Source organism: Gemmatimonadota bacterium (genome assembly GCA_041390105.1).
Taxonomy (GTDB): domain Bacteria; phylum Gemmatimonadota; class Gemmatimonadetes; order Longimicrobiales; family Gaopeijiaceae; genus JAGQIF01.
The window spans coordinates 692,056-922,741 of record JAWKQO010000002.1; the positions used below are offsets into that span (position 1 = coordinate 692,056).

Below are 230,686 nucleotides of genomic sequence, written 5' to 3' on the forward strand. Positions count from 1 at the left end.
ACGTCCCGGATGCGCTGGTGCCGCGGTTCCCGGAAGCCGTGGGGTTCGCGGGGGAACCGCACGTAGCGGACCGGAGCTTTGCCGATGTCGCGCAGGGCAACGAAGAGCATCATGCTCTGCTGTTCGGTATCAGTGGTGTCTTCCTCGCCATGCAGCAGCAGCGTCGGCGTGGTGACGTTCGTGACATGCGTGATCGCCGACTGGCGGCGCCAGCCCTCGGGGTTGTCCCAGGGTGTCCCCCCGATGTGCCACAAGCGCATGTCGTGGTTGAAGCCCGGTCCGTACTCCGCGCTCCAGTCGTAGACCCCCGCGCCGATGGAGGCCGCCTTGAAGCGGCCGGTCTGTGTGATGGTCCATCCGCCCAGGATGCCGCCGTAGCTCCAGCCCCGCAGCGCCAGTCGCTCGGGATCGGCCACGCCGCGCTCGATCATTGCGTCGACGCCGGTCTGGAGATCTTGATAGTCCCCCATCCCGATGCCGTCCTCCTCCTGGACGGTGTTCCCTTCGCGCAGGGCATCCGTGTAGCCGCTCGATCCCCGTACGTTGGGGGAGAGCGACGCGTAGCCCAGGCCGGCGTAGATGTGGTAGCGCGCCGACCACCTGTTGGCGAAGACGCCTGCCGGACCTCCGTGGATGTTCAACATGAGGGGCACGGCCTCCCCCGAAGGCCGGCCCGCTGGCAGGTGCAGCAGCCCCTCGATCTCGGTGCCGTCCGTCGACCGCCAGCGCACCACGTCCATGTCGGCGAGCAGAAGGCCCTTCACCTGCGGGTTGGCGTCCGTGATCCGGGTGAGCTCACCCCCCGCGACCTGGCCTACCCAGAGATCGGGAGGCGTGCGGTAGTCGGAGAAGGTGTAGAGCACACGGGCGCGATCCCGCGAGAAGGACTCTGCCCACAGGGTGCCCTCTCGGTTCGTGAGCCGCTCCAGGCCACCGGAGCGCAGATCGAGGCGGAAGAGGTTGGTGGCCGTACCCTGTTGTCCGCTGAACAGGAGATAGCGGCCGTCCGGCGTGAAGACGGCACCACTCGGCGTCCCCTCGAAGCCGGCGGATACCAGTCGGTGGCTGCCGTCATCGACGTCCAGTAGCCACAGCTTCGTGTTGCGGTTCTTCCACTCGCGGTCGTCGGCTGCGGTGAAGAGCAAGGAGCGGCCGTCCGGCGCCCAGGCGAGCCCCCCCTCCGGCGCTTCGTTGTTCGTCAAGCGGCGTATCTCGCCGGTCGCCACCTCGAGGACGTGGATCTCGCGGAGGTAGTCGTCGTTTTCGCGGTTGGAGCGCGAGGCGACGAAGGCGAGGCGGTCGCCCTGGGGTGATACGTCGAAGCTGTTGATAAGCAGTGAATCGGTGGTGAGGCGGCGTTCCGTCTGATTCTCGAGCTCGAACGCCCAAAGACCCTGCCAGCTGGACAGTGTCTTTCCGTTGGGACCCTCGTCCACGAACACTGCGTCGGCGCCGTTCTTGATCTCCTTCTCGACGCTGTCCGGACGCGCGTCCTCGGCGGTGAAGAAGAGGTGGCGGCCGTCCTGGCTCCATTGAAAGGAGCGGACCGAGGTCGCGTGCTTGGTGAGTTGGATCGCCTCTCCGCCCGCCGTCCTCATGCTGAAGACCTGCTGTTTGCCTTCCACGGCGCGCTTGAACGAGAAGAACCGACCATCGGGGGAGAACTGGAAGTCGCTGCCTCCGCCCTCCCCGAGATAGCGAAAGCTCTCGCCGCCACCGGCGGGAGCCAGGTGGTAGGTCTTCTCGTACTTGTTCTCGGCCCAGTCCAGGCGCTGCTCGGAGTAGAACACCCAGGCACCGTCGGGCGAGAGCAGCGCGTCACCCACCTGGACCATGTCCAGCTCGTCGTCGACCGTCATGGGTCGGACCTGCGCCGAGAGCAGCGTGGGGGTCAGGAGCAGTGCCAGAAGGGCGAGGAGTCGGCGAGCGCTCGCGACCACGGGGCCTCCAGGAAGTCGGCGGATGGTGGACGGTCCGGGGCAGTAGGCTCCGGCCAGGCAGTGGGGTCTCACCCTGGGGAAGCGACCTCGACGGGGCCGGCGCTGTCAAGCGCCGAGGCCGCCGGCCCCGTCAAGCTCCGCCTCCGCTGGCCCGTCCCCGGAGGGGCTCGAAAGGCCTCCAGGCCCCTCGCACAGTACATGCACTTGTGCATATATAGCAATATATCTATGTTATCGGCCATGACGAAACGGGGGATGGTCCGCACCGCGGACCCGGACATCCTGCAGCGCGCCGCCGAGATCATCCGCATGCTCGGCCATCCCGAGCGCCTGAAGATCGTGGAGGTGCTGGAGCGTGGTGAGGCCACGGTCTCCGAGATCCAGGAGGCCCTGGAACTCCCACAGGCGACCGTATCCCAACACCTCGCTCGCATGAGAGGGTGCGACATCGTGGCCTCCCGGCGGCAGGGGGTGCACGTCCACTATCGCCTGACCGAGCCTAAGGTGCCGCACATCCTGAACTGCATTCGCACGTGTGACCTGTGATCTCCCACCCCATCTCACGAACCATCGGGCACAACGACATTCCATGACCGGACTACTCCTCGTGGCGGCTGCGCTCACGGTGCAAGCCGACACCACTCGACTCACGTTGGAGGGCGCGCTGGAGCGGGCCCGCTCGGCCAGCCCGAGCGTGTTGGCGGCCAAGGCGCAGAGCGCCGCCGCTGACGCACGCGTGTGGAACGCCACACGCGCGTTCCTGCCCTCGACCCGGGTCGAGCTGCAGAGCATGCGTACGACCGACCCGGTCGGCGTCTTCGGGCTGAAGCTCAGACAAGAGCGCTTCGCAGCCGAGGACCTGAGTCTGGACGCGTTGAATCGGCCGGATGCCATCGGGGGTCACTCCACCACGCTCGGCGTGGAGTTGCCGCTGATGGCCCCCGAGGGCTGGTTCGGCTTCCAGGCGGCCCGGAGTGCTGCGGACGCCCAGCGGGCCGGCACCCGCCGCACCGCCAGCGCCGTGGCGTTCGGGGTCACGCAACTGTATTGGGGAGCGCAGTGGGCGGCTCACGCCGTAGCGGCATTGGACACGGCGCTCACCGCGGCCCGTGCCCACGCGGCGCAGGCCGAGGCCATGGAGCGGCAAGGACTGACCACCGGTCTGGACGCTCGTCTCGCGCGCATTGCCAGCCGCGAGATCGAGATCCGGTTGGCGCAAGCCGAGGTGGAACGGGACGTGGCACTCAGCACCTTGGCCACCCAACTGGGGCTACCGGCCGATGCCGCGCTCGCCTTGTCCGATCCCCTCACCGCCGGGACGCCGGGCCTCTGCACCGAGGACGCGTCCTGTGATCTGGAGGGACGCGGGGATCTACAGGCCATGCGCGCCGGGGCCGATGCCGCGCGCCTGGCCGAGCGCAGCGCCTGGTGGGCCCAACTGCCTCAGGTGATGGGGTTCGCGCAGCTCGCCCACCACTCGGGGGATGCACCCTGGGCCGGTGGCTCCGGCGACTGGACCGTGGGTCTGGGGCTCCGTTGGAACGTCTTCCCCGGTCTTTCCGGCGTCGGCGCGGTGCGGGAAGCGAATGCGCAGCGGCGAGCGGTCGATGCCCAACTCGAACAAGCCCAGCTCGCTGCCGAGACCGAGGTGCGCGCCGCGGCCCAACGCCTCGCCCTGGCCGAGCGCGCGCTCGACCTGGCGACCGAGGCCGAGGCCGAGGCCCGCACGGCGCTCGATCAGGCGCGCCTGCGCTACCGCACGGGCGTGGCCCCGATCACCGAGCTACTCGACGTGCAGGCAACAGCTACCGAGACCTCCCTTTCTCTCTGGACCGCTCGACGGGATCTGCTCGTCGCGCGTGCAGCCCTGGACTTCGCGTACGGAGTACACGACCGATGAAGATGTCTGCACTGACGGTGTCGCTCACGCTCATCCTGGGCGCCTGTGGAGCGGAGGAGCCGGCGATGGCCGAGCGGTCGACCGGCGCGGCCGAGGGTGTCGCCGTCCATGCCGAGACACTGCCGACCACCGTGCGCGTGACCGGGGATGTACGTCCCACGGCGCGGGCGGAGTTGGCGACCCGGGTGATGGCGCGGGTCACCGCCATCAACACCGAGCTGGGCGCGCGGGTGACCAGTGGCCAGACGCTGATTCGCCTCGGCGTCGAAGACATCGCAGCCGCCCGCCAGCGGGCGAGCGCGGCCGCCAGGTTGGCGGAGGCAGCGCACGCCGAGGCCGTTCGCAACGCAGCGCGCATGGACACCCTGGTTCAGCAGGACGCGGTCTCGCGCGTCCAGCGTGACCAGGCCCACCTCGGACTCGCCAAGGCGGACGCGGACCTGGCCATGGCTCGCGCGGCGGTCGACGAAGTGGAGGCAGCGGCAGCCTACGCCGAGATCCGCGCGCCCTTCGCTGGCGTGGTGGTCGCGCGCAGCGTGGACGTCGGCGACCTGGCGGCCCCCGGCATGCCCCTGCTGGTTGTGGAGCGCAGCGGGCCCCGCGAGGCGGTTCTCTTCGCTCCCACGGAGGTGTCCGTGCACGTGCGTGCCGGCGACACCCTACAGGTGGAGTCCGCCGACGGCCGCCGTGGAACGGCTGCGGTCACGGCGGTTGCCGGCGGCGCGGACCCGATGACGCGCACCGTGGAGATCAAAGCCCAGTTGCCCGCGGACTGGGCCACGGGGCTCGCTCTAACGGCGTGGCTTCCGACGGGCCAACACGAAGGGATCGCGGTCCCGGAGGCCGCCATCGTTCGTCGTGGTCAGCTGACCGGCGTCGAGGTGGTCGAGGAGGGACGGGTGGTGACCCGCTGGATTCGGCTCGGTCGTGAGCTGCCGGATGGACGGGTCGAAGTACTGTCGGGCCTCGAGGCCGGGGAGAGGATCGTCCGATGAAGACGGGTCCCTCCGGAGGAATCGCGCAGCGCTTCCTCCACTCGAAGCTCACGCCCCTTCTGATCGGCGCGTCGATGGCGGCCGGCGTGGGCGGGCTGCTGACCACGCCCCGCGAAGAAGAGCCGCAGATCCGCGTCCCGATGATCGACGTGGCTGTCGGCCTGCCCGGAGCGGGACCGCGCGAAGTGGAGCGGCGCATCGTGGAGCCGCTGGAGAGGGCGCTGTGGGAGGTGCCCGGAATCGAATACCTCTACTCGGCTTCGCAGAGTGACGGGGCGCTGGTGACTGCGCGCTTCGAAGTCGGCACCGAGCCGGAGACCGCGCTCACGAGGCTCTATGGGAAGCTCCTGGCCAATGCGGCCAGCGCCCCTCCGGGAGCGACGCCTCCGTTGGTCACGCTGCACGGGATCAACGAGGTGCCGATCCTGACGCTGACCTTCTCCTCCGCCACGGACGCAACGGGCGGCTACCTGCTGCGCCAGCAGGCCGCCGAACTCGCGGCGGAGATCAAGAGAATCCCCGATGTGGCAGAGACCTGGGTGGTCGGAGGCGCCCCGCGCGAGGTCTCGGTGACACTGGACCCGGCGGCGCTCGCGGCACGGGGACTGTCCGCCGCAGTGGTGCTGCACGCCCTCGGCACGTCGAACGTGGAGCTGCCCGCCGGGTCGCTGGTCGCCGCCAACCGGGTGGTGCCCGTCCGAATCGGTCACCTTCTGCGCCGCCCCGATCAGGTGGCCGAGGTCGTCGTCGGAACCTACCAGGGCAGGGCCGTGCGCCTGGGCGACGTGGCCCAGGTGGAGGACGGCCCCGCGGAGCCGGACCAGTACGTCGCCCACTTGGACGGCGAACCGGATGCCCGCTTCGAGTCGGCCGTCACGTTGGCCATTGCCAAGCGCGAAGGTACCAACGCCGCCGACATTGCCGAGCACGTGCTCGAGCGGGTCGAGGATCTGCGGGGAGCCGTGCTGGCCGAGGATGTACGGGTCACGGAGACGCGCAACTACGGGGAGACCGCCACCGAGAAGTCCCGTGAGCTGCTCCAGCACATCCTGATCGCGACCCTGGGCGTCGCGCTACTGGTCTGGTTCGCGTTGGGGTGGCGTGAAGCCGTGGTGGTGCTGGTGGCGGTGCCGGTCACGCTGGCGCTTACGTTGCTGGTGTATCGGCTCTACGGCTACACGCTCAATCGCATCACCTTGTTTGCACTGGTCTTCGCGATCGGCATTCTGGTGGACGACGCCATCGTCGTCGTCGAGAACATCGCCCGTCATCTGGGCATGGGCCGTCGCCACGCGGACGAGGCCGCGGTCATCGCCGTGGACGAGGTGGGCAATCCCACCATCCTGGCCACGCTGACCGTGATCGCGGCCATCTTGCCGATGGCATTCGTTTCCGGTCTGATGGGGCCCTACATGCGCCCCATTCCAGTGGGCGCCTCCGTGGCGATGGTCTTCTCACTGGTGGTCGCCTTCGCCATCACGCCCTATCTCGCGGTGCGTTTGCTGAAGGGTCACGCCGCCGAGCATCCGACCGGTGGCGGCTCGGAGGAGGAGCCGCTTCCGCAGGGTCGGGTGGCCCAGAGCTACCGTAGGGCCCTGGAGGGATGGATTGCGTCGGACCGCAAGCGCTGGAGCGCCTATGGGGTGATGGTGGCGCTGCTGCTGCTCTCGATGCTGCTGGTGCCGCTCAAGCTGGTGAAGGTCAAGATGCTGCCCTTCGACAACAAGAGCGAATTCCAGCTCATCGTGGACATGCCCGAGGGCACCACGCTGGAGCGCACCAACGAGGTGGCTCAGGCGTTGGCCCTGGCGGTTGCGGACGACCCCGATGTCCGGGACGTGCAGACGTACGCGGGCATCGGTGCCCCGTTCAACTTCAACGGCCTGGTGCGGCACTACTTCTTGCGCCGCGGGCCCACGGTGGCCGATGTCCAGGTCAACCTGGTGGACAGGCACGAGCGGGACGACCAGAGCCACGCCATCGCGCTGCGACTCCGTCCACGGGTCGACTCGGTGGCCCGGGCCTACGGCGCCTCGGTCAAGCTGGCCGAGATCCCGCCGGGCCCGCCCGTGCTGGCCACCCTGACCGCCGAGGTCTACGGCCCCGACTACGAGCAGCAGATCGAGAGCGCGCGTCGCGTGAAGGAGGTCTTCGAGCGCACCGAAGGCGTGGTGGACGTGGATTGGACGGTCGAGGCCGAGCACCGCCAGGTGCGTGCGGCCATCGCCCAGGCGGAGGCGCTGCGCGCGGGGGTCACTCCGGAGGACCTGGCGCGCACCGTGGCCGCGGCCAGCGGCGGAGCCGTGGGCGGCTTGCTGCACGACGAGCACGCGGCGGAGCCGGTGCCGGTGCGCGTACGCCTGGCGCCCGCCGATCGGGCCGTGGTCGGGGATCTGGCATCGCTACCGATCGCCACGCCAACCGGCGTACGCCGGCTGGGAACGCTCGCGTCCTTCGACAGCGTGCCAGCGCCGGTCACGCTGCACCGCAAGAACCTCCGACCGGTGGTCTACGTCACCGCTGACGTGGCGGGTGCGCTGGAGAGTCCGGCGTACGCCATGCTTGCCATGCGCCACGATCTCGCGGACGGGCCCGAAGGGGTGGACGTCTACTACGCCGCCTCGCCCACCCTGACCGAGAAGCCGTTCCTGGTATGGGACGGCGAATGGAAGATCACGGTCGATGTATTCCGGGACCTGGGGATCGCGTTCGCAGCAGTGCTGGTGCTGATCTACGTGCTCGTGGTGGCCTGGTTCCAGTCCTTCACGATTCCGCTGGTCATCATGGCGCCGATCCCGCTCACGCTGATCGGGATCCTCCCCGCGCACGCCCTGAGCGGCGCCTTCTTCACGGCCACGTCCATGATCGGCATGATCGCCCTCGCGGGGATCATCGTGCGCAACTCCATCCTGCTCGTCGACTTCGTCCGCTTGGAGCTGGAGCGGGGTCGTCCCCTGGGCGAGGCCGTGGTGGCCTCTGGCCTGATCCGCTCGCGGCCCATCGTGCTCACGGCGCTGGCCGTGGTCATCGGCGGGCTCGTGATGGTCACCGACCCGATCTTCCAGGGGTTGGGCATCGCGTTGATCAGCGGGGCGCTGGTAGCCACGCTGCTCACGCTCGTCGCCATCCCACTTCTCTACTACGAGATGAACCGATGAAGATGCTACTGATCTTCGTGGACGCCGATCACGCCGAAGACGTCGGCACGCTCCTCGACGGCTCGGGTGTGGCGGGGTGGAGCGAGATCCCGACGGTGTTGGGGCGCGGCTCCACCGGACGCAAGCTGGGGACGCGTGCGTTCCCGGGATCGTCCACACTGTTCTTCGCTGCTGTCGCCGCCGCGGACGCAGAGCGGGTGATCGGCGATCTTCGTCGACTGGCGGCGGACCGGGGCCCCGAGGAGGGCATCCGAGTCTACGCTCTGGACACCCAGGAGGTCTTGTGAGGATGCAGTACTTGATTCGTCGGATCGCCGGTCTGTTCGTGCTGGGCTCATTGGCCCTGGGCTGGTGGGTGCATCCGGCGTGGTTCCTGTTCACCGCCTTCGTGGGGCTGAACCTGTTCCAGTCCAGCGTCACGCACTGGTGCCCGATGGAGAGGATCCTGGCGCGGGCCGGCGTGCACGACTGACGAGAAAGCCACGCCTACCCCCGGAAGGCTGATCTCTCCCCCGTCGGTGCGCTGGAACGGACGCGGTGATCCCGCGCCTGCGGCCCGTCTCAGCGCGAGAACGTGTCGCAGGCGTCCGGATCCCCCTGCTGGAGCCCGACGCGCAGCCATTGTAGCCGCTGTTCCGAGGAGCCGTGCGTGAACGCCTCCGGAACGACACGGCCCTGGGTCTGTTGTTGGATGCGGTCGTCTCCGATGGCGGCCGCAGCGCGCAGTCCTTCCTCGGCGTCGCCGGTCTGCAGCATTCCCCGGCGCGCTGCCGAGTTGCCCCAGACGCCCGCGAGACAATCGGCCTGCAGCTCGAGTCGCACGGAAAGCTCGTTGGCCTGACTGGGCCGCGCCTGTTGCAGGCGGGTCACCTCGGCCGAGATGCCGAGTACCTTCTGGACATGGTGGCCGATCTCGTGCGCCAGCACATAGGCTTGGGCGAAGTCGCCGGGCGCTCCGAAGCGGCGGGCCAATTCGTCGTAGAACACCAGGTCGAGATACACCTTCTCGTCCTGCGGACAGTAGAAGGGGCCCATGGCGGATTGCCCCATGCCACAGGCGGACGGGGTGGCGTCCCGAAACAGGACCAGGCTGGTTTCGCGGTAGGCGGTGCCCTGGGAAGGCAGCAGCTGCTGCCACACCCCCTGCATGTCGTCCAACAGGAACGACACGAAGTCGACCAGCTCCTCCTCGGCGGCGGTCGTCTGCAGGGGGCCTTCCGAGGTTTGCGTGCCTCCGCTGTTTGCGACCACCGGTCCCAGGATCTGCAGCACCTCCGGTCCGAAGAAGAAGCTCAGGATGAGCAGGAGCACGGTGCCGCCGATTCCGACGCCGGCACGGCTCACCCGCTGTGCGCGCCGGTCCTCCAGGTTACGGCTCCGACCTCGCTTCTCCCACTGCACCATCCGCGCTGCCTCCTCAAACGTCCCCGGGCCTGGCTTGCGGCCCCATGCAATAGGCTACCGCTCCGCGGCCAGCCGCGCGACCGGTGCTCCAGGCCCACTGGAAGTTGTGGCCTCCGATGGGGCCAAACGCATCCAGGACCTCGCCGCAGAAGAAGAGGCCCGGAGTGCGGTGGCTCTGGAGCGTATGGGGATCCACCTCGGACAAGGCCACCCCACCCCCAGTCACCTCCGCCTTCTTGTAGCCCTCGTCTCCGGTCCAGGGGAGCGGGTAGTCGCAGAGGAGCTCCAGCAAGGCCATCCGTTCGTTGCGCCGAAGCTGCGCCAGCGCTCTCTCGGCCGGCACGGCTGACTCGGCACAGAGTTGCTGGGCGAGGCGTTCGGGAAGGTGAGCGGCGAGCACCCTGGCTACGGAGCCACTGCCCGTGCGCAGGTCGGCCTCCCAATCGTCCCGGCTCCGCGGACTCCAGCGCACCAGAAGTCGACCCGCCGCCGGAGCTTCCGCGCCGATGCCCAGACGAGCGCGGGTGGCGAGGTGCGACGCGTCCAACACGGCCGGTCCGCTCCAGCCGCGGTGGGTGAACAGGAAGCCGCCGCGCGTCTGGAAGCGGGGGCGTGCGGACGGAGCGCGCACCTCCGCCACGAGGGAGACGCCGGCAAGATGGACGTGCGGCGACGGCTCGGCGGTCAGCGGCGTGAGCGCCGGATAGGTCGGATGCACGACGTGGCCAAGGCGAGCCGCCAGGTCCAGCCCGAACCCGTCACTTCCGGTGGCGGGCACGGACAGGCCGCCCGTGGCCACCACCACCGCGCCAGCTTCCAGTGGGGGGGCTCCGTCGAGATGGAGCGTCCACCCGCCCGGATCCGGTCGCACGTCGGTCACACGTGCGCCGAACCACAGCCGTGCCCCGCTGGCCCGCACCGCGCCCACCAGCGCGTCCCGGACGTCGCGAGCCTTGCCGCTGGTCGGAAACAGCTTCGCCGACTCCGCCTCGAGTGTCAGTGGGAGCCGCAGCTCCGACTCGAAGAAGCTCCGCTGCTCCGCCAGCGGCCAACCTCGCAGCAGGCGATGCAGCAACCGTGGCGGCGAGTCGGTGACGAAGGCGCCGGCACGTTCTTCGGCTGGAAGCACGTTGCAGCGGCCGCCGCCGCTGATGAGGATCTTGCGGCCTCCGTCGACGGTGCGTTCGAGAAGCACAACGGAGGCCCCTGCTCTCGCGGCGTGCCACGCCGCCATGAGGCCGGCCGCGCCTGCACCAACGACCGCGACCGGCCTGGGTGCGGGGGGCGCGGTCACAGGGCAGGGGAAGGGAGTCGCACGGGGATCACGACCGCTCAGCCTTCTGCTCGCAGTGCTTCATTCGGTTGGATGGCCAGGACCCTGCGGGTAGGCACGTAGCAGGAGACGAGACCGACCAGGAACACGGTCCCCAGCGCCAGACCCAACGCTAGCAGGAATGCCCCCAGCGTGGCGTAGCCTGCCCCCGATCCCCCCCGTAGCTGGTAGAACACCCGGGCGGCCAGTGGCATCCCGAGCAGGGCGCCGATCACGATCTGAAGGAGGGAGCGGCGTAGGATGGTCAGGACCAGTGAAGAACGCGACGCGCCCAGGGCGGTGCGGACACCGATCTCGCGGGTCCGCTCGGATACCGAGAAGGACATCATCGCGTAGATCCCCGAGATCACCAGGACCATTAGGATCGCCACCAGCAGCGCCAGCCCGGCCGCGACGGCGAGGACCACATACCAATCGCCCTGGCTCACCTGGTCGAGCGGTTGCGGTACTCCCATGATTGCGTCGGGCGCCACGTCCTCCACGAGCTCTCGCACGCGGGGAATGAGGCTCTCCGGCACGACGCTGGCGTGGATGCCGAGTTGTAGAGGATTGATCGCTCCCGCGGCAGCCGGAAGGTAGATGGCCTCACCGCTCGCCGGGTTCACCATGTTGATGCCTGCGTGTCCCACGACGCCGACGATCTGGTACCACGGCGATTCCTCGTTGCCCGCAGCCGTCAGGAAGCGGAGCCGCTGACCAATGGGGTCGCGACCGGCGAGCAGTCGTTCAACGAACGGCGTGTTCACGATCACAGCGGTGGCATCGCCATCCAGGTCGCCCAGCTCGAAGTCGCGTCCGTCGAGGACGGGCAGCTCCAGGGCCGCGAAGAAACCCACGTCGGCGCGAACGACCCGGACCCACCATCCGGGCGAGCCGTTCGAGCGGGTGACGCCATCGAGCTCGATCGGACGAGACCGCGCGTCCATGCGCGGCAAGGCATCGGCCACGGCTACACTCCGCACGCCTGGCTCGCCTTCGAGACGCTCGACCAGCGTCCGCTGGACCGCTGCGAAACGGTCGACGATCCGCTGTTGCGCCGAATTTCCCCCGCCGAGCAGCTCCGCGTCGGGCATGCGGAGCTCCACCGTGAGGTACTCCTCGGAAGGAATGCTCGCGGCCCGCGCTGCCCTGGCCGCATCTGTCATCTGGCTCGCCAACACGAACGCGAGGGACACGACCGCCACGGATACGCCGACGTCGGCAACCACCAGGGCGCCGGTGAGCCCACCGAAGCGGATCCCCGATCGACCGGCGTTGGCCCTGCGGATGTTGTCACTGACGTTGCGCCCGGTGATGCGAAACGCGGGCACGACTCCCGCCACGGTCGCGCTGAGGATCGCCAGAACCAGGGCAGTGAGCACGCTGCGGCCTGTGACGTCGAGGGACAGCCAGTAGGGAAGGGTATCGACACCCGCCCAACCGGCGAAGTCCACTCGGCCCAGAGCCCAACCGAACGTGAACACCCCGAACCCCGCGGCGAGCAGGGAAAGAACGAGGGTCTCGACGAAGAGTTGGGACACGATACGGGCGCGACCGGCCCCCAGGGCGCCCCGGATGGAGAGCTCGCGGAAGCGGGTCGCCGTCCGTGCGAGGATCAGCATCGCGACGTTGCCACAGGCCACCAGCAGAAGAAGCAGCGCCAGAATCTGAAAGAAGAGGTACTCCGGTAGGCTTCGCAGACCTCCGCGTGGGAGGCCGAGAAACGAGTAGGCGAAGGGAACCACCTCGGATTGCAGGCGGGCCCGTTCTTCGCCGCGATGGTCGCTGGGCCCACGTCCGGCGGCGCTCACCTCCGCTTGGGCCTCCTCGACGGATACACCATCGGCCAGGCGCCCCAAGACCCCAAGACCCTGGAACCGGCCCGTGGAGGCGACCGGTTCCTCTCGGAGAGGCAGCCACAGCTGCTGGCTCCAAGGAAAGAGAAAGCCCTCCGGCATGATGCCGACCACGGTGTGTGGGGTGCCACCGATCCGGACCGTCCGTCCCACGAGCGAGGGATCGGCGCCGAAGCGTGACGTCCACAGTCCATGTCCGATGACCACGACATCGGGTGCCCCGGGCAGCTCGTCGGAGGGAAGAAGCGCCCGCCCCAGCAGGGCCGCCCGGCGCAGGATCTCGAAGGTGGACGCAGTGACCTGCGCTCCGGACACGGGTGGGGCGCGGCCATCGTCCGAATCGACACGGAACGTGGAGCTTCGATACGCCCCCAGGAGCCCGAAGGACTCGAGCTCGCCGGCCCAGAACTCGTAGTCGTCGTAGAGAGGGGCCGGCACGCTGCTGGTTACGGGATCCCACAGGCGAAGCGCCCAAACGCGCCCCTCGGGATCCTCCGGTAGTGGCGCATCGAACACGCCGGACAGGTGCAGCGGGGCCAGTCCAACGGGAATGCCCACTGCCAGCGCGAAGACCGCGACCAACGTCAACCAGGGATGCTTGCGGAGCATCCGAACACCCAGCTTCACGTCGAGCATGGAGAAGCGGATCCCATCGAAGAACCGGAGACCTCGCGCCGCCCGTGCGTCTTCCCTGTGCGTCTCTACGTGGCCGAACTCCAGTCGCGCCTGCCGGGCCGCCTCGTGGTGGGGGAGGCCGTCTCGGACCAGATGCTCGGTGCGAAGCTCGATGTGGTGGCGGAACTCCTCGAGCATCTCGGCTTCGATCTGCGATCGCCGCCGCAGGCCTACCAGAAGGGAGCGTGCCCGCGCCAGCAGTCCCCGGATCATCGATGGTCGGCTTCTGGGATCCACCCTCAGATCTCCTGAGGCGTTGCGGTCAGAGCCAGGGCGATCGCGTCGGAGAGGCGGTTCCAGCTGGCCCTCTCTTCTCCGAAGCGGCGCTGGCCGGCGGCGGTCAGCCGGTAGAACTTGGCGCGGCGGTTGTTCTCCGAGGTCCCCCATTCGCTCGCGATCCAGCCGCGGTGTTCCAGACGGTAGAGGGCCGGATAGAGGGCTCCCTGCTTGATCTCGAGGGCGCCCCCCGAGATCTGCTCGATCCGGAGCAGGACCCCGTAGCCGTGGACGGTCCCCAAAGAGATGGCCTTCAGGATCAGCAGATCCAGGGTACCGGGAAGGGGGTCGGCGCGGTCGGACACAGACTCTCCTAGATAAGTTAGGAGAACATAGGCCGCTCTCCTAATCTGTCAAGGAGAAGAAGGATCGCCCTTCGGGTACCTTCCGTCGTCCGTGAGCCCGCCGGTCGGGTCCACATGTGCCGGATCGTCGCAGGAGGGACGCTGCGGTGTCGTTCAAGGTCGCTACCTGGAACATCAATTCCATCAAGGTCCGTCTGGACCGCGTCCTCAGCTGGCTGGAGCGCGAGGAGCCCGACGCGCTCTGTCTCCAGGAGACCAAGATCCCGGATGACCAGTTTCCTTCTGAGGCCGTCCAGGAGGTCGGATATCACGCCGTCGTCCACGGCCAGAAGGCCTACAACGGTGTGGCCATCCTGAGCCGTCGCGAGCCCGTCGCAGTCGAGCGCGGGCTGCCTGGTGACGACGCGGATGCCGAAGCACGGCTCATCGCCGCGAACATCGGCGGCGTGCGGGTGATCAGCGCCTACTTCCCCAACGGCCAGATGGTGGGCACCGATCGCTACCAGGATAAGCTGCGTTGGATGGACCGGCTGCGGGAGCACCTGCAGTCCTCCCACACGCTCGGCCAGCGTCTGATCCTCGCTGGTGACTTCAACGTGGCTCCCACGGATGCGGACGTGGCTCATCCCGACCGGTGGGGAGGCAGCGTGCTCTGTCACCACGAAGCCCGCCGGGCGCTGGCCCGTTTCGAGGATTGGGGGCTCGTCGATGTCGTCGCGGCGCAGCGTCCGCAAGACAACTGGTTCACGTGGTGGGACTATCAACGACTTGCCTTTCCGAAGAACGATGGCCTCAGAATCGACCACGTCTTCTGTACCCCTCCGCTCGCCCGGGTGGTGGCGGAGGTGCGCGTCGATCGGGATGCCCGCAAGAAGCTGGATTTCGAGTCCAAGCCTTCTGATCACGCACCGGTGATCGTGCGCTTCAAGTCCTGACCCCACCGGGCGCCCACCCCCTCGCAGCACAGCGTTCTCCCGGCCGTCGCCGTTCACTGTGCCCGCTCACGGGATTGCGTCGCTCGATCCGGTTTCACGGATTTAGAAAGAACAAAATCCGGCCGAGGACCTTTCCTCTCCGCCCCCGTAGTCTCCCACCTGACAGACCGGGGGCCTGGATCTCGTGACCTTGGATTCAGCCGTCATCCCCGGTGACGGTGGTTTGATTCTGGAAGTGAGGAGGTCTTATGTCGTCCGCGCTAACCTTCTCGCGTCTGGGCCGCTTTGCGACGCTTTTCGCCTTCCTCGGAATCGCGGCCTGCGGTTCCGATGAAACCGGACCCCTGCTGGAGTCCGTGTCCGAACTCAGAATCGATGTATCGACGACCACAGTGGCCGCCGGGACCTCGATCCCGATCGTCGCCAATGCGATCTATTCGTCTGGCCGCGTTGAAGAAATGGCCGCCCAATGGTCCTCGACCGACGCTCTGTGCGCTACGGTCGTCGACGGGCAACTCGTCGCGCTCCACTCCGGCACCGTCACGCTGACGGCGCAGGCCGGAAGTCGCGCCGCTACCAAGCAAATCGTCATCACCCCGTACGGTCGGGAGATTGGACCGGCTGGAGGAGAACTCCAATCCCTGGATGACCGCGCCGACATCCAGGTCCCGTCAGGCGCCTTGAACCAAACGGTATTCGTCTCGGCCGAGTGGTCGTTCCCGACGGAATACCAGTCCCAGGGTGTCGTCGCCGGATCCGCCTATACGATCCGGTTCGGTGACGCCGTCTTGCAGAACCCTGTTCGCGTGCGCCTGCGCTATGAGCCTTCGAACCTCGGTCCCGATGCCAAGCCGGTCTTCCTGCGGCTGCACCGTTGGACGGGTCAGGCCTGGGCGCCCATCCCCGGCGGCATGGCCGACACGAATGGCCACTTCGCCGAGGGGATGGTCAGTGAATCGGGCGTCTACGGCGTCATGGAGATCGTCCCGCCCGTCGACCACATCGTGGTCGAGATCAGCGAGGGCCTGCTCCATGTCGGTGACGCCACGCAGCTGACCGTCACGCTCTACAACGTCCTCGGTGAGGTGCTCGAGGGGCGCGAGATCCACTTCTCGTCCTCGGATGCCAGGATCGCCACGGTTCAGTCCGATGGCTTCGTCGAAGCCAAGGGGCCGGGCGTGGCACACCTCTCCGTCGCCTCCGAAGGTGTGTCGGTCGAGGTGTCGCTCGAGGTCGTGACTGCCGTTCTGTACGTCTCGCTCACTCCGGCGAGCCTCGAGTTGCTGCCGGGTCAAAGCATCCAACTCAGCGCCGCCGTACGCGACGGAGCCGGCAAGCTGACCGCTCCGCCACTGACCTGGTTCACGATGGACGACAAGGTGGCCAAGGTCAGCGAGTCCGGACGGGTGACCGCTCTGGCACCCGGTGAGACCCGGATCGGTGTCGTCGCCAATGGCGTCCGCGGCTGGGCGTCGGTCAGGGTCATCAAACCGGCCATCTCGGTGGCGAGCGTCGAGATCACCTCGGCGTCCCTGACCGTCGAGAAGGGTGACGTCATCCATCTGACGGCCATCCTTCGCGATCAGGCCGGTAACGTGCTGCACGACCGCCTGGTCGTGTGGAGCACGTCGCACCACGACATCGGTGAGCCTCTGAGCACCGAGGGCTACGAGGTCGACTTCAAGGCCTGGAACGTCGGAACGTTCGTGGCGACCGCCACCAGCGAAGGCGTATCCGGCTCGCTCGAGATCACGGTGATTCCAGCGACGGTGCCCACCATCGTCGTGGACCCGGCGGTCTGGACTGGCCATCCCGGAGAGGAGGTCGTCCTCGTCGCCGAGGTCCATGACGGCAACGGGAACCCGGTTCCGGGTCAGCAGTTCACGTTCACCAGCAGCGATCCCTCCGTCGCGTCTGTAGACGGCACGGGCACGGTGCGGGCCCATAAGGCCGGTTCCGCGGTGATCACGGTGACGAACGGAACGCTGAGCACCACCGTGAAGATCACCGTTGCCACGCCTGGTGGAGGCGGTGGCGAGCCGCCCGAAGAGGGATACGGAAACAACCTGTCCTGGCCTGTCGTCTTCTCCGAAGGATACGGGATCACCGGCCTTCCGGTGAGTCAGGACCCAGGCGTCCGGCCCACGCCCGCTGAGGGCATCACGGTCGGGCCGCTTCCGTTCTTCGCTCCGGGCAACGTCTCCGACTACAACCAGGGTGGCGTCCCGTTCTATCAGCAGCAGACCTCCAACACCTGGCGAGCCAGCTGGTTGGACGGCTCGACCAGCGCGCAGGCAGTGGAAGCCAAGTGGGGTGACAACCTCACACACCAGACCTGGAATGCGAACTCGGTCGTACGGATCGAGCACACCCTGACGTCGCTGACGGTGCCGGAGTTGCCGGGCTACACCATGGCCTACCTCTATGGCAGCGGGCCCGACGAGATGCAGGGCACGGACGCCAATGTCGGGTCCTTCATTCCAACCGTCTACTCGGTGATGCCACGCCTCATCATCGAGCGGCTCGATGACGTCACACACACGCCGGTCGCTGAGGTGTTCAACGGCTCCATCGCCGATGGACTCGGGCAGGATGGCCCGGGCTTCTACAGCGCCGAAGTCAACGTGGCCGGCAAGATCGTCTACGGCTACAACTTCTTCCTGCGGAACGTCAATCTTCCAGGGAACCTGGCCAAGGACGGCTGGTGGCGCATCACGTTCGTGTTGGACAGCCAGGCCAACCTGGGTACCGGGTACATGGTGACCGGCAACACGGCCATCACCAGCGTGGTGGACGAGGGCAACACCGCCCTGCTCTATCCGCCCGCCTTCGACGCCCAGGGCAACAAGACCTGGCTGGACGTCTATGTCTCGGCGTCCTCCGGTGGCGGCGGTGGTGGTGGAGGGCAGCATGGGCCTCCCGCCAAGGTGAACGTCACACCGGCGAGCGGCAGCGTGCACGTGGGCGAGAGCCTGGCGCTGACCGTGGAGGTGCTCGATCCCAATGGGATCCCGCTCACCGAACCGGTCTACTGGTCCAGCAGTGATCCCGGCATCGCCGAGGTGGACAACAGCGGCAACGTGACCGGGAAGGCCACCGGCAGCGTCGTCATCACAGCGATGAGCGGCGGCATCAAGGGAACGGCCAGCATCAGCGTCACCCAGCCCGGTGGTGGGGGGCCGGGCGGACCCGGTGGTGAGCCTCCGGAAGAGGGATATGGCAACAACCTGTCGTGGCCCGTGATCTTCGCCGAAGGCCTGGGCATCACCGGTCTGCCGGTAGGCAGCGATCCGGGTGTCCGGCCTACCGCGGCGGAGGGAATCACGGTTCCGTCCAACGCGGCCTTCTTCTGGTCCGGGAACGTCCCCGACTTCGAGGTCGGAGGCGTGCAGTACTATCAACAGAAGAGCGCCAATACCTGGCGCGCGCAGTGGGCGGACGGCTCCGCAGCGGGCCTGCAATCCGCGGAGGTGGATTGGGGTGACAATCTGACCCACCATACGTGGAACACGCACTCGATCATCCGGATCGAGCATACGCTGGTCGCGTGGCAGTCCGCTGCGGCAGCTGGCTTCAACATGGCGTATCTGTCCGGCACCGGTCCCTCCGAGCTGCAGGGAACCGACGGATCGATGGGGAGCTTCGTGCCGACCATCTACTCGGTGGCGCCCCGGCTCAAGATCGAGAAGCTGGACAACACCACGCTGCAACCACTCTTCACGGCGTACGAAGGGACCATCGCGGACGGCTTGGGGCAGGACGGCCCCGGCTACTACAACGCGGAAGTCAATGTGGCCGGCAAGATCATCTATGGCTACAACTTCTTCCTTCGCGACGTGACGCTGCCCCCCAACGAGCATCGCTACGGATGGTGGCGGATCACCTTCAGCATCGATGACTTCGCCATGGTCGGCGGTGCCTCGGTGGCCCACAACGTCTCGCTGGACGCCTGCGGCGAGGCCCAGGATCCCACGCTGATCTACGTGCCGGTCCTGGATCCGAATGGCCGCTTCACCTACCTGGACATCTGGGTCGACCAGGCCGGGGGCGGAGGCGGCGGCGGTAGTGGTGGAGGAGGTGGCGGCGGTGGCGGTGGCGGAAGTGGCGGTGGCAGCTGCGGTGGGGGTGGTCAGCACTGACCACGCTCAACCTGGATCCCCCCAATGATCCAGGCCGCAGGTGACACTCGAGCGGGGAGGGCCGGCACGGCCTCCCCGCTCTTTCGCAGTTCGCTGAAGAGGGCGCTCCCAACGCGGGGTGCCCGCCTGGTCCAGCGACCTGCTAGCGTTCCCGGGCCGGCTCCAGGACGATCGCGATATGCGTGCCCTGCGGATGAACTGCGATGCGCGTGATGTTGCTGCCCAGCTCGGAGAGGTCCGCAATCTGGCGCCATGTGCCGTCGACGTCGGTCGAACGGGCGTAGAGGACGCTTCCGCGGCCCATGATCAGTGTGCCATCCGGCGTCCAGGCGTGGTCTTCGGATCCTTCGAGGGCGGGGACCAGATCCCGCGTGCTTCCCTCGTCCACGTCGAGAACCCGGATCCAGGCCACGGAGTCGGGAACCGCCGTGAAGCTGATGGCGCGACGGCCGGGCAGGCGCTGGAGCGAGCGCCCGATCCGCTCCGCCATGACCCGGGTGGTGCCGGTGGTAGGATCGGCGAGCTGAAGCGTAGCCGGGTTGCCGAGCACGAACAGCGCGACATGCGACACGTCCACCCACGCGTGGTAGCCGACGGGCTTCAGATCAGGAAGGAGCACGTCCTCTCCCCCTTCCGACAGTAGCCAAAGGCGCTGCGTCGAGTCCGGCTCCACGCGGACCACGACCACGCCGCTGCCGTCCGGATGCACCAGCGCGGAGTACTCGCTCGTGCCCGGAGACGGGTGCAGGGCACTGCGGGTTCCGGTCGCCAGATCGTAGCGGATGATGTCGGTGCGGCCGTCGCTGGTCCCCTGTGTGTAGAGCAGCGTCCCCCCGTCCGGGGTGAAGGCGGGTTGATTGTCGTAGCCTGGGCGCTCGGTGACGTTGAGCGCATTCTCCAGCCGGAGGTCGGTGCCGTGTCCCACGAGGTCAGCGAGGACGATGTCCGGGCCGGGTGCGGCGAGCGCGGCGGTGCTCGGCAAGGAGTCCTCCGCCGATCCGGGGGTCGCCTCGCTCGGTCCGCAAGCCACCGGAAGCACGAGGACCAGAAGCAGCGTGATGCGTGGCAGAGCCGTGTGAACCTCCATCATGGGAGCGATCCTCCGGCAGGGCGGGGCGAAGTGCGCAGCCAGCGCTCCATCCACTGGAGCTCCTCGGTCCACTGGCGCTCGATATGCTTGGGCTCGCTGAATCCGTGTGTCTCCCGCGGGACCCGCAGGTAGCGCACGGGTGCCCGGTCCAGGCTGCGCAGCGCGGCGTAGAGCATCATGCTTTGCGGCTCGGATGTGGTGTGGTCGTTCATTCCGTGGATCAGCAGGACAGGTGTGGTGATTCGGTCCGCGTGCGTGATCGTCGAACGCTCGTCCCAGGCGTCTCCCTGGCTCCAGGGCGATCCCCCGATGTACCAGCGTGTGACGTCCCAGTTGTATCCCATCCCGAACTCCGCTGGCCAGTCGTAGACACCGGCGCCGAGGGAGGCCGCCCGGAAGCGCCCGGTGCGGGTCAGCGCGTACCCCCCAAGGATCGCTCCGTAACTCCAGCCCCGCACGCCGATCCGCTCCGGGTCCGCGACCCCCCGTTGGATGAGCGCATCGAGCCCGGTCATGAGATCGTCGTAGTCTGCGCGGCCGATTCCTTCACCGGCGGCGAAGGTGATGGCCTCGCGGAACGCGTCGCCGTACCCGTCGCTGCCTCGGACGTTGGGGGAGAACACTGCATAGCCCATCCCCGTGTACACGTGGGGTTGTGGCCACCAGGTGTTGTCCCAGAACCCCGGTGGTCCACCGTGGAGTTGCAACAGCAGCGGGTGAGCGCCGGTGGCGCCATCGCGGGGAAGGTGGAGGAGGCCCTCGATCTCGAGGCCGTCTCGACTCCGCCAACGGACAGTCTCCACGGAGGCCAGCTCCAGCGAATCGGTGACCCAGGGATTGAGGTCCGTGATACGGACGGGTCTGTGGAGAGATGCGGCGGACGTGTAGACGTCGGGTGGATGGGTGGCGTCTGCAAAGGAGTAGACCATCCATGACCGATCGGCGGACATATCGGTGACGTCGAGGTCTCCCTCCACGTTGGTCAGGCGCCGGATCGCACCCGCGGCGACATCGAGTGCGTAGGCATTGCTGGCGGTCCGCTCCAGTCCGCTGAAGTAGAGCTGGGAGCCGTCGGGCGACCACCAATAGCGGGAGATCCGCCCGGAAAAGCCCCCCGAGAGCAGCCGCGTCCGTCCCGAGGTGAGGTCCATCTCCCAGATCTTGTCCGCCTTGTGCGTCCAGCTCGTCGTATCATCCGCCATCCAGGAGATGCGCCGACCGTCGGGCGCCCACTGGAGCCGGTCCTCGACCGCTCCGTTGCGGGTGAGCTGAGTGAGCGCTCCCGTGTCGACGACCAGCTGCCAGATCTCGTTCTGGTCGATGTCGTTGCGATTGGAGGACGCTCGCGCCACCAGAAGCACCCGGTCCCCCCGGGGCGAGACCTCGAACTCGAAGACGTGCATTTCCAGGTGGGTCAGCTGACGGACAGTCCCCTCACGCGGATCGAGCAGGAACAGGTTCTTCCAGACGCCACGGTTCTCGGTGTTGGGTCCTTCATCGACGAACCAAGCGTCGTCGCCCTCGTCCACGGAGGGCGGGGGCGCGTCCGGTGCCAGGAAGACGATTGCCGACCCGTCCCCAGCCCACTCATGGTCTTCGATGGCGGTGGCGTGCCGGGTCAGCTGCCGCGCCTCGCCGCCGTCCAGCGGCATCAAGAAGATCTGGCTGGTCCCTCCCACGTCGCGTTGGAAGGAGAGGGTGCGGCCATCGGGTGAGAACCTGACGTGCGACGGCGCGGGGTCCTGCAGGAAGAGGCGGGGCGGTCCCCCGGCAGCGGGCGCCGCCCACCAGCGCGTCTGCCAACGCCGGCCTTGCTCGGCGAGCTCTCGCGTGGGATACAGGACCCAGGAGCCGTCCGGAGAGATCTGGGGCTCACCCGCCTGTACCACCCGGAGGGCGTCCTCGACCCGTAGCGGGCGCCGGGTGGCCTGGGCGCAGAGATCGGACGAGAGCAACGCGAGAATCGGGGCGGTCGTGATCAGCGCGCGAAGCACGCGAACACCTCCGGGTTCGAGGGCGGCCCCGCAGTATCCGTCCTCGGACCCGACGACGCCAGGCGGCGGACGCGTCTCCAGCGGACGCGGCCCCGCCGCACGCCTCTACTCGTACCGGAACGCCACCATGGGATCGACGCGGCTGGCACGCCGGGCAGGGACCAGGGAGGCCAGCACGCCGGTCGTGGTCAGGATCAGAAGGATGGCCGCGAAGATCGCCGGATCCGTCGGACTGACCTCGAAGAGCAGGATGCGCAGCATGCGCGCCAGCAGAAAGGCGAGGACCAGGCCGGCGCCCGCACCCAATGCGATTTGCCCGAGGCCTTGTCGCAGGATGAGCGTCACGACATCGCGTGGTGTGGCTCCCAGTGCCATGCGGATCCCTACCTCCTGGGTGCGGCGGCTGACCGCAAAGGCCATCACGCCATAGAGCCCGATGGTGGCGAGAAACAGCGCTGCTCCCCCGAACACCATGAAGAGGGTTCCGAAGATGTCGTAGAACCACGAGTTGCGGCGAATGGCCTCGTCCATCGTGTAGGCGAAGTACATGGGTACGTCGCGATCGACGGCCGCCACCGCGTCCCGGACCGGGTTGATCAAGGTCGAGGGATCTTGGTGAGTGCGCACGGCCAGGCTGATGAAGCGCGTGTCCGACTGGGCCGTCGAGACGTAGATCCCGGCGCGATTGGGCTGGTCGTTCCCGATGCCGCCCATGTAGGCGTTCTCGGCCACCCCGACGATGGTCAGCCACGGCTCCTCGGAGTCCGAAGCGCCCATCCGCATCCGCTTGCCCAGGGCACCGTCCGGGAAGAACTCCCGCTCGAACGCGCGGTTCACCACGGCCACCGGCAGCTCGTCCGGCCCGTCGCGCCGCTCGATGCCGCGTCCCTGCAGGATCTCGATGCGGAAGGTCTCGAAGAAGTCCGGGCCGACGGCCGCCCGTGCCGCGACCGGGTAGTCCTGGTCGCGGTCGTAGGCCTGGCCCTCGGGGGCGAAGCGCCAGCAACAGGCACCCTGGCCGGGAAGCGTGGTGGTGAGCGTGGCCGCCTCGACCTGCGGAAGCTCCGTGAGTCGAGTCCGTAGGGACTCGAAGAACTGACGACGCGAGTCCGGGTCCGGGTATTCGGCCTCGAACAGTCCGACGCGTCCCGTCAGGATGCCCTCGCGTTGAAAACCGAAGTCCGTCGTTCGCAGCTTCGTGACGCTCTTCACCATGAGCCCGGCTGCACACAGAAGGGCCACGGAGAGCGCGATCTCCAGCACGACCAACCCCCGTGTGAGTCGCCCCATGCGCAGTCCCGACGACCCACGGGACTCGTCCTTGAGGACCGCGTTGATGTCAGCGCCCGACACCTTCACCGCGGGCATGACCCCGGCCGCGACCGCGGCGAAGAGTGTGAGCAGCGCGACGAACGCCAGCACGGGTGGGAGCAGGCCGAACTCCATCCAGAAGGGTGGCTCCGCGACCACGATGGCGCGGTTGAAGAAGCGGATGCCCGCCCAGGCGATCACCATCCCGAGAGCGCTTCCCGCCGACGACAGGGCCAGTGACTCGACGAGGTGTTGGCGCACGACGCGCAGGCGGGAGGCGCCCATCGCCGAGCGCACCGCGACCTCCTTACCCCGAACGGAGGCACGGGCCAGGAGGAGGTTCGCCACGTTGGCGCAGGCGATCACCAACACCAGGAACACCGCGCCCAGCATCGTGAGGAGCAAGCCCTTGGCTTCGTCGCCCACGTACTCGTCCGTGAAGGGCTTGATCAAGACCCCCACCCCTTCGTTCGTCTCGGGATGGTCCTGTGCCAAGCGCCGGGCGATGGCGGTGAGGTCCAGCAGGGCCTGGTCGCTGGTCACGCCGTCGCGCAGACGACCCATGACCTCCAAGGTCGTCCCCTGGCCCCGGGGGATCTGGAGCGGATCCATGCGGAGGGGCAGCCAGACCTGCTGCTCGAGAGGGAACAGAAAGCCCTCCGGCATCACGCCGATGACGGTCATGGTCTCTCCGTTCACCCGCAGCGACCTGCCCACCACCTGTGGATCGGCGGCATAGCGGTCGCGCCAGACCTGGTGGCCGAGCAGAACGACCCCGGGGGACTCCGGACGCTCGTCGGAGGCAGCCAGAAGCCGCCCGAGCTGGGGCTGAACGCCCAGGAGCGCGAAGGTGCTGGCCGTTGTGAACGCGCCGTCGAAGCGCTCGGCGCGCTCGTCGCCCGAGATGTTGACGGTGCCCATGTAGAAGGCCGCCAGATCCTCGAAGGAGCGCTGCGACTCACGCCAGTCCGTGAAGTCGTGGATCGTCACCTCCATGCTCTCGATGCCCGCCTCGAGATTGGCGCGCTCGAGGTGCAGGATCTCGTGCCCGTCCTCGAACGGTAGCCCGCGGTACAAGGCGCCGTTGACGATCGAGAACATGACGGTGGTGAGCCCGATGCCGAGCCCGAGCGTGAACACGGACAACGCGGTCAGGCCCGGCTGCTTCCTCAGCGTGCGGGCGGCGAAGCGCAGATCGCGCAGGAAGCTCTGCATGGCTCGCGGTCGAAAGAGGATCGCAGCACCTCGATCCGAGCCCTACGGGAGCCGCCGAGTGCGGGTTTCGCCGCAGGAGCGGCGCAGTGGCGCTGAGCCGCGAACGGGAGCGCGGAGTGCCCCCGCCGGCCCGGAGGCGCTCCTAGGCCCCGGAGGCTGCACACTCCCGAAGGCTCTGCACGAAGCGCGAGGACCACGCATGTACGTCGTTCTTGCGCAGGATCGACATCATGGCCGCATGCCGTTGGCGCCGCTCCTCGACGGGCATCTGGATCGCCTGGTGAAGCGCGTCGGCCACGCCGTCGAGGTCGTACGGATTGACCAGCACGGCATCGGTCAGCTCGCAGGCGGCGCCGGCGAGGTCGGAGAGGACGAGGACGCCCGGATCGTCCGGGTCCTGCGCGGCCACGTATTCCTTGGCTACCAGGTTCATCCCGTCCCGGATCGGGGTGACGAGACCCACCTGGGCACCGCGCATGATGCCCAGCAGCCGCTCCCGGGGCATGCCCTGGTTGAGGTAGTGGATCGGGAACCAGTCGAGCTGCGCGAAGCGTCCGTTGATGCTCCCCGAAAGTTGTTCCAGAGTCTGGCGGATCTCCGCGTAGGCCCGGACCCCCTGACGTGTGGGCGGTGCGATCTGGGTGAGCACGAGCTGTCCCTGGTGTTCCGGATAGAGCTCCAACAGTCGCTCGAAGGACCGGAAGCGCTCCGGCAAGCCCTTGCTGTAGTCGAGGCGGTCGACTCCCAACACGAGCGTTCTCCCGCCGAACGACGCCACCGTCACCTCCGGGCGCGGGGTCACCGACGCCACGGCCTGACGGGCACACTCCTCGACATCGATCCCGATGGGGAACACCTCGGAGTTCGGGTGGGGACTCGACCGGGGGGTCGAGCGGCGGTCGGCCCGGTCGATGGGGCTCAGTCCCGCTGATGTGAGGCAGTTCTGGAAGGAGTGCAGGTCCGGCTCCGTCTGGAAGCCGACCACGTCATAGGCGCAAAGGCTCCGCAACATCTCGCGATGGACCGGCAGCGCCCTCAGCACGTCGTAGTCGGGGAACGGAGTATGCAAGAAGAAGCCGATCGGTTGCTTGGCTCCGAGCCTCCGTAGCTCCGAACCGAGTGGGATCAGGTGGAAGTCATGAACCCAGATGATGTCGTCCGGCTCGAGCCTCGGCAGCAGCGTGCGGGCAAAGCGTGCATTGACCCGAAGATAGAGCTCGAACTCCCTTCGGTCGTACTTGAGGAACCCGAGCAGGTAGTGGAACAGCGGCCAGAGGGCGTTGTTGCAGAAGCCGTTGTAGTATCCCCGGATCTCCTCGCTGGAGAGGTCCACCGTCACATAGCGAATGCCATCGTGCGTGAAGACCCCGGGGGCCTCGTCCGCCCTGCCTTCATCTCCGCTCCAGCCGAACCAAAGGCCACCTGACCCGCGCAGGGCCGACCGCACACCCACGGCGAGCCCGCCGGCGACCTCCTCGCTACGTGGGTCGGGCACGCGATTCGAGATCACTACGACCCGGCTCATACCGCATCCTCCCATGGCCTGCTCAACAGCATCGCCGAATGGATGATCCCCATCATGCTATAGGTTTGTGGGAAATTGCCCCAGAGTTCGTGCGTGACTGGATGGAGATCCTCCGACAGCAGTCCGACACGGTTTCTGCGAGCCAGCAGGTGCTCGAACAGCTCCCGGGCTTCTTCGCGGCGACCAAGGGCTACGAGGGCGCTGATGAACCAGAAGGTGCACACCGTGAACGCAGTCTCGGGCGCACCGAAGTCGTCATTCGCGGAATAGCGGAAGAGGTAGTCACCGCGGCGAAGCTCCTTCTCGATGACTTCCACCGTGCTGCGGAAGCGCGGATCGTCCGCCTCGAGGAAGCGTAGATCGTGAAGCAGCAGCATGCTGGCATCCAGCGAGTCTCCGCCGAAGCTTTCGACGAAGGCCCCACGTTCCTCGCTCCATGCCTCCTTGCAGATCGCGGCGTGCAGACGATCGGCCTCCGCGCCCCAGTGAGCGGCGCGCTCGTCCAACCCCAGGACCCGGGCGATGCGGCAAAGCCGGTCGCAAGCAGACCAGCACATGACCGCCGAGAACGTGTGGACCCGGGCGCGGCCCCGGTACTCCCAGGGTCCCGCATCGGGCTGGTCGAAGCGGCGCACGGCCTCTTCTCCAAGGACCTCGAGGCGATGGTAGGCATCGACCCCGCCCGAATGGACCAGACGCTCGTCGAAGAACGACTGCATCGAGGCCAGCACGACCGCCCCGTAGACGTCGTTCTGGATCTGCTCGTGCGCCTGGTTTCCCACGCGCACCGGCCCCATTCCACGGTAGCCGGGAAGGGAATCGAGAATGCGTTCCTGCAAGCGGGCGGAGCCGGTAATTCCGTACACCGGCTGGAGGTGGTTATCCCCGGACTCGGCCGCGATGTCCATCAGGAACCGCAGATAGGACTCCATGGTCTTGGTGGCTCCCAGCCGGTTCATGGCTCGTACGACGAAGTACGCATCCCTGAGCCAGCAGTAGCGATAGTCCCAGGTACGGATCGTGTCTGGGGCTTCGGGGATCGAGGTGGTCATGGCGGCCACCACCGCGCCCGTGTCCTCGAAGGTGCACAGCTTCAGCGTGATGGCCGCCCGGATGACGGCTTCTTGCCACTCCAGCGGGATGGTCAAGCCGCGCACCCACGCCTGCCAGTAGGCCGTCGTCTGCTCCAGGAAGCGCCGACCCAGAACGGACGGTGCCTCGGTGACCGGCTCATCGGGCCCCAGGATCAGCGTGATGGGTTCCTCCAGCACGAAGGCCCGTTCCTCGAGCACGGCGGATGTCGAGGCGTCGGTGGTCAGGCGTAGCACCTGATCCTCGAGCAGGTAGCGGATGTGGTTGCTGCCCTGCGTGAGGGTCGGGGCGCGACTGCCGTACTGGGCGAGGGGACGCAGTCGGATACGGATGTGCGGAGTGCCGACCAGCGGCCGGATCCGACGGATCAGCATCGCGGGTCGATAGCTCCGTCCGAACAGGGGAAAGCGAGGGGCGAAGTCCACCACCTCGATCTTCCGACCTTGATCGTCCGCAAGCACCGTCTCCACGATCGCCGTATTCCGACGATAGGCCTGCTCCGTTTGTTGAAGACCGCGGAGTTGCACGTCGAAGAATCCCGCCGTCGGTTCCTCGGCGTTCTGCAACAGAGAGCAGAAGACGGGATCGCCGTCGAGGCGGGGAAGGCACGTCCAGACCATTCGTGCCTTCCGGTCCAGGAGGGAGGCGATCTGACAGTTGCCGATGGCTGCGAGATCGAGGTCAGGCATTGGGATCGGGGCTCGAGTCCAGAGTGGTTGAGCGGGCGTTGAGGAGGTCGCGCAGCCAGTCGTACACGGCCACGACGCCGGAGAGGTGATAGCGAGCGACTCCCGGATCGGTGGCGCCCACATGGATGGACAGTCCCTCCAGCGCGTTGACGGCAGCGAAGCCAGCCTGGTCGGTCTCGTCGTCCCCGAGAAAGACAGGAGTGCGACCCGCGAAGGGTGCGCGGCCCATCAGCGTTCGGATGCCGTCTCCCTTCGTGCGCGTGCCCCAGCGCACCTCCGCGACCATCTTGCCCAACTGCACCGTGGCGGGCGCCCCCAGCAGGGCGCGCGCAGCGCGGATCTCCTGCTCCACGGGCCGCTGTTGCCAAGGTGCGAGACGGTAGTGAAGTGCCAGGGAAGCCCCCTTGTCCTCCAACAGCACCCCGTCACGGCCCCGTGCGAAGTCCTCGAAGCGCTTCCGCAGGACGGGCCATTCCCTGGGTAGGGTGGGTCGGTGGATCGTAAGGTCCGCGTCGCGGAGCTCCAGCCCATGGGTTCCCACGGCCGGGAGAACGAGTGGAGCGAAAAGCGTATCCAGGTCGGCGAGGGCGCGCCCACTGACCAGGGCCAGCGCATCGTCGAGGGCGGTCCGCAGCTCGACCAGCAGCCCTCGCAGCGACGGGGGTATGCGGACTTCCTGAGGCCGGTCGGCGATCTCCACCAGGGTACCGTCGACGTCGAGGAACAGGGCCCAATGCTCCGGCGGAGCAGGCAGGCCGGGTGAGGGCAGTGGGTCCATGATAGCGGGGTTGGGCCTCCGGGTACGGGTGGATCCGTCGGACGGGAGGGTCAGGAACTCTTCACCACGTCGGGGTACCGCTGGGCCAGCGGGTACGTCCCGTCCTTCATGTCGGCAGCCACCCAGGTGGCGATCCGGGCCCGGACGTCGGCGGGGACGTCCTTGTGGCGATCGGAGGTGCCGCGCACGAACAGTTGTGCGTCCGTTTGCAGGATGTGCGGCGGGTGCATCTCGAACGCGTTCTGGTTCTCCTGCATGTACGCGAAGCCGCTCTTGCGGACGATCTCCGCACGCTCTTCGTCGGTCAGGGGTTCCATGCCCAGGAAGGCTGCCACCTGGTCGACCACGCGGCCCAGATCCTTCTTCATGTCTTCGAAATGGACGAAGAGCACATTCGGTTCGGACTGGGCGCGTTCCCACCAACCCTGCACGTGGTCGGTCCAGGTGCCCCACCACATCCACTCTGGCGAGCGGAACCACTCTTCGACGAGGGAGAGGGGAGGGGCCATCCGCCCCACGTTGGTCGCGATGAAGTCGACACAGCTGGCGAAACAGGAGACGGGGTGGCGCGCCACATAGATGTAGCGGGCCTCGGGACTCCAGGGGAGCAGCGTGACAGGCAGGTGGGTCTTGATGATGCGTGAGGGTCTCTCTTCACCCACCAGCGGTGCGGCTTCCATGGATACCGTCTTGCGAGCCTCGATCCAGGGGGAGATGGCGTGGAGCGTAGTACCGCCTTCGACGATCCGTCCGCGGCCTCGGCCCAGCACTTCGTGCACGACCTGGAGCATCCAGGTGGTTCCGCACTTCATCTGCGTGACTACGAAGACGTCCTCGGGACCGGGGGTATACTCTTGAGCCTTCGCGAAGCTGTCGGCGCTGCAGGTGCCCCTGGGCCCGGCGACGCCGTTCTGCTGGAAGCTCGCCTTCTGGAACGTGAAGGTGGAGAAGCGGCCGACCAAGCGCAGGACGGGAAAGAGCAGGCGGGCGTACTGCCGCAGCTTTGCCTTGAAGGCCTCCCGCCCCTCCGGCGGAAGGCCGTAGTAGCCCACCCCCAGTGTCTGCTGGTCCTCCCAGGTCAGGACTACCGCCAGGAGGATGAACTGGGCAAGGAGGAACAGCCCCAGCACCGCGAGGGCCAGGAGGATCCAGAGCATGCGTGTCGCGGGGTTCGAGGGTGGCTCCGGCCGGTCGGCCGAGTGCCGCAAGTTGTCCGGCAGGACGCGTGCCGTCCAGCCGGGCCTGCGTCGCAGCCGTGTGCCTCGAACGAGAAACGGGGGGCGCGGCCTTGGGCCGCACCCCCCGCATCACACTCCCTGCCAACGATCCCTGATCAGGGGATGCTGACGTTCGGGTTGCCCTCGTACTCCTCGAGTGGCATGGGGTAGCAGGTCGCCGAGCCATAGTCTCCCCACTGGGTGGTGGGGTGGGTGCCCGACGGGAACATATCGTCGCCCTGCCGCAGCCAGCGTCGCAAATCACCCAGGCGAGAGCCGTTGAGGAACAGGTCGCGACCGCGTTGGTCGCGCAGCTCCATCATCAGCTCGTCGCCGCTGAGGTTGACTGGCGCCTGATTCCCGAAGGCGCGGCGGTCGTTGACGAACGCCAGCGTCTCGGGCGTGGGGCCCAGCGCCTCGTAGTAGTTGTGCTGCGCCTCCAGGCCCGACGCGAACGTGATGTCCGTGCCCTGCCCGAAGTCCGGCGGCCTCCCACCGGTGGCGAAGGTCTCTCCGTTGTACTCGGAGAACATCAACCCCTGCTTGGGCGTGTAGAGCTGCGTCAGCCGGTTGTGACCCAGCCTCCAATCCGGCAGGTGCTGCACGCGCGGATCGGTGAGGAACGCTTCGAGATCCTGCGTTCCGAAGTTGCCGGGACCGCCTGCCAGGAAGTGCGGGTGCATCCCCAGCGAGTGATTGGCTCCCACAACGCGGGCTTCCAGCACGTTGTAGGTCCGCGGGTCGGTGGCCGAGTACTCCACCCAGCGACGGTAGTCCGCCGGCACCTGGGGCGCGATGGCGAGCACCTGGGCGTTGTTGCCCAGGTTCAGGTGGGCCCGCGAGAGCCCCACGCGGATCATGTTGACCAGGTCGGCGTCTCCGGCCGCTTGCGCGACCGAAAGCGCCTCGTCGAAACGATCCACGGCAAACTGGTAGAGCTGCAACGGCTGATAGATGTCCGAGCCCACGTTCACCGTCGCTTCACACATGGCGTCGGCCAGCAGGATATAGGAATACCCCGCATAGGCCAGCACCGTGGCCATCCGCCCGTCCGAGCTCGGGTTGGCCAGCAGGTCGCGGAAGCGGCCAGCGATGCTGTCCGCCTGCGCCCGGGCCCGGCTCAACTCCGAGAACATGAGGTCGGCGTCACCCTCGTCGAAGCGAACGATCCGCTGACTCAGGCGAGCCGTCTGTTCCCAGTTGATGCCCGTGATCTGCTCGTCCGTGAACATGGTTCCCCGCCAGACGAACGGATCCGAGTAGGCGACCTGAAAGTCACCCACCACGCCGTTGACGAGCACGTTGACGAGGGTTGAGTCCTGCAGCAGCTCCTCGTTCAGCTCCGCCGGATTGTTCACCTCCAGCAGGTCGTTGACCGAGCACGCCGAGCCGACCAGGGCCAGGGCCGCGACCGCGGTCGCCAGCCATCCCCTCCGGTTTGGTGTCTTTGTCATGGTTGCTCCTGTCCTAGAACGCGAACCGGAGGCTGAGCGCGAAGCTCCTCAGCATCGGGATCGAGGCGTAATCCGTACGATTGAATCCGGAGAGCGAGTCGAAGTTGACTTCGGGGTCGGGTGAGCCCAGACCCTCCTGGTCGAACTTGTACTTCGTCCACATCCACAGATTCCGCGCAGACAGGGTCAGTGCCGCGTTGTCGACGCCGGTCTTCTCGATCAAGCTCGAAGGCAGATCGTAGGTAGCCGAGATCTCGCGCAGCTTGATGAAGTCTGCCTGCTGGATCCACGTCTTGGTCTGAAGGCTCTTGGCCACTGCGACATCCACCGGGTCCGAGTCCGGGTTGTTGATCAACCACGTGTTCTGATCGATGCGGCTGCGGACTGAGCAGATGGCGCACCACTGGTAGTGGCCACCCTTGTAGTCCAGGTTGGCGAACAGCCGGATGTTGTCGAACAGCGTCACCGTGTTGGTGAACCCGATCTCACGGGTCGGCAGCGACGGGCCCACGTACTCCTTGTCGCTCGCTACCGTCACTCCGCCGCTTCCCGTCAGTACCGGCGCGCCGCTGGCGTCCCGCACCACGTCCGTGCTCCAGAAGCCACCCATGGGATAGCGCGGGATGTGACGCTGCACGGTGGCGAACTGCCCGAACTCGATCTGTTCGATGGGCGCGTCACCGAAGGTGACCAGCTCGTTGGAGTTGGTCGACAAGGCCACGGTCGCGTCCCACTGCAGGTTGCGCGTGTAGACAGGCGTAGCGGTCAGCAGCACCTCGATGCCGCTGTTGGCGATCTCACCCACATTGGCGTAGTGCACACCGCTGAAGCCCGACGACGGCGGATCCGGCACCTGGATCAGCGCGTCCCGCGTCTTCTGGTTGTAGTAGGTGAAGTCGAGCCCCATCCGGCCGTCCAGGAACGAGGCCTCGAAGCCCAGCTCCAACTCGGAGCCGGTTTCGGCCTTCAAATCCGGATTCCCATAGGACGAGGGTCGGAGCAGGTTCACCACCTGGTCACCCAGGGTGGTCACGCCCGCGTCGAAGGTCCGATCGGCCGTGAACGGATCGGGCGGGCTGCCGGCCTGACCCCAGGCGCCGCGCAGCTTGAGCTGATCGATCCAGCCCACGTCGAAGAAGTCCTCGTCCGAGATGACGTAGCTGAGCTGCGCCTTCGGGTACACCACCAGCGAGAAGTCCTGTCCGAACGCAGAGTTGTCGTCGATGCGCACGGCCGCGGTGGCGAACAAGCGGTTCTTCCACCCCACCTGCTCCTGGAAGTAGAAGCCCAACGAGGTCTGCTCGTTCAGGCCCTGGCTGGCCCGCGTGTTGGCGGCCGTACCCACCAGGTTGATCTGACTGGCCACCAGGCCCTCACCCACCGTGGTGAACGACTCGAACTTGCGGGCGTTCAGCTGCATGCCCGCGCTGAAGGCGCTCGAGTAGTTCTCACTCAGATCCGTCGCGACGGTCCCCGAGTAGTCCACCGTCCAGGTGTGCACATCCGGCAGGAAGATGTCCACCACGCCGGTGGCGTTGGTGGCACCCCAGGGCGCCTGGCCCGTCTGGTCGATGGGGTAGAACTCGGTGACGTTGCGATCGTTGTTGTCCAGGCCGAGGACGAGACGGTTGGAGAGCCAGGAGAACGGCTCATAGTTGACCGTCGCACCCAAGGTGAAACGCTCGCCCCGGGTCTGTAGATCGTACTGGTTGGCCAGATCGGGGCCGAAGCCGCGGAATCCTTCCTCCCACGGATCGTTGGTCGCGCGGGCGCGCCCACGATAGGCGTTGCGCAGCACCGAGTTGGACGAGTTGTTGGACAGGGGCTGGCGGATGTGCTGCCGCACGTAGCCCACGTTCACGTTGAAGTTGAGTTGCTCGGACGGCGTGAAGCCGAAGTTGGCACGCCCGCCCTGCCGCTTGGCGAAGTTGTTCAGGAAGATGCCCTGTTCGTCGCCCTTCTCGGCGGAGATGAAGTAGTTGAACAACTCACCACCGCCCCGCGCCGAAACATTGAAGGCGTATTGGCCGGGGCCATTGGAGTCACTCGAACCTTCGTTGCCGCGCACCGCGTTGGGGTGGCGCGTCATGGGATCGTCCATCAACACCGTACCGGCGGCCAGGCCCTGACACCCCGGATAGATGGCAGCATTGGTGACCTGGGAGGCCGTGCACTGCCAGTAGGTGATGGGCCGGTCGAGCACCCAGTCGGAGGTGCCGACGTCCATGCTGGCCGTCCACTGCATGCCGGTGCCGGGGCGGCCCTTCTTGGTGATGATCTGGATCACGCCGGACGCGGCTTCGGCGCCGTACAGCGTCGCCGCGGCCGGGCCCTTGATCACCTCGATCGACTCGATGTCGTTCGGGTTCAGGAAGTCCAGCGCGTTGGTGCAGTGCACCACATTGTTGCACTGCCCACTCTGGTTGCCGCTCTCGATGCGCACGCCGTCGACGAAGACGACCGGCTCGAAGCGGCCCGACAACGAGCCCGACCCGCGCAGGCGGATCTGAGAGCCGTCACCCGCGCCACCGCCGTTCGACACGAGCGTCAAGCCGGGAGTGCGTGCCTGCAGGAGCTCCTGCACGCTCGTCACGGGCACTGCTTCGGTGACCTCGCCTGCATCGAACTTCTGGACCGAGTTGCCGATGGCGCGCCGCTGCGTCTGGCCCGCCGTGCCGGTGACCACGATCTCGTCCAGCTCCAGCGCCTGCTGGCTCATCGCGAAATCGAGCGCGGCCGTCTGGCCCGCGGCCACCGTCACCTGCTGCTCGACCGTGCCGTACCCGAGGATCTCGACCCGCACCACCTGCGGGCCCGTGGGGACGTTCAGGACGAGGTATTGCCCGCTCGAGTTGGCCAGGCCTCCACGGCCCGTACCCACCACGAGGACCTGCGCGCCGGGGAGTGGCCGCAGCGTCACCGCGTCGGTGACCTGCCCCCGGATGTTACCTGTCGCCTGCTGTGCCGCCGCGGTGTCCGCTTGGGTCAGGCTGGCGCTGGTCGCCAGGGCAAGTAGCCCCAGCAACGTTCGGACGCCGGTGGTTTTCATGGCGCCTCCTCTTCCTCCCGATGAGGGTCGTGAAGGAGCGGCACCTTTCCCGGAACAACCGACGCGCGAACTCCAAGGTGCCAGCCAAGCATTGTGACCCGGCGCCCACGCCCCGGCAGCTCCGCAAGGAGCGGAACCGCCCCAGAACAGACGAGAAACTGGATGGAATCGCTGCGTCAGACAAGGAAAACAACATTTCATACATGCGGTGATGTTCAAGGTGAAAGTCTGGTACGGAAATATTCGTTGCATTACGTCGGCCGAACGGGGTCTCTGCTTCGGGGACGGGACGCTGCGACGCCGGCTGCTTCGGCGGGTGTGACGTCAGTCTAAACTACTGATATGAAACGTTTTAGCTCAGACGGGCCGGCCGGCCCAACCGCTGAGCCGGGGTGCCGAGCACCCGCTCGACCGCCCAGGCGGCGGCCAGCAGCTCCAGGTCGGCGCCCCCGCGGGCGAACAGCTGAAGGCCTACGGGCAGCCCGGTTGCGTCCAGTCCGGCGGGCAACGACAGCGCGCAGAGGTCGAGGTAGCTGATCGGGGTGGTGGCTCGCAGGCAGGCCCGGTTCACCACCACATAGCGGTCCAGATCCGCCACTTCCCCCTGGGGAGGGGGAGCGATGGGCACCGTGGGTACTGCGGCGACATCGACATCGGCCAGCCAGGCCTGAGCCGCTTCCGCGTGGCGCAGCCGTCGGTTCGACTCCGACACATAGTGCGTGGCGAGTACGGAGCGGCCCGGGGAGATGCGGGTCCCCACGGACTCGTGCAGGAGCGGCCACCACTCCGGGATGTGGTCGTCGATGCCAGCTGCGCACTCTACCGCGACCAGGCCTGACTCGAGATAGGCGCTGGAGGCTTCGTCGAAGGGGCGGCCGTCCAACTCCACCAGCCGGGCACCGGCTCGCTCCAACTCGGCGAGCGCCGAGCGCACCCCCTGCGCCACGCCGGGTTCGGCCTCGCTCCAGAGCGCAGAAGCAGGGACGCCGATTCTCAGACCCCGCACCCCTTCCGACCGCGCCAGGTCGCGTTCCGCCTCGGCGGGTCCGCCACAGTAGGGATCGACCGTGGCGAAGAAATAGATCTGATCACGGACCGAGCGGGTCAGAGCGCCGACCGTATCGAGAGTCCCGCTGAGTGGAAAAACGCCGTCGGTGGACCAGCGGCCTCGAGTGAGCTTGTGCCCGACCACACCGGTCAGCGCTGCGGGGATGCGAATGGATCCGCCGGTGTCGGTGCCCAGCGCGATCACGGCCGATCCCTCCGCAAGGGAGACCCCCGCGCCACACGAAGAACCACCGGCGATCCTCTCCTGAGCCCGGTCCCAGGGGTTCACCGGGCTGCCCCAATGCGGATTCGTGCCCACCCCGCCGAAGGCCAACTCGACCGTGTGGGTCTTGCCCACCAGGACGCCTCCTGCCGATCGGCAAGCACGTACCAGGAACCCCTCTCGCTCCCAGCGGCTGGGCAGGCGTCGTGCTGTCCCCGCGAATGTGGGCAGACCCTCCACCCCATACAGGTCCTTCACCGAGATGGGGAGGCCGAAAAAGGGGGACGTCGCGGGGCCCGCCGTGTCCGATTCCAGCGCCGCGCTGCGGGCTCGGGCACCGTCGCTGTCGAAGCATTTGTAGGCCCGCAGCTCCCGACCCAGGGATGCGTGGCGCTCGACAGCCTCCTCGATGAGATGCACAGCGCTGGTCTCGCCGCGCTCGAGCATGCCGTGCAGCACAGCGAGGTCCCGATCCAGCGGAGAGCTCACGCTGCCCCTTCGTCGCGGAACGTCATGGCGATCGCGCTCGCCGGACACGCGCCCCTCAGCTCCTCCGAGGCCCCCAGCGCGGCGGGCAGTGTAGCGCGATCGACCGTGTGAAACCCCATGCGCGCGAAGAACCGCTCCGCCGTGGTGGTGAGCAGGTGCACGCTGGTCGCCCCGGAACCGAAGGCGCGTGCGATCACGCGCCAGCACAGCTCCTCGCCCAGGCCCACACCTCTCCACGACGGTGCCGTGACGACGGAGCGCAGGAGGGCCGCAGTGCCGTGTCGCTCGACCGCGGCGCAGGCAATGGGGCCATCCGCATCGGAATGCGCGACCAAGGCATTCCGCCAGGCGGTGTCCAGGCCCGACAGGGGAAGCGACGCGCCCGTGAGCAAACCCTCGACGGCCGCTCGATCATGTTGATCCCCCTCCGCCACCCGTAGAGATGGGCCTCCGAGCGCGAGGTCGTAGAACGGCGTGGTTACATCGACGCCCAGCCCGTCCGGGCCGGCGATCGAGACAGAAAGCAGGGACGTTCCCCGCGAGCTCCGCTCGGACGGTCCACTCCAGGTCGCACTGGCGCGCTTCACGTTGCGCAGAAGCGGGCCCAAGGGTCCGCTCCAGCGGACGCTCAGCCCAGCGGACGGGTCTCCGGCGGAGGCGCCTCCGAGGGTGGGCTCGCAGTGGACCTCGGCGGCCTCCCAACTCAGGGCGACGCCGCCGGTTGGACGCGCTTCGAGCGCTCCGCCCAGGAGCCGCTGCAGGAACGTGGTTGCACGGCCCACGTCCCTGACCGGAAAGACCATGGGATCGACTGCGAGCACGGAATGGGCTAGGGACATCCGGGAGCATCGGGGCATCGGTGTCGCTGCGCCAGAGGGCCTTGCCCGCCTCGACGCATCGGCATCACAATTGCTTGGCTGCCCCGGTGTCCGGCCGCGCCGTTCCGCCCCTTTCTCCGTCCCGAAGCCATGAAGACCTATTTCGATTCCGCCGTGTCCGTGCAGGACAGCTCGGTGACCGTCAACGACCCGGCCGTGCTGGCCACCCCTGCCATGGACACCCTCGTGCGCGATGCCGTGTTCGGCACGGAAGCCGAACGGGAGGATGCGCGCTGGCTGATCTGGGAGCTGGCGCAGGCCGTGGGCGTGCGGACCTCGTCCATTCACGATCTCTACATGGCCCGGGGTCGCGGAGAACTGGAGGGCTTTACCGTTCCAGCCATCAACGTGCGGGGCGCCTCCTACGACACGGCCCGCTCCATCTTCCGCACGGCCAAGAAGATGGATGCCGGAGCCTTCCTTCTGGAGATCGCCCGTTCGGAGATCGCCTACACCGCCCAACGGCCCGCGGAGTATGTCGCCGTGATGCTGGCGGCGGCGCTGCGGGAGGGGTTCAGGGGGCCTGTGTTCGTCCAGGGAGACCATTTCCAGGTCAACGCCAAGAAGTACGTCCAGGATCCCACCTCGGAGGTCGATGCCGTCAAGCAGCTCATTCACGAGGCCATCGATGCCGGCTTCTACAACATCGACGTCGACACCTCGACGCTGGTGGACATCGAGAAACCCACGTTGGACGAGCAGCAGCTCCTCAACTACCAGATCTGCGCCGAGCTGACGCGCACCATCCGCGAGCTGGAGCCCGATGGAGTGACGGTTTCGGTAGGTGGGGAGATCGGTGAAGTCGGTACTCAGAACAGCACGGTGCCCGAGTTGAGAGCGTTCATGGACGGCTACAATCGTGCGCTCGAGGAATCGCTGCCGGGAGGCGTCGGTCTCTCCAAGATCTCCGTGCAATCCGGGACCACGCATGGTGGCGTGGTGCTCGCGGATGGTTCGATCGCGGATGTGAAGATCGACCTCAACACGCTGGAGGAACTCTCGCGCGTGGCCCGGGACGAGTACGGCATGTCCGGCGCCGTTCAGCACGGCGCCTCCACCCTGCCGGACGACGCCTTCCACAACTTCCCCCGGACCGAAACGGCCGAGATCCACCTGGCGACCAACTTCCAGAACATGCTGTACGATCACCTTCCCCAGAGTCTCCGCGACGAGATCTACGGATGGCTGGATGAGAACACCGCGTCGGAACGCAAAGCCTCGGATTCCGATGAGCAGTTCTACTACAAGACTCGCAAGAAGGCTCTGGGCCCGTTCAAGCGACAGCTCTGGGATCTCTCGGCGGACGTGAAGGCGTCCCTCGCGGCTGCCTACGACGAGAAGTTCGCCTTCCTCTTCACGCAGCTGGCGATCGGCGGCACACGCGCCGCCGTGAAGAAGACGGTCAAACCCCTGCAGATCCACCGGCCGCGGCCGGGAACGCCAGGTCACGTTACCGTGAGTGCAGCTCCGGACGACGCCGACCTGAGCGATTGACGCAAGAAGCCGGGTCGCTTCGCCTCTCGCGCTCGTGGCGGCAGCAGTCAGTCCTTAGGTTCAGGGCTGGGAGCCGCTCCGGAAGACACGTGCGTGGAGGACGAGAATGGATTGGCTGCAGGGGAATTCCGCTGAGATACTGAGGGCCATGACCGTGCTTGCGGCTACGCAGGCCGTCAATGTGGTCGGCGCCATCGTGGTCCTGATCGTGGGGCGCTTGGCTGCGGGGTGGATTCGTCGCCTCGTCGCGGGTGGCCTCCGCCGGGCTGCGCTCGACGAAACCCTGGTCCCGTTCCTTTCCGGGATGACCTATTTCGCCGTGCTGGCCTTCACGGTGGTGGCGGTGCTGGGGATCTTCGGCGTGCCGACGGCGTCCTTCGTTGCCGTGTTGGGAGCTGCGGGCCTGGCCGTGGGTCTGGCCCTGCAAGGCTCTCTCTCCAACTTCGCCGCCGGCGTGATGCTGTTGGTCTTCCGGCCCTTCCGGGTCGGCGACGTGATCGAGGCGGCGGGGACCTTGGGTACGGTACGCCAGATCGGTGTATTCTCCACCGAGGTGGACACGCTGAACAATATCAGGGTGATCCTTCCCAATTCGACGATCTACGGCGATAAGATCGCCAACCTCTCCGCGAACGAGCTGAGGCGGGTCGACATGCTCTTCGGCGTGTCGTACCAGGACGACCTGGGAGTCGCGAGGGAGACCATCGAGCGGATCGTGCGCGCCCACCCGCGGGTGCTCGAGTCGCCCGCTCCGACGGTCGAGGTGAGTGCCCTCGCCGAATCGTCTGTGAACTTCGTGGTGCGTCCCTGGTGTCGCACCGAGGACTACTGGACCGTCCACTTCGAGCTGCACCGCCACCTGAAGGAGGGCTTGGAGAGCGCCGGCTGCTCGATCCCCTTCCCGCAGAGAGACGTCCACCTGCACCAGGTCGCCTAGCGTATCGTCGAGCCACCGGGGCCTTTCCCAGGGCCGGAGGCGCCTTGCGTGCCTCCGGCCCGACTCCCAAGCTCGGGCGTCGCTTCCAACCCACCGAGAGGTTCAGTGGACACCGATTCACCTGCTCGCGCCCGTCTTCGCGCCACCCTCCTGAGGGTGCTGGCTGTGCAGGTCGTGACCCTGGTGGTGCTCTGGTTCCTCCAATCCCGATACGGAGCCTGATCCGGTGCATCCGGTCAATTGGCTCATCGTGATCGGGTACGTCGGCTACGTCATGTGGGACGGGATCCGGCGTGCCAAGGGGACGCGGGAGATCGAAGGCTACTTCCTGGCCAATCGCAGCCTGCCCTGGTGGGCGGTGGGCCTATCGGTGATGGCCACCCAGCTCTCCGCGGTCACCATGATCGGGACGACCGGGCAGGGGGCTACCGACGGGCTGCGCTTCGTTCAGTTCTATTTCGGACTACCCATCGCCATGGTCATCCTGGGTGTCACGTTGGTGCCCTTCCTCCATGGTGCTCGGGTGTACACCGCCTACGAGTACCTGGAGCGCCGCTTCGACGCGAAGACGCGCTCCCTGACGAGCTTCCTGTTCCTGATCTCGCGGGGCCTCTCGTGCGGGACGATCATCGCGGCACCTGCGGTGGTGTTCTCAGCGGTCTTCGGCTGGAGCCTCGGGGCCTCGGTCATCCTGATTGGTGTCCCCACAGTGGTCTACACCGTTCTGGGGGGCGTGCAGGCAGTCACCTGGGCAGACGTGAAGCAGATGGTCCTGATCGTCGTAGCGCTGCTCTCGATCATCGTGGTCCTGCTGCTGAACCTACCGGTCACGCCTGACGATGCCTTGCGCATCGCGGGCTCCACAGGTCGCCTCCAGACCTTCGACTTCTCCTTCAACCTCAACGAGACCTACACGTTCTGGTCGGGGGTTCTGGGCGGGACCTTTCTGATGTTGTCGTACTTCGGAACCGATCAAAGCCAGGTGCAGCGATATCTGACCGCGCGATCCGTGGATGAGGCGCGCTCGTCCCTCCTGATCAGCGCCTATTGGAAGATCCCGCTGCAAGCGTTGGTTCTGTTGGTCGGGGTGGGCGTCTTCGTGTTCTATCTCTTCAAGGCGCCGCCCCTGCTGTTCAATCCGGATCACGAAGCTCGCGTGCGTGCGGAAGCCGGCGTGGAGTACGCAGCCTTGGAGGCCCGCTTCCAGTCGGCGTTCGAGGCCCGGGAGACGGCGGCGCGTGGGGTGGCCGATGCGCGGCAGGCGGAGGACGAGCCGCGGGCGTCCGCGGCCATGGTCGAGTTCCAGGCACACGAAGCGGAGGTCGGAGCGATCCGCGTGGAGGCGCTGGCGCTGGCTGAAGAGGTCACAGGTGAATCGGCGCGGGACGTCAACTACATCATCCCGGCGTTCGTGCTGCACGAACTGCCGATCGGCCTGACCGGCCTGTTCATCGCGGGAGTCATGGCGGCAGCGATGTCCAGTGTCGCCGCGGAGCTCAATTCGCTCTCCACAGCGACAGTGATCGACTTCTACCGAAGGTGGATCAAACCCACCGGCAGCGATGCCCACTTCCTGAACGTCTCCAAGATCGTGACCGCGATCTGGGGAGCGTTCGCCTGCGTGGTCGCGACGTATGCAGCGACCCTGGGCTCGTTGATCGAAGTGGTCAATCGCTTCGGGTCGTTCTTCTACGGGTCGATCCTGGGGGTTTTTCTGCTGGCCATGCTCCCGCGCGCACGGGCCCTGGGGGCCTTCGTCGGACTGTTGGCAGGGATGTCGGCCGTGGCGGCGGTCAGCTTCCTCGCTCCCTCTGTGTCGTTCCTGTGGCACAACGTGGTGGGGGCGCTGACCGTGATGGCCGTGGGTTGGGTGATCAGCCTGGCGGCGCCCGGGTCACCTCGGCCTGCCTGACGGGGCGGCCAGGGAGCCGACCACGTGGGCTGCCGGTTGGCGTCACTGTCCGGCGGGCAGCGCGCGGAAATCGTCCAGCCCGCTCGCCCGCGCGATCCCCGCGAGGTCCTCCATGCCAGCCAGTCCCTCTGCCGCCGGCCCTCCGACGATGATCTGAACTCCGGAATCGAGCTGCCTGCGTAGCTCCAGGAGATACTCGCGGTGTGCCGCGTCGGTGCGGACGATGCTCAACCCTACGGCGCGAGCACCGACGCTACGGGCGGCCTGGGCGAGGGCGTCGGCCGGGAGATCCGGGCCCAGGTAGGTGACCTGCCACCCCGCAGTGGCCGCCGCCACGGCGGCCATCATGGCCCCCAGCTCGTGGCGCTCGCCGCTGGGCGTGGCCAGCACCAAGCGAGGGCCCGCGCCTCCGCCCCGCGATGTCGCGTCGGTCATCCACGAGAGGATCCTGCGCAAGGTCGCCGAGGCAATATGTTCGTGAGCCGGGCTGATCTGACCGAGGGTCCAGGCCTCGCCCACCCGGACCAGGAGCGGACGCACGATTTCCTCGGCGAGGCCCTGGAGGCCGCGCGCCACGGCCGCTCCCCGGAGCAGCGCCTCCAGCGTGTCGGCGTCCAGCCGGGTGATGGCCACCCAGGCTCGTTCGATGGTCTCCGCGGCCGCAGCGGCTCCGCTCGGCGGCGGGCCCCCGGTCGAGGTCCATCCCACACCCAGGTCCTCAGCCACCAGCGCTTGAAGGTCCTCGTCCGAGAGCCCCGCCAGCTGTTGGATGGAACGGCCCCCTTCAGTCGCGCGGCGAAGGAGGGTCAGTCGGTCCACCTGGGCGTCCGAGTACAGCCTCTGTCCACCCTGGGTGCGCTCGGGCAGCACGGCGGCGTAGCGACGCTCCCAGGCCCGCAGGGTGGCCGGGGTCAAGCCGGCCCGTCGCGCGGCCACACGGATTGGATGTCGACTCATCATGTCGGCTCCTCGAGGGGTCGTTGAACATAACATTGGACAATCTGTTGACAACGACCCCCTATAAGCTGTACAATAACTGTACAAGACTTGAACGCGCCCTAGGGCAGGGGCGCGATAACCCTGGGAGGGCGGAATGAGAAAGGCGATTCCCATGTTGATGCTGGCCCTGGTGTTCGGGGGAGCGAACGCAGTGCAGGCGCAGCACATGGATCATGAGAAGGACATCGTGGATACGGCGGTGGCGGCCGGCTCCTTCTCGACGCTGGCTGCGGCCCTCGAGGCTGCGGGCCTGGTAGAGACGCTGAAGGGGGCGGGCCCCTTCACCGTGTTCGCCCCCACGGACGAGGCCTTCTCCAAGCTCCCGGCCGGGACGCTGGAAGCCCTGCTCGCGGACAAGGAAAAGCTCACGGCCATTCTGACCTACCATGTGGTTCCGGGCCGGGTCACCTCCTCCGACGTGGTCAAGCTCGACTCGGCCAAGACCGTGAACGGTCAGTCGGCGGCCATCTCGGTGGAGGGTGGTACGGTCATGATCGACGGAGCGCGCGTCGTCACCACGGACATCCATGCGTCCAACGGAGTGATCCACGTCATCGACGCGGTGATCCTGCCGCAACCGTAGACGTTCCTCAATGCAGGAAGGCCGTCCGCGTCCCGCGGCGGTCTGGGCGGTGGTCCGGGTGGGGGCGCCCGGCCACCGCCGCTTTGCATTCCGGAGCCGGAGTCGGTTCCACAGTCGGATCGTCGACGCCCGGCTTGCCCCCCGTGCCCCCCGTGGCCCAGGCTGTTCCGATTGTCCGCACCGTTCTACTTCAATCGGAGTTCGCATGGGCCCGTCCCTCCGCCGCTTCGCGACAGCGATCACCCTGCTCCTGCTCGGCCTGCCGCGAACGGGCCTCGCCCAAGCTTTCCCTGTCGAGGAGTTCGACGCCTATGTGCGCAAGGCCGTCTCGGACTGGGACGTGCCGGGCCTCGCCGTCGCCGTGGTCAAGGATGGTCAACTGATGTTCGCGCGCGGGTACGGCGTCCAGCAGTTGGGCCGAGCGGGTGCCGTGGACGAGCACACTCGCTTTGCCATCGGGTCAACGACCAAAGCGATGACAGCAGCGGCACTGGCGATGTTGGTGGAGGAGGGGAAGCTCGACTGGAACGATCCGGTGATCGACCACCTGCCCTGGTTCCGCCTCCAGGACCCGTGGGTCACCCGGGAGATCCGGGTCATCGACCTCCTGACGCACAACGCAGGACTCGGAAACGCGGATTTCCTCTGGTACGAGCAGGACGCCACCACGCGCGACCTCCTGGAGCGCCTGCGCTATCTCGAGCCTGCCTACTCCATGCGTAGCGGGTTCATCTATCAAAACCTGATGTATGCCACTGCGGGAGAGGTGATCGCGGCGGCCAGCGGAGTGCCTTGGGCCCGCTTCATCCAAACGCGCATCCTCGAGCCGCTGGGCATGCGGGATACGCGCACGACGTTGGCAGAAACGGAAGGGCAGCCCAACGTGGCCGGGCCCCACTACCGCCTGGACGGGACGGTCGAACGGATCGAGAACGCCAGCGTGGATCCGGTGGCGGCCGCCGGGTCCATCTGGTCGAGTGTACACGACATGTCGGTCTGGTTGCGGTTCCTGCTCGCGGGTGGGGTGGCGGCCGATGGGCGACGGCTCCTCGAACCGAGCACTGTGGAGTGGCTGTTCACGCCCCACTCGCTGGTGGAGCCGGAGGACTTCTATCCGACGCAGGAGCTGACCCACCCGCACTGGACCACCTACGGGCTCGGGTGGTTCCAGGCAGACTACGAAGGGCGAAAGGTCGACTTCCACACCGGGAGCATCGACGGAATGGTGGCGATCGCCGGCCTGCTTCGCGATGAGGGGGTGGGCGTATACGTGCTCGCCAATCGGGACCACGCCGAAGTGCGTCACGCCCTCATGTATCGCGTCTTCGATCTCTACGACCCGGAGGCGCCACGCGATTGGAGCGCGGACCTGCTTGCGCTGTACGACCGACTCGACACCGAGCAGGCGGAAGCGCAGGCGCGCCGCAGCGCGGCTCGCGCGGCAGACACCGCGCCATCTCTTCCCCTCGACGCCTACGTGGGTACGTTCACTCATCCGCTGTACGGCTCCGTCCGTATCGAGCGGGACGGAGCGCGACTTCTGGCCCGCTACGGTCGCCTGCAGGGGACTCTGGAGCACTGGGAGCGGGAGTCGTTCGACGCGCGTTGGAGCACACGCTGGAGGGGCACGACGCGGCTGACCTTCGTGCTGAGCGGGCCGGAGGTCACGGGCGTGGAGGTGGGTGGCTACACCTTGCCGCGTTCGCCTTGATGCGACGTCCGCCCTCGGTCCTCGCCGGGCCTCCCCTCCCCGCAGTCTAGGGCGGTTCCTCCCCCGGTACGGAAAGATCTTCCGGGGTCGATGGGGCACAGGGGTCCCTGGACCAGGGAGGGGCCCCCATTCCTGGCCGCGGGCTGCCGGGTCCGCTCCTTGCCCAAACTTCGCTCTCCGTGGGCCGATACTCCCCAGGGAAGGGGGGCGTGCGCCCCTCGGGAACGGACCCAATGGGAGCAGAGGCATGAAGGTCGAGCAGATCCGGTGGACGCCGGAAGAGGGTTGGGCGTTCGGAGCAAACGGTCGCTCAGCCGACCTGTTGTTGGTCTTCGGCGACCGTGAGGCGCTAGAGGGAAGCTCCGCCCTCACCGACCTCGCCGAGCGGCATCCCCAGGCGGGCATCGTCGGATGCTCGACCGCCGGGGAGATCCTCGACACGACCGTCACAGACGGAGACATCGTCGCCACGAGCGTCCGCTTCGACAGCACGCGTGTGCGAATCGCGTCGGCGCCCATTTCGGCAGCTGCGAGCGGTGCGGAGCTGGGCCGCCATCTTGGAGCGCAGCTACCCCACGAGGGGCTGCGCTATGTGTTGGTCCTGTCCGAGGGCGTCTCTGTCAACGGCTCGGAGTTGTCGAAGGGACTGACGGCGGGCCTGCCGCCGGGCGTGTTGGTGACCGGTGGGCTCTCTGGTGACGCCGCGTCCTTCAATCGCACGGTCGTGGTGTCGGGTGGACGCACCTGCGACGCTACCGTCGTTGTGGTTGGCTTCTACGGCGACGCACTACGCGTCGGGCATGGCTGCTTGGGCGGGTGGGATCCGTTCGGGCCGGACCGGGTGGTGACACGCTCCGAGGGGAACGTCCTGTACGAATTGGACGGACGCAGCGCCTTGAATCTCTACAAGACCTATCTCGGTGATCACGCCGCACGGCTCCCGTCCAGCGCGTTGCTCTTTCCGCTCAGCATCGACGCTCCCGACAAAGAGGGCACTCTGGTGCGAACGGTGTTGGCGGTGGACGAGGAGCAGCAGACCATGACGTTCGCAGGTGATATCCCAAACGGCGCGCGCGCCCGCTTCATGAAGGCGAACTTCGATCGTCTCGTGGACGGTGCCCATGGTGCGGCCGCTGCGTCCCTGCAGACCCTGGGTGGCGTCGGCGCGGAGCTGGCCATCCTGATCTCGTGTGTAGGTCGCAAGTTGGTACTGGACCAGCGCATCGAGGAAGAGGTGGAAGGCGTCCGTGAGGTGCTGGGGCCAGAGGCTGCCCTGACAGGATTCTACTCCTACGGGGAGATCTCTCCATTGACCTCCGGCACCGCTTGCGAGCTCCACAATCAGACCATGACCGTCACGACGCTGTCCGAGAGCTGATCTTGCACCCGCTGCTGCGCCGCCAGGTCAAGAGGGCGTTCGGCGAGGGGACCGAGCCCGATCCAGAGCTCACAAAGCTACTGGAAGCCGTTTCACGTGCGTATGAGCAGGCCGACGGCGATCGGGCGATGTTGGAACGAGCTCTCGACCTGAGCTCCAGCGAGCTCTTCGCGTCCAACAGTGAGTTGAGGGACCTGGTCACCCTGCTCGAGGTGACGCTCGACTCCACGGAGGACGGCGTGCTCGTCATCGGCCGCAAGGGCGAAGTCGCGCGTTGGAATCGACGCTTCGCCGCTCTCTGGCGGCTCGAGCCCGAGGAGATGGCGACGGACGGAGACGCACTGGCTGACGTGCTGGCCAAGAAGCTCCTGCGACCTCAGGAGCTTCAGATGGCCATTCGACAGGCGATCGTCGAGCCCGGCGAGCTGGTGACTGCCGTTCTGGAACTGAAGGACGGTCGCTTCGTGCAGGTCACCAGTCGGGGTCAGAGCGGAGAGCGGCAGGCGGGGATCGGGCGCGTGTGGAGCTTCCACGATCTGACCGAGATCAAGCAGGCGGAGAAGACCATCCGCCACTTCGCGTACCACGACGCGCTGACCGGCCTGCCCAATCGCGCCTTGTTCGAGGATCGCCTGAGTGTGGCCCTGACCCGCGCCCGCCGTACCAGTACCGTCTTCGCGCTGCTGTTCATCGACTTGGATCGATTCAAGAACGTCAACGACACGCTGGGGCACTCCGCGGGGGACCAGTTGCTGCGCGAGGTCGCCGGACGGCTGCAGGAGCATGGACGGAGCGGAGACGTGTTGGCCCGCTTCGGCGGAGACGAGTTCGTCTTCCTTCTGCAGAACATCCGTTCGGCGGACAACGCCCGTCGCGTGGCAGGCCGTCTCCTCGAGTCGATGCGTCCCCAGTTCGAGCTCGAAGGACGGCGTCTCCACGTTACGGCGAGCATCGGCGTGGCCATGTATCCAGCCGACGGACAGGACCGTGAGACCCTGCTGCGCAAAGCGGACGCTGCGCTCTACAGCGCCAAGGACCGAGGCCGCAACACGTGCGACCTCTACCGCTCCGAGATCGACGCCGACAGCTACGAGCGCCTGATCCTGGAGAACGAGCTTCGTGCCGACCTGAAGGAGGGGCGCGTCGACATCGCGTTGCAGCCCATCTTCTGCGCTCAGGACTTCAGTGTGCGGGGCGGAGAGGCGCTGGCACGCTGGACGCGTCGGGGGCAGCCGGTGCCTCCCGGCCGTTTCATCGCCATCGCCGAGGAGTCCGAGCTCATCGACGAGCTCGGCGAGTACGTCCTGGAGAAGGCGCTGCGGGAGGTCCGTCGCTGGACCGAGGCGGGTCATCCGGACGTACGCGCCTCCGTCAACGTGTCTCCGCGGCAGCTTCAGCGTGCCGGCTTCGAGAAGCGGGTACTCGAGATTCTCGACGAGACCGGTGTGGCACCCGGGCGGCTCCAGCTCGAAGTGACCGAGTCCCAGTTGATGCAGACGGGATCGGTCGGGCTGCGGACGGTGAATGCCTTGAAGATGATGGGCATCCGCGTGGCTCTGGACGACTTCGGAACCGGATATTCCTCCCTGCGCCACCTACGCGAGCTGCCGATCTCCACGTTGAAGATCGACCGATCCTTCATCAAGAACGTGGCTACGGACTCGCGTGACCGAGATCTGGTGGCGACGGTCGTGGCGTTGGCTCACTCGATGAACCTGGTGGTCGTGGCCGAGGGAGCCGAGGACATGGACCAGGTGCGCACGCTGTCGGAGGTGGGCTGCAACGCCATCCAGGGCTTCGCGCTGGGCAGGCCGGAGACGCCCGATCAGTTCTTTGCTCGCCTGAACGAGCAGAAGCAAGGCCGTCGCGAGCCCCGGTCGGCCTGACCGGCCCGAACCGCGCGGCGCCGGGCTGGAGCGGACGTCGCGGAGCAGCCGCGGAGCGGGGGCGCTGGACGAGCTCCCCCGCGGACGGACATCTTCACCCGTGATGACCGACGCGAGCCCCGCCACCCAGCCGGCCGAGCGCGGGCACGGCTTCGGCACGGGCCCGGTGTTCCTCGCCAGCCTGAGCACCATCCTGGGTGCGATCCTCTTCCTGCGGTTCGGCTACGCGGTGGGTCACCTGGGACTGCTGGGGGCGATCGGCGTCATCCTGCTGGGGCACGCCGTGACCGTCCCAACGGCTCTGGCCCTCGCCGAGATCGCCACCAATCGCCGGGTCGAGGGCGGGGGAGAGTACTTCATCGTCTCCCGGTCGTTCGGCCCCTCGATCGGGGGCTCCATCGGCGTATCTCTCTACCTCTCTCAGGCCCTCTCGGTCGGGTTCTATCTGATCGCCTTCGCCGAGGCCTTTCGCCCGCTCGTACCCTGGTTCGAGTCCACGCTCGGCGTGGGGTTCGACCCCCGCATGGTCTCGGTGCCCTCCCTGTTGGTGTTGGCGGGCCTGGTGTTGGTGCGTGGGGCCGCGCTGGGCGTGAAGGCCCTGTACCTGGTCGCGGCCGTCCTCGCCCTCTCCCTCGTGTTGTTCTTTCTGGGTCCGCCGGCCGGCTCTGAGCTCGCCTCGGGGTCGTTGCTGAGTCACGTGGCCGACCCGGATCCCTTCATTCTCGTCTTCGCGATCTGCTTCCCCGCCTTCACCGGCATGACCGCGGGCGTCGGATTGTCGGGTGACCTCGCCAATCCCCGACGGTCCATCCCCATGGGGATCCTGGGGGCCACGGTGGTGGGGATGGTGGTCTACCTGGCCGTCGTCTGGAAGCTCGCCGCCAGCGCGCCCCCGGAGGCGCTCACGGGGGAGCTCGTGATGCAGGACATCGCACTGTGGGGGCCGATCATTCCGATCGGCCTGGCCTGTGCCACCCTTTCTTCGGCCGTCGGCTCGATCCTCGTTGCTCCCCGTACGCTGCAGGCCATCGGGCAGGATGGGATCCTGCCCCTTCGCCGCCTCAATGGCACGCTGGCGGAGGGCGTCGGTCACACCAACGAGCCCCGCAACGCGACCCTGGTGACATCCGGCATCGCGCTCGGGGTGACTCTGCTCGGCTCGGTGGATCTGGTAGCCCGCATCATCTCCATGTTCTTCATGGTGACGTACGGGGCGCTGTGCGCGATCTCGTTCCTGGAGCACTTCGCCGCTCGCCCCTCCTACCGGCCCAGCTTCCGGTCCAAGTGGTATCTGAGTCTGTTCGGCGCCGTCGCCTGCATGCTGCTCATGCTGCAGATGGATCTGGTCTATGCGCTCCTGGCGATCGCCGTGATGGCGCTGCTCTACTGGGGGATCAGTCGATCCGAGTCGGGTCGAGACGACCTGGGCTCCATCTTCGGTGGAGTGATGGCCCAGGCGAGCCGCTATCTCCACATCAAGCTCCAGTCCACCCAGCCTTCCGACGACTGGCGGCCCAGCGTGATCATGATCACGCCGCGCACGTTCGATCGCACCTCGCCGCTGCGGCTTCTGACCTGGATGTGCCATCGCTACGGCTTCGGCACCTACCTGCACTTCATCCAGGGCAGGCTGGACCGGCGGACCTTCGAGCAGAGCGCCGAGGTCCAAGCACGGCTTCTGGCGTTGGCCAGCGAGCAGCACTCAGGCATCTTCGTCGACACCATCATCAGTCCGTCCATGGCCTCGGCCCTGGCCCAGAGCCTCCAGGTCCCCGGGGTCTCGGGAATCGAGAACAACACCATCCTCTTCGAGTTCTCCATCCACGATACTCCAGAGGTGTTGGAGGAGCTGCAGGGGGGGCTGACACTCGCCGGTGTGCCCCACATGAACCGGATGGTGCTCCGACACGGGGACACGTTCTTCGGCAACCGTACGGCCATTCACGTCTGGCTGACCTGGCACGACTACCGGAACGCCAATCTGATGATCCTGTTGGCGTACATCCTGCTCGGGCATCCGGACTGGCACAACGCCGAGATCAGCGTCTATGCTGCCTTTCCGGAGAGCCAGGCACCTGAGCGAACCGCGGAGCTGCTGGGCATGATCGAGACGGGCCGCCTTCAGATCAGCACAAAGAACGTCCAGGTGATCGCTACGGACGACCGCGTCGACTTCGGTCGGTTGGTGCGAAACCACTCTTCCGTGGCGGATCTCGTCATCCTCGGTTTCACCGAAGCCAAGCGGAAAGAAAAGGGCTCGGAGCTCTTCCGGCGCCACGAGGACCTGAGCGACGTACTGTGGGTGTCGGCCGCTCGCCCCATCGAGATCGAATGACGAGGCGCCGGGGCCACATGCAGCGGTTCGCCCGGGCGCTGCGTCCCGCTGGGAAGGAGATCGGGTAGTGGACGTACCGCGTCGACCGGAAGGCGGCGCCGCCTGGAGGCAGCGTGCCTACGAGATCATCTTCGAGCACGACACCCGGGCGGGGAAGGTCTTCGACGTTCTTCTGATCGCGGTCATCCTGGCTTCGGTGGCGGTGGTGATGCTGGACTCGGTCCAGTCCGTGGCCCGCGATCATCGCCCGCTGCTGAGGGCCGTGGAGTGGGCCTTCACGCTGTTGTTCACGGTCGAGTATGTGCTGCGCCTGCTCTCGGTCCAGAGGCCCTCCACCTACGCGCTCTCCTTCCTTGGCTTGGTCGATCTGGCTTCGGTCCTTCCGACCTATCTCAGCCTGATCCTCCCCGGCGGTCAGTACCTGATCGTGATTCGCATCCTGCGTGTGATACGGGTCTTCCGGGTCCTGAAGCTCGTCCAATACGTGGGCGAAGCCGGAACGCTGGGGCGAGCCCTGCGCGCCAGTCGCTACAAGATCACGGTGTTCCTGATCGTGGTGCTGTCGATGGTGATCGTGGTCGGCGCGGTCATGTACCTGATCGAGGGACCCGAGCACGGGTTCAGCAGCATCCCGACGGCGGTGTACTGGGCCATCGTCACGCTCACCACGGTCGGCTATGGCGACATCTCACCGCAGACCGCACCGGGGCAGATTCTCGCGGCCGTCCTGATGATCCTGGGGTACGCCATCATCGCGGTCCCGACGGGGATCGTGTCGGTCGAGCTCGCTCAGGCCACGCGCGCCGGGTCACGAGCGTGCGGAACGTGCGGGGCGGGTGCCGACGCCGATGCGCGCTACTGCAAGGCGTGCGGAAGGCCCCTGGTGGGTGTGGACCGACCCTGATCCGGCCGCTGGCGCGTCGTCGATCGAGGGGTCGCACCCACCAGGGGCACTACCGGCTCAGGTCATCCGGCCTGCAACGCGCTCCCGTGGAACCGTTCGCGCAGCCGCACCCGATCTGCGTTTCCGATCAACGGGGAGAACGCCAACCGTTGGGCACGGGCGGCTAGCTTCAGCGCCCGCTCGCCCAGGCCTTCGTCGGATGCGATCCAGGCGGCATCCGCGAACGCAGTGGCTGCCGTGAGGACGTCGCCCTCGTTGAGGGCGCGCTCCCCTGCCGCTTCCATTCCGTTCAGGGCCTCGCGTTCGTCGCCCGTGTAGAAGCTCAGCTTCGCTGCCTGGACGAGGTTCTGCACCGCCACAGGATCGCCTATGGGCCGCAGCGCCGCGGCCTCCCGTAGGAGGTCGGCCGCATCGTCCCAGGCCTTCATTTGATCGATCAGCGACCCAGCCTCCGCCTCGAGGCTGGCGGCATGGCCGATGGACGTGTCCTGGGCCGAGAGTCCACCCGGGCCCGCCAAGGCCGAAAGACCCGTCATGATCAAGCCGAATGTCCAGCGTTTCCGTCCCATCCTCCACCTCCTCCTCATCATTGGACCGGAGCGTTTCGGACGCTCCGTCAGGCTCAGACCGAATGCGGTTGCGCGGGGTGACGGTTCCCCGTGGACAAGCACCTACGACCGCGGCGCACTCCCTGTGTCACGTTTTCGCGGCTTCCCCTGGGATGGATCGTGGTCGCCGCGTGGTTGCTCGGGCCGGCGACGGCCCCGGCCCCGGCGCCATCGGTCTTCCGATGCGGCCCGGCGGGCCACACTTGTGGTCCAGCCACCACCGAGCGACACTTTCCCCCCGCCGATCCTGGCCGGGCGGCTTCGCCCGGCCGCGGTCGGCGTTTTCTCATGTCGAGCGGCCACGGAGCGTATCGATGAAGCTGCACACGAAGATCGTGATCGGTCTGGTCGCAGGGGCGGTGGTCGGAGGCGCGGCGAACGCCTTCGCTCCGGACGCCGCCTGGGTGCGTTGGATCGCGGACAACGTCGCGGGGCCAGTGGGTCAGGTCTTTCTGCGAATGCTCCTCATGACGGTCGTTCCCCTGGTATTCGCGTCGATCACCCTGGGTGTGGCCGGCATCGGGGATATCGGCAAGGTGGGGCGGCTGGGAGGCAAGACGCTGCTCTACTTCCTCACGTCGACCGCCATCGCCGTGGTCATCGGACTGACCCTGGTGAACGTGCTCAACCCGGGTGGCGGCATCGACGACGCCACGCGCGAGCAGCTCTTCGCCAGCTACCGGAGTCAGGCCGAGGGAATGCAGGCGGGTGGGCCCACCGGATTCGGCGTGCAGACCTTCGTCAACATGGTGCCGCGCAACCCTGTGCAGGCCGCGGCCAACATGGAGATGCTCGGCGTCATCTTCTTCTCCCTGATGTTCGGGATCGCCCTGACGCTGATCCCGGCGGAGAAGGCTGAGCCGATGATCAAGGTCGTCGATGCTCTGGGTGAAGTCGTGATCCGCATCATCGACATCGCGATGAAGCTGGCGCCCTACGGCGTGTTCGGGCTGATCTTCGTGGTTACGTCCCGGTTCGGGTGGGGTCTGCTACAACAACTCGGGATGTACGTGGTCGTGGTCGTCGGTGGCCTCTTCCTGCATGCGACCATCTCCATCTCGATGCTGGTCCGCTTCCTGGGAGGGATGAACCCCCTCACCTTCTGGAAGAAGGCACGGGCGCCCGTGATCACCGCGTTTTCCACCAGCTCCAGCAATGCCACTCTGCCCACCAACATCGCCACCGCCGAGCAGGAGATGGGGGTGCCGCCCACCGTTGCAGGCTTCGTGTTGCCTCTGGGGGCGACCATGAACATGAACGGCACCTCGCTCTACGAGGGAGTGACGGTGCTGTTCCTGGCGCAGGTGTTCGGCGTGGATCTCAATCTCGGGCAGCAGATCGTGGTGGTGCTGCTCTCGGTGATCACGGCCGTCGGCGCCGCGGGCGTTCCTGGTGGCTCGTTGCCGCTGATCATGATGGTCCTTGCCACGGTGGGCGTGCCCGCCGAGGGAATTGCCATCATCCTCGGCGTGGACCGCATCCTGGACATGTGCCGCACCACGGTGAACGTTGCGGGTGACCTTTCCGCAGCGGTCTTTGTGGCTCGCTCGGAAGAGCGGCTACAGGAGCGAACCCAGTCCACCGCACGAAAGGCGGCCTAGCCGAGGTCGTCACAACCGGAGTAGAGCCAATGGCCAAAGGCCTCGAGCGCGCACTGGGGACCCGCGATCTGACGCTGCTGGTCGTCGGCAACGTCATCGGCTCCGGGATCTTCCTGGTTCCCAGCACGGTTCTGGCTCAAGCCGGCTCGGTGCGCTGGGCCATGGGCGCCTGGTTGTTCGGCGGGGTTCTCTCCCTGTTCGGCGCGCTCACCTACGGTGAGCTCGGCGCCATGGACAAAGGGTCGGGGGGTCTCTACGCATACATCCGTGATGCGTTCGGACCGTTTCTCGCCTTCATCTACGGCTGGACGCTGTTCTTCGTCATCGGGTCGGGGACCATCGCCACTCTGGCGGTGGCGGCCGCCAACTACATGAGCCAGTTCGCCCCCCTGGGCCCGCTGGTACGGAAGCTCATCGCGATCGGGCTGCTGGCGCTGATGGCGGTCATCAACATCCTGGGCACGCGTCGCAGCGCCAACGTCCAGAACGTGGCCACCTTGATCAAGGCCGGGGCGATCGTGGTGATGAGCGTCGTGCTCTTGGCGCTCGGCAACGTCGGCTCGGCGTTCGATGCGCTACCGACGTCCATGGCGGGGTCGACGTCGGCGCTGGCGGCCCTGGGTGTGGCCATGATCTCGGTGCTCTGGGCCTACGAGGGCTGGCAGTACGTGACCTTCTCCGCGGGCGAAGCCACCGACCCGCAGCGGTCGTTTCCCCGCGCCATCGCCCTGGGAACCCTCTTCTTGATCGTGCTCTACCTCGTCGCCAACCTGGCCTACCTGGCCGCGCTGGGACCGGAGCGCGTGGCAGTCTCGGAGCGGGTGGCGGGTGAGGCGGTGGCGGCCACGATGGGCGCCGCGGCCGGTCAGTTGATCGCGTTGGTCATCATCATCTCGATGTACAGCGCCGCCCATGCCACGGTCATCACGTCTCCCAGGGTCTATTTCACGATGGCCGGAGACGGCCTCTTCTTCCGTCGGCTGGCTGAAGTACACCCGCGCTACGGCACACCGGCGTTCGCCATTGGCGCCAACTGCGTGTGGGCCATGGTGCTGGCCGCCACCGGGACCTTCGAACAGCTGCTGACCTACGTGGTGTTCGTGGGCTGGATCTTCTACGGCCTCGGCGCTGCCAGCATCTTCGTCTTCCGCCGCCGCCGCCCGGACACCGAGCGACCGTTCCGCGTTCCCGGGTATCCGTGGACGCCCGCCCTCTTCGTGCTCTCGGCCGTGGCCCTGGTACTGAACACCATCGTCGAGCAGCCCGTCCAGGCCGCGATCGGAATCGGCGTGGTACTGTTGGGCGCGCCGGCCTACCTGGTCTGGCGGGGGCGACCCGGCTGATCCGGAGGCGCGGACCCTTCGCTACGAGCGCCGCGGCACCCTGCCGACGGCCTCGTCAGAAACGCCGCTCGGCGCCCCCGTCCTTCCAGATGACGCCGTAGAGATCGGGGCGCCGGTCCTTCCAGGGCTGGACCGTTCCTGTATGCCGGTGCCGGCGTAGCAGCTCCAGGTCGACATCGTGGACCACCAGCGTCTCGATGTTCGGCGTGCACTCCCCTGCGATGCCGTCGCGTGCGAACGAGAAGTCCAGAGGTGTGAAGATCCCGCTCTGCGCGTAATGCACGTCCGCGTTGTGCACGAAAGGCAGGTTGCCCGTGCAGCCGGAGAGGACCACGTAGACGTCGTTTTCGACGGCGCGCGCCTGGGCGCAGTAGCGCACGCGCAGGTAGCCGGCTCGGTCATCCGTGTTGAAGGGCACGAAGATGATCTGGGCGCCCTGGCTGGCCACGATGCGGGCGGTCTCGGGGAACTCGACGTCGTAGCAGATGAGGATGGCGATGCGGCCGCGGTCCGTATCGAAGACGTGGAGCCCCGGACCGGGCTCGACCCCCCACCAGCGGCGCTCGGCCGGGGTGACGTGGGTCTTGTACTGCTTCTCGATGGTGCCATCCCGCCGGAAGAGGTACGCGACGTTGTAGAGGTGGCCGTCCTCGACGGTGAACTGGGAGCCCGCAATGACGTTCATGTTGTACTTGATCGCCATGCGGGAAAAGAAGTCCAGGTATTGGGAGGTGCGGTCGGCCAGCCGCCGGGCCGCCTCGCTGGGGCGCATGCGCCCCTCCAGCGAAAGAAGCTGAGTCGTGAACAGCTCGGGGAACAGCAGGAAATCGCACTGGTTGTCCGAGGCCGTGTCCAGGAAGTACTCGGACTGCATGCAGAACTCGTCCCAGGTATCGATGTGCCGCATCTGGTACTGGACGGTTCCGATGCGGACCAGCGAGACGCGCTGAAGGCGGCCTTGCTGTTCAGGGACGTGCTCGAGATTGGTCCACTCGAGATGGGTGGCGTATCCGCGCGATGCAGTATCCGACGGAAAGTAGTCCGGGATCAGGGCCTTGATATCGAAGCCGTTGGCGACCTGGGTCGTCAACACCGGGTCGTACAGACCCCGTTGCGTGACCTGTTCCGCATACTCACTCGCGCTCATCTGATCAGCGTACTGTCCGTACCCGGGGATACGGCCGCCGATGATGATGCGGGCGAGGTTGAGTCTCCGAGCCAATGCCTTGCGCGCGTCGTAGAGGCGGCGGGCCAGGCGCATGCCGCGGAACTCGGGATCGACCATGATCTCGATTCCGTAGAGGGTATCACCCTCCGGGTCATGGTTGCGGATGTAGCCGGCGTCCGACACCAGTCGCCAATCGTGCCATTCCTCGTACATGTCGAAGTCGAGGACCAGGGATGACGCCGAAGCCACGAGGCGACCCTTGTATTCGATGCAGAGCTGTCCCTCGGGGAAGATGCGGAGCTGGCTCTCGATCTGGTCCTGCCCCCAGGTCTGCATCCCCGGGAAACAGCGCTTCTGCATCTCGATCAACGCGCCGAAATCGTCGATCGCCAGGGGACGAAGGCGGATCCTGCGCTCGAAGTCCTTGAGATCGATACCCTGCGCGCTCGTGCCGGAGTCCTTGATGACCATGGGCTCTTGAAGTTGAAGGTACCCGGAATCTACCACGCTGGACCGGGTGCCAGGGAGACGCTAGCATGTCGCCTCCAGCCTCGTATGCCCTCCTCCGGACCGTCGCCGATGCTGATCGACTGCCACGTCCACCTGAACAACTACACCGAGAATCCGGGTCGCCCTACACGGGAGAACGCCCAGGAGTTGTTCGAGGAGATGGCTCGCCATGGCATCGACCACGCCGTGGTCCTGACGTCCTACAAGACCAACGTGGACCGCCCCAGCGTCGAGGAGGTGGTCGAGGCTCTGGCGGCGGACCCGCGCACCACCGTGGTGGAGGGGCTGCAGTGGCGCCACGAGCAGCGCACGGACCTCTTTCACATGGAGGAGCGAATCCGGGACGGGATCGTCAAGGGCATCAAGCTCTACCCCGGGTACGACAAGTATCCCATCAACGATCCGTCACTGGAGGCCGTGTTTCGACTGGCGGCGAAGTACGATGTGCCGGTCATGATCCACTGCGGCGACACGTATGCGCGCGACGCCAAGGTACGCATGGCGCATCCGCTCCTGGTCGACGACGTCGCAGTGGACTACCCCGACGTGCGGTTCGTGATCTGTCACCTGGGGAATCCGTGGTTTCAGGACACGGCGGAGGTGCTCTACAAGAACGACAACGTATACGCGGACATCTCCGGACTCACGCTCGGGAACTTCACGTACGAGTTTGAGCGCTACCTGGTACAACGGGTCAAAGACATGATTCTGTACATGGGCGACCCCGGCAAGCAGCTCATGTATGGAAGCGACTGGCCGTTGGTCGGCATGGGGCCGTACGTGAAGTTCCTCGACACCCTCGAGCTTCCCGACTCGGCCGTCGAGAACGTGAAGTGGCGGACCGCGGCGGGACTGTTCCGCATCGATATGCCCCCTGGGACGGAAGGGTCGTGACCGGGGCGCCGCCGCAGGGTGGCCCGATCCTGCTGTTCGATGGGCTCTGCGGGTTCTGCGATGGCACGGTCCGGTTCGTGTTGGCGCGCGACCGGAGCGGCTCGGTCCGCTTTGCGCCGTTGCAGGGGACCTTTGCAGCGTCCGTCCTCGAGAGGCACCCCGAGCTCCGCGACGTCGATTCATTGGTGTTGGTGGAGTCTTCCGCCAATGGGCAGGAGGAGCGCGTCTGGGTGCGCAGTGAGGGGGCCATTCGCCTGGCCCTTCATCTCGGTGGCGTATGGCGGCTCGCTGGGCTGCTCCGCGTCCTTCCCCGCGGACTGCGCGACCGGCTCTACGACGGGTTCGCCCGCAACCGGTACCGGTGGTTCACGCGCTACGAATCCTGTCGCGTGCCGGATGCGGCCGTGCGCCCACGATTCCTGGACTAGCCGGCCCAAGGACTTCCTCCCGCCGCCGCGAGCCAGTACACTCAGATATGGTCCGAAACCGTCGCTGGCGATTCCCGCCGCTGCTGGTTCTGCTGACCTTCGCTCCGCAGCTCATGGGGGCGGCGCAGCCCTGGCATTGCGCCGCCAGCGCCATGGCTGCGGCGGAGGGCCGGGCAGCGGACGGCGCCATGGCCATGGACCACCATGCTGGGGCCCCCGGCACGCTCGTCGATTCGCACCACGACGAGGACCAGAGCGGTCCGGCGTGTTGTCCGGAGTCCCGAGTCCCCTCGGACGGGGCCCATTGCACATCGATGTTGCACTGCTACTCAGGGGTTCCGTCGCCTGCGGCGGCCGAGGTGCCCGGACTCGCCATCGCGCTGGTCGGTGCCACCTACGGACCCTCCTGGAGCGTCCAGATCAATCTGGGCGCCCACCCCACTCCTCCTCCCAGAGCCTGACCGCTCGGTTGGTCTGATCGCGCGCGGGCCTGGGTTCCCCTGGGCCAGCGGGCGTGCTCCGCTGCACACCGGTGTCGGCGGAGAGTTCTCGGTTCTCATGGAGGAGTTCCGTGCCTACTGCTGTTGTCTTGGCCGGTCGCGCCGTGTTGGCCGGCGTGTGTTGCGTTCTGTGGATCCCCGGATCCGCGCACTCCGCTGACCGGGGACTGCGGAGCGGGAGAGAGGACGCCCCCGGGGCGCGAGTCGGCGCGGACACGCTGCGGCTGGCCGAGGTGATCGAGGAGTCGCTCGCCTCCAATCCGACGCTGGATGCGCAGCGTTCACGGGCCTCCGCGGAGGCAGAACGCACTTCCTCGGCCGCTGCTCTCCCTGAGCCCGTGCTCTCGTTCGGGTTCATGAATCGTAGCCTGAGCGACCTGGGCAGCTCGGAACCCATGACCATGAACCAGGTGGAACTGATGCAGCGCGTGCCCTGGTTCGGAGTGCGCGCTGCGCAACGGGAAGGCGCTGCCGCACGGGCGGACGCGGCTCGCTGGGACGTCGACGAGTGGGCGGCGGTCCTACGCGCACAGGCCACCGAGGCATACGTCCGGATCGGGTGGATCGATCGCGCGATCGAGGTGGAGCGACGCACGGAAGGGCGGCTTCGGGACCTGCTCGAGGTAGCGCAGTCGCGCTACGGGGTGGGCGAGGGCACGCAGCGGGACGTTCTGCAGGCTCAGGTGGCGATTGCGCGCAAGACCGCCGATCTGGAGATGCTGTCACAGCAGCGCGTCGCCGCCGTCGCCCGCTTGAACGCGCTCCGGGGGCGGGAGCACCACAGCCCGATCGACGCGGTGGAGTTCCCCGAACCGCGCGGCGTGCTTCCCGACGGAGACACGCTGTTCGCCAGGGCGCGGTCGTGGCGTCCGGCACTACAGGGGGCTCGCGCCCGAGCCGGTGCCGCCGAGGCGACCCGGACGCTGGCCCAGCGCGCCTGGCTGCCGGAGTGGACGGTACGCTTGGGCTACGGCCAGCGACCGCACTTCGGGGACATGGCGTCCCTCATGGTCGGGGCTGCCCTGCCGGTGTGGCCCTCGCAACGCCAGCGACCGCTGCAGCGTGAGGCCGAGGCGCTCGTAGAGGTGGAGCGTGCCCGAGAACGCGCCCTGGATGCAGATACCTACGCACGGATCATCGAGCTGCGCGCAGAAGCGGAGCGCGCCGCCAGCCTGGAGCGCCTGTATGGCGGCTCCGTGCTCCCGCAAGCCGAAGCAGCGGTGGAGTCGTCACTGGCCGCCTACCGGGTCGGGCGCGTGGACTACGACACCCTTCTGGACGACCAGATCTCCGCGAGCACCGCGGAACTGGAGCGTCTCCGTCAAATCGTCGAGTACTGGATCGCTGTGGCCGGAATCGAGGCCATCGCGGGACCGTTGGGAGGAGAATCGCGATGAGCAAGAGAACCTGGTCCGTCGTGGCGCTGCTCGTGCTGCTCGCGTGCCGTGGCGAGGAGCCGTCGGAGCAGACAGCAGACCCGATGGCGTCCATGGGAGAGATGGACCATTCCCAGCACGGGGGAGGTGCGCCCGATGTGCGGCAGGCGGTGCATCTCACGCCCGACCAGGAACGCGCCCTGGGCGTCTCCTACCTGACCGTCGCACGACAGGATCTGACTCGCACGATTCGCACGGTGGGACGCATCGAGGCGCGCGAGTCGGGGTGGGAGGACGTGACCCCCAAGGTGGCTGGTTTTGTCGAGCGGCTGTGGGTAGCCACGACGGGCGAGCCGGTGCGTCGAGGTCAGCCGCTCCTCGGTCTCTACAGCCCCGAGCTGGTTACAGCCCAAGAAGAGCTGCTCACCGCCCGGCGCTTGCGAGATCGAGTGGGCACTTCCGCTTCCGAAGCCGCGGCCCAAGCGCAGGCGCTCGTGGACGCGGCCCGCCGCCGACTGCTCTACTGGGACATCAGCGAGGCGCAGATCCAGGCGCTCGAAGAGACCGGAGCCGTGACGAAGACGCTCGCCTTGGTAGCGCCCGTCGACGGAGTCGTGCTGGAGAAACCCGTGATCGAAGGTCAACGGGTCGAGCCGGGGCAGCTGCTCTATCGAGTCGCGGATCTGTCCGAGGTCTGGGTGGAGGGGGAGGTCTTCGAGCGGGACCTGCAGCTCGTAAGGGAGGGCATGCAGGCGCACATCGAGGTCTCGGCGTATCCGGGCGAGCACCGGATGGGGAACGTGAGCTTCGTCTATCCGACGGTCGATGCCATCGCGCGCACCAACGCAGTCCGGGTGACGCTGCCGAACCGGGATCTCCGGCTCAAGCCGGGGATGTTCGCCACGGTCTTCTTCGACGCGAGCCTGGGGGACGATCAGATCGTGGTACCGGTCAGCGCGGTCATCGTCACGGGGGAACGGAGCCTCGTCTTCGTCCACGAAGCGTCGGGCATGCTGACGCCGAGGGAGGTCGTGCTCGGCGCTCAGGCCGATCCCTTGGTTCAGGTGTTGTCAGGACTCACCGAGGGAGAGGAAATCGTGAGCTCCGCGAACTTCCTCATCGACGCGGAATCGCGGCTGGGGGCGACGGGCGGGAGCATGCCGGGGATGCAGCACGGGGCGGACCCCGCTCCGATGGCTCCAGCGGCCGATACGGGACACACACATGATTGACCGTATCGTGGACTGGTCCTTGGCGAACCGCTTCCTCGTGCTGCTCGGAGCGGTCGCTCTGGCGCTGGGTGGCCTCCGAGCCATGATGACGACTCCGCTCGACGCCATCCCCGACCTGTCCGATGTGCAGGTGATCGTGCAGACGGACTTCCGGGAGCAAGCGCCCCAGATCGTCGAAGATCAGATCACCTATCCCATCGCCAGCGAGATGCTCAAGGTCCCGGGCGCGCGCGTGGTGCGGGGCTTCTCCTTCTTCGGCCTCTCCCTGGTCTACGTCATCTTCGAGGACGGGACCGACGTGTATTGGGCCCGCTCGCGCGTGCTGGAGTATCTCAGCGCCATCCGTCGCCAGCTGCCGAGTGGGGTCGAGCCGGCGTTGGGCCCCGACGCCACGGGCGTCGGCTGGATCTTCCAGTACGTCCTCGAGTCGGATCGGCATGACCTGCAGCAGTTGCGAGCCCTCCAGGACTGGTTCATCCGCTATCAACTCACGGCCGTCCCTGGTGTGTCAGAAGTGGCCAGCGTGGGGGGATTCGAGAAACAATACCAGGTGGAGGTGAACCCCGAGCGTCTGCGCGCCTTCGGGATTCCAGTGACACGCGTCGCCCAGGCAATCGGGGCGCACAACGTGGATATCGGTGCGCGCGTGCTGGAGATGGGTGGGCGCGAATACATGATCCGCGGCCTGGGCTATCTGGGAGACGTCGACGCCATCCGTGACGTCGCCGTGGGGGCCACAGAAAGCGGGACGCCCATCCGTGTGGCGGACGTGGCTCGCGTGCAGGCAGGACCTGCCCCGCGGCGGGGGGCCGCCGATCTGGACGGCAAGGGCGAGACCGTGTCCGGCATCGTGGTGATGCGGTTCGGTGCCGACGCCTACGAGACCATCGCCGCCGTGAAGGCGCGGCTCAGCGAGATCGAGGCCGGACTCCCGGACGGTGTGCGCCTGAGTGTGGCCTATGACCGCAGCGATCTCATCCGGCGCGCCATCCGTACGTTGCAGGAGAAGCTGGTGGAGGAATCGCTGATCGTGGCGCTGATCGCGGTGCTCTTCCTGCTTCACCTGCGCTCGGCGTTCGTGGCCATCCTGACCTTGCCGCTCGGCATCCTGGCGTCATTCCTGGTGATGCGCTGGATCGGCGTGGGGGCCAACATCATGAGCCTGGGCGGCATCGCCATCGCGATCGGGGCGATGGTCGACGCGGCCATCGTGATGATCGAGAACATGCACAAGCACCTGGAACGAGCCGGCGACCCGTCCGACCGCTGGCAGATCGTGCGGGAGAGTTGCCGGGAGGTCGCAGGCCCGCTGTTCTTCTCGCTCCTGGTCATCACGTTCTCGTTTCTGCCCGTGTTCGTGCTGGAGCAGCAGGAGGGTCGCCTGTTCCGGCCCCTGGCCTTCACCAAGACCTTCGCGATGGCGGGGGCGGCCCTGCTCTCGATCACGCTGGTGCCGGTGCTGATGGGCTACCTGGTGCGAGGGCGAATTCGCCCCGAGCGCTCCAATCCTGTCAACCGGGTGCTCCGGCGCGCCTACGAGCCCGTGATTCGGATCACGACCCGCCGCCCCTGGTGGGTCGTGCTGGGCGCGTTGGCGCTGGTGGCTCTGAGCGTACTGCCCTGGCGGCGCTTGGGAAGCGAGTTCATGCCCATGTTGCACGAGGGCTCGGTGCTCTTCATGCCCACCACGGTTCCGGGCGTGTCCATCGCGCAGGCGCGCGAGATCCTGCAGCACCAGGACTCCATACTCGCTAGCGTCCCGGAGGTCGAGCGCGTGTTGGGGAAGGTCGGTCGGGCCAACTCGGCGACGGACCCGGCACCCCTGGAGATGTTCGAGACGACCATCACACTGCGCCCCGAATCCGAGTGGCGTCCAGGAATGACCTACGATCGCCTCGTCGCGGAGATGGACGAGAAGGTTCGTTTGCCCGGGGTGACCAACGCCTGGACCATGCCGATCAAGGGCCGGATCGACATGCTGGCCACTGGTGTGCGGACACCGGTGGGGATCAAGGTCTTCGGTCCCGACCTGCAAGAGCTCGAGCGGCTCGGACGGCGGATCGAGGAGGTGGTGGCGCGGGTGCCCGGCACGCGTAGCGCATTCGCCGAGCGCGGAGTCTCCGGCTACTACGTCGACATCGACGTGCACCGACCCGACGCGGCACGTTTCGGCCTGAACGTGGGCGATATCCACGACGCGGTCGTGTCGACCATCGGCGGCGTAGATGCTGCGTATACCGTCGAAGGGCGCGAGCGGTACGCCGTCAACGTGCGCTACCCGCGTGAGCTGCGGGACGACGTGGAGAAGCTTCGTCAGGTCCTGATTCCCGCTGGGGGTGCGCAGATCCCTCTCGGGCAGGTAGCGGGAGTGGACGTGGTCCAGGGTCCCATGGCCATCAAGACGGAGAACGCGTTCCCGGTCGCGACGGTGTTCGTGGACATCGGCGAGCGAGACGTGGGGCGCTACGTACGGGATGCCCAAGCAGCGGTCAGTCGCGAGGTCACGCTACCCGCCGGGTACACGGTGGTGTGGAGCGGCCAGTACGAGTTCATGCAACGCGTCACCGAGAAGATGCGCATCGTGGTGCCCATCACCCTGGCGATCATCTTCCTTCTGCTCTACTTGAGCTTCCGCAACGCCGCCAAGGTGGGGATCGTCATGGTGGCCGTGCCTCTCTCTCTGGTTGGCGGCGTGTGGTTCCTGTGGATGCTCGGATACAACACGTCCGTCGCCGTGTGGATCGGCTTCATCGCACTCGCCGGGGTCGCCGCCGAGACCGGTGTCGTGATGCTCATCTACCTGGATGAGGCCTACCGTCGACATCGGGAGGAAGGACGGATGGCGTCGGAGGCGGATCTGGCGGAAGCGGTGCGCGAAGGAGCGGTCGAGCGCCTCCGGCCCAAGATGATGACCGTGACCGCCATCATAGCGGGGCTGCTGCCCATCCTGTGGAGTCACGGCACGGGGGCGGATGTGATGAAGCGGATCGCGGCGCCGATGGTCGGAGGCATGGTGAGCGCCACCCTACAGACGCTGGTGGTCATTCCGGCGCTCTACCTGATCTGGCGTCGTCGACAACTCCGAGGGCGCAGTCTGTGAATGAAGACCGCGCCTAGCCCTCGGCCCCGTGGATTTCACGGTAGAGCCAGGCGCGCGCCATGCGGAGATCGCGGTGCACGGTGGCGGGAGACACGTCGAGGACCTTGGCGATCTCCTCGTAGCCCAGACCGCCGAAGTAGAGCAGCTCGATCGCCTTTGCCTTGCGCTCGTCCAGTTCGCTCAAGCGCTGAAGAGCGGCGTCGAGGTCCAGGAACGTGTCGGGCCGTGCGTCCGCTGCCAGATCCTCGTGCAGCGTGACGCCGACCTGCCCCCCGCCGCGCTTCTCCCGCGATCGCTTGCGGGCGTGGTCCACCAGAATCCGCCGCATGGTGCGGGCGGCCACGGCAAAGAAGTGGCCGCGCCCTTCCCAGGCGACGTCGGAGCCCGCAACTCTGAGATAGAGCTCGCTGACGAGGGCCGTGGCCTGCAGCGTGTGTCCAGATTTCTCGTTTTGCAGGTAGCGCTGAGCGAGGGCATGCAGATCCCGGTACACGAGCGGCATCAGCTGCTCGAGCACGGCTTCGTCTCCCTCACGCCACTCGAGCACGAGGCGGGTGATGTCGGGCGCGGACTCGTTCATGGGCGCAATATGCGAAGGTCCGCCGCCCGGGCCAGTCGGCACCCGCGGGGCCTCTTTCGCCAGGGCCACCGTCCTCAGAAGGCCCGGCTGAGGCTCATGGTGCCCTGGCTGACCGAGACCCGTCCTGAGCCGCATGGTTGGGAGGTCTGGGCACGCCGGGCCACGCCGCTCAGCGCGCTGGCCTGTTCGGCCAGCTGCAGCCCGCTACTGCCCCAGCTCACACAGGTGTTGGGGTCCGCCGCGGTGCCCCAGCTGAAGACACCGGTCGCGGGATCCAGCGTGCCCGTCAGGGACTGGGTGGTGGAGCCGGCAGTGAAGTCGCCCGACACGTCGTTGCCCGACTGACGCAGGACCATCCGCACGGTTGTGCTGGCGCCGAAGGTGCCGGTCCAGGTGCCCGTCAGGTCCGGGCCTCCCGAGTCGGGGCCGGTGCCGGTGTCGCAGGCGCCCAGGAGCGGTGCCAGGGCCGCGAGGAGGAGCAGTTGTGTCAGGGTTCGCATGGGAGGCCTCGCCAGGGGATCGGGTTCCTACCTCCAAAGGCGCTGTTCGGGCGGTTCCACCCTCATGCCCCCAGGGAAGGCCCCTCCGCACTCGGACGCGCCCTGGCGCGGACCGCTCGCTGCTCGGTAGGGTACGGGCCAGGAATACCAACGTCGTCCCTTCCACCGAGGAGCAAGCCCGGATGCGCCGATTCGCAGCGTTCGTACTCCTCGCGGGGGCGCTCAGCATGGGGAAGGCCGCTCCTGCAGCGGCCCAGCAAACGGGCTCGGGACTGCTGGCCGTCGGCCAGATGGCGCCCGACTTCGCGCTACCGGGAGCGACCCGCTTCGGGGCCCTGGATCAACCCGTTCGGCTGAGTGACTACCGCGGTGAGACTGTGGTGCTGGCGTTCTTCTTCAAAGTCAGGACGCGTGGCTGAACAGTCCAAATGAATGCGTACCGTGATCAGTACGCCAGCCTGTTTCACGGGGGCCAGAACGTGGTCCTCATCGGAATCTCGAACGACTCGCAGGAAGAGTTGCGTTCCTGGCTCAAGGACGCGGACTACCCGTTCCTGTTCGCCAGTGATCAAGCTCACCAGGGTGCGACCTACCAGGCGTACGGAGGTGGGCTGCGGGACACCGGCAACATCGATAGCCGCACGGTCATCGTGGTGGGCCCGGACGGGCGGATTACGGGTGTGATCCCGCAATTCAACCAGGTGGATCCACAGGCCTACGAGGAGTTGCAGGCCATGATCGACGCGGTGACTCCCGAACCGGAGAGCTGACCCCGAGCGGCGGCGACCGGCCCCAGGAACGACGGCCCGGCCGAGCGTGAAGCTCTGCCGGGCCGGTTTGTTGTTGTAGCCGTCTACGCGCACTCGATGCGGCTGCGCCGCGCAACCGACCGATCAACCCGCCGAGGCGTTGCCTACTCGAGGGTGCTACCAGGTGTCAGTCGCTGCCGGCGACTGCAGCCATGGCGCCCAGCAGATCCTGGTCGGCGCCAACTCCCGTGTACACCACCTTCCCCTGGGCGTCCAGGATCACCACCACGGATGTGGTGGTGGCATCGTACGCGCGTACGGCGGTTCCTTTCCCATCCCACAGGTACGGGTAGCCGGGTTCGTGCTGCTCCACATGGCGGCGCACCCGCCGCAGGGACTGGGACACGCCCACCGCCACCGCCACGACGGCCACACGGTCTCCGTACGCATCATGGATGCGATCGAGTTGGGGCTGAAGCGCCTCGCAGTTCTCGCACCAGGTCGCCCAGAACTCGATCAGCGCCGGCTTGCCGCGCGTGTACTGGAGCAGATCCACGGCGTTGCCGTCGAGGTCCTCCAAGGTCGCGGCGGGGGCCGGCGTACCGAGCGAAGGGCCCACCCCGGAGGACTGGGCGGACAGGGCGGAGGGCAGGAGGGCGCCACAGAACAGCGCCAAACGCCACAGCGGACGAGCTCTCATCAGTGGGTCGATTCCTTCGCTGCGGGTGGAGGTCGCGGGGACGGGGCTTCGGAAGCCCCGGGTCTGTTTCCTCGAACGCCCGAACGGGGCTCCAGGTTCCTCAGGGGGGCGGCGCTGCCCAGACGAGCCGGGCGGGATGCGGGTGTGCTACAGGTTGTATCCGGCCTTCACGAAGTAGTACTGGGCCATGGCGATCATGAGCAATGCCGCGATGCGTTTGACCCAAACCATCCAGGGACCGGAGGACGGCAACAGGGCCAGTGTGCCCGAGAAGATGCCCACCACCACCAGCAGGGCCGTCATCCCGAGCGAGAAGACGAACAGATAGACGAATCCCATCAGGCCCGCCCCGGTCGCGGCCACCCAGGTCAGCACCACCGCGAAGGCCGGTGCGCCGCAGGGCGCCGCGACCACCCCGGAGGTCGCGCCCAGCAGGAACACGGCCGGGAAGCTCCCGCCCTCCTGCCGACCCGCCCATTGCATGAGTCGACGAGGCACGGGGACGGGGAGCACATCGAGCATGGTGAGGGCGAACAGGAGAAGCAGATTCCCGACCACCAGCAGTGCCCAGGGGCTCGCGCTCACAGTGCCGAACAGGGTCCCGGTCACGCCCGCCAACGCGCCCAGCAACGCGTACAGGAGGGCCATTCCCAGCGCGTAGGTCAGCGTCAGCGCCACAGTGCGACCTCGCGATTGCCCTTCCCGGGCCGTGCCCGCGATCACCGACACCGTGATCGGGATCATCGGATAGACACACGGCGTCAGGCTGGTGAGCAGCCCCGCCCCGAAGAGCGTGGCCAGCGCCAGCAGTGGCCTGGTGGCCAGCGCCTCGGAGAGCCCACCGGCGGGCTCGATCTGCAGGATGGCTTCGAACACCAGGTGCCCCATGGAGCGGTTCGCCGGTAGGAGGAAGGCATGGCCCCGACGTAGAGAGCGTGGCCCGGAGTATGCGTGGCGCGCAGTGGGTAGGGAAGCGGCGGCGTTGACCCGCGGTTCCCCCAAGCGGTACGGTGAGACATGCCCCCACAGCGTTTCAAGCTCTCCGGCGGGGGACGAGTGCGCCCGGCGACTGTCGCGGGAGTGATCCTCGTCCTCTGGCTCGTGGTCGCCTACGCCCTCGTCCCCTGGCTGATCTCCGAGGCCTATGCGGGCCGCGGGCTCACGGCGGTTCAGCGGCTGATGGCCGGGCGCAAAGGGGTGGCGCTGGAGCGCTACCAGGGCGCTTGGGCCGGGCTGGCCCATCGGGTCAGCCTGCTGCTGGTCCTGGCGACCGCCGCGCTGGCCACCGCACGTCACTGGCGAGCACGCTTGGCTCGGCTGACAGAGCGGGTGGCGGGGTCGCCCCCTCACGCCGGGGTCGGCATGGGGTTGGCCAGCGCCGTGGTGCTGGGACTGACAGCGGGCGTGCTGGAGGCCGGGTCGGTGCTTTCGCATCGAGCGCTGAACGGCGTCTTCGCGAACCCCCCGAATCCGGACTACCTGTGGATGGCGCCTGCCGGGCTGGCGCTTCTCTTTGTCGTTCTCGCGATACTGCTCGCGATCGCGGTGCGCGCGGCCGGGTCAGAGGGGCTTTCCCGCTCGGCCTTGCTGGGTGTCCTGGTGACCCTGGGCCTGTGGACGGTCCTGCGTTCGTGGGAGTCCGGCATCCATCCCTGGGCGCTGTTCGTTCTGGCCGCGGGCGTGGCTTCACGGGTGGCACCCTGGGTGGCTCGTGACAGCGCCCGCTTGCGTCGCACGCTGATTGCCCTCGGCCTTCCCATGATTCTGGTGGCCGTAGTCGCGTTCCTGTGGCAACACCCTATCCGCGCCGTGCGCGAAGCGCGGGCGCGTGAGCGGGTGGAACCGGCACCGGCGGGGGCGCCCAACGTGCTGCTGCTGGTCCTGGACACCACGCGGCGCCACAGCCTCAGCCTGTATGGATACCCGCGTACCACAACGCCCGAGCTGGAGCGACTGGCGTCACGGGGGACCGTGTTCGATCTGGCCGTGGCGCCCGCGCCTTGGACGCTGCCCTCGCATGCTTCCTTGCTGACCGGCCGGGCGACGCACGAGCTGTCTGCCGATTGGGACATGCCCTTGGACGGGGCCTTCCCGACGTTGGCCGACGCCCTGGGCACGCGCGGGTGGACCACGGGCGGGTTCGTGGCGAACTACGGATACACGGCGCGGGGGAGCGGGCTGGAGCGCGGCTTCTCCACCTATCGTGACTTCAAGATCTCCGTGCCCGAGGTCATGGGCTCGTCCCGCCTCCTGCGCGTGGTCAACCGGCAGGCGCGGCGCTGGCCAGGTGGGATGGCGTTCGACCGCCGCAAGATCGCCCAGGACGTCAACGCCGAGTTGCTGAGTTGGTTGGACGACATCGGCACGCGCCCGTTCTTCGCGTTCCTCAACTACATCGATGCGCACGGTCCCTACGAGCGCTTCGATCCCTACTATCTACGCTTCCGGGCACAGTCCCTCTCCGATGTGGACATCGGACCGTCGGGGAGTGAGGCGGGGGAGGCGGCGCGCAGGGATCGGATCGACCGGTACGACAGCGCCATCGCCAACATCGACAGCGCCATCGGTGCACTGCTGGATTCACTCGCTGCCCGCGGAGTTCTCGATCGAACGCTGGTCATCGTCACGGCCGATCACGGCGAACACATCGGGGATCACGGACTCGAAGGCCACGAGGGAAGTCTCTACTGTCCCCTCGTGTGTGTTCCCCTCGTGGTGGCGTTCCCTGGAACGGTACCCGCGGGACGGCATGTCCAGGGCGCTGTCTCTCTCCAGCAGATCCCTGCCACCATCGCGGATCTGCTCGACCTGAACGACGCGCCCTTTCCTGGACCGTCCCTGCGGCAGGCCTGGTCCGGGAAGGAGTGGCGGCCACAGCGGGCGTGGGTCGCGTGGTCCCAGCTCAATCCCTCCCCATATCGAGACCGCGAGGGCCCGGTAGAGAAGGGGCCACTCCAGTCGGTCGCGCAGGATCGGTGGCACTACATCCGCAACGGCGACGATTCGGAAGAGCTCTACGATCTGGTTGCGGATCCCTGGGAGGCCTCCCCGTTGCCGCGGACCCACGAGGTCCCCGACGCCCTCAGGAAGGAGTGGGAGCGCATCTGGAAAGGCGCGGCGCCCGATCCGTCTCCCGGCGGCTGAGCCGACGAGCGTCCCTGGGCTCGGACGGGTCCTTCAGCTCCGACGGGGCGACTACTCCACCCCCACCATGACCATCTCTTCCTCTGGTGACGGCTCGCTGACGGGCTCCGGGTCCGGCTTCTCGTTTCTCCGGAGCCAGGCCGGAGCACTGCGCGCGATCCAGCGCTCGAGCCAGAAGTACACCGTGGGCAGCACGAACAGAGTGAGGAGGGTGGCCGTGATGAGGCCACCGATGACCACCGATGCGAGCGGGCGCTGCAACTCGGCACCCGGGGACGTGGATAGCGCCATGGGAACGAAGCCCAGGCTGGCCGCCAGGGCTGTCATGAGTACCGGTCGGAGTCGTGTGGCCGCGCCGTCGAGCACTGCGTCCAGAAGTGATGCCCCGCGCTCGCGGAGCTGGTTCATGTAGCTCACCATCACCACGCCGTTGAGCACTGCGATCCCGAACACGGCAATGAAGCCGATCAACGCGGAGGTGCTCAGGTTGAGCCGCGCCAGCCACAGCGCGGCGATGCCGCCCACGATGGCGAACGGCACGTTCAACATGATGAGTAGTGCCTGGTGAATGCTGCCGAACGTCGAAAACAGCAGCAGATAGATGGCGAGGATGCTCACCGGAACCAGGAGCGCCAGCCGGCGCATGGCCGTACGTTGGTGTTGGTACTGACCGCCCCACTCGTAGCGATAGCCGGACGGAAGCGGAACCCGCTCCGCCAGACGCGCCGCGGCCTCCTCGACGAAGCTACCCACGTCCCGGCCCCGGATGTTGGCTCCGACCACCACCATGCGCTGTCCGCCTTCGTGCGCGAACGCTTCGGGGCTCTCCTGGACACCCAGATCGGCGACCGAACCCAGTGTGACCAGGCCGCTGGGACCGTTGGCGACCGGGAGTTGGGCCATCAGCACCGGGTCGATGGCGTTGCCACCCGGAATGCGGACCACCACGCCGATGCGCCGCGGCCCGTCCACGACATGGGTGGCGACCGAGGACCCCAGGGCCATCTCTACCTGGTGACCGATGTCGGAGGTGCTGAGTCCGTACCGTGACAGCGCGGTACGATCCACGTCGAGCCGCAGCTCCTTGACCCGTGAGGCCGCGGTCACTTTGACGTCGGCGGCACCATCGACGCGCGCGATCTCCCCTTCGACGCGGGCCGCCAGGTCGGCGAGAACGTCGGGGTCGTCGCCGAAGATCTTCACGCCCACGTCTGTGGTGATGCCTGTTTCCGCCTCGTCGAGACGCATCTGGATCGGTTGTGTGAATGCATATTCGAGGCCGGGAATGTCTTGCAGCGCGCTGTCCATGGCCGACAGCAGGGCGTCCTTGCCACCGCGCCGCCATTCACTGCGCTCCTTGAGCATCACGTACGTGTCCGACTCGTAGGTGCCCATCGCTTCGGTGGCCAGGTCGGGTCGGCCCAGCTTGGACACGGCGACCTCGACTTCCGGAAGGCCGGTCAGCGCGCGCTCGAGCGCTCCTGAAAAACGCGTGCCCTGCTCCAGCGCGGTCGACGGGAGGCGAATGCCCTGGACCAGCACGCTGCCTTCGTCCAGACGGGGCATGAACTCCGTACCCAGACGCGTCGCGCTGAGCAGGGCCAACAAGAACAGCGCACCTGCGATCCCTGTGACCCGCCCCGGGTGGGGGACGGCACGGGCGAGCCCGCTCCGGTAGCGCGCGCGCAGTCGGTCGAAGCGGGGCGTGTGGACCTCCTTGGCCGTGGTGAGGAACCACCCGGCCGCCGCCGGCACGAAGGTCAAGGAGAGCAGCAGTGAGCCGAGGATCGCCGCGACGACGGTGAACGCCATGGGGCGAAACATCTTCCCCTCCGTGCCCTGGAGGGCCAGGATGGGGATGTAGACCGCGATGATGATGGCGATGCCGTACAAGACCGGGCGCGCGACCTCCAGGGCAGCGTGCCGAATGCGTTCCAGCGCCGGTTCGCCGTCGTCCTCGGAGGCCTTCCGCATCACGTTCTCCACCACCACCACCGACGCATCCACGAGGAGGCCGAAGTCCAGAGCGCCCAAGCTCATCAGATTCGCCGAGAACCCGAACAGACGCATCGCCACGAAAGCCCAGAGCATCGAGAGCGGGATGACCAGCGCGACCAGCACCGACGCTGCGATGTTGCGCAGGAAGCCCCAGAGCAGGATCACCACCAGGGTGCCGCCCAGCAGCAGGTTCTTCTCGATGGTGTGGGTGGTCTGCTCGACGAGCCGGCCCTGGTTGTAGAACGGTACGAGCCGCACGCCTTCGGGGAGTGTCGGTAGGATCTGATCGATCCGCTCCTGCACGCGCTCCAGGACGCGCAGCGCGTTGGCGCCCTTGCGCATGATGACCATGCCCGCCACGACCTCCCCTTCGCCGTCGATCGTCACGGCTCCCTGGCGGGGAAGCGCCCCTCGCGTAACGGTGGCGATGTCATGGATGTGGATCGGGACGCCGTCCCGGGTGGCCACCGCCACATCGGCCAGATCGTCGACCCCGCCCAAGCGACCGATGCCCCGCACGATGAAACGCTCCCCACGCGTCTCGGTGTAGGTGCCCCCGAAGTTGCGGTTGTTCTCGGCCAAGGCCTGCTCCACGTCGGCGAGCGTGAGCCCGGCCTGGATGAGACGTCCGGGCTCGACGATGACGTGATACTGCTCGGTAAGACCTCCCCACGAATTCACTTCGGCGACGCCGTCGACCGTGCGCAGCTGAGGTGCGATCGAGTAGTCCTGGAGCGTCTTGAGGTCGGTGGCGGAGACCCGGGCATCCTCAGAGGCGAGCACGTACTGGTAGACCTCGCCCATGGCCGTGGCCACGGGCCCCATGCTCACGCTGACGTTCTCGGGAAGGTCGCCGCTGAGATTGGCCAGCCGCTCGGCGACCAGCTGCCGTGCGAAGTAGGGATCGACTCCGTCCTCGAAGACCACCTGCGTCATCGCCAGACCGAACTTGGTGGTCGACCGCACCGACTCGGTGTTGGGGAGGCCCAGCAGTGACCGTTCGATGGGATAGGTGACGAGCTGCTCGACGTCCTGCGGCGCCGTGCCCGGTGCGTCCGCGATGACGGAAACGGAGTTGGCGGTCAGATCCGGGAAGGCCTCGAAGGGAAGGGTGGCGAACGCATACAGCCCCACCGCCGCCAGCGTTGCCATGCCGCCGGCGATGTAGAAAGGTTGCCGCAGAGAGAACTCGATGAGCCTGCGGATCATGCGCCGTCTCCGGTCTCAGCTCCGGCGGAGACTTCGAGTGCTGCCTTCAGGAAGTACGCGCCCTGGGTGACGATCTCCGCGTCGGCGGGTAGCCCGCGCACGGCGACGTGACCGTCCCGGACGGGAACGGCGACCACGTTGACGGCCCGGAATACGCCGGGGGACTCCACAACGAAGACCACGTCTTCCTCGCCCATCCGCACCGCGGCGTCCTCACTGAGCTCCACGCCCTGGAACGCCTCGCTGGTGGTCACGTCCACGATCGCGAAGCTTCCTGGACGCACCCCTTCCGGGATGCTGTTCAGCGCGAAGCGCATCTCCACCGAACGATTCGTAGGATCGACGAAGTCGCTGGCCCGGATGAGACGCGCGCTCACGGCGAGTCCCGGAACGGAGCGGAAGCGCACGGTCACCTCGTCTCCAACCGCGAGCGCGCTGGACGTGTTTTCCGGCACGAAGGCGGTCACCCAGAGCGCGTCGGTCGAGCCCATCTCCAGCAGCGGCGTGCCCGGCAGGACGGCTTCACCCGGCTTGGCGTGCACCATGAATACCGTCCCGCTGCGCGGCGCCACCGCCGTCACGTTCCCCCTCGACGAGGGGTTCAGGTGCTCGACCATCTCGGTGGCGCGCACGAGTTCGGCGTCCGCGGCCTGGAAGTCCGCTCGCCGGCGCTCGACCTCCTCGAGCGAAACGGCTCCTGCTTGGAAGAGCTTCTCGGAGCGCTCCAGCGCGTTGCTACGGAAGGTGCGCTCGGCTTCGGCGGCCGAGAGGTCCCGCTCGGCGGAGGCGAGCTCGTGGGAGTGGATCTCGACCAGGGGCTGCCCCTTCCGCACTGCGTCTCCCGGAAGCACGTGCACCGTGACCACGCGGCCTTCCACCACCGATCCGATGGCCACCTGCGCCGTATCCGGACTCTGCACCGAGCCCGGCACCCGCACCGGTTGGCGGATCGTGGTGGACTCCATGCGTGCGCTTGCGATGCCGGCCGCCCGCATCTGGGCATCGCTCAGACGGATGGTGCCCGAGGGCAGCGCCTCGGGAGCCTCGGGCGCCGGCTCAGCGCCGCCACACGCAGCCAACAGGGTGGCGACCAGCAGCGCGCCGCGGCGCAACGTCGGGGACGTCATCATGGGATCTCCCGGAGGGGGTCGGTGCAGAGCAAGGACGCGTCCAGCGGTCGTCCTTCCAGGCGCGCCAGGTCGGTGCGGGCACCCCACCATTCCGCCAGCCAGGCGTGGTAGTCGTCGAGTGCCTGCAAGCGCGCACGGCGGCTGTCGAGCAGTTCGACCAGGGTGCCCTCTCCGAGCTCGTAGCGGGCTTCGGCGGCGGTGACGGTCTGCTCGAGATCCAGACGCCATTGCTGCCCGAAGCTCTCGCCCGCCGCTTGGAGCACAGCCAGGGTGTTCAGGGCGGCCGCGTGTCCCGCCACCCAGCGCGACGCCTGCTCTTCCTGGTCGGCCAGGGCGGCCTGCTCCTGGGCCCGAGCCGCCGAGAGGCGCCTCGCTCCCAGATCGAACAGGGGCAACTGCGTGGAGAGCCCCAGATAGAACCCGGTCTGCCCCCCTGTGCGGCGCAGGCCGAGCTGCGGCTCCAGGTCGGGGAGGGCAAGGCCGCGCGCCGTCACGACGTAGCCGCGGGCGGCGTCGACCCGCGCTTCGGCGATGCGGAGCTCGGGCGCCTCCACGCCGGGCATACCGGTGGGCGGCGCGGTGGACCGATCGCAGGGCTCCGTCTCGATGCGGAGCGGCGTATCGGGAGACAACCCGAGCTGCCGTGCCAACTCCGCCGAGTTGCGCGCCAACTCGGCCTCCCGGCGAGCCAGACCCGTGACGGCCATCACACGGGCCAACTGCGCTCGGGCGGCGTCCCCGGTGGGCGCTCGGCCGGCGCTCGCCTGGAGCGACAAGGCCTCGGCGATGCGGGTGAGCGTTCCCAGCTCCTCGCGGGCCGTCTGGACCAGGGCCTGTTGGCGGAGAAAGGCGCCCAGTTGGGCGATGAGCGCGGCCCGGACCTGCAACTCGGCCACCTCACCTCCCGCCTGCGCGATGCGGTCCTCGGCGCGGGCCACGCGGATGCTGCCGGAACGCTCCCACCCCAAGGGCAGGGGCGCGGTAAGCACCGCCTGCCCCTCCAGGCCGTCCCAGCCGGTCAGCCCGGTGAACGCGGACTGCTGCCCCACGTTCTCGGCGGCCAGCCCCAGGTGGGGGTTGGGCCAGGCCCTGGCCTGCGCGGCCAGCTCCGCGACCGCGTCCGCCCGGTGAAGGGCCGCGGCCAGAATCGGCGAGGCATCCAGCCCTCGCCCGAGCGCGCTCTGCACATCCAGCACCACGGTATCCGGGGGCGACAGGGCCAGCCCCGACACGAGCAGCAGTGCCAGCATCAGCGGTTCGCCTCCATGGATTGCCCCCGTCCGCTCAACTCACTTCGCGCCGTCCTGCGTGCCCAACGCTCTACAGAGCCACCACTTGGAGCCATCCGGCAGATGCCGGAGTCGGCGTGGAGGGGAGCCCCTGACACGCCGTCCGGCAAATGACGGAGGCCCCGGCCTTCTTGGCTCAGGAACAGGCCTGGAAGGCGGGCAGGTGCCGATCCAAGGAGGCGGCCCGGTTGTTGGTGAACACGGTTCGGACGTCCGCCGGAAGGGTCTCCGCGAGGAAGTCGTCGTACATGGCGATGTTCTCCTGCTCGGCGATCACCCCGGCCGCGCAGGCCTCCGCCACCGTGCCGAACGTGGGGACGTTCCCGAGATCCCAATCGCTGAGCGGGACGGCGAGCCCCCGGCTCACGAAGAGCCAACCCAGGGCCTGCGAATGCCGCTCCTCCGCATAGACGATGTTCCGGAACGGAATGACGTCGCCGTGATCGGCCAGCACCCGCAGATAGATGTTCTCCGCCCGATACTCGTCCTGGATCGCCTCTTCCAGGACCGCCATCACGTCGGCCGTGAGCGGCTCGGAACTGGACGTGGTCGGGTCGTCGTCACAGGCAGCGAGGACGCCCGAAGCCACCAAGACGCCCACCAGCGGGAGCGTCAGCCGAAGTCTGCGACCGTACCTCATGATTCCCCTCCTCATCCCGGTTCGACCACCGCCCTCTGGGTGGCTCCATCACGTAGGTGACATAGGCGGCTCCGGGGGTTCCCGGCCGTCGAGCCCGGCACCTTGAAGGGGTCGAACCGAGTCGGTAGGGTGGGGGGATGAACGCTCCGCAGGACCGAGAATCGGCTGAAGCAGCGGTCTCCAGGATGTTCGACGCGTACGCCCCCAGGATTCTCCGCCTGGGGCGTCACGTGTGCGACTCGCCGGACTCGGCCGAGGATCTGGTTCAGGAGACGTTCCTGCGGGCGCTTGCTGCCTGGGACGCCTTCGAAGGCAGGGCGGCGGAATCGACGTGGCTCTACACGATCGCGACGCGTGCCTGTCAGCGCCTGGAGCGGCGCCGGGCCGGAGAGCCCCGACGGTTCGTCGCCCTGATTCCCGATGAAGGCGCGCCGGTGAGGCAGCTCGTCAGCGAAGGCACCTCCGATCCGCTGGCGGAGTTGGAACGTTTGGATCGGGATGCTGCGCTGCGAGCGGCCGTGGCGTCGCTTCCCCCCGACTTCCGGCTCCCGTTGATGCTCAAAGACCTCGAGGGCCTGTCCCTCGCCGAGGTATCGGATGTGTTGGACGCCCCCGTGGCCACGGTGAAGACCCGTGTGCACCGGGCCCGCCTCAAGGTCGCTGCGGCGCTCGCGAGCCACACGGGGGCCTTGCACCGGGTTGGCGAGACCGCCGACCGCGAGTGCGCGGATCTGCTGAGCGTGCGACAGGGCGCCCTGGACCGAGGGGCCCCTTTCCCGTTGCCCGACGCGGTGGTGTGCGACCGGTGCCGCGCCACCTTCGAAGCTTTGGATGGGGCGCGTACCGTCTGCGCGACGTTGGCATCCGAACCCGTCGACGCACGCATCCTGGAGCGCATTCGGGATCGATTGAAGATCGAACCAAGGACCCTACGGGAACCTCCGGGGTCCGCTTCTGCACTCAACCATCGAGACGAACCGCCGTTCGCGTGACGCGAACGCGCACGAGACCATAGAGGACGGAGCGCATGGACAAGGCTACGCTGATCAAGAACCTGAACGAGGACCTCGCTGGCGAGTTGGGCGCCATCATCCAATACCTGACGTACGCGGCGAAGGCGACCGGTCCCTACCGACCACAGCTCGCCCAGTTCTATCTGACCGAGGTCGCAGACGAGCAGTTGCACGCGCAGTACCTGGCCAACAAGATCGTCGCGCTCGGGGGAGAGCCGACCACGGTTCCGCGCGCGGTACCGCCAGCCAAGACCAATCGGGAGATGCTGGAGGCGGTGCTGGCTGCCGAGCGCCGCGCCGCCGCGGACTACACCGAACGCGCCCAGCAGGCGGAGGCGTACGGCGACAAGGGGTTGGCCGTCCAGCTCGAGGACATGGTCCGCGACGAGAGCGGGCACTCCGAGGAGACGGAGCGCATCCTGCGCGACTGGGTGACGACCGTCTGACGCAGCGTACCCCATGCCTGCATCCGAGCCGGTGGCGCCGCCGCGCATCCAATTGATCCTGGCGGCCGCGTTCCTCGTCATCATGGTGGGGGGCGTCATCGACCTGATCCTGGATCAACCGGACACCTTGCTCAGCGCCCACGTGCTGTTCGAGGTGCTCATGGTCGTTGTGAGCCTCGGCGCGGCCAGCTATCTGGCGAGGGGCTGGTTCCAGTCCTCACGGGAGGTGAGCGCCTTGGAAGGGGCGCTCGAGCGACACCGCGCGGAGCGGGACGTCTGGCGCGAAAAGGCCGCGCGTGCGCTCAGTGGGCTGGGGGAGGCCATCGGCGGCGAGTTCGATCGCTGGGGCCTCACCCCGGCCGAGCGGGAAACTGCGCTCATGCTCCTCAAGGGGCACAGCCACAAACGTATTGCCAAGGTCACTGCCCGCAGCGAACGCACGGTGCGACAGCACGCGGTGGCGGTCTACCGCAAGTCCGGGCTCGGTGGGCGTGCGGAGTTGGCAGCCTTCTTCCTGGAAGACCTCGGGGTCCCTGGGGTCGAGGACTTGAGGGACACGACCGCCTGACCACGCGGCGTCACGTCGTCGCGGCTCCCCCCTTCGAAGTGGCCTGGCACTGTCCTGGACCCCTTCGTCACACCCGGCGTCCGCCTTGGTGGCCCGTTCCACTCTTCCCTTGCGTCTGTGCCTCCGAGCGGGCGCAGGGTGCGCCCCGCCCCGAACCTGACGCATGCTCGCCAGGGCATGCACTCGCTTGGAGGTCAGGGTGCGTGGTCGTCGCGGTCGTACGGTGCTTTGGCTGCTCGCCCTGGCCAGCGCGGGGAGCACGGAGGGGGCCGCCCAGGTCACCGCCACGCTGACGGGCGTCAACGTCCCGGCCACGCCCGGGACCTGGCCGCAAGCGAGCTCCTTCACGCTGGTCACCCTCAACACGGCCGGCGTCGACCTGACCGCCACGTTCGTGGGGCGGCTGATGTTCCGGGGACAGCAGGTGGGGTCCGTGCCCAGCGACCTGGACTTCATCCTGCCCGGTACGACCACGCACACTCATGCCACCCTGGCTCGTTGGAACGAGCTCGCCCTCACGGGTGCCGTTGCTGCGGCCGTGGCTGCCACGGGTCGCCTGCCCGCCGGCCCCTACGAATTCTGCATGGACCTGACCTGGACGATCCCGGGCGGTGGTCCCCGCACCTTCTCGACGCAGGCCTGCACGACGTTCGTGGTGCAGGGCCCTCAGGTCAGCGCTTCGTTGACGGCCGCGGGCGTGCCGCCGCAGGTATCGGAGTGGGCTACGCGTCCGGGGTTGTTCACGCTGATCACGTCCAGCAACGCCGGCTCGGCGTTGCCGGTCAACGTGTCCGGCCGCTTGCGCAAAGACGGGGCCCAGGTGGGCGTGGTCCCCAGCGACATCCAGCAGCTTCCCGCCGGCACTGCCACCTTCACCAGCCAACAGGTTGCGCGCTGGGGTGACCTGTCGCTGACCGGAGCGGTCGCGGCGGCGGTGGCAGCGACCGGGCGGCTGCCCGGCGGCGGGTACGAGCTCTGCCTGGACATCGCCAGCGCGGACTCCCCTGCCGCGTTCGCGAACGTCACCTCGTGCGCATCCTTCGTCATCCAGGTCGCCTCCGTGCAGGCTACGCTGGCGGTGGCCAACGTGCCGGCGGCGCCGGCCGCGTGGGCCACCACGCCGTCGGCGTTCACACTCGTGACCACCAGCAACGTCGGGGCCGCGGTCTCCGTGGGCGTGGGCGTGCGCCTGCGCAAGGACGGGCAGGACGTCGGCGTGGCGCCGAGCGACATAACGTCGCTTCCCGATGGAGTGCGCACCTTCCAGAGCGGCGAAGTGGGGCGCTGGAGCGATCTGTCTCTCTCCGGTCCCGTCGCCGCGCAGGTGACCGCGACCGGCCGCCTGCCGATCGGCAGCTACGAGCTGTGCGTGGACGTCGCCAGCACGACCTCCGTGCCGGTCTTCGCGCCAGTCACAGCCTGCGCGGCCTTCCAGGTCCAACTGAGCGGGTCCGTTACCGCGACCCTGGCGGCCCCCGTCGCCGTGCAGAACCCGAACGATTGGAGCCAGCTGCCCAGCTCGCTCCAGCTGATCGTCACCAATTCGACGGGGGGCGACGTGGACGCGCAGCTCGAGCTGCGCCTCAGCCGTGACGGCACCCCGGTGGGCAGTGTCCCCGGATCGATCAGCGTGCTGCCCGCCACAGCGGCCACCACCTGGACCGCGCCGCAGATCGCGGCCTGGCAGGAGATGGCCCTCTCCGCGGACGTGGCGGGTGTGCTCTCCGCGACCGGCCGTCTCCCGGACGGGAGCTACCGGCTCTGCGCTGCGTTCTCGTCGCTGTCGGTCTTCGGTGCGGCCTTGCCGGACATCGAGACCTGTGCGGCCTGGACCCTCTCGTTCCCCGCGCCACCGCGCCTGATCGCACCGGCGGACCAAACCGTCCTCACCATGCGGTTCCCCGTGCTGCAGTGGACGCCGGTGGTGGGGCAGGGCGCCACCGGAGTGGGCTATCAGGTGCGCGTGGTCGAGGTGCTCGAGGGGCAGAGCGCTGTGCAGGCTCTGGCCGCCAATCCGCCGCTGGTGGAGCAGGTCATGATGGGAGTCACCGCCCTGCTCTATCCTGTGGCGGCGCAGCCGCTGGAAGACGGCAAGCGCTACGCGTGGCGCGTACAGGCCGTGCGCAACGGACAGCCCTTCGGACTGAACAGCGGTCTGAGCGAGGTCTTCGGATTCGAGTTCGAGACCCCCGCAGTGACGCTCCGTGCCAGCGGCCCCGCCACCGGCGGCTCCCAACCCGACCCCGGACATCCGTCGCAGGTGTCCAAGTTCTACAACGCCTCCCTGCGCGGGCACCTCGACTACACCTTCGAGCCCGGTGATCTGCCGGCGCCCACGCGCATCCAGGTCAGTGCACCTGCGGCGCTGCCCAAGAAGTACGGACTCGGCCAGGCGCCACCCCCGTCCGAGGTGCCGGCGTCGAGCGCGCCCATCCTGGCCGAGCTGGCCAATCAGTTGGCACGCAACGAGCGGCATCCGCTCGCCGGTGTCCCCGTTCGACTGCGCGTGCGCTACCGCACCGCCACCCGCTATGTGGCCACCGGAGAGGTGTCGGTCGGAGCGGTGCGCTACGACGATGCCGATGCGATCGTCGCCTCCGGCGTCACCAACACCAACGGCGACTTCTTCTTCCTCTTCCACGACGACGACCCCACGGGCGTGCTGGCGGAAGGCAAGACGGTCCAGTTCGGCTACGGTGACCTGGCCTCTTTCGAGACCAACGCCACACTGGTCCGCTACTACACGCTGGAGGTCGGGGACCCCCACTACCTGAACCCGTCCGACGAGTTGGTGCTGGACGCGGACCGGACCGGTGACGCGGGCACGCTGGTCTCGCTGGTCCGCTCCTACCAGACCACCGTCAAGCTGATCCGACTGGGGAGCAACGGGCCACCGAGTGACCTGCGCGTGCAACTCCTGCGCGAGCGGCGGCCCACTGCCGTGCCGGCCGAAGAGGGAGTCGGGCCCACGCCGCGGCCGAGCTGGACGCCGTCCGGCGTCCTGGTGCAGTCGGGTAGCCGCGCCTCCTACGCCGTTCTGGGCGAAGCATCGAGCGCGAACCGTGGCGAGGTCACGTTCACGCGCCTGGTACGCAATGTGGGGCCCAACGACCACTACTACGTGCGCGTGTGGAGCGACCCCTCCATGCCGTACGCCTATAGGCCCATTCTGCAGCGCTACGCGCGGTCCTGGCCTCTGGTGATTGGCAGCTCCAAAGCCTACGACGACGCGTACTTCAACGAGCAGTACCGCCTCCTGTCCGACACCCTCACCCTGGTGACCATCCCCGAGGCGCCCAGCTACGTAGGGACGATCCTGCGCGCGGGGACCACGACACCCGTGGGAAAGGCCGCGGTGTTCCTGCGCCAGAACGGGCAGCACGTGCAGGCGCGCTTCCTGGCGGCGTCCGATTCGGGGCGCTTCGTGTTCAAAGATCTGCGGCCCGGCTCGGGGTACGCGGTCGGGGTGTACGCGGCCGGCTTCCAGGCGGACACGTTCCCCGTACCGGCGATCGCGGACGGTCAGCGCGTCGAACACACCCATCTCATGAAGCCGGACGGGCTCGTTCGCGGTCGGGTGGCGGACGAGACGGGTCAGCCCACCTTCGCGCGCGTGCGTGTGGACGACGGTGTGGAAGTGCAGACCCATGCGCTCTTCGGCGCCGCCTCTGGCGACACCCAGGCGCTCTACGTGCCGGGCCTGATCCAGGGCCCCGGCGGGTCCCCGTCGGCCCGTCAGATCGAAGCGGTCGAAACGGCTCTGGCGACCCTACCCGCATCGGCAGCACGGCGAGGGTTCCCTCCACAGCCCGCGGCGCAACTGCTCGTCGCTGAGCTCCCGGTCGTGAGCGGCTGGGAGTTCGAGCTACCCGCCAGCTCGGGTCAGCGCCGCCTGATCGTGGACGCCGGGCCCAAGTACTTCGTCGACACCCTTGCCATCACAGTCCCTGCCGGTGCGTCGGACCTCGGCGTGGTGACGGTGAAGCGGAGGCTCCACCGACTGCGCGTGCGCGTGCTGGATGCCGCAGCGTCGACCCTGAACCGGGCCTGTGCCGGTACGCCGGTCGTGGGCGCCCGGCTCACGCTCGAAGTCGCGGGCGCGCCCTCCACCACGTCGGACCCGGAGGGATGGGCGGAATTCGCCTGGGAAGCGCCCGGCAACGACGTGGGTGTGCGCATCGAAGGGCCCGACGGCGGAGACTGGCTCTATCAGGTGCCCCAGTACTCGGTCCCGGCGGCGCGCGAGTTCGCCGAACGCTGCGCCTATCTGAAGCGCGGGGCCCGCATCGAGGGCACCGTCTGGGCGGACAGCGCCGAGAGCGCGCCCGTTCCCGGGGCGCGGGTCTTCGTGGTCGGATCCGGCCCGAGCTTCGACGTGTTGCAGGACACCACCGACGCCAGCGGACGCTTCCAGATCCGTGGCGTTCCCTCGGGCGGCGTGCTGGTGCGCGCGGGCAAGGCCGGCTCCCAACTCATCGGCGACTCCGTCGTGGTGGCCACCGAGTCAGGTAAGGCCGCGGCCGCCGATTTCCACCTCACAGCGTATGCCGGAATCGACCTGAGCACTTTGCTGGGCTTCCCACTGGAGGTCCATACGCTGGTTCCGGCGTCGAACGGCGTGCGCATCTCGGGCGCTCTGCTGGCGTCGGGCAGCGACCCGGTCTTCGCGAGCGAAGACGCGCACATCGCACTGCCCTTCGACTCCGTGCTGGTGCGGAGCTCAGCCGCCGGTGGCTCCACTCCCGTCGCTGGGCGCGTGCTCCTGTCGCGGGCCGCCTTGGATCTTCGCTTGTACGGTGACGCCGACTTCCTGGCCCGGCAGGCGCGTGCGGGGGGGCTGCTGGTGCGGGACCGTGGCGATGGAGTCGGTGCCCTGGAAGGCGCGGTCGAACTTCTCCCGACCTCCTTCAGCGCGGTCAGCGATGCCGAGTTGCGCTTCGTTGACGCGCAGGGCCAGCCCGTGCCTGTGCATCTGCTGCGGGGCGATGCCACCGGGGCCCAGGCGGCTACGCTGCAGACACTCACGGCAGGCGGCCAGGGTGCCGGTGGCGAGGCGGAGTTCCGCGTCGGCCGCTCGGATGGCGGTGCACTGCCACTGCGTCTGTTCGGGTTCACGGCGGATACGGATCCCACCGCCAGCTCGCTTCGAAACGATGGGGCGCGACTGACGACGACCGTCCACACGCAGATCCCGGGTGCCGGCGATCTCGCGCTACGCCTGCCGTCCCTTCGTGTGGTGCCGGGCCCTGGGAACGGTGTGGTCTATCCCCTTACGGGAGAGCAGACGGTCGAGATGGCCCTGCAAGGTTGGCGACTTCAGGCCGACGCCTGGTCGGTGAGCTCCGGCAAGCTCCTCCTGGCCAAAGGGGCCGTGGTGGCGCCCTTGGTCCCGGGGCAGGCGTCCAGCGTGACCACGTTCCCGTTCCTCGGCATGGGCGTCACGCCCACGACGCTGCAGGGCGGCACATTCGGCCGAGGGCCGGTGCTGCTCTCTGGCATCGTCCCGTTGGGCTTCGCCGAGAATCTGAGCTTCGGGCGCGAGAGCGTGCAGGGCCCGTGGACGTTGCTCGGGGAGGGTGGAGTGGTGGCGGGGCTCCCGGGCTTTGGGGCGGAGGGCAAGCTCACGCTGAACGCGAGCGTGTTCCGTTCGAGCGGAACGCACTCGCTCTCCTTGGACAGCGATCAGACGGTGCGGTTGTTCGAGACTGCGGACTACACCGTGGGCGCCATGGGCTTCAACGAGGCCTCGGTGGGCTTCGCGGGTGGTCTCGACCTGAAGGTGCCGGCGCTGTCTGCGGCAGGGGCGGACGTCTACTACACCTTGGAACAAGGGGAACCCGTCTTCCACCTGACGCCCGTCGACTTCGAGCCGGCGGACGTCAGCGGTGCCAAGCTGCGCCTGACCAAGGGCACGCTCGCGCCCGACGGCTTCCGCGCCGAGGCCCAGGTCTACGTGCCGGGCAAGTTCTCCGTGAAGAGCGAGTTCCTGAGAGCGCCCCGGAGTGGAAGTGACCGCATCGAGGCCACGCCGGCTGCAGATGCCACGTTCGACGTCGGCGAGATCCGGGCTCGCGATCTGGGGGGCGGGGCGCGCGTCGAGAATGGGGCCTGGGTCGTCGATTGGACCGGAACGCTCGCGCTGGGCACGGAGTTGGAAGGGGATCTGTCGGTGAGCGTGCAGGGAGGCAACGTGCTCGCCGGCACCGGTGGGTTCGGCGTGCGTGGCGTCAGCACGCCGCTGGGGGACGTTCAGTTGTTCATCAACTTCGAGGAGCAGCGCTACGAGGGCTCGCTCGAGTTCAGCGGTGCCATCGCGACCGGTCTATCCGCGCAGGGGACCGCGGAGCTGCAGTTCAGCGGTCGGCCAGGGGCGCGCTACTGGTATGTCTTCTCCGGGGCCAACTTCACGCTCAACTCGCCGCACGTGGAGGGCACCGCCGCGTTCATCACTGGAGACGTGGTGCTCCCGCCCGCCCTGCTGCAGAAGGCCAGTGCCTACCTGACCAAGCCCATCCCCTCGTCGTTCCACGACATCGACGGGTTCTATCTCAACGGCCGGGTCACCGTGCCCGTACCCATCTGCCCGTCCGGCAGCTTCGACATCGGTGTCGCCAAGGTCGCCGTGTGGTGTGACGTCTGGGGCGACCTGCGCCTCGGCATGAACTGGCAGAATGCCACGACGCTCTTCGTGGGTAGCGCCACCGGAGCGGACGTGGGCGTATCGGCCAAGTTCGGTCTGGGCCTCTGCGTGAGCGTGTGGGGACAGGCGCTCTACGAGCTGGGTGCGCAGGGCTCCTACCGCTCGGACGGCGCCTGGTACGTGCAGGGCGGGACCAGCCTCGATCTCAGGGGCGGCGCCAGCTACGGCGTGGGCGTCGACGACTTCTGCCTGGACAAATCCAAGTCGTTCACCATCGGCCTCGGTGCGGATGCCCAGCTCGGCTACAACTGGGATACCGACACCGGGTCGTACTTCCGGATCTACTACCGATGAGACGGATCGGCTGGCTTCTTCTGGGTGCGGCTCTGTGCGTGCCACGACCGGTGCGTGCGCAGAGCGCCGCGGATTCGCTGGCGTTCGCCGGACCTCGTGGGATCTACGTCTGGACTGGAGGCACGGCCGTGTCCACGGAGCATCCCGTGGACGGGATCGTCGCCCGCCGTATCGAGCGGCGCCGCGTCGGGGAGTCCACCTGGGTACAGGTGGCGGACGTGGCCGCGGTACCCACGGCCGAGACGTTCTTTTCGCTGCTCGCCGAGGATACACGCAGTCAGGTCCGGGACATCCTGGAACAGCCGGACGACGCCTCCGTCTGGGCGTTCATCGCGGCCAACCCCACGGTGGATGCGCTGGCGGGCATCCTGGCGGATGACCGGATTCGACTGGCGTTGGGCTTCTACGGCCTGGACGCGGACGTACGGAGCGGTGAGCGCTACGAGTACCGCATCCGGGACGTGGACGCTTCGGGAACGCTCTCCAACGAACGCGTCACCACACCCGTGGGCTTCCCATCCGAAGTGACCTTTGCGCCGATCGTGGGGCTGGGTGGGCAGGCGCGCGACTCGGTCGCGGTGTCGTACTGGCATCTGGAGCGAGGGCATACCGGCCGCTTCCTGGAGGTGTGGCGCCGAGAGGGGTTGGCCGGAGAGTACCAGATGATCGACTCCATCGGGGCGCTGATCCTGGTGGGTGATTCCCTGCGGGCGCGCTACGAGGATCACGCGGTGCGGCCCGAGGGCACCTACCAGTACTTCCTGGTGCCGCGCGACTTGTTCTTCAATCGCGGGCCGGCCTCGGACACGACGACGCTCTACGCGTCCGACGCGGCTGCCCTCACCGCCCCCACGGCCCTACGGGTCGAGTCCGTGGACACTGTGGGTTTGGTGGTCCGTTGGAGCTTCAGGGAGCGCGAGCGCATCCGCGCGTTTCGCGTCGAGCGCGCGCCGGCCCTGGAGGGCCCCTGGACCCACGTGGGGGAGGTGCCGCCTGGAGACTCGTCGTGGACGGATGTCTCCGCCGAGCCCGGCCGGGCACACTACTACCGCCTTCGCGTGGTCGGCCCACGCGGAGAGATCGGACCACCGACGGCCACGACGTTCGGGCTGTCGCGTACGCTCACTCCGCCGACCGCACCGTATGGGGTGCGGGCGACCGGCCGGGAGGGTGGTGGCGTCGAGATCGTCTGGTTCCGGAGCGCGGAGACCGACCTGCGCGGCTACGTCGTCGCTCGTGCCAGTGGAGGCATCGAGGCCGCCGCGGAAGTTCCGGCACTCACGACCGTAAGCGACGTGCTGGGGCCCGACGACACCGTGTTCGTCGATTCGGTCTCGGTCTTCGACGCGGGGCGCGCGTATACGTACCTGGTGCGGGCCATCAGCGTGAGCGAGGTGCCCGGCGAGTGGGGCCTCTCCGACCCGGTGGTGGGGCGGGCGGTTGGGCCGCCGGGTGCGCCTACCGCTCTCGACGCGTGGGTGGACGGTGACAGCGTCGAGCTCGGGTGGAACGCACCGGTGCCACGGATGCCCGGGGTGCGCTACCGCGTGTACCGACGGGTAGCCGCGGTCCGCGACACGACCTGGGTGGACGTAACGGGCGATACGCTCGCTCTGAACGCCAACCGCTTCCGCGATCGCGGGCTCGATCCGGGCCGACTGTACGAGTATTCCGTACGGGCCGAGTGGCTGGGGGCCGGTGCCGGTCCCTACGCGCTGCCCCTGCGCGTCGAGGTTCCGCGGGCGCTCCCCGTCCCACCCGGCAACCTACGCGCCTCGCGCGGCGGAGACGGGATCGTGCTGGAATGGGACCCTGTCGACGGTCCGCCCGCGGTCGTGCGCGTACATCGCTCGGCCGGAGCGGGTCGGTCCGAAGTCGTCGGGGAGGTGCCTCTGGAGGCGCTCACCTGGACCGATGCCCGTGCGCGTGCCGGAGTGCGGTACTTCTACTTTGTCACGGTCGTGCGGGGCGACGTCGAGGGGCCGGCTTCGGCGGCAGTGAGCGGGCGGCGATGAGCGGGGCGAAGGCGGGGCGGGCGCGCCCGTGGCTCGATGCCTTGATCGGCCTCGTGCTGTTTGGTGCACCGGTTGCCGCTGCGGCGCAGACGCCGGTCGCGACGCTTCCGGCCGGAGTGCGACTGACAGGGCGCTTCACCGCCTGGGGCGAACTCTACGGGCGGGACGGGCAGGGAGCGGCCACACGCCCGGGTCGGACCGGGCGCGTGCTCGCCAATCTCTCCGTCGACGTGAACGGCCTCTTCACCCTGCCGTTCAGCGCAGTGCTCAGCTCAGAGCAGGTGAGCTTCCGTCAGGAGATCACGCAGGTGGGGCTCAGCCCGCGGTGGCGCTGGGCACAGCTCCATGCCGGATGGTTCACGCCGCGCTACTCGCGCTACACGCTGGCGGACAACACCGTGCGGGGCGGAGGCTTCGATCTGAATCCGGGCCTCTTGCGGCTGGGCGTCGCGGCCGGGCGAACGCGGCGGGCCGTGTTCGGTCCGCCGGGCGGGTTCAGCGGAGCGGCGCTGGAGCGCAACCTGCTCGCCGGCCGCGTCGGCGTGGGGCGCGAAGGCGACGCGTGGGCGGAGTTGTCCGTGATGCAATCCGAGGACGATGGAACCTCGCTCGGAACAGCTACGGACTCCTTGGCCCTGCTGCCTGCCCGCAACCGGGTGGCTGGATTGGTAGGCGAGCTACCGCTCCTGGAGCACCGCTTGGTGTTGCACGCGGAGGGTGCGGCTTCCCGCCACCTCCGTGACCTGCGAACACCGGATCAGGAGACCCCGGGGCAGGCGCTGTCGGGAAGCGCGATCTGGACGGAGCCTCGCTGGTCGCTGGGCGTGACCGGGGAGTGGCTGGACCGCGGCTTCACGACCCACGGCAACGAACAGCTTTCCAGCGACCGGCGCGATCTGGGGCTCACCGGCCGCGTGGCCCTCGCGCAGGGCCGCGCCACACTGAACGGGACGGCGGGTTGGCGTCAGGAGAACCGCGCGGCGCGAGTGGACGGAGCACCGGAAACCACTCGGGCCGTCTACAATCTCACGGCCGACCTGCAGCCGCTGCCCCAGTTCGGAGTCAATCTGACGTTCTCCAACAACGCGAACGATACCCGCCAGGCCTCGCTACTGGAGCCGGACACCGCACTGATTCGCTACGTGGCCTCCAACGTCGGGGTGACGCCGCGGTTCGCGTTCGCGACCGGCAGCGTGACCCACTCGCTGGTGGGAGCCTTCACGCAGCAGCGCTCCGATCAGACCGTGCCCGGGGCGGGCACCGACACGAACACCAGGGCTACCACGTTGCTGGTGTCGTGGACTTCGAGCCTCCGGAACGGTCTGTCCATCCTGGCCAACGGCAACCGCACGCGCGTCGAGGTCGACACGCTGGCGACCGCGATCACGTCGATCTCGCCCGGGGTGGCCTGGACCGGACTCCAGGGTCGTTTGTCCGTCAGCACCCAGATGCAGATCACCGACAGCGGCCTGGAGGGGGCCGAGGCTACGCGCGAGATCTACCCGCTGGGAGACGTGCAGTGGCGGGTGACGCCCAGCCAGACGATCGCCCTACGCTCCAGTCTGCGCCGCATCCGTACGCCGGGTGCGCCGGACGGCACCGGCCTGATGACGGAACGGTGGGTGCGCGTCGAATACCGGGCCAATCTCCGGTGAACACCCCCTCGTCACCACGCCGTTCGCCGAAGGGGCTCGTCCGGGCCGTCCTCCCGTTCGCGGCGCTGGCCGCTGTGATCGTAGCCTGGTCCGTGGGGCTCCCGGGAATCGCCACCGCGGCCTTCGGCGCGGTCCTGGTTTCGGTGCACCTGGAGGACTTCGTGCGAGGATCGGCCGAGCGCCAATCCGGGCTGCAGCGACCTTCAGAGAATGTGGTCGCCGGGCGGCGCTCCGTCACGCTGGTGGGGGTTCCCGCCCGCATCTCCAGCGGGCGCTACCTCCTGGTCGGCGGCTTGCTGATTGCAGGCGGAGTGGTGGAAACCTTTCGCGCCGGTGCGATCGCCCGTCTGTATGGTGCAGGGCCCGGGTGGCCCTGGACGGTCATGGTGGCGGGGGCATTGCTGGTAGCGACCGCCGTGGTGCACGTCGCGCCTGCTCTACCCACCGACGGAGACCATCGCGCCGTTCCCCTCTACGGCCACGCGATCACGTGGTCCGTCTCGGCCCTGCGCTTCGCGTTCGGCCTCTCGCTGCTGGTAGCCGGCCTGGCAGAGTGGATGCAGCCGGGTTCGGTCGTCGAGCTGATTCGTGGCCTCAATCCCCTTCGAGGGCCGTAGAGGTTCACGTGGTGGGGGTCTCGTGATCGCGCAAACGCGGCTCCTGGGTTCCCAGGATCCGCCCCTCGAGACTGGCCTGCCGCCGGGCGGCTAGCGCGCTCCACCCACGCGTCGCTTGACCTCCAGGGGCACGCGTGTGCCGTAGTCCGTGATCCCGCTCAGACGGCTGAAGTAGTCGAACGCCGCCGCGGAGACCGCCTCGATGACCGCCCCGCCGTTGCCGCCGTAGTTGGACATGACGGAGAGCGCATAGGGGCGGTCCGGCACATCGATCAGCGCCCACACCGTGGCCACGCCCGTGATGCCGCCCGGCTTGAAGGCAATGGGGATATCGGAGGGTACGGGCGTGCGCACCGGTCCGTCCTTCGGGATCTCGAGGATGTCGCGCACGCGGGCGCACGAGCCGGCGCTCATCGGCAGGTCGCAGGTGGCGATGCGCTCCATGATGCGAACCGCGTCCCGCGGCGTGGACAGGTTCTCGTTCCCGCGCGCGGACTCCTCGGGTCGGATCATCTTGCGTTGCAGTCGCGTGTCCATCGCCCCCAGTCGCTGCGAGAGGGCATTGATGGCGTCCATCCCCAGCGCGTCGATGAGCACGTTGGTGGCTGTGTTGTCAGAGTAGACGATCATGTAGATCGCATAGTCCTCCAGGGAGAGGGCCGAGCCCCCGTCCGTGAGCAGGTACAGCACGCCGCTCCCACCCGTGCGCACCGCGTCGGTCATCTCCACCCGCCGTTCGAGCAGGCCAGGTTCCTGCTCTGCACGCCGGAACAGCTCCAGCAGGATGGTCACCTTGATGGCGCTGGCCTGCGGAAAGACCCAATCGGAGCGGACACTGAAGCGGTCACCGCTGGTCAGATCGAGAACCTCCACACCCGCCACGCCCTCGTAGCCGTCGACGATGTCCTGCAGGGTGCTCTGTAGCTTCTCGCGCAGGACGCCCAGGTGGGATTCCTGGGCGACGGAGGGCGTCGCCGCGGTGGCGAGGAGAATCAGGAGCGAGAATGCCAGGGTCACGAGTCGCATGAGGGCCTCCGGAGCGATGCGGCGCGACGTCAGGGCGCGAACATAGGGTGGGATCCGCGGCGGCGGCGAGGGTGACACCGAAACACCCGGTGAGGCCTACGGGCAAGGAATGAATCCACTAGATTGAACGAGACGGCGCGACGCGGGGACCGCCGTCGTCGAGTGGCTCTCGACACCACGGGAGGGAGAGATGGCCATCAGGAAGCGCGCAGCCGCCAAGAAGGCGGCTCGGAAGACGACTCGCGTACGGGCTCGTGCCAAGACCAAGCTCGAACGTGAGCAGGCACGGACCGCCAAGGCCAAGCAGGCCGCCCGTGTGAAGGTGGAGCGAGAGCGCGCACGCGTACGGGCGGCGAAGGAGAAAGCCGCCAAGGCGGAGGCGGCCGCCAAGGAGAAGGTGAAGCACGAGCGCGCCAAGGCCAAGGCGGCCGAAGCCAAAGCCAAGGCCAAGCTCGAAGCACAGAAGGAGCGCGAGAAGAAGCGTAAGGCCAAGGCCCGCACCGCCAAGAAGAAGGCCGCGGCCAAGAAGGTGAAGCGCGTCGTGCGCCAGGCGGCGTCGGCGGCGAAGGCTGTGCGTCAGCGCGCAGCGCGAGCCGGCAAGGCCACGCAGAAGGCGTTGACCGAAGCGCGTCAGCAGGTGCCGGCGATCAAGGCCGCCGCGCAGCAGACTGCTGCGCAGGCGGAGGCCAGCGTGACGCGGGCCGTCGCGACCGTGCGCCAGGGGGCGGCCGCGGCCAAGAAGGAGTTGGAGCGGGGACGGGCCGCCGCCAAGAAGGCAGCGGCTGCCAGGGAGAAGGCCGCCCAGCGCAAAGTGGCCGCCGCCAAACGCAAAGCCGCCGCGGCCCAGCGCAAGGCTGCGGTGAAGAAGAAGGTGGCTGCCAAGCGCAAAGCGGCTGCGAAGAAGGTGACCGCCAAGCGGAAGGCCGCCGCGAAGAGGGTGGTATCCAAGCGTGGCGCAGCGGCTGCGCGCACGGTGAAGCGGGGCCGGGGAGCGGGCAAGAAGGCACGCACCTAGCCGCCGGGGCGCGTGGCGACCTGCGTTAGCGCAGCCGTGCCAGTGCCGCCGCCGCTCTGCGTGTATCCGGATCCTCCGGACCGCGGGCGGCCAGGAAGGCTGCGTGTGCCTGCGTGAGCAGCGGTTCGGCTGCGGCCCGGTCCCGCTGTCCTTCATGGGCGAGACCCAGCCAGAGGCGCGCCTCTTCGGTGCGAAGGTCGCCTTGGACGAACGTGTCCACGAAGATCCCGACCGCCTCTTCGAGTGCAGCGATGGCGGGTGCGAACTGGCCCATCTCGACCCGAGCGGCTCCGATCCCGACCAAGGTCTCACCCCGTCGGTAGTGACCGACCGGCAAGAGGTCGTCGAACAGGGTCAGTGCCTGGTCATAGAGCGCGAGCGCATCCGCCGCCCGGCCCTGTTCACGGCGTAGGTCTCCCAGATTGCGGAGGCTGGCGGCGACGTCGACGTGCCCTTCGGGATACAGGCGCCGCCGCAGCTCAAGCGCCCGCACCAGCTGCCCCTCCGCGGCCCTCGAGTCTCCGGCGCGACGCAGCATCACGCCCAGGTTGTTGATGCCGGTGGCGGTTCGCGGGTGCAGCTCCCCGTAGCTCTCGCGCCAGATGGCCAGGGCGCGGGCCTGCATCTCCGCTGCGCCTCGGAAGTCTCCGTTGCGATAGCGGGTGGTGGCCAGGTTGTTCAGCGTAGCGGCAACCTCGGGGTGGCTCTCGCCCAGCATCCGCGTTCGGCCGTCCAGCGCTACCTGGTAGAGACTGTCCGCCTCCTGGTGTCGGCCCTGTCGGTCGATCATCATGGCCACCTGATCGAGGCTGCGGGCCACGTCGGGGTGATCCTCGCCGTAGATCAGCCGGTTGACCTCGTAGGCCTTCCGATGCAGAGCCTCCCCTTCCCGCAGGTCTCCCGCCTCCTCGGCGAGGCCGGCGAGGTGTCCATAGCTGGTGGCCACATCGGGATGTCGCTCTCCGAACAGTCGTAGCCTCATGGCCAGGGACCCACGGAGGAGTGTGTCGGCGGCGACCAGGTCTCCGGCGGCCTCGCTGGCCATGCCCAGGTTGGCCAGGTCCGTAGCGATGCGAGGGTGGTCACCGCTGGCCGCGCTGCGGTCCAGCGTCAGCGCCGCGCGATGCAGCAGTACGGCACTGTCGGCGAGCCCTGCCAGGTTCGTCGCAACTCCCCAGACGCTGTAGCCCTCGGCCAGGAGCGTGTCGGGGCTGTCCGCCGCCGCGAACACCTGGACGCTGCGGGCGGCCACCACGCGCGCGCTGTCGAGGTCACCCAACTCGGTCAGTGTGCCGGCCAGGATGTTCAGCGCGTTCCCGACGCTCGTACCACGGACGTGTGCCGAGTCCGCGATGTGGAGGGCTCGCTCCAGCAGCTCCTGCGAGCTCTCGAACTCGCCCAGCCTTTGGTTGAGGACGCCGAGCAGGGAGTACATCTCGATCTGGGTGTCGGGTCCGGCTCCGGCGCCCAGGGAGTCCGCGCGAGCCGCGCCGCGCGCGAGCAGCTCGCGGGCGTCCGGGATCTCACCGAGGTTCCGGTCGGGGTCGGCGCCTGCGAACAACTCGACGAGAAAGCCACTCACGGCTTCGGCCCGCCGTGCTTCGCGGCGCGCGGCTTCGGCCTGCCACAGCGTCGTTCCCACACCGGCAAGAAGTGCGGCCATCACCGCCGCTGCGGCGCCTACTCCCACCTTGTTGCGCTGCACGAACTTCCTCAGGCGATACCCGAGGGTGTCGGGCCGGGCGAGGACCGGTCGGTCCTCGAGATAGCGGCGCACGTCGTCGGCCAGGGCCTCGACGGAGGGATAGCGACGGTCCGCCTCCGCGTGCAGCGCGCGCCGCACGATGGTCTCGACATCCCCATCCAGAGACCGACGAAGCCTGGGGTCGAGCTCGGGTGCGCGACTCAAGGGACCGGGCTCGTGGTCCAGCGTCTGGACGATCTCGGCCCAGGAGCCCGTACGGTGCGCGAACGCCCGGTGGCCTGAGAGCAGCTCGTAGAGGATGGCCCCCAACGCGTAGACGTCGGTGGCTGTGGTGGCGGGCTCACCGCGAATCTGCTCGGGGGCGGCGTACTCGGGCGTAAGGGCGAGGAGGCCGGTGCGTGTGAGCTCCTCCGCTTCGGTCTCGTCGGAAAGCAGGCCGGCGATCCCGAAGTCGAGCAGGCGAACCTGACCTTCTTCGGTGACCAGGATGTTGGAGGGCTTGAGGTCGCGATGAACGACCAGGTTGCGGTGTGCGTATTGCACCGCGTTGCACACCTCCAGAAACACGCTCAGGCGCGAGCGCAGGTCCAACCCGTGCTGGGCCGCCCAGGTGGTGAGCGGTTGGCCGGCGACCAGCTCCATCGCCAGATAGGGCGAGCCCTCCGGAGTGAGGCCGCCGTCCAGTAGGCGGGCGATGCCCGGGTGTTGGAGGCGAGCGAGGATCTGACGCTCACGCAGGAAGCGGCGCTCGAGCTCACGAGCCACCCAGCTGCCCCGCACGAGCTTGATGGCCACCTCTTGCTCGTAGGCTCCGTCGGCGCGCTCGGCCCGGTAGACCGCGCCCATCCCCCCCTGCGCGATGGGATCCAGGATGCGGTAGGGACCGATGCGGGTGCCCGTCGGCACCGAAGGCTCGGGTGGTTCGGTGTCTTGCGGGTCTCCGAGCGCCCCCGGGTCCACGGGCGGAGGTGGTCCGTCCAGCAGGTCCCGCGTGCGTGCGTCGGCGGTCAGGAGTCGCTCGATCCTGGCCTGAAGCGCCGCGTCGCCGGCGCAGAGGCGGGAGAGGGCATCCGCCCGCGCGGCCGCAGGCAGCTCGACCACCTCATGGAAGATGGCCTCGACCCGGTCCCAGCTGCCGCCCTTCATACCGGATTCCTTCCGTACCCCGCGAGGAAGCCCTGACCCGTGGTTCCAGGATAGAGCGGGACGGAGGACCTGTCGACGGAGGCACGATCGAGTCGGGAGTGGAGCGGGCCGAGCAAGGGCCTACTCGGGGCCCGACCGGGACCGGCCCGGCGATCACTCCAGAGGCCGGTCAGGGCAGGCGCCCAACCGCGAGGCGCGCGAGCTCGAGCACTCCTTCTGAGGCCCCGGCTCCCCGAATCTGGCCGAAGTCCAGAAGCCAGCCTTGCTCGGTGTGTACCTGCAGTTCCTCCGCGGTCAGATAGCCGAAACGGCCGACGTCGACGCGCTGACCCTCCGTACGGGGGTCACCCCATTCTCCTTCGACCATGTACTCGACGAACGCATCCCAGTCCTTCATGGCCCCCGTGGTGACGTGGAGTCCGATTATCGGCCTTGCCTGGGATGGGGTCATCCAGGTGCACATCCTCGCGTGGGTTCCGACGTCCGGTGTCTCGGTGGAGAGCGGCGCCCTGCCCAGGTACTGCTCGACCTCGGCGAACGTGAGCAGCGCGCAGGGATCGGGGATCTCCACGTCGGGCGGACCGAACTCGTTGGCGGGAGCGGGGTCGGCCTGTGCGCTGTCGGCGGGACCACACGCAAGCAGGGAGGCGCCGGTGGTCAACGCCAGGAGGCAGGCGATCGATCGTGCGTTCATGTCAGTGGCTTCGTTCGGGTTCGGAGGCGCGGCACGGTTCGAGGCCACAAACGCAGGATGGGAGGCCGGGGGGCCACGGGCTCGGCGGAGCTGCCCTCAGCGGGCGGGCCTATCCGGAGCGCCAACAAGGCCGCTCACGAACAGTCGGCGCCCGGATCGCCGTCGGTACCGCGGCGGAACAGGTCCGACTGGAGAGCGGGCGGCGGAGCGTCCAGGGGGCCGGCATCCCGTTCGTCGGCTGCCAACAGGCGTTCCACGTCGGCCTGCAGGTCCGGATCGCCTCGACAGGCGCGCTCCACGCGCTCGCGTCGCTCCGCAGGCGGCAGATCCGCGACCTCGTCGAAGATCCGCTCGATGTGCGCCCAGCGTGGGTCGGATGTCATCGATGATTCCGACTGCTCCGCAGCGGTCAGGCTGTGTCCGGGTCCCCCAGCTCGCCATGCAGAAACGCGCGGGCCAGCCGCCAGTCCCGCTTCACGGTTCGCTCCGAGCAGCCGAGCGCTTCGGCGGTCTCCTCGACCGACAGTCCGGCGAAGAACCGAAGCTCGACCACCTGGGAGAGCCGGGGATTGTGTCCCTGAAGACGCGAAAGTGCCTCGTCGAGGGCCACGAGCCGGGGTGCGTCTTCGTCCACGCCCACCTGAACGGCGTCGAGGTCCACCGGCCGCGCTCCTCCGCCTCGCTTCTGAGCCAGGCGGCGCCGGGCCTGATCGAGGAGGATCTGTCGCATTGCCCGGCCTGCCACCCGGTAGAGGTGGCCCCGGTCCTCGAAGGCCATCCCCGAGCCGCCGGCGAGCTTGAGGTAGGCCTCGTGCACGAGGACCGTCGTGTGGACCGTGGGAGACGAGGGGTTCTGCCGCAGCTGGAAGTGTGCGCGGCGATGCAGTTCGTCGTAGACGAGCTGGAACAACTCGTCCCGGGCCTGGGCATCTCCGTCGCGGACCCGCTCCAGGATGCGGGTGATCTCAGGTCCTTCTGTCACCAGCCCTACTCCGCACGAAGGCCGGGTGCCCCACGCCCGTTGGAGCCACCCGCACTTCGACATGTGGGGCGCCCGCGTACCGCATGGCAAGGGGGATGCCGCTCCCGTTGGCCCCTCTCGTCACCGTCCTACGTCTGTCGAGGCGCGAACGGGCTACCCAGGTGGCCACCGAATCGAGGAGATGACGATGCGTACCCGCACATATGCCTTGGCCCTCTGGGCGCTCCTGCTGGCCGCCGTGGTCGGCTGCGACAGCACCCCGACCACGACGGAGCAACCTCCGGAGGAGGAGATTCCATCTCCTCCCGCCCCGACCTACACGGTCGTAGGGTCGGACATGAGCCCCGTCTTCCAGAACATCTACGTGACCGGGGATAGCGGCGTCGTGAGCACAGCGACAGTCACGCTCAACGGCGTGTCCGTTCCGCTCAAGGATGCCGCGCGCGGCTACTACCAGGGTCAACTGCCGGCGGCGATCGCGGACGGCGACTCGGTTCGCCTCACGGTCACGATCGGCTCGCAGACGGTGCTGGGGCGGGGAGTGGCGCCCGCCCGAACGGAGATCACGGCGCCCGCGGACGGGCTGGTCTTCGATGCCGGCCAGCCGCTCACCGTGACGTGGACGGCCGCGACCAATCCAGATCGCTTCCTGGTCTACGGAGGCTACTCGTGTGGCACGGGCTGCGGCACCAGCAAGCGCTTCGACGCAGCGGGCACCGCACGCTCGTTCACCATTCCCGGGGGGAGCTTCCCGGCCGGGACGGAGATCGAGCTCCGCGTCCAGAGCTACCTGGATGGCGTGTTCAGCGGGGCCACGAAATCCGACTCGAACATGAACTTCCGTGGCAACCTGGTGCGCTCCCTGCGGATCCGGACGAGCTGATCGCACGCGCCGACACCGCCAGGACCGTCCTTGTGTCCGCCCCGGGATGCGCGTGTCCCGGGGCGGCGGCGGTCCGGGCGTAGCGCTACCTCCCCTCTGATCCCTGATCCGAGACCTCGGCCGCGTGCGCTCCTTTGACGTAGCGGTCGAAGAACGCCACCCAGCGAGCCCAGCGGTCCAGCTCGTTCTCGATGGCACGGGGCGTGTGCGACTCGAAGGGATAGATGTAGAGCTCGGCGGTCTTTCCCAGACCCTGCAACGCCTGCATGAAGCGCTCGGACTGGATGGGGAAGGTGCCGGTGTTGTTGTCGTCGCCGCCGTGGTACATCAGGAGCGGCGTATCGATCTGGTCGGCTTTGAAGAAGGGGGACATCTCCAGATAGACGTGGGGCGCCTCCCAGATATCGCGAGGTTCCGCTTGGAAGCCCATCGGCGTCAGCGAGCGGTTGTAGGCGCCGTCACCGGCGATCCCGGCCTTGAAGAAGGGCGTGTGCGCGAGGAAGTTCGCGGTGGCGAACGCTCCGTAGCTGTGCCCTCCGTGCCCGATGCGGTCGATGTCGATGTAGCCCGACTTCTCCACGGCGCGCACGGCGGCGTACATGTCGTCGACCATGTCGGCGATGTAGAAGTCGTTGTAGTTCTCGCCCACGATCGGGATGTCCGGGTAGACCAAGGCATATCCCTGCGTCAGCCAGATGTCCGACCAGCGCAGCCAGGACAGCGGCGTGTAGGCGTTGAGGTTGCGCCCCTCGAGCGTGGCGGCCCGGTAGGCCTTTTCGGTGCGGTACTCGCGCGGGTAGGTCCAGAAGATCGCCGGCACCCGCGTCCCCTCGACGTAGTCGACCGGGAGCGAGATGCGTCCTCGCATCTTCAAGCCGTCGCGACGCTCGAACTCGAAATCCACGCGCTTGGCGGCGGTGATGGCAGGGAAGGGATCGACGTTGTTGGTAAGGTTGTCCCAGTGATCCCCCAGCGTCCATAGGAAGGAATCCGGGAAGTCGTTGACGCTCTCCCGCCGCACGATGAGACGGCTACCGTCTGCGTCCAAGGTCACCAGGGGCTGATCGAACGACTCCTTCGAGCCCTGGAAGACGCGGTTGACCATGCCGTCCGCCAGCGCGACGTGATCGACAAACGGCGTGGGCCGCAGGTCATCTGCCCAGCCCGGGCCTCGCACCAGCACGGCCCGGCCGTTGGACGTGATGCGGGCATACTCGATCCCATTGCTGGTCCGGCCGGTCCAGGGCTCGCCAGGATTCTCGATCGGGCTCTCCGAATCCCACCAATCGATGATCATGTGGCGCACCGGTCCGCCTTCGGCAGTGAGCGGCCAGTGCAGGAGCCCGCGCTGCCCGTTGCGCGTGACCTGTGCGAACATGTGCGCGCCGCCCTGCGAGAACAGCACGGACTGGATGGGATCGTCGCTTTCGCCGAGCAGCTGGGCGTGGGCCGTGTCGAACGGAGGCGCCAGCTGGTAGACGCGGTCCGGTCGCGAGGCACTCCGGTCGGAGGGGTCCTCGGCGGCAGGCGCGCGCTGCAGGTACGTCAGCAGGGCCCCCTCGGGCCGCCACGACCAACCACGCGGTCCGTTGTTCCCTCCGTTCCGTGCCGCCCGTCCGGACGCCTCGCGCAACTCCGTGGCGGAGAGCGTGGCGATCACGCTCCCCTGACGATCCAGAACCTCGGTGACGCGCGGGAAGCCGCGATACGAGGTGATGAACGAGAAAGGGCGCACGATGCGCGTGGCCAGGATGTAACGTCCATCCGGACTGAGGGAGATGCGCTCGTACATACCCGGCGCGCCCAGGGCGCGAGGGCGCCCGCCCGCGGACACCTCGACGATCTGACTGGTGGTGTAGTACTCGAAGAGGTCCGCGTCGTGGGGGTCCCGAAGCAGAAACGGATAGGTCGGGTTGGGGGTGCGCTCCGAGTCGCTCGTGCGCATGAAGGGACCGCTCGGAACCGTAGGCTCCGCGGGCGGTGCTCCACGGCCCGTTGGGGCGGCGAGCGTGAGGAGCGTTCCCTCCGGCGTCCACTGTACCATGTCCGAGGCCCGCTCCCCCTGCCCCTGTGCGCTGGTGGCCAGCGTCGTCATGATCCGGACATCCGACCAGCGGCGGCTGGCACCCGTGGCCGACTCCGCCACCCAGACCTCGGTCTGCTGACGCCCGTGCAGCAGGTAGGCCACCTTGTCGCCTGCGGGCGACCACATCAGGTCGCTCAGAAGCGCGCCGGCGGGAAGCTGCACCGTGCGATAGGCGGCCCGGGCCAGCGAGAAGATCCTCAGCCCGTCGACGCCGTAGGTGTCGAGGTTCCAGTTGCGGTCCACGTGTGGGCGGATCTCCAACTCGGCCATGCGCAGCGTGGGCTCGCCCATCCGCTCCAACGTGGAAAGCTCGGTCTGATGCGGAATGAGGAAGTGGTTTCCGTCCGGTCCGAGATTCGTGAGATCGACGAAGTTCTTGTCGGTCGCGAACAGTCTCTGGATCTGATCGTTGGGCAGGACGTAGGTGCCGCTCTCCTGGGCGAGGAGGGCGGGCGTGTACCCGGCCAGAGCGAGCGTCAGAACGGTCAGGCGGTGCTTCACGGTGCCTCCCTCCACGGAGGGACGTAGGTTGGCGCCACTGGATTCCCGTAGATGAGGAGGTATGGGGCCTGTGCGCAACGCCCTGAAGGCTCGTGTCCCCGAGATCGCGCTCGCGCTCGCGGTACTGGCCGGCTGCTCGGGTGGTGAGAGCGCCGGGCGGGCGGCCGCGGATCCGCCGCGCGACCCGATCATGGATCCGCGGCGGTTCACCGAGACGGCCCCGGAGCGGTTTCGGGCCCGCTTCGAGACCAGCGAGGGCTCGTTCGTAGTGGAGGTCCACCGGGAGTGGGCCCCGCTGGGCGCTGACCGCTTCTACAACCTGGTCAAGGCCGGCTACTACGACGACACCCGCTTCTACCGGGTGGTGGAGGGCTTCGTGGCCGAGTTCGGCGTGCACGCCAACGGCACCGTGACCCGGATCTGGCAGCGCTTCGAGCTCCTGGACGATTCGGTGCGCGTCTCGAACACCCGGGGCCGCATGAGCTTCGCGGCCAGTGGGCCCAACACGCGTACCGTGCAGGTCTTCATCAACCTCCGCGACAACGCGAGCCTGGACGGCCGGCGCTTCGCCCCGTTCGGCGAAGTGGTCGAAGGCATGGACGTCGTCGGGCGTCTCTACGCCGGGTACGGCGACGGTCCGCCCCGAGGGGACGGACCGTACCAGGCGCAGGCGGTCATCCAGGGCAACGAGTACCTGGACGCCGAATTTCCCGATTTGGACCGGATCACGCGCGCCAGCATCGAGCCGGGGGGCTGACCGGGCCCGGGCTGCCGCAGCCAGCCGAATCCGGATCGGTGCCCGAACGACGCCGATGACTCAGATTAGGCTGAGCGAGCAATCGACCTTTCGGACCCCGCCGCCGGGAATCGTATAGACCCCCACCGTGTGGGTATGTCCGATGGGGACCACCAGCGAATAGGGCGGAAGAGGCATCGTCAGCTGGATGTAGCCGGTGACGTGGTTCCATGTACTGGTCCCGAGGAGCAGTCCCCCTCCAAGGGTGTCGGGACAGGGCTCCGCCGACTGCGCGGCCAGCGACTTGGGCGTCGGGAACGCGAGTAGCATTGCGATGAGGGTGGCGAGGAGTCTGGACACAGGGATCCTCCGGGTGAATCGGCGTGACGTGAGATGCTCCCTGGAAGGCTCATGGACTGGCTGGGGCGACCCGATGGGGGTGGGGGACCGCTTCAGAGCCGCCGGCCGGGGGCGGAGGGGGGCCCTTCCAACCATCCCGCCGGTCCCTCGGTCCAACCGGAGAACGTGAGACTTCGGAGGAGCCATGAAGCACACCTGGCGAGTCGCGCTCGCATCTGCGGCCCTTTTGGGCCTGACCGTCCCCGCCTCCGGGCAGGACCGCTGCGAGGAGCGGGATGTCCGTGAGCTGGAGCTGGCGGCGGCCGGCATCGAGCGCTTGGACCTGGAGGCGCACGCGGGCAGCCTCGTGGTGGAGGGCCGGGAGGGCCTGTCCCGGGTGGAGGTGCACGCCGTGCTGTGCGCCTCGGACCGGGAGCGCCTGGATGCCCTTGACGTGCGCCTGGAGCGGACGGGATCCCGGGCGGTGCTGGAGACCCGCTTTCCCGACTGGAACGACAGCGGCTGGGGACGTAACCGCTATGCGCGCATCGATCTCGTGGTCCAGATCCCGCGCGGGCTGGCCGCGGACATCACCGACGGCAGTGGGGAGATCGAGATCCGGGGCACGGGCCCGCTGACCCTCCGGGACGGGTCCGGCTCGCTCACCATCCGCGACATCGTGGGCGGCGCGCGCATCGACGACGGCTCCGGTGAGATCGAGATCTCGGGCGTGCAGGGAGACGTCGAGGTCGAAGACGGCTCGGGTGGCATCACCATCGAAGAGGTGTCCGGTGGCGTGCATCTGAGGGACGGCTCCGGTCAGGTCGAGATCCGGGGCGTCGAGCGCGACGTGGAGGTCTCCGACAAGGGTTCGGGGCAGATCGAGGTGCAGGACGTGCGGGGGGATCTGCGCGTCCAGGGCACGCGCCGCGAGCGCATCCGCTACGCGAACGTCGCCGGGGAGGTGGATCTGCCGCCCGCTCGGCGCGGACGAGGCGGCTGAGGGGGGGGAGGCGTGTAGGTGCCGAGGGGTGGCGAGCTCTCGGCCCGCCACCCCTCCGCGTTTCACTACTTGTGGTGTCCCCGCTGCATGTGTCCGCGGCGGGAGGCCAGATCGAGCTCGACCGCCTCGCCGTTCAGGGTCGCAGTCGGAAACTGGGTCCCGTTGAACTCGACGGTGAGATCCCGATCGACCTGGGTCACGATGCCCTCTGGGTCGGTGAACGTGCCGCTCACCGTGGAGCGGATGGTCCCGGAGATGGGCCAGGAATCATCCTGGCGGGGGTGCGGGATGACGACCTCGTTCATCTCCGACAGGAAGGTCATCGCCGAGGTTCCCCGCTCATCCGACGAGCGTGTGGACTCCCCCGAGGCCGTGCCCGTCCAGGTCCGGGTGGTCTCGGCACCCTCCAAACCCGAGACGGTCAGATCCGCGCTCCTCATCGAGAAGCCGGTGGCCGCCTCGCGCGTGAAGCTGCGCTCCGAGGCCGAGGTCATGTGGACGCTGGCCGTCGTTGATTCGTCGTACGCTGCTTGGGCCTGCCCGGACCCGTCCAGGAAGGTGATCTCGACCGTGGTCTCGACGCCGCCCCGGCCGAAGGTGCAGACATAGGTCGAGCCCTCCATGGGGCAATCAGGGGTGGTATCCACCCCTCGCACCGTCAGGTGGGGGAAGCCCCACCCCGGGATGCCGGGCCTCCGCATCATCCCCACCTGCTCGGCGGTCGCCGCCGCCGCCTGGTCGGCCACCAGTGCCAACAGGGCTTCGTCCTCGGGCGCCGTGGATTCCGAGCAGGCTGCCAGCCCGATCAGCCCGATGAGGGCGGCTCCTCCAGCCCATTGCCATTTGTTGATGCCCATTCCTCCTCCTCCCATAGCTCCAGTCTCAGGCGCGCGCGTGACTGCAGCAGGGACAGGGGGCCGGGGCCCACCGTTAGGCCCCGGGGGTCGGGGCTCCCGAGGGCGCACCCCCTGGCCGGGCCCGAGCGCGGCGGGGCCATCAGGGCGGGGATTTGCAGCGCGAGCGCCTTCCTCCCCAGATTTGAAGGTGGTCCATCCCCCACGGCCGGCCACCCGGTGCCGGGCCGCGAGGGAGCAGTACAGCCCAGCCCGAGGGTTCCATGACGAATCTCAGCCACCCTGTCGCGATTCCCATCATCGCGGGCGTCGCGCTCGCCACGATCGCGTATGCCCAGAATCAGAGCCCGGGCCCGTCGGCCGAGGCCTCTTCTCCCTGGGTCGCCGCTGCGCTGACCAGCGCGCACACCAACGTCGTGGCGCCGGAGGAGGCGCTCGAGGGGGTGATCGAAGGGTACTGCCTGCGCTGCCACAACGAGCAGCGCATGACCGGGAACCTCTCCCTGGAGAGTTTCACCTTCGACGGCGCCGCCGACAACGGAGACGTTGCCGAGAAGATGATCCGCAAGCTGCGCGCGGGAATGATGCCGCCCGCAGGCAGCCGGCGTCCGGCCGCGGACTCACTCGATCTGCTCATGGTGGCGCTGGAGAATCGCATGGACGCGCTGGCGCGCGAGAACCCCAATCCGGGGAGTCGCACGTTCCAGCGCTTGAATCGTGCCGAGTACAGGGCCGCGGTTCAGGATCTGCTCGGCATCGACGTCGACGTCAACGCCTTCCTTCCGCTCGACACCAAGAGCGCCAACTTCGACAACATCGCCGACGTCCAGCTTCCGTCGGCCACGCTGATGGAGGGGTACCTCAGGGCTGCATCGCAGATCAGCCGGGTGGCTCTCGGTGACGTGAACGCCGACCCGGCCTCGACGCCGTATGCCGTGCCGCGCACTGCCTCGCAGAAGGATCGGGTGCCCGGCGCGCCCTTCGGTACGCGTGGCGGAATCGTCGTGGAGCACAGCTTCCCGGCGGACGGCCGCTACGTCTTCCAGGTGACGTTGCACTCGGCGCCCGAAGGCGAGCTGTTCGGGCGGACCCAGCTCGACGAGCGCGTGGAGGTCTCCATCGACGGCGAGCGGGTCGCAGTCCTCGACATCGACCGCTGGATGTCCGATTCGGACCCGAGCGGCATGACGCTCTCGACGGATTCCGTCGACGTGCGGGCCGGAACCCATCGGGTGGCGGCAGCCTTCATCAAGAACTGGGAAGGGCCGGAGGACGATTTGATCACGCCGGTGGACCATACACTGGCGGACACGCAGATCGGCCTCGACTACGGTGTCACGACGCTACCCCACCTTCAGCGTTTCGCGGTGGTCGGGCCCTTCCGGGTGACGGGCGTCTCCGACACCGGGACGCGCCGACGGATCTTCTCGTGCCGGCCCGTGACGCCAAGCGAAGCGCGGCCCTGCGCCCAGAGCATCGTGGAGCGGTTGGCGACCCAGGCCTATCGGCGCCCTCTCAATCAAACGGATCTCGAAGGGCTGATGTCCTTCTACGACGAAGGTGAGGCCGACGGTGGCTTCGAGGGGGGCATCCGCTTCGCGTTGGAAGCCGTCCTGGCCAGCCCGCACTTCGTGTTCCGGGCGGAGGAGGTGCCGAACAACGTACGGCCCGGCGCCGTTTACCGGATCAGCGATGTCGATCTCGCGTCGCGGCTCTCGTTCTTCCTCTGGGGCACCTCGCCCGACGGCGAGCTGCTCGGCCTGGCGCAGCGAGGCGAGCTCTCCAAGGGCAAGAACATGGAGACGCAGGTCAAGCGGATGCTACAGGACCCGCGCGCCCAGGGACTCTCCGCGCGTTTCGCCGCGCAGTGGTTGCGTCTTCCCGATCTGGAGAAGGTCGACCCCGACGCGCTGAGCTATCCGTACTACGACGCGACCCTGGCGGAAGCCATGCGCCGCGAGACGGAGTTGCTCTTCGACTACATCGTCAGCGAGGACCGGAACGTCTTCGACCTGATCACCGCGGACTACACCTTCGTGAACGAGCGCTTGGCCCGGCACTACGGGATCCCCAACGTCACCGGTGACGACTTCACGCTGGTCCACTATCCCGATGACACCCGCAGGGGCGTGCTGGGGCACGGCAGCGTGCTGGTCCAGACCTCGCACGCCGACCGCACCTCGCCGGTGCTGCGTGGCAAATGGGTCATGGAGGTGATCCTGGGATCGCCGCCGCCCCCACCGCCACCCAACGTTCCCACCCTCGACTCCCAGGAGAGTGTGGACGAGGGTCGTGTCATGAGCGTGCGTGAGCGGATGGAGCAGCACCGGGCCAATCCGTCTTGCAACTCGTGTCACCGCGTGATTGATCCGATCGGGCTGGCGTTGGAGAACTTCGATCCGACGGGCGCCTACCGCGTGAAGGACCAGGGCAATCCGGTCGACCCGGTCGGGGAGCTCTACGACGGCACCGAGATCAAGGGTCCGGCGGATCTGCGGGCCGCCATCCTGCGGCGTCCGGAGATGTTCCTGCGCAACTTCACGCAGAACCTCATGGCGTACGCGTTGGGACGACGCATCGAGTGGTACGACATGCCGGCCGTGCGCGAGATCACGCGAACGGCGGCCAAGAACGACTACAGGCTCTCCTCGTTCGTCCTGGGCGTGGTCGAAAGCGACGCCTTCAGGATGGGCCGGATGGAAGTGACGGCGGACCAGATGCAACAGGGAACGGAGGGCAACTGATGCGCACCATGCTCAAGGCCAACACGCTGAGCGCGCTGGCGGTGGTCTTCCTGACCGCCGCGCTGACGCCTCCCCCGGAGGCTCCGGTAGCAGACGCTGCGGAACGCGGAGATATCGAGGCCGTCCGTGCCCTGCTGCGCGAGGGCGCCGACGTGAACGCGGCCCAGGGAGACGGCATGACCGCGCTTCACTGGTCGGCGTTGAGCGGGCGTGCCGAGCTCGTCTCCATGCTGTTGTATGCCGGGGCCGAGGTCGAGGCCGCCACGCGCTTGGGCAGCTACACAGCCCTGCACCTGGCCGCCCAGAAGGGCCTGGCCGAGGTGGTGGGCGTGCTCCTGGATGCCGGGGCGGACCCCGACGCGCTGACGACCACCGGCGTGACGCCCCTGCACTTCGCCGCCGAGTCCGGCGACGTGACGACGCTTCAGGCATTGGTGGCGGCTGGCGCGGACGTGAACGCGCGGGACGGCCACTCGGGCCGGACACCGCTGATGTTTGCGACCGGCTACGGCCGTACGGATGCGGTGCGCGCGCTGTTGAGCGCCGGGGCGGACGTGTCGGCGGCCTCGACGGTGGTCGACTACCGGGAGCGTGCCAAAGCCGACCAGGACGAGCGTCGCAAGCGGGCGCGCCTGATCGCAGCGGCCCGGGGTGAGCAGCCGCAGGCGCAGCGGGGTCAGGGAGGCCAGAGCGCCGGTGCCCCCGCCCAGGCGCAGCGGGCCACACCGCCGGACCCCGATGATCCGACCCCTCCGCCCCCCGCTGATCCCGATCGGCCCACCGCGCCGGGTCAGGCGCGGCAGAGCCTGGTCAACGACTCGACGCGTACCGCCGCCGCCATGTCGTACACCGACCTGATCGGATCGCAGGGTGGCTTGACGGCCCTGCACTACGCGGCCCGCGACGGGCGCCTGACCGAGGCGCGCCTGCTGCTCGAGGCCGGCGCCGACGTCAACCAGATCTCCGGTGGAGACCAGACCAGCGCCCTGCTGATCGCGGCCATCAACGGCAACTACGATCTGGCCATGATGCTGTTGGAGCACGGTGCCGATCCGAACCTGGTCAGCGACGACGGAGTGGGTCCGCTCTTCGCGGTGGTCAACGGCCGCTGGGCGCTTCGGACCTGGTATCCGCAGCCGACGGCCTGGCAACAGCAGACCACCGACTACCTCACGGTCATGAAGGCGCTGTTGGAGGCGGGTGCCGAGCCCAACACGCGGGTGAACAACCATATCTGGTATTCGGCCTACAATGCGGGCCGCATGGGCGTGGATTTCATGGGCGCCACCGCGTTCTGGCGGGCGGCCTATTCGTTGGACGTGGCGGCCATGCGGTTGCTGGTCTCCTATGGGGCCGACCCCAACATCCCCACGATGAAGCCGCCGGAGCGGCGCTTCCCCGGGGGTGGCGGGAGCGGTGACGGTCCCGAGAAGGAGGATCCGTCCGGGCTGCCCCCGGTGCCCGTCGGCGGGCCGGGCGTGCACCCCCTGATCGCGGCGTCGGGAGTGGGATACGGGACGTCGCGCGTGGGCCAGCAGCACGTGACGGTGCCCAACGGATGGCTCCCGGCCGTGCGGTATCTCGTCGATGAGCTGGGCGTGGACGTGAACGTCCGCGACCACGACGGCTACAGCGCGCTGCACAATGCCGCGTCCCGCGGCGACGACGAGATGATTCGCTACCTGGTCTCGAAGGGTGCGGACGTGATGGTGGTCAGCCGCCGCGGGCAGACGACGGTGGATATGGCCAACGGACCCCAGCAGCGGGTGCAGCCGTTCCCGTCCACCATCGAGCTTCTCGAGGGCCTCGGGGCCAAGAACAACCACAACTGTCAGTCCTGCTGAGACGCTCGGCAGCGACCGGACCTGCGCTCGCCAGCCGGCGCCCTCCCTGAAGAGGGCGCCGGTCGTCGTTTGGGGGATTTGCTGCGAGCCTCCGACCTCGCCACTTTCCGCGGGCCGCACACCGACTGTGGAGACGGAACGCATGCAGCTCACGCGAGGGATGCGGTGCTCCAGGCACCGACCGTCGCGGATCGCGGGGAACCTCGCGCTCGCTCTCGTCTGCTGGGGTTGCTCGGCCAAAACCCCGGACACGCCCGCGCCCCTGTCGCGGGTGGCGCGCTCCCGCGCGGGGATGGTCGTTACCGGGTCGGAACCGGCGACCGCGGCGGGCGTGCAGATCCTCGAGGCGGGCGGAAACGCGATCGACGCCGCGGTGGCGGTGGGCTTCGCCTTGGCGGTGGCAGAGCCGACCCAGTCCGGACTCGGGGGCCGTACCCAGGTGGTCTGGCGCGACGGGCAGGGTCGGGTCCAGGGGCTCGATGCCACCACGGAGGTGCCGGTCGGCTTCGATCCGGCTTCCGCACCGGGCGGCGACTACGGTTGGTCCGCCGTGGCCATCCCCGGGACCGTGGCCGGCTTGGCCGCCCTCCACCGGAGTGGGGGCGTGCTCGCCTGGGAGCGAGTGCTGCAGCCCGCGATCCGACTGGCGGAGGAGGGGTTCAGTTTGAGCCCCGGAGAAGCAGAGCGGCTTTCGAGCGCCTCCGCGGAGCTGGCCACCGACCCGGGAGCCCGGGCGCATTTCCTGAAGCCGGATGGATCCACCTACCAGGCCGGCGAGCGTTTGGTGCAGCGAGCGCTGGGCGCGACGCTCCGCCAGCTGGCGGAGGGCGGTGCGGAAGCCTTCTACCAGGGGCCGCTCGCCGATGTCATCGCGCGGGAGATGGCAGCGGCGGGCGGATTGGTGACGGCGGCCGACCTGGCCGGCTACCGGGCTCGCCCCGCGTTGGTGGGGCACGGCCGTTTCCGCGACCTGGAGCTGTGGGGGAGCTACCTGCCGGCGTCGGGGCTCACGACCATCGAGGCGCTCCAGATCCTCGATCGCGTCGACCTGAGTGGAGACGTTGCTCATTGGCAGGCGACGCTCGCCCAGGCGCTGCTCATGGCCTTCGCCGACCGGGAGGGAGTCACGGGATCTCCCGACCAGATCGCGGCGGAGATCACGTCGCAGGCGCGGGCCGACCGGCGGGCCGCGGAGTTGGCCGGGGCGCTCGGCCTCGTGGGGGCCGCTCCGGGGGCGGGGGTCGACCGTGAGCACCCCAACACCACGCACGTCTCCATCGTGGATGGGGCCGGTGTAGCGGTGTCGCTGACGCAGTCGTTGGGCCCCACCGGAGGGGCCCGGGTCGCCAGCCTGCAACTCGGCTTCCTGTACGCTTCCACCCTCGGCTATCTGGTGGATTTGCAGCCGGGGGCGCGTCCCTGGTCCTCACAGTCGCCGTTGATCGTGCTTCGCGAGGGGCAGCTGGCCTACGTGTTGGGCGGTGCGGGCTCCCGCCGAATCATCTCGGCGTTGGTTTCGACCTTGGTCCGTCTCGGTGACCAGGGCATGGACCTGGAATCCGCGCTCGCGGCTCCTCGCCTGCATCCCAGCGAGGATCGTCTGACGCTCGAGGTCGGCACGGGTGTGGAGGGAGCGGACTGGGCCGCCGGCGACGGCAGGGAGTCCGGATTCGTGCTGACCACGGAGGCGTTCGGCGTGTACTTCGCACGTTTGAACGGCATCGCCGTGGACCCCGTGACGGGGGAGCTGTTGGGGGTGGGAGATCCTCGTTGGCCTTGGTCCGCAGCGGCCGGCCCAGACTCGTGGTGATGCGCAGTGGGGGCCGCCTTGCGATGCTGCGTGCGCTCCGTCTCTTCGCCTGCGTCGCGATGCGGCGGAAGTGGGCGGCTCTGCTGCTCGCCGCTCCGATGGCGACCAGCGTCGGGTGCCAGGCCGTGAGCGAGCCGCTACGCGCCCGGTACCCGGATCTGCCGGCGGAAGCGCAGTCCGTGCCATTCGCGGTGGTCGAGGCACTGGTCGCTCCCATGTCCGCGCTCGAGGAAGCCCGGAGTACGGTGTTGCGCACGCCGCGGGAGTGGGATGAGTACTGGACGGCATTCCATGCGCACGTCGATCCGGCGCCTCCGGCCACACCGTTCGAGGGGGACGTGCTGGTGGTGGCGCTGGGGATGCGGTTCAGCGGTGGGTACAGCGTGGAGATCGAGGGCGTCTTCGACACGCCCTCCGCGCGTTATGTGGCCGCGCTCGAGATCATGCCGGGCGACGACTGCATGGTGACGCAGGCGCTGACGGCGCCGGCGACCGCGGTGCGAGTCCCGCCCTCTCCACTGCCGGTGACCTTTCTGCACCGGACCGAGGCCCGCCCCTGCGGCTAAGCTTCCTGGACCGCTCTAGCCGCCGCCCCCGCGAGCACCGGTGGTGACTTCGATGACCCCCGCCTCGACATCGAGCCCGTAGCGCGTGGTGGCATCTTGTCCGTTCAGGTAGCGGATCCGTGTCACCTGTGACCCACGCAGCGTGCGCAGGACATCGGCGCCCCCCGGTTGCAGCGAGCTGTCGATCACGACACGCACGCTCCGTAGGCCGCCGACCGGAGTCATCTGCCCGCGCCCACGCAGCCATTGAGGCCGCATCTGAGAGACCAGCGTGTACAGGTCCAGATTCGATCGGGTGCCGATCTCTTCGGGCGTGATGTCTCCGCGGCCTGCCGGAGTTCCGCTACCGGCGGATCCGCCGGAGGCGCAAGCGAGAGGAAGGCCGACCGCCAGCAGGAGGAGAGCACGAGGGAGACGACGGTTCAGACTTGGCATTGGCCACCTCCTGGGAACGAAATGCGCTCAAGCTGTGCGGAGCGCAAAGGGCCGGCAAGCGGAGGCGCCGGCAGGCGCCTCCGCTCCTTGGTACGACCGGACGTCAGTTGAATGACTTCTGCCAGCCCACGGTCAAGCTCCAGGTGGTCTGGAGCTGTGGGCCGTGCAGGTCCTGATACACCGGAACCCCGAACTCCGCTTCGAGCCGGTGGCCCTTCATGCCCCCGGTCGGTACATAGAGGTTGAGACCGACCGGAAGGTCGAAGCGGGTTCCCCCCCGGAGGTCGGCACGGGCAGTCGGGCCCTGCGCGGGATTGACCGATGGGGCGGGATCCTGGCCGTCGACGTCTCCCCAGGTGGCCAGATGACCGCGCAACGAGGCGCTGACCCACTCGTTCAAGCGGACCGCGCCCCAGGCGGTGGCGTCGACGCGGTTCCCCAAGGTGTAGTCGTGATCGTTGCTCCCAATCCGAACGGTGCCGATGGCTTGAGCCCCCCAGGAGGCCCGCGGCCCCATGCCCAACAGGGTCAGGCCCGGCTTCACGTCGAACGTACCCGACCCGAGCTGCATCGGGTAAGGCAGCTGTACCTCGTTCCCCGAGCTGGCGGGCGTCACGTCCATGACTTCGATGGAGCCGGTCGGAATCGAGACTGCCGCGTTCAGGTGGGCCCGCACCGACCCCTCCCGCTTGAGGCCGATGAGACCTCCGACCGAAACATCGCCGATTCCACTGCCATGCGTGGTGAACTCCACGTTGGTGCGGGTCACGTGGTCCATGTCGATCTGCAGGTACGGCACCATGACCAGGAACGTGACCCGGTCGGAAGGGGCGACCATCACGCCGAACATGTGCATGTCCATCGGCATGCGCAGGGGGCTCACGGGAAAGGCGGCCAGCACCTCGCTGGTGCTCGCTTCCTCCGTGCCGGTGCGGTTGCCGTCCATGTTCATGCGCATGAACCGGTACGACAGCATGAACTCGCCGGCCTCGTGGGTGTGGTCGCCCATGACGCCGATGGGTGCGTGGCCGTCCGGCCGGCCGGACGTCCATTGGGTTTGGGCCTCAGCCACGTGAGGCACGAATGCGTACAGGGCCAGTGCCCAAACGACGGGCCTGGCCTGGACTCGATGTCCAGGATTCATGGAACTGCCTCCCCCGCGCAGAGCATCCGCTCTCCGCGATCGTCAGGTTGGTGAGGCCGGGATTCGTGACCCGGCCGTCGGGGTTCCGAGTGTCAGGCGAGGGAGGGAGGGCCGGTGGCGTCCGGGAGCAGCCGCTCGGGCTGGGCCCGCGGCACCGTTGCTGGCGGCCCCACGGGCGCCGCGAGGCCCCTCACCCATGCGGGTGGGGGCGGGGCGGCTGGGGGCGGAGACGGCGTCCAGGGCGAGGCGCTGCCCAGGCAGGCGCCCAAGCATGTGCAAGGATGTGGGGTGGGGGGGTCGTCTCCACCCTGTTCGTGATGGGTGTGGCCGGCCGCCGTGGGTGGCGTTGCCGGGTCCGTGGTCGTTTCCCGCTCGTGGTGAGGGCACCCGTGCACGCCTGCGAGGTCCGCCCCGGAAACGAAAAGCAGGAGCAGGGCACCGTAGATCCGCAGAACGAGCGGAGCGGGAGCGCTTCGGCGGGTCATATCGATTCAGAGTACCCCTTCGTGCGCCTGGTTGGGAAGCTCTGCCACGAGTTTCGCGGGAATGGTCCCGGCGCTACGATGCGCGCGGCAGGGAGCGCTCGGAGCTGGAGTCCTTGATCGGGAGGCAGGTGTGGGAGGAGGACCTCGAGAACACGCTGGGAGGCCGGGGCGGGTCGCCCTCCTCGCGATGCTGTGTGCGGCGGGCGCGTGCCAGTCGGGCCTCGAAGGAACGGTCAGTCGGGAGGGTTCCCAGGGCGGGGGCGGCATCCCGGGTGCAGACGTCGCGATCGTCTCCGAAGGTGGGGTCCGCGTTGCGGAGGTGAAGACCGACGCCCAGGGCGCGTTCACGGTGCCGCTGGAGCGTGGGACCTACCGCGTCCAGGTGTCTCATCCCGACCTGTCCGACCGCACGGCCCTGGTGAAGGTAGGGTTCGGGCAACGGACGCTCGCTGTGAGTCTGGCGGAGCCCAGGGCCACGACCGTGTTCGTGGTGCGGCACGCGGAGAAGATCCACCCCGACTCGAATGCCATTTCGGTACCTCTGAGCGCCGAAGGCACGGCTCGGGCCCAGGCGCTGGCGGAGACGTTGGACGACGCCGGCATCTCCGCCGTGTACACCACCGTGGCCCTGCGGACCCGCAACACGGTGGGGCCGCTCGCGACACGCATGGGGCTCGAGCCCATCGAGTACCGCAACCTCGACGAATTGGTGTCGCGCATCCGTGCCGAGCATCCGGGGGACGCCGTGCTGGTGGGTGGGCACAGCAACACGGTCGGCCCCACCTTGACCGCCCTGGGCGCGGTGGTGGATACAGCCACCATCGGCGACTACGACAACCTGTACGTCGCGACGGTCACGGACTCCGGCACGGGGTCGCTCAATCTCCAGTATGGAAGCGACACAGGTCCGGACGACGTGAAGAGCGGCGGTGACCTCCAGACGTTGATCCTCGTCGAGGCGGGCGGGGATGCCCCTCGTGCCGCAGGACTGGCGCATGCCCTCGGAAAGGCCGGCGTCGGGGCCTGGTTCGCGGAAGGAAACGTTCCAGTGCTGGGTGAGGCCGCGGGAGCGGCGGGACAGAGCGTACGGAGCTTCGAAGCGCCGCCCGACCTGCGCGCCTGGTTCGACGAGGTGGGCGTGTCGACCGTAGTGGTGGGTGCGACGGCGTCCACCGTCGCCGGCCTCCTGGAAGGTCTCGGTCTCCCTGCTGTGCGGGCCGGCGCGGACGGGAGAAGGGTCTTCGTCGTCACGCTGCTGCCGAATGGCGCACTGGAACGGACCCTTCGGCTCTGAGGCCTCCGAAGCCCGTCGTCGCACAGATGAACGCACCACGTCGCTTCTCGATCCGCTCCAAGGTCGCCACCGCGTTCGCGGCGCTGGCGCTCATTCCGCTTCTGGCCCTGACCGCGGTGGCCGCCGTCTCGGCGGTGCGCACGCTGCGCAGCAGTGCCGAAGCGAGTCTGGAGTACGATCTGGAGATCGCGCGCCTGCGCGCGGCCCGCTCGCTCCGCCAGGTCGAGCAGAATCTCGACTTCCTGGTCGAGGCGGTGTTGCGCGACCGGTTGGCCGGCGTCGCGGATGATGGCTCCGCCGATGCATTGGCCTCCACGTTCCTGCGTACGGATTCGACGGCCATCCTCCGTGTGAAAGCGATCGACGCCAACGGAGACCTGGTGTTCCAGACGTCGATCCTGCCCGGGGATGGGGAGGAAGGAGGGGCGAGCGGCGAGCTGTTCTACCTCTTCCAGGCCGAGGAGGCAGCACCCGGGCAGGCTCTCTACCTGCCGGTCGAGCTCCGCTCACCGGGGGCTCCCGCAGATCCGGGTGTGATCCCGGCCATCGCCATCGTCGAACCGCTCCACGAGGACGGCGAGCTCATCGGAGTCGCGGTGGCGGAGGCCAGCCTCGCGGCTCTCTTCGAGGGGCTCGAGTACGCATCGCCCGGATTGACCGGTACGACGGGCCTCGTGGACGAGTCGGGGCGCTTCCTCTATCACTCCGACCGCAAGAACGACTGGGCCAGCCTGTTGGCCGCGCAGGGGTCCATCAATCTGCGTACCGACTTCGACGAGGGCGCCGCCCAGGTGATTCTCTCAGGAGGAGCGGGGACGCGACGTCTCCCGGGTGGAGGCATCGTCGGGTTCCGGCCTCTCTCGGGCGGGGACCTGCGCGCGCCGCTCCTCGTGCTCTATCGAGCGCTGGCGCCGGGGGCCGTAGAGGCGTCCGTTCGGCAGTTCCTCCTGCTCACCTCACTGATCGTGGCGGGGACACTGGTGCTGGTGTTGTGGGTCGCTTCCATGGCGGCCGGCCAGCTCACTCGGCCCATCTACGAGCTGCGGTCGGCCGCGCGCAGCCTGGCGCGGGGCGAGGAGAGCAAGCCCTTCCAGTTCCAGACCGGCGACGAGCTGGAAGACCTGGCTCAGGACTTCACTCGGATGGCCGACGCCCTGCAGGCGCAGCAGCAACAGCTGGAAGAGCTGGTCGCCGACCGCACCACGGCTTTGGAGACCACGCGGGCCGAGTTGGCCCAGGTGGTGGCCCACGCGGCCGACGCCATCATCGGGTTGGACATCGACAGCCGCATACGCTTCTGGAATCGTGGCGCGGAGACGCTGTTCGGCTTCTCCGAGGAAGAGGCGATCGACCACGCCGTAGACGATCTGATCGGCGTGGATGTGCCCTGGACCGAGCTGGAGTTCATCCGCCGAACGATGGAACAGGGCGGTACCGTCACCAACCTGCTCACACAACGGACTCCCAAGGACGGGGTGGCTTTTCCCGTTTCTCTGACCCAGGCTCCCGTCATGGATCCCGAGGGGCGAATGGTGGGTGCTTCCCTGGTGGTCCGTGACCATCGGGCGCAGAGCCGTATCGAAGAACAGATGCGGCACTCCGAGCGCCTGGCCGCCGTGAGCATCATGGCGGCAGGACTCGCTCACGAGATCAACAACCCGCTGGCCATCCTGCAGAACCGTATCGAGCTCATGCAGCGTGAGGCCGACCCCGAGTCCGGTTTCGCCCGGGACCTGGAGGTGCTGAGCGCCCATGTGGGTCGGCTCCGCGGCATCACCAGTGACCTGTTGGCGTTCGCCCGCGAGGAGTCCTCCGGCACGGATCAGGTCCACATCGACGCCGTTGCCCAGCGCCTGGTGGACCTGTTGGAGCGAACCTTCGTAACACAGGGAATCCACCTGGTCTCGGACATCGGTCCGGTGCCGCCGGTGGTGGGGGATGAACGTGCCATCGAGGCGGTGTTGGTCAACCTGCTGACCAACGCGGCGCAGGCCACGCCGGACGGAGGGCTGGTGCGCCTCCGCATGGGTCACGACGCGGAGCGGGGCCATGTCTGGGTATGGGTGGAAGACTCGGGGCCCGGGATCCCCCACGAACTGCGGGACCGCATCTTTGAGCCCTTCTTCACCACGAAAGGCGGTACGGGGTTGGGACTGACGTTGTGTAGGACCATCGTGGAGCGACATGGAGGCGTGCTGCGTGTCGATCCAGGATTCGATGAAGGGACACGGTTCGTGCTGGAGCTGCCGGTTCGGGGGGGTGCCACGTGAAGGGCTCACGCATCCTCATTCTCGACGACGAGCCCGAGATGCTGGAGAACCTCAGCCGGCTGTTGGCCGCCGATGGGTTCGTCTGCCACACGCTCACGGGGGCGGGGGCGCTCGAGGGTGAGCTCGAAGAGTTCAAACCTGCCATCGTCATTTCCGACCTCAAGATGCCGGGCGCGGACGGAATGGCCGTCCTCGAGCGGGCTCGCGCGGTCGACGACACGCTGCCCGTGATCCTGATCACGGGCCACGCCACGGTGAGCTCCGCGGTGGCGGCGATCCAGAAGGGGGCCTTCGACTACCTGGCCAAGCCGTTCAGCGCGGATCAGTTGTCGGTTGCGGTCGGCCGAGCGCTCAAGTATCGCGGGCTGCTGCTGGAGAACGAGTCGCTACGGGCCCGGGCCGGGCTGGATGCCGCCAACCGGATCGTGGGCGCCAGTCCGCACATGAAGCGGATCTTCGAGCAGCTCGAGCGAGTGGCGCCCACGGACGCCAGCGTCCTGATCACGGGCGAGAGCGGTACTGGAAAGGAGCTGCTGGCGCGCGCGATCCACGACGCCAGTGCCCGCAAGAGCGGCCCCTTCGTCCCCGTCGACTGTGCTTCGCTGCCGGAAGGGCTCCTGGAGTCGGAGTTGTACGGGCATGAGAAGGGAGCCTTCACGGGAGCGGTGGGTCGGCGCGAGGGGCTGATCGTCTCCGCCAATGGCGGAACATTGTTCCTGGACGAGATCGGCGAGATGCCCCTGACGCTACAAGCCAAGCTCCTGCGCGTCCTGGAAGAGCGGCAGGTGCGCAGCGTAGGCTCTTCGCGCTATCAGCCCATCGATGTGCGCATGGTGGCGGCCACCAACGTGGACCTGGCGGATGAAGTGGCCAACGGGAGCTTTCGGGGAGACCTCTACTATCGGCTCAACGTGGTGCACTTCAGCCTGCCCGCGCTTCGGGAACGACCGGGAGATGCGCTTCTCCTCATCGATCGCTTCGTGGAGCGCTTTGCACGGGAAGGCGGCCGACGCGTTCCCAAAATGTCAAAAGCTGCGCTCCGCACCCTGGAAGCGTATGCCTGGCCCGGCAACGTCCGACAGCTGCGCAACGCCATGGAGCGCGCCGTGATTCTGGACGTGGATGGGGAGATCGGCCTGGACGACCTGCCGCCTGAGATCGTCGGCCATCCCACGGGTTCGCTGAGCGCGGACGACGCGCCGCTGGCATCGCTTCCCTACGCCGATGCACGCGAGCGCGCTCTACGTCAGTTTCGCGGTGCCTACATCGATGCACTGCTACGGGAGCACGGCGGCAACGTGTCCAGCGCCGCCCGCGCTGCGGGGGTGAGCCGCCGCTCGCTACATCGCTGGATCGCCGAGGGCGATGCGGCGGATCTGGAAGAGGAAGGGGAAGGCTCTTGAGTCGGATGCTCGCAGGGTTTCTGCTCGTGGCGCTCCAGCCGGCCGCGCTGCTGGGGCAAACGGACATCGAGGTCCAGGTGCTGTGGCGGGGGCGCCCGGCCACCGAGGCCGTCGTGGAGTTGATCCCCGTGGAGGGCGAGGCCCGGGCCCTGAAGCCCGACACGGTGTTGATCGACCAGCTTCATCTGCGGTTCACTCCCAACATCCTGGGTGTGCCAGCGGGTACGGTCGCCGAGTTCCTCAACTCGGACCAGATCATGCACAACGTGTTCTCGCCGGAACGAAGAGGCGATGCCTTCGACCTCGGCACCTATCCCACGGGGGAGAGCCGCTTCCACACCTTCGGGCAGCCCGGCAGCTACGTGGTGTTGTGCCACGTGCATCCCGAGATGGCGGCGTGGGTGGTGGTCAGCGAGAGCCGCCACGTGGGCGCGACGGACGAGCAGGGTCGCCTACGTTGGGAGGGCGTGGAGCCCGGCGAGTACCGGGTCGTGGGTTGGCTGCGTCGTCGCGTGGTCCACGACGTGCAGGTCCGAATCGAACCAGGACAGACGGCGCTTACCGTGGAGATGGGACGATGAAGCTGGAGCGCACCGGTCTCGGGAGCGTGGGGCGGGTTGGTTGGGCGTTCGCGTTGGTCGTACCGGTGCTGGCCGGGTCGACCGGGCCACTCTGGGTCGGGCCGGCGCCCGACACGCCGGCGCACGCCGACGTCACCCACCTGTCGCGGCCGATTCCGGCCTTCTCGCGCCAGTACCGCACGGCTTGCTCGACCTGCCACACGGCGGCGCCCAAGCTCAACGTCCTCGGGGAGGCTTTTCGTCTGAACGGCTACCGGATGCCGGACAACCAGCTCCTGCTGCGCGAGGACGATCCGGTGTCCCTGGGAGACGAAGCGTGGAAGGACCAGTGGCCTCGGGCGATCTGGCCCGGCGACGTCCCCGGCCAGTCTCCGCTCGCGATCCGGGTCCAAAGCGACATGCAATGGACCCGCGATCAGGCGGTGGACTACGACTTCACCTACCGCTTTCCGCACGAGGTGTATCTGCTCGCCGGCACCAATCTCGGAAACAGCATCGGTGCCTTCCTGGAGAGCGAGTGGAGCCGAGAGGACGGGCTACAGGTCATTCAGGCCAAGTTCAAGTTCCAGGACGTCATCCCCGGCCTGGCTCCACGCCGGGCCAACCTGTGGCTGGGCCTTCAGAATCCCTATCTGTTCTCGTTTGCCGACCGGCAGATCGACCGGGCCGCGCGACAGCAGTTCACCTGGCAGGAGTTTCGAGCCTCCGACCTGCGCTTCGTGGATCCGGAGTCGGGTGCTGACGTGGTCTCGCGCAACGCCTTCCGGCTGGGATGGACACAGCCATCCCTGGAGCTGAACGGCTTGCTCAACTCCCGACTCTACTACGGCGTCGGCCTCGCGCAGGGAACGGCCCGCCAGACCGCGGACAACAACACCGCCAAGGATCTGTATGTGAAGCTGCGCTACAAGCTCGGAGGCCTGGACCTCGAAGGTCAGTATGCCGATGGGGACGGGCCGGTGGTGGGCACCGGCGGGCAGCTCCTCGACCATTCCCTCACGCTCGAGACCTTCGGCTATTTCGGCTCCCAACCGGCGGCGCAGGGCGTCGAGGACCGCACGCGTTCCCTCGGCGTCGCGCTGCGAGCACTCTCCGGCCCCTGGGACGCGGGCATCGGATTCGTACACACCCACCACGACGATCCCTGGGGGAGAGACGCCGACGGCACGTTGGACTACTGGTCCACCTTCGGGAAGCTGGAGGTGCTGGCGTATCCCTGGGTGATTGGATCCCTGAAGGCAGAGGTCTTCGCAGCGCCCGTACCGGAGAATCTGCGTTCTGACGGGTTCACCATCGGCGAACGCCGTCGCACCACGGTCTTGCCCGGCGTGGTGGTTCTGCTGCGCCAGAACGTACGCGGGATCATCGAGGGTGAGATCTTCTTGCGTGACACGCAGTCGCGTGAATTGGGCCGGCGCCGTCCCCACAACCTGTGGGTTCGCCTGGACGTCGCGTTTTAGCAGGGCAGCGGCCACCACGCGCCACCGGACCCTCGGAGCGCGCCCTGGAGCCATCGGGCGTCCGGTGACCCTTGGGTCACGGAGCGGTGACGGCCCCCGTCGCAGGTGGGAAGCGCAGCGTCCCACTCCAACCCGCCCCGGGGCCGGTTCCTGGGACGCCCAAATTCCGTAAGACATTATAATAAAATAACTTATAGGAACCGACTCCCGGGCGGCCCTGCCCGGTACGCCCCCTGCCTTTCTCCTCTGCGGTCTTCTCAGTTCCTACTGCCTCCTGAGAAGGCCTGATGCGCGAAAAACCCGGTGGGTGCCTTCGGGCCCCACCGGGCCCGCGCCGGGGAGGCAGGAGCCAGGACACGGGAGCGGCGTACGCGAGTCCTCACGTTCTGCCACGATTCGTTCGGTCTGGGCCATCTCCGCCGCACCACGACCCTGGCACGTTCCTTCGTCGAAGCCGACCTGGGGGCCAGCGTCCTGTGCGTGACCGGCTCACCCCGCCCTGATCTGTTCGAGCTCCCCCACGGGATCGATTTCGTTCGCCTGCCGGGCGTCACCAAGGGGGATCAGGGCGAGTATGTGCCCCGCCGTCTCTCCGTGTCGACGCCCGAAGTGGTTTCGCTGCGCGCCGCCATGATCAAGGCGGTGGCACACGAGTTCCGCCCCGACGTCATCGTGGTGGACCATTCACCGATCGGGATCGGCGGTGAGCTGCTCCCGATGCTGGAAGAGCAGCGGAGGGTCGGAAACGCGCTGATCGTCCTGGGCATGCGGGACATCGTCGACGAGCCCTTGCGGGCCCGGCGCGAGTTGGCGCGTGAGCACACCCGCCAGGCGCTGGAGACACTCTACGACCGCATCATCGTCTACGGCCATCCGCATGTGTGCGACGTGGCCCTCGAGTATGGGCTGGGGGCTCGCGTCGGGCACAAGCTTCGTTACGTGGGAGTGGCCTGCGCCACGGACCCGGAGTCCCGTCCCGCCGAGCCGACCGCACCAGCGCCCGCTGCTACCGGCGGACTGCTCGTGACGGTGGGGGGTGGGGAGGACGGGCATCCCACCCTGCAGGCCGTGGTCGACTGGCTCGAGTGTGATCAGGAGTCGGCCCAGGCTGCCACGCTCGTGACCGGACCGATGATGGGTGCGGCCGAACGCGATGGATTGGCGCGGCGCGCGGAGCGGGTGGGTGCCCGCGTACTCGAGAGCACGTCGGACCTGCCCGCGTTGCTGGAAGCGTCCGACACGGTGATCGGAATGGGCGGCTACAACACCGTGTACGAGAGCCTGGCCATGCGCAAGCGTGTCGTGGTCATTCCTCGGGTCTATCCACGGCGGGAGCAGTGGGAGCGGGCGCGCCGGCTGAAAGAGCTCAACCTCCTCGACTACGTCGATCCGGCGGAGCTCTCTCGTCCTCGGACCATCGCGTCCGCGGTGGAGCGGGCTCGCGCCCGCACGCCGATCGACCCCGCGGACGTCGGCATCCGTTTTGACGGTGCGCGCGTGGCTGCGGAGTCCCTTCTCTCGGAGGCACACGCTCGCGCGTTGCCTCTGGCATCCTGAGCTCCGGAGGTCGAGTCGTGAGAATCGGGTACGTCCTCAAGTACTTCCCGAAGCTGTCCGAGACGTTCGTGCTGCACGAGATGGTGGCTCTGGAAGCCGCTGGCGCAGACGTCGAGGTATTCGCGCTCGAGGCCTCGGGTGGGGCCCCCTTGGCACCTGCGTTGGGGCGCCTGGCCGCACCGGTCCACTATCTGGGTCAGATGTCCGACGGTGCGTTGTTGTCGGGCCTCCGAGCCCGCCCGGACGAGGTGCGTCGCGCGGTCGGCTTGCACCTCCCGCGCTTGCTCGCCGAGTTGGAGGGCGACAAGACAGGGCTGACTCGACTGCGTCAGGTCGTGGAGCTGGCCCTGCACGTACGGATGCGGGGGATCGAGCACCTCCACGCGCATTTCGCGGGACCAGCGGCGGATCTGGCCCGACTGGTCGCTCGGCTGACGGGAGTTCCCTACAGCTTCACGTGTCACGCAAAAGACATCTACCACGAAAGCGTGACTCCGGCCTTCTTCCGGGCCCTGTGTGCCGAGGCCAAGGCGGTCGTGACGGTGTGCGAGGCCAATCGCCTCCATATCCAGCACCATCTGGTGCCCGACTTGAACGGAAAGCTCCACGTGCTCTACAACGGCGTGGATCTGGATGTCTTCCATCCACGGGATCAGAAAGCCGAGGGGGCGGTGCCCCTGATCGTCGGGGTGGGCCGATTGGTCGCCAAGAAGGGGTTCGCCTACCTCGTCGATGCCGTGGCGCGCCTCGAGCGGAGCGGACGGTCCGTGGAGTGCGTCATCGCCGGCGAAGGTCGTGAGCGTGCCGATCTCGAACAGCGGATCGCCGCTCTTGGCGTTCGCGGGATCCGCCTGATCGGAGCCGCACGCCACGACGAGGTCCGAGCGCTCCTGGGGCGTGCCACGGCCGTGGCCCTGCCCTGTGTGGTCGATGACGATGGCAACCGGGACGCGCTGCCGACGGTGCTGTTGGAAGCAATGGCGGCGGGCGTGCCGGTGGTGAGCACTCCGGTGACGGGCGTCGCGGAGATCATCGACGACGGCGTCACCGGTCTGCTGGTTCCCGAACGCGACGCACCGGCGCTCGCGGAAGCGCTGGGCCGCCTGCTGGACGATCCGCAGTGGGCCGAGCGTCTGGGCCGGGCGGGCCGGGCCCGTGCCGAAGAGCGCTTCGATCTGCACAAGAACGCCGAGACCCTGCTCGACCTGCTCCAGGCCGACTCGCTGCAGGAGGCCGTGGCATGAGACCCCTTCGCCTGGGATACCTGTGTGCAGATCCGGGCATTCCGCCGGACGGGACCAAAGGTGCCTCGGTGCACTTTCGTGAGTTCGGGCGTGCGTTGGTCCGGAACGGGGTCGAGTTGCAGGCGGTGACCCGGCGTGGTCCCGGGGGACCCTGGGGCGAGTTTCCGTTGCGGGTCGCCCAGATCGGAGAGCGTGCGGCGGACTCCCTGGTCCGCGAGCTGGACGACCTCACGGATCAGCAGCCCGTGGTGGAGGCGCTCGATGCCAGTGGGCCCATCGACGCGATCTATGAGCGCTATACGTTGTTCGGGCTGGCGGGGCTCCGACATGCGCGCTCACGAGGCGTCCCGCACTTCCTCGAGGTGAACGCCCCCTTGTGGGAAGAGGCACGGACCTATCGCTCGCTGTCCCTGTCCGGGACGGCGCATGCCATCGCGCGCGAGTTGTTCCGCCGGGCCAGCCGCGTACTGGTCGTCTCCGAGGGTCTGCGTGACCGCGTGATCGCCGAAGGCGCGGACCCGGATCGGGTGGTCGTGTTTCCCAACGGCGTGGCGCCTTCGTTCCTGAACGACGGCGCTCCCGCACCGCGTCCCGAGGTTCTGCAGGGTCGTCCCGTGCTCACCTTCGTGGGATCGCTGAAGCCCTGGCACGGGATCGAGATGCTGCTGGACGCGTTCGTTGCGATGCCGGAGCGGCTCGGGTTGGGGTTGTGGGTGATCGGGGACGGCCCCGAGGCGGCGCGTGTGGATCGCCTGGCCGCTCGGCATCCGGACCGCGTTGTGCGCACGCCCGCCGTGGCTCACGAGGATGTGCCGGCGGTGCTGCGCGCCTCGGACATCACCGTGGCGCCCTACACGGCGGCCAGCCCGTCCTACTTCTGTCCTCTGAAGGTGATCGAGGCCTTCGCCGTGGGCGTGCCATTGCTCGCCAGTGCGGTGCCGGCCGTCGAGCGCCTCGACCTGGAGGGCATCCATCTCGACACGTTCCAACCTGGGTCGCTCTCCAGCTTCCGGGCCGCGCTGGAGGCGGTGCTGGCGGACCTGCCCGCGGCGCAGGGCCGGGCGCACGCCAACCGCGAGGTCGCGCGACGACGCTACACCTGGGATCAGCGAGCCCTCGAGCTGAAGGCGATGCTCAAGCAGAGCGTGCGGGCGCCGCGTCGGGCAGGAGCGGCCTGATGGCCCGTCAGCGCCTGCGGCACCGGATCGTGGGGACGCTGGGGCCCTTCCGGACGCTGGCGCCCTACTCCAAGCCCTACCGCAGCACGTTCGTATCTGCGGGTCTGCTCACAGTCGTGGTGATCGCCAGTGAGCTGCTCAAGCCATGGCCGATCAAGCTGGTGCTGGATCAGGTCATCCTGGAGCGGCCCTGGGCGCTCCTGCCGGCCGCGTTGAGCGGCGCCGACGGACGGGCTCTCCTTCTCTGGATCAGTTGTGCGCTGCTCCTGGTCGTGGCCGTGCTGGGAGGCCTGGCGGAGTATGCCCGCACGGTCCAGATCGCACAGGCGGGGAATCGGATTGTCGCGCAGCTGCGGTCTGATCTTCACGATCGATTGATCCGCATGTCGCTTTCGTTCCATGCACGCTATCCGCGCGGGGACCTGTTGGTCCGGCTCACCGGGGATGCGGCCATGCTGAAGATGCTGCTGCTCGAAGGCGTGGTGCTCTTCGCGCAGGAGCTGCTGCTGGTGGTCGGGATCGTGCTGGTGGCGTTTTCGCTGAATGCCACGCTGACGATGGTCGCCGTGGTCACAATGCCGGTGGTCACCGCGATCGTGTTCTACTACGGCCGCCGGATCCGTACGGCAGCCCGCAAGCAGCGACGCAAGGAAGGTCAGATCGCGGTGAATGCCGCGGAGTCGCTGCTGGCAGTGCCGGAGATCCAGGCGTACGGGCTCGAGGATCGGGCCGGTGCCTTCTTCGGAAAACATGCCAACAAGAGCGAGAAGGCTGCGGTGGCGGCCACGAGGCTCGAGGGGCAGATGGGGAGGGCAGCCGATGTCGCGATCGCGCTGGGGACGGGTGTGGTGCTTTGGGTCGGGGCCCGGCAGGTGCTGGCTGGACGCCTGAGCCCCGGTGAGATGCTCGTGTTCGTATCGTACGTGCGCGCGCTGTTCAAGCCGTTGCGCCGCGTGACCTCGCTCGCCGCCAAGATGGTCAAGTCGGCGGCGGGAGCAGAGCGCCTCCTCGAGATTCTCGACACCGAGCCGGATCTGCGCGACCCGAGCCCCGCGCCCGAGCCGACGCGCCTGCGGGGCGATCTGCGCTTCTCGCGGGTGTCCTACGCCTACACGGATGACGCACCGGACGTGCTCGACGAAGTCGACCTTCACATTCGTCCCGGTGAGGTCGTGGCGCTGCTCGGCACCAACGGAGCCGGCAAGTCCACGCTGGTTTCGCTGATCCCACGGCTACGCGACGTGCGCACCGGACAGGTCCTCGTCGACGGACAGGACGTCAGGTCCCTCTGCATCGCCGATCTACGCAGCCAGGTCGCGATGGTGTTCCAGAAGACGGTGCTGTTCGATGGCACCATCGAGGAGAACGTCCGCATGGGCGGCCCAGCCACCACGGACGAAGCGGTCCAGCGGGCCCTGCGGCTTTCCGGCCTCAAGGAGGTCGTCGGTCACCTTCCCAGGGGTGTGCAGACTCGGGTGGGAGAGGTCGGCGACGCCCTCTCGGGTGGCCAGCGCCAACGCGTGGCCCTGGCTCGGGCGCTGCTCAGGGACGCCGCAGTGGTGGTCTTCGATGAACCCACCAGCGCCCTCGATCCTGCCGGGGTCCAGCGCCTCATCGAGGATGTCTTGCCGGCCTTGCGCGGGAGAACCGTGTTGCTCGTCACGCACGACCGGCGCCTGGCGTTGGCCGCCGATCGAGCGGTGGCCCTCCAGCGAGGCCGAGTGGGATTCGACGGCGCGCCGTTGGCCGCGCTGGAATGGTTGGCCGCGCAGGAGTCCGATCACACACCCGACTTCGCGGAGTTGGAGGCATGAGCGCGCTCCCCTTGCCCCAGACCGACGACCGGCCCGTCCTTCTTCCCAGGGCGGTCGAAGACTCCCGGAGCGCGCGGTTGGTGGCGCAGCGGATTCGTGCCCATCTGCTTCGTCCGGGCTACGAGCTGGTGAACCTGACTCCCGTCTACTCCCGCTTCAAAGGCGACGACGGGGGGCTGGTGACCTACCGAGTGGAGTTGCTTGGGGGACCGGACGCCGGCACGACGTTCGTCAGCGTGCGCACGGGATCTGGGTGGCGCCTGGAGTCGCAGGCGGAGCGGTTCGACGACCCTGTCTTCGCGCAGCGGACCGGAGCGCTCGAGCCGTTCCATCTGGACGCTCGTGCCGGCATTCTCCTTGTCAGCTTCCCCATGGACCGGGGGCTCCGACACCTGCACCGGGCCCTGCGACCGAAATGGATCCGACGCTGGCTGGAGCCCGCAGGCCTGCTGCCGGGCGCGGAAGGCGCCGGGCTTTCCAGCGAGGCCAGCCGCGTGGTGGTGGTCAGCTACAGACCCGAGCGACGCGCGGTCCTCCGCCTCGACCCCGTGTTCGAGAACAGCGGTTCTCGCGGGCCTTCGCTGTTCCTGCGCATGCACGCCGATCCCTCGGGAGCGGACCGTGCCGTTGCGTGCGAGCACGCGCTTGCCGCTGCCGGGCTGGACGCGCCGCGCCCCCTCGGGCGCCCCCGTCCTGATCTGGCAGTCGAGTCTGGGTGCAGCGGTGTGCCGGTGGGGTCCGCCGCGGTCACCAACCTGCAGCTGATGCGGGCACTGGGTCGCTTGTTGGCCCGCGTGCATGCGATCGAACCGCCCGCTGCGCTGGAGGACCTCCCGATCGACACGGTACCCGACCAAGCGCGCCGCTGTGCGGCAGACCTCGAGCGTGTGCATCCAGGCCTGGGCGCCTGGGCACTCAGTTGTGTCGAGTGCCTGGGTCCTGCGCCCGGATCGTCCGAGCGCGTGCTGCTGCATGGCGACCTCCACCTCGGCCAGGTTCTCATCGACGGCGCACGACTGACCCTGGTCGACTGGGATCGTGGGTGCGCTGGAGATCCGGCCTACGATCTCGGGACGCTTGCTGCCCACCTGTACTACGCGCACGGACGGAGAGTCGACCCGGCGTTTCAGGAGGTCGTGCACGGCTATCGCGACGCGGGTCGCCACGTCGACGAGGAGAAGTTGCGTTGGCACCATGCTCAGGCGTTGCTGCGCCTGGTGAACACCCCCTTCCGAAGCCTGCGCCCCGATTGGCCGGAGCGCACAGAGTGGATTCTCGCACGCCTGGAGGAGGTTGTCGGGTGTTGAGCGCGACGCGAACCCATGAACCCGAGGTGGACCGGCTGCGACGGGCGATCATTCGCTCCGCGGCTCAAGCGGTCAACGAGAGTGCCCCGCTGGACGTCATCGATCCGCGCGGGATGATCTTCGATCGCGATCCCACGGGGCGGTGGACGCTCCGTGTACGCGGGACGGACCGGCAGATGGTGTTGGGGCTGGGGAAGGGCGAGAGGCCCTGGGTGCAGCCCGATGCCCTCGACTGGCGCGTCATGCCCCTGGATGAGGACGTCGATCTCCCGGGCCGTCGCGTGCTGGGTGAGGCCCACGATCTGGAGACGCTGGTGGACATGGCCCTTCCCCTGACCGTGACTCCCGTCACCTATCGGCGGGGCCGGCGAGCGGTGTTGAGGATCGCGTCCGCGGAACACGGCGAGGTTCGCTATCTGAAGCTGCTGTCCCGGAAGGCGCTCAAGAAGGCGCACCGTGCCGTGAAGACCGTCCGGCATCTGGGCCTGGACTGCGTTCTGCTGCCAAGGCACCTCCACGAGGGTTTCGCGGCCCTCGTCTTCGACGAGCTGAGCGAACCGTCGCTGCACGATCGGCTGTGGGCGGGTGACGACGTGGATCTGGCTCCTGTCCTGGAGGGACTCGCGGCCCTGAAGTCCGCCAGTCCCTCCACGGACCTGCCCCGCCGCAACGTCGCGAGCGAACGCGAGTCTGCGGAGCTGTTGCTGCGGACGTCGGTGTCCTTCCTGCCGGGCCTGGGCCCGCTCCTGGACGCGCTGCGCCACGTATCGCTGCCGGAGCTGGACGGCGTCGGGCTGATCCATGGGGATCTGCACGACAAGCAGATCTTCTTCCAACAGGGCGAGATGCGCCTCATCGATGCGGAGAGCCTCGCCGTGGGAGCGATTGAGGTCGACCTGGTGAACCTTGCCGAACACCTGCGGTTGCGAGGTCTGCAGGGCTGCGAGGGGGCGCCGGCGTGTGCGGAGCGCCTGTGGGCCGAGGCGGACCTCGACCGGAGTGACCCGGCCATCCAGGCGTTGAGCGCACTGGTCCGAGCACGTTTGGCGGCGGTGTACGCTCGGCGTCCGTGGTGGTGGGGCCTTTCGCTGCAGCTTGCCGATGAGGCGGTGGCAATGCTGGCGGAGCTCGACTGAGATGGTGAGTCGCCTTCTGCCGGTGCTGGCGCTGCTGGCGGTGCTGCCGCCCGCGGACGCCCAGGCACAAGTGCTGGTGCCCGGCCAGGGGGTGTCCGTCGACATCCGGCTGGGGGAGGGGGGAAGCTGGATCGCGGAGGACATCGAGGTGCTGTCGCGGCCGCGCTCTCTCTCGCTGCGTGGACCGATCGAAGCGCTGGATGTGGAGGGCTCCCGCCTCAAGGTGCTGGGCCGCTGGATCCGTTTCGGGCCGGACTCGACCACCTTCGTTCCTGCGCGCCAGGGAGCATCGCTGGCCGCCTTCGAGCAGTGGGAGTGGATGGAGGTCAAGCTGACGGAGCTCGGCACTCCCGAGCCGGTAGCAGCGCGCGTCGACCTCTACGCCAAGACCTCGCGGACGGTGAAGGGGACAGTGACTGCGGTGAATCGGGCGGCGGGGCGCACCGTACTGTATGTCAACGGTTTCCCCATCGAGATCACCCGGGAGACGGATGTCGACGATGAGGCGGGGGGCATGTTCACCGAGCTGTTCGGCGAGCTGAAGTCCGAGGATCTCATCGGAGATGATCCGGGCTACCGCCAGATCGGCTCGAATCTCTTCGTTTCGGGGAGTCTCCGGCCCATCGCGCAGGTCCAGAGCTCCTTTTCCTTGGCAGAGAACTCGGACGATGTCTTCGGAATCGGCGAGCCTTCGGCCCGGGCCGAGATGATGGCGGTGCTGCCGGGTGGGGCCAAGCTCTTCGCGCAGGGACAGCTGCGGACCCGCTACGAGCTCTACCGTACCGAGGACGTGTTGGCGGACGAGGTGTCCACCGACCCGGAAGTGCAACTGCGGCAACTCTACGTGTCCGCCCCATCACTCCTCGATCTTCCCATCGGCGTCACTGCCGGGAAGCAGCGCGTTCGCGACAACCGTGAGTTCCTCTTCGACGAGTACCTCGACGGCCTGAGGGTGTACGCCTATCCTCTGCAGCCACTGGTGCTCGAGGCCTCGTTCTTTGCGCCCGTCGTGCCGCTGCGCGACCGCTATGAGACGTGGAAGGATCTGCTGCTGCAAGCACGCTGGTTCGTCGGTGACGACTGGCGGACCAACGTCTACATGCTGCGCCGCTCGGACACGGACGAGGCGCGCGGTCGCAATGTCCGCTACTACGGCGCGTCGCTGGAAGGGAAGCACGACTTCCTCAAGGTGTGGGGCAACGGAGCGCTGCTGCGGGGGGAGGACAAGGGACGTGCGCAGGACGCGTATGCCTGGGACGTCGGGGTGGCGCTGCGGGCTCGGCACCTGGCCCTGCAGCCGGGAGTCAGCCTGTCACGGGCCAAGGGCTCCGGAGACCGCGACGGCGGCGATGCCACGTCCAACGAATTCCGGCAGTCGGGCTACCACGACAACTCCAGCCGCGTCTGGGGTCTCGCGTCGTTCCGACACTTCGGCGAGGCGCTCGATCCCGAGCTGAGCAATCTGAACATCGTGACGGCCAGTGTGGGAATTCGGACCGCGTCCCGCTTCTCGCTCGACCTGGTTGGACATCAATACTGGTTGGTGGAGTTGACGGACCAACTGGACAACGTCGACCTGGAGACGTCCGACACACCTTTGAGTGGGGGCAGCTACGACGTGGGCTACGGCGCTGACGTGGTGCTGGCTTTGCGTGATGTTTTCCCCGGAACCCATTTCACCTACAAGCTGGGGGCCTTCGTACCTGGCGATGCATTCGAGAATTCCGCAGGCCTGGCCTGGCTACACAAGCTGGAGTTCAGGATCGACTTCTGAAGCGTCCCTCGTCCGCCGCGTCTTCGGGGTGATGCGGTGTCTCGGCGTATGCTTCATGATGGTGGCGTGTTCGCCGCCCCCTACGGGGGTGGCCCGTATGCCGCAGGTGACCCTCTCCGTGTCTTCGGGATGGTCGGCGGCCGCAGGCGTGTCCAGCCGCGACATCATCCAGAGCGATGGGGCCAATACGCTGCGACTTGCGCGCATAGCGCTGGTGGTCCGCAAGCTCGAGCTCAAGCGACGCTTCCAGAGCGGGTGCTCCACCGTGCCCACGTCGGATCCCACCTGCCAGACCTTCGCGGTGGGACCGCTGCTGGTGGAGCTCCCGGTGGACCGGGAAACCGCCGCGGTGGTCTCCGTGGACGTCACCCCGGGCATCTACGACGAAGTGGAGTTCGAGATCCACAAGCCGGACGACGACACCCCCGGGGATCGGGAGTTCCTGACCCGTTGGCCCGAGTTCCGGCGCGTATCCATCCGCGTGGAGGGCGAGTACAACGGTGAGCCCTTCGTCTTCACGCAAGACCTGAACGAGAGCCAGCAAGCCGACCTCGTGCCTGCCCTGGAGGTCCTGGAGGACGCCCCCGCGACCAATGTGACCCTGCGGGTGGACGCGCGCAGCTGGTTCTGGCGTGGCGCCGCGCTGGTGGACCCGCGAGCCGCGCTCAAGGGCGGTCCAGACGAGAAGGTCGTCGAAGACAACATCGAGCGCTCGATCGCGGCATTCGTGGACCGCGACTGGAACGGCCAGCCGGACAACTAGCGAGGAGGCAGCTAGCGACTACCCTGCGAATGGGGCGCTGCTTGCCAGAGTGCTCGAAAGCGGGGGTCGTCGCGCAGCGGGGCCCAGGTAAGGCGCGTCTCCAGCGTGTGGACGGTGACCTCGGACGGCACCGAGAGCAGATAGCGCAGGTCTGCGACCGCAGCATCCACGTCCCCAAGCTCCGCATAGGCTTGCGCCCGGCGGCGGATGACCTGGATCTGCTGCACGGGCTCGACGTCGATGGCAGCGGCGCGCACCAGCGCCGCTCGCGCCTCCTCCGTCCGTCCCGCGCGGGCCAGGTCGCGGGCCACTCGCGTTCGCCACTCGGCTTCCTCGAACGGAGGTAGCCCATCCGGTACGGGCCGTCGGGTCGTGGCCAGCGAATCCCAGTACACGCGGGCGATGGCGTCGCGCCCGGCCGCACGGTGCATCCAGGCGTGCTGAGCGTAGCAGGCGCAGCGGTACCTGGGATCCTCCGCATCCACCTTCAGGCGGGCGACGAGCGTGTCGTAGGCTCCGCCGACGAGCAGCTCGGGAAAGTTGTTGATCCAGCCCGCGAGCACCGTTGGCGGCATCGGCCGCTTCGTGTGCTCGTCCTCGAACACCTGCTGCAGGATGTCGATGCTGACGCCGGTGGCCAGGTGCAGCCAGAGGCTCTCGCTGAGGACCCGGTTCTGGTCTGCTTCGTCGCGCGCCATGCGCTCGGCCCGAGCCAGGTAGTAGCGCGCATCCTCGAAGCGCCGCAGGTAGCGAGCGAGCCGGGCGGCCGCCACGCGCTCGGCGGTGCCGGCCGAGTCCGAGTCGGCCAGCAGGGCCACACGGTCGAACTCCGCTTCGATCTGCTTGGTGACCTGGGCGGCCGCGGGAGTCGCGAACGCCAAGGTCAGAAGGCCTGCGGCCAGGGCTGGGTTCTTCAAGGGTCGGCCCTCCTCTCTCCTGAAACAGTAGCGAATTCGGGGGACTGCGGCCCAGGACCGACCTCCGTGGGCCGGGGTGGCTGGACGGAAGCTCGCCCAACGCCTATCTGATTCGGGAGATCCGGTCCGGAGATCAGGGGGAACCATGCCGCGTCACGGGAGGACACTGGGGGTCGGGGCCGCGCTGTGGCTGGCCAGCGTGGCGAACGGCGGTGCCCAGGACCAGTTCGGGCGTGCGGTGGCGGTGGCGGGAGATCACGTGATCGTGGTCAAGCCCACGGTCGGGCGGGGACCCGCCATGCTCTATGTGTTCTCGCGCGACGGCAGTGAGCGAGAGCGCCTGACCGTGGCGCGCAGCGCGCGCACCGGCGAGGGAGTCAGCCCTTCTCTCAGCGCCCAGTCCGGCGCCTTCGTCGTGGGGAGCGGCGATCCGGAGAACCGCCTCGCCGGCCACATGTTCCGGCGGGGAGCGGGGGGACAGTGGGCCTGGGATACCAGTCCCGCCATCGCGCCGGCGCCGGCCACGGGCGGTCCGGCCCTCGACTTCGCGGGCATCCTCCGGATCCTGCAACCGCCCTCGCGCGTCGTTGCGCTCGACGGGGATCGGCTGCTCGCGGGCGTCGTGGGCGCGCCCGGGGGAGAGCGGGGCGTCCGGGTGCTGGAGAAGAACGCCGAGGGCACGTGGGCGCCGGTCGCCCTTCTGGCGGCCCCGGAAGGACCCGATGCCCGCTTCGGCAGCGCGCTGTGGCTCAACGGGGACGAGGCCTGGGTCGGTGCGCCTGGCTTCGAGGGGACGGGAGCCGTATTCCGGTTCGTCCGCCAAGCGAACGGCGCGTGGACCCAGGATGCGGTCCTCCGGGGGGAGACGCTGCCTCCCGGGTCGCGTATGGGGGAGGCGCTGGTGCTGGCGGGCAGCCGCCTGGTTGCCGGCGCCCCGGGGGCCGATGGCTCGCGCGGGCTCGTCCTGGTGTTCTCGCCCACCTCGGTCGGGGGCTGGGCCGAGGTGCAGCGTCTCGAGGGCGAGGCACCGGGCGACGCGTTCGGGAGTGCGCTGGCGTACGGAGCGCGCGAGTTGTGGGTCGGCGCTCCCCAACGGGATGCCCGAGCGGGCGCCGTGTACCGGTGGGGTGACGGTGAGGACGGCCTGGTCGCCCTGGGTCCCCTGCCGTTGGGCGCCGCGCAGGCCGGTGATCTTGTCGGCATCGCCCTCGCCCTGACGGACGAGATCGGGGTCGTGGGCGCTCCGGGCGCGGTTGGCGGGGTGGGGCGCGCTGCGGTCCTGCAGCGCCGGAACGGAGCGCAGTGGTCGATCGAGCGTTGGGTCGAACCGCTCGGGCGGCTGGCCTCCGCCAGGGATGGGGAGGTCCCGTGCGTGGAAGGAGCCGCTGCGGGATTCAAGTGCGAGAACGTCGATCTGTTGTCCTTCGTTTCACTGCAGGATCTCGGTGCTCATCCGGGTGAACGCGTGAGCGACCTCTGGGGATGGACGGATCCCCAGACGGGTCGCGAGTACGCGCTCGTGGGTCGGACCGCTGGCGCTGCCATCGTCGATGTCACCGATGCGGGTGCGCCCCGCTTTCTGGGATTGGTGCCGGGCAACCCCAGTGGTGCGCGCGACCTCAAGGTGTATCGCGATCACCTGTTCTTCACGGGAGACGGCGCAGGCGAACACGGCTTGGTGGTCTTCGACCTCACGCGGATTCGCGACCTCGACGCCACGGCGCCCACCACCGTCGCCCCCGATACCGTCTATCACGGGATCGCGAGCGCACACAACCTGGTCATCGACACGGGGAGCGGGTACGCCTTCCCGGTCGGCGCGAGCGGCGGGGGTGAGACCTGCGGCGGCGGGCTGCACATGGTGGACATCAGGGATCCCAAGGCGCCGGTCTTCGCAGGGTGCTACACCGACACGGAGGGGCTCATCTGGCAGGGTCGGACGCACGACGCGCAGTGCGTCGTCTACGACGGACCCGACGAGCCCCACCGAGGACGGCAGATCTGCTTCGCGTCGAACGAGACCGCCATCCGGATCGTCGACGTCACCGACAAGGCCAATCCCACCCCGATCGGCGTGGCGACCTATCCCGGCCGGGCCTACGTGCACCAGGGATGGTTGTCGGACGACCAGCGCTACTTCTACATGAACGACGAGCTGGACGAGCTCGTGGGCACGGCGCCCCGTACGCGTACCTACGTCTGGGACGTGTCCGAGCTCGACGACCCCATCTTGCTGCGGACGGTCGACGGGCCGGACACGTCGACGGACCACAACCTGTTCGTCAAAGGCGACCGGATGTACCAGGCCAACTACCAGGCCGGCTTCCGGGTCTTCGACCTGAGCGACCCCGAGAACCCCGTCGAGATCGGGTGGTTCGATACGACGCCCTACGAAGGCAATCCTCCCGGATTCGTGGGCGCGTGGACCGCGTATCCGTTCTTCGCGAGCGGCACGGTCATCGTCTCCAGCATGAACGAAGGGCTGTTTCTGCTGCGGCCGCGCGGCCGCCCCTTGATCCCTTGAGTCACCAGGCCCGAGCGTCCCTCGCGGAGGAAGATCGATGGAAACGTTGATTGCCCGGTTGTTGAACGCATTCGAGCGTGGAGCGCTCGACCGGCGTGAGTTGATCCAGTCGATCGCATTGGCGGCCACGGGATCCGCCGTCCTGGGCGCCGCCGCGCCGCTCGCGGCCAAGACCGCCGGTGCGGACGCAGCCCCCAGCGCGTTCCGCACGGCCAGCCTCGACCACATCTCCTACGCCGTTGCCGACTACGGCCGCAGCCGCGACTTCTACGCAGATCTGATGGGATGGACCGTGGTCTCCGACAACGGTGAGAATCAGGCCACCCTGCGGATCGGCGACGTAGGAGACATCATCATCCGCAACAACCGCCGTCCGGAATCGATCGGATCCAACCGACCGGAGCAGCCGCCCCTGTCGGGCGTGATCAACCACATCGCCTGGAAGCTGGAGCGTTTCGAGACCGACGAAGTTCGGGAGGAGTTGGAACGCAGGGGCCTCCAGCCCCGTCGGGATCAGGGTGGCGGGGACGGATACGACAGCTACCATGTCCTCGATCCGGACGGCTGGGACCTCCAGATCAGCTAACTCGGAGGCGTACGATGACGGAAATCCGGCTGCGCCCCACCTTCGAGATCACCCTACCGTTGCCTGCGGACATCGCCGTGGAGCGCATGCGGGTCCGCCTGAACGAGGTGGACCTGCCGCACTGTTCGGCGGCGGCGGGCCGCTGCATCGACCTGCGCGTCGAGGAAGAGGTACGGAAGGTGTGGTCCCCCCACCTCTCCATCCAGCTCGAGGACGCCCCCAAGGGCTCCACGTTGTACGGTCGCTACGCGCCTCACCCCGAGGTCTGGACCTTTTTCATGTTCCTGTACTTCGCGGCGGCCTTCGCCGTACTGCTGGGAGGATCCTGGGGGTATGCGCAGTGGGTTTCGGGCGAGCCGGCCCTGGCGCTCTGGGCTGTGCCTGCTGGTCTGCTGGTTATCGTGGCCATCCACCTCGCCGGCGCTGTGGGACGCCGACTGGGGATGGAGCAGATGTACACCCTCCGGGACCGACTGGAGCGCCTGTTGGCCGACCTCTGAGCTGCCTTCCCAGCCTGGCCTCCGCGCCGTCTGCCACGCATGTTGCGCGAAGCTCGCTCCCGTCCGATCGGGTGCCGGGTGCCCGAGCCCCGCTCGCTCCTCTGACCACGCATCGTCCTGCCATGACCCAACCGAGCCGCCGCGAAGCCCTCCGCGTCCTCGCGCCCTTCATCCAGGGCCGACAGCAGGTCCGCGACGCCGTCATCGTGGGGTCCGGCGCCGGTGGGGGGATGGCCGCCAAGGTGCTCACGGAAGCCGGGGCCGACGTCTTGATGCTGGAGGCGGGCACGCCGTGGGACAATCGCACCGACTCGGCCATGTTCACGTGGCCCTACCAGACCGACTGGCGGGGTGGCTGGATCCCGGAGCGGCACTTCGGCGAGTTCGACGCCGGCCTGGGAGGGTGGTCCCTGCCGGGTGAGCCCTACACCCGGGCGGACGGGACGGAGTTCGATTGGTTCCGTCTGCGGATGGTGGGTGGTCGCACGAACCACTGGGGTCGTATCTCGTTGCGCTTCGGCCCCGACGACTTCCGACGCAGGAGCCTGGACGGTCTCGGCGACGACTGGCCGATCAGCTATGACGACATCTCCCCTTACTATGATCGCGTCGACCGCTTCGTGGGCGTGTTCGGCAGCAACGAGGGGATCCGCAACCAGCCGGACGGGATCTTCCTGCCTCCGCCGGAGCCGCGCTGCTGGGAGCGCCTGATCCAGCGGGCGTCCCAGCGCTTGAGCATTCCCTGCATTCCTTCACGCCTTTCGATCCTGACGCGCGAGCTGAATGGACGGGCCGCCTGCCACTACTGCGGACAGTGCAGTCGGGGTTGCGTCACCAACTCGAACTTCACTTCCACCAACGTGATGATCCACCCGGCTGTCGAGTCGGGCCGCCTGGAGCTGCGCACCGGGTGCATGGTGCGCGAGGTCACGACCAACGCCCAGGGTCGCGCGGACGGGGTGATCTACATCGACAAGGAGACCGGTCGCGAGGAACGCGTCAGTGCGCGGGTGGTGCTCCTGGCTGCCAGCGCCTGCGAGTCGGCGCGTATCCTGCTTAACTCGCGCTCTACTCTGTTCCCGCAGGGTCTGGCGAACTCGTCCGGCGTCGTGGGCCGCTACCTGACGGACACGACCGGGACGGACGTCGCCGGATTCGTTCCCGCCCTCATGGACGGAATCCCACACAACGAGGATGGGGTGGGGGGCGCGCACCTCTATATGCCCTGGTGGCTGAACAACGCCCGGCTCGACTTCCCGCGAGGATACCACATCGAGATCTGGGGCGGGCGCGGCATGCCGGGAGCGGGCTTCATGGGCGGGATCCAACGCTTCCCGAACGGCGGCGGGTGGGGCGCGGCCCTCAAGGACGATTACCGTCGTTACTACGGGGCTGTGGTGGGCTTCAGCGGCCGCGGAGAGATGGTGCCCAACGACGACACCTACTGCGAGATCGACCCCGATACCGTGGACCAGTGGGGCATTCCTGTGCTCCGCTTCCACTTCAAGTGGACGGATCACGAGTACCGCCAGGTGAGGCACATGCAGGAGACCTTTCGGGAGATCATCACCGAGATGGGCGGTACGCCCTTTGGTGAGATGCCCTCCGCGGAAAGCGGATACGGCATCGCGGCGGGCGGGCGCATCATCCACGAGCTGGGGGTGACCCGCATGGGGAGCGATCCCCGTTCCTCGGTGGTGAACGGATTCGGACAGGCGCACGACGTTCCCAACCTGTTCGTGGTCGATGGCGGGCCCTTCGTGTCGCAGGCGGACAAGAACCCCACGTGGACGATCCTGGCCCTGTCCTGGCGGGCCAGTGACTATCTGGTCGAAGCCCGAAACCGGGGCGAGCTGTGAGCCGCGCCCGCGCCGTCGAGCGCGCGCTCAGCCCGCTCTCCGCTGCTGCAAAGAGGCGTTCAGCCTCCTGGAGACACCATGTCTGATCCGACCCGACGCGAAGCCATCGGCGCGCTGGCCGCGCTCGCTCTCGTCGCACCGCTGGCGTGCACGCCGGAGGAGGCCTCCAACGCACGGGCCGCGCTGCGCCAGAATCGGAGCACCGGACAGCCGTACCAGCCCCGCTTCTTCACGGCGGAGGAATGGGAGCGGGTTCGAGTGCTGGTGGATATGATCCTGCCGGCCGACGAGCGATCGGGGAGCGCCACCGACGCCGAGGTGCCGGAGTTCATCGACTTCGTGCTGACGGAGGGCAACGACGACTCGGCTCGCACTCAGGTCCGCGGTGGACTCACCTGGCTCGACCGGGAATGCCGCGAGCGCTTCAATGCGGGCTTCCTCGAAGCCACGGCTGAACAGCGAGGTCAGGTATTGGACGACATCGCTTGGCCGGCGCGGGCTCCGGCGGAGCTGAGCCACGGTGTCCGGTTCTTCAATCGCATGCGTGACCTCACCGCCAGCGGCTTCTGGTCGAGCCAGATGGGTGTGGAAGACTTGCAGTACATGGGCAACGTGATGAATCCGGGGTGGGCAGGGTGTCCGCCGGAGCAACTCGAGAAGCTGGGATTGAACTCATGAGCGAAGGACGACTCGGCATCGGATTCGTAGGAAGCGGATTCAACGCCCGTTTCCACATCCAGTCGTTCCCGGCCGTGCGCGACGCGGACGTCCTGGGTGTTTGGAGTCCCAACGCCAAGAACGCGAAGGATGCTGCCGCGCTGGCGCGCAAGCTCGATGTCGGTCAGGCCCGCGCCTACCGGTCCATCACGGAGATGGTCGAGGACCCCGCCATCGATGCGATCTGGATGTGCGGCCCCAACCACGCGCGGATCGAGAACATCGAGGAGATCGTCTCGGCCATCGAGCGCGGGAAGGGCAGCTTGAAAGGGATGGCCTGCGAGAAGCCCCTGGCGCGCAACGTGGAGGAAGCCAAGAAGGTCTGCGCGCTCGTGGAGCGCGTAGGGCTGAAGACGGGATACCTGGAGAACCAGGTGTTCGCGCCGCAGGTGGAGCTCGGCCGGGAGCTCATCTGGAAGCGCGGCGCCTCACTGACCGGGCGCCCGTATCTGGCCCGCGCGGCCGAGGAGCACGCCGGTCCGCACGGCCCGTGGTTCTGGAAAGGGAGCCTGCAGGGGGGTGGTGTCCTGAACGACATGATGTGCCATTCGGCACTGGTGGTGCGCCACCTCCTCACCCGCCCTGGTGAACCGTACTCCACCGTCCGTCCGCGGCGCATCACCGGTCATATCGCGAGCCTCAAGTGGTCGCGCCCCGAGTACGCGAAGCAACTGGCGCGTACGATGGGCAAGGATATCGACTACACGCGCACTCCGTCCGAGGACTTCGCCAGCGTCCACATCGAGTTCGAGACCGACGACGGCTTCACCGTCTTGGGGGAGGCGACCACCTCCTGGAGCTTCGTGGGGGCCGGCCTGCGCCTGTCGTCCGAGCTGCTGGGACCCGAGTACTCGATGGCCTGGAACACGCTCGACTCTGGACTGAAGCTCTTCTTCAGCCGCGAGGTGAAGGGGAAAGCCGGCGAGGACCTGGTCGAGAAGCAGAACGCCGAGGTCGGCCTGATGCCGGTCGTGGCCGGAGAGGCGTGGGCGTACGGCTACGAAGCGGAGGATCGGCATTTCGTGCGCGCGTTCCTGGGCAAGGAGGAGCCCTTGCTGACGTTCGCCGACGGGCTCGAGGTGGTTCAGATCCTCATGGCTGCCTATCTCAGCGCGGAGAAGGGCAAGACCATCGAGTTTCCACCGCGGGGACTGGATCGGTTCGTGCCCAGCGTGGCCAAGGGGGAGTGGCGCCCGCGGTAGACGCCGTGGGCGCACGGCGACGCCCAGCGTCGCTGGCGTCGGGCCGGGGGTGGGAGACGTCAGGGGGGCGTGCCCTCCCGTAGGGGGGTGCAAGGTCGAGCGATCCCTGGCGTACCGAATGGGCATGAACGTCAAAGGCGGTCGGTACGCGCGTTGGGTGGCCCCACTGGCCATCGGCTCGCTGTTGGGTGTGAGCTTGGGCTGTACCGACCCGATGGCGCCGCCCAGCGAACCGCCGGATGCGTCGGCGTTCAACGTCCTGTTCATCGGCAACAGCCTCACCTACGCGAACGATCTGCCCGTCATGCTGCGCGGGCTACTCGTGGAGGCGGGTCTGGGGCCCGTCGAGGTGGCCCAGGTGGCCTTCCCCAACTACGGGCTGGAGGACCACTGGCTGGACGGACGGGCGCGGGCGGCCATCGAGCTGGGCGGCTGGGACTATGTCGTGATGCAGCAGGGGCCTTCCGCGACCGAGGGAAGACCGTCGCTGTTGGAGTACTCTCGCCGCTTCGGCGAGCTGGCGCGAGCGATCGGCGCCACGCCGGCCCTCTACATGGTCTGGCCCGCCACCGAGCGGAGCTTCGATTTCGACGGGGTGGCGGCGTCCTACGCCTTGGCCGCCGACTCCGCGCAGGGGATCCTGTTTCCGGCGGGCGAGGCCTGGCGGGCCGCCTGGCGACGTGATCCCAACGCGCAGCTCTATGGTCCGGACGGTTTCCATCCGAGCGCGCAGGGCTCCTACCTCGCCGCGCTCACCATGGCCGACCGGCTGGTGGGCGAGTCCTTCGCGCCCAGCTTCGCCGGGGCGCCGATCCCGTCCGGGTACGGTCCGCTGCTGCTGGAGTCGGCGCGCGCGGCCAACGCGACCTACCCGTAGGGGCGGGGGACGCCTCCGCCGGGTGGGGAAGGTGGTGGTCCGCCCGTAGGACTAGGAACGCGGTCGAATCGGAACCACCCAGGGGTCGGAGACCACCTGATACACCGTGTCGGCGACCTGCAGGAGGCCTTCGCCTTCCACAGCTTGGTCCGCGGGCGTGACCGTGACGTGCACCTCGCGCTCATGCACATACACCGTGACGCGCGGCTCGCCGTTCCACAGCCCGACGGCGTGTTGGGTGAAGTTCACACCGTTGACCTTGAACGTGGTCGTGCTGATCTCCCCGAGGTCCAGATGATCGGGGAGGACCGGCCCTAGTCGTGGTGCCGGCGCCAACTCGATCGGCACCGTGACGGGTGCGGAGCTGAGGCCCGTGAAGCGGTCGAGCAGGTCCAGGGTCGCCGTTCCCACGGCCGCCTGGTCCTGGACGGTCACCGTGATCTCCAGCGACCCTCCATTGAAGAAGCGCGTGGCCCGCTCAGCCCCGTTCCAGCGTGCGACGGTTGACGGGGAAAAGCGGGTGCCCCGGATGCGCAACGGAGTCGCTGCCGGCTCGTGCGCGATCAGCCGTACGGGTGCGAGCGAATCGATCTGCGGTGGGCCGATCACGGGCTTGAGGTAGCGAACGCCCGATGGAACCGTCGTGAGGAAGGGGGTCTCGACCGCCACGCCGGCCCGGCCCTCCTCGTCCACCGTGGGGATCGGCGCTTCGGCGGACAGCTCGGTGAAGCTCACGTACTCCGTGATGAGGGGACTCCCGTTCCAGTTCACCTGCGAGGTCGGTTGGAAGTGGGCGCCACGCACCACGAGGTGCAGGGGCACGCCGACGTCGAACGAATCGGGCGCCACGGACACGAGAATCGGGGGCAGCGCCACCACCGGGAACGGGATCGGGTCCGATGCACGGGTAGGGTTGCGGGCGCGCACGTTGTAGGTGCCGGCTCGGACGACGATGCTCCACGGAAGGGGTGCGCGCAGGGTCTGTGCGTCCACAAACTGCGTGACCAGCGGGCCGCCGGGCTGAAGCTCGACGAGCGTGCTCTGGTCGAACCCGGTGCCGCGCACGACGAGCTCGATCCCTTGAGCGCCAGCCGGCACCGTCGCAGGCGTGATCCCACCGATCTGAGGTCGGCTCGCCGCAGCGGTGATGGGTACGGAGAGACTTGCCGAAAGCCCCCCGCTTGGAGGGGGGGTGAACACGGTGACGGTGCCGACGCCGGGCTGGGCCACGTCCGCCGATGTGAGGGTGGCCTCCAGTCGCGTGGGGCTTTGAAAGCGGGTGGGCCGATCGGCCCCGTTCCAGCGCACGACGCTCCGTTGCACGAAGCCGGCGCCGATGACCGTCAGTCGGCTGCTCCCGGTCGTGATTCCGTTGGGCTCGACGCGTTCCAGGCTCGGAACGCCGGCGTCTTCCGGGATCATGGTGTCCCGCAAGCATCCGCCCAGCGAGGTGAGCGGCAACGCGAGTCCGAGCAGGATCAGCGCAGATCCGCGTTGCCGAACCACCATGTTCCAAGAGCTCCGCTACAAAGCCCACCCTGACCGATAGGTGGGCCGCACGTACTCATCGGGTACCGAGAGATTGGTGATCGTCCCGGTGTCCGGATTCACCTCCAGAGTACGCCCGAGACGTACCGCCAGGTTCCCGAGCAGGATCATCTCGGTGAAGGGCGCAGCATATCCGGGGAAGTTGGAGCCGGGCTGGGGGCCGCCCTTCACGGCCGCGATGAACTCCGCGTGGACGCTCTCCAGGCGAGGGAACTTCTGCTCGACGGGGTGCGCCTCCACCTGGGCCTTGCGGTCGGGGTCCAGCAACACCGGATCCTGGCCGTAGGTGCCCGCCAGCAGACGGCCCTCGTCCCCGATCCAGAGCTGCCCCCCGTCATCCGAGGGCGGCCATCGCACGGTATCGTCCATCTCTGGGGGGCGCGCTGGCACCAAACCACCGTCGCTCCATACCAGCTTGACGGCGGGCCGACCCCCTCGGGCGGGGAAGCTGAACTCGACACGGGAGGCCCGCGGCGCCGTCTCCTCGAACGGTGTCGAGGTCTCCACGTCCACCTTCGAGGGGTACTTCAACCCGAGAGTCCAGTAGGCGGCGTCCATGATATGACAGGCCATGTCGCCGAAGGCTCCCGTACCGAAGTCCCACCACCCTCGCCAGCGGAAGGGTGCATAGGCCGGATGGTAGGGTCGCTCGGCGGCGGGCCCCAGCCAGAGGTCCCAGTCCAGGTGCGCAGGGACGTGGTGCATCTCGGTAGGTCTTTCGATCGCCTGCGGCCAGATGGGTCGATTGGTCCAGCAGCGTACCTCCCGCACGGTGCCGATCAAGCCTGCGTCGACCCACTCGCGGATCAGGCGAATCCCGTCGCCGGCATGGCCCTGGTTCCCCATCACGGTGGGAACCCCGGCCTGGCGCGCGGCGTCGGCCATGGCGCGCACTTCGCCAATGGTACGAGCCAGGGGTTTCTGGCAGTAGACGGGCTTGCCCATACGGAGTGCCGTGATGGCGGCCACCGCGTGTGTATGGTCGGGCGTCGTCACCGTCACCGCATCGATGCTGGAGCCCTCCCGGTCGAGCATCTCCCGGAAATCCTTGTAGCGCTTGGCCTGCGGAAATGCGTTGAAGCTCTCCCGCGCAGCGTGCCAATCGACGTCGCAGAGGGCATGGATGTTCTCCGAGCCCATGTTGCGCACGTCCGACGCGCCCATCCCTCCGACGCCGATACACGCGACGTTGAGCGTATCGCTGGGGGCGCGATAGCCCACGCCTCCCAGGACATGGCGAGGGACGATGGTGAAGGCGAAGCCGGCCTTGCCGGCGTCGCCCAGGAACTCACGTCGCGTGCGAAACCGCTTCGGGTGTTTCATCGGCGCTCCGCTGGCGGAAGAACAAGAGGAAGAGGACCAAGACGATGGCGGCACCGGCCGCGGGAACGCGCCAGATCACATCCCAGTGGTGCGCTGGCGTGCCGCCCACGGCCTGATTGGCGTCGACAGTCACGCCGGCCACCCACGAACCGATGAACCAGCCGACGCCCAGCGTGACGAAGGCGATGAAACCCTGAGCGGCCGCGCGGATCTGTGGACCGGCGCGCTGGTCGACGTAGATCTGGCCGGTGACGAAAAAGAAGTCGTAGCAGACGCCGTGCAGCAGGATGCCGGCGTACAGCATCCACACGCCCGATCCCAGATTGCCCGTGGAGAACAACCAATAGCGCAGTGTCCACGCCACCATCCCCACCATCAGGATACGCTTGACTCCCCAGCGCGTCAGGAACCACGGGAGCAAGACCAGGAAGGCGATCTCGGACATCTGGCCGAGCGTCATCTTGGCCGCCGCGGCCGTCATGCCCAGCTCGTTCAAGAAGAGGTTCGCGAACCCGTAGTAGAACTGGAGCGGAATCACGAGCAGGAAGGAGGCGATCACGAAGATCGCGAAGGAGCGATCCTTCATGAGCGCCAATGCATCCAGACCCAGCACGTCCCGTGCGGAGACCGGCCCGCCCGTCGCCTTGGGGGGCGTGTGCGGCAGGGTGAGGCAGTACAATCCGAGGAGCAGGGAAGCTCCCGCCGCGATCCGCAGGGGAACCGCGGTGGGCTCGATGCCCAGCCAGCCGATGAGCAGCCCCGCCACGATCCAGCCGATGGTACCGAGCACGCGGATGCTCGGGAAGTCGCGGGCCGGGTCGGCCACGTTGTGGAAGGAGATCGAGTTCGTCAGCGCCAGCGTCGGCATGTACAGGAGCGCGTAGCCGATGATGGCCGGGTAGAACAAGGAGAACTCCGTCTGCAGCGACACCACGAACATCATGATGCCACCACCGAGGTGCAGCGCCGAAAGGATCTTCTCGGTGGCGAAGAAGCGGTCAGCCACCATGCCCACGAAGAATGGCGAGATCATCGCGGCGATCGCGGTCGACCCGTAGGCCAAACCGATCTGTGTGCCCTCGAACCCGAGGGTCTGGCCCAAGTAGGTGCCCATGGTGACGGCCCATGCTCCCCAAACGAAATACTCGAGGAACATCATGACCTGCAGACGAACCCGTACGCTCACGGTAGCTCCAGGAGCTTGATGTTTCGGTAGGCGACCGCGTCACCGTGGTCCTGCAGCCCGATGTGGCCGCGGGTGGCGCGGCCGTATTCGGGCCACTCGGCGAACTTGCTGCCCTGCACCAACGCCTCCCATTCGGGAGTCCAAAGCTCGTATTCGACGATCTTGCGGCCGTTGAGCCAATGCTGCACGTGGGCGCCATCGTAGACGATGCGGACCTGATTCCACTCCCCCACCGGCCGCACGACGCCCTCAGGGGCAGGGTGCAGGGCGTAGTTGGAGCCCGCGGCGGTGAGGCGCGACAACCCGTCGCGGTGTGCCTCGTCGTCGAGCACCTGCATCTCGGGGCCGGAGTGGTAGGACCGCTCCGACGCCTCGTCCACCCGCAGCAGGATCCCGCTGTTGCCCCCGGGCCCCAGCTTCCACTCCAGGGCGAGCTCGAAGTTCGCGTACTGCTCGGTGGTGATCAGGTCGCCGCCTTGCCCCACCCGTCGTAGCTCCCCGTCCACCGCGGCCCAGCCGGTCGGCGCGTCGCCATGGAAGACGCGCCAGCCGTCGAGGTCCTGGCCGTTGAAGAGGAGACGCCAGCCGGCGGCCTCCTCTTCGGGAGTGAGACGATTGATCATGGACTGAACAGGATCCGAGGTGCTCTGGGCCGCACCCGTGCAGCCGGGGAGCAGCCCGCCCAGTGTGGCCAGAAGGAGGGGAATCGACGATGTGGGGCGCATGCGGCTCTCCCGGATGGACGCCCCACAATAGGCGGCTCCCCGTCCCCCCGCCACACGTTCTGCGCCGGGTGCCGCGCGGCGTGCCTCCGGACCGCCAGCGGCGAGCACCGGGACCGTCGAGCCCGTGGCTTTGGAGCCCCCCGGAGCACTTCTGCCGGGCAGTGGTGTTGAACGGGTCGCGGGTATCCAACCCGCGGTGGGCCCCGGTCCGCGGGCCAAGGTGCGAAAAGGGAAGATGCGGGAGTCGAGATGAACGTCAGAGGGCTGTTGCAGCACAAGGGGAACAAGGTCTTCACGGTGCACTCCACCTCCACCGTGGCTACCGCGCTCGAACTCATGAAGCTGCACAACGTGGGTGCCCTCGTGGTGTCGGACGACGAGCGCACGCTCCTGGGGCTCTACTCCGAGCGGGACGTGGTGCGGGATCTCACACGCTTCGGCGACGACCTGCTCAAGACCCAGGTCCACGAGGTGATGCAACACTCACCGAAGACGTGCGCCCCAACCGATCAGATCGATGAGCTGATGCGCATGATGACACACTTCCGCGCGCGTCACGTGGCCGTAATCGATTCCGGGGAGCTCAAAGGACTTCTCAGCGTCGGTGACGTGGTCAAACACCGACTCGCCGAGCTGGAGACGGAAACCGAGGTGCTACGGGATCGGCTGGCCGGCCGTTGACGGGCGCGGGCGCAGCGCTGCCCTTGGCGCTCGGGACCTGCGCTTGGCCCCGGGAGCTACCCCCGGCCGTAGGGTCTACCAGCCCCAGAGCAGCGGCAGTCCGATCACGATCGAAGTGATCATGGCGAGCGTGAGCGGGAACCCGAGACGGAAGTAGTCGCCGAATCGATATCCGCCGGGCCCGTACACCATCGTGTTGGTCTGGTACCCGATCGGAGTCAGGAACGAGCAGGAGGCGGCCACGGCCACCGCGACGGCGAAGGCCCTGGGATCGAGGCCGAACTCGTGGGCGGCTGCCAAGCCGACGGGGAACATCAGGGCCGCGGCCGCGTTGTTGGTCACCAGCTCGGTCAGCACCACCGTCGCCACCACCACGCCCAGCAGGACGCCGCGCGGGCCCAACCCGCCCAGGCCTTCCCCGATCCCGTGGGCGAGGGCCGCCGCCAGGCCCGTCTTCTCGATCGCCAGGCCGTAGGCGAACGAGGCCGCGATGACCAGGACCACGTCGAGGTCCACCGAATCGCGCGCCTCCCCGGCCGTCAGCACACCCGCGAACAGCAGGATGGCCACTCCGGCCAGGGCCGCCTGCAGGATGGGGAGAAGTCCCGAGCCCGCCACCGCGACGATCGCTACCGCGACCATGCCCACGATCCACCCTTTGCGGGTGACCCCGGGAGGCGTGCCCTGCATGGGGGCCACCAGGAGAAAGTCGTTGCGGTCGCGCCAGCGGGTCCGGAAGTCCGGGTCGGCCAATGTGAGCAGGGTGTCTCCCACGCGGAGGCGCACATCACCAGGCTTGGCGTCCACCCGTTCTCCTGACCGGTGGATGGCCACCACGGCGGCCTGGTAGCGGGACCGGAACTCCACCTCCTTCAGGGTGCGACCCACCAGGGGCGACGCGGGCCCGATGACCGCCTCGAAGAAGGCGTGCCGCGCGGTATCGAAGTGACCCATCTGATGCTGTTCCGTGGAGCGCAGTCCCTTGAGCGCCTGGATGTCGACGATCTGATCCACTTGGCCGGCGAAGCAGAGCCGGTCCTCGGCGCGTAGCTGGGTGGAGGGCGAGACGGGGACCAGTACCTCGCCGTCCCGCTCGACCTGGGCGAGGAAGACCCCCTTCAGGTTGCGAAGCCCGGCCTCCTCGATGGAGCGTCCCACCAGCGGCCCCTCCGGCACCACGTCCATGAAGACGACGAACTCGCGCAGGCTCTTCTCCAGTTGCCCGCGCACCGGAGCGCGATCCGGGAGCAGCAAAGGCGCCGTGACGATCAGGACCACGAGTCCCACTGCCAGGACCGGAATCCCCAGCGGACTGATCTCGAACAGACCGAAGGGTGCCATGCCCTCCGCCTCCAGGAGTCCGCTCACCACCAAGTTGGTGGATGTGCCGATGGTGGTGCCGACGCCACCGAGGACCACGGCGAACGACAGGGGCAGGAGGTAGAGGGACGGGGACCGCTCGTGGCGCTCGCACCAGGTGAGCACCACCGGAATGAGCATGGCGATGATCGGTGTGTTGTTGAGGAGCGCGGACGCCAACGCCGCCGGGAGCAGCAGGCGCAGCAGGCTCCAGCGGCCCTGGCGGGTGCCTCCCAGCAGACCGTAGACGAGCGGATTCAGGAGCCCGGTCTTCTCCACACCTCGCGCCAGGATGTAGAGTGCCGCCACCGTGATGGGGGCAGGATTGCCGAAGCCGGCGAACGCCTCCACCGGGGTCAGGACTCCCGCCAGCAGAAGTGCCACCGCACCTCCCACCATCATGGTGGCCGGCGCGATCAGGTCGCGCGCGAGCACCACGACCGTGATCAGGCACAGGGCGAGGGCGAACCAGGCGCTTGGTGTCATTCCGGCGGCAGGAGTTGAGGGCCACTATCCCGGTAGAGCGTGGGCGCGGTGGGCGCAAGCGGCGTGCCGGGGAAGGGGCTTCTCCGGGCAGCGGCCCGGACGTGCTTCCCGACGGACCGGGCGGCGCGGGGGCCACAAACTCAGGATATGGACGCCGCCACGCGCGAGAGTGTCGCCCAGGAGGACCCCTGGATCCGGTGGTTCGAGGACCTCGGCCTTGCGGATGTGCCCCAGGTCGGAGGTAAGAACGCCTCGCTGGGCGAGTTGACGCGGGCCCTCGTGCCCGAGGGCGTCCGGGTTCCAGGAGGCTTCGCCACCACCGCGGATGCCTATCGGCGCTTCCTGGCCGCCAACGGGCTGGAGGGCCCTCTGGCCGCCCAGGTGGAACGCCTGCACAGAGGTGTGCCACTGGCAGAGGTCGGCGCGGCGATCCGCTCGCTGTTCTCCGCCGGGACGCTTCCCGCCGACGTGCGAGAGGCCTTGCGGCACGCCTACCAGGAGATGGAGCGGCGGGAAGGTGTGCCCGGGCTCGCGGTCGCCGTGCGGAGCAGCGCCACCGCGGAGGATCTGCCTCACGCGAGCTTCGCGGGTCAACAGGAGAGCTTCCTCAACGTTCGCGGATTGCGCGGCCTGGAGGAGGCCGTGGTCCGCTGCCTGACCTCCCTCTTTACCGACCGCGCGATCAGCTACCGCGAAGAGATGGGGTTCGACCATCTCGCCATTGCCCTGTCGGTGGGGGTACAGCGCATGGTTCGCTCCGACCTGGGGGCTGCCGGTGTGCTGTTCACGCTGGACCCGGAGACGGGGTTTCCGAAGGTCCTCTACATCAATGCGGCCTGGGGCCTGGGTGAGAGCGTGGTGAAGGGGCTGGTCGACCCCGATCAGGAGGTCGTCTTCAAGCCGCTGCTGGAGCAACCGGGCTGCGTGCCCATCGTGGACCGCAGCGTGGGCACCAAAGAGATCCGCATCGTCTACGACCAACAGGGCGGCACGCGTACGGAAGACACGCCTGCCGCCGATCGCGCCCGACCCGTCCTCAGCGAAGAGGACGTCCTGCAGCTGGCCCGCTGGGGCGTCCGCATCGAGCGGCACTACGGCGCGCCGATGGACGTGGAGTGGGCCAAGGATGGCGAGACGGGTGAGTTGTTCATCGTGCAGGCGCGGCCGGAGACCGTGCGCTCGCGGGAGAGTGGCACGCTGGAACAGGTGACGCTGCTCGAGCGGGGAGAGGCGTTGCTGGAAGGCGCGGCGGTGGGTGGCGCCGTTGCGGTCGGGACCGTGCGGGTCATCGCCAGCGCCGCGCAGGGCGACCGATTCCAGGCGGGCGACATCCTCGTGGCGGAGCGCACCGATCCCGACTGGGGTCCTTTGGTGGCCCGTGCCGGCGCCATCGTCACGGACCATGGGGGCAGGACCAGCCACGCGGCCATCGTCAGCCGCGAGCTGGGGATCCCGGCCGTGGTGGGGACGGGTCGGGCTACCCACCTGCTGCAGGACGGGGCCACCGTCACCGTGTCCTGCGCCGAGGGGGATCGCGGTTTTGTGTACGCGGGAGCCCTGAAGCATCGGCGGGAGGTGATCCAGACGCAGGAGCTTCCCCCGGCGCCGGTGCCCCTGCTGATGAACCTGGGCAACCCCGACGCCGCCTTCCGGTGGTGGCGACTCCCGACCCGCGGCATCGGCCTGGCGCGGATCGAGTTCATCATCGCCGATCGCATCGGTGTGCACCCGATGGCGCTGGCGACCTATCCGCAGCTTCCTGATGCGGCGCGGGTAGCGGTCGATGCACGCATCGGATCGGTGGCCGACCCCGCGGAGTTCTTCGTCGAGCGGCTGGCCGCGGGCATCGCGCGTCTGGCAGCGGCCGTCCATCCCCAGCCCGCCATCGTGCGCACCAGTGACTTCAAGACCAATGAGTACGCCACGCTGGTGGCGGGTGCGCACTTCGAGTCCGCGGAGGAGAATCCCATGCTGGGCTTCCGTGGCGCCTCGCGCTATGTGGATGATCGCTACCGGGCCGCCTTCCATCTGGAGTGCCGTGCCATCCGCCGGGTCCGGGAACGCATGGGTCTCGACAACGTCGTGCCCATGATCCCGTTCTGTCGCACCCTCGACGAAGCCGACCGCGTGTTGGCGGAAATGGCGAGGTGTGGCCTGGAGCGCGGCCGGGACGGGCTGGAGATCTACGTCATGTGCGAGATTCCCTCCAACGTGATTCTCGCCGAGGGCTTCGCGGCCCGCTTCGACGGATTCTCCATCGGAAGCAACGACCTGACGCAACTGGTCCTGGGTGTGGACCGCGACAATGCCACACTGGCGCCGCTGTTCGACGAGCACGATGCGGCCGTGCGCTGGATGATCACGCAGGTGATCGAGCGAGCGCACGCGTGCGGTCGCCCTGTGGGGATCTGCGGGCAGGCTCCCTCGGACGACCCCGGGTTCGCGCGCTTCCTCGTGGACGCTGGAATCGACTCCGTCTCGCTCAACCCGGACAGCATCGTTCCGGTGCTGCGGACCCTGACCACTCCCGTCCAACAGGCCCCCCCACCGCAGCCTGCGGCCCGGTAGGACGGCCCCTGTCGCGACCCCCGCTGCGGGGCTACCCTAGCTCGCCCGGCCGGCCCACCGCGGGCTGCGGGCAGCGTTCGCGTCACTTCAGCAGGAGTCCACGATGAAACGGAAGGCGACGGCCGTCTGGAAGGGGACCGGTCTCGAGGGAACGGGAAGCATGTCCACCCAGAGCGGGGCGTTCACCGATCTCCCCTACTCGGCCAAGCTTCGTTTCCAGAACGAGGACGGCACCCTGGGCACCAACCCGGAGGAGCTGATCGCGGCGGCCCATGCCGGATGCTTCGCCATGGCCCTGAGCTTCCAGCTTTCCAACGCAGGCACTCCCCCGGAGGAACTCCGCTGTGAGGCCACGCTGACGATGGAGAAGGAAGAGGTGGGCTGGACCATCCAGAAGATCCGACTGGAGCTTCAGGGTCGGGTACCGGGCGTCACCGATGCGCAGTTCCAGGAGCTGGCGGCGAAGGCCAAGGCCGGTTGCCCGGTGTCGAGACTGCTGAAGGCGGAGATCGAGCTCGCAGCCACCCTGCTCGCATGAGCCCACAGCTCGTCCGTACGCTGATCTTCGTCGCATTGGGCGTGATCGGCGTGGTCTACGTCGCGGGGTGGTGGCGCGCCCTCGCGCGGACGGGGGGGCCGCAACGGCCCTCCTGGCTGGAGAACGCCATCGGGTTCGTGACCAACTTCTTCGACACGTTGGGCATCGGCTCGTTCGCTCCGACCACCTCCCTGTTCAAGCTCAAGAACGTGGTGCGGGACGAGGAGATCCCGGGCACCATGCACGTCGGGCACACACCGCCCGTCCTGGTACAGGCGCCGATCTTCATCGCGCTTATCCAGGTCGGCACCACCACGTTGGTTTCCCTCATCGTGGCCGCGGTGCTGGGGGCATGGCTGGGGGCGGGGGTGGTGGCGTCCTGGCCGCGGCGCCGCCTGCAGATCGGGATGGGGGTGGCGCTCGTGATCGCCGCGGTGGCGTTCACGCTGTCGAACTACGGGCTGTTCCCCTCCGGCGGGACGGCCACGTCCCTCGAGGGCCCACGGCTGGCGGCGGCCAGCGGCGCCATGTTCGTCTACGGTGCGCTGATGACGCTGGGCATCGGCATCTACGCGCCCTGCATGATCACCATCTCCTTGCTGGGCATGAATCCCGGAGTGGCGTTCCCGATCATGATGGGAGCGTCCGCCTTCCTGATGCCGGTCGCGGCCTTCCGGTTCATGAAGGCGGAGCGCTACGACAAGTCGGCCGCCATCGGGCTCACGCTGGGCGGGATCCCCGCGGTGTTCATCGCGGCGTTCCTGGTGAAGTCACTCCCGCTGACCCTGCTGCGCTGGTTGGTGGTGATCGTGGTGCTCTACGCCGCCCAGGCCATGCTCCGCTCGGCGGCACGGGAGCGGGCGGGGGCCATTCCCTTCGCGGACGCGGCCTAGCGCCCACCAGCCAACAGGTCCGCACGCGTGCGGTGGTCCGCCGAGCCTTTTCGGCCTTCTGCCACGATCGCGCCCAGGGCCTCGCGATCGGGTCGTCGCAGCCCCGGTGTGCAACCTCGGAGGACTCGGTCGTCCTGAAAGGGTGAGCAGGCGATAGACGCCTGTGTCATCCTTGCAACAGGACTCGGGCGCCATGACTGCCTCCTTCGCTCTCCGTTCCACCGGGCTGGCCCTCGCGGCGCTTGGACTGGCTCCGCTCTCACGGACTCCTCCGGCGGGCGAGATGACACCGCCCGGCACACGCTCGGACGCAACCCAGCGGGAGAGTGTGACCGTCACGGTCTACAACCAGAACTTCGGACTCGTGCGGGAAGTGCGGGGCATCGAGCTTCCCGGGGGCGTGGTTCCGGTCGAGTTCGCCGACGTAGCCTCGCAGATCCAGGCGCAGACCGTGCACGTGCGTCCGCTGGGACGGGGGTCGTTCCGGCTGCTCGAGCAGAACTATCGATACGATCTGCTGAGTCCCGAGACGCTGCTCCAGAAATACGTGGGGCGGACCGTCAAGATATATCGGCGCCAGCCGGACGGCTCCGAGCAGCCGGTCGATGCGGAGGTCCTGGCGGTCAACGGACGGCCCGTGCTCCGCATCGACGGGGAGATCACCTTCGACGTGCCGGGACGGTTCGCGTTCTCGGAGGTCCCCGGTGATCTCATCGCCAGCCCCTCCCTCGTCTGGAAGGTCGACGCGCCCAGCGGGACGTCCCGGACCGAGGTGTCATACCTGACGGGCGGCCTCAATTGGAGTGCCGACTATGTGCTGGTCGTAGACGACGCCGACCGGGTCGGTGACCTGACGGGGTGGGTCACGCTCACCAACCAGAGCGGCGCCACCTTCGACAATGCCAACCTGAAGTTGGTGGCCGGGGACGTGAAGCGGGTCATGGCACAGGACGAGATCGGCATGCGCATGCGCCGGGATGCGCTCGCGCTGAGCGAGGTCGCCGCCGCTCCCTTTTCGGAGGAAGGGCTGTTCGAATACCACCTCTACACCATGCAGCGTCCCACCGATCTCAAGAACAACGAACAAAAGCAGGTGGTGCTGCTGGAGGGGCGCGGCTTCCCCCTGAAAAAGGAATTGGTGTTTCGTGGAGATCCGTGGATCTACCGCAACCAGCACGGCGAGGTGGTGCAGAACCAGAAGGCTCTTGTCTACCTGGGCTTCGACAACGCCGAGAGGGAGGGGTTGGGCATGCCGTTGCCGCGCGGCGTGGTGCGCGTCTACAAGGCGGACGCCTCCGGGGCCCAACAGTTCATCGGGGAGGATCGGATCGACCACACGCCGCGGGACGAGCAGGTGCGGATCCAGATCGGGGAGGCCTTCGATGTGGTGGGGGACCGGCGTCAGACGGACTTCGAGATCATCGGCTCCTGCGTGACCGAGAGCGAGTGGGAGATCTCCATCCGCAATCACAAGGACACGGCCGAGGCGGTGACGGTCATCGAGCCCGTGGGCGGCGATTGGACGCTGGTCAGCTCCAGCCATGAGGCGCACAAGATCGACGCCTGGACCTTCGAGTTCCGTCCCCGCGTGCCCGCAAACGGAGAGGTCACCGTGCGCTACCGGGTTCGCGTGCGCTGGTGCTGAGCAGGGGGCTCGACCCGCGGCTGTGTAAGATCTCGCGGCCGCGGGTCGTTTCCCTGAGGAACCGCTCCGTGGAGGGTCGTATGCGTAGGCGCTGTCTCTTGTCCATCGTTCCGCTGCTGGGCGTGTCGCTTCTCGCTTCCTGCGATGACGATGGCACGGGCCCGTCAGATCCCATCACCGAGCTCCCCCGCGCCCTCAGCGCGGATGAGCGCGTGCTCATCGATGCCAGCAACACGTTCGCGTTCACCATGCTGCAGGAGCTGGTGGCCGAGCAGCCGGGCGAGAATGTGTTCTTCTCTCCCCTGTCCGCCTCGCTGGCCCTGGGCATGACGATGAACGGCGCGGCCGGCGACACCTGGATGGGGATGCGGCAGGCACTCGGGTTCGCAGGGATGGACGAAGACCAGATCAACCGCGGCTACGCGGATCTCATCGATCTGCTCGTGGGCCTGGATCCGCTCGTGGAGATGCGCATCGCCAACTCGGTCTGGGCAGGGCAGGGCGCCGGTCTGCTCCCCGACTTCGTGCAGCGCGTGCAGCAGCACTTCGATGCGACTGCGGACGCGGTCGATTTCGGCGCCCCCGCCACGTTGGCCCGGATCAACCAGTGGGTGTCCGACGGCACCAAGGGCAAGATCACCCGCATGTACGACGCCTTGCCCTCCGGGTTGGTCGCTCTCCTGCTCAATGCGGTCTATTTCAAGGGCGACTGGACGGAGCAGTTCGACCCCACTGCCACCGTGTCCGGCCCCTTCCAGGCAGCGCAAGGCACCGTCACGGCTCCGCTGATGCGTCGCACGGCGGAGCTGTCCATCTTCGGTGACGATGAGGCCACCGCAGTGGAACTGGAATACGGAGGTGGGGCCTTCACCTTCGTGGCGGTTCTGCCCGCTGAGGACTCGAGCCCCGACGCGTTGGTCCGCACCCTGGACAGGGACCGTTGGGTCCGTGTCACCGAAGGGCTCACCAAGCAGCGCGCCTCTGTGGTGCTACCACGCTTCGAGCTGGAGTGGGAGAAGCAGATGAACGACGCGCTGGCTCGCTTGGGGATGGCGGACGCCTTCGATCCCAGCCTCGCGGACTTCTCGCGCATGGTTCAGGGCGGAGGCGTCTGGATCGGCGAGGTCAAGCAGAAGAGTTGGGTTTCCGTGGACGAGCGCGGGACCGAGGCGGCGGCTGCCACCGGCGTGACCATCCCAACGTCGCTGCCCGCCGAGATCCGGCTGGATCGGCCCTTCCTGTTCGCGATTCGTGAGCGTCTGTCCGGCACGGTGTTGTTCCTGGGCGTGGTCGAGGATCCGAGCTGAGGGGGCCCGGTAGGGCTCCCCGGATGCTCGAGACCGACTGCGAGGACCCGTCGGACGCCTGCCAGCGAGGGGGCGGGCCCGGATTGCCCCGGCCTTGGGTGTAGAGTCAGAATGTTGGGGACACCTCTGATACGCCCTTCTGGATGGGTCCATGGCCACGCGAACGACCTCGCCGACTCTCCTCGCCCTGATCGTGTTGGCGGCCTGCGCTCCAGCCCCTGACACCGGCGGGGCCGCTGCAGCCGGAGGCGGCCCGCCTCTGCAGTCGGGAGCGGACTTCGCGATCTATGCACCCACCGACCACCCGCTCTACGACGGTCACTTTTCCATCTCGGGCTCCCGGGTCTACCAGGTGGGCTCTCTGTCAGACGAGTCTCCCTGGGACCACATGGGAGACGACGCGGCTTCCGTGCGGCCGGTGGCAGGTGCGGTCGAGATCGACGTGGACGAGCGGGCGAACACCGGGACCTTCCGTGCGGAGCTGGAGTTGCCGGAAGGCACCTACGTCGTGGAGTTGGACCGCTTCGAGGAGTTTTCCCCCTGCCAGGACGGGGGCATTGCCGCTTGGCTGTTCGAACATGGCGATTCCGGATGCGGCGACGCCAATTGGCCCAAGAGCATCCTGTACGTGGCCGGGTGGGGCTGGGGGCACGCCACGTTGAACGGTGAGACGCTCTACACGGACTACCAGATCCACTTCATGGTCACCCAAGGAATGAGAGACCGGGAAACGCTGGAGGTCTATCCGAATCGCACCGGTGCGCGCGGTGCCGGAGCCGTGAATCCGGCCGCGATGCAAGTGGATTTCTACATCCGCAGCCCGCAGACCAACGAGGCGAACCACCCCAATCGCCAGGTCTTCGATCACTTCTTCGCCATGGAAACCACTTGGCGCTAGACGCCGCTTCAGGGGGGCACCTTCGCCCGCCGGTCGTGCCCGGGTGGCGACTGGCGGACACCACACGCAGGTCGACGCCCCTCCCGAAGGCTTGCCGGTTCAGCTCCGGCCTGTGCTTGCTCTGCCTCGCCTTCGTCGGTGACCTCGCTGCCCAGGCGAGGCCATCCGGCGTAGTGGGCGCCGTCGAGGGAGCAATCGACGTCGACGGACGACTCGACGAGACCTCCTGGCAGGATGCGCGCCCCCTGCAGACGTTGACCATGGTGGAGCCGACAGAGGGTCGCTCGCCGACCTTCGCGACAGAGGTCCGTGTGGTCGCGGATGCTACGAACCTTTATGTCGGCGTTCGCGCTCTGGGACAGTCGCCGGCGCAAATCGTCTCCTACGCCAAAGCCCGCGACTCGGATCTTCGGTCCGAAGACCACGTGCGCATCATCCTGGACCCGTTCCTGGACGGACAGTCGGGCTACGTGTTCGCGGTCAATCCCGGGGGTGCGCGTTACGATGCGCTGGTCGCCGATCAGGGATTGGGCGAGAACGCCAGCTGGGATGCGGTCTGGGAGGCAGTGACCTCGCAGAGCGAAGAGGGATGGGTGGTGGAGGTCCGCATTCCCATCCGCAGCATCAGCTTCGGGCGAAGGCTCGATGCCTGGGGCTTCAACATCGAGCGCCGCGTGCAGCGTGCGCTGGAGGTGAGCCGCTGGGCCAGCCCGACGCGCGACGCGCCGGTCACGCAGACCACTCGTGCGGGACGGATCACCGGACTCCCGGAGTTCGAGACCGGACTGGGACTCACGGTGCGCCCCTCCATCGCGGGCGGCTCCGCGCGCTCCGCGCCCGATCTGGAGTGGACAAGCGAGCTGGAGCCCAGCCTGGACGTCTTCCAGCGCTTGGGCTCGAACGTGACCGCGGCGGCTACGGTCAACACCGACTTCGCCGAGACCGAGGTCGACACGCGTCGCACCAACCTCACCCGCTTTCCGCTGTTCTTTCCGGAGAAGCGCTCCTTCTTCCTGGATGGCGCCGACATCTTCGACTTCGGCGCTGGCCTCTCGACTTCACAGAACCAGGACATCGTGCCGTTCTTCACACGTCGGATCGGCCTCGTGGAGGGACAGCAGGTGCCGATCCAGGCCGGAGGCAAGGTCAGTGGCCGGATGGGTCGCACCAACTTCGGCGGGTTGTTGGCCGGTACCGGTACCGTGGAGAATCTGACGGCGCCCACGCGCATGGGGGCCATCCGCCTCAAGCAGAACCTGCTGTCGCAGTCGAGCGCAGGGGTGCTGGCGACCTTCGGCGACCCCCTGGGGCGGGACGGTGCCTATATGGCGGGCGGTGACGTGGTCCTGAACACGTCCCATTTCCTGGGCACGCGCAACCTGGTGGTGGGGGCGTGGGGGTTGGTGACCGGGCGGGAGGACCTGAGGGGCGACCGCTCCGCGTTCGGCGGCATCGTCGACTACCCCAACGACGTGTGGGACGTCTGGCTCGCGTACAAGCGCATCGGGGACGCGTTCGACCCGTCGCTCGGATTCGTCCCCCGCCGCGGCGTGCATCTCGGCAACCTGGGGGTCAACTACCGGTGGTGGTCGCCTACACCCGCCGTGCGCAATCTCTACTTCGAGCTCGTGCCCACCTTGGCGTGGAACCTCGCCGGCAACCTGGAGAGCTACCGCATCTTCACGGCGCCCATCAATGCGCGCTTCGAAAGTGGGGACCGCTTCGAGTTCAATGTGCAGCCTCAGGGAGAACGCCTGCCCGAACCGTTCGAGATCACGGACGGCGTGGTGATTCCTGTCGGGACCTACGACTGGGTGCGCTACCGGGCCGAGATGGATTTCGCGGGGAAACGCCTGGTCAGCGGGCGCATCTCCTGGTGGTTCGGCCCGTTCTACGACGGGAATGTGAGCGAGCTCTCCCTGCGCCTGGCACTGAATCCCTCCGACCTGGTGAACGTCGAGTTGACATCCAACCGCAACCAGGGGACGGTCACGGCCGGCGAGCTGCTGCAAGAAGTATGGGGAGCGCGCGTGCGCATGAACGTCTCGCCGGACCTTCAGCTGACCGTCTTCGGGCAGTATGAGCGCGAGTCCCAGGAGTTCGGAGTCAACGCCCGCATGCGCTGGACGTTCGATCCACTCGGAGACGTCTTCGTCATCTACAACCACAATGCCACCGAGGATGGGCAGTTGGGCTGGCGTACGCAGGACAGCCAGCTACTGCTCAAGATCCAATACGCGTTCCGGCGCTGACCGCCGGGACCGGTGGCGATGGGTCGAGCCAGCGTATGCCGCTAGGGAGTGCGGCGCCTCGGGCCACGCCGGAGCACGAGTCTTCGGAAGGCCTGGATCACCGGGAGTTGTTCGACCCAGCGTGATGCGTCTGCTCGGTGGGGGTCGAGAGGGTGCGGATCCCCCGCGAAACCGTCGGGGATCTGCGTGTGCGTCACGGTACCGTCCTCGTCCACCTCGTGGTACTCGTACGCGGGCACCGACAACTCCTCGGGTGCATCCACGTCCACGAGTCGCACGCCGTAGCTGGAAAGCTCCCGGGTGGTCGCCTGTGGCGGGCTCATCCACGCACGCGTAGGCGAGGCGAAGAACATGTACTGGGCCGCGCGATTCACCGAGAGAACGCGGTACTTGAATAGCTCGCCGCCAAAGAACACGCTCTGCGTCACGTTCTGATCCGCAACGCCGGACGTCAGGTCCGGCTCGAACCCCGGCTCGAACACGAGCGAGGTCGGATCGCCGAGGCTGGTGAAGCGAGCGATGGGGCGCCCTGCGTTGATCTGGACCAGGGCGGCCCGTCGGGGGGCCAGGAAGTCGGCATAGGGCTCGATGCGACCGGACGGCGCGCGTCGGAGCACGAGCTCGATGGCGTCGTCGTCACGACGCTTGCGGACCGCGCGGCTGCAGGTATCGAGCGACGCCTGCATCTCGTAGGGGAGATTGGTGGTCTCCTCGGCGCTGCACAGGATCTCGTCGTCTCCGACCTGGATCCAGCGTGTGTCTCCCTTCCCGATCCAGTATTCCATGTGGTCGTGTACGTAGTGCGTGGCCACGCGCCAGAGCAGCGACGAGTCCTTGTAGAAGATCCGCGGGAAGACTTCGCGGGGGCCCTGACCCTCGGTCGCTGGAGGAACCACGTATCCCACGAAGAAGCCGAGTGCTTCGTCGTATCGGAAGCCGGTGAGGTAGAACGTGGTATCGAACAGCTCGAGCGCGAAGCGCGGCACGTAGCGCTCGAGGAAGGCGCCGAGGCTGCGGCGGGCTCGGCCCGCCGGCCTCAGGTGGGCGCCTTCCTCCAGCAACGCGCGGAAGCGCCGTCGGACCCTGGAGGCGTGCAGCTCGAGTGTGGGCCGAGGCTCAGCGGGGTTCGGCAAGCGGGACCTTCCTGGGTGCGGGAGGGGGCAGGGACGTCGTAGTCTGGGGGGTGGGCCGACGAGCCGCTACGGGGGTTGGGCCGCGGCCCGGCTTCCCCGAATCAGGAGGGAATGGTGCACACCCGAAGCCGCGGTATCCTGGCGCTGGTTGCGTGCCTGTCGCTGAGCGCGCTTCCGCTCTCCGGCCAGACGCCGGAGCAGCCGTACTTCGATTGGACCTCCATGGACGAGGTACCCTCCGAGCTCGCGGCCCGCCGAGGCCGTTTCCAGGTGGCTCTGCGGGGGGCGGAGCGGCCTGTGCTGCTGGTCCCTGGTGCCGAGGGCCTGTCCGACGGGGAGACGTTCCGGCAGGACGACGACTTCTGGTACCTGACCGGGCTGGAGGTGCCTCGCTCGATCCTCGCCATCGAGGGCGAGGGGAGCACGCTGTTCGTCCCGGAGCGTGACTTTCGCTTCGAGAATCCGGATCGACGGAACGACTTCCCTGGTCGCGCCTTGGCCGCGGACCCGGAGTTGGCGCGTCACACCGGCATCGAACGCGTGCTGCCGTTCGACTCACTGGATGCTTTGCTGGCCACCATGGAAGGAGACGGCCGACCCGTGCTCGTCCATGCGGATCCGCGGCCTGTCCCGCTGCCGCTGTTCGGCCCCCCGCCGACGGCCGCCCAGCGCCTGGTGACCTGGTTGGCCGCCCGGCACCCCAGCCTGGAGCGGCGCGACGCGACGCCGCTCTTTCAGAGGATCCGCGCGGTGAAGACGGCCTCCGAGATCCGGCGCATCCGCCGTGCGGCAATGCTCACCGCTTCAGCGATCGCCGAGTCCGTGGCCTTCGTTCGCGACGGGGTCAGCGAGCGCGAGCTGGAAGCCCGCTTCGAAGCCGCGTGCAAGCGCGGGGGCGCGCAGCGCATCCCCTTTCATCCGATCATCAAGTCGGGCCCCAACGCGCTGTGGCCCTGGCGGATCCTGGCCGCGCACTACGATCGTCGGAACCGCGCCATGCGGAGCGGGGAGGTGGTCGTCTTCGACGTCGGTTGCGAGCTGGATCACTACCTCAGCGACGTCGGGCGCACGTTTCCCGTGTCCGGGCGTTTCACCGCCGAGCAGCGGGAGCTCCTGGAGATGGAAGTGAGCGTCTCGGACAGGATCCTGGAGGCCATTCGCCCGGGTGTCACCTTCGCGGAGCTGCGAGCCGTAGCGGATCAGGCCATCCCGGCGCACGAGAGGCCGTACATGCAAGCGGCACTGTTCTTCGGTCACGCCATCGGGCTGTCGACGGGCGACCCTTTCGACGAGACGGCGCCACTCGAGCCGGGCATGGTCTTCACCGTCGAACCCTGGTACTACAACCACGAGCGTGGGCTGAGCGTCTTCACGGAAGACGTGGTGGTGGTCACGGAGACAGGAGTGGAGGTCTTGACGGCCGGACTCCCGCGGAGCCCGGCCGCCCTGGAAGCGCTGGTGGGCGCGGTGGTGCCCCAGTAGATGGCCGTACGAGGGGGCACCAATCGAACCCGACGCACCTACCGAACGGACAGCGTCCTGCTCACGACGCCGAAATTGCCTTTCCTGGGATCCATGGCCAGGACCTCGAGCTGGAAGCTCCCGGTGCGAGCGAGCGTCAGCGTGCCCTCGTAGACGCTGGTGGTGCCACTGAAGGCGAGGGGCGTCTCCGCGATCACGGCGTCGTCTGCCAGCACGCGCGCCACGATCTCGTAGTCGTTGGCGTCCCAGAGGCCGCCGGGCTCGGTGGGGCAGCCGCAGAGCATGGTGACGCGGGCGCGCACGGGGATGGCCTCGCCGCGTGCGGCGCCCTCGGGTGTCGGATCCTGGAGCTCCACGGTGAAGCCCCACAGCTCGAGGCGGATTCCCTCGCCCAGCACGTGCTTGCCAGGTACCAGCAGCATGGTCTGCGTGGCGCGTTGGGTGGCCCAGGGCGCCCCCAGCGGCCCCTCGGCCACGATCTCGACCACGGTGGGGCGCATCAGGTCCAAGGTGGCCCGGAAGGCCGCCGCGCCCTCCGTATCGTAGATCTGGGCACCCCGCTCGTGCGGTCCCATGATGCGGGACGTCTCTCCCGTCGAGCCTTCGTGCAGCCCCTCCGCCAACACGGCCCCCGAGCGGGCATCGCGGATCGTGACGCGAGCGCCGCCTACCCCCGACCCGATCAGCTTGGCGTCGTGGGCGCTCACCCGCACCACGACCTCCGTGGGGGTCTGAGCGGCGGCCCACGCTGGGAGAGCCAGAGCGAGGGCGGTCACGAGCGATAGGGCCGATCTCATTGTGTTGCCTCCTGTTGTGGGGCCGGGGCCAGGCGATGAGCCCGACCGACCCGGAAGGGGACTTCCCGACAGACATGCCCGAGCCCGGCCACGACTCTGAGGGAGCAAGCGGCGCCGGGAAAGCCCGGCCCCTGGCCCACTCGACCGGGAGCGAAGGAATGCGCGTTCGCGACTACATGACGACCGCCGTGTTCTATCTGAAGGCCGACCGCGGGCTGGTGGGAGCTCGGGAGATCATGAACTGGGCGCATGTGCGGCACGTTCCAGTCGTCGACGAGCGCCGCTGTGTGATCGGTGTGCTGAGCCACCGCGACATCGTGCGGGCGTCGGCCTCCCCGTTCGACGCCGGCGAAGGTCATCTGCAGGTCTCGCAGCGCGTCTGGAGCGTTCCGGTTACAGAGGTCATGTCCCAGAACGTTCGCACCATCAAGCCCGACGCGTCCATCCGTGAGGCTGCCCGGACCATGCGCGAGGGAAAGTTCGGCTGCCTTCCCGTCGTGGACGACGCGGGCGTCCTGGTCGGCATCATCACCGAGCACGACCTGCTGTGGGTCGTCGAGGCGCTCGCCCCAGAGCCCGAGGACGCCGACTGAAGGCCCGCTCGGCTCAGTGGGACAGCACGCCCGACATGCCTTTGAGCCCAAGCTCCATCATCGTCCAGGCAGAGCCGGCATGGAACGGCTCGCCGGCGCGGAACCGCATCGGCAGATAGAAACCCAGCATCTTCTTTCCGAGCCTCCAGGCCGGGGAGACCCCCACGCGATAGTCCGAGCCGGCGTCCGGGCGGACCTCCACGGGGCGCTGTGGGTCGCCGGTCAGGCGGAGAGGCACCTGGGCGAAGACGGCTTTGTCGAACTGCTCCATCACGCACATCGAGACCGGATCGAACGCGATGCGGGGTGGCTTGCCCCGCACGGCGCCGATGATGTCCTCGGCCACCGCGTCCGCCTGCAGGAAGGCGAGGAAGGCTTGTTTCACGGGGAAGTCCCCCGCGTCGCCCGGCGCGTAGATTCCCTCGACGCCCAGCACCGAGCGGCTCGGTGACTCCGTACGAATGAAGCCACGATCGTCCGTGGGCAAGCCGTCGAAGTCCACCGCTGCCACATAGGGTGGAAAAGCGACCAGGAGATCGTACGGAATCTCCTCGCCGTTCCGGTAGCGCACCCGATCCTCGAGCACCTCCACGACTTCCCAGTCTCGATACCCGACGATCCTCCGCTCCTGGAACTCCCCCTCGACGACCTCGTCGATCTTGGGGCCGAACGCCTGGATGTAGGCGTGCTCGCAGGTGGTCCAGACCAGCTCGATGGCTTCGCGCACGCCCTCGCGACGAAGGTGCGTGTCGACCATGAACACCAGTTCATACAGGGGTCCGGCGCACTTGTTGTTCGGGGGAATCAGGAACAGGATGCGGCTCACCTGACCCGCACGGGCGCGCGCGATCGTCTCCGTGAGGCTGCGCCCCAGTTGCTGCATGTCGTGCGGCGTCCAGATGGGGTTGCCGAAATCCGCCAGTCCCGGAATCTCGGAGGGACGCATGGCCGCGCCGGTGGCTACGATGAGGTCGTCGAACGACAAGTTCGAACTGGAGCTCAGGTGGACACGCCGGGCGGCGACATCGATGCCCACGGCGCGCGCATGCACCAGCTCGATGCCCTGACGGTCGCACGGCTCCCGGAGCGGCACCCGGAACTGATCCGGATCGGCCCCGAAGGGGACGTAGATCGTGTTGGGTCGAAAGAGGAAGGTGTTGTCGTCCGACACCAGCGTGAGGTGGACGTCGTCATGCAGCCGGTGACGCAGCAGGAACGCGGATTCGAGTCCCGCGAATCCCCCTCCCAACACCACCACGCGCCGTGCCATGGCCGTCCCTCCGACTGAAGCGTGTGGTTCGCGCAGCCGCGCCAGCTACCATAGATGGGTCTACCTCCGTGATCTGTAGGGAGTTGCGTCGCGACGGCTGTCGGGAGCCGCCCCACGGCCCGGTGGTGTGCAGAGGCTTGACCACGAGGCCAGGCCCTCTTTATTCAGGGGCCGCCTTCCCCAGCACGCAGGTCCACCGCGTTTGACGACCGCACCCCGCACGCAGCGTTCGATCCTCCTCTTCTGGGTGCCGCTGGCGGCCACCTGGCTGATGATGGCGCTGGAGGGCCCCTTCGTGGCCGCCGTCATCGCGCGCATGGCAGACCCGGCCTACAACCTGGCTGCCTATGGCGTCACCTTCGCCGTGGGCTTCCTGGTGGAGGCTCCGGTTCTGATGCTTCTGTCCACGTCGACCGCGCTGGCCTCGGACGGTGAGATCTTCAGGCGCCTGCGCGCGTTCGCCTACGCGCTGTGCGCGCTCTCGACCCTCGGTCTCCTGTTGGTGCTCATGCCCCCGGTGTACCGGACCGTGATCGAGGGCTGGGTGGCGCTTCCGCCGGAGGTGTCGCGCCTCACCTATCCGTCCCTCTGGGTACTGCTGCCCTGGCCGGCCGCGATCGGATATCGGCGGTTCTACCAGGGAATCCTGATCCGCGACGACCGCACTCGACTGGTGGCGCTGGGAACGTTGGTGCGTCTGCTCGGGATGGCCGTCGCTTCCCTGGTGCTGTTTCACGCGGACGTGTGGCCGGGTGCGCTGGTGGCTGCCACCGCCCTGGTGATCGGTGTGGTGGGTGAGTCCTTGGCCACACGCTGGATGGCCTCGGACAGCATCGCCCGCCTGGGTCGTCAGGAGCGCGATCCCGCGGCGGGCGCGCCGCTCGACTACCGGGGCATCGCTCGATTCTACTATCCGTTGGCGCTGACGTCGCTCATCGGTCTCGCGGTTCAACCGATGCTCACCTTCTTCATGGGCCGAGCGCCGGCCCCCCTCGAGTCGCTGGCGGTCTTTCCGGTGGTGCACTCGCTCGGGTTCGTCTTCCGGGCCGCGTGCCTCGCATTCCAGGAGGTTGCCATCGCCCTGCTGGGATCGCGGGCCGAGCATCTTCCCGAGCTGCGTCGCACGACCTGGACGCTGGCGCTGGCCACTTCCGGCGTCCTGGCGGCGATGGCGGTCACTCCACTGGCGAGCGTCTGGTTCGAGACGGTCTCCGGATTGCCGCCCGCGCTCGCGCGCTTCGCCTATCTGCCCACCGTGCTGCTCATCCCCATCCCCTTCGCCACCGCCTTCCTCTCCCTGTTCCGCGGCGTGCTGGTCATCGCCCACCGCACCGGACCGATCACGCGCGCTACGGCGATCGAAACGCTCACCATCGCGTTGGGATTCCCCCTCCTCACGGCGGGATTCGGCGTGGTTGGCGTCACGGCGGCCCTGTGCTCGTTCCTCCTGGGGCGCGTCGCGGGGGTGGCGAGCCTCGTCCCGACCGTCCGCAGGACCCTCGTGAGCCTGGGGGCCACGACCTGAGTCGGGGTCCCGTGCGCCCGGGACGAGGGGAGCGCGGGGGCCTCGATGGCATCCTCCCCTCGTTCGCTCGATCGTGGCACAGGTCTGGCCTTTCCGAGGGCGGATCCCTGGATCCGGTGCTGTTGCGGGACTCCCACAGAAGGGAGGGCAATCCCCGCGATCGCGGGCTTTTTCCGCCCGGGCACTGGTCCAACAATTGGAACGAAGTATCGAAGCCGCGGCATGACGGAACCCGAACGTCCCACGAGCACCCGGAGCGCCTCGACCATCGGGCGTGTCTGGACGCTGAGCCTGACGCTCATGGCCTGCGCGGCGGCGCTGGTCGTCGCAGGGGGTGTGTTCTTTCGTAGCCGGGCTACCATCGAGGAAATCGAGTCCCTGGGTCAGGGGCTGGATCTCCTGCGCCTGGAGCGGGATGTAGGCTTCGCGGCCGGCACGGCCGAGTTGCGGGCCCTCTGGCTGCTCTACGACGGCAGTGGTGAGAGCGAGTACCGCACGGCCGTGGAGCGGTTCGAGAAGGAGATGGACCGCTCCAGCCAGGTCCTGGCCAGCCTGCCGGCCACCGACGCCTGGCAGCCCGTGGTGCAGCGATTGGCCGGCCTGGCAACGGAGGCCTCCGACTATCTGGCCGGCCCACGGACCCCGAGCGAGGTCCGGGGATGGATGGAGGACTTCCCGGAGCGCTTCAGCGGCATCTTCCCGTCCGATCCCCGGGGACGGTGGTCGGCGCTGCTCGGGACGGTGCAGGGCGCTCAGTACGCCATCTACAGTGGCTTCGGATACGGAGAGCTGGCGCTGAGCCGCCACGCGTTCCTGCAGGGGATCACTCCGACGGACGCGTCCCTCGTGCCCGTGCTCACGGCCAACGCGGGGAATCTCGAGCAACTGGGCGTCACCCGCCCCGAGGGATTCTCACCCTTCGAAGAGGACCTGGACATCGCGCGCGCCGTTTCTGCGGACGCTCAGATCGGCGTCTTGGTGCAGAGCCTGCGCACCGGGCCGAGGGTGCGCCGTGTGGAGGGCGACATCGACTACCTGGTCGGTCGCTCCCGCGTGCCTTGGTTCTCGAACGAGCAGCAGCTCCTCCTCTTCACCCTGGACCTGGCCGCCGAGTTGGACGAGAGCGCGGAGGAGGTCTTGAGTCGGGCCGAGAACCTGCTCGCGGTGGCGCGTGTGCGCGCCATTCGCGACAGCCGCGGGGCCCTGGCCGCGGCGATCATGGCGTTCGGCCTGGGCGCGGTGCTGCTGAGCCTGCTCTGGCGGGGGCGCCAGCGGGAGGAAGCACACCTCCGCAGCGTGGCCGAGACCGATGCGCTCACGGGCATCTGCAACCGCTTCGCCCTCTTCGCGCGGGAGCAGACTCGGCTCCGCAACCCCGAGGCGGCTCCGTTCGCGCTCGTGCACATGGACCTCGATCACTTCAAGGAGATCAACGACCGCTACGGGCACGCGGTGGGTGACGCCGCCCTGGTCGAGTTCGCCAAGGTGTGCCGAAGCGTGGTCAGGGCATCCAGCGACACCGTGGCCCGCATCGGCGGTGACGAGTTCGTCATTGTGCTGCACGGGCTCGCGGACCCCCATCAGGAAGCGGAGACCGTGGTGGATCGCATCCACGCCCTGCTCGAGACTCCCATGGACTTGCTCGGGCATCGGCTCTCGATCAAGACCAGCGCAGGCATCGCCGTCGCTACCGAGCCCGTTGAGTTGGAGAACCTGCTCCATCAGGCGGACGTGGCGCTCCTGGAAGCCAAGAAGGCACATCCGAGCCGGCGCACCATCTTCCAGAGAAACCTGCACGGCAATCTCATCCATGAGATCGAAGATGCGTTGAGGGAAGGCCGTGTACAGCCGGTCTTCCAGCCCATCGTTCGAGCGACGAATCACCAGACCGCCGGATTCGAGGTATTGGCGCGTTGGGTGCGGGAAGACGGCACCCAGGTCCCTTCCGAGAGCCTCGTGCGCGTGCTCCAATCGCTGGGGATCACCAGCCGTTGGCTTCGCATCATCCTGGCACGCATCGCCGAGATCGAGCCCCAGCTGGGCGACGATCTGAAGGGACGCTTCTGGATCAATGTCAGCCTGGCCGACCTGGTTGCGCGGGGAGACGAGGCGATCCCCGCGTTGTTCCAGGCTTCCGGGATTCCGCTGCAGCGCCTCGGTGTGGAGGTAACCGAGCGCGTCTGTCGCGCCGACCTCGTAGCCGTGCGCGAGACCCTGCGTGAACTTCGAGCGCTGGGGGTCCAGGTGGCACTGGATGACCTGGGCAGCGACGGTGTGCCGCTGCGTCATCTCCTCGACCTGCCCCTCGATCGCGTGAAGCTGGATGGAGGTCTCATCCGCGGGTTGGAGCGGTCGGAGAACGTGCGTCACATCGTGCAAGGACTGTTCGCGATCGCGGTGCACCTGAAGCTGCAGATCGTGGCGGAGCAGATCGAGACTCCCGAAGAGCAGCGTGCCCTGGTGCAGCTCGGGGTGACGTACCTTCAGGGGAATCTCATCCGTGGGGCCGTGCCGGCGGACGAGGTGGTGGCCATCGTGCGTTCGGGCCATCCCAGCCCCGTACACGGGGTCGCCTGATCCCGGGAGCACGCACCGGCGCTTCTCCGTGCGCCTCCACTCCGTGCACCCCCAGTCCGTGTAGCGTCACTCCGCGCATCGCCAAAGCCTTCGCTTGACGGCGGAGCGCACCGGCCCGAATCTGGCCGGGGCAGTCGGCGAGGGGACCTGGTAGGTTCTCCCTCCTGCGTGCTCGGTGGAGCCGCGAGGGGCGCCCACCTCGTGAACGCTTGACCCCGTGAGGCGGTCGTGAGCCTTCCGCTCATCTCCCTGCTGGCGTTGTTGGCGGCGATTCTCATCAGCAGCTTCACCCGCGTCAACGTCGGCGTGCTCGCCATTGCCTTCGCGTTCATCATCGGAACGGGACTGGGCGACCTCGGCGTGCGGGACGTGGTGCGGGGCTTTCCCTCCAACCTCTTCCTGACGCTTGTGGGCATCACGCTTCTGTTCTCGATGGCGAGGCAGAACGGGACCCTGGACCGCATCACCAGCGCCGCCTTGGGGCTGGCGCGCGGACGGGCCGGCCTGGTGCCGGTGGTCTTTTTTCTCCTGGCCCTGGTGTTCGCCACGGCAGGGCCCGGGAACATCGCAGCCACGGCCATGCTGGCGCCGGTCGCCATGGCCGCGGCAGGTCGGGCCGGGATTCCCCCGTTGCTCATGGCGGTGCTGGTGTGCAACGGAGCCAATGCCGGCGGGCTCTCACCGATCGCACCCACCGGGATCATCGCCAACGATCTGATGGCGCAGATCGGGTTGGTGGGATTCGAGTGGCGCAACTACTTGAACGCACTCGTTGCGCAGACGTTCGTGGCGGTGATCGGATTCCTGGTGCTCGGAGGGCCCAAGCTGTTGGCCGCGGGCGGGAAGCGCGTGGACGGTGCTATGATGGGGCTCGAGCGCCAGGAATGGCAGTGGCAGCAGAAGTGGACGCTGATCGTGATCGGGCTCTTGTTGGTGGCGATCGTGCTCCTCGATCTGGACGTGGTGATGGGCGCATTCCTGGCGGCGGGCCTGTTGTCGGTGTCCGGGGCGACGGACGAGCAGGAGGCCCTGGCCAAGGTGCCCTGGGCGGCCATCCTGCTGGTGTGCGGCGTGACGGTCCTGGTGGCGATCGTCGGGAGCAGCGGAGGCATCGACCTGGCTGCGCGCTGGATGGCCGGGGCGTCCAATCCCGTGAGCGTGAACGGACTCATCGCCTTCGTGACCGGGGTGCTGTCCGTCTACGCCAGCACCTCGGGTGTCATCCTGCCGGCCTTCATCCCCATGGTGCCCGGATTGGTCGAGAACCTCGGTGGCGGCGATATGTTGGCCATCACCTCGTCGATCAACGTGGGAGGCCACCTGGTGGATGTGTCTCCCCTGTCCACGCTCGGGGCGATCTGCCTCGCTGCGGCGCCCGATGAGGTGCGGAGCAAGCTCTTCAACCAGCTTCTCGTCTGGGGGCTCTCGATGTCACTGGTCGGGGCGGTGGTCTGCTGGGTGTTCTTCGGCATCCTGGGCTGAGGCACACCGGAGGGGCGTCCCCGGCGGGCTAGCGCGCGTCGGAGCCCGAGGTCGTGGCCTCCAGGAGATCACGAGCCAGGCGCTGCGCCAACGTCGTGGGGTCGGTCCCCAGATAGGGCACCCGCTCCGCGAACAGGTGCGCTCCGTCCGAAGCCCGCACCAATTGCACGAACACCAGCGAATCCGCGGCGCGCGCGCCACCCGATACGAGGAAGTCCGCTCCCAGTCGCTCGCCGATCGCCGGCGCGCCCTCTCCGGCGTCCACTGCGGCCTGCGTCGTGGCAGGCCCGATCACCGCCAGCCTTCCTTCGCCCAGCCGCGTCAGCTCGACGACCAGTGCCTCGCTGAGCGCGCGATTGAAGGCGCCCGTATCCCCCGCCCCGAACCCGGGGTCCGCGAGCGGAAGCAGAACCAGGCGCTCGAGCGATGCCTGGACGGGCGCTGCCCGGCCCCGGACCCACATCAGGCCCGCCACCACGACGAGCGCAGCGAGCGAGACGCGGATCGCGAAGCGCCGGTGGGTACGGGGGCGCGGCGTCCCCGCTCCCGCCACCCCGCGCTCGACCGGGACCAGAAAGCGATACCCTCGTCGTGGCAGGGTCTCGATGAAGCGAGGCGCGTCGGCGTTCTCGCCGAGCGCGGCGCGGATCTGACGGATGCAGTAGTTGATCCCCTGATCGAACTCGACCTTGGTCTCCGGCCAGATCCGAGCCTGCAGCTCCTCTCGGGACACCAGTTCGCCCCCGCGCGTGGCGAGTAGCGTCAACACCTGAGCCGGCTGGGGCTGCAGCCGCTGCGGACCGGTGGGTCCCAGCAGCTCGCCCGTGGCGACCTCGAAGGTGAACTCCCCAAAACGCAGGTGCGTGGGCGTGTCCATCGACGGCAAGCTAGGCGCGCCCAACGCCGGCCACCAGATGGGACCCATGCGGGCAGAGATCATCCAAGCTATTGTGCAACAACATCTTGGCTTGGACTCATCGGTTCCTCATCCACGCCTCAGCGCGGCTCCCTGGAACCGGAGGGTCCGTGGACCTAGGATCGCCCATGCTGCTTCCGCCGCTGCGGGAAGCATGCGCGATCGGCACCTCCAGATCGGAGATCCGTCCATGACGCTGTTCGTAGCGCGACGCTCGTTCCTCAGCCAGATGTTCTCCGGCGTCGCGGTTGGCCTGGCTCCCTCCGGTGCTCGCCGTCCCGGGGACTCGGCGCCCTCGGTCTTTCCACAACAGGATCCGGAGGTGGTCCAGGCGGTGGTGGGCGCGTCGCACAGCGACCTGGATCGTGTGCGAGAGCTGGTCGATGCGCGGCCGGCTCTGGCCCGCGCCACCTGGGACTGGGGCTTCGGCGACTGGGAGAGCGCGCTCGGTGCGGCATCCCACACGGGGCGCCGTGAGATCGCGGAGTACCTCATCCGCATGGGGGCTCGCCCCAACCTCTTCACAGCCGCCATGATGGGGCAACTCGCCGTGGTTCGCGCACTGGTGGAGGCGCAACCCGGGGTCGAGGCCATCCCGGGTCCCCACGGCATCACATTGCTGGCGCACGCGCGCGCAGGTGGCGAGCCGGCGCGCGCCGTCGTCGACTATCTGGAGGGCCTGGGCTCGGCCGACCCGCGGCCCCTCGATCTGCCGCTCAGCGACGCCGAGCGCGCTGCCCGAGTGGGGACCTACGGGGTCGAGGGCGGGACCCCGGGGAGCATCGAGATCGCCGAGAACCGCGGGCAGCTCACGCTCTCAGCGGACGGCGGTACACGGCGGATGCTCTTCCACCGCGGCGACGACCTGTACCACCCGGCCGGTGCCCCGGCCGTCGCGATTCGCCTCTACCTCGAGGGCGGTACGGCCACATGGCTCGACGTCAGCGACGGACCCGTGTCCGTGACCGCACGGCGGCGTCCCTAGGGAAGCTCACAGGCGGGGGCCCCGGCGTCCGGAGCGCCCCGGCCTTGAGCGCCGAGGTGGAACGGGGCCGTCCTCAGCCTGGCGGGTAGGCCACGCCCACCAGGAGCTGCCCAGCGATGCTCCGCGCCGGATAGACGACAGCGCGTTGTCCGCGCCCGGAGGTGAGGGCCGTGAACTCGACCAGCCGGGTCAGGCCCACCACCGTGCGTGCGTCGAGCGTGAGGCGGAGCGCACCCCACGAGAGCTCGGTGCCGACGCCGAGGAGGGCGCCCCATTCCCAGGCCTCACTGGTGAGCGAGTCCGGGTTGTGGTAGAGGTCGCAGTCGAACTCCCGCACCCGGGTGGGGAAGTCGAGAGGATCCGTGGTGGAGTACACGCAGGAACGTTGCTGCGCCGGTACCGCGCCTACCGTGATGTAGGCGGCGTCGCTGGCGCGCCGGCTGAGGAAGCGTTTGATGAGGACGGGGAACTCGTACCCGGTCCACAGGAGGCCTTCGTCGGGAGGCCCCAGGTCGAATCCACGTCGGACCGCTTGGCCCTCCACCTGGATCGACCAGTCGGCGGTCAGCGGGAGACGGGCCCATCCCCCCACCGTGCCCGAGTGTCGCCACAAGGGGTTGCCGTAGCGCATCCGGACCGTGGTGCTCGACCAACCGCCGCGAACGCCGACCAGCGCCTGAGCCGTGAGGGGTGCGTTTGCGAGCGTGGTCAGCAGCAGCGCCAGGCCAGCCCGGGCCGCCGCTCGCCGCAGGGCGCGCGTCATGGGGGCCCCACCTCGTGAACCGGGACCCAGCGGTACTCGCCCTGTAGCGATCCGGTGAAGGAACCGGTCAGTGCGCCCAGGACCGTGCCCAGGCCCACTCGCGGCCCGAACTCGCGGGCGAAGCCGGTGATCCCCGGACACGAGCCCGTGCGGCAGCCCAGCCAGGCGGCCACCCCCCAGGCCACCCCGGCCCCGGCGCCCCACTTCCAGCCCTGTTGCAGACCTTCCCAACCGGGGCTCGCGCTCACCCGGCAGCGAGCGTCCACGTGCGTGCCCTCGATGGGCACGATCAGTCGGATGTCTCCTCGGGCGAGAATGCGTACGGCATCGGTATCGACCGATTGGAAGGAGCCGAAGAGGGTCACCGGTCGTAGCGTGGCCGATCGATCGTCACTTCCTCGGGACAGTACCTCGTAGGTCACCACCCGGACGGTATCGCCCCTCGACAACTGGCACGCCTGCGCCGAGGCCGCCTGAGGGGCTATCAGCAGGATCGAGACGATCCACGCAGCCGGCGCCGCTCGCAGGGTCGGCGGGCGCAGCGCACACATCACCGCGGCCGGTGGTGGTCCGTCAGCGGTGGGGCTGGAAGACCTCGACCTTGCCCTGATGATCGAAGGACAGCACGTCATACGGGTCCTTCCGGGGACCCTCCATGCCGGGCGAGCCCACGGGCATGCCCGGGACCGCGATACCGGCGATGTCCGGCTTTTCCTTCAGCATACGAGCGATGTCGGTGGCCGGCACATGCCCTTCTACGATGTATCCGTCGATGACCGCGGTGTGGCAGGACTGCAGTCGAGGATCGACCCCCAGATCCGCCTTGATCCCGGAGAGATCATTCATGTCCCGGATCTCCACCTCGAAGCCGGCCTCGCGCAGGTGGTCCACCCAGGCGCTGCAGCATCCGCAGGTCGGGGTCTTGTAGACCATCACCGGCCCCGCAGCGGCGACGATGGCAGGGTCGGGGGCAGACGAGGAGTCCGCGAAGAGGCGACTGGCGGCCACAGCGCCGCCTCCCAGGACAACGGTGATCAGCGTGATGGTGGCGATGCGCATGGGACCTCCGATTCGAAGCGCGATCCGTGCCATTTCGAAGTGTGGCGACGCAGGCAGGAGCGGACAAGGCGCGGCGTTGCTGGGACCGGACCCAGCGGCCTAGCTTGGCGCCGTTCCTACCCCCTCGACCCCACGAGTGCTCCCCATGCTGAATCTCGCGCTCACCCTCGATCACGCGGCGAGGCGGCACCCTTCGGCCACGGCCTTCGTCCTCGCGGACACGCAGCTGGATTTTGCGAGCCTGGACGCTGCTGCGCGCAAGGTGGCGGCGGGGTTGCACCGACTCGGCGTGCGCCCTGGCGACAAAGTGGCACTAAGCTGCCCCAACCTTCCCTGGTTCCCCATGGTCTACTACGGGATCCTCAAAGCGGGGGCGGTGGTGGTGCCCCTCAACGTGCTGTTCAAGCGCCGCGAGATCGCCTACCACCTGTCTGACAGCCAGGCGCGCGTCTACCTCTGTTTCGAGGGGACGGAGGCGCTTCCCATCGGCGCGGAAGGGAAGGCCGGTTTCGACGAGGTGCCCAGCTGCGAGCACCTGGTGTCGATCTCCGCGGGTGCGGAGCGCCTGTTCCCGGATGTGCCGACACTGCAAGAACTGCTGGCGGCCGAATCGGGAACCTGGGAGACGGTGGGCACAGCCGCGGACGACACGGCGGTCATCCTCTACACCTCGGGAACCACCGGGACGCCCAAGGGAGCGGAGCTGTCACATAGCAACATGCTGCTGAATGCGATGGCGTCGGCGGAGTTGTTCCACCTGCACCACACGTCGCGCTGGCTCTTGGCACTTCCTCTCTTCCATTCCTTCGGACAGACCGTACAGATGAATGCGGGCGTGTTGCGGGGCGCGATGAGCGTCATGCTCCCGCGCTTCGATCCCGGTGCGGCGCTGTCTCTGTTCCGCGAGCACCGGATCACCCACTTCGCCGGCGTGCCCACGATGTACTGGGCACTGTTGGCCCATGCCGACGCGCACGGCGTGGACCTCGCTCCCCTCTCGGAGCATCTGCGCTATGCGGTGTCTGGTGGCGCCTCGCTCCCGGTGCAGGTACTCAAGGACTTCGAGGCGCGCTTCCAGGTGTCCATCCAGGAAGGGTACGGTCTCTCGGAGACCTCTCCGGTGGCCAGCTTCAACCATCTGGATCAGGTGCGAAAGCCGGGTTCGATCGGAACTCCGATCTGGGGCGTGGAGATGCGGGTGACCGATGAGGATGGGCACGACGTTCCGGTCGGGGAGCCCGGCGAGATCGTGATTCGTGGTCACAACGTGATGAAGGGCTACTATCGCCGGCCGGATGCGACCGCCGAGGCATTCCGGGACGGTTGGTTCCGCTCGGGTGACGTCGCCCGCATGGATGAGGATGGATACTTCTTCATCGTCGACCGGACCAAGGACATGATTCTCCGGGGCGGATACAACGTGTATCCCCGCGAGGTCGAAGAGCTGCTGATGGAGTTGCCCGGAGTGTCCCTGGTGGCCGTGGTTGGCATTCCCGACGAGAGTCACGGGGAAGAGATCAAGGCCTTCGTGGTCCCGAAGCCGGGTGCCTCCCTGACCGCCGCGGACGTCATCGAGTGGTGCCGGGATCGCATCGCGGCCTACAAGGCGCCGCGGATCGTCGAATTCCGGGACAGCCTGCCCATGAACGCCACCGGCAAGATCCTCAAGCGGGAATTGCGCGGCTGACCCTGTCGGCCGCGCCTCACGCCCACCTGCCCTCCAACGACCGTACACGGTAGCGCATGCGCGAGTTGGGGTTGCGTATCGCCCCCGGCGCCAGACCACTGATATCGCCTCGCGGGTCGTTCGGCTGGGCCTGGCGCCGGCATCGATCCGCCCGAGATCTGGGCCGAGTTCGCCCAGCCTAAACATTCCTCGTTGGTAATATGGTGTTTCTCCCGACCCCGGCTGAGCGGCCCGGCCCGACAGATCTCGAGGCCGAGATGTGTGTTCGTTGGGCAGCACGAGGGAAGCGGCCGGCTCGCCGGGTGAGGAGGTCGGTGTCTCTCGTCAAAGCCCCGCATTGGGGGGAGGAAACCATGAGAAAGAACGCGCACGCCCTCGGGTCGTTGGCGGCGCTGGTGGGGATGCTGGCCGCAGCGCCGACCGCGGCGGCCGCCCAACAGATGGCTCAACAGCCGCCGCAGCAGCAGATGCAGATGCAGCGCATGCAGGAGCAGCTCCGGCAGTTCGGCGAGGTCATGCAGCGGATGGAGCGCATCCAGACACGCGCGATGGAGATGGAGCAGTTGATGATCCGCGACATGGATCGCCTTCGTCAGCAGACGCAACTCCAAGCGGGCGACATGGTTCGCCTGCGGGAGCAGGAGCGTGTGCGTGATATGACGCATGCGTATTCGAACGCAGCGCGGGAGATGCACCAGTCGATGGCCCGGCTGCGCGACATGCTCGGGGATCCCGACCATGCCTGGAACCAGGACATGGAACGCGATATGGAGCGACTGCGCGAGCACATGAGCGACATGGCCGGTCAGATGGAGGAAGGCCTGCACATCATGGATCGCATCCGTGACCGCATCCATCAGCCGTGAGCGAGGCACATGAACACGCGGCTGGCCCTCGCCGCGAGCCTGGTGCTCGCGGCGAGTGGTCTCGGGGGCCTCCCGCTCGAGGCCCAGAGCGTCGGTTACTCGATCGGCGCGCAGTATGCGACGGGCAGCTACATCTTCGATGAGCGCATTCACGCCTTCTACCTGACCAACACGCTGCGCCTGAAAGGGTCGCGGTTGGAGGTGTCGGCATCGGTGCCGCTGGTCGTGCAGAATGGTGGTCTGGTCAGCCTGGTGGCGGGTGGCGTGCCAGTGCCCACGGGGGGGGAGCAGGCCGCTGTCGTCGCCTCCCGGAGACGCGGCGAGACCGTGGGGACCCGCAAGGGGCCCGGAGCGGGTGGGCCGGGTGGGGCCGGGGGTGGAGCGGCTCTGCAGACCACCACCACCGTCACCCAGGCCACGGACTCGGTCTTCTTCGAGGAGGGCGTGGAGACACACCTCGCCGATCCGATGCTCTCGGCCAGCGTCGAGATCAAGAGCGGCTTCGGTACGCTCCGCTCGCTCCGGGTGAACGCCGCTGCCAAGGTGCCGGCCACCGATGTCTCATCCGGTGTGGGAACGGGGGAATGGGACTACGGGGCCGGCGCCTCCATGGTGTTTGGCCTCGGGAGCGTGCTGGCATTCGCAGACCTCCAGTACTGGTGGTTGGGAGATCTGCCCGAATTGGAGCTCAGCGACGGACTCAGCTATGGGCTGGGCCTGGGCCGTTCGGTCTTCCAGGGCGAAGGAACGCTACTGCTCACGCTGACCGGAATGTCACGGACCATCAGTTCCATGGATGCGCCCGTGTCGGCTGCCCTCTCCCTGGGGCGGAACCTGAGCGAGCGGGCGTTTCTTACCGTGGGGGCGGGCGCGGGCCTGACCGAGGCGGCACCCGACTTCTTCGCCTCGGTGGGCGTGTCGTTCGGGCGCTGATTCCTGGTGTTTGACGCCGCACCGATCCGGAGCGCGGGCGGGCTCGGCGGAGCCTGCCCTCGCTATCCTGCATTCGAGGGCGGTTGCTCCCGCTCGCGCCCCCGTACCACGCGCTGACCAGCCAGCCGGCCCGAGCGTTCCGTGACCACCGTGAACCGTTCCTCCGGACCCTCTCCGTCGGCGTAGATCACGACCCAGTCGTGAGTGCGCCCCAGCTCGTGGGCGCGCGCGGTGTTGGAGTAGAGCGCCGTGAACGGGCGCCCGCCCCGGGCGGTGTGGAGTACGGGAAGCCAGGCGACTCCTTCCGGGTTGAAGCGACGCGGCGCGATGAGGGGAAGATTGCCCCGTTCGGCGCGTCCCCGGTATTCGGCATCGATGTCGAGGAGTGTGTCGACCGACGGACGGATGGGTTCGCCGTATTCCTGCACTGCTGCCACATCGGTCTCGCGCGCCTCGTGGGGTCGGTAGCGACGGGCCCGGCGGCGGGAGGCCCGCCCGAGCATGCCGGCCAGGGTGTCCCGGATCTGGCGCACGCGGCGGGGCCCGAATCCCTCCACGTGCTCGAGACGTCCGTCGTGCGCGGCCAACTCGAGGTCCTCCAACGTCTCGATGTCCAGGTCTCGGTGGATACGCTTGGCCAGGGTCTCGCCGACGCCGGGCACGGTGCGGAAGAGGTCTTCAGGGCAGACCTCGCCCTCCAGCCGGTCCAGCATGGGGAGGCGGCCCGTACGCACGTAGGTCGAGATGGCGCGGGCCAGTCCCTCTCCGATCGCCGGCAGTGCTTCCAGCGCCTCCAGCCCTTCCTCTTCGACGAGGCTGGCCACGGCTTGGTCACAGGACCGGATGCTGTCGGCGCCGCGCCGATAGGCACGCACGCGGAAGACGTCTCCGTTCTGCACCTCGAGCAGGTCCGCCACGCGCTCCAACACGGCGGCGATATCATCGTTGGAGATGCTCGGATTCACGCCGTTGGTCATGGTTGACAGTTGCCCTTGCACAGTGCCCCAGGCAATCGGGAGGCTCGCGCCCTTGGCTGTCGGGTGAGTCCCCCAGCCTACGAGCCTTCGATGACGTGCACCCGTGCCCCTTCCCGAAGCCCGTCGGGGGGATAGACGACGACGGTCTCCCCTTCGGAGATGCCCGCCGTCACCTCCGCCTCGCGCTGTCCCCGGTGGCCGATCTCGACGATCCGCAGTCGCGCTCTCCCGTCCGCCACTGCGTACACGGCCCACCGGGAGTCCCTCCGGAAGAGCGCCCCCAGGGGTACCATGAGGACGTCGTCGGATTCCCACGTGATCAGCGACGCCTCGACGCGGAAGCGGTCCCCAACAAGCGGGGCTTCACCCTCGAAGGTGATGATGACGTTGACCCGCTGCTCCTCGACGCCCAGCGGAGACACGCGGGTGAACGCGGTAGGCTCGATGCGCTCGATCCTTCCCCGCAGGGTGTCCGCCTCGGGGCCGGGTACGATCAGGGCCTGGGCACCCACGGTGAGCAGGCCGACGTCTTCACTGAGAACGTCCACCACCACTTCCAGATCTCGGGTGTCACCGACCTCGAGGATCGGTGCTCCGGGGGACACCGCTCGCTCGCACTCCTCGAAGAGGCGGAGCACCCGCCCGTCCGCGGGCGCACGCACTACTACGGGAGACAGCCCGCGCTCGCCTGTGACCTCCATGACACTGGCCCGAGCGGTCTCGACCTCGTGGGCGCTGGCCTCCGCCGTGCGCCGCGCTTGTTCGAGGGCCAGCGCCGCCTGCTGCTCCGCTGCACGGGCGCGGTCCAGTCGATCCAGTGAGATGCCGCCCTCGACCCCGGCTCGCTCCAAGCGGCCCAAGTAGCGCCGCGCCTCGTCCCAGGCCACCTCGGCCCGCTGAACGGCAGCTTCGGCGGCGGCTCGACCTGCCTCCGTGGCGGCCAGCCGCCCGGCGGCTTCCTTCTGCGCCCGGGTGTCGAGGGGAAGTGGGAAGATCCGCGCGAGCACATCCCCCGCCGCCACCCGCTGGCCCGGTTCGCACTCGAGGCGGACGAGCCGGCCCGCCACCGGAGCGGAGAGCAGATAGCGCTCCTTGACGCGTGTCTCTCCGTCCTCCTGCAACGTCACGCGCAGCGCTCCGCGCGCTGCGTGGACGACCTCGACCGCGACTCGCTCGGGCCGGAGTACGAGCCAGAGCAGGAGGCCCGCGGCCAGCCCCGCGGCCATCCATCCACCGGTGCGACGCGAGACGTTCATGACAGCTACTCCCGGGTCTTCAAGACCGCGATCAGATCGATGCGATTCAGCCGGCGGCGGACGAGCAGACCCGACAGGACCGCCGCCAGGAGGACGATGCCGATCGCCTGAGCGTATGTCCCCCTGGCGACGACCACAGGAAGACTGAACAGGTCTGAATCGAAGCGTTCCATGACCAGGAAGGTCAGGAACCACCCCAAGCCGACCCCCAGCGGCAGGGCGGCCAGGACCAGTAGGGCCTGCTCGCTGAGCAGCATGCGGGCAACCTCCCCGCGCTCGAATCCCAGTACGCGGAGGCTGGCCAACTCGCGGCCTCGCTCCGAAAGCGCGATGCGGGTCTGGTTGTAGACGATGGCCATCACCAATGCCATCCCCAGCACGACGGTAGAGTACAGCGCGATGGCGAAGCTCTCCTCGATCGTGTCCGCGAATCCCCGCACCGTCAGCTCGCGCACCTGGATGCCCGCCACGGCGGGCAAATGCTTCAAGCGTTCGTAGACCTCGGCACGTGTCCGGGCATCCACGGCCAGCCAGGCACCGGATTCCGAGCTCGCCTCGCCCAGCGCCCGATGGAGGTCGGCCTTGGCCATGTAGCCGCCTCCACCCATCAACTCGTCGATGATCCCCGAAACCCGAAGCTCACGGGTCACGTCGCTTCCCTCGGTCACGTGGATCTCCACCACGTCCCCGGGGTGCACGCCCAGCTTCTCGGCCAACAGTGTGCTGAGCAGTAGCCCGCCCACGGGAAGCTGGTGCGTTCTGGATTCGGAATCGACCAGGCGTCGCAGCTGGGCGTCCTCCGGGAGACCCAGAATGCTGCCGCGGACTTCGCGGTGCTCCCTGACGAAGCGTACGGGAACGACCCGGAACGTTTCGACCTGTCGTACACCGGGGAGCGCGAACAGGGCGGCGCGGACGTCAGGGGGGCGCGGCCGATGGAAGTAGACGGAAACGTCCTCCCGCTGAACCTCCTGGAACTGGATCCGCGCGATCTCGTTGATCGCGTCGAACATGGACAGCAGTGCCCCGATCACGCCCAGGGCCAAGCCGATGCCGGCGATGGTCGAAGCCGACTTGAGGCGCGCCCGGGACAGATTGCGGACAACAATTCGCCCCGCTGGAGAGAGCGCCCTCCAGATGCGAGTCCGCTCCAGAGGGCCCTCCCGGTACCGCGGAGGGGCGGGTGGTGCCATGGCCACAGCGGGAGGCAGGCGTGTCACGGTGCGGACCGCCGTCAGCGCGCCGAGAACACCCGTGATCAGCGCGATGGCCCACGCGACCAGAACCACGGTGAGGTCCAGCTTGAAACCCACCTCCGGAAACTGGAAGAAACGCGCGTACACCTCGGCCATCCCGTGCGCGAGCCAGACCCCGACCACGGTGCCCAGAACCGCTCCACCGGCGACCGGGATGAGCGCGAACTGGAGGTAGTGGGCCCCGAGGCTGGCCGGCGAGATCCCGAAGGCCTTCAGCAAGCCGATCTGTTCCCGCTCCATACGCACGATCCGAAGGAGCGTGGCGTGCAACAGAAACGCGGTGACGATCAGGAACAACGCGGGGAAGAACGAGGCCGTGATCGTGGTCTCATCGATCTCGCCCTCCAGGAACTCGTGCGATACATGTAGCTCTCGACCGTACGCGCCGGGGTTCCCGTATGGATCGAGCAGCGCGTCCAGGGATGCCAGGACCGCAGCCTCGGACGCCCCGGGGGCGAGCGAGAGGACGATGTCGTTGAAGGCCCCCTCCATCTCGAAGGCGCTCTCTACGGCGGAACGACTCATCCACAGGGCACCGAACCGTCGGTTGTCGGGGAAGACCTGTCCATATTCCCCGATCTCGTAGATGAACTCCGGCGAGATCGCGGTCCCGACCACCCGCAGCGCCTGAAGCCGTCCGTTGAGGATCGCCCCCACGACGTCGCCGACGCGCAACCCATTGGCACGGGCGAAGGCCTCGCTGAGCACGACCTGGTCCCGGCGACCAGGGTCCGGGAGGGCACCGGTGCGGATCACCACCTGGTTGAGACGTACCTCCCCCAGGTCGGGTAGAGAGACCAGCCTCCCGGTTGCCGGCTCGGGGAGCCCTGGCACGTCGAGCAGGATGTCCTCGACGAGGCGCGTGTAGACGGTCGCCACGCCGTCGATCCGAGCGATGCGGGGCGCGAGCGCGTCCGGAGCTCGCACCACGTGGCTGAAGACGTCTCCGAAGCGAGCGTCGCGGTAGTAGCGCTCCTGGCCTCCTCTGAGAAAGCCATGCATGGAGCGGAGCATGACGAACGTGGCGACGCCGGAGGCGACGAGGACCAGGACAGCGATCAGCTGTCCTCGCGCATGAAGCGCGTCGCGAACGACCTTCAGCTGCAGCGTCTTCATGGCTTACCACTCGATGTCCGCGGGGGACGCTCGGGTGAGGTTGCGCTCGTCTCCGACGATGCGACCGTCCCGTAAGCGGAGCACTCGATCGGCAAGAGCCGCGATGGCAGCGTTGTGCGTCACGAGAACCGTGAGGGTGCCGGTGTCGCGGTTGACCTGCTCGAGGACTTCGAGCACGACCTTCCCGGTCTCGTAGTCCAGGGAGCCTGTGGGCTCGTCGCACAGCAGGACGTCAGGGCGCTTGGCGATCGCGCGGGCGATGGCGACGCGCTGCTGCTCCCCACCCGAGAGCTGTGCCGGGAAATGACGGAGGCGCTCGGACAGTCCCACCATGTCCAAGGCGGCGGCCGGGTCCATCGGGCTTCGGGCGATCTCGGTGACCAGCTGCACGTTCTCGATGGCGGTCAGGCTGGGCAGCAGATTGAAGAACTGGAAAACGAACCCGACGTGCTCCCGTCGAAAACGAGTCAATTCGGCTTCGTCCGCCGTCCGCAGGTTGTGATCGTGGAAGGCGACCTCGCCCGCGGTAGGCACGTCCAGGCCGCCCAGGATGTTGAGGAGCGTGGACTTCCCGCTTCCCGACGGGCCCAGGATGACGACGAGCTCGCCCTCGAACAGCTCGAGATCCGTGGCCTCCAAGGCACGCACTTCGACCTCACCCATCGTGTATACCTTGGTGAGGCCAGTCGCCCGGAAGACCGGGTGGACTTTGCCTGCGGGCGGACCCGCCGGGGGGAGTTCCCGGAACGTACCCGTCGGGGCGGCGCGGCCCGGATTCATCCCTTCAAGACTCCCAGGGGGAGCAGCTTCGCCACCTTGCGGCCGATGCCTGCGTGGTCCACGACGTCGACCACCTCCGCTACGTCCTTGTATGCCTCGGGGATCTCCTCGGCGAGGGTGGCGAAGGAAGCGGCACGCACTTCGATGCCGCGCTCCTCGAACTCCCGACGAAGCTGCCGGTCGGCTTGGCGGACGCTGCGCTCCGCCTGCCGGCGGCTCATGACTCGACCGGCGCCGTGGCACGTGGATCCGAACGTCTCGGTGTAGGCCGCCTGCGTGCCCACGAGCACATAGGAGTAGCGGCCCATGTCACCCGGGATGAGCACGGGCTGCCCGACATCGCGGTAGGCGGCAGGCACATCGGGATGCCCGGGGGGAAAGGCACGAGTCGCGCCCTTGCGGTGCACGCACAGGAGCGTGGGTCGGCCGTCGAGCGTGTGCGTCTCCCACTTGGCGTTGTTGTGGGCCACGTCGTAGACCAACTCCAACCCCAGCTCCTGCCAGGGTCGGCCCAATACCTGTTCGAACGCGCCGCGCACCAGGTGCGCCATCATCTGTCGGTTGACGAACGCGTAATTGGCGGCTGCGCACATGGCGCCGAGATAGTCGCGCGCCTCGGGCGAGTCGAGCGGCGCACATGCCAGCTGGCGGTCCGGTAGAGCGATGCCACAGCGCCGGGCCGCGGAGAGCATCACGTCCAGGTAGTCCGTACAGACATGGTGACCGAGTCCGCGCGATCCCGAGTGGATGAGGACAGTGACCGTGTCGGGCTCAAGGCCCAGCCGCGCCGCGGCCGCGCGGTCGTAGAGCTCCCCCACCACTCCCACCTCGATGAAGTGGTTGCCCGATCCCACGGTGCCCACCTGATCCCGTCCGCGCTCCAGCGCGCGGGGGCTCACCTTTCCCGGATCGGCGCCGGGGAGCGCCCCGCCGCTCTCGATGTGGGCTCGATCTTCCTCGGTGGCGTAGCCGCGGGCCACGGCCCACTCCACGCCCCGCCGCAGGACATCCTCGAGCTCGGCATCGTCCAGCGTGAGCCGCCTGCGGTGGGAGCCCACTCCGGCGGGCACGTCCCGTTGGATCTGGTTCATCAGGGCTTTGAGGTGGGGTCTGAGCTCTCCGACGCTCAGCGTGCTGCGCAGGAGCCGGACGCCGCAGTTGATGTCGTAGCCCACACCGCCAGGGCTGATCACGCCACCCCGTTCCGGATCGAAGGCGGCCACACCGCCGATGGCGAACCCGTAGCCCCAGTGGATGTCGGGCATCCCGATGGAGCGTCCCACGATGCCGGGCAGGCAGGCCACGTTCGCCACCTGACGGATCGCTTCGTCACCGCGCAGATCGCTCATCATGTGCGCGTCGGCGTAGATCAGCCCCTCGACGCGCATCCGTCCCTGCCTGGGAATGATCCAGCGCCACGGGTCGAGGCGCTCGATCCGAAGCGTCGCGGGCTCCGGCCACGCCATCGTCTGCTCGGGCATGGGTTCCTCCGCTGGGGGGATCAGATGTCGAAGATGACGCGTGCCCACCACCGCCCTTCGAAGTGGCGCAGCTCGAGTCCGTGGTACGTGACGCCCTTGAGCTCGCGTACCGGGTCGAAGGCGGATCGCCACCCGTGCACAGTCGCGACCAGCCGGAGGTCGTCGAGCGTGTGGAACTCGGTGGAGCCCAACTCGAAGTGCTGGGCCTCGGCCAGATAGAGAAGCTCGGCCAGCCAGCGTACGAGCAACACGGGAGGCTCGTCCGCCGAGACCTCCACCTCGAACCGGAGGGGCACCCCGTGCGCCGCCCGGTCGGCTGCTTGAGTGCCGGAGCGCAACCGGAACAGTGCCTGAGCAGCGCGCCGGAACAACTCGGCCCGATCCTCGGCCTCCACTTCGATCCCCAGGTCGGCGGTGTGCGCGATCTCCGCGACGCCGGGACCGAGCCACCCGTCGCCGTCGCCAGCGGTGTGGGCACCACCGGCCGCGTCGCTCATGTCGGGGACCCATGGACCGCCAGGGATGCACCCCGTGCCCGCCGCACCCCGCGATGGAGGTAGCGCGCCGTACTGACGGCCACCGTCGCCGCAGCGACTCCCGCCAGCGGGAAGATCCACCGATCGGCTGCTCCCAGCGTGAGGAGCACGAACAGCACGAACAGCAACACCGTCGCCAGCCTGCCGTGGGACTCGTGGGCGAGCACCTCCCAATGACCGCGGCGCAGGGCCCAGCGAGCACCCAGGACGCCCAGGACATCCCGGATCAAGAGCAGGGCGAGAAACGCGACGTGCAGGCGGGGCTCGACGAACACGAACTGGTAGGTCACCGCCAGCTGCGCGAAGCGGTCCGCGAACGTGTCGAGGATCATCCCGGTGCGGGTCGTCAGAGCGAAGCGGCGGGCCAGGAATCCATCGAGGACGTCCGACGCACCCGCGAGCCCGAGCACCACGAGGGCCAAGCGCCGCTGGGCGGGGGGAACGGCGGTGCCCGCTGCCATCACGAACAGATAGGCTACGACCAGCGCGATGCGCGCCAGCGTGATCGTATTGGGCAGCCAACGCAGCGGCCGCGCCCGCTTCGGGCCCCCCTCCGGTCTCACAGCCCGAACGGGTACGTGTCCGGTAGCCCCACGGCGGCGGGCACACCGAGCGGATGAACGGCACGGGTCTCGTCGATCCAGAGGTACTCATCGAATTGCAGCGGAAGGACGGCCTGGAAGTAGTGGCTCATCAGCTCGGTCTGGGGTCGGTAGATGACCCCGATGGCCCGCTCCAACCGAGGATCCATCAGCTGGGGCCGGAGCTCGCTGTGCAGGGGCTCCCGCAGGTGGAGCGACAGGGCCGGCACCTCGGTGAGGTGGAAGAGATGTTCGTAGCTGGCCGGGTGGGACGGGCGCACGTCCATCACCTGCATGGGATCGCCCCAATCCTCCGCAGCCGCCACCGTGCCCCGATGGGTGCCTAAGCCGATCAGGAACGCGTCGTCCCCGAGCGACTGACGACACAGGTAGCCCAGGTTGTGCTCGCCGCGCGTCCACATCTCGGTCGCACGTGCGTTGCCGATGTGACTGTTGTGCGCCCACACGACCGCGCGTGCATCGGGTCCGAAGGCACGGAGCAGGAACTCCAGCGTATCGAACATGTGGCTGTCCCGGAGGTTCCAGGAAGCCGCCCCGCCCCGGTACATGATCCGGTAGTAGCGCTCCGCATTGGCGATCAGCCGCGCGTTCTGGATGGCATCGAGGAAGCCGTAGCCGTTCCGCTCCGCCATCTCCAATCCATGGGCCAGCACGTGCTCGAGCATGGCCACGACATCGTCCTCGCAGGATCGATAGCGCCCGGACAGCACGGCCCGGCCGTAGGTTGCGGGATCCGCCTCATAGGGGCTGAGGCAGCCGTAGCGGACACGTGCGATGCGCGCCGCTTCGGGATCGACTCGATCCAGATACTCCAACACCACATCGATGGAACGATGCAGGCTGTAGAGATCGAGCCCGAAGAACCCGGTGCGCGCGTCCGGGGGCAGGGGCTCGTTGTGCACCTTCAGCCACTCCGCGAACTCGGCCACCTCCCAGTTTCTCCACATCCAGATGGGGAAGCGCGAGAACGGGATCCACTCTGGATCGGGTATGTCGAGGTGCCGGACACGGGCGTCGATGCGGGCCGCATCGGGCCAGTCCGCCTCGGCGGCCACGATCCGGAAGCCGTGTTCCTGCACCAGCGCCTGCGTGATCCGCGCGCGGGTGCGGTAGAACTCCGACGTTCCGTGGGATGCTTCTCCGATCAGCACTACGCGCGCGTCGCCGATGCGCTCCAGGAGGGGCCCCGGGTCGAGTTGCTCGGGATCGGAGAGGTGCGTGCTGTTCTCCCGCAGGAGCGTGACCAGCCCGGCCTCGCCATGGCTGGAACGGGAGTGGGTGGCGGAGGGGCCGGGATTGGCACGAGGGGGCGCCCATCCCTCGGCCCCGATGAGGGGCACGAAGCGCACCGCGCCGAGCGACCTGCGCGTGAACGTGCCGTCCGGCTGCTTGCGCTCGGCCACCAGCTCCTGCGTCCGCGGATCGGCTCCCACCGGGATCACCACTACGCCGCCCGGCGCGAGCTGCTCGGAAAGAGCAGGGGGTACACCGGGGCCGCCCGCGGACACCAGGATCGCGTCGTAGGGCGCGTGCTCGGGCCAGCCCAGGGTGCCGTCCGCATGCAGCACCTGCACGTTGTCGTACCCGACGGCCTCCAGTGCCGCGCGAGCACTCTCGGCGAGGTCCTCGTGGCGTTCGACGGTATACACCTCGGAGGCCAGGCGGCTCAACACCGCTGCAGCGTAGCCGGACCCGGTGCCGATCTCCAGGACGCGCTCACCGCCGCTCAGGCCCAGGGCTTCGGCCATGAGGGCCACGATGTAGGGCTGCGAGATCGTCTGCCCGGAGGCGATGGGGAGTGGAGCGTCCTCGTATGCGAATTCCGCCAGATGAGGCGGCACGAAGAACTCGCGAGGCACCTCCCCCATCGCGGCCAGCACGCGCGGATCGTGGATTCCACGGGCTGCCAGTTGCCTGGAGACCATCGAGCGACGTTGCCCAGCGAAGTCGGTCATAGCGCCTCCCCGTCGGGTCCGGGAGCGAACCCAGCGGCTGCTTCCGCCCTATCCGAGCGGAGCAGCCGCCACGACCGGGGCGCTACGTCCGGATCCGACCGTCCTCCCGAGGGGCCTGCCCTCTCAGGAGCGTTCTGCCTCGGCTTCCATCGCGCGCAGGCGCGTGTAGTAGTCCGGAAGCTCCTTGAGGTGCGCGAGCGCGATCTTGGCGGTGAGGATGGGATCGTCCCCCGTCACATTGGTGCTGGGGTCGTGCAGACCGTGCTCCAACTCCACCTCCAAACCCATGCGGAACTGCTCGAGATCGACTCGTGACCAATCCACCCTCAGGCGGTCTCCCAGCAGCCGTGCATCGGCGTTCGTGAACTTGCGAAGGGGTGCCATGATCCCTCCAGGCCAAGGGCTTCCATCCTGACTAAAGGTCGAATGCGGAGGTGCCGGGGGCCCATCCGGCCTTTGCCCTCGTGGGCGTAGGGGTTCTTCCGTCGGGTGGGCCGGTGTCGGGCAATCCCCGCTCCGGTGGTGCGGCGGGCTCCCGATGGCGGCCGCAGTCACCGTTCCTGCATCTTGCCACAGAAGCCCGGTGTCATCCCGGGCAGCTCCGACAACGGAATGGTGGTTCGTGAACAGAAGGCGATCCGTCGTGTTGGCGGTGTTGGTTGGCGGTTGCGCGACCGGCGTGGTGGTGGATCCAGCCGCGCACATGGGTGAGCACTTCATCGCCGGGATCGATCTGCAGACGGCGATCATCCGCGGAGACCTGTACGAGGCCCGCAAGCATGCGGAATGGCTCGCGGACCATGAGGAGCCCGAACAGATTCCTCAGGCGGAGGCGTCCCTGCGCGGGGTGCACCAGGCATCTCGCGCCGTCCTCGAGGCGCCCGGCCTGCCGGAAGCCGCCGCTGCGACGGCTCAGGTGGCCTACTTCTGTGGCGATTGCCACGCCGCCCTGCGTAGCGGCCCAGAGATGGCCCCGGGCGCTCCGCCCGAGCCCGGGTCCGGTGCCCAGAGGTCCATGTTCGGGCACATCTGGGCCGCGGACCGCATGTGGGAGGGCCTGGTAGCTCGCTCCGACCGCTCCTGGGAGGCGGGCGCCGAGACCCTGGGCCGCTCGACGCTGTTTCCCCGGGACGTCGTATCGGACTCGGCGCGGGTCGCAGCCCTGGAGACGGTCGTCCGTCGTGTGACCGGGATCGCCGGGGAGGCGCAGAGGGCCTCGGATTGGGCGGGTCGGGCCGAGGTGTATGGGCGGCTGCTGGCCACCTGCTCGGTCTGTCACAGCCACCTGGGCATCGATCCGCTGGGGCTGCCCGCCACGCCCTGACCCCGACCCGTCCCTTGGACGGGGGATGCTTCCGCTCTCTGGTCCGGGTCGATTTGCCAGGGAGTGCGCTGAAAGAAATACTTCATACCTGCCGGCGTATCGATCTACCGGAAGGAGGACCGCGAAACGATGACCACCACCACGACCGGACCGTTCAGCAAGCGTGAGCGTCAGTTGATGGACGCGCTCTACCGGCTGGGCGAGGGGTCCGCCGCGGATGTCGCGCGAGCCCTGGGCGAAGAAGACGCGTACCACACGATCCGGGTGACGTTGCGCAACCTGGAGAAGAAGGGGCATGTGCGGCACGTCAAGGACGGTCGTGTCCACGTCTACCGGCCGGTCGAGCCACGGTCCCGGATGCGTCGTACCGCACTTCGACATCTGACGCGCACCTACTTCGGTGGTTCGCGATCGCGCGCCATCCTCACCTTCTTCGACGAGTCCGTGGACCTCCTCTCCGATGAGGAGATCGCGGAGATCCGGAAGCACATCGAACAGGCCTCTCGGAGCCGACGCGGCTAGCATGGCGGCCCCTGCGTTTCCTCTCCCCACGAGCGCCGAGGCACTGGAGCTGGCGCTGCTCCTCTTTGGGGAGGCGACCGCCGTGGCCTTGCTGGCTGGAGTGCTCCTGCGCCTGGCCAAGCAGCGATCGGCCGCACTGCGTGCCGCCGTGGGGTCGGCCGCGACGCTCGCGCTGTTGGTGCTCCCCCTCGCTCAGCGCGTGGCTCCCCATTGGGAGGTGCCCTGGACCGGTGGCGTGGCGGAACGGATCGCCGGCGTGAGCACGGGGCCGGTGGCCTCGAGCGCGCAGCGCGGTGCGCGACAGCCGCCGGCCTTGTCCCCGGTGCCGCAACCGCGGGAGGAGCCGGGTTGGACGGGGGCCGAGATCGCGCAGACCGCACCGGGGGCGGGCTGGGCTTGGTTGCTGCCCGCGCTCTTCCTGTACGGGTGGACGGCCGGGGTCCTCATGGTGGCCTTCGGTTTGGTCGGAGACGAGATCCGGCGGCGCAGGCTCCTCCGTGGCTCGACTCCACCCCCCCCATGGGTCGCGGATCGGGCGGAGGCGGTCGGCAGCGCCGTCTTGAGGCGGCCCCTCCGAGTGCGGATGGTCCAGGGACTTCCGTCTCCGGCGGCGACCGGCGTATGGCGACCCACGCTGCTGTTGCCCGAGGAGGCGGCACGCTGGAACGGTGCACGTCTGGACGCCGTCCTCCACCATGAGGTCGCCCATCTCGAGCGCGGCGACATCCTGGATCATCAGCTGGGTCGCGTGGCCCAGATGCTCTACTGGCCCAACCCACTCGTGCACGGTCTCGTGCGTCGGGCCAGGGCGGAGCGCGAGCGGGCTTGTGACGACCGCGCGCTGTCGCAGGGGCTCGCGCCCGATCACTACGCGCAGGTGCTGTTGGATCTGGTGGAACGAGCCCGCGGAGCCCGCCCTGTCCGTAGCGTGGTGGCCATGGCCCGCGGGCGGCGCTCACCTCTGAGCGAGCGCCTGCTGGCCGTGTTGGACGAGTTGCGTGACCGAAGGCCCGTGCGTCGCTCCACCGTGGCGGCGCTCACCTTGGCGTTCGGGGGACTCGGCATCGTCCTGGGGGGAGCCCGCGCATTGGCGGCGGGCCGCGTGCTCCCGGGCGACGTGCTCCGGGCGCTGTCGGCGGTCGATCCTGCAGCGCGCGCGCGCGCTGTTGCGCGACTTGGCGGGTTCTGTGGCCCCCAGGCGCAGCGCTACGCCGTCGAGCTCCTGACGGACTCGGAACCCGCCGTGCGCGAAGCGGCCGTCGGCGCGCTGTCGGACCTGGGCAGTCCCGCGGCCTTGGCCGCGAGCTTCGTAGCGCTTCGTGCGGAGGTGGATGCGCGTGCCCGTCGCGGGATGACGAGGGCGCTCGCGAGAAGCCGCTCCGATCAAGCCGAGGCGGTGCTCATGTGGGCCACACACGAAGCGGACCCGGGCACCCGCGCCGAGGCTGTGGAGGCGCTCCGCCTCCGTGGTCGTCTGCGGCCGGCGACGCTCAAGGAGTTGGCAGAGTTGCAGGTGTCCGATCCGGTGGCGGCCATCCGCGTGGCTGCGTTGCGCGCTATCGGGTGGAGCGGGCTGGAGCGCGTTCCACAGGCGTTGCAGCGGGCAGTGAGTGATCCGGACCCCGCAGTGCGTACGGCCGCGGTGGAGCTGGCCGCCGAGCACGTGGACCGCAGCGCGGCGCGCGAGGCCCTCGGCTGTCTGGCACAGGATCGCGACCCCGGCGTGCGCCGGCAGGCAAAGGCGGTACTCGGAGGGATCTGACCTCCGACGCTTCGACATCGACAGGGAGGAGAGGATGGGCGGGGGGATTGTGCGCACTCGAAATGAAAATATTATTTCTTTTGGACCCCTCCGGGCCTGTGTGGTCTGGATCCTGGTGGTCAGTGCGGGTCCACTCGCTGCGCAGGCGCGGCAGGGAGGCGAAGCCAGCGCGGCCACAGGGAGCGGGGCGGGTGTGCTCGCCCTCCCCACGTGGAGCGGATCGGTTCGCATCGACGGTCGCCTGGACGAGGCAGGCTGGGGGGATGCACCCGTCGTCGAGCTGCCCTGGGAGATCCAACCCTCGGACAACGGGTCGGCGCCCGTGGCCACCCGCTGCCGATTGGCCCACGACGACACGCACCTCTACCTGGGATGTGAAGCGCTCGACCCCAACCCCGGACAGATCCGTGCGTACATCACCGATCGCGACGACCTCGACGGCCAGGATCGCATCACGCTCACCATCGACCCCTTCGGTGCGGCCCGACAGGCGTACGAGTTCAGCGTCTCGCCACTGGGGGTACAGGGGGATGCACTGTTCGACGGGCAGGGGTTGGGCGGCGACGACGGAGGGGGGCGCGGTCGACGTGACAGATCCTGGGACGCGCATTGGAGCTCGGCCGGCCGATTGACCGACGGCGGATACCTGGTCGAGGTGGCCATTCCCCTCAAATCGCTGCGCTTCCCCTCCGGCTCGGGGACGCAGACCTGGCGGTTTTCGATCACGCGCGACTGGCCACGCGATACTGCACTGCAGACGCGCAACGTCCCCTGGGACCGGTCGGACGCCTGCGAGTTGTGCCAGGCCGCCTATCTGGTCGGGTTCGCGTCCATTGAACCGGGCGCGAACGTGGAGCTCACCCCCTCCCTTACCGGGGGCCGCTCGGACGAGCGCGTCGAGCAAGCAGGCGGACTGCGGACCGGTGACGTGACGCGAAGCGTCGGTTTGAATGCGCTCTGGGCCATCAGTCCGAACGTGGTGCTGTCCGGCACCGCCAATCCGGACTTCTCCCAGGTGGAGGCGGACGCCCCGCAGTTGACGGCCAACGCTCGCTTCGCGCTGTACTTCCCGGAGCGCCGCCCGTTCTTCCTCGAAGGGGCGGACCTCTTCACCACGCCTCTGCAGGCCGTCTTCACCCGCTCGATCGCGGATCCCACCGCAGGGCTCAAGCTCACGGGCAAGGCGGGGGCCCACTCCTTCGGCGTGCTGGCCGCCCACGACCGGATCACCGGTCTGCTGCTCCCGGGTTCACTGGGATCGCAGCAGGCGACCTTGGAGCAGCCTTCGACGACCGGGGTTCTGCGATACCGCCGCGATGTGGGCGCCAGCGGGTCCATAGGCGCGCTGCTGACGGGGCGCCACGGTGAGGACTACGCCAATGAGGTGGTGGGCGTAGACGGGTACCTCTCCCCGCTGGGGGCACTGCGCGTGAATGGGCAACTCCTGTGGTCGCGCACCGAGTACCCCGAGCGCGTTCGGAAGCAGAATGGTCAGCCAGAGGGAGCGTTCCAGGGCCGGGCCGCCGCGCTCACGCTGGACTACGGCACTCGGGAGTGGAGGGCGCTGTTCAACCTGCGACGGCGCGGTTCCGGGTTCCGTGCCGACGCTGGCTTCGAGCCGCAGGGGAACCTGCAGCAGATGTGGGGATTCGTTTCGCGCCAGTGGTGGGGCGAGGACAGCTGGTTCACGTCCCTGCGTGCGGACGTGGGCGGTTGGCGCTGGGACCAGCTGGATCCGGCTGCCATGCAGGAGAACGGCGGCTGGCTGTACCTCGAGGTCGCGGGACCCAGGCAGAGTCGGCTGTGGGCCAACCCTAACCTCAAACGCGAAGTGTTCGCGGGGGCGAGCTACTCGTTTCCGGAGCTCTGGTTCGGCGGGTCCACCGAACCCTTCGCCGGCGTGCGTCTGTCCGGCTACGGCGTCCTCGGGGGGCAGGTCGACGTCGAGAACGAGCGGGAGGGGCGTGTCCTGGAGGTGAGCCCCGGGTTGCAGGTGCGCCTGGGCCGGCGTACGGACCTGCGCTTCAACCACTCCGTCCGTCGGCTGGAGACCCTGGCCGGGGAGCGCATCTTCCACGCGGAGGTGAGTCAACTGCGCACGGTGTTCAATTTCGACGCGCGCACCTTCATTCGGGTGGTGCTCCAGCAGCGCCGCACCGAGCGTTCACCCGAGCTCTACGTGGCACCGGTGGAGCCGGTCGACCGCAGCCTCGCCTCCCAGGTGTTGCTCTCCTACAAGGCCGGACCGCAAAGCGTGCTGTTCCTCGGGTACTCGGAGGGTCGTTTCGCCGAAGTGGGTGAGGACATCGCGGGCACGCCTCTGACGCTGCGCAACCGCTCCTTCTTCGTGAAGGCCAGCTACGCATGGCGACCTTGAGACCGGCCAAGGAGGGTCAACGGGGACCGACTCGACGGGCGAGGGGTCTTGTGCGAGAATCGGTGTCGCACCCAACGCCCTTTCTACGTCATGGCCTCCATGTCCCACGAGCTCGACGTCCTGCTCCGGCCGCGTTCGGTCGCGGTCATCGGAGCGTCACGTCGTCCCAACAGCATCGGCTGGCAGATCCTCGACAACCTGATCCGACACGGCTTCACGGGTCCGGTCTACCCGATCAATCCCAACGCCGACTCCGTTCACTCCATTCCAGCCTATGCGAGTATCCGGGACGTGCCCGGGCCCGTGGATCTCGCGGTGGTATCGATTCCTGCGCCGCTGGTGTTGGACGCAGCTCGGGAGTGCGTCGAATCCGGGGTGAAGGGCTTGGTGGTCATCACGGCTGGCTTCCGGGAGATCGGCGGGGAAGGGGCGGCGCGCGAAACGGCGCTGCTGCAGCTGTTGGAGGGAAGTGGCGTCCGCCTGGTCGGCCCCAACTGCATGGGCGTCCTGAACTCCGAGGCCGGGGTGCGCATGAACGCCACTTTCGCTCCGTCGGATCCCCCCTACGGGCCCGTGGCCTTCATGAGCCAGTCGGGCGCGATGGGGCTGAGCGTGCTCGACTACGCAGAGAGCTTCGGCATCGGGTTGTCCATGTTCGTTTCGGCGGGCAACAAGGCCGACGTGAGCGGAAACGATCTGCTCGAGTACTGGGAGCAGGTCGACTCCGTGAGCCTGGTGCTCATGTACCTGGAGAGCTTTGGCGATCCAGCCCGCTTTGTCCGCCTCGGTAGGCGCATTACCCGCACCAAGCCGATCTTCGTGGTGAAGTCGGGACGCACCGGTGCCGGTGCTCGCGCGGCGGCTTCGCATACCGGTGCGTTGGCCCAGACGGAGTTGGCCACCGACGCGCTGATCGCTCAGGCCGGAGCCATCCGGGCACAGACCGTCGAGGAGCTGTTCGATCTGGCCTCGGCCTTCTCGAACCAGCCCATCCCAAGAGGGAAACGCGTGGCGATCGTGACCAACGCGGGCGGCCCCGGGATCATCCTGGCGGATGCCTGCGAGACCTACGGACTCGATGTGGCTCGACTGCAGCCGGAGACCGAAGCGCTCTTGAGAAGCCGCCTGCCCAGCGAGGCCAGCGTGCGCAATCCCGTCGACATGATCGCCAGTGCCACGGCCGAGGACTATGAACATGCGCTGCGCTGCGTACGCGCCGACCCCGGAGTGGACGCCACCATCGCCGCGTTCGTGCCTCCGCTCGGGATCGAGACGGTGGATGTGGCCAGCGCCATCGTACGCGCCTCCGAGGTCGAGCCGGACAAGCCCGTACTGGCCGTATTGATGGGTCGCCAGGGCCTCCCGGCCGGTCAGGCGGAGCTACGGGCGGCGGGCATTCCTGCGTACACCTTCCCGGAATCCGCAGCCCGAGCCCTCGGCGCCCTCTGGCGTTACCGGCGCATTCTGGACCGGGAGGAAGGCGAGCAACGAGTCTTCGGCGATGTAGACGACGACGCGGTGCGGGCCGTGTTGGACCGCACCGAGCGCGCGGGCCATCGCAAGCTCACCGAGCCGGACGCCCTCGCGGTGGCGGAGGCCTACCGGATTCCCACGGTCCCCTGGCGCTACATCGAGGCCGGCCCGAGCCTGGAGGAGCGGATCGTGGTCGCCGCCGACGAAGTGGGCTACCCGGTCGCGCTCAAGGTGGTCAGCCCCGATATCGCCCATAAGACCGACGTGGGAGGGGTCGCATTGGACCTCGGCAATCGTGAGGAGCTCGAGCACGCCACCCGGTCGATGCGACAGAGAGTGCCCGCTGCCGTGTCCGAGGGCACGGGCAGGACACCGCGTGTGGACGGGTATCTGCTGCAGGGGATGGCGCCGCCCGGCCGCGAGACGATCGTGGGACTGACCCGGATTCCGTCGGTGGGGCTGATGGCCATGTTCGGGTTGGGCGGGCTCTACGTCGAAGTGATGCGCGACGTGGTGCTCCGCCTCTGTCCGCTCACCGACGCGGATGCCGCTGCGATGCTGCGTGAGGTGAAGCTGAGCGCGCTCCTGGACCACGTGCGTGGCGAGCCGCCGCGGGACCGAGCCGCTCTGGTCGAGGCGGTCCTGCGGCTGGCCCAGCTCGGTGAGCGGCACCCCCGCATCGCGGAGCTGGATGTCAACCCGCTCATCTCTCTCCCGGAGGGATCGGTCGCCGTCGACGTGCGGGTGCAGATGGGCGACTGAGCCGCGGGGATGGGACTACCGTTCGCGGCGGTTCGTCTCTAGCGTACGGCCCATGCCCAGAGGCGCTGCGGGTTCCGCTCGTCCGTCCTCCGGGTCGGGTGCACCCACACTGAGCGCACCGATCTGGAGTCTCCGTCCCAGTTGGCGGGCGCTGCTGCGCCGGTCGATGACTCCTCCGCGACTGCTGGCGACGTCGTTCCTGGCCCTGGTGCTGTTCGGGACCGTCGGCCTGCGCTGGCTTCCGGGCCTCTACACCGGCCCCCGCCTGTCCTGGTTGGACTCCCTCTTCACGGCCACCTCCGCCGTATGCGTGACAGGACTGATCGTCGTTGACACGGCCACCGCCTTCACGCCCTGGGGGCAGGCGTTCCTGCTGTTGCTGATCCAACTCGGCGGCCTGGGGATCCTGACCCTGACGACCGCTTTGATCCTCGTGTTGGGACGCCGCCTGTCCCTCTCCCAGCAGGCCGTGGTCTCCAGCGGCAGCTCCATCGCCGAGCAGGTCGACTTCCGGACGCTGCTCAAGAGCGTGCTTCGCTACACGGTGCTGCTGGAGGCGGTGGGCGCCGCGCTCCTGTTCATGGTCTGGGCGCCGCGCTTCGGGCTCGCCGCGGCCTGGCATGCCGTCTTCCACTCGATCAGCGCCTTCTGCAACGCGGGCTTCTCCACCTTCTCGGACTCGCTGATGGGGTTTCAGAAGGCACCGTTCACGCTCACGGTCATCATGCTGCTCGTCACGCTCGGGGGGCTGGGCTTCCTCACGCTCGAGGAACTGGTGCGCGCCTGGCGGCTCCGCCATACCCGGGCGCATCGGAGGTTATCCCTGCACACGCGCTTGGTCCTGGCTACCTCGGCGGCGTTCATCCTGTTCGGGGCGGCGTTGTTCGTGCCCCTGGAGTGGAGGAACAGCTTCCAGGGCCTGCCGTCCTGGGCTCGCGTGCTGAACGGTGTATTCATGAGCGTGACCGCGCGTACCGCCGGCTTCAACACCATCGACTACGATCTGGCGGATGACAGCGCGAACTTCGTCACCATCCTCCTGATGTCCATCGGTGGCTCACCGGGGTCGACGGCGGGGGGGCTCAAGACCACGACGTTCGCGCTCCTCGGCCTATTGGCCTGGTCGCGCCTGCGCGGACACGGGGTCACCAGTTGGGGCGGGCGCTCGGTACCGGACGGTACCATCGATCGAGCCATCGGCCTGTTCGTGGTCGCGCTGGCCGGTATGATCCTGGGGGTGTTCCTGTTGGTGCTGTTCGAGTTGGGGCGCACGGCTCCGCTAGGGCAGGGCGACGCGTTTCTCGACTTTGCCTTCGAGGCCGTCAGTGCCTTCAACACGGTGGGTCTGTCCATGGGGCAAACCGGGGGGCTCTCGGTGGCGGGCAAATGGTTGGTGATCGCGCTGATGTACCTGGGTCGGGTAGGGCCGCTCACGTTCGTGGCGGCGATTTCCGTGGCGCGCCCCACCGAAGGGGCGCGCGAGTTCCGGTTCGCCTATGAGGATGTGCTCGTCGGGTGAGGATTGAATGAAACGATTCGTGGTGGTCGGACTCGGGAACTTCGGTGCTTCCGTGGCGGAAGCGCTGTTCAGCATCGGGCACGATGTGGCGGCCCTGGACCGGGTTCCCGAGCGCGTGGACGAGATGGCGCCTCTGGTCAGTCGCGGCGGGGTGGGAGACGGAACCGACCCGGCGGTGCTGCGGCGGCTCGGCGCGGAAGACGCGGACGCGGCGGTGGTGAGCACCGGTGACGACATCACAGCGAGCGCCCTGACCACGCTGGCGCTCAAGGACCTGGGCATCGAGGAGATCTACGTGAAGGTGGTCTCGCACGAGCACGCTCGACTGATCGAGAAGATCGGCGTCACGGAGACCATCTTCCCGGAGCGGGAGTCCGGGATCCGGCTGGGCAAGCGTATCTCCAGCCGCTCGTTGCTCAACTACGTGCAGCTCGGGGAGGACTTCAGCATCCAGGAGATGGCGGTCCCCACCGATTGGGTGGGCCATACTCTGCGCGAGCTGCAACTGCCCCGGCGCCTGCGTGTGACCGTCGTGGCGGTGCACGACATGTTGCGAGGCAAGATCACCCCGGTGCCGGATCCAGACGCGGTACTGACGGAGTCGGATACCCTCCTGGTCGCGGGCACGGACACGGATCTGCAGCGGGCCGCCGAGTTGACCTGACGTCTGCACGACGGTCCTGTGTGTGACGTGCCCGGGACGAGGGACCCTTCCGCACTTGCCTCGGCCGGCAGGTCCGGCCCACACTGGCCCGGTCGAGGCCGATCTGAGCTCCCGCCGCCGTGGACCTGGGATCGGCCCCTGTCGTCCGGAGGAGCTCGATGCGTCGTACCTTCTTGGCTACCCTGCTGCTGGCCTTGGCCCTTCCCTCCCTGCAAGGCCTGTCCGCCCAGGAACAGCGCAGGTCCCGACAGTTGCGTCGTCTCCAGGACGAGGCCCTGACGCTGGTCGATGCCCGCGCCAAGCAGGTCCAGGAGATCGTGGACATGGTCTTCTCGTTCGGCGAGCTCGGTATGCAGGAGTTCGAGACGTCGAGATACCTGACCGGCATTCTCGAGGAGAACGGCTTCACGGTGGAGCGCGGCGTCGCCGGGATGCCCACGGCCTGGGTGGCGCGCTGGGGGTCGGGCAAGCCCGTGCTGGCGCTGGGTTCCGACATCGACGGTATTCCGCAGTCGAACCAGAAACCCGGTGTCGGCTACCGGGATCCGATCCTGTCCATGGCCCCCGGGCACGGTGAAGGGCACAACTCGGGACAAGCCGTCAACATCGTGGCGGCCCTGGCGGTCAAGGAGATCATGGAGCGCGAGAACCTGCCCGGTACCCTCATGCTCTGGCCGGGAATCGCAGAAGAGCAGCTGGGGAGCAAAGCGTTCCTGGTGCGCTCCGGGGTCTTCGACGACGTCGATGTGACGTTGTTTACGCACGTTTCCAACAACTTCAGCGTCTCTTGGGGTCAGTCCGGGGCCAACGCCCTCGTCTCCGCGCAGTTCCGCTTCCGCGGTGAGACCGCACACTCGGCTGGCGCGCCCTGGCGGGGGCGCTCTGCGCTCGACGCGGTCATGCTGATGGCGCAGGCCTGGGAGTACAAGCGCGAGCATCTGCAGCCTGCGGCGCGCTCCCACTACGTCATCGTCGAGGGTGGAGATCAACCCAACGTGGTTCCCCAGTGGGCCACCATCTGGTTCTACTTCCGCGAGCGGGACTACGAGAAGGTCACCGAGATGTACGACGCGGCGAAGAAGATGGCCGAGGGGGCGGCGCTCATGACCGGCGCCACGGTCGATACCATCATGACGATCGGATCAGCCTGGAGCGGGCACTTCAACAAGGCCGTGGCCGAAGTGACCTACGACAATATCAAGCGCGTGGGTCTTCCGACCTGGGACGAGGCTGATCTTGCCCTGGCCAGGTCGATCCAACGGGAGTTGGGGAGCGAGGAGGAAGGCCTGGCCACCGAGGTCGGCAACCTGGGAGGACCCGTCGACATGCGGCGCTCTCTCGGCGGTGGCTCCGACGACATCGGAGACATCTCATGGAATGTCCCCACGGTGACGCTGCGCTTCCCCTCCAACGTACCGGGTACGCCCGGTCACAACTGGTCGAACGGCATCGCGATGGCCACGCCGATCGCGCACAAGGGTGCGCTGGCCGGTGCCAAGGTGCAGGCCCTGACGCTGTTGGACCTCGTGATGCGCCCCGAGGTGGTGGCGGATGCCTGGACCTACTTCCGCGACGTGCAGACCAAGGACACGAAGTACACGCCCTTCATCCTGCCCACCGATCAGCCGGCCATCTGGCTCAACGCGGACATCATGGAGCAGTACCGCGAAGAGATGCGCAAGTACTACTACGATCCGAGCCGCTACCCGACCTACCTGGAGCAGCTCGGCATCGAGTATCCCACCATCCGTACGCGGGCGGTGAGCGACGGGCGCTAGGAGGCGGCAAGCCTGGCGGTGCGGCCGGGCGGCGGGGATCCGCCGGCCGAGCCGGCCCAGGGACGGCGGCGCGCCCCGGAGGTCGGAGGGCGCCGCCGTCCGCGTTTTTGCTTGGAGAAGCATGGCCCCCGTCGTACCATGGAAGGACGCTCCCCCGGGTTCCCAGACGGCTGCCGCCACATCCGTGGCAAGGAGGCGACCCCATGCGGATGCGCGATGTTCTCGGCCCCAAGGGCCAGCAGGTCTTCACGATCTCGGCTGACGCGACCCTCCACGACGCGATCCGCACCCTCGTCCAGCGCAACATCGGATCCTTGATGGTCGTCGCAGGTGGGCAGATCTGCGGGATCATCACCGAACGCGATATCCTGCGGCGCGCGGCCATCGCGCCAGCGGGGCTTCGGGAGGACAAGGTCCGGGATACCATGACCGGGCAGCTCCTGACAGCCGGCATGGACGACGGGATGCATGAGGCCATGGATCTGATGACGCGCCATCGTGTGCGCCATCTCCCCATCGTGGAGAACGGAGAGATTCGCGGACTCATCTCGATCGGGGACGTCGTGTTGGCGTGCTTGAACGCCGTGGAGTTCGAAAACCAGCAGATGCACAACTACATCCACGGGATGGCCTAGGCCAGTTCTGCACAGGTGGGGTGCCGCGCGCAGGAGGCGCGCGGGCCCTGAGGGAAGGAACGACGGTGAGGGCGGGCTTCTTTCCGGTGGAGGGGAGCCCGCTCCCCTTCAGGTCAGGAAGAGCCGAAGCGCCATCACCACGACGGCCACGAGCACGACACGCTTGATCCAGACGTGCCCTTTCAGCACGCTCAAGCGGACGCCGAGCAGCCCACCCAGCAGGTTGCCCGCAGCCAGCGCCGTGCCCAGCCGCCAATCGACCATATCGTTGCGTGCGAAGGTGATCAGGGCCGGGACCGTGAAGCCCAGCACCACCAGGACCTTCAGGGCATTGCCGCGAACGAGGTCGAAGCCGGCCCAGGTGGTGGCCGCCAGGAGCAGGAAGCCCACGCCGACCTGGATGAAGCCGCCGTACATGCCGATCGCCAGGAACGCGGCTGCCAACGCGGATCTGGCCAGCAGGCCCTGTGGGACCGAGGCGTCCTCGCCGGGATTCTTGGCGCCCAGCGGGTCCCAGATCGTCCAGATCGCCACGACCAGCATGATCCCGGCGATGATGTTCTCGAGGACGGCATCTCCCATCCGAGTGGCCAACCAGGAGCCGAGGAGAGCCCCTATGATCGCAGGAGCGACGGTGAAGCCGGCCCAGCGCCAGGGAAGCAGCCTGTGCCGACTGAACCCCCACACGGCCCCCACGTTCTGCACCAGGATGGCGACGCGATTGGTGCCGTTGGCCACCGTGGCCGGTAGCCCCAGGAAGATCAGAACGGGAAGCGTGAGCATGGAGCCGCCGCCAGCCAGCACGTTCAGCGTGCCGGCCAGGCAGCCTACCAGGAAGAGCAGGATGAGGGGGGACATGCGCCGGCAAGCTAGCCTCTGGGCCTCTCCGCACCAGGGCCAGGGAAACGCCCCCGGAAGCAGAGGCGGTGCCCCACCCCAGTGCCCGGTGCATGGAGCCCTCCGCGCCTGGGCCGCCGGAACGGAGGCACGGACCTCGCTGTATGGCTAGCCATGGAGCGCCTCTCACTGATTCCACTGCCCTTCGTGCCGTTTCCCGGTACCGTCATCCAGCTGCAGCTCGCGGACGAACGGGCCCGGGAGGCGTTCCAGGACTGCGCCGACCACGGTCGGGCCCTGGGGTTCATCTTCCACGACGAGGCGCGCTTCGGGCCGTTCCGCTTCGAGGAGGGTGGAGTCGGCGTCTCCGCGGAGATCCGAGCCGTCCAGGGCGCGGAATCAGGCGGACCGCGCGTCATCGCCCAGACCACCGGTCGCTTCGTGTTGGTCGACTCCCTGGTCGTTGCGGGTCTCTTCCTCGAAGTCGTTGCCGAGCCCTATGTGGACGAAGCGGATCAGGGAGAGGAGATCATCCAGCGGCGCGAGCAGACGCTGCAACTCTTCCGGTCGGCCTTGCGCGCCCTGCCGGGGGCTCGGCGTGCGTTGCCCCGCCTCGATTGCCAGCGCGACGTCTCGTTCCGGATGGCTCCCTCGGTGGGCGCCGGCGCAGGGTGGAAGCAGCGCTTGCTCGAGATGCGGGACGAGCGACGGCGTCTGGACCGACTCGACTCGGTGTTCCTCCAGACGATCGCGCGCTACCGGGCCCCAGTGGTGGACCGAGGTCCGAGCGACGAGCGGGACCCCGAGAAGCCAGTCTGACGCGCGCCGTTCACAGGCACCCACCGGCGGGAGCGTCGGCGGGTACCGAGCCACCCCACCCATAGATGTCAGGGAGACGACGCGGGCCGTCCGGGCCTGGCACCTCGAGGTCGTAGCGAACCACGACGCGCGTTCCCAGCGGTGCATGGTAGTAGATTCGCCACATGGCGGCTTCCGAAACGCCGATGCACCCGTTCGAGTAGGCTTTTCCGAGCGTCTCCAGGTTGGTGGTGGGATGGATCAGCTGACCCATGCGCCGGCCGTCCAGCTCTGGCTCCAGCCAGGGAATCCTGGGCAAGCCGGTGACCTGACCGTCGTCACGGCGTGTGACGTCGTAACGGTGGTTGTCCACCGGATTGCGGAACACGGGGCTCTTCTCGATGCGCACGATCCTGCCCGATCCCGGCAGGGTGCGCAGATCGACCTCACGCCCCGCCATCTCCAAGTAGCGCGTCCGGTCCTGACCGATGCGCACGGGGAAGGAGAAGCGTTCCCGATCGCTCTCTAAGATGCGCAGCCTGAACTCTGGAATATTCACGTCGATGACCGTGGCTGCCATCACCGCGCGCAGGGAGTCCGCCTGAGCGACCGTGGGAAGGGCGAGGGTATCGCCCGCGCGCAGCGCCAACAGGGCCTGCGGATCCGGGGAGAACTCTCCGCGCTCCATCATCCGGTAGTAGTCGGTGTCCATCAGTCGCTCGATGAGCCACGGATTCGCGCGTACCAGGAGGTGCTCATCGACGGGAAACGGTACGCGCGCCTCGGCATCCGCCAGCAACGTGTCCATGTACTCGAAGTACTCGCGGATCGGCACGTCGCGCTCGATCGCGATTAGCCGCGGCTCGGGCTCCCCCGTGAGGCGGTGACTGGCCAGGGCACGCGCGCCGCCCGGGTTCCCTTCACCGCGAATGCACGCCGCCGCCAGTGTGATTCCGAGGAGGGAGAGGGTGCTCCAGGCCGTGCGGCGCCGGGTCATTGCCAGCGAAAGATGCGCAGGGCCGCCAAGAACGCCACGAGAGTCCAGGCCGCCAGTATCGTCAGGGGCCCGAGGATTCCCGCAACGCCGGCACCCTCCAGCATGACTGCCCGTAAGGCGTCGTTCACCGCCGTGAGCGGAAGTGCGCGGATCACGGGCTGCACCACGTCCGGGAACAGCGCGTAGGAGAAGAAGACGCCGGAGAGGATCCACATCGGCATCATCACGAGGTTCATGAGACCCGAGACACCTTCGATGGTGCGAGCCCGGCTGGCGGTGAGCAGGCCCAGGGCAGCGAATGCGAACGCACCCATCACGGCGACCAGGAGCACGGTTCCGATGCTACCGCGCACGGGCACCCGGAATAGAAGGACGCCGAACCCCAGGAGGACCGCCACCTCCAACGTCAGGAACATCAGGCGGAACAGGATCTGAGCCAGCAAGAAATCACGCTTGCGCATCGGTGATGCCAGGAGCCGCTTGAGCAGCTTCTTCTGCCGCATCTGCGCGATACCGAACCCGATCCCCCACATGCTGGTGCCCATGATGTTCATGCCCAGCAGGCCCGGAAGCACGAAGTCGATATAGCGACTCCCCCGTTCGGCGACGCGGATCTCTTGTACGGGCACCGCGGGCGGCTGTCCCGCCGCCCGCTGCAGCGCGCGCTCGGTGAGGGCGCGGGCCAAGCGGCTTTCCTCTCGTGTGGAGTCGTATTGGAGCGTGATCGGCGACCCCGGGCGCACCAGCATCGCGACCTCTCCCGTGCGCAAGGCGAGGCGGGCACTGTCTTCCGATTGAACGGTCGCCAGCAGGTCGGGGTCACTGCTCAGATCTCGCGCGAGCGCTTCGGCGCCCACGCCCGCCACAACGCCGACCCGGACCGGCTTGGGCGCCGTGTTTCGGAAGGCGATGCCCAGCGCCATGGCCAGGAGGAGCGGGAAGAGGAACACCCAGAACACGGCTTCCGGCTCCCGGATGAACTCACGAAAGCGCCATAGGGTGAGTTGGACGAGCGGATGTTCACTCATCGCGCAGGTGCCGGCCGGTCAGTTGCAGGAATACGTCTTCGAGCGTCGCATGATGGGTGGTGAGTTCGCTCAGCTCCATCTGCTCTGTCTCCAAGGCCCGCATGAGGGCGGGAACGACCTCGTGCGCTCGTTCGGCGGTCAGACGGACCCGCCCGCTCACGACCTGCGCCGATCTCACGCTGGGGAGTGCCTCCCAGAACGAAGGGGCGCGCTCGACCCCGTTGCGCAGGGCGAACTCCAGCACGTGCTCCGCCGCCAAAGAGGCGATGAGGTCGCGGGGAGTGCCCAACGCGATCAGCCGACCCTGATCCATGATGACCACGCGATCACAGAGTCGTTCCGCCTCCTCCATGTAGTGGGTGGTCAACACGATCGACGTACCGCGTGCACGCAGATCGTGGATGACGTCCCAGAGTTGGCGCCGTGACTGTGGATCCAGGCCCGTGGTGGGCTCGTCCAGGAAGAGGAGATCGGGGTCGCCCACCAGCGCGCAGGCGATGGCGAGGCGCTGGTGCTGGCCGCCGGAGAGGTTGCGCACCCAGGTGCGCGCTTTCTCCTCCAGTCGCACGAGGGCCATGACCTCCCGCGTGCGCAGGCCACCGGCCTGGAAGGAGCCGAACAGATCGAGGATCTCGGTGACGCTGAGCTTCTCCGGCAGGCGCGTCTCCTGGAGCTGGGCGCCCAGCCGGCGTCGCAGCTCCGCCTCGTCGTGCGACCAATCCAAGCCCAGCACCCGGACCGTGCCCTCGTCTGCGGACTGCAGGCCCTGCAGGATCTCGACCGTGGTGGTCTTGCCCGCCCCGTTGGGGCCGAGCAGTCCGAAGCACTCACCCCGGGAGACCTCCAGATCGAGGTGGTCCACTGCCGTGAGGGCGGCGAATCGCTTGACCACCCCTTCACAGAGGAGGGCGGGAGCGTCGGCCGCTGGGGACGCGCCGTGCATGCTTCGTTCCGGAAACAGGTGCGGCCCGACGCGCTCTGCGCCGGGCCGCTGGATGTACCCGCAGGGGGCGTCCGGGATTCCGGGTTCGCGGTCAGGCCGCCAGCGCCTGCTCCCGCGTCTTGAGGTCACGGAACCGGATGAGGCGCTGGTTCTCCTCGTCCCAGAGCGTAAGCCGCAGAAGGCGCCACGAGTCCCGCAGACGGACCTTCGTGGCCTGCTGCAGCTGCGGCACGCCCTCGTGCGCGTCTTCGAGCTTGTAGTTCGGGATGAGCGCGCTCAGATGGTGCACGTGATGGAGGCCGATGTTGGCCGTGATCCACTGAAGTGGCTTGGGCAGCACCAGATGCGAGCTCCCGTGGATCGTCGCGTCGTAGTAGTTCCAGTCTTCGTGACGATGCCAGTAGGTGTCCTCGAACTGATGCTGCACGTAGAAGAGGTACACTCCCATGGTTCCCGCGAACATCGTGATGGGAACCTGGATCATCAGGAACTGCGTGAGCCCGATCGTGAAGGCCATGAACACGGTCACGCTGACCAGCGCCAGGTTCGTCCACCACACGCTACGCCAGGCCTGGGTCCAATCGCGGGGGATGTCCCAGGGATAGCGGTGCTTGATGACGAACAGGACCGTGGGACCGATCCCCAGAAGCACGAGCGGGTTGCGGTAGATGCGGTAGTAGAGCTTCTGGCCGCGGCTCATGGCCTGGTACTCGGACACCGTCTTGGTGGTCACGTCCCCGAACCCCCGGAAGTCGAGATCTCCGGAGTGGGCGTGGTGGATGGCGTGGGTGCGGCGCCAGTACTGATAGGGCACCAGCGTCAGGATCCCCACGCAGAATCCGACGGCGTCACGCACCCGCCGTGACGAGAAGAACGACCCGTGCCCGCAGTCGTGCTGGATCATGAACAACCGCATGAGGAAGCCAGCGGTCGGGAAGGCCAGGAGGAGCGTGAGTCCGTAGTGGACCCGCAGGCTGAAGTACATCAGGGCCCAGAGCCCGAAGAAGCCCAGGGCCGAAACCACCAGTTGGCGCGTGCTGCGTGCGTCGTCGGCGCCCTTGTAGTCCGCGATCAGCGCATTCCACTGCGCTGGCGTCATGGGGCCTTGGCGCGAGGGGGTCTCGGTCGTGTGTTCTCCCATCGGAACAGCCGAACTCCGGTGAGGGTGGGTCGTGGGCTCGACGGCCGCGCCCAAGGTGGCCGCTCGGCAGGTCACGGTCAACGGTCGCGGAGGGGCGGGAATCCCGCCCTGCGGCCGCACGGGCACGCAAGCTCCGGTCCAGGCGATCGGCTCGGGCCCGGCTCATCGCCGCTTGTCCCTTGCGGCGGTGAGGTCTACGCTGCTGGCGGACCGCCAAAGGAGACCGCCATGCCGACCTGTCCGACTCCTAAACCTAGCGCCCTGCCGGTGATCCTGGGGATCGCCATGGTCCTCGGTGCCTCGCACGGGGGCCCTCTGGCCGCCCAGGCGGGCCCGGGTGCCGCCGGCGACAGTATCGAGATGGCTCGGCCCGTTCCCCAGCCCTGGTTCGAGTACGTGGGGCCGGTGAGCTCGGGGCGGATCGCCGCGGCCGCGGCGGTGGCGGGGCGCCCGGGCGTCTACTATGCCGGTGCCGCGTCCGGAGGCGTCTGGAAGTCGAGCGACGGGGGGGCGACCTGGAAGCCCACCTTCGACCAGCAGTCCTCGCAGGCCATCGGTGCCTTGGCGGTTTCGCAGTCCAACCCCGACGTGGTCTGGGCGGGCACCGGGGAAGCCTGGGCCGTCCGGGACATGGATATGGAGGGAGACGGCATCTACAAGTCCACCGACGCCGGTGAGACCTGGACCCGGATGGGACTCGAGGACTCGGGCCGGATCGGCACCATCGTCATCCACCCGACCAACGAGAACATCGTTTTGGTGTGCGCGCTGGGGCGGGCCACGGGACCGCAGCGCGAGCGCGGGATCTTCCGCACCGAGGATGGAGGCCGCACCTGGCGCCAAACCCTGTTCGTCGACGAGGACACGGGCTGTTCCGGCCTGCAGATGTCCCAGCAGAACCCCGACATCGTGCTGGCCGGCACCTGGGAGGTCTTTCTCCAGACCCATGTGCTGGAGAGCGGGGGCATGGGCAGCGGGATCTGGCTCTCGCGGGATGGGGGCCGCTCCTTCCGCCGCATCACGGATTCCGGCCTCCCGCGTCTACCCTACGGCAAGACCGACGTGGCGATCGCGCCGTCCGACGACCACCGCATGTATGCGCTGATCCAGACCGGTGCCGACGGCGTGAAGGGCCTGCCCTCGGAAGCGCAGGGATCGCTGTGGCGGTCCGACGACGGGGGGACCCGCTGGACCAACGTGAGTTGGGACCGACGCCTCATCGGTCGGGCCGGGTACTACATCCGCGTCCGCGTCTCCCCCGACGATCCGGACCACTTGATGGTGGCCAACAGCACGCTGTGGGAATCGAAGGACGGGGGACGGATCTTCGATCGTGGTCCCCGGGGATGCGGCGATTGCCACGACATCTGGTGGGACGTCAACGCCGACCATGCCGGTCACTTCATCATCACCGGTGACGGTGGAATGGGCATCTACGGGTCGCCCCTCGCCCCGGAGGACAACACGTCGGTCGTGCTCCCCATCGGTCAGATGTACCGGGTCACGGTCGATCAGCGCGACCCCTACTGGGTCTACTCGGATCGGCAGGACGATGGGAGCATGCGCATCTCCAGTGCGCGCCCCATCGTGCCCGACAACGTCCCGTCGTACGCACCCGTGGACCGCAGTGAGGCCGACCGCGACGATGGCCCGCCGCAGGAAGCGATGCCTTCCTGTGAGTCCGGCTATACCTATCCCGAGCCGGGGAACCACCACTTCGTCTGGGGGACCTGCTACGCGGCCCATGTTGCGACCTACGACGATCTGAGCGACACCCGACGTTCGGTCTCTCCGTGGATGCACACGCTGGACAGCTCGCCGGTAGGCCTCCGCTACCGGTGCCAGTGGTCGCCGCCCCTGGCTATCGATTGGTTCGACAACTCGGTCTACTTCGGATGTCAGGTCGTCTTCAGGACGCGCGACCGTGGCCAGTCCTGGCAGGTCATCAGCCCGGACCTGTCCACCGGCGACCCCGAGCTGATTCGCTTCTCCGGTGGGGTGGTAGGCGACAACCTCGGACAGTTCTACGGTGCGCTCATCTCAGCGATCGCACCGTCACGCACGGAACGCGGAGTGGTCTGGGTCGGCACCAACGACGGCAAGGTCTGGATCTCGCGCGACGAGGGCCGCAACTGGACGGATCTGACTCGCAACGTCGGGATGCCGCCGCTGGGCCTCGTGCGCCGCATCGACGCCTCGCACTTCGATCCTGGCACGGCCTACATGGCGGTCGACTACCACCTGGTGGACGTGCGCGAGCCGCACCTCTACAAGACCACCGACTTCGGCCAGAGCTGGACGCGCATCGACGCCGGCCTGCCCCGCGCGCACCCTCTCGACTACACCCTGGCAATCGCGGAGAACCCGCGTCGGGCAGGAATGCTCTTCGCGGGCACCGGCCACGGGTTCTTCTATTCTCGCGACGATGGGCAGACCTGGACGCAGCTGCAGGGCCGCCTGCCCGCGGCTCCGGTCAACTGGATCGAGGTTCCGAAGAACGCACCCGAGATCGCCGTCGCCACCTATGGGCGCGGCATCTGGATCCTGCGTGACACCTGGGCCCTGGAACAGGGAGATCTGGGGGACCCGGAGGCCGAGCTGCGGCTCTTCCAACCGCTGCCAGCGACGCGGCGGGCAGACGGCGGCCAGGCTGCGTTCGTGTTCGAGATGGAGCGCGCGCCCCGCTCACCGATCACGATCGACGTGTTGGACGCGCAGGGTAGCCTGGTGACCAGCAAGCAGGTCACGGCGCAGGCGGGGCTCAACCAGACCGGCTGGGATCTCACCTACCCGGAGCCGGATCAGCCGGTGCTGCGCTCGATCCCGCCCGACAACCCCCATATCTGGGATGCGGGCCGCTGGGAGGGACGTGAGCGCCCCGTCCTGCACTGGGGACTGGGCGCAGCCCGTTGGCAGCCGCGCGCGGCCCCCGGGCGCTACACGGTCCGGCTCACCCACGAAGGCCGTTCGTACGCACGATCGTTCGAGGTGGTGCCGGATGTTACGCTTCCTTCGACGGAGGATGACCTGGCTGCCAGCACGCGCCTGCAGCGTGAGATCGTCGGGACGCTCAACGAGGTGACCGACAAGATCAACCGGATCGAGATCATGCGTGCGCAGGTCGAAGACCTACGCGCCGCGCATGGGTCGGAGCCGGCGGTGGATCAGGCGTTGGCGGCGCTGTACCAGAAGCTGTACGAGAGCGAGCTGCACTACCTGTCGCGCACGGAGATGCACAGCGACGACAAGTGGTACGTCGAGCAGTACAGGCTCTATATGAATCTGGTATGGCTGCTGGCCGAGGTCGGCGGCGCCGGGGGCGATGTCGCCGGAGGGGTCGCCTATCGACCGACGGAAGCTGCACAGCAGGTGTTCCGAACCTTCCTGGGCGAGCTCGACGCGGCTCGCGAGGACTTCGAGCGGCTGTTGAGAGAAGTCGAGGACTTCAACCGCGCGCACGCAGCCGTGCTGCCTCCGATCACGGACCGACCTCCCCGGCCGCTGATGCCCTGAGGGGGGAGCGCAGGGGGTCGGGGGTCCTCAACGATGGGAGCGGCTTCGCTCCGCGGAGGAGACGCCGGCTGCCAGCGTGCCTGCGAGGAGGGGCACCAGACTCGCAGACAGAGCCAGCACCCACCCTCGGCGGTCGGGAGCCTCGATCGAGAGCGCATGGGCGAGCTCCGGGACATAGACAGAGAGCCCCAACAGGCCGATGCAAAGGGCGAGTGCGCCCCAGACCCATGGATTGCGGGTGACGCGGTTGCTGAAGAGCGGCTCGCCACGCTCGCGCATGTTGAACACGTGCCAGAGCTGCGCCAGGGCCAGCGTGAGGAACGACAGCGTCGTGGCCTGTGAGGCCGAGTAGTCCAGGGTGCGCAATGCCACCAGGAGTACCGCCAGCACCGTCGTGGTGATGAGAGTTCCGTAGGTCAGGATGAAGGCCCACGACCGAGGTGTGACGATGGGCTCGTCCCTGCGTCGGGGAGCGCGATGCATCACTACCTGCGACCCCTCGCTCATGCCTAGCGCCAGCGCGGGGAACACATCCGTGACGAAGTTCAGGAACAGCAACTGCAAGGGAAGGACGGGAAGGGGGGTTCCCAGGATCGACCCCAACGCCACCACCATCACTTCGCTGACGTTGCACGAGAGCAGGTAGACGACGAACGCGCGGATGTTGTCGAAGATGGTGCGCCCCAGCTGCACCGCGGCGACGATGGTCGCGAAGGAGTCGTCCTCCAGGATCATGTCGGACGCTTCCTTGGCGACCTCGGTGCCTCGCGCCCCCATAGCGATCCCGATGTCCGCCTGTCGCAGGGCAGGCGCGTCGTTCACGCCGTCACCGGTCATGGCCACCGTGTACCCACTTCGCTGGTACAGCCGAACCAGATCGAGCTTGTGGCGCGGAGCCACGCGCGCGAAGACACGGGTGGCGAGGAGGCGTTCTTCGGTGGGTGCGTGGGCCGCGTCGTCGAGGTCCTGACCCACCAGGATGGCGCCGCCGTCCTCCAACCCGACGGCCTGCGCCACGGTGCGGGCCGTGCCGGCCTGATCGCCGGTGACCATCACCACCGAGATGCCCGCGGCCTTACAGGTGGCGAGGGCGTGCTCGACGCCCGCCCTCGGTGGGTCGATCAGTCCCACGAGACCAATCCAGGTGAGATCGCGATCGATGGGTGCGGCCCCGTCCTCCGCATCGAGGCGTGTAGCCAGGGCGAGCACCCGATAGCCGCTGTCGGCCAGGCGCCGATTGCTGGCCATCCAGCGCGCCCGTGCCTCCTCATCCAAGGGGATGTCCTTCCCGTCCCGGCGTTGGCGGCTACAGATGGCGAGCACCGCTTCTGGCGATCCCTTCACCGCGACGCGCTCGCCGCCCGCGGCGTGGTGTCGCGTGGTCATCCGTTGCGTATCGGGGTCGAAGGCCAGCAGATCCCACTGCGGCTCTTCCGCCAGCGCGCTGTCCCTCTCGAGCCCGCCGGCGCGGGCCGCTTCCAGCAGGGCCAGCTCCATGGGATCCCCCGCGCGATCGTGTCCATCGTGCCCCAGATGAGCCGTGGTGCAGAGGACCGCGACCCGGAGTGCTTCCGAGAGGTCGCTGCCGGCCTCGGGAACCAGGGCCTCACCGTCGGCGGAGAAGGGGGCCGGATCCCCCGGCGTGACGCTCACTCGACCCGTCCCCAGCTCGAGCACCGCGACGCTCATGCGGTTCTCGGTGAGGGTGCCCGTCTTGTCGGTCAGGATCACCGAGGTCGAGCCCAGGGTCTCGACCGATCCCAAGCGACGGATGAGGGCCCGGCGGCGTGCCATGCGCCGTATCCCACGAGCCATGGAGACCGTCGCCACCACGGGCAGCCCCTCGGGAATCGTGGCGATGGCCAGCGCAACGCCCGTCTCCACCATCAGGAGGATGTCCCGTCCGCCGAGGATGCCGATCAGGGTGATCGCGAGCGCGATCGCCAGGGTCAACCAGAGCAGGCGCCGCCCCAATCCCGCCAGGTGCCGTTCCAGGGGCGTCGGTTCATCGGTGGCCTCGCGCACCAGACCCGAGATCTGTCCGAGCTCGGTGGCCATACCGGTGGAGACGACCAGGCCCAGGGCCGAACCCCGAACGATCGCGGTTCCCTTGAAAAGCATGCCCGAGCGCTCGGCCACCGGCGCCGACGCAACGGTGGCCCGCTCGTCCTTGTCCACGGGCATGCTCTCTCCCGTAAGCATGGACTCGTCCACCTGCAGGTGGGACGACTCGGCAATCCGGAGATCGGCCGTGACCACATCTCCGGCTTCGGCGAGCACCACGTCCCCGGGAACCAACTCCGACGCGTCGACGAGGACCTCCGCGCCGTCGCGACGCACGCGGGTCCGAACGTGGCCCAGGCGAAACAGCGCCTCCATCGAGCGCACCGCTCTCAATTCCGTCGCGAAGCCGATGGCGGTGTTGACGAGCACGACCAGAGCGATCGCGGCGGCTTCCAGCCACTCCTGCCAAAGCGCCGCCGCGATGCCGGCGGCGGCGAGCAGACCGATGAGAGGGCTGGCAAGCTGGGCCCACAGGACGCTCGCCAAGCTGCGGCGGGGATGCTCGAGAAGCTGGTTGGCACCGAAACGCTTCCGCCGTGCCCGCACCGCGGCGGCGGGGAGTCCACGGGAGAGGTCGGCCTCCAGCGCTCGCGCTACGGCGCCAGCATCCTGCGCCCAGGCCTGCTGCAGCCCGGGCGTGGTCAACTCGTCCATGGAAGTGGGGACCTCGCGCCTACCGGGAAGCTGTCGGCTGCGCTCGGCGGGCGAGCGCGCCTGCAGAGTAAGGGTAGCGGGACGGGCAGGGCCGGTCGATTGTGGCGCCGACGGCCCTCAGCTGGAGCTGAGGAGATCCCTGACCGCCTCGATCAGGCGGGCCGGCCGGACCGGCTTGCGAAGCACTGCGTCGAAGCGTGCCTCGAGATCACGGTCCTCCCCAGCGTCGGAGGCGTGGGCGCTGACGAGGATGAGCGGAATGGCACGGGTCCCTGTGTCATCGGTCAAGGCACGGGCGAGCTGCAGCCCGTCGAGGACGGGCATCATCAAGTCGGTGATCACCAGCACGGGCTCGAGCTCACGGATCGCATCGAGGCCTTCGCGACCGTTGGACGCGGCCTCGACCCGGAACCCGCTCTGCTCCAACACCGCCTGGATGACGTAGCGTGTCTCCTCGTGGTCTTCCACGAGCACGATGAGCGGCGTGTCGGCCTCGTCGGGGGCGGCGTGGGCCGCCGGCGCGTCGTTCGGGATGGGGGGTCTGTAGATCACGGTGCATCCAGCCCGTGCGGTGGTGAGTGGCTCGAGTGTACTGTGGTGCTTGTACTGTGGTGCTCGCACGCAGTCCCTGGCAAGCCTCGTACCGGGCGACCACGCCCACGGGTTTCGATGCGTTTCAGGCGTGATCTGTGCAGTAGATTGGCCCAGAACCGGCGGTTTCCCGCGGGTCCGCGGGTCGCCGGGCCTCACTGCCCGTGATCGTTCCTTTCGCTTCCACGTGTTGGATCCGTCGTTCACATCGTGAGCGCGTGCACGGAGAGGTAGATGCCACCTGATCTTCCAGACCACGTCGTGGCACGTCTGCGAGCGGAGGTGCCGGCCGTAGCGGAGCGATGGGTGGTGTCCGTCAACGAACGTATCGTGGCCGGCGGCGGGCGACCGATGGACTCGAAGGCCACCCTGGAGCACCTGCCGAGGGTTCTGCACGCGCTGGCAGCCTCTGTTCAGAATCCGACTGCCGCGATCGTCGACGGGGCTGTGCGCGAGTCCCTCGGCGCCCTCGCGGACCGGCGGCGAGGGCAGGGCGCCCCTGTGGATGAGGTGCTGGCGGACTTCCGCTTTCTCGCCGACCTCGTGGAAGACATCGCGGCCAGCTCGGTGGCGGACTTCAGCGGGGTAGCAGATCCTGGCGAGTTCGTCCGTGTCGGTGGCCGGCTGCAGCGCGGAATCGCTGAACTGGGAGCAGGGATCGTCGCGCGCTATCGGGTCTGGGGCGCGCGGGAGCATCGCGAGCGGATGCATCTGCTGGAAGGCTACACGGCCATGCTTTCGCATGAGCTGGGCAATCGGCTGGGAGCGGCCGAGACCGCGGTACACCTACTCATCGAGGCAGGGATCACCTTGCCCGAGGAGCAACGCCGGCGTCTCCTGGGCCTCATCGTGGCCTCCATCGAGAGCGCTCTTTCCACGGTGCAGGGGGTCCGGGCCCTGTTCCGTCCGCGGCAGCCAGGCGAGCCCGAGGACGTCAGAAGCATGCCGCTGGGGACTGTGATCCGGGATTCGGTCCATCAACTGCGGGCCCCCGCGTCGGAGCGGGGCGTCGAGCTTCGCCTACAGGGCTCCGGGCCCGAGGAGCCCGTCGATGCCGAGCGCTTCCCGCTGGCGTTCCTCAACCTCGTCACCAACGCCATCGAGCATCACGATGTCCCCGCGGGGGTGGGCCGCGTCGACATCGAGGTCGGCGACCGGGGGGAACGCTGGGTGATCACCGTTTCCGATGACGGGCCTGGCATTCCCCGTGAGTTGCGGAGCCGCGTGTTCGAGCCCCTCGTACGGCCCGCCGGCGGTGGGGGTCCCGGTCTCGGGCTGGCGATCGCCCGCGACGCGGTGGAGCAGATGGGCGGAGAGATCGGGTTCGAATGTGGAGAGGATCGCGGCACCGTGTTTCACTTCACCATCCCCAAGCGTCGTGGGACCCAGGGAACGAAAGGGGCAGCGAGTCAATGACGGGGACGAAGGACAGCCCACGACGGGTGCTCTTGATCGACGACAGCGCCGACATCCTCGAAGCGCACGCGCTCCTGCTGGAGGTGCACGGATACGAGGTTCGCACCGCGCGCGACGGCCGCTCGGCGATGGAGGTGGCCCCAGCCTTCCGACCCCACGCCGTCCTTCTCGATCTGGGCTTGCCCGATCAATCCGGCTTCGACGTCTTCGATCGGCTCAGGGCGTTGCCGGATCTGGCCGAGACCGTCTTCGTGGCGTTCTCGGGGCGCGCGGACCCGGACGACCGCACCCGGTCGCTGGAGGCGGGCTTCCACGAGCACCTGGTCAAGCCGGCTTCGCTGGCGGCCATCAAGGCGGCGCTCGGCTGAAGCCCGCCTGGGTGCGCGGGCGGCCCGAACCTCCGCCCATCGAGGGGGGCTTCGTGTTTCAATTCGTGCAGCGCTGCACGATCCGGGGGCCTCAGATGCCGTATTTGCGGCGCCGCCTCCACAGTGTCGACGGGGCCACCCCGAGCACCTCGGAGGCCTCTTCGATGGAGCCCGTGACCTCCAGCACATGCCGGATGTAGCGCTCCTCCATTCCTTCGAGCGTCGGCAGGTCCGCTGCGTCCCCCATCCCCGTTCGATCCAGTATCCCACCTCCGGCTCCGCGGGGGAGAACCGACGTCCCGATCCGGGGACTGCGCGCCAAGATCACAGCGCGCTCGACGGCGTTCTGCAGCTCGCGGACGTTGCCCGGCCACGGCTGATCCTGGAGTGCCGTCAGGGCGTCGTCACTGAAGCCCTCGATCTGCTTCCCATACCGCGCTGAAAAGAAGCGCAGAAAGGATTCAGCGAGCACGGGGATATCGTTTCGGCGAGCGCGCAGCGGCGGCATCTCGATCTGGATGACATTCAAGCGGTAGTAGAGATCGCCGCGAAAGTCCCCAGCTGCTACCGACTTCTCCAGATCGGCGTTGGTCGCGGCGATGAGACGGACGTCGGCCAGACGCGGTTGGGGATCGCCCACCCGCTCGTATTCGCGGTCTTGCAGAAACCGCAAGAGGCGGGGTTGGATCTCGGGCGTGAGCTCGCCCACCTCGTCGAGGAAAAGCGAGCCTCCATCGGCGAACTCGATCTTTCCCATCTTGTTCTCGGTCGCACCTGTGAACGAGCCCTTCACGTGCCCGAACAGCTCACTGCGTAGGAGTTCGGCGGAAAGCGAGGGGCAATTCACGACGGCGAAGGGGCGCGCCGCGCGCGCGCTCCACCCGTGGAGCGCACGGGCCAGAACGCCCTTACCGGTCCCGCTCTCTCCGGTGATGAGCACGGTCGCATCGGTGGAGGCGACGTCGCGGGCGGTGGCAACAGCACGTGCCATGGCCGGATGTTCGCTGTCCAGCAAGGGCGAGGGCGTGGCGTCGCGTGCCGTCTCCTCCAATACCTGCAGACGTTGGCGCAGGGCCCGGCGCTCGGAGATGCGCCCCACCAGCATCCGCAGTTCCGAAGGCGAGATGGGTTTGTGGATGTAGTCGAATGCGCCGCGGCGCATCGCCTCAACCGCCGATTCCACGGAGCCATACGCGGTCATCAGAACGATCGACAGCGAGGGGTCGGCCTCCAGCAGCTCGGGAATGAGATCGAGCCCCGAGTGCTCGTTGAGCCGCAGATCGAGGAGCACGAGGTCGAAGCGCTTGCGCGCCACCGCCACACGCGCGTGGTCCGCCCCCCCGGTAGGTGTGACTTCGTGCCCCAGCGGCGCGAGACAGAGCTCGATGGATTCACGTACAAGCGGTTCGTCATCGACGATGAGCACACGAACCCGCTCGGATCCGTCTTCAGACGGAGAAGTGGCGTCGGAGGAGAGCGTTCCTTCGGTCACGGGATGAACCTTTGCGTGGAGTGGCCGGGGGTGCGGTCGAGAATCTCGTGAAGCAGGAGTGGTGCCTCAAGCAGCGGGTCCCCGGCGCTGTGCATCGCGAGGCGGAAACGGATGACGCCCAACGCTGGCCGGCTCCACTCCGGCGCGACACGAGCGGGCTGGCAAGGTCTTTGATTGGGAGAGGGCCTACTCGATCCGCACGAGCGGCTCGGGACACTCGAGCAAAGGAGCGCTACATGGCCCGCCGGATCCTGGGATGGACCCTCTGCATGTTCGTGTTCGTGACGACCCCGCTCCTGGCGCAGTCCTCGGCCGCGGTTGATCAGGACGTCTTCTCGGCGCTGGCCTCGCACAGGGGTGATGAAGCTCGCGCCCGCGACGAGGTGCGCGCGACCCTGGATCGGCCTGAGGTGAGCCGCGTCGCGGAGCGGATGGGTCTGGACCTCGAAGGGGCGCGGGATGGCGTCGAGCTCCTGGACGGCGATGCCCTGGACTCCGCCCAGCGTAATGCCAGGACGCTCAACGACGCGCTCGATCAGGAGCGTACGACCATCTCCTTCCGGACCACGACGCTCATCATCCTGCTCTTGGTCCTCATCCTGTTGGTGTTGGTGGTCTGACGTGATCCGCCTCCGCTTCGCGGCTGGGCTGGGTGTCCCCTTGCTGCTCGGATGTGCGAGTAGCGGGGGGGGACCCCCCACGGCTCCCGCGCCCGCCGAGACGCCCGAACAGCTGCTTGCGCAGGCCCGGGGACACTTCGAGGCCGGAGAGTGGTCGCTCGCGATCGACGGCGTGGATCGGGCGGTGGGTGCGGGGTTGGACCCCGCGCGAACGCGGGATCTGCGTGCGGGTGCGTTGCTGCTGTCGGGAGCGCCCGCGGCGGCGCTACGAACCTGGGGCCACGACACCCCCAGGATCGACGTCATCCGGGTGCGGGGCACGCGTTCATTGGACGAGCGTGCGGTGCTCGCCAGGGCCGGTCTGGTCGTTGGTGCTCGGCTGGATGCCTCCACCTACGTGCGCGCTCAGCGCCGGCTCACAGGCATCCCTGCAGCGTCGGCCACGGCGGTGCGCTTCCATCCGCGTGCGGACCGCACCGCCGAGGTAGAGCTGGTCCTGGCGGAGCGGCCGCGTCCCCTCGGCTCGCTCGGGGCGGCTGTCACCAAGCTCGGAGAGGCGTTGGTGCGAGAGCAGTCAACGATGCATTGGCCCGCGCCGGTGCCGCGGGTCGGCGCGGTCCGTCTCGATGGACGTTGGAGTGACGGTCGGCGTTCGGCGGCGCTCGGCCTCGACGATGTCGGCATCGGGCTTCCCGGCCGGACTGATCTGTCGATCGGGATCGGGACGGAGAGCTATGCCGACGACGTGGATCAGTGGTCGTTCACGCGCATCGCGCTCCGGACCGGCGACTGGGTGAGCGAACGCACCTTCCTGGCCGGGACCGTGGGCTGGGAACAAAGCACAATGCCTTCGGTGTCGGGACGCCCTTGGCTGGGCGTGGAGAGTGAACTTCGCGCACTGGACGACCGCGCCCGCGTTTCCGTACAAGCGAGCCGGCGGGCATCGACGGACGCGCCCGCGCAAACGGTCGCTGTCGCGATGGGAGTGCGGACCAAGCGGGAGTTCGTGCCCCTCGAGTGGCAGGCAGCGCTGGAGGGCGGGGTGGAGCATGCATCCGCCTCCACTCCGCGACCTCTGTGGCCCGGGGCCGGCGTCGGACGAGCACGCGCGCCTCTGTTGCGGGCGCACCCGTTGCTCGAGGGGGGAGCGATTCGGGTCGATCGAGCCTTCGGTCGTCTGCTCGTGCATGCCAGCGGGGAGCTGCAGAGCCCGTCCACCTGGGCCGGCTGGGGCTGGATGTCCGGGGCGCTCTTCATCGATGCGGGGCGGGCAGCGGAACGCGCAGGGAGCTTGGGCCCCTGGACCGCCGTAGATGCCGGGACGGGCTTCCGATTCCACACGCCCTTCGGGTGGGCGCTGCGGGTGGATGGGTCGGTCGGCCTCCTGGATGGGGAGAAGGCCCTGTCGGTGGGGCTCTTGAGTCGCTGGAACGTGTGGCGGTCGGGACTCTCCCGCGTCGTGTTTCATTGAGGCCAGGGGCGCACGAAAGCTGCGCTGCTTTCCCGCCAAAGGCCCCGCCGCTGCCTATCCTCGCTGGGGGTGCGATGGGCACGGGTTGGGGCACGCCTCCTGCCCTTCGCTGGGGCCAGCGCGGATCCGACAGCTCGGATCCCTGAACCCGATATGGAGACGAACGCCATGGACAAGCGCCCCCTGACCCACCGCGCGGCCCTCGCGGCCCTCCTACTGGCGGCGGCCGCCTGCGGGAATGCCGACGCACATGAGGCTGGGACCCGGAACGACGATCCGGCTGGGGCGTCGGACGTGACCGACAGCCTGCAGGACCAGCGGGAGTCCGCGTCTGCACCCGAGTCGGCCCCTCCACGTACGCTGCTGACGGCGGGGACGTCGATCCGCCTCAGGGTCGATGAACGAGTCTCAACCGAAAGTCACGCGACGGGTCAGCGCTTCCGCATGACGGTGCAGGAGCCGGTGCAGGGGCCGAATGGGGTTGTGCAGGTTCCGGCGGGGGCAGTGGCGTGGGGCCGTGTGACGGAGGCCCACGAGAGCACCAGCGCGGACGATCCTGCGGTGTTGGCCATTGCTCTCGAGGGGATCGAGATTGGCGGTGCCTCGCGCCCGATCGCGGCCACCGCCACCGAGGTTGCGGTCGACGCGGGCAGTCGGGACTCGAGCGTGGAGACCGCAGGGAAGATTGCGGTCGGCGCTGCCGCGGGCGCGATTCTGGGCCAGGTTCTGGGCAAGGACACGGAGTCTACGCTCAAGGGAGCCGGAGTCGGCGCGGTGGCCGGGACGATCGTTGCACTGAGCACACGAGACGGACATGCGGTCCTGCCCCAGGGCAGCACGGTCACGGTGCGATTGGACGCCCCGCTACGCGATGCGTGACCGGACGTCTGCGACCGGAGCAGCGCCTCACGCGGGAAGCGGCGAGTCTTACGAAACCGCTCGCCTGCGTGAGGAGCTGCTCGAGGTGGTCGCACACGACCTGCGCAGCCCTCTGGGCGCCATCACAGCGTCCGCGACGTTGCTTCAAGAGCGAGCGCTCGCATCGTCCCAGCGCGAGCGTCAGTTGGCGCTCATGGATAGGGCGGCCCGGCGAATGGCACGGCTGCTGGACGACGTGCTCGATCTCTCGCGCATCGAAGCGGGGTCGTTCAGGCTGCGACCGATGGCTGTGGCAGCCTCTGAGCTTCTGGCGGCGCTCGTCTCCGATGTTGGATGGCTCGCTGGGGACTGTGGAGTCATGATCCATCCCCCGCTCGGCGGGGAACCTGAACGCGAGCTGCGCGTGGATGCCCAGCAAACCCGTCGAGCGCTCGAAGCCTTGCTCCGACACGCCGTGCTCCAGACCCCTCCCCGTGGGTCCGTGTCCCTCACCCTCCACGAGCGCCACTCCGCCGTCGAGCTCGAGATCCGGCATGGAGGCAGGCCCTACACACCGCAGGATGTCGACGCCCTGTTCCGGTGGAGCTGGCGTCGGAGCGGTGGCCACAGCACCTGTGGTGAGGCATCGATGGCGCTGGCCAACCGCATCCTCACGGTGCAGTCAGGATCGGTCGAAGTAGTGCACTTCCCAGGCGGGCAGCCGGCCTTCCGCGTGCTCTTGCCGCGAAATGAGGATGTGGCTGACGTCGGTCCCGACCGCTAGGGCTCATCCACCAGCAGAGTGGCGTGGGCGCGGGCTGCGACGTGCACGAAGAGGTTCGCACGGGTGGCGTAGACACCGAGAATAGCGACGTCGTCGACTCCTCCCCGCAACCAAGCGTCGTCTCCCAGGCGGTGGTTGAGCCCGCGATCGAGTTGGTCCCGCGCGAAGTCCACCAGGTCGTCCACCTGCCAGCGCCCGCGGGCTCGCAAGATCTCCACGAGTGCGGGCTTGGCCAGCCATTCGAGGCTTCCCACGAGCAGGTCCCGCGTGGCGACGTCGAACTCGAGGTCGGGGACGCGCACCTCCATGGACTCGGGATCGAACACAGGCCGTCCCACGAGGAACACGCGCCCGCGGACCGCTCCCTCGAGGTCGACCGCCAGCGCCACGCGCCCCCCTCCGATGCCGGAGACGGAGATCGAACGAATGCGGAGGAGGCGGCCCGCGTCTTCGAGCTCGACGCCGGCCAGCTCCTCAGTGAGCTTGCGACTGCCGACACGGTAGTCACCGCGCGCAATGGCCCGTACCGTCAGACCACCGTCGACCTCGGCGCTGTCCAGGGGTGGAAGAGGCCGGTCCGTGCCCGCCGGCCGGGGGCCCATCACGATGTGAGGCCGCGCCACCAGCGCTACGGTTGCGACAAGGGTGAGGCTGTCACCCGTGATCAGCCCCCTCCGAACCGCACGGGGGTCCATCACGAGCCAGAAGTCGTCTCCCAGCTCGATCGGTTCGCTCAGGGTCCGCCACCAACGCTCGAACTTGCTGCGTACGTCGATGTCGGCCAGCTCGCGCGCGATCGCTGGCAAGCTATCGGTGATCAGGCCCTCTGCGGCTGCCAGCACCCTGTCCGTGACGTCGATCCTCAAGGGGGTGATGCGGCAGCGATCTCGATCCAGGTCGGTCGCTCCGCGCACGTCCTCTACCGTCGGCCGGGCCGAGAGCGTCCAGTCTTCGGTGAGCGACAGCGACGCGGAAAGGGCGATCCAGACCCGTGGGGGGGCCTCATTCTCGCCGGTGCCGCAGGAGGCGCTGACCTCGGGCAGGAGCGGTGGGTCGTACCAGGCGCGGCCGCGGTAGTGAATGAGCGCGCCCACGTGCGCCCTCGTCCCGGTCAGGCGCGCTTCCAGTGGCGAGCGGGTGAGCTCGAACGCCACGCTGGCTCCGTCGTGATCGTCCAGGGGAAGCCGCTCCTCCAAGGAGCCATACCGCTTGGGCACAACCGACTCGAGCTTGTCGACCACCGGTGTGAGGTCGTAGACGACCGGCACCTCCAGCACCGAGGAAGGAAGCTCGGGTACCCACTCGCCGTCGTCTTGCAGCACGGGCTGCGGCGCACGGAGAGAGGTGCGAGAGCCAGGCAATGACAGCAGCGCCGCTCCCGCCAGCCCCGCCGCGAGCAGCCAGGCTCGGCGGCGACCCAAGCGCCGAAGCCAGTTCGAATCGCGCGCCCGCACCGTCACTGGCCGAGAAACTCGCCGATGGGCGAGAGCACCTCCGAATGGTCGCAGACGATCTTGACGGTGGCGAGCAGGGGTACAGCCACCAGGGCGCCCACGATCCCCCAGAGCCAGCTCCAGAAGAGGACCCAGATGAAGATCACCACAGGATTCAGCGTGAGGGTGCGGCCGAGGAGGACCGGTGTCACGAAGTTGCCTTCCACGATGCTGATCCCCAGATAGGCCGCCGGAACGAGGAGGGCCTTCGATAACGCATCGAACGAGAACAACCCCACGAACGAGACGACCGTGGTTCCGAGGATGGGCCCAACGTACGGGATGTAGTTGAGGAACCCTGCCATGACGCCCCAGAGCAGTGGGTTGGGCACGACCAGGGCCCACATGGCCAGCGTCTGCACCACCGCCAGCCCCAGGTTGATCAAGCTGATCGTGAACAGGTAGTAGGAGACATGGCTCTGGGTGGCCCGTGCGATCTCCACGGCCCGTCGCTTGTCTCCCAATCGGGGAAGCACCCGCACCAACTTGCGAAGGAAGAGGTCACCGGAGGCGAGCAGAAAGTAGACAAGCACGAGCGTGATCGTGCCTCCGACCATGGCCGCGCGTGTTCCGGAGTAGATACGGGCTCCCAACCCGGGCTGAGGGCTCACCTGGACACGGGGTTGAGCGTCATTTCCCGGGTGGGTCAGTTCTTCAACCGTCTCGGTGGCCTCCGCAAGACGCTCCATCCTCTGCGTGACCGTCCGCAGCCGCCGTTCGACTTCGGAGAGGCTTTCCGGCGCCCGCCCCAGCCACTCCATGGTCGGTGCGGAGAGCCTGACCACACCGTAGCCGCACGCCAGGAGAAGCGTCAGCAGAAGAACGCCCGCCGCGAGGCCCTGGGGGAGCCCCAGCCGGCGGAGTGCCGCGACCGCTGGCGCGAGCATGAAGCTGAGCAGGAAGGCCAGCGTGATGGGCATGAGGACTTCGCGCGCCACGTACACGGAGTAGAGCACCGCCAGGGCCAGAAGGCCGCTGATGGCGAGCGAGCGTACGTCGATCGGTCCGCGCATGAACGCCAAGAGCTTGCCCAGATCCGGGGACGGCTCCGCGGGGACGGCTCCACCCAGCGGTACACCCTGCGAGGGTAACGCTTCACGGCGGCCGTGAGCGCTGCCTTCGGAGCTCACGCGAGAAGCCCTCCATAGGGGAACGAACTCTCCCCGCCCGCGATCCGAAGATCGGGACGGGGAGTCGACCACAGGACACGAGTCCCCCGACCACGCGCCTGCAGCCTTGCTCGCAGTTGCATCAGGCCTTCTGGCGGGCGCCGCCGACCAGGAGGATCAGGCCTCCGACCAGTGCGATTCCCCCGACGATCGGCGGAAGTGGGACGTGGTCCGTGGTTTCCGCCGTCGCTTCGATGGGGCCGATGTCCAGGACCGTCTCCTCACGAGTGAAGGGGATTCCTCCGATCACGAAGGAGATCGCCGCCAGAGCGAGCAGCGCGACTCCCAGGATCACCTTGCCGTTCATCGTGTCTCTCCGGTTGCTGGTGGGTCAGACCGTGCGCCGGCCAGTCACGAAGGAGAGGAGGGCGAGGACGAGGAATACGAAGAACGCGATCTTGGCGAGGCCGGCGGCCGTACCCGCGATGCCGCCGAACCCGAGGATTGCTGCGATGATCGCGATGACGAAGAGGGTCAAGGCCATGCTCGCCATGGGAGCGCTCCTGTTTCGATGCGTGAAGCTCCACCCGACCGTCGGGAGAGCGAGTTCTGCCCTGGCTGGAGTGCAGTGCGCGTGCCCGACAACTCGAATGGTGTAACGCTATATAGCACCTACACTTAAAGGGCCTGGTCCAACGGCGGCCCGGTCCGACTCGTGTTTCAGCTCTGAAAGTCGCGCACGACGGGCGAGAGGAGGTCGTCCTCAGGGCTGTGACGTCGCTCCGCCTCGATCTGCGCCTCGACCGCTCGATCCACCGAGGTATCTCCTTGCCGGTGTGAGCCGGCTCCGGCAGGGGAGGGCAGCGGCGACTCCGACGGGTCGCGTCGCAGGCGAACCAGGTATTCGGGGGAGGGAAGCGAGATCCCGGCCCCCTCGAGGCGTAGCTTCACCAGGCGGACCGCCTCGCTACGCGCCCGCCCGAAGTCGGTGGCGCGCTGGTCCACCCAGGCCAGCCAGCGCACCAGCACGGTGGAGTCGCCGACGTCGATCACGCGGCTCTGCGGCGGGGGGTCGCCCAGCACGCTGCTCATGGAGCGCAAGGTCTCGATCCCCAGCGCTTGAGCTCGGGCCAGATCGTTGGCGGGTCCCACCCCGAAGTCGAATTCGAAGCGCCGGTTCGGATTGCGTGTGTAGTTCAGGAGTGTGCTGCCGAAGACACGTGCGTTGGGGACACGCACGTGGTTTCCGTCGAGGGTCATCAGGATGGTGTCCCTCCACGTCAGGCGGATGACTTTGCCTTCGTGGGACTCCAGCACGATGTGGTCGTTCTTGGCAAAGGGGGGACGCAGACTGAGCAGGATTCCCGAGAGGTAGTTCTCACCGATGTCCTTGAAGGCGAAGGACAAGGCGAGTCCCGCCAGCCCCGCCGTTCCGGCCACGGCGCCCACGAGGGCGGTGGCATCGAGCAGATCGAGCGCCAACAGGATACCCCCCAACAGAAAACAGGCCTGCAGCAGCCGCTGCAGCAGGCCCTGCAGGAAGGGGTTTCGCGACACCAGGGTCGCCGGTGCCCGCCAGCGACGCGCCAGCCACCCGAGCAGCGCGGCCAGCAGGACGACCGCTGCGGCGACCAGCAACAGGGGAAGGCGCGCCAATGATTCCTGTGCAAAGTCTCGGAGGCGGGTCCAGGTCGGGGTGAGTCGCTCGTTCACCGAATTGCTCTGCTCGATGCGATTGTCGACGAAGCGAACGTCGTCCAGGTCGCGAGCCAGCTCGGCGGCCTGCTCCCGTGCCTCGCCGTCCACGACCGTACCGGTGAGCGTGACCACGCCGGCGTCCACACGGGCTCGGACTCGCTCGAGCATCGCGATCCGGTCGAAGAGTGCCTGCAGCTCGCCGCGAATGGCTTCGTCGCGCTCGGCACGTTGGCGCGGGACCGACGCGGGCGCCGTCAGCGTGGAGTCTGTGGTGCCGGTCGCGGCTCCATCCTGCCCGTGCACAGCGTCGGGGACGGTCGCGGCCGCCAGAATGAAGAACAGTATGAAGCGCTGCATGTCGAAGGTCGCCTCCGGATTCGTGCGGCTTGATCGGGGATGAAACACGACGGCTCTCGCCGGTCCTCTCACGAACGCGCCTGCACCCACATCACGAGGCGTACGTGTGCTTCATCGCAAACTGGAGATATGTAGGACGCAGAACGGGGAGTCCGGATTCCGGACTCCCCGTCGCCGCTCTGCCGGTTGAGGTTCAGGTGCGGTGGTATTTCATCCAGGCCTCGACCTCCTCCTGGACCTCCTGCTTCGCCTTCCCATAGCGCTCCTGTAGAAGGCCTTCCAGGCGGTCTCGCTGTCCGTCGATGCGGTCGAGGTCATCGTTCGTGAGCTCGCCCCACTTCTCCTGCACTCGGCCCCGGAACTGCTTCCAGTTGCCTTCGATCTGATCCCAGTTCATGTACATCCTCTCCTCAGTCGCTCGTTCTCGTCGCATGCGTCGTCCGTTCCTGCGAAGACGTGTGCGCTGAGGAGCACTAGCAACGTCCATTCCGCGCGACTCGCGGAGACCGTGATCGTCGAGCATCCAGGTGATGGAGCCATTTGCGGAGGAGAACGCTCCGCTTCAGCAACATGTGGCGGCCGCAAGCCTGCGTGGATCGTGTTTCGCCGAGGGGGCGTACCGAACGATCAGGGTTGATCCGACGGAGCGCTCCGGTCCGTGCTACCGCCCGGCACGATGGGCTGCGCACGCCGGGCTTCGTAGCTGGCCCGCACAGCTCTCGCCACCAAGTGCGTGAGCGCGATGGCGTCGATGGGCTTGCTGAGATAGTGGTCGAAACCACTACTGAGCGCGCGCTCCTGATCGTCCTCGCTGGCGTGAGCCGTGAGCGCGATGCAGGGGAGGGCGGCCGCCTCGTCATCAGGGAGGCCGCGCACCCGCTCGATCAGCCCATATCCGTCCAGGTCGGGCATCGCGATATCGCTGATCAAGACGTCAGGCAGGCCGCGTCTCAGGGCCCGGAGCGCCTCCTGCGCCGATCCCGTGCGCGTGACGGTCGCGCCGGCAGCCAACAGGATCTCGCCCACGACGTCGCGCGTACTCAATTCGTCGTCCACCAGGAGGATCGAGATCCCGATGAGCGGCGTGATGGTGGTGCGTTCAGGGTCCAGGGCCGCCTCGGGCCTGGCGAGCGAGTCTGCCATCGGGAGCACGACCGTGAAGCACGCCCCGGTTCCCGGCCCCGCGCTCTCCGCGCGCACGGTGCCTCCATGGGCCTCGACCAGATGCTTGACGATGGAGAGCCCGAGGCCGAGCCCCATGTGCCGACGTCGGTGCGAGCTGTCGCTCTGCCGGAACCGCTCGAACACGTGAGGAAGTAGCTCTGGCCCGATTCCCTCTCCCCAATCCTGGACCACGAGGGCCACCCGGGCATCCGAGACGCGCTCCACACGCACCTCGATCCGCCCGCCTTCTGGACTGAACTTGATGGCGTTCTCCACCAGGTTGTTGAGGATCTGACGGAGTCGCGCCGCTTGACCCCGCACCAGGAGACGGGGGGGGTGGCTGCTCTCGATGTGGATCGCTTTCTCCGCGGCGGACCTTCGCAGGTCGCTGAGGGCGGTGGCGACGAGTGCGCTGAGGTCGACGGGCTCGAGCGGGATCTCCAACTTCCCGGCCAGCACCCGCGAGAGATCCAACAGGTCGTCCACCAGCTTGGCCTGTTGAACCGCGTTGGCCTCGATGCGTGCCACGGATTCCTTGACGCGAACGGGATCCTCCAACGCGCCCGGGACCAACGTGAGGAGCTGCGTCCAACCCAACATTGCCGTGAGAGGCGTCCGCAACTCATGGGAGATGACGGCGAGAAACTCGTCCTTTGCCTGATTGGCTTCCTGTGCTGCACGGCGGGCCTGCTTCTCCGCGATCAGCATGCGGGAGAACGCCTCGGCCGCCAGCTTCTGATCGTGGACGTCCGTGTTGGTGCCGAACCAGCGCACGATCCTGCCCCTGGCGTCGCGCAGCGGCATGGCTCGCGACAGGTGCCAGCGCATTGCTCCGTCGCTACCGCGCCGGAGGCGGAACTCATCCTCCCACAGCGCTCCGCTGCGGAAAGCCTCGCGATAGTTGGCCAGCACTCTCGGAAGGTCGGCGGGATCGTGGACCGAGACCCATCCCCATCCCTCCATCGACTCGAGGGTGGTTCCCGTGTACTCGAACCAGCGCCGGTTGTACCAGTCGATCCAGCCGTCGGGCGTGGCGGACCAGGCGAGCTGCGGAAGCCAGTCGACGAAGTCGCGAAACTGGGTCTCGGTCTCCAGGGGCGGATGATCCGGGTCGGCGGATGGGCGCGCGTGGGACACCTCGATCACGGAGCCGTGCCCACGTAGCTGGCTCACGTCGTGAGGCACGATCCAGCCTCGATCCCGCACGGTGAGCCAGGTGCCGTCGGCCCGTGACAAGCGGTAGGTGAGGGACCACTGGCCACCCACGCGCAGGGATGTGGCCACCACCGACCGGATCCGCTCCCGGTCCTCCTCGTGGACCCGCGCCCACCAGGTGTCGGATGGCCCCTGCAAGGGCCAGTCTGGATTCCCCAGGAGACCACGGACGTTGTCGTCCCAAGACCGCTCGTCGCGGACAGGGTCCCAGTCCCACCAGGTCCAGCGTCGTTCCGGCACGAGGTTCCCACTCCGCGGTGAGCGACATCCGTGGGCCGCGCGCCGTCGGCACGCGCCACCGCCTTCGAATCCGATCCGAAAGATGTGCCGTCTGACGCGCCTGGGCCAACCTGGCCCGACGTTCCGAGTGGGCCTTGACGCGCAGGAACCCGGCCGGACCCGATGCCACGCAGCAGCGAGGTCCCGGCCGGGTCCATTCGGGTCGGTTCGGGACGGCGTCAGGCGAGCGCCTCGAAGTTGAGGCGGCGCTCGGCCAAGCGCGTGAGCTTCTGGTCGGCCAATGCCTCCTCGTTCAACGTCTCCTGGAGCAGATCGGCCGCCCTGTAGTCACCCAGCTTTTCCGCGAACGCCCGGGCCACACCGTAGCCGGCCATCTCGTAGTGCTCGATGCGCTGTGCAGCCGCTACGATCGCAGCATCGCGGACGTCATCGGAGGCCCGCTCGGTGACGGCGTCTTTGGCCTCCTTCAGAAGGCCTTCCATCCCCTTGCACTTCTGCCCGCCTGGCTTGGCATCCAGCCCGGAGAAGATCTTCTCCAGCCGGGCCACTTGACGCTCGGTCTGCTTGTGATGGGCCTCCAGAGCCTGTCGTAGTCCTTTGTCCTGCGCTGCCGCCACCATCTGGGGGAGGTGGTCCAGGATCTGGTGCTCCGCGCTATAGAGATCCTTGAGCTCGTGGATGTAGAGCTTCCGGAGTGACGTCAGGTTCATCAGGTCCTCGCCGGTTCGAGTGGGATTCGTGATTGGATACCACGGGACGGGCATCGGAGGGGCAAACGCCGTACCGAGCAGCACCCTTCCAACGAGCCACCGAAGGGCGATCCGGGACCGCGTCCTTCCGCGGATCGGACGGGACGGACCCTCTCGGCGCGTTGCGCTCGAGACCGAAGTGAAACACGACCGGTGAGTGCCGGGGCGGAGCCGAGGCGCACGAGCCACCCAGGTACAGGGGCACAGCGGGTCAGAGCGAAGGCATGCTCGTTGCCCCCATGCCGTCGCGGAATCCTGGACGCCTCGCCGGACAAGGAGGGCATGTGGCGACGTGCGAGATCTGCGGAAACGCATACGACAAGTCGTTCGAGGTGACGCTCCACAACGGAGACACCCACGTCTTCGACTCGTTCGAGTGTGCGATCCATGCCCTGGCGCCCACCTGCGGCCACTGCGGGTGCCGAATCGTGGGCCACGGCGTGGAGGCCGAGCACCGCTTCTACTGCTGTGCCCACTGCGCCCGCGCACAGGGAGTGACAGGTGTGGACGACAGGGCGTAGCGCCGTCTTGGAGACAACACGGACCCGTCAACGACGAACGGTGGGAGGGACCATGAAACGGAGTACCAAACGAAAGATCCAGAAGCACCTGCAGCAGGCAGGCGAGACAGTCACGAAGGCCGGAGAAGCGCTGCGACCCGCCGCTCGGAACGGAGCCGGCAAGGCGGTGGTGGCCGCGGCGGGTATCGCGGCCCTGGGAGCCGCGGGAGTCGTGACGGCCCGGGCACTCCGGCAGCGGCGGTCGAACGGTGCGGAGCCGGGAACCACGTTCAGGCTCGAAGCAGATGCGGAGGGGGGATGGATCCTGACGCGGGATGGTGGCGACGACCAACGGTTCGGGAACAAGCGCCAAGCGCTACGCGCCGCACGGGACGTCGCGGCCTCCGCACACCCCAGCCGGCTGATCATCCACCGCACGGACGGACGCGTGCAACGCACCCATACCTACTAGCGCCCAACCTTCGCGCGCGCGCCCCGCCCGGGGGCGCGTGACGCGAAGGCCTTCGCTCGTCGTCAGGCCCGACCGGGGCGCGCTGCACATACGAACATCGGACCGGACATGCATTCGCATGCCCGGCCCGATCTGGACCCGTGCCGTCGGATGGGGGTCGCTATCCGATACGGTCGGTGTCCAACTTCCCGTGTAGCGCTGCCAAGTCGCGCTCGAGCTCCGCACGCAGGAGTGCCGCTTCGGCCCGCTTCTCCCGGAACTCGTGACGCTCGCTTCGACCTAGAAGTGTAGGTGGGCACCCAGGTCGATGACGAAGTACCTCATGTCCGCGTCGTCTTCCGGCTGAGCGAACTCGGCCCGGTAGCCGTAGTAGCGTACGGCCGGCACCAGCGCGAAGCGCGGCGAGAGATCCAGATCGATGCCGGCCCCCACCTCGAAGCCAGGCGCCCAATCCGAGTCCGAGCCGGAGATCGCGGCCTGATCGTAGATCACACCTCCACGGACCCAGGGAAGCGCCCGGGCTTCCCTGGCGAAGACGAACTTGACGCCGGCGCCGAGCCCCTTGCCATTGCGATCGTCCACGCACTCGGGGCCGTCGCAATTGAAGCGGTAGGCCCGCACGCCGCCGTAGAGGCTGGCTGCATTGGAGACGGAATAGAGCAGGTCGACCGCGCCACTCAGTCCGGCGGTCTCGTCGTTGTCACCGATGTCTCCGGTGGGGAGGGTGGCGCCGAGCCGCCCCTCCAGGGACCAGCGGTGATCCTGCGCAGCGGCCGGCTGAGCGGTGAGCGCTCCGGCGAACGCCGCCGCGCAGACCACGATTCTGAATCTAGACATCGAATTCCTCCGAGATCGTCGGGTATCGACGGCACGCGATGAGTGCGGTTCGTCGAGCCCGAACGAGGGGCAGGAGGAATGCCGGACGTAGCGAGTGTAGCGAAACGAGGAACCTCGCATCGCCCGGGGCGTGGAAAACCGGCGAAAGCCGAAGCTGCGCCTGGTCAAACGCCGTCTGCGCCGATCCGCTCCGGCGTCGTCTCGTCCGGTCGGAGGGTGCGCTGGATCGTGCTGCGTTCCTTCGGCTGAAACACGACTCGGGCGTCCAACGCAGGTCGCGCGGTGAATGCCGCGAGGCCCTCGATCCATTCGTCCGCGCGGATGCACAAAGGGCCGGAACCCGCTGGGTTCCGGCCCCTGCTGCTTCTGTCGTACCGAGGGGGGGGCCGGCAGCGTCAGGACACCGGCCGCTCCCGTTTGCGCAGCACGAACAGCCCTTCGCGCATGCTGGAGACGATGATGTTCCCGCTCTTGAAGTAGGGATAGTTGCTCCACGACCCCGCGAACCCGGGGGCGTCGTCGCCCCAAGGCACCGTGTCGAAATGGGCAACCTCGCGCGGGTTGGCCGGATCACTGATGTCGATGATCCGCAGGCCGGCCACATAGTTCGACTCGTACATCAGGTTGCCCTTGACGTAGAGGTTGTGATCGGACGCGGCGGTCTCACCCTTGTATTCGGTGAGCAGGACCGGGTCGTCCAGATCCGCGATGTCCCAGACCAACGTGCGGGTCCGGTCCTGCGTGCCCGACAGCTCATCGAGCTCGTCGTCCAGGAAGAAGTAGCGGTGGTCGTCCGAGATCCACCCCTGGTGTGAATACGCGACGTTGGGATAGGACGCCCGTGAAAGCGCCACCGGATTGGCCTTGTCCGTCACGTCCGCGATGGAGAGCGCCGTCTCGTTGGCGCCGAAGCAGATCTCCTTGTCCTGGTGCTCGGTGTCCGGCCCGTGATAGACGGTGCACATGGCATCGTGGCTGTATCCTGTCTTGGCGTTCCCGGTGAGCGGATCCGAGAAGCAGCCCGCGAACATGGGGTTGCGCGGGTCGCGGATGTCGATCATGTGGAGGCCGCCGCCGCAGGTCTCACCGCCCATGCTGCTGCCCACCGCGTAGGCGAAGCCGGTCTCTTCGTTGATGACGATGTTGTGGGCGCTGTGGATCCCCGAATAGTGGGCATCCTCGCTGAACGTCTCTGGCGTCCCGTTGAAATCCCGGAGCCGTGTCAGATCGAAGATCTGCACGCCGTGCTCTCCGGCGGCGTCCGCCACGACGAAGGCGTGATCCTTGTAGACCTTGATGTCGCGCCAGAGGTTCTTGGTGGCACCCTCGGTAAGGGGAAGGTTGCCGAGGTAGACCGGATGGGCCGGGTCGGTCACGTCCACGAACGAGGTGCCGTCGAAGCGTCCGATGAGGGCGTACTCCCGGTTGGACTCGGAATCCGTCCAACCCCAGATGTCGCTCACCATGATGCCACGCTCGGCGCCGAGTGCGCTGGCGGGCAGGAAGGAGACGAGATCGACGTCCTGACACCCGAAGCTGGCGGCCATTCCATCGGCGGAGCAGTCGACCTGCCCACCCGTGATCGCTTCCAGACCCGAGCCTGCGTCCGTAACCGTCGAGGTCTCGGTCCAGGTGCCGTCCGCACCTCGCCGGAACACGAACCCGGTGCCCTCCCAGAAGTCGTCGCCCGGGGCGCCCAGCACGGCCACGTCGCCGCTGCCGGCCACGGCCATTCCGAAAAAACCGGCCATGCCCTGCGTCTCGGCGGTGAGGGTCTGCTTGGGGGTCCAGGTGCCCGCTTGTCGCCCGAACACGTAGACCACACCGGAGAACTGTCCCACCATCGGCGCGCCCACCAGAAGGTCTTCACCCGCCACCACGAAGTCGGCTCCGAAGATCGTGGGCCCCTGCGCCTCGGGCTTGAGGGGCGTCCCAGCAGCCCAGGTGCCATCCGCACCGCGCGTGAACTCGTAGAGCGCACCGTTGGCATTGCCCGTGATCGGAGCCGAGGCCAGCGCCCATCCTTCACCGAGGTGGACCTTGGTCCCCATCGCCAGCGCTCCGGCGGGCGCCGCCAAACGAGTCAGCGCACGCCATCCGCTCCCGTCACGCTCGAACAGATAGGCGGCGCCGGGGCCGGGTTGGCCCTGCATCCCGCCTCCACCCACCGAACCGCCCGGGCCGGGGGCGCCCACCAGGACCTGATTGCCTTGTACCGAGATGGAACGGCCCAGCCTCGAGTCGGCCGGATCGGAGGGAGCGAGCTCTCCGGCCGGGCGCCAGCCGGCCGCCGCGTCATAGGCGTAGACCACGCCCTTCTGCGTGGCCTGCGGCGCTCCGACGAAGAGGAAGCCGTCCGAGATGCCCAACGCGGAGCCGAAGGCGGCGTCCGCCGGACCGGCCGGAGCCGCGAGCTTGGCCACCTGACGCCACTCCGACCCCGCGCGCTGGAAGATGTAGACGGACCCGCCGCCCTGCTGGGGTGCGCCCACCGCAAGCCACGCTCCGTGCGCCGCGATGGCGGTGCCGAATCCGTCGCCGATCTCGGCGTCCGAACCCTCCACCATGGCGATTTCGCGGAAGCCCGCCGCGCCGCGCTCGAAGACGTGGACGCTCCCGGCCCGGCTGGGGGGGATGGGCATCCCAGTAGCGGCGCCCGTGCGGCCCACGTACAGGAGCGAACCGTCCATCACCATCGCGGATGCGAAGCCCGCCGCCGGCAGCGCCGGGTGGGCGGAGACGTACGTCTGGGCGGGGACGGCTGCCGGAACTGCAAGCAGAGCCGCTACCAGGAGCATGCGAGTCGAAGCCATCGTTGTCCGTTCCTCCGATCGTTCATCGCGGCCGGGCCCGATCGCCGGCCGGACACTGCTACCCCCCCAGACCGCCTGGATGGTCCCCAGCCCCCCGGGGTCGGGGTTCCGCGGCCCGGGTCCACGGGGGGATACGGGCAGCCCTGCCCTGCCTTTCCGGTCCCCGTGCGTATCGCGAGCGAGGCGCGCCGCGGAGCGGCGGCGGGGCTTCTGGGCAGGGGGACCACCTGGGTGGCGGTCAGGGGAGGGATGGGTAGATTGCCGACCTCGGCGCTCCCACCCCTCACCGAAAGGGCGGTCTCTTGGGCAAGGCACTCAAGGTTCTCTACAACTGCAACAAGTGCCCCGCGTACTGCTGCTCCTACGCATGGATTCCAGTGACGGACCGGGACCTCAAGCGCCTGGCCAAGCATCACGGCATCACCGAGAAGAAGGCGGAGCGCAGATTCACCAAGACCACCAAGGACGGCGTGCGTGTCCTTCGTCACAAGGACGACGAGTACTTCGAGACCATCTGCATGTTCATCGACGACGAGACCCGCGGATGCAGCATCTACGAGGGGCGTCCCACCATCTGCCGTCAGTATCCTGGGAGTGCGCGTTGCGGCTACTACGATTTCCTGTCCGCAGAACGGAACCGATTCGACGATCCGGATCTCGTGGTCGCCGCGTACGTGGCAGAGGACTGAAGGCTACTCCGGCCGGGGTGCGTCCTCGCCGCGGGCCAGCCGGCGGAGGATCAGATCGCGTCTCCAGGCCATGCGACTCGGTCGGTGGTCGGGGTTTGATGTGAGGGGATGAGGGAGGGTGGCGGCCAGGGACGCCGCCTGCGCACGCGATAGATCGGCGGCGCTGCGGCTGAAATAGGCTTGTGCCGCGGCTTCCACTCCGAACACACCGGGGCCCAACTCCACGACGTTGAGGTAGAGCTCCAGGATGCGCTCCTTGGGCAAGAACCACTCCATTCGTTTGGCTACCACCAGTTCACGCACCTTGCGGGTGAGCGACCGCTCCGTACCGAAGTACAGGTTCTTGGCGAGCTGCTGGGTGATGGTGCTCCGCCCCTTCACCTCGTCTGCGTGGCTCCGGTAGTACCGCAGCGCCTGGGCGACGGACGCCCAGTCTCCTACGTCCCACCATTCGAAGGAACCGTCGCCCTGGTAGTGGAGCTCCTCGGCGAGCGCCAGCCAGTCCACTCCATCGTGTAGAAAGAACCGCTGATCCTCCGCGATGAGCACGGCGCGCACGAGGGTGGCGTCGATATCCTCGAGGTCGAGCCATTCACGCTGGATGCTCAGGACCTGGTCATGCTCCCGCGCCTCGCGCATCCGCTGGTGCATGAGCGACGTGTGGCCCGGGCGCATCCAGCGCAGAAGCTCCGGGTAGGGGCTCAGCGCGGCCAACGCCAGCAGAAGGGGCAGGCCGATGCGCAGGCTCCGCGGTATGCGGCGCCAGGCGCGTCGTAGGCGGGATCCTCCGGATCCGGACTTCGACGCTCGGGACGTGGTCATGGCGGACGATTCGACTCGGAGCGGGATGCCGAAGGTCCCGTCGGCAGCATCCCGCGTGCCGCTTCGAGCTGGTCGGCGGCGCCGTCTCATGTCAGCCTCGGAAATCGGCCTTGTCGAGGCCGTACTGCTGCATCTTGTTGTACAACGTACGCGTACTCACGCCTGCGCGCTCCGCCGCCTGACCCACACGGCCCCGCGTCTCGGACAGTACTCGTTCCAGGTAGGCGCTCTCCAACCAGGACACCAGGCGATCGCGGGCCTCGTCCAAGGGCTGCCGCACCAGGCTTTCCAGGCGCGGTGGCTCCGGTCCTCGCATCTCGGGGGGTAGCGCGCCGGAGATCTGCGCGGGTAGGTCGGCGAGCGACAGCTTGGGGCCCGGCGCCAGCAGGACCGCCCGCTCCATGACGTTGATGAGCTCGCGCACGTTCCCGGGCCAGGTGTAGCGCTCCAGTGCCTCCATGGCGGCGGCGTCGGTACCCGTCAGGTGCCGGCCGAACTGGTCGGAGAAGCGCTCGCAGTAGGCGTTGACCAGCTCTTCGATGTCTTCTCGGCGCTCGCGCAGGGGGGGCACCGTCAGCGTGACGACTCCGAGGCGGAAATACAGATCGGGACGGAAGTCGCCGGCCTCCATGGCCTCTTCGAGGTTGC

At 68.0% G+C, this 230,686-nt stretch carries 178 protein-coding genes and 1 pseudogene (2 of these 179 running past the window's edge); 100 read left to right on the forward strand and 79 right to left on the reverse strand.

All coding sequences use genetic code 11. The features are described 5' to 3' along the window. Nucleotides 1-1,940: the 5' portion of a S9 family peptidase gene (locus R3E10_12215; protein ID MEZ4416502.1), read on the reverse strand. The gene continues 94 nt to the left of window position 1, outside the view; the window shows 1,940 of its 2,034 coding nt (coding positions 1-1,940); its start codon is at nucleotides 1,938-1,940; its stop codon lies beyond the left edge, outside the window. Between the two features lie 255 nt (nucleotides 1,941-2,195). Here R3E10_12215 and R3E10_12220 point away from each other — a divergent pair, with 255 nt between their 5' ends. From R3E10_12220 to R3E10_12245, 6 genes are read left to right on the forward strand one after another with little or no spacing between them, the layout of a single operon-like run. Beyond that, entirely contained in the window at nucleotides 2,196-2,486 is a 291-nt protein-coding gene (locus R3E10_12220; GenBank protein ID MEZ4416503.1) for a metalloregulator ArsR/SmtB family transcription factor, read from the forward strand. 43 nt (nucleotides 2,487-2,529) lie between these two features. Continuing rightward, the gene (locus tag R3E10_12225; GenBank protein ID MEZ4416504.1) at nucleotides 2,530-3,840 is read left to right on the forward strand and encodes a TolC family protein; all 1,311 of its coding nucleotides are present in this window, start codon (nucleotides 2,530-2,532) and stop codon (nucleotides 3,838-3,840) included. After that, entirely contained in the window at nucleotides 3,837-4,835 is a 999-nt protein-coding gene (locus tag R3E10_12230) for an efflux RND transporter periplasmic adaptor subunit (GenBank protein ID MEZ4416505.1), read from the forward strand. The genes R3E10_12225 and R3E10_12230 overlap by 4 nt, the downstream gene beginning before the upstream one ends. Continuing rightward, nucleotides 4,832-7,993: an efflux RND transporter permease subunit gene (locus R3E10_12235; protein ID MEZ4416506.1), complete on the forward strand. Its 3,162-nt coding sequence runs from the start codon at nucleotides 4,832-4,834 to the stop codon at nucleotides 7,991-7,993. The genes R3E10_12230 and R3E10_12235 overlap by 4 nt, the downstream gene beginning before the upstream one ends. Continuing rightward, nucleotides 7,990-8,280 (forward strand): hypothetical protein, encoded by a 291-nt coding sequence (locus tag R3E10_12240; protein MEZ4416507.1) that lies wholly within the window; start codon nucleotides 7,990-7,992, stop codon nucleotides 8,278-8,280. The genes R3E10_12235 and R3E10_12240 overlap by 4 nt, the downstream gene beginning before the upstream one ends. Nucleotides 8,281-8,282: 2 nt before the next feature. Continuing rightward, entirely contained in the window at nucleotides 8,283-8,465 is a 183-nt protein-coding gene (locus R3E10_12245) for a DUF2892 domain-containing protein (protein ID MEZ4416508.1), read from the forward strand. A gap of 89 nt (nucleotides 8,466-8,554) precedes the next feature. On the opposite strand, the gene R3E10_12250 is transcribed toward R3E10_12245, so the two are convergent. From R3E10_12250 to R3E10_12265, 4 genes are read right to left on the reverse strand one after another with little or no spacing between them, the layout of a single operon-like run. After that, the gene (locus R3E10_12250; protein MEZ4416509.1) at nucleotides 8,555-9,397 is read right to left on the reverse strand and encodes a neutral zinc metallopeptidase; all 843 of its coding nucleotides are present in this window, start codon (nucleotides 9,395-9,397) and stop codon (nucleotides 8,555-8,557) included. A gap of 13 nt (nucleotides 9,398-9,410) precedes the next feature. Further along, entirely contained in the window at nucleotides 9,411-10,691 is a 1,281-nt protein-coding gene (locus R3E10_12255; protein MEZ4416510.1) for an aminoacetone oxidase family FAD-binding enzyme, read from the reverse strand. Nucleotides 10,692-10,729: 38 nt separating this feature from the next. Beyond that, nucleotides 10,730-13,453 carry an ABC transporter permease gene (locus tag R3E10_12260; protein MEZ4416511.1) on the reverse strand — a complete coding sequence of 908 codons (2,724 nt, stop codon included), beginning with the start codon at nucleotides 13,451-13,453 and terminating at the stop codon, nucleotides 10,730-10,732. A gap of 26 nt (nucleotides 13,454-13,479) precedes the next feature. Next, nucleotides 13,480-13,821 (reverse strand): PadR family transcriptional regulator, encoded by a 342-nt coding sequence (locus R3E10_12265; protein MEZ4416512.1) that lies wholly within the window; start codon nucleotides 13,819-13,821, stop codon nucleotides 13,480-13,482. Nucleotides 13,822-13,967: 146 nt separating this feature from the next. On the opposite strand from R3E10_12265, the gene xth reads away from it, so the two are divergent. Continuing rightward, a complete protein-coding gene (gene xth, locus R3E10_12270) occupies nucleotides 13,968-14,756 on the forward strand; it encodes an exodeoxyribonuclease III (GenBank protein MEZ4416513.1) in 789 nt (262 codons plus the stop codon). 248 nt (nucleotides 14,757-15,004) lie between these two features. Continuing rightward, nucleotides 15,005-18,895, forward strand: coding sequence for an Ig-like domain-containing protein (locus R3E10_12275; protein ID MEZ4416514.1), 3,891 nt, complete (start codon nucleotides 15,005-15,007; stop codon nucleotides 18,893-18,895). Between the two features lie 142 nt (nucleotides 18,896-19,037). On the opposite strand, the gene R3E10_12280 is transcribed toward R3E10_12275, so the two are convergent. The 11 genes from R3E10_12280 to arsN2 form a co-directional block, all read right to left on the reverse strand. Next, nucleotides 19,038-19,985, reverse strand: coding sequence for a hypothetical protein (locus tag R3E10_12280; GenBank protein ID MEZ4416515.1), 948 nt, complete (start codon nucleotides 19,983-19,985; stop codon nucleotides 19,038-19,040). Continuing rightward, a complete protein-coding gene (locus R3E10_12285) occupies nucleotides 19,982-21,979 on the reverse strand; it encodes a S9 family peptidase (GenBank protein ID MEZ4416516.1) in 1,998 nt (665 codons plus the stop codon). The genes R3E10_12280 and R3E10_12285 overlap by 4 nt, the downstream gene beginning before the upstream one ends. Nucleotides 21,980-22,084: 105 nt before the next feature. Next, nucleotides 22,085-24,505 carry an ABC transporter permease gene (locus tag R3E10_12290; protein ID MEZ4416517.1) on the reverse strand — a complete coding sequence of 807 codons (2,421 nt, stop codon included), beginning with the start codon at nucleotides 24,503-24,505 and terminating at the stop codon, nucleotides 22,085-22,087. 142 nt (nucleotides 24,506-24,647) lie between these two features. Further along, entirely contained in the window at nucleotides 24,648-26,030 is a 1,383-nt protein-coding gene (locus R3E10_12295) for a trehalose-6-phosphate synthase (GenBank protein ID MEZ4416518.1), read from the reverse strand. Next, nucleotides 26,027-27,811, reverse strand: coding sequence for a glycoside hydrolase family 15 protein (locus R3E10_12300; GenBank protein ID MEZ4416519.1), 1,785 nt, complete (start codon nucleotides 27,809-27,811; stop codon nucleotides 26,027-26,029). The genes R3E10_12295 and R3E10_12300 overlap by 4 nt, the downstream gene beginning before the upstream one ends. Further along, entirely contained in the window at nucleotides 27,804-28,589 is a 786-nt protein-coding gene (gene otsB, locus R3E10_12305; protein MEZ4416520.1) for a trehalose-phosphatase, read from the reverse strand. Before otsB ends, R3E10_12300 begins: the two co-directional genes overlap by 8 nt. A 50-nt stretch (nucleotides 28,590-28,639) precedes the next feature. Continuing rightward, complete coding sequence (locus R3E10_12310; GenBank protein ID MEZ4416521.1) at nucleotides 28,640-29,746, reverse strand: sulfotransferase domain-containing protein; 1,107 nt, start codon at nucleotides 29,744-29,746, stop codon at nucleotides 28,640-28,642. A 176-nt stretch (nucleotides 29,747-29,922) separates the two neighbouring features. Then, complete coding sequence (locus R3E10_12315) at nucleotides 29,923-31,260, reverse strand: hypothetical protein (GenBank protein MEZ4416522.1); 1,338 nt, start codon at nucleotides 31,258-31,260, stop codon at nucleotides 29,923-29,925. Nucleotides 31,261-31,273: 13 nt separating this feature from the next. Next, the gene (locus tag R3E10_12320) at nucleotides 31,274-34,309 is read right to left on the reverse strand and encodes a SusC/RagA family TonB-linked outer membrane protein (GenBank protein ID MEZ4416523.1); all 3,036 of its coding nucleotides are present in this window, start codon (nucleotides 34,307-34,309) and stop codon (nucleotides 31,274-31,276) included. Between the two features lie 352 nt (nucleotides 34,310-34,661). Beyond that, the gene (locus tag R3E10_12325; GenBank protein MEZ4416524.1) at nucleotides 34,662-36,068 is read right to left on the reverse strand and encodes an amidase; all 1,407 of its coding nucleotides are present in this window, start codon (nucleotides 36,066-36,068) and stop codon (nucleotides 34,662-34,664) included. Continuing rightward, nucleotides 36,065-36,907, reverse strand: a complete 843-nt coding sequence (gene arsN2, locus R3E10_12330; GenBank protein ID MEZ4416525.1) for an arsenic resistance N-acetyltransferase ArsN2 — start codon at nucleotides 36,905-36,907, stop codon at nucleotides 36,065-36,067. The genes R3E10_12325 and arsN2 overlap by 4 nt, the downstream gene beginning before the upstream one ends. Before the next feature lie 129 nt (nucleotides 36,908-37,036). Between arsN2 and R3E10_12335 the strand changes: the two genes are divergently transcribed. The 3 genes from R3E10_12335 to R3E10_12345 all read left to right on the forward strand — a co-directional run bounded on the left by R3E10_12335 (nucleotide 37,037) and on the right by R3E10_12345 (nucleotide 41,289). Next, nucleotides 37,037-38,440: a class II fructose-bisphosphate aldolase gene (locus R3E10_12335; GenBank protein MEZ4416526.1), complete on the forward strand. Its 1,404-nt coding sequence runs from the start codon at nucleotides 37,037-37,039 to the stop codon at nucleotides 38,438-38,440. Between the two features lie 106 nt (nucleotides 38,441-38,546). Continuing rightward, complete coding sequence (locus R3E10_12340; protein MEZ4416527.1) at nucleotides 38,547-39,377, forward strand: mechanosensitive ion channel; 831 nt, start codon at nucleotides 38,547-38,549, stop codon at nucleotides 39,375-39,377. Nucleotides 39,378-39,603: 226 nt separating this feature from the next. Further along, a complete protein-coding gene (locus R3E10_12345) occupies nucleotides 39,604-41,289 on the forward strand; it encodes a sodium:solute symporter (protein ID MEZ4416528.1) in 1,686 nt (561 codons plus the stop codon). A 42-nt stretch (nucleotides 41,290-41,331) separates the two neighbouring features. Here the strand turns inward: R3E10_12345 and R3E10_12350 are convergent, their stop codons facing one another. Continuing rightward, nucleotides 41,332-42,249: a cobalamin-dependent protein gene (locus R3E10_12350; GenBank protein ID MEZ4416529.1), complete on the reverse strand. Its 918-nt coding sequence runs from the start codon at nucleotides 42,247-42,249 to the stop codon at nucleotides 41,332-41,334. 157 nt (nucleotides 42,250-42,406) lie between these two features. Here R3E10_12350 and R3E10_12355 point away from each other — a divergent pair, with 157 nt between their 5' ends. The 6 genes from R3E10_12355 to R3E10_12380 all read left to right on the forward strand — a co-directional run bounded on the left by R3E10_12355 (nucleotide 42,407) and on the right by R3E10_12380 (nucleotide 51,085). Next, nucleotides 42,407-42,871 (forward strand): fasciclin domain-containing protein, encoded by a 465-nt coding sequence (locus R3E10_12355; GenBank protein MEZ4416530.1) that lies wholly within the window; start codon nucleotides 42,407-42,409, stop codon nucleotides 42,869-42,871. Nucleotides 42,872-43,076: 205 nt separating this feature from the next. Further along, nucleotides 43,077-44,582 (forward strand): serine hydrolase, encoded by a 1,506-nt coding sequence (locus R3E10_12360; GenBank protein MEZ4416531.1) that lies wholly within the window; start codon nucleotides 43,077-43,079, stop codon nucleotides 44,580-44,582. 247 nt (nucleotides 44,583-44,829) lie between these two features. Then, a complete protein-coding gene (locus tag R3E10_12365) occupies nucleotides 44,830-45,960 on the forward strand; it encodes an FIST N-terminal domain-containing protein (GenBank protein ID MEZ4416532.1) in 1,131 nt (376 codons plus the stop codon). Between the two features lie 2 nt (nucleotides 45,961-45,962). After that, nucleotides 45,963-47,846 (forward strand): EAL domain-containing protein, encoded by a 1,884-nt coding sequence (locus R3E10_12370; GenBank protein ID MEZ4416533.1) that lies wholly within the window; start codon nucleotides 45,963-45,965, stop codon nucleotides 47,844-47,846. 103 nt (nucleotides 47,847-47,949) lie between these two features. Next, a complete protein-coding gene (locus tag R3E10_12375; GenBank protein ID MEZ4416534.1) occupies nucleotides 47,950-50,181 on the forward strand; it encodes an amino acid permease in 2,232 nt (743 codons plus the stop codon). Nucleotides 50,182-50,248: 67 nt separating this feature from the next. Continuing rightward, nucleotides 50,249-51,085, forward strand: a complete 837-nt coding sequence (locus tag R3E10_12380) for an ion transporter (GenBank protein ID MEZ4416535.1) — start codon at nucleotides 50,249-50,251, stop codon at nucleotides 51,083-51,085. A 62-nt stretch (nucleotides 51,086-51,147) separates the two neighbouring features. On the opposite strand, the gene R3E10_12385 is transcribed toward R3E10_12380, so the two are convergent. Next, on the reverse strand, nucleotides 51,148-51,654 hold the full coding sequence (locus R3E10_12385) for a hypothetical protein (protein MEZ4416536.1): 507 nt from the start codon (nucleotides 51,652-51,654) through the stop codon (nucleotides 51,148-51,150). Between the two features lie 353 nt (nucleotides 51,655-52,007). On the opposite strand from R3E10_12385, the gene R3E10_12390 reads away from it, so the two are divergent. Both R3E10_12390 and R3E10_12395 read left to right on the forward strand, forming a co-directional pair. Continuing rightward, a complete protein-coding gene (locus tag R3E10_12390) occupies nucleotides 52,008-53,294 on the forward strand; it encodes a dicarboxylate/amino acid:cation symporter (protein MEZ4416537.1) in 1,287 nt (428 codons plus the stop codon). A gap of 29 nt (nucleotides 53,295-53,323) precedes the next feature. Then, on the forward strand, nucleotides 53,324-54,637 hold the full coding sequence (locus R3E10_12395) for an amino acid permease (GenBank protein MEZ4416538.1): 1,314 nt from the start codon (nucleotides 53,324-53,326) through the stop codon (nucleotides 54,635-54,637). A gap of 55 nt (nucleotides 54,638-54,692) precedes the next feature. Here R3E10_12395 and R3E10_12400 read toward each other — a convergent pair whose 3' ends face one another. Then, complete coding sequence (locus R3E10_12400; protein ID MEZ4416539.1) at nucleotides 54,693-56,276, reverse strand: GNAT family N-acetyltransferase; 1,584 nt, start codon at nucleotides 56,274-56,276, stop codon at nucleotides 54,693-54,695. A gap of 108 nt (nucleotides 56,277-56,384) precedes the next feature. On the opposite strand from R3E10_12400, the gene R3E10_12405 reads away from it, so the two are divergent. The 6 genes from R3E10_12405 to R3E10_12430 all read left to right on the forward strand — a co-directional run bounded on the left by R3E10_12405 (nucleotide 56,385) and on the right by R3E10_12430 (nucleotide 63,845). Next, nucleotides 56,385-57,209: an amidohydrolase family protein gene (locus R3E10_12405; GenBank protein MEZ4416540.1), complete on the forward strand. Its 825-nt coding sequence runs from the start codon at nucleotides 56,385-56,387 to the stop codon at nucleotides 57,207-57,209. Further along, the gene (locus R3E10_12410; GenBank protein ID MEZ4416541.1) at nucleotides 57,206-57,637 is read left to right on the forward strand and encodes a DCC1-like thiol-disulfide oxidoreductase family protein; all 432 of its coding nucleotides are present in this window, start codon (nucleotides 57,206-57,208) and stop codon (nucleotides 57,635-57,637) included. Before R3E10_12405 ends, R3E10_12410 begins: the two co-directional genes overlap by 4 nt. A gap of 47 nt (nucleotides 57,638-57,684) precedes the next feature. Beyond that, nucleotides 57,685-58,098: a hypothetical protein gene (locus R3E10_12415; protein MEZ4416542.1), complete on the forward strand. Its 414-nt coding sequence runs from the start codon at nucleotides 57,685-57,687 to the stop codon at nucleotides 58,096-58,098. Between the two features lie 110 nt (nucleotides 58,099-58,208). Next, nucleotides 58,209-59,534 (forward strand): TolC family protein, encoded by a 1,326-nt coding sequence (locus R3E10_12420; protein MEZ4416543.1) that lies wholly within the window; start codon nucleotides 58,209-58,211, stop codon nucleotides 59,532-59,534. Further along, nucleotides 59,531-60,745, forward strand: a complete 1,215-nt coding sequence (locus R3E10_12425) for an efflux RND transporter periplasmic adaptor subunit (protein ID MEZ4416544.1) — start codon at nucleotides 59,531-59,533, stop codon at nucleotides 60,743-60,745. The genes R3E10_12420 and R3E10_12425 overlap by 4 nt, the downstream gene beginning before the upstream one ends. Further along, entirely contained in the window at nucleotides 60,738-63,845 is a 3,108-nt protein-coding gene (locus R3E10_12430) for a CusA/CzcA family heavy metal efflux RND transporter (GenBank protein MEZ4416545.1), read from the forward strand. Before R3E10_12425 ends, R3E10_12430 begins: the two co-directional genes overlap by 8 nt. Nucleotides 63,846-63,858: 13 nt before the next feature. Here R3E10_12430 and R3E10_12435 read toward each other — a convergent pair whose 3' ends face one another. Together R3E10_12435 and R3E10_12440 are read right to left on the reverse strand one after the other, a co-directional pair. Then, nucleotides 63,859-64,425, reverse strand: a complete 567-nt coding sequence (locus tag R3E10_12435; GenBank protein ID MEZ4416546.1) for a sigma-70 family RNA polymerase sigma factor — start codon at nucleotides 64,423-64,425, stop codon at nucleotides 63,859-63,861. Between the two features lie 74 nt (nucleotides 64,426-64,499). After that, nucleotides 64,500-64,925, reverse strand: a complete 426-nt coding sequence (locus R3E10_12440; GenBank protein ID MEZ4416547.1) for a hypothetical protein — start codon at nucleotides 64,923-64,925, stop codon at nucleotides 64,500-64,502. A gap of 182 nt (nucleotides 64,926-65,107) precedes the next feature. Between R3E10_12440 and R3E10_12445 the strand changes: the two genes are divergently transcribed. Both R3E10_12445 and R3E10_12450 read left to right on the forward strand, forming a co-directional pair. Further along, complete coding sequence (locus R3E10_12445; GenBank protein MEZ4416548.1) at nucleotides 65,108-65,344, forward strand: redoxin domain-containing protein; 237 nt, start codon at nucleotides 65,108-65,110, stop codon at nucleotides 65,342-65,344. A 9-nt stretch (nucleotides 65,345-65,353) separates the two neighbouring features. Then, a complete protein-coding gene (locus R3E10_12450; GenBank protein MEZ4416549.1) occupies nucleotides 65,354-65,695 on the forward strand; it encodes a redoxin domain-containing protein in 342 nt (113 codons plus the stop codon). A gap of 166 nt (nucleotides 65,696-65,861) precedes the next feature. On the opposite strand, the gene R3E10_12455 is transcribed toward R3E10_12450, so the two are convergent. After that, a complete protein-coding gene (locus tag R3E10_12455) occupies nucleotides 65,862-66,374 on the reverse strand; it encodes a TlpA disulfide reductase family protein (GenBank protein MEZ4416550.1) in 513 nt (170 codons plus the stop codon). A gap of 147 nt (nucleotides 66,375-66,521) precedes the next feature. Next, nucleotides 66,522-67,262 (reverse strand): cytochrome c biogenesis protein CcdA, encoded by a 741-nt coding sequence (locus tag R3E10_12460; GenBank protein MEZ4416551.1) that lies wholly within the window; start codon nucleotides 67,260-67,262, stop codon nucleotides 66,522-66,524. Nucleotides 67,263-67,391: 129 nt separating this feature from the next. On the opposite strand from R3E10_12460, the gene R3E10_12465 reads away from it, so the two are divergent. Continuing rightward, nucleotides 67,392-69,518, forward strand: a complete 2,127-nt coding sequence (locus tag R3E10_12465; GenBank protein ID MEZ4416552.1) for a sulfatase — start codon at nucleotides 67,392-67,394, stop codon at nucleotides 69,516-69,518. Between the two features lie 51 nt (nucleotides 69,519-69,569). Here the strand turns inward: R3E10_12465 and R3E10_12470 are convergent, their stop codons facing one another. The 4 genes from R3E10_12470 to R3E10_12485 all read right to left on the reverse strand — a co-directional run bounded on the left by R3E10_12470 (nucleotide 69,570) and on the right by R3E10_12485 (nucleotide 75,784). After that, entirely contained in the window at nucleotides 69,570-72,725 is a 3,156-nt protein-coding gene (locus R3E10_12470) for a CusA/CzcA family heavy metal efflux RND transporter (protein MEZ4416553.1), read from the reverse strand. Next, nucleotides 72,722-73,855, reverse strand: a complete 1,134-nt coding sequence (locus R3E10_12475; protein MEZ4416554.1) for an efflux RND transporter periplasmic adaptor subunit — start codon at nucleotides 73,853-73,855, stop codon at nucleotides 72,722-72,724. Before R3E10_12475 ends, R3E10_12470 begins: the two co-directional genes overlap by 4 nt. Beyond that, nucleotides 73,852-75,105, reverse strand: coding sequence for a TolC family protein (locus R3E10_12480; protein ID MEZ4416555.1), 1,254 nt, complete (start codon nucleotides 75,103-75,105; stop codon nucleotides 73,852-73,854). The genes R3E10_12475 and R3E10_12480 overlap by 4 nt, the downstream gene beginning before the upstream one ends. A gap of 175 nt (nucleotides 75,106-75,280) precedes the next feature. After that, nucleotides 75,281-75,784, reverse strand: coding sequence for a DUF2202 domain-containing protein (locus tag R3E10_12485; GenBank protein MEZ4416556.1), 504 nt, complete (start codon nucleotides 75,782-75,784; stop codon nucleotides 75,281-75,283). Nucleotides 75,785-75,921: 137 nt separating this feature from the next. Here R3E10_12485 and R3E10_12490 point away from each other — a divergent pair, with 137 nt between their 5' ends. The 7 genes from R3E10_12490 to R3E10_12520 all read left to right on the forward strand — a co-directional run bounded on the left by R3E10_12490 (nucleotide 75,922) and on the right by R3E10_12520 (nucleotide 89,092). Beyond that, the gene (locus R3E10_12490) at nucleotides 75,922-76,776 is read left to right on the forward strand and encodes a sigma-70 family RNA polymerase sigma factor (GenBank protein ID MEZ4416557.1); all 855 of its coding nucleotides are present in this window, start codon (nucleotides 75,922-75,924) and stop codon (nucleotides 76,774-76,776) included. 35 nt (nucleotides 76,777-76,811) lie between these two features. Then, the gene (locus R3E10_12495; protein MEZ4416558.1) at nucleotides 76,812-77,243 is read left to right on the forward strand and encodes a ferritin-like domain-containing protein; all 432 of its coding nucleotides are present in this window, start codon (nucleotides 76,812-76,814) and stop codon (nucleotides 77,241-77,243) included. Nucleotides 77,244-77,256: 13 nt separating this feature from the next. Continuing rightward, nucleotides 77,257-77,811, forward strand: a complete 555-nt coding sequence (locus R3E10_12500; protein MEZ4416559.1) for a LuxR C-terminal-related transcriptional regulator — start codon at nucleotides 77,257-77,259, stop codon at nucleotides 77,809-77,811. Between the two features lie 199 nt (nucleotides 77,812-78,010). Then, nucleotides 78,011-84,805, forward strand: a complete 6,795-nt coding sequence (locus R3E10_12505; GenBank protein ID MEZ4416560.1) for a carboxypeptidase-like regulatory domain-containing protein — start codon at nucleotides 78,011-78,013, stop codon at nucleotides 84,803-84,805. After that, nucleotides 84,802-86,820, forward strand: coding sequence for a fibronectin type III domain-containing protein (locus tag R3E10_12510; GenBank protein MEZ4416561.1), 2,019 nt, complete (start codon nucleotides 84,802-84,804; stop codon nucleotides 86,818-86,820). Before R3E10_12505 ends, R3E10_12510 begins: the two co-directional genes overlap by 4 nt. Beyond that, on the forward strand, nucleotides 86,817-88,475 hold the full coding sequence (locus tag R3E10_12515) for a hypothetical protein (GenBank protein MEZ4416562.1): 1,659 nt from the start codon (nucleotides 86,817-86,819) through the stop codon (nucleotides 88,473-88,475). The genes R3E10_12510 and R3E10_12515 overlap by 4 nt, the downstream gene beginning before the upstream one ends. Continuing rightward, entirely contained in the window at nucleotides 88,472-89,092 is a 621-nt protein-coding gene (locus tag R3E10_12520; protein ID MEZ4416563.1) for a hypothetical protein, read from the forward strand. Before R3E10_12515 ends, R3E10_12520 begins: the two co-directional genes overlap by 4 nt. Nucleotides 89,093-89,182: 90 nt before the next feature. Here the strand turns inward: R3E10_12520 and R3E10_12525 are convergent, their stop codons facing one another. Next, nucleotides 89,183-90,118, reverse strand: coding sequence for a serine hydrolase (locus R3E10_12525; GenBank protein MEZ4416564.1), 936 nt, complete (start codon nucleotides 90,116-90,118; stop codon nucleotides 89,183-89,185). A 190-nt stretch (nucleotides 90,119-90,308) separates the two neighbouring features. Here R3E10_12525 and R3E10_12530 point away from each other — a divergent pair, with 190 nt between their 5' ends. Beyond that, nucleotides 90,309-91,133, forward strand: coding sequence for a hypothetical protein (locus R3E10_12530; protein ID MEZ4416565.1), 825 nt, complete (start codon nucleotides 90,309-90,311; stop codon nucleotides 91,131-91,133). A gap of 25 nt (nucleotides 91,134-91,158) precedes the next feature. Here the strand turns inward: R3E10_12530 and R3E10_12535 are convergent, their stop codons facing one another. The 4 genes from R3E10_12535 to R3E10_12550 form a co-directional block, all read right to left on the reverse strand. Then, nucleotides 91,159-93,984: a serine/threonine-protein kinase gene (locus tag R3E10_12535; GenBank protein MEZ4416566.1), complete on the reverse strand. Its 2,826-nt coding sequence runs from the start codon at nucleotides 93,982-93,984 to the stop codon at nucleotides 91,159-91,161. A gap of 169 nt (nucleotides 93,985-94,153) precedes the next feature. Continuing rightward, complete coding sequence (locus R3E10_12540) at nucleotides 94,154-94,678, reverse strand: hypothetical protein (GenBank protein ID MEZ4416567.1); 525 nt, start codon at nucleotides 94,676-94,678, stop codon at nucleotides 94,154-94,156. Between the two features lie 134 nt (nucleotides 94,679-94,812). After that, entirely contained in the window at nucleotides 94,813-95,061 is a 249-nt protein-coding gene (locus R3E10_12545; GenBank protein MEZ4416568.1) for a hypothetical protein, read from the reverse strand. A 26-nt stretch (nucleotides 95,062-95,087) separates the two neighbouring features. Continuing rightward, nucleotides 95,088-95,660 carry a sigma-70 family RNA polymerase sigma factor gene (locus R3E10_12550; protein MEZ4416569.1) on the reverse strand — a complete coding sequence of 191 codons (573 nt, stop codon included), beginning with the start codon at nucleotides 95,658-95,660 and terminating at the stop codon, nucleotides 95,088-95,090. A gap of 187 nt (nucleotides 95,661-95,847) precedes the next feature. Between R3E10_12550 and R3E10_12555 the strand changes: the two genes are divergently transcribed. After that, nucleotides 95,848-96,543, forward strand: coding sequence for a hypothetical protein (locus R3E10_12555; protein MEZ4416570.1), 696 nt, complete (start codon nucleotides 95,848-95,850; stop codon nucleotides 96,541-96,543). Between the two features lie 85 nt (nucleotides 96,544-96,628). Here the strand turns inward: R3E10_12555 and R3E10_12560 are convergent, their stop codons facing one another. Then, a complete protein-coding gene (locus R3E10_12560; GenBank protein MEZ4416571.1) occupies nucleotides 96,629-99,130 on the reverse strand; it encodes a prolyl oligopeptidase family serine peptidase in 2,502 nt (833 codons plus the stop codon). 70 nt (nucleotides 99,131-99,200) lie between these two features. Between R3E10_12560 and R3E10_12565 the strand changes: the two genes are divergently transcribed. Continuing rightward, complete coding sequence (locus R3E10_12565) at nucleotides 99,201-99,887, forward strand: peptidylprolyl isomerase (protein ID MEZ4416572.1); 687 nt, start codon at nucleotides 99,201-99,203, stop codon at nucleotides 99,885-99,887. A 60-nt stretch (nucleotides 99,888-99,947) separates the two neighbouring features. Here R3E10_12565 and R3E10_12570 read toward each other — a convergent pair whose 3' ends face one another. Then, entirely contained in the window at nucleotides 99,948-100,226 is a 279-nt protein-coding gene (locus R3E10_12570) for a hypothetical protein (protein MEZ4416573.1), read from the reverse strand. Nucleotides 100,227-100,410: 184 nt separating this feature from the next. On the opposite strand from R3E10_12570, the gene R3E10_12575 reads away from it, so the two are divergent. Then, nucleotides 100,411-101,208, forward strand: coding sequence for a hypothetical protein (locus R3E10_12575; GenBank protein ID MEZ4416574.1), 798 nt, complete (start codon nucleotides 100,411-100,413; stop codon nucleotides 101,206-101,208). Nucleotides 101,209-101,273: 65 nt separating this feature from the next. On the opposite strand, the gene R3E10_12580 is transcribed toward R3E10_12575, so the two are convergent. Next, entirely contained in the window at nucleotides 101,274-102,065 is a 792-nt protein-coding gene (locus tag R3E10_12580) for a hypothetical protein (GenBank protein ID MEZ4416575.1), read from the reverse strand. A gap of 260 nt (nucleotides 102,066-102,325) precedes the next feature. On the opposite strand from R3E10_12580, the gene R3E10_12585 reads away from it, so the two are divergent. From R3E10_12585 to R3E10_12600, 4 genes are all read left to right on the forward strand, one after another. Then, nucleotides 102,326-104,806: a DUF1592 domain-containing protein gene (locus R3E10_12585; protein ID MEZ4416576.1), complete on the forward strand. Its 2,481-nt coding sequence runs from the start codon at nucleotides 102,326-102,328 to the stop codon at nucleotides 104,804-104,806. Next, nucleotides 104,806-106,650 (forward strand): ankyrin repeat domain-containing protein, encoded by a 1,845-nt coding sequence (locus R3E10_12590; GenBank protein MEZ4416577.1) that lies wholly within the window; start codon nucleotides 104,806-104,808, stop codon nucleotides 106,648-106,650. Before R3E10_12585 ends, R3E10_12590 begins: the two co-directional genes overlap by 1 nt. A gap of 142 nt (nucleotides 106,651-106,792) precedes the next feature. Then, the gene (locus tag R3E10_12595; protein ID MEZ4416578.1) at nucleotides 106,793-108,460 is read left to right on the forward strand and encodes a gamma-glutamyltransferase; all 1,668 of its coding nucleotides are present in this window, start codon (nucleotides 106,793-106,795) and stop codon (nucleotides 108,458-108,460) included. Then, a complete protein-coding gene (locus R3E10_12600; GenBank protein ID MEZ4416579.1) occupies nucleotides 108,421-109,026 on the forward strand; it encodes a protease complex subunit PrcB family protein in 606 nt (201 codons plus the stop codon). Before R3E10_12595 ends, R3E10_12600 begins: the two co-directional genes overlap by 40 nt. 15 nt (nucleotides 109,027-109,041) lie before the next feature. Here R3E10_12600 and R3E10_12605 read toward each other — a convergent pair whose 3' ends face one another. Together R3E10_12605 and R3E10_12610 are read right to left on the reverse strand one after the other, a co-directional pair. Further along, a complete protein-coding gene (locus R3E10_12605; protein MEZ4416580.1) occupies nucleotides 109,042-109,461 on the reverse strand; it encodes a hypothetical protein in 420 nt (139 codons plus the stop codon). A gap of 103 nt (nucleotides 109,462-109,564) precedes the next feature. Beyond that, nucleotides 109,565-110,605 carry a transporter gene (locus R3E10_12610; GenBank protein MEZ4416581.1) on the reverse strand — a complete coding sequence of 347 codons (1,041 nt, stop codon included), beginning with the start codon at nucleotides 110,603-110,605 and terminating at the stop codon, nucleotides 109,565-109,567. A 672-nt stretch (nucleotides 110,606-111,277) separates the two neighbouring features. Between R3E10_12610 and R3E10_12615 the strand changes: the two genes are divergently transcribed. The 13 genes from R3E10_12615 (at nucleotide 111,278) to R3E10_12675 (ending at nucleotide 128,871) form a co-directional block, all read left to right on the forward strand. Beyond that, on the forward strand, nucleotides 111,278-112,384 hold the full coding sequence (locus R3E10_12615; GenBank protein ID MEZ4416582.1) for a phosphoglycerate mutase family protein: 1,107 nt from the start codon (nucleotides 111,278-111,280) through the stop codon (nucleotides 112,382-112,384). Between the two features lie 26 nt (nucleotides 112,385-112,410). Further along, on the forward strand, nucleotides 112,411-114,654 hold the full coding sequence (locus R3E10_12620; protein ID MEZ4416583.1) for an ATP-binding protein: 2,244 nt from the start codon (nucleotides 112,411-112,413) through the stop codon (nucleotides 114,652-114,654). Next, nucleotides 114,651-116,057, forward strand: a complete 1,407-nt coding sequence (locus R3E10_12625; GenBank protein MEZ4416584.1) for a sigma-54 dependent transcriptional regulator — start codon at nucleotides 114,651-114,653, stop codon at nucleotides 116,055-116,057. Before R3E10_12620 ends, R3E10_12625 begins: the two co-directional genes overlap by 4 nt. Continuing rightward, a complete protein-coding gene (locus tag R3E10_12630) occupies nucleotides 116,054-116,638 on the forward strand; it encodes a hypothetical protein (GenBank protein ID MEZ4416585.1) in 585 nt (194 codons plus the stop codon). The genes R3E10_12625 and R3E10_12630 overlap by 4 nt, the downstream gene beginning before the upstream one ends. Next, on the forward strand, nucleotides 116,635-118,098 hold the full coding sequence (locus R3E10_12635) for a hypothetical protein (protein ID MEZ4416586.1): 1,464 nt from the start codon (nucleotides 116,635-116,637) through the stop codon (nucleotides 118,096-118,098). The genes R3E10_12630 and R3E10_12635 overlap by 4 nt, the downstream gene beginning before the upstream one ends. A gap of 303 nt (nucleotides 118,099-118,401) precedes the next feature. After that, nucleotides 118,402-119,655, forward strand: coding sequence for a glycosyltransferase (locus tag R3E10_12640; GenBank protein MEZ4416587.1), 1,254 nt, complete (start codon nucleotides 118,402-118,404; stop codon nucleotides 119,653-119,655). Between the two features lie 17 nt (nucleotides 119,656-119,672). After that, on the forward strand, nucleotides 119,673-120,899 hold the full coding sequence (locus tag R3E10_12645; GenBank protein ID MEZ4416588.1) for a glycosyltransferase family 4 protein: 1,227 nt from the start codon (nucleotides 119,673-119,675) through the stop codon (nucleotides 120,897-120,899). After that, nucleotides 120,896-122,077, forward strand: coding sequence for a glycosyltransferase family 4 protein (locus tag R3E10_12650; GenBank protein ID MEZ4416589.1), 1,182 nt, complete (start codon nucleotides 120,896-120,898; stop codon nucleotides 122,075-122,077). Before R3E10_12645 ends, R3E10_12650 begins: the two co-directional genes overlap by 4 nt. After that, on the forward strand, nucleotides 122,077-123,891 hold the full coding sequence (locus R3E10_12655) for an ABC transporter ATP-binding protein (GenBank protein MEZ4416590.1): 1,815 nt from the start codon (nucleotides 122,077-122,079) through the stop codon (nucleotides 123,889-123,891). The genes R3E10_12650 and R3E10_12655 overlap by 1 nt, the downstream gene beginning before the upstream one ends. Then, the gene (locus tag R3E10_12660) at nucleotides 123,888-125,198 is read left to right on the forward strand and encodes an aminoglycoside phosphotransferase family protein (protein ID MEZ4416591.1); all 1,311 of its coding nucleotides are present in this window, start codon (nucleotides 123,888-123,890) and stop codon (nucleotides 125,196-125,198) included. The genes R3E10_12655 and R3E10_12660 overlap by 4 nt, the downstream gene beginning before the upstream one ends. Continuing rightward, complete coding sequence (locus R3E10_12665; protein ID MEZ4416592.1) at nucleotides 125,195-126,334, forward strand: hypothetical protein; 1,140 nt, start codon at nucleotides 125,195-125,197, stop codon at nucleotides 126,332-126,334. The genes R3E10_12660 and R3E10_12665 overlap by 4 nt, the downstream gene beginning before the upstream one ends. Before the next feature lies 1 nt (nucleotide 126,335). After that, nucleotides 126,336-128,108, forward strand: a complete 1,773-nt coding sequence (locus tag R3E10_12670) for an alginate export family protein (GenBank protein ID MEZ4416593.1) — start codon at nucleotides 126,336-126,338, stop codon at nucleotides 128,106-128,108. A gap of 97 nt (nucleotides 128,109-128,205) precedes the next feature. Beyond that, nucleotides 128,206-128,871, forward strand: coding sequence for a hypothetical protein (locus R3E10_12675; GenBank protein ID MEZ4416594.1), 666 nt, complete (start codon nucleotides 128,206-128,208; stop codon nucleotides 128,869-128,871). An 11-nt stretch (nucleotides 128,872-128,882) separates the two neighbouring features. On the opposite strand, the gene R3E10_12680 is transcribed toward R3E10_12675, so the two are convergent. Further along, a complete protein-coding gene (locus R3E10_12680) occupies nucleotides 128,883-129,788 on the reverse strand; it encodes a hypothetical protein (protein MEZ4416595.1) in 906 nt (301 codons plus the stop codon). Between the two features lie 145 nt (nucleotides 129,789-129,933). Here R3E10_12680 and R3E10_12685 point away from each other — a divergent pair, with 145 nt between their 5' ends. The 7 genes from R3E10_12685 (at nucleotide 129,934) to R3E10_12715 (ending at nucleotide 138,053) form a co-directional block, all read left to right on the forward strand. Then, nucleotides 129,934-132,312 carry a choice-of-anchor B family protein gene (locus R3E10_12685; protein MEZ4416596.1) on the forward strand — a complete coding sequence of 793 codons (2,379 nt, stop codon included), beginning with the start codon at nucleotides 129,934-129,936 and terminating at the stop codon, nucleotides 132,310-132,312. A gap of 37 nt (nucleotides 132,313-132,349) precedes the next feature. Further along, nucleotides 132,350-132,898 (forward strand): VOC family protein, encoded by a 549-nt coding sequence (locus R3E10_12690; GenBank protein ID MEZ4416597.1) that lies wholly within the window; start codon nucleotides 132,350-132,352, stop codon nucleotides 132,896-132,898. Nucleotides 132,899-132,912: 14 nt separating this feature from the next. Next, nucleotides 132,913-133,398, forward strand: a complete 486-nt coding sequence (locus R3E10_12695) for a hypothetical protein (GenBank protein MEZ4416598.1) — start codon at nucleotides 132,913-132,915, stop codon at nucleotides 133,396-133,398. 230 nt (nucleotides 133,399-133,628) lie between these two features. Next, nucleotides 133,629-135,257: a GMC family oxidoreductase gene (locus R3E10_12700; GenBank protein MEZ4416599.1), complete on the forward strand. Its 1,629-nt coding sequence runs from the start codon at nucleotides 133,629-133,631 to the stop codon at nucleotides 135,255-135,257. Between the two features lie 78 nt (nucleotides 135,258-135,335). Then, the gene (locus R3E10_12705) at nucleotides 135,336-135,935 is read left to right on the forward strand and encodes a gluconate 2-dehydrogenase subunit 3 family protein (GenBank protein MEZ4416600.1); all 600 of its coding nucleotides are present in this window, start codon (nucleotides 135,336-135,338) and stop codon (nucleotides 135,933-135,935) included. Then, a complete protein-coding gene (locus R3E10_12710; GenBank protein ID MEZ4416601.1) occupies nucleotides 135,932-137,176 on the forward strand; it encodes a Gfo/Idh/MocA family oxidoreductase in 1,245 nt (414 codons plus the stop codon). Before R3E10_12705 ends, R3E10_12710 begins: the two co-directional genes overlap by 4 nt. 124 nt (nucleotides 137,177-137,300) lie before the next feature. After that, nucleotides 137,301-138,053 (forward strand): SGNH/GDSL hydrolase family protein, encoded by a 753-nt coding sequence (locus R3E10_12715; GenBank protein ID MEZ4416602.1) that lies wholly within the window; start codon nucleotides 137,301-137,303, stop codon nucleotides 138,051-138,053. A gap of 51 nt (nucleotides 138,054-138,104) precedes the next feature. On the opposite strand, the gene R3E10_12720 is transcribed toward R3E10_12715, so the two are convergent. The 4 genes from R3E10_12720 to R3E10_12735 are packed head-to-tail and all read right to left on the reverse strand — an operon-like array spanning nucleotide 138,105 to nucleotide 142,835. Further along, a complete protein-coding gene (locus tag R3E10_12720; protein ID MEZ4416603.1) occupies nucleotides 138,105-139,562 on the reverse strand; it encodes a hypothetical protein in 1,458 nt (485 codons plus the stop codon). A 15-nt stretch (nucleotides 139,563-139,577) separates the two neighbouring features. Next, nucleotides 139,578-140,924 carry a Gfo/Idh/MocA family oxidoreductase gene (locus R3E10_12725; protein ID MEZ4416604.1) on the reverse strand — a complete coding sequence of 449 codons (1,347 nt, stop codon included), beginning with the start codon at nucleotides 140,922-140,924 and terminating at the stop codon, nucleotides 139,578-139,580. Continuing rightward, nucleotides 140,890-142,110 (reverse strand): nucleoside permease, encoded by a 1,221-nt coding sequence (locus tag R3E10_12730; protein MEZ4416605.1) that lies wholly within the window; start codon nucleotides 142,108-142,110, stop codon nucleotides 140,890-140,892. The genes R3E10_12725 and R3E10_12730 overlap by 35 nt, the downstream gene beginning before the upstream one ends. Next, nucleotides 142,107-142,835, reverse strand: a complete 729-nt coding sequence (locus R3E10_12735; GenBank protein ID MEZ4416606.1) for a DUF1080 domain-containing protein — start codon at nucleotides 142,833-142,835, stop codon at nucleotides 142,107-142,109. The genes R3E10_12730 and R3E10_12735 overlap by 4 nt, the downstream gene beginning before the upstream one ends. 249 nt (nucleotides 142,836-143,084) lie before the next feature. Here R3E10_12735 and R3E10_12740 point away from each other — a divergent pair, with 249 nt between their 5' ends. After that, complete coding sequence (locus R3E10_12740) at nucleotides 143,085-143,516, forward strand: CBS domain-containing protein (protein MEZ4416607.1); 432 nt, start codon at nucleotides 143,085-143,087, stop codon at nucleotides 143,514-143,516. Between the two features lie 75 nt (nucleotides 143,517-143,591). Here R3E10_12740 and R3E10_12745 read toward each other — a convergent pair whose 3' ends face one another. Continuing rightward, nucleotides 143,592-145,361 carry an SLC13 family permease gene (locus R3E10_12745; GenBank protein ID MEZ4416608.1) on the reverse strand — a complete coding sequence of 590 codons (1,770 nt, stop codon included), beginning with the start codon at nucleotides 145,359-145,361 and terminating at the stop codon, nucleotides 143,592-143,594. A 147-nt stretch (nucleotides 145,362-145,508) separates the two neighbouring features. On the opposite strand from R3E10_12745, the gene ppsA reads away from it, so the two are divergent. From ppsA to R3E10_12780, 7 genes are all read left to right on the forward strand, one after another. Beyond that, the gene (ppsA, locus tag R3E10_12750) at nucleotides 145,509-147,929 is read left to right on the forward strand and encodes a phosphoenolpyruvate synthase (GenBank protein MEZ4416609.1); all 2,421 of its coding nucleotides are present in this window, start codon (nucleotides 145,509-145,511) and stop codon (nucleotides 147,927-147,929) included. A 103-nt stretch (nucleotides 147,930-148,032) separates the two neighbouring features. After that, nucleotides 148,033-148,467 (forward strand): OsmC family protein, encoded by a 435-nt coding sequence (locus R3E10_12755; protein ID MEZ4416610.1) that lies wholly within the window; start codon nucleotides 148,033-148,035, stop codon nucleotides 148,465-148,467. Further along, the gene (locus R3E10_12760) at nucleotides 148,464-149,360 is read left to right on the forward strand and encodes a sulfite exporter TauE/SafE family protein (GenBank protein ID MEZ4416611.1); all 897 of its coding nucleotides are present in this window, start codon (nucleotides 148,464-148,466) and stop codon (nucleotides 149,358-149,360) included. Before R3E10_12755 ends, R3E10_12760 begins: the two co-directional genes overlap by 4 nt. Before the next feature lie 193 nt (nucleotides 149,361-149,553). Next, complete coding sequence (locus R3E10_12765) at nucleotides 149,554-151,005, forward strand: DUF4139 domain-containing protein (GenBank protein ID MEZ4416612.1); 1,452 nt, start codon at nucleotides 149,554-149,556, stop codon at nucleotides 151,003-151,005. Between the two features lie 80 nt (nucleotides 151,006-151,085). Further along, entirely contained in the window at nucleotides 151,086-152,312 is a 1,227-nt protein-coding gene (locus tag R3E10_12770; protein MEZ4416613.1) for a serpin family protein, read from the forward strand. Nucleotides 152,313-152,463: 151 nt separating this feature from the next. After that, nucleotides 152,464-153,210, forward strand: coding sequence for a hypothetical protein (locus R3E10_12775; protein MEZ4416614.1), 747 nt, complete (start codon nucleotides 152,464-152,466; stop codon nucleotides 153,208-153,210). A 173-nt stretch (nucleotides 153,211-153,383) separates the two neighbouring features. Beyond that, nucleotides 153,384-155,462, forward strand: coding sequence for a DUF5916 domain-containing protein (locus R3E10_12780; protein ID MEZ4416615.1), 2,079 nt, complete (start codon nucleotides 153,384-153,386; stop codon nucleotides 155,460-155,462). Nucleotides 155,463-155,503: 41 nt separating this feature from the next. Here R3E10_12780 and R3E10_12785 read toward each other — a convergent pair whose 3' ends face one another. After that, a complete protein-coding gene (locus R3E10_12785; GenBank protein MEZ4416616.1) occupies nucleotides 155,504-156,595 on the reverse strand; it encodes a hypothetical protein in 1,092 nt (363 codons plus the stop codon). A 111-nt stretch (nucleotides 156,596-156,706) separates the two neighbouring features. Here R3E10_12785 and R3E10_12790 point away from each other — a divergent pair, with 111 nt between their 5' ends. Continuing rightward, the gene (locus R3E10_12790; protein ID MEZ4416617.1) at nucleotides 156,707-158,077 is read left to right on the forward strand and encodes a Xaa-Pro peptidase family protein; all 1,371 of its coding nucleotides are present in this window, start codon (nucleotides 156,707-156,709) and stop codon (nucleotides 158,075-158,077) included. 38 nt (nucleotides 158,078-158,115) lie between these two features. On the opposite strand, the gene R3E10_12795 is transcribed toward R3E10_12790, so the two are convergent. Beyond that, nucleotides 158,116-158,874, reverse strand: a complete 759-nt coding sequence (locus R3E10_12795) for a hypothetical protein (GenBank protein ID MEZ4416618.1) — start codon at nucleotides 158,872-158,874, stop codon at nucleotides 158,116-158,118. 158 nt (nucleotides 158,875-159,032) lie between these two features. On the opposite strand from R3E10_12795, the gene R3E10_12800 reads away from it, so the two are divergent. Next, on the forward strand, nucleotides 159,033-159,467 hold the full coding sequence (locus tag R3E10_12800) for a CBS domain-containing protein (protein MEZ4416619.1): 435 nt from the start codon (nucleotides 159,033-159,035) through the stop codon (nucleotides 159,465-159,467). 13 nt (nucleotides 159,468-159,480) lie between these two features. Here R3E10_12800 and R3E10_12805 read toward each other — a convergent pair whose 3' ends face one another. After that, the gene (locus R3E10_12805) at nucleotides 159,481-160,737 is read right to left on the reverse strand and encodes an FAD-dependent oxidoreductase (GenBank protein MEZ4416620.1); all 1,257 of its coding nucleotides are present in this window, start codon (nucleotides 160,735-160,737) and stop codon (nucleotides 159,481-159,483) included. 202 nt (nucleotides 160,738-160,939) lie between these two features. On the opposite strand from R3E10_12805, the gene R3E10_12810 reads away from it, so the two are divergent. From R3E10_12810 to R3E10_12820, 3 genes are all read left to right on the forward strand, one after another. Then, on the forward strand, nucleotides 160,940-162,262 hold the full coding sequence (locus R3E10_12810) for a hypothetical protein (GenBank protein ID MEZ4416621.1): 1,323 nt from the start codon (nucleotides 160,940-160,942) through the stop codon (nucleotides 162,260-162,262). A 222-nt stretch (nucleotides 162,263-162,484) separates the two neighbouring features. After that, nucleotides 162,485-164,839, forward strand: coding sequence for an EAL domain-containing protein (locus tag R3E10_12815; protein ID MEZ4416622.1), 2,355 nt, complete (start codon nucleotides 162,485-162,487; stop codon nucleotides 164,837-164,839). Nucleotides 164,840-165,067: 228 nt separating this feature from the next. Further along, nucleotides 165,068-166,321, forward strand: coding sequence for an SLC13 family permease (locus R3E10_12820; protein ID MEZ4416623.1), 1,254 nt, complete (start codon nucleotides 165,068-165,070; stop codon nucleotides 166,319-166,321). Between the two features lie 28 nt (nucleotides 166,322-166,349). Here R3E10_12820 and R3E10_12825 read toward each other — a convergent pair whose 3' ends face one another. Then, nucleotides 166,350-167,261: a winged helix-turn-helix domain-containing protein gene (locus R3E10_12825; protein ID MEZ4416624.1), complete on the reverse strand. Its 912-nt coding sequence runs from the start codon at nucleotides 167,259-167,261 to the stop codon at nucleotides 166,350-166,352. Between the two features lie 298 nt (nucleotides 167,262-167,559). Here R3E10_12825 and R3E10_12830 point away from each other — a divergent pair. After that, nucleotides 167,560-167,910: pseudogene (locus R3E10_12830) on the forward strand (ankyrin repeat domain-containing protein). A gap of 385 nt (nucleotides 167,911-168,295) precedes the next feature. Here the strand turns inward: R3E10_12830 and R3E10_12835 are convergent. The 3 genes from R3E10_12835 to R3E10_12845 form a co-directional block, all read right to left on the reverse strand. After that, nucleotides 168,296-168,985, reverse strand: coding sequence for a hypothetical protein (locus R3E10_12835; GenBank protein ID MEZ4416625.1), 690 nt, complete (start codon nucleotides 168,983-168,985; stop codon nucleotides 168,296-168,298). Beyond that, entirely contained in the window at nucleotides 168,982-169,434 is a 453-nt protein-coding gene (locus tag R3E10_12840) for a hypothetical protein (protein ID MEZ4416626.1), read from the reverse strand. The genes R3E10_12835 and R3E10_12840 overlap by 4 nt, the downstream gene beginning before the upstream one ends. A 124-nt stretch (nucleotides 169,435-169,558) precedes the next feature. Next, the gene (locus tag R3E10_12845; GenBank protein MEZ4416627.1) at nucleotides 169,559-170,044 is read right to left on the reverse strand and encodes a DUF411 domain-containing protein; all 486 of its coding nucleotides are present in this window, start codon (nucleotides 170,042-170,044) and stop codon (nucleotides 169,559-169,561) included. Between the two features lie 145 nt (nucleotides 170,045-170,189). Between R3E10_12845 and R3E10_12850 the strand changes: the two genes are divergently transcribed. From R3E10_12850 to R3E10_12860, 3 genes are all read left to right on the forward strand, one after another. Then, entirely contained in the window at nucleotides 170,190-171,731 is a 1,542-nt protein-coding gene (locus R3E10_12850; protein MEZ4416628.1) for a long-chain fatty acid--CoA ligase, read from the forward strand. Between the two features lie 353 nt (nucleotides 171,732-172,084). Beyond that, the gene (locus tag R3E10_12855) at nucleotides 172,085-172,597 is read left to right on the forward strand and encodes a hypothetical protein (protein ID MEZ4416629.1); all 513 of its coding nucleotides are present in this window, start codon (nucleotides 172,085-172,087) and stop codon (nucleotides 172,595-172,597) included. 9 nt (nucleotides 172,598-172,606) lie between these two features. Then, complete coding sequence (locus R3E10_12860) at nucleotides 172,607-173,530, forward strand: hypothetical protein (protein MEZ4416630.1); 924 nt, start codon at nucleotides 172,607-172,609, stop codon at nucleotides 173,528-173,530. Nucleotides 173,531-173,592: 62 nt separating this feature from the next. Here R3E10_12860 and R3E10_12865 read toward each other — a convergent pair whose 3' ends face one another. The 9 genes from R3E10_12865 to R3E10_12905 form a co-directional block, all read right to left on the reverse strand. Then, nucleotides 173,593-174,507, reverse strand: coding sequence for a helix-hairpin-helix domain-containing protein (locus R3E10_12865; GenBank protein ID MEZ4416631.1), 915 nt, complete (start codon nucleotides 174,505-174,507; stop codon nucleotides 173,593-173,595). 77 nt (nucleotides 174,508-174,584) lie between these two features. Next, complete coding sequence (locus tag R3E10_12870; GenBank protein ID MEZ4416632.1) at nucleotides 174,585-175,763, reverse strand: HlyD family efflux transporter periplasmic adaptor subunit; 1,179 nt, start codon at nucleotides 175,761-175,763, stop codon at nucleotides 174,585-174,587. 5 nt (nucleotides 175,764-175,768) lie between these two features. Then, nucleotides 175,769-178,135, reverse strand: a complete 2,367-nt coding sequence (locus R3E10_12875) for an ABC transporter permease (GenBank protein MEZ4416633.1) — start codon at nucleotides 178,133-178,135, stop codon at nucleotides 175,769-175,771. Between the two features lie 3 nt (nucleotides 178,136-178,138). Beyond that, nucleotides 178,139-178,798: an ABC transporter ATP-binding protein gene (locus R3E10_12880; GenBank protein MEZ4416634.1), complete on the reverse strand. Its 660-nt coding sequence runs from the start codon at nucleotides 178,796-178,798 to the stop codon at nucleotides 178,139-178,141. A 113-nt stretch (nucleotides 178,799-178,911) separates the two neighbouring features. Then, complete coding sequence (locus R3E10_12885) at nucleotides 178,912-180,396, reverse strand: RtcB family protein (protein ID MEZ4416635.1); 1,485 nt, start codon at nucleotides 180,394-180,396, stop codon at nucleotides 178,912-178,914. Between the two features lie 20 nt (nucleotides 180,397-180,416). Continuing rightward, nucleotides 180,417-180,893: an archease gene (locus R3E10_12890; protein MEZ4416636.1), complete on the reverse strand. Its 477-nt coding sequence runs from the start codon at nucleotides 180,891-180,893 to the stop codon at nucleotides 180,417-180,419. Next, nucleotides 180,890-181,495 carry a CDP-alcohol phosphatidyltransferase family protein gene (locus R3E10_12895; protein MEZ4416637.1) on the reverse strand — a complete coding sequence of 202 codons (606 nt, stop codon included), beginning with the start codon at nucleotides 181,493-181,495 and terminating at the stop codon, nucleotides 180,890-180,892. Before R3E10_12895 ends, R3E10_12890 begins: the two co-directional genes overlap by 4 nt. Then, the gene (locus tag R3E10_12900) at nucleotides 181,492-183,489 is read right to left on the reverse strand and encodes a protein-L-isoaspartate(D-aspartate) O-methyltransferase (GenBank protein MEZ4416638.1); all 1,998 of its coding nucleotides are present in this window, start codon (nucleotides 183,487-183,489) and stop codon (nucleotides 181,492-181,494) included. The genes R3E10_12895 and R3E10_12900 overlap by 4 nt, the downstream gene beginning before the upstream one ends. 123 nt (nucleotides 183,490-183,612) lie before the next feature. Beyond that, nucleotides 183,613-183,873, reverse strand: a complete 261-nt coding sequence (locus R3E10_12905) for a DUF5661 family protein (protein ID MEZ4416639.1) — start codon at nucleotides 183,871-183,873, stop codon at nucleotides 183,613-183,615. Nucleotides 183,874-184,111: 238 nt separating this feature from the next. Between R3E10_12905 and R3E10_12910 the strand changes: the two genes are divergently transcribed. The 9 genes from R3E10_12910 (at nucleotide 184,112) to R3E10_12950 (ending at nucleotide 196,305) form a co-directional block, all read left to right on the forward strand. Further along, nucleotides 184,112-184,813 carry a hypothetical protein gene (locus R3E10_12910; GenBank protein MEZ4416640.1) on the forward strand — a complete coding sequence of 234 codons (702 nt, stop codon included), beginning with the start codon at nucleotides 184,112-184,114 and terminating at the stop codon, nucleotides 184,811-184,813. Between the two features lie 129 nt (nucleotides 184,814-184,942). Then, the gene (locus R3E10_12915; GenBank protein ID MEZ4416641.1) at nucleotides 184,943-185,335 is read left to right on the forward strand and encodes a BlaI/MecI/CopY family transcriptional regulator; all 393 of its coding nucleotides are present in this window, start codon (nucleotides 184,943-184,945) and stop codon (nucleotides 185,333-185,335) included. A gap of 1 nt (nucleotide 185,336) precedes the next feature. Further along, complete coding sequence (locus R3E10_12920) at nucleotides 185,337-187,097, forward strand: M56 family metallopeptidase (protein MEZ4416642.1); 1,761 nt, start codon at nucleotides 185,337-185,339, stop codon at nucleotides 187,095-187,097. A 34-nt stretch (nucleotides 187,098-187,131) separates the two neighbouring features. Next, a complete protein-coding gene (locus R3E10_12925) occupies nucleotides 187,132-189,474 on the forward strand; it encodes a DUF5916 domain-containing protein (GenBank protein MEZ4416643.1) in 2,343 nt (780 codons plus the stop codon). Nucleotides 189,475-189,573: 99 nt separating this feature from the next. Beyond that, on the forward strand, nucleotides 189,574-191,709 hold the full coding sequence (locus tag R3E10_12930; protein MEZ4416644.1) for an acetate--CoA ligase family protein: 2,136 nt from the start codon (nucleotides 189,574-189,576) through the stop codon (nucleotides 191,707-191,709). A gap of 166 nt (nucleotides 191,710-191,875) precedes the next feature. After that, the gene (locus tag R3E10_12935) at nucleotides 191,876-193,228 is read left to right on the forward strand and encodes a potassium transporter TrkG (GenBank protein ID MEZ4416645.1); all 1,353 of its coding nucleotides are present in this window, start codon (nucleotides 191,876-191,878) and stop codon (nucleotides 193,226-193,228) included. Between the two features lie 7 nt (nucleotides 193,229-193,235). After that, nucleotides 193,236-193,892, forward strand: a complete 657-nt coding sequence (locus R3E10_12940; GenBank protein ID MEZ4416646.1) for a TrkA family potassium uptake protein — start codon at nucleotides 193,236-193,238, stop codon at nucleotides 193,890-193,892. A gap of 158 nt (nucleotides 193,893-194,050) precedes the next feature. Beyond that, nucleotides 194,051-195,670, forward strand: a complete 1,620-nt coding sequence (locus R3E10_12945) for an amidohydrolase (GenBank protein MEZ4416647.1) — start codon at nucleotides 194,051-194,053, stop codon at nucleotides 195,668-195,670. Between the two features lie 203 nt (nucleotides 195,671-195,873). Next, nucleotides 195,874-196,305 carry a CBS domain-containing protein gene (locus R3E10_12950; GenBank protein ID MEZ4416648.1) on the forward strand — a complete coding sequence of 144 codons (432 nt, stop codon included), beginning with the start codon at nucleotides 195,874-195,876 and terminating at the stop codon, nucleotides 196,303-196,305. A 108-nt stretch (nucleotides 196,306-196,413) separates the two neighbouring features. Here the strand turns inward: R3E10_12950 and R3E10_12955 are convergent, their stop codons facing one another. Next, nucleotides 196,414-197,163, reverse strand: coding sequence for a sulfite exporter TauE/SafE family protein (locus R3E10_12955; protein MEZ4416649.1), 750 nt, complete (start codon nucleotides 197,161-197,163; stop codon nucleotides 196,414-196,416). Between the two features lie 153 nt (nucleotides 197,164-197,316). Here R3E10_12955 and R3E10_12960 point away from each other — a divergent pair, with 153 nt between their 5' ends. Then, on the forward strand, nucleotides 197,317-197,961 hold the full coding sequence (locus R3E10_12960; protein MEZ4416650.1) for a hypothetical protein: 645 nt from the start codon (nucleotides 197,317-197,319) through the stop codon (nucleotides 197,959-197,961). Between the two features lie 10 nt (nucleotides 197,962-197,971). Here R3E10_12960 and R3E10_12965 read toward each other — a convergent pair whose 3' ends face one another. From R3E10_12965 to R3E10_12980, 4 genes are all read right to left on the reverse strand, one after another. Continuing rightward, nucleotides 197,972-198,937, reverse strand: coding sequence for a L,D-transpeptidase (locus R3E10_12965; protein ID MEZ4416651.1), 966 nt, complete (start codon nucleotides 198,935-198,937; stop codon nucleotides 197,972-197,974). Then, nucleotides 198,934-199,965: an ABC transporter permease gene (locus R3E10_12970; protein ID MEZ4416652.1), complete on the reverse strand. Its 1,032-nt coding sequence runs from the start codon at nucleotides 199,963-199,965 to the stop codon at nucleotides 198,934-198,936. Before R3E10_12970 ends, R3E10_12965 begins: the two co-directional genes overlap by 4 nt. Continuing rightward, nucleotides 199,958-200,908, reverse strand: coding sequence for an ABC transporter ATP-binding protein (locus R3E10_12975; GenBank protein MEZ4416653.1), 951 nt, complete (start codon nucleotides 200,906-200,908; stop codon nucleotides 199,958-199,960). Before R3E10_12975 ends, R3E10_12970 begins: the two co-directional genes overlap by 8 nt. Before the next feature lie 91 nt (nucleotides 200,909-200,999). Then, nucleotides 201,000-202,007, reverse strand: a complete 1,008-nt coding sequence (locus R3E10_12980) for a fatty acid desaturase (protein ID MEZ4416654.1) — start codon at nucleotides 202,005-202,007, stop codon at nucleotides 201,000-201,002. A gap of 270 nt (nucleotides 202,008-202,277) precedes the next feature. On the opposite strand from R3E10_12980, the gene R3E10_12985 reads away from it, so the two are divergent. Continuing rightward, nucleotides 202,278-205,562, forward strand: a complete 3,285-nt coding sequence (locus R3E10_12985; protein ID MEZ4416655.1) for a hypothetical protein — start codon at nucleotides 202,278-202,280, stop codon at nucleotides 205,560-205,562. A gap of 27 nt (nucleotides 205,563-205,589) precedes the next feature. Here R3E10_12985 and R3E10_12990 read toward each other — a convergent pair whose 3' ends face one another. Continuing rightward, nucleotides 205,590-208,280, reverse strand: coding sequence for a cation-transporting P-type ATPase (locus tag R3E10_12990; GenBank protein ID MEZ4416656.1), 2,691 nt, complete (start codon nucleotides 208,278-208,280; stop codon nucleotides 205,590-205,592). Nucleotides 208,281-208,397: 117 nt separating this feature from the next. Next, complete coding sequence (locus tag R3E10_12995; protein ID MEZ4416657.1) at nucleotides 208,398-208,832, reverse strand: response regulator; 435 nt, start codon at nucleotides 208,830-208,832, stop codon at nucleotides 208,398-208,400. 273 nt (nucleotides 208,833-209,105) lie between these two features. On the opposite strand from R3E10_12995, the gene R3E10_13000 reads away from it, so the two are divergent. Both R3E10_13000 and R3E10_13005 read left to right on the forward strand, forming a co-directional pair. Beyond that, nucleotides 209,106-210,287: a HAMP domain-containing sensor histidine kinase gene (locus R3E10_13000; GenBank protein MEZ4416658.1), complete on the forward strand. Its 1,182-nt coding sequence runs from the start codon at nucleotides 209,106-209,108 to the stop codon at nucleotides 210,285-210,287. Next, complete coding sequence (locus tag R3E10_13005) at nucleotides 210,284-210,655, forward strand: response regulator (protein ID MEZ4416659.1); 372 nt, start codon at nucleotides 210,284-210,286, stop codon at nucleotides 210,653-210,655. The genes R3E10_13000 and R3E10_13005 overlap by 4 nt, the downstream gene beginning before the upstream one ends. Before the next feature lie 91 nt (nucleotides 210,656-210,746). Here the strand turns inward: R3E10_13005 and R3E10_13010 are convergent, their stop codons facing one another. After that, the gene (locus tag R3E10_13010) at nucleotides 210,747-212,147 is read right to left on the reverse strand and encodes a sigma-54 dependent transcriptional regulator (GenBank protein MEZ4416660.1); all 1,401 of its coding nucleotides are present in this window, start codon (nucleotides 212,145-212,147) and stop codon (nucleotides 210,747-210,749) included. A 236-nt stretch (nucleotides 212,148-212,383) separates the two neighbouring features. On the opposite strand from R3E10_13010, the gene R3E10_13015 reads away from it, so the two are divergent. From R3E10_13015 to R3E10_13030, 4 genes are all read left to right on the forward strand, one after another. Further along, nucleotides 212,384-212,767, forward strand: coding sequence for a hypothetical protein (locus R3E10_13015; GenBank protein ID MEZ4416661.1), 384 nt, complete (start codon nucleotides 212,384-212,386; stop codon nucleotides 212,765-212,767). Nucleotide 212,768: 1 nt separating this feature from the next. After that, on the forward strand, nucleotides 212,769-214,238 hold the full coding sequence (locus R3E10_13020) for a hypothetical protein (GenBank protein MEZ4416662.1): 1,470 nt from the start codon (nucleotides 212,769-212,771) through the stop codon (nucleotides 214,236-214,238). Nucleotides 214,239-214,406: 168 nt separating this feature from the next. After that, nucleotides 214,407-215,117, forward strand: coding sequence for a hypothetical protein (locus tag R3E10_13025; GenBank protein MEZ4416663.1), 711 nt, complete (start codon nucleotides 214,407-214,409; stop codon nucleotides 215,115-215,117). Further along, nucleotides 215,110-215,880, forward strand: coding sequence for a HAMP domain-containing sensor histidine kinase (locus R3E10_13030; protein MEZ4416664.1), 771 nt, complete (start codon nucleotides 215,110-215,112; stop codon nucleotides 215,878-215,880). The genes R3E10_13025 and R3E10_13030 overlap by 8 nt, the downstream gene beginning before the upstream one ends. Here R3E10_13030 and R3E10_13035 read toward each other — a convergent pair. The 8 genes from R3E10_13035 to R3E10_13070 form a co-directional block, all read right to left on the reverse strand. Then, nucleotides 215,877-217,301, reverse strand: coding sequence for a DUF4403 family protein (locus R3E10_13035; GenBank protein ID MEZ4416665.1), 1,425 nt, complete (start codon nucleotides 217,299-217,301; stop codon nucleotides 215,877-215,879). The genes R3E10_13030 and R3E10_13035 overlap by 4 nt on opposite strands. Before the next feature lie 35 nt (nucleotides 217,302-217,336). Beyond that, nucleotides 217,337-218,503, reverse strand: a complete 1,167-nt coding sequence (locus tag R3E10_13040; GenBank protein MEZ4416666.1) for an AI-2E family transporter — start codon at nucleotides 218,501-218,503, stop codon at nucleotides 217,337-217,339. Nucleotides 218,504-218,624: 121 nt separating this feature from the next. After that, nucleotides 218,625-218,849 carry a DUF3185 domain-containing protein gene (locus R3E10_13045; protein ID MEZ4416667.1) on the reverse strand — a complete coding sequence of 75 codons (225 nt, stop codon included), beginning with the start codon at nucleotides 218,847-218,849 and terminating at the stop codon, nucleotides 218,625-218,627. Nucleotides 218,850-218,873: 24 nt separating this feature from the next. Continuing rightward, nucleotides 218,874-219,035 carry a DUF1328 domain-containing protein gene (locus R3E10_13050; GenBank protein MEZ4416668.1) on the reverse strand — a complete coding sequence of 54 codons (162 nt, stop codon included), beginning with the start codon at nucleotides 219,033-219,035 and terminating at the stop codon, nucleotides 218,874-218,876. 167 nt (nucleotides 219,036-219,202) lie between these two features. Beyond that, a complete protein-coding gene (locus R3E10_13055; protein MEZ4416669.1) occupies nucleotides 219,203-220,537 on the reverse strand; it encodes a mechanosensitive ion channel in 1,335 nt (444 codons plus the stop codon). 193 nt (nucleotides 220,538-220,730) lie between these two features. After that, entirely contained in the window at nucleotides 220,731-220,934 is a 204-nt protein-coding gene (locus R3E10_13060) for a CsbD family protein (GenBank protein ID MEZ4416670.1), read from the reverse strand. Between the two features lie 230 nt (nucleotides 220,935-221,164). Beyond that, nucleotides 221,165-223,156 (reverse strand): ATP-binding protein, encoded by a 1,992-nt coding sequence (locus R3E10_13065; protein ID MEZ4416671.1) that lies wholly within the window; start codon nucleotides 223,154-223,156, stop codon nucleotides 221,165-221,167. 218 nt (nucleotides 223,157-223,374) lie between these two features. After that, complete coding sequence (locus R3E10_13070; GenBank protein ID MEZ4416672.1) at nucleotides 223,375-223,866, reverse strand: ferritin-like domain-containing protein; 492 nt, start codon at nucleotides 223,864-223,866, stop codon at nucleotides 223,375-223,377. 323 nt (nucleotides 223,867-224,189) lie between these two features. On the opposite strand from R3E10_13070, the gene R3E10_13075 reads away from it, so the two are divergent. Continuing rightward, entirely contained in the window at nucleotides 224,190-224,426 is a 237-nt protein-coding gene (locus R3E10_13075) for a hypothetical protein (GenBank protein MEZ4416673.1), read from the forward strand. 52 nt (nucleotides 224,427-224,478) lie between these two features. Continuing rightward, nucleotides 224,479-224,877, forward strand: a complete 399-nt coding sequence (locus R3E10_13080) for a DUF2188 domain-containing protein (GenBank protein ID MEZ4416674.1) — start codon at nucleotides 224,479-224,481, stop codon at nucleotides 224,875-224,877. Nucleotides 224,878-225,156: 279 nt separating this feature from the next. On the opposite strand, the gene R3E10_13085 is transcribed toward R3E10_13080, so the two are convergent. Both R3E10_13085 and R3E10_13090 read right to left on the reverse strand, forming a co-directional pair. Further along, nucleotides 225,157-225,714 carry an outer membrane beta-barrel protein gene (locus tag R3E10_13085; GenBank protein ID MEZ4416675.1) on the reverse strand — a complete coding sequence of 186 codons (558 nt, stop codon included), beginning with the start codon at nucleotides 225,712-225,714 and terminating at the stop codon, nucleotides 225,157-225,159. 395 nt (nucleotides 225,715-226,109) lie between these two features. Next, entirely contained in the window at nucleotides 226,110-228,527 is a 2,418-nt protein-coding gene (locus tag R3E10_13090) for a choice-of-anchor B family protein (GenBank protein ID MEZ4416676.1), read from the reverse strand. Nucleotides 228,528-228,829: 302 nt separating this feature from the next. Between R3E10_13090 and R3E10_13095 the strand changes: the two genes are divergently transcribed. Beyond that, nucleotides 228,830-229,216 carry a YkgJ family cysteine cluster protein gene (locus R3E10_13095; GenBank protein ID MEZ4416677.1) on the forward strand — a complete coding sequence of 129 codons (387 nt, stop codon included), beginning with the start codon at nucleotides 228,830-228,832 and terminating at the stop codon, nucleotides 229,214-229,216. A 3-nt stretch (nucleotides 229,217-229,219) separates the two neighbouring features. On the opposite strand, the gene R3E10_13100 is transcribed toward R3E10_13095, so the two are convergent. Then, on the reverse strand, nucleotides 229,220-230,038 hold the full coding sequence (locus R3E10_13100; GenBank protein ID MEZ4416678.1) for a biosynthetic peptidoglycan transglycosylase: 819 nt from the start codon (nucleotides 230,036-230,038) through the stop codon (nucleotides 229,220-229,222). Between the two features lie 91 nt (nucleotides 230,039-230,129). Further along, nucleotides 230,130-230,686 carry the 3' portion of a sigma-54 dependent transcriptional regulator gene (locus R3E10_13105; GenBank protein ID MEZ4416679.1) on the reverse strand. The gene runs 853 nt beyond the window's last position, so only the last 557 of its 1,410 coding nucleotides appear in the window; its start codon lies off the right edge, out of view; its stop codon occupies nucleotides 230,130-230,132.

Excerpts from the sequence above, each read along its gene's own strand:
- R3E10_12220 (MEZ4416503.1), top strand. The coding sequence starts at position 2,196 with ATGGTCCGCACCGCGGACCCGGACATCCTGCAGCGCGCCGCCGAGATC.
- R3E10_12225 (MEZ4416504.1), top strand. The coding sequence starts at position 2,530 with ATGACCGGACTACTCCTCGTGGCGGCTGCGCTCACGGTGCAAGCCGAC.
- R3E10_12230 (MEZ4416505.1), top strand. The coding sequence starts at position 3,837 with ATGAAGATGTCTGCACTGACGGTGTCGCTCACGCTCATCCTGGGCGCC.
- R3E10_12235 (MEZ4416506.1), top strand. The coding sequence starts at position 4,832 with ATGAAGACGGGTCCCTCCGGAGGAATCGCGCAGCGCTTCCTCCACTCG.
- R3E10_12240 (MEZ4416507.1), top strand. The coding sequence starts at position 7,990 with ATGAAGATGCTACTGATCTTCGTGGACGCCGATCACGCCGAAGACGTC.
- R3E10_12245 (MEZ4416508.1), top strand. The coding sequence starts at position 8,283 with ATGCAGTACTTGATTCGTCGGATCGCCGGTCTGTTCGTGCTGGGCTCA.
- R3E10_12250 (MEZ4416509.1), bottom strand. The coding sequence starts at position 9,397 with ATGGTGCAGTGGGAGAAGCGAGGTCGGAGCCGTAACCTGGAGGACCGG.
- R3E10_12260 (MEZ4416511.1), bottom strand. The coding sequence starts at position 13,453 with ATGATCCGGGGACTGCTGGCGCGGGCACGCTCCCTTCTGGTAGGCCTG.
- R3E10_12275 (MEZ4416514.1), top strand. The coding sequence starts at position 15,005 with ATGTCGTCCGCGCTAACCTTCTCGCGTCTGGGCCGCTTTGCGACGCTT.
- R3E10_12280 (MEZ4416515.1), bottom strand. The coding sequence starts at position 19,985 with ATGATGGAGGTTCACACGGCTCTGCCACGCATCACGCTGCTTCTGGTC.
- R3E10_12290 (MEZ4416517.1), bottom strand. The coding sequence starts at position 24,505 with ATGCAGAGCTTCCTGCGCGATCTGCGCTTCGCCGCCCGCACGCTGAGG.
- R3E10_12295 (MEZ4416518.1), bottom strand. The coding sequence starts at position 26,030 with ATGAGCCGGGTCGTAGTGATCTCGAATCGCGTGCCCGACCCACGTAGC.
- R3E10_12300 (MEZ4416519.1), bottom strand. The coding sequence starts at position 27,811 with ATGCCTGACCTCGATCTCGCAGCCATCGGCAACTGTCAGATCGCCTCC.
- otsB (MEZ4416520.1), bottom strand. The coding sequence starts at position 28,589 with ATGGACCCACTGCCCTCACCCGGCCTGCCTGCTCCGCCGGAGCATTGG.
- R3E10_12310 (MEZ4416521.1), bottom strand. The coding sequence starts at position 29,746 with ATGCTCTGGATCCTCCTGGCCCTCGCGGTGCTGGGGCTGTTCCTCCTT.
- R3E10_12315 (MEZ4416522.1), bottom strand. The coding sequence starts at position 31,260 with ATGACAAAGACACCAAACCGGAGGGGATGGCTGGCGACCGCGGTCGCG.
- R3E10_12320 (MEZ4416523.1), bottom strand. The coding sequence starts at position 34,309 with ATGAAAACCACCGGCGTCCGAACGTTGCTGGGGCTACTTGCCCTGGCG.
- arsN2 (MEZ4416525.1), bottom strand. The coding sequence starts at position 36,907 with ATGTCCCTAGCCCATTCCGTGCTCGCAGTCGATCCCATGGTCTTTCCG.
- R3E10_12335 (MEZ4416526.1), top strand. The coding sequence starts at position 37,037 with ATGAAGACCTATTTCGATTCCGCCGTGTCCGTGCAGGACAGCTCGGTG.
- R3E10_12340 (MEZ4416527.1), top strand. The coding sequence starts at position 38,547 with ATGGATTGGCTGCAGGGGAATTCCGCTGAGATACTGAGGGCCATGACC.
- R3E10_12350 (MEZ4416529.1), bottom strand. The coding sequence starts at position 42,249 with ATGATGAGTCGACATCCAATCCGTGTGGCCGCGCGACGGGCCGGCTTG.
- R3E10_12355 (MEZ4416530.1), top strand. The coding sequence starts at position 42,407 with ATGCTGGCCCTGGTGTTCGGGGGAGCGAACGCAGTGCAGGCGCAGCAC.
- R3E10_12360 (MEZ4416531.1), top strand. The coding sequence starts at position 43,077 with ATGGGCCCGTCCCTCCGCCGCTTCGCGACAGCGATCACCCTGCTCCTG.
- R3E10_12365 (MEZ4416532.1), top strand. The coding sequence starts at position 44,830 with ATGAAGGTCGAGCAGATCCGGTGGACGCCGGAAGAGGGTTGGGCGTTC.
- R3E10_12375 (MEZ4416534.1), top strand. The coding sequence starts at position 47,950 with ATGACCGACGCGAGCCCCGCCACCCAGCCGGCCGAGCGCGGGCACGGC.
- R3E10_12385 (MEZ4416536.1), bottom strand. The coding sequence starts at position 51,654 with ATGGGACGGAAACGCTGGACATTCGGCTTGATCATGACGGGTCTTTCG.
- R3E10_12390 (MEZ4416537.1), top strand. The coding sequence starts at position 52,008 with ATGAAGCTGCACACGAAGATCGTGATCGGTCTGGTCGCAGGGGCGGTG.
- R3E10_12395 (MEZ4416538.1), top strand. The coding sequence starts at position 53,324 with ATGGCCAAAGGCCTCGAGCGCGCACTGGGGACCCGCGATCTGACGCTG.
- R3E10_12400 (MEZ4416539.1), bottom strand. The coding sequence starts at position 56,276 with ATGGTCATCAAGGACTCCGGCACGAGCGCGCAGGGTATCGATCTCAAG.
- R3E10_12405 (MEZ4416540.1), top strand. The coding sequence starts at position 56,385 with ATGCTGATCGACTGCCACGTCCACCTGAACAACTACACCGAGAATCCG.
- R3E10_12415 (MEZ4416542.1), top strand. The coding sequence starts at position 57,685 with ATGGTCCGAAACCGTCGCTGGCGATTCCCGCCGCTGCTGGTTCTGCTG.
- R3E10_12425 (MEZ4416544.1), top strand. The coding sequence starts at position 59,531 with ATGAGCAAGAGAACCTGGTCCGTCGTGGCGCTGCTCGTGCTGCTCGCG.
- R3E10_12430 (MEZ4416545.1), top strand. The coding sequence starts at position 60,738 with ATGATTGACCGTATCGTGGACTGGTCCTTGGCGAACCGCTTCCTCGTG.
- R3E10_12435 (MEZ4416546.1), bottom strand. The coding sequence starts at position 64,425 with ATGAACGAGTCCGCGCCCGACATCACCCGCCTCGTGCTCGAGTGGCGT.
- R3E10_12440 (MEZ4416547.1), bottom strand. The coding sequence starts at position 64,925 with ATGCGAACCCTGACACAACTGCTCCTCCTCGCGGCCCTGGCACCGCTC.
- R3E10_12445 (MEZ4416548.1), top strand. The coding sequence starts at position 65,108 with ATGCGCCGATTCGCAGCGTTCGTACTCCTCGCGGGGGCGCTCAGCATG.
- R3E10_12450 (MEZ4416549.1), top strand. The coding sequence starts at position 65,354 with ATGAATGCGTACCGTGATCAGTACGCCAGCCTGTTTCACGGGGGCCAG.
- R3E10_12455 (MEZ4416550.1), bottom strand. The coding sequence starts at position 66,374 with ATGAGAGCTCGTCCGCTGTGGCGTTTGGCGCTGTTCTGTGGCGCCCTC.
- R3E10_12460 (MEZ4416551.1), bottom strand. The coding sequence starts at position 67,262 with ATGGGGCACCTGGTGTTCGAAGCCATCCTGCAGATCGAGCCCGCCGGT.
- R3E10_12465 (MEZ4416552.1), top strand. The coding sequence starts at position 67,392 with ATGCCCCCACAGCGTTTCAAGCTCTCCGGCGGGGGACGAGTGCGCCCG.
- R3E10_12470 (MEZ4416553.1), bottom strand. The coding sequence starts at position 72,725 with ATGATCCGCAGGCTCATCGAGTTCTCTCTGCGGCAACCTTTCTACATC.
- R3E10_12475 (MEZ4416554.1), bottom strand. The coding sequence starts at position 73,855 with ATGATGACGTCCCCGACGTTGCGCCGCGGCGCGCTGCTGGTCGCCACC.
- R3E10_12480 (MEZ4416555.1), bottom strand. The coding sequence starts at position 75,105 with ATGCTGGCACTGCTGCTCGTGTCGGGGCTGGCCCTGTCGCCCCCGGAT.
- R3E10_12485 (MEZ4416556.1), bottom strand. The coding sequence starts at position 75,784 with ATGAGGTACGGTCGCAGACTTCGGCTGACGCTCCCGCTGGTGGGCGTC.
- R3E10_12490 (MEZ4416557.1), top strand. The coding sequence starts at position 75,922 with ATGAACGCTCCGCAGGACCGAGAATCGGCTGAAGCAGCGGTCTCCAGG.
- R3E10_12495 (MEZ4416558.1), top strand. The coding sequence starts at position 76,812 with ATGGACAAGGCTACGCTGATCAAGAACCTGAACGAGGACCTCGCTGGC.
- R3E10_12500 (MEZ4416559.1), top strand. The coding sequence starts at position 77,257 with ATGCCTGCATCCGAGCCGGTGGCGCCGCCGCGCATCCAATTGATCCTG.
- R3E10_12510 (MEZ4416561.1), top strand. The coding sequence starts at position 84,802 with ATGAGACGGATCGGCTGGCTTCTTCTGGGTGCGGCTCTGTGCGTGCCA.
- R3E10_12515 (MEZ4416562.1), top strand. The coding sequence starts at position 86,817 with ATGAGCGGGGCGAAGGCGGGGCGGGCGCGCCCGTGGCTCGATGCCTTG.
- R3E10_12525 (MEZ4416564.1), bottom strand. The coding sequence starts at position 90,118 with ATGCGACTCGTGACCCTGGCATTCTCGCTCCTGATTCTCCTCGCCACC.
- R3E10_12530 (MEZ4416565.1), top strand. The coding sequence starts at position 90,309 with ATGGCCATCAGGAAGCGCGCAGCCGCCAAGAAGGCGGCTCGGAAGACG.
- R3E10_12535 (MEZ4416566.1), bottom strand. The coding sequence starts at position 93,984 with ATGAAGGGCGGCAGCTGGGACCGGGTCGAGGCCATCTTCCATGAGGTG.
- R3E10_12540 (MEZ4416567.1), bottom strand. The coding sequence starts at position 94,678 with ATGAACGCACGATCGATCGCCTGCCTCCTGGCGTTGACCACCGGCGCC.
- R3E10_12545 (MEZ4416568.1), bottom strand. The coding sequence starts at position 95,061 with ATGACATCCGACCCACGCTGGGCGCACATCGAGCGGATCTTCGACGAG.
- R3E10_12555 (MEZ4416570.1), top strand. The coding sequence starts at position 95,848 with ATGCGTACCCGCACATATGCCTTGGCCCTCTGGGCGCTCCTGCTGGCC.
- R3E10_12575 (MEZ4416574.1), top strand. The coding sequence starts at position 100,411 with ATGAAGCACACCTGGCGAGTCGCGCTCGCATCTGCGGCCCTTTTGGGC.
- R3E10_12580 (MEZ4416575.1), bottom strand. The coding sequence starts at position 102,065 with ATGGGCATCAACAAATGGCAATGGGCTGGAGGAGCCGCCCTCATCGGG.
- R3E10_12585 (MEZ4416576.1), top strand. The coding sequence starts at position 102,326 with ATGACGAATCTCAGCCACCCTGTCGCGATTCCCATCATCGCGGGCGTC.
- R3E10_12590 (MEZ4416577.1), top strand. The coding sequence starts at position 104,806 with ATGCGCACCATGCTCAAGGCCAACACGCTGAGCGCGCTGGCGGTGGTC.
- R3E10_12595 (MEZ4416578.1), top strand. The coding sequence starts at position 106,793 with ATGCAGCTCACGCGAGGGATGCGGTGCTCCAGGCACCGACCGTCGCGG.
- R3E10_12605 (MEZ4416580.1), bottom strand. The coding sequence starts at position 109,461 with ATGCCAAGTCTGAACCGTCGTCTCCCTCGTGCTCTCCTCCTGCTGGCG.
- R3E10_12610 (MEZ4416581.1), bottom strand. The coding sequence starts at position 110,605 with ATGAATCCTGGACATCGAGTCCAGGCCAGGCCCGTCGTTTGGGCACTG.
- R3E10_12615 (MEZ4416582.1), top strand. The coding sequence starts at position 111,278 with ATGCTGTGTGCGGCGGGCGCGTGCCAGTCGGGCCTCGAAGGAACGGTC.
- R3E10_12620 (MEZ4416583.1), top strand. The coding sequence starts at position 112,411 with ATGAACGCACCACGTCGCTTCTCGATCCGCTCCAAGGTCGCCACCGCG.
- R3E10_12635 (MEZ4416586.1), top strand. The coding sequence starts at position 116,635 with ATGAAGCTGGAGCGCACCGGTCTCGGGAGCGTGGGGCGGGTTGGTTGG.
- R3E10_12650 (MEZ4416589.1), top strand. The coding sequence starts at position 120,896 with ATGAGACCCCTTCGCCTGGGATACCTGTGTGCAGATCCGGGCATTCCG.
- R3E10_12655 (MEZ4416590.1), top strand. The coding sequence starts at position 122,077 with ATGGCCCGTCAGCGCCTGCGGCACCGGATCGTGGGGACGCTGGGGCCC.
- R3E10_12660 (MEZ4416591.1), top strand. The coding sequence starts at position 123,888 with ATGAGCGCGCTCCCCTTGCCCCAGACCGACGACCGGCCCGTCCTTCTT.
- R3E10_12670 (MEZ4416593.1), top strand. The coding sequence starts at position 126,336 with ATGGTGAGTCGCCTTCTGCCGGTGCTGGCGCTGCTGGCGGTGCTGCCG.
- R3E10_12675 (MEZ4416594.1), top strand. The coding sequence starts at position 128,206 with ATGCCGCAGGTGACCCTCTCCGTGTCTTCGGGATGGTCGGCGGCCGCA.
- R3E10_12685 (MEZ4416596.1), top strand. The coding sequence starts at position 129,934 with ATGCCGCGTCACGGGAGGACACTGGGGGTCGGGGCCGCGCTGTGGCTG.
- R3E10_12690 (MEZ4416597.1), top strand. The coding sequence starts at position 132,350 with ATGGAAACGTTGATTGCCCGGTTGTTGAACGCATTCGAGCGTGGAGCG.
- R3E10_12695 (MEZ4416598.1), top strand. The coding sequence starts at position 132,913 with ATGACGGAAATCCGGCTGCGCCCCACCTTCGAGATCACCCTACCGTTG.
- R3E10_12700 (MEZ4416599.1), top strand. The coding sequence starts at position 133,629 with ATGGCCGCCAAGGTGCTCACGGAAGCCGGGGCCGACGTCTTGATGCTG.
- R3E10_12705 (MEZ4416600.1), top strand. The coding sequence starts at position 135,336 with ATGTCTGATCCGACCCGACGCGAAGCCATCGGCGCGCTGGCCGCGCTC.
- R3E10_12710 (MEZ4416601.1), top strand. The coding sequence starts at position 135,932 with ATGAGCGAAGGACGACTCGGCATCGGATTCGTAGGAAGCGGATTCAAC.
- R3E10_12715 (MEZ4416602.1), top strand. The coding sequence starts at position 137,301 with ATGAACGTCAAAGGCGGTCGGTACGCGCGTTGGGTGGCCCCACTGGCC.
- R3E10_12720 (MEZ4416603.1), bottom strand. The coding sequence starts at position 139,562 with ATGGTGGTTCGGCAACGCGGATCTGCGCTGATCCTGCTCGGACTCGCG.
- R3E10_12725 (MEZ4416604.1), bottom strand. The coding sequence starts at position 140,924 with ATGAAACACCCGAAGCGGTTTCGCACGCGACGTGAGTTCCTGGGCGAC.
- R3E10_12735 (MEZ4416606.1), bottom strand. The coding sequence starts at position 142,835 with ATGCGCCCCACATCGTCGATTCCCCTCCTTCTGGCCACACTGGGCGGG.
- R3E10_12740 (MEZ4416607.1), top strand. The coding sequence starts at position 143,085 with ATGAACGTCAGAGGGCTGTTGCAGCACAAGGGGAACAAGGTCTTCACG.
- R3E10_12745 (MEZ4416608.1), bottom strand. The coding sequence starts at position 145,361 with ATGACACCAAGCGCCTGGTTCGCCCTCGCCCTGTGCCTGATCACGGTC.
- ppsA (MEZ4416609.1), top strand. The coding sequence starts at position 145,509 with ATGGACGCCGCCACGCGCGAGAGTGTCGCCCAGGAGGACCCCTGGATC.
- R3E10_12755 (MEZ4416610.1), top strand. The coding sequence starts at position 148,033 with ATGAAACGGAAGGCGACGGCCGTCTGGAAGGGGACCGGTCTCGAGGGA.
- R3E10_12760 (MEZ4416611.1), top strand. The coding sequence starts at position 148,464 with ATGAGCCCACAGCTCGTCCGTACGCTGATCTTCGTCGCATTGGGCGTG.
- R3E10_12765 (MEZ4416612.1), top strand. The coding sequence starts at position 149,554 with ATGACTGCCTCCTTCGCTCTCCGTTCCACCGGGCTGGCCCTCGCGGCG.
- R3E10_12770 (MEZ4416613.1), top strand. The coding sequence starts at position 151,086 with ATGCGTAGGCGCTGTCTCTTGTCCATCGTTCCGCTGCTGGGCGTGTCG.
- R3E10_12775 (MEZ4416614.1), top strand. The coding sequence starts at position 152,464 with ATGGCCACGCGAACGACCTCGCCGACTCTCCTCGCCCTGATCGTGTTG.
- R3E10_12790 (MEZ4416617.1), top strand. The coding sequence starts at position 156,707 with ATGGTGCACACCCGAAGCCGCGGTATCCTGGCGCTGGTTGCGTGCCTG.
- R3E10_12795 (MEZ4416618.1), bottom strand. The coding sequence starts at position 158,874 with ATGAGATCGGCCCTATCGCTCGTGACCGCCCTCGCTCTGGCTCTCCCA.
- R3E10_12800 (MEZ4416619.1), top strand. The coding sequence starts at position 159,033 with ATGCGCGTTCGCGACTACATGACGACCGCCGTGTTCTATCTGAAGGCC.
- R3E10_12805 (MEZ4416620.1), bottom strand. The coding sequence starts at position 160,737 with ATGGCACGGCGCGTGGTGGTGTTGGGAGGGGGATTCGCGGGACTCGAA.
- R3E10_12815 (MEZ4416622.1), top strand. The coding sequence starts at position 162,485 with ATGACGGAACCCGAACGTCCCACGAGCACCCGGAGCGCCTCGACCATC.
- R3E10_12825 (MEZ4416624.1), bottom strand. The coding sequence starts at position 167,261 with ATGATCTCTGCCCGCATGGGTCCCATCTGGTGGCCGGCGTTGGGCGCG.
- R3E10_12835 (MEZ4416625.1), bottom strand. The coding sequence starts at position 168,985 with ATGACGCGCGCCCTGCGGCGAGCGGCGGCCCGGGCTGGCCTGGCGCTG.
- R3E10_12845 (MEZ4416627.1), bottom strand. The coding sequence starts at position 170,044 with ATGCGCATCGCCACCATCACGCTGATCACCGTTGTCCTGGGAGGCGGC.
- R3E10_12850 (MEZ4416628.1), top strand. The coding sequence starts at position 170,190 with ATGCTGAATCTCGCGCTCACCCTCGATCACGCGGCGAGGCGGCACCCT.
- R3E10_12855 (MEZ4416629.1), top strand. The coding sequence starts at position 172,085 with ATGAGAAAGAACGCGCACGCCCTCGGGTCGTTGGCGGCGCTGGTGGGG.
- R3E10_12860 (MEZ4416630.1), top strand. The coding sequence starts at position 172,607 with ATGAACACGCGGCTGGCCCTCGCCGCGAGCCTGGTGCTCGCGGCGAGT.
- R3E10_12865 (MEZ4416631.1), bottom strand. The coding sequence starts at position 174,507 with ATGACCAACGGCGTGAATCCGAGCATCTCCAACGATGATATCGCCGCC.
- R3E10_12870 (MEZ4416632.1), bottom strand. The coding sequence starts at position 175,763 with ATGAACGTCTCGCGTCGCACCGGTGGATGGATGGCCGCGGGGCTGGCC.
- R3E10_12875 (MEZ4416633.1), bottom strand. The coding sequence starts at position 178,135 with ATGAAGACGCTGCAGCTGAAGGTCGTTCGCGACGCGCTTCATGCGCGA.
- R3E10_12880 (MEZ4416634.1), bottom strand. The coding sequence starts at position 178,798 with ATGGGTGAGGTCGAAGTGCGTGCCTTGGAGGCCACGGATCTCGAGCTG.
- R3E10_12885 (MEZ4416635.1), bottom strand. The coding sequence starts at position 180,396 with ATGCCCGAGCAGACGATGGCGTGGCCGGAGCCCGCGACGCTTCGGATC.
- R3E10_12890 (MEZ4416636.1), bottom strand. The coding sequence starts at position 180,893 with ATGAGCGACGCGGCCGGTGGTGCCCACACCGCTGGCGACGGCGACGGG.
- R3E10_12900 (MEZ4416638.1), bottom strand. The coding sequence starts at position 183,489 with ATGACCGACTTCGCTGGGCAACGTCGCTCGATGGTCTCCAGGCAACTG.
- R3E10_12905 (MEZ4416639.1), bottom strand. The coding sequence starts at position 183,873 with ATGGCACCCCTTCGCAAGTTCACGAACGCCGATGCACGGCTGCTGGGA.
- R3E10_12915 (MEZ4416641.1), top strand. The coding sequence starts at position 184,943 with ATGACCACCACCACGACCGGACCGTTCAGCAAGCGTGAGCGTCAGTTG.
- R3E10_12920 (MEZ4416642.1), top strand. The coding sequence starts at position 185,337 with ATGGCGGCCCCTGCGTTTCCTCTCCCCACGAGCGCCGAGGCACTGGAG.
- R3E10_12925 (MEZ4416643.1), top strand. The coding sequence starts at position 187,132 with ATGGGCGGGGGGATTGTGCGCACTCGAAATGAAAATATTATTTCTTTT.
- R3E10_12930 (MEZ4416644.1), top strand. The coding sequence starts at position 189,574 with ATGTCCCACGAGCTCGACGTCCTGCTCCGGCCGCGTTCGGTCGCGGTC.
- R3E10_12935 (MEZ4416645.1), top strand. The coding sequence starts at position 191,876 with ATGACTCCTCCGCGACTGCTGGCGACGTCGTTCCTGGCCCTGGTGCTG.
- R3E10_12940 (MEZ4416646.1), top strand. The coding sequence starts at position 193,236 with ATGAAACGATTCGTGGTGGTCGGACTCGGGAACTTCGGTGCTTCCGTG.
- R3E10_12945 (MEZ4416647.1), top strand. The coding sequence starts at position 194,051 with ATGCGTCGTACCTTCTTGGCTACCCTGCTGCTGGCCTTGGCCCTTCCC.
- R3E10_12950 (MEZ4416648.1), top strand. The coding sequence starts at position 195,874 with ATGCGGATGCGCGATGTTCTCGGCCCCAAGGGCCAGCAGGTCTTCACG.
- R3E10_12955 (MEZ4416649.1), bottom strand. The coding sequence starts at position 197,163 with ATGTCCCCCCTCATCCTGCTCTTCCTGGTAGGCTGCCTGGCCGGCACG.
- R3E10_12960 (MEZ4416650.1), top strand. The coding sequence starts at position 197,317 with ATGGAGCGCCTCTCACTGATTCCACTGCCCTTCGTGCCGTTTCCCGGT.
- R3E10_12965 (MEZ4416651.1), bottom strand. The coding sequence starts at position 198,937 with ATGACCCGGCGCCGCACGGCCTGGAGCACCCTCTCCCTCCTCGGAATC.
- R3E10_12970 (MEZ4416652.1), bottom strand. The coding sequence starts at position 199,965 with ATGAGTGAACATCCGCTCGTCCAACTCACCCTATGGCGCTTTCGTGAG.
- R3E10_12975 (MEZ4416653.1), bottom strand. The coding sequence starts at position 200,908 with ATGCACGGCGCGTCCCCAGCGGCCGACGCTCCCGCCCTCCTCTGTGAA.
- R3E10_12980 (MEZ4416654.1), bottom strand. The coding sequence starts at position 202,007 with ATGACGCCAGCGCAGTGGAATGCGCTGATCGCGGACTACAAGGGCGCC.
- R3E10_12985 (MEZ4416655.1), top strand. The coding sequence starts at position 202,278 with ATGCCGACCTGTCCGACTCCTAAACCTAGCGCCCTGCCGGTGATCCTG.
- R3E10_12990 (MEZ4416656.1), bottom strand. The coding sequence starts at position 208,280 with ATGGACGAGTTGACCACGCCCGGGCTGCAGCAGGCCTGGGCGCAGGAT.
- R3E10_13000 (MEZ4416658.1), top strand. The coding sequence starts at position 209,106 with ATGCCACCTGATCTTCCAGACCACGTCGTGGCACGTCTGCGAGCGGAG.
- R3E10_13005 (MEZ4416659.1), top strand. The coding sequence starts at position 210,284 with ATGACGGGGACGAAGGACAGCCCACGACGGGTGCTCTTGATCGACGAC.
- R3E10_13015 (MEZ4416661.1), top strand. The coding sequence starts at position 212,384 with ATGGCCCGCCGGATCCTGGGATGGACCCTCTGCATGTTCGTGTTCGTG.
- R3E10_13025 (MEZ4416663.1), top strand. The coding sequence starts at position 214,407 with ATGGACAAGCGCCCCCTGACCCACCGCGCGGCCCTCGCGGCCCTCCTA.
- R3E10_13030 (MEZ4416664.1), top strand. The coding sequence starts at position 215,110 with ATGCGTGACCGGACGTCTGCGACCGGAGCAGCGCCTCACGCGGGAAGC.
- R3E10_13045 (MEZ4416667.1), bottom strand. The coding sequence starts at position 218,849 with ATGAACGGCAAGGTGATCCTGGGAGTCGCGCTGCTCGCTCTGGCGGCG.
- R3E10_13050 (MEZ4416668.1), bottom strand. The coding sequence starts at position 219,035 with ATGGCGAGCATGGCCTTGACCCTCTTCGTCATCGCGATCATCGCAGCA.
- R3E10_13055 (MEZ4416669.1), bottom strand. The coding sequence starts at position 220,537 with ATGCAGCGCTTCATACTGTTCTTCATTCTGGCGGCCGCGACCGTCCCC.
- R3E10_13060 (MEZ4416670.1), bottom strand. The coding sequence starts at position 220,934 with ATGAACTGGGATCAGATCGAAGGCAACTGGAAGCAGTTCCGGGGCCGA.
- R3E10_13070 (MEZ4416672.1), bottom strand. The coding sequence starts at position 223,866 with ATGAACCTGACGTCACTCCGGAAGCTCTACATCCACGAGCTCAAGGAT.
- R3E10_13080 (MEZ4416674.1), top strand. The coding sequence starts at position 224,479 with ATGAAACGGAGTACCAAACGAAAGATCCAGAAGCACCTGCAGCAGGCA.
- R3E10_13085 (MEZ4416675.1), bottom strand. The coding sequence starts at position 225,714 with ATGTCTAGATTCAGAATCGTGGTCTGCGCGGCGGCGTTCGCCGGAGCG.
- R3E10_13090 (MEZ4416676.1), bottom strand. The coding sequence starts at position 228,527 with ATGGCTTCGACTCGCATGCTCCTGGTAGCGGCTCTGCTTGCAGTTCCG.
- R3E10_13100 (MEZ4416678.1), bottom strand. The coding sequence starts at position 230,038 with ATGACCACGTCCCGAGCGTCGAAGTCCGGATCCGGAGGATCCCGCCTA.